The organism is Paenibacillus endoradicis (assembly GCF_024721975.1).
This window is the reverse complement of record NZ_JANQBB010000002.1, coordinates 1-230,686: the sequence shown is the minus strand read 5'-3', so window position 1 is coordinate 230,686 and position 230,686 is coordinate 1. Positions and strand designations below refer to the sequence as shown.

The window sequence follows — 230,686 nt, the reverse complement described above, 5'->3', positions numbered from 1 at the left end:
AGTCTAAGGTAGAGGATTTTATCAACTCTCAAATACTCTAAATATGACATCAACGGTATTATATTTTTTGTCTTCTTCCTTTCTTTTCAATCGGCGAAGCGGGAAATGATTATGTTACTGAGAATCTCATTTCAATAAGTAAAATCTGTTTTTATATTATGTTAATTTAAGTAACCCATGAAATCAGTAGTTCCATGGGTTACAATACAAAAAATTATTATAATAAATATATAAGTGTGTTTAATTGTATTTTCTAATAATTTTTACATGCTTATTTTCAGTATAAGAATAGAAGCGTTAGCATTAATTTGAGATCCACCTGCTAGAGTCTGTAGTGTAACGGCTGATGCACTAGAATGATTAACTAAAGTTAACTCATCACCTGAGACTGCAGTAATAATGACCATACCGGAATTAGGTTGAGTACCGGCACCAGATCCATAGACACTCCCACCAATAGGAGCACTATTCTGATAGAGGGTAAATTGATTAGGTTCTACTCCCGCTATAATGAAGAATACCGCATAATCTCCAGAGGCGCCCAAAATAATTTGTGAAGTACCAGGAGTGTGAAATATATTTGTAAGATTTTCATTACTATCAAATGTTATAGCTGTTTCTACTGCTACAACCTGAGCACTAGTATTGAAAATGTAACTGTATGCTGATAATCCCTGACCAGTGGCTCCAGTAGCTCCAGTTGTGCCAGTGTCGCCGGTAGCCCCAGTAGCCCCAGTAGCCCCAGTGGCCCCAGTGGCCCCAGTGGCCCCAGTGGCCCCAGTAGCTCCAGTTGTGCCAGTGTCGCCGGTAGTCCCAGTATCGCCAGTAGCTCCAGTATCGCCAGTGGCCCCAGTAGCCCCAGTAGCCCCAGTAGCCCCAGTTGTGCCAGTAGCCCCGGTATCCCCAGTATCCCCAGTAACTCCGGTAGCTCCAGTAGCTCCAGTAGCCCCAGTTGTTCCAGTGGCTCCAGTAACTCCAGTGTCGCCAGTGGCCCCAGTAGCTCCAGTATCGCCGGTAGCCCCAGTTGTTCCAGTGGCTCCAGTAACTCCAGTGTCGCCAGTAGCCCCAGTAGCTCCGGTAGCTCCAGTAGCTCCAGTGGCCCCAGTAGCTCCAGTAGCTCCAGTAGCTCCAGTTGTTCCAGTGTCGCCAGTGGCCCCAGTAGCTCCAGTTGTACCAGTGTCGCCGGTAGCTCCAGTAGCCCCAGTTGTTCCAGTGGCTCCAGTGTCACCGGTAGCTCCAGTGTCGCCAGTAACGCCAGTTGTTCCAGTAACGCCGGTAGCCCCAGTTGTTCCAGTGGCTCCAGTAACTCCAGTAACTCCAGTGTCGCCGGTAGCCCCAGTAGCTCCGGTGGCTCCAGTATCGCCAGTAGCTCCAGTTGTGCCAGTGTCGCCAGTAACTCCAGTGGCCCCAGTAGCTCCAGTAGCCCCAGTTGTTCCAGTGTCGCCGGTAGCTCCAGTAGCCCCAGTTGTTCCAGTATCGCCGGTAGCCCCAGTTGTTCCAGTGGCTCCAGTAACTCCAGTGTCGCCAGTAGCCCCAGTAGCTCCGGTAGCTCCAGTATCGCCAGTGGCCCCAGTAGCCCCAGTAGCTCCAGTATCGCCGGTAGCCCCAGTTGTACCAGTAGCCCCGATATCCCCAGTAACTCCGGTAGCTCCAGTAGCCCCAGTTGTTCCAGTGGCTCCAGTAACTCCAGTTGTTCCAGTGGCTCCAGTAACTCCAGTGTCGCCAGTGGCCCCAGTAGCTCCAGTATCACCGGTAGCCCCAGTAACACCAGTAGCTCCAGTTGTGCCAGTATCACCGGTAGCCCCAGAAGCTCCAGTAACTCCAGTGTCGCCAGTGGCCCCAGAAGCTCCAGTAGCTCCAGTAGCCCCAGTTGTTCCAGTGTCGCCAGTGGCTCCAGTAACGCCAGTAGCTCCAGTTGTTCCAGTGTCGCCAGTAACTCCAGTGTCACCGGTAGCTCCAGTAACGCCAGTAGCTCCAGTGTCGCCAGTGGCCCCAGAAGCTCCAGTAGCGCCAGTGTCGCCAGTAGCTCCGGTATCGCCAGTAGCCCCAGTTGTTCCAGTGTCGCCAGTAACTCCAGTGTCACCGGTAGCTCCAGTAACGCCAGTAGCTCCAGTATCACCGGTAGCCCCAGAAGCCCCAGTTGTTCCAGTGTCGCCAGTGGCCCCAGTATTGCCGGTAGCTCCAGTAGCCCCAGTTGTTCCAGTGTCGCCAGTGGCCCCAGTATTGCCGGTAGCTCCAGTAGCCCCAGTTGTTCCAGTGTCGCCAGTGGCCCCAGTATTGCCGGTAGCTCCAGTAGCCCCAGTTGTTCCAGTGTCGCCAGTGGCCCCAGTATTGCCGGTAGCTCCAGTAGCCCCAGTTGTTCCAGTGTCGCCAGTGGCTCCAGTGTCACCGGTAGCTCCAGTAACGCCAGAAGCTCCAGTTGTTCCAGTGTCACCGGTAGCTCCAGTAACGCCAATAGCTCCAGTTGTTCCAGTGTCGCCAGTGGTCCCAGTAGCTCCAGAAGCTCCAGTAGCCCCAGTTGTTCCAGTGTCGCCAGTAGCTCCGGTAGCTCCAGAAGCTCCAGTTGTTCCAGTAGCCCCAGTAGCCCCGGTAGCTCCAGTGGCCCCAGTATCGCCAGTAGCCCCAGTGTCGCCAGTGACCCCAGTAGCTCCAGTAGCTCCAGTGTCGCCAGTAGCTCCAGTGTCGCCAGTAGCTCCAGTATCGCCAGTAGCTCCAGTATCGCCAGTAGCCCCAGTAGCCCCAGTTGTTCCAGTATCGCCGGTAGCTCCAGTAGCTCCAGTGTCGCCAGTAGCTCCAGTAGCTCCAGTATCGCCAGTAGCCCCAGTTGTTCCAGTGTCGCCAGTATCGCCGGTAGCTCCAGTAGCCCCAGTTGTTCCAGTGTCACCGGTAGCTCCAGTAACGCCAGTTGTTCCAGTATCGCCAGTAGCTCCAGTGTCGCCAGTGGCCCCAGTAGCTCCAGTAGCTCCAGTGTCGCCAGTGACCCCAGTAGCTCCAGTCTCGCCAGTGGCCCCAGTATCGCCGGTAGCTCCAGTAGCCCCAGTTGTTCCAGTGTCGCCAGTGACCCCAGTGGCTCCAGTGTCACCGGTAGCTCCAGTAACGCCAGTAGCTCCAGTTGTTCCAGTAGCCCCAGTAGCTCCAGTAGCCCCGGTATCCCCAGTATCGCCGGTAGCTCCAGTAGCCCCAGTTGTTCCAGTGTCGCCAGTAACTCCAGTGTCACCGGTAGCTCCAGTAACGCCAGTAGCTCCAGTGTCGCCAGTAGCTCCGGTAGCTCCAGTAGCTCCAGTAACGCCAGTAGCTCCAGTGTCGCCAGTGTCGCCAGTAGCTCCGGTAGCTCCAGAAGCTCCAGTATCGCCAGTAGCCCCAGTTATTCCAGTGTCGCCAGTAACGCCGGTAGCTCCAGTGTTGCCAGTAGCCCCAGTGTTGCCGGTAGCTCCAGTAATGCCAGTAGCCCCAGTAGATCCAGTAGATCCAGTAACGCCAGTTGTTCCAGTAATGCCGGTAGCTCCAGTTGTGCCAGAGTCGCCAGTAATGCCGGTAGCTCCAGTAATGCCGGTAGCCCCAATTGTTCCAGTGTTGCCGGTAGCTCCGGCTGTTCCAGTAACGCCAGTAGCTCCAGTCCGTCCGCGATATCCTCTGGGACCTCTAGGACCTCTAGGACCTCGTAGAATACAAATTTTTTTCAGTTTTTTTATTTCGCAATTTTTATTTATTCTCCTGTATGTCAAGATAGCACCTCCTATAGTTGTATATACTACTCACTTTATAGTTGTCTTGAGAGGGCAGTCTATTATTTGTTAGTAATAAAAGTGCTTTGCTGAGGTTGAATAATTTGAGATGTACGAAGTTTGTTACACTTATGAGAATCTGATGTAAAGTTATTCGAAGTTATCTTTCTATTCGGTGGCATGGAGTCTCATATGCGAGTTACTTATCCTCAGTAACTTCAGATTGGGCTTAGTAGGGATGAGAATTCACAACAGATATCAGTGACATTACCATAAAAAATAGATACTACTAGTATTTTTATAATCATTTGCTCAATTCAATCTCCTTATGTATAGTGTAAATAATAGAAGAAACTGCAGAGTTTATACAATTGTATTACTATAAGCTATGAAAAGTTGGAGGAAGTCAATATGTTAAAACGTAGTAAGATTGGTTCTATTGCCTCAAGAGTGAAAGGTAATGCGCTACATCTGGAACAAATATTTCCAGCATCTCCTGACCTTGTCTATAACGCATTTACTGATAAAGACATACTGTCACAATGGTGGGGACCGAATGGTTGGGGATTAACCTTCTGTGAGGTGGACCTACAACCAGGTGGAGCTTGGCATTTCTGTATGACGTGTCAGGATGAAAGCAAGGATTATTTCGGTCAACAATCATGGGGGAAAGCGATCTATGTTGAGATCGATGCACCTAATAAACTTGTATATCGAGATTGTTTCTCAGATGCAGAAGGTAATATTGATCCTAATATGCCAGAGACATTAGTTACACTTACGTTCGAACAACAAGCCAAATATACTAAAGTTCGTAGTACTGCAGAGTTTCCTACAAAAGAGGATTTAGATCAAGTTATGCAGATGGGACTTGTTGTTGGTATCACTGAAACATGGAGTAAGCTTGATCGTTACTTGAAGAGGTAGTACTTAAAGGACAATAACTAGGTCACTACTAATAAGGATAGAAGGTTAGATATACGTTTGTATAACTAATCTTCTATCCTTATTGCTTATCAAAGAGGAAAATGTTGTCTATGAGGTGTTACGTTCACACATCCAGATTGAAGCAGCGAGAATGAACGTAGCGTTAATCCCGTCCTCTCCGAAGAACAGCGAATAGTGCTCGCAGCGTTACTATCGTAAGCTTTGAAGCGGTTAAATGATAATAGGTTACAAACTATTACATTTATAGTAAAATGTAATATAATAAGCAAAATTGAATGCGATTACATTTGTATTTTAATTAACAACAATGTATATTATTAATATAATCGTTATTGATAAGGTGGTATTTAATGAAAATAGATATTTCACAACATTCATTGCCTGTATATGAGGCTCTAGCAAGTAACGTACGAATTGAAATGATTCGACACCTTGCTGTGAAGTCCATGAATATTAAAGAACTAGCAGATGCGATGCATCTAAGTAGTGCAATTATGACGATGCATGTTAAAAAACTTGAGCGAGCAGGTATTATTAAATCATCAATGCAACCGGGTAAAGGCGGAGCGAAAAAAGTATGTACGCTTGTTACGGACTCTATCGAGATCATTTTCCCGCCTAAGATTGAAAGTGTTTTCCGTGATTGTCATGTAACGGAAGTATCGGTTGGTCATTATACAGACTTTGAAGTGACTCCAACTTGTGGTTTGGCAACAAGCGTTAAAGTATTAGGTATGTTTGATGAGCCTCGCGCTTTTCTTGAACCTGAAAGGGTAAATGCCAAAATATTATGGTTCGGTCAAGGGTTTGTTGAATACCGTTTGGCTAATTATTTGAATAAGAATGAAAATCCTCTTGAGTTAGAAATCTCAATGGAAATTTCATCGGAAGCACCATTTGCCAATGAAAACTGGCCGTCAGATATTACATTTACGTTGAACGGTGTAGATATTGGGAAATGGACAAGTCCTGGTGACTTTGGTGGTGACAAGCAACGTGGTCGCTACACACCTGACTGGTGGTGGGATGAAATTAATCAGTACGGATTACTAAAAATGTTGAAGATTAACGAGGAAGGTACCTTTATCGATGGTAATCAAATTTCTGACGTTAAATTATCAAGTCTTGATCTTGATCTAAAACAGTGGAAGTTCCGAATTTCTGTATTAGAAGATGCGGAAAATGTAGGGGGAGTTACTCTATTCGGAAGCGGCTTCGGTAACTATAACCAGGACTTAGTATTCAAACTTTATTATGATCGTCGTCTGACTGAAGCAGAAATAGCTGAAGCAACGAAAAAGCAGTAAACGAAGGATAGCGAATCTAATAAATTTAATAAACTTATAGATTTATATTAGAAAATAGAAGTACACAAAAAACGCATCTTTTCCACTTTAATAGTGGCGAAGGATGCGTTTTTTGTGTAGGGTACCATTATTTAATAATGAACACTTTAATTAAAGTGCGATATTGGCTTCTTTAACTGGAAGAATAGATTGCTGAACTGGTCTACCTAGATCTGGGAAACCAGACGGTGTCCAGGTTATAGGCTGAACACAAGCATGTCGATTTGGATCATACAGTGGATCTCCGACAATTTCCTTGTAATTACGTGCATGATATACGATTAAATCAGTAACTCCATCTTCTGCTACGGTGAAACTATTATGTCCTGGTCCGAAGATAGATAATTTCTCATACGTACCAAAGATAGGAGCTGGTGACTTATTCCATGAGCGTGGATCAAGTAAATTACTATCCTCATCTGCCCAAAGTAATCCCATACAATAATGATGATCTGTTGCACTAGCAGAATAAGTCATAAAGATTTTACCATTACGCTTCAATATAGCAGCACCTTCGTTAACAAGGTAGCCGATTTTTTCCCATTCATATTCAGGAATTGAAATACGAACTTGATTAGATGAAAGCGTCCAAGGATTGATCATTGGTGCTATATATAGATTAGAGTTACCTGGAATTTTAGCATCTTTTTGAGCCCATACATAGTAACGTTGTCCACGGTGTTCAAAGGAAGTAGCATCTAATGCAAACGATTCCCAATTCGTTGTCACTTGTCCCTTTTCGACCCAAGTACCTTCTAGTGGGTTACTTGCTTCACATTCTAATGCGAACATACGATGGTCAAATAATCCTTCATTTGTTTCGGCAGTGCGTGCTGCAGCAAAGTAAATATACCATTTGTTATCAATGTAATGAATTTCAGGGGCCCAAATATTCGCGCTCATGGGACCTGTTTCATATTTACGCCAGCAAACGAAAGGTTCTGCATCAGCAAGACCATTTATAGTTTTTGAACGACGTAACTCAATGCAATCATAGCTAGGAACTGATCCGGTAAAATAATAATAGCCGTCTGAATGTTTATAAATCCATGGATCAGCACGTTGGGGAATAATAGGATTTACATACTCAGTTTTAGAAATGTTAGTCATACAGTCCTCCTTACTATAAAGTTAATATAAATATTAAGTATTCATAATAATATTAATATCACATAAACTGATCCCTTTGTCTAGTGGGATTTACAAATTGACCAAAAATAAGCGTCTGATTATGGTGAAAAGTTCTATTTTTATAGGAAAACTATTGAAATGAATATGTGTCTAAGGTAAACTAATTCGCATATAGGTTAATTAGTTAGCTTATATATTAATAACTTAATTATAAACTATGGCGGGTGAATATGATGAGCAATTCTATTAACAATGAAAAATTACTTGTTCAATACAAATGTGAAACATCTCAAAAAGTTGGTTATGACAGTTCTATATATAAGAATCATGCAATCGCTTACGGTGAAAAAGTATTACCTCAGCATGTAACGATTGAAGATAGAGAAGCTGTTATACTCGCAGGCGGTAAGCACGGTAGTAGCTATCTGCAATTACCATCTACGTTATTATCATCGGTTAATGACTACACGGGACTTACTGTAACAAGTTGGATTTATCTAATGCCAGGACAAAGTGTGTGGGAAAGATTATTCGACTTCGGTACAGGAGCTCAAGGTCCATATCTGTTCCTAACTCGTAATTTACGTGGTGTTTGCTTTGCTGGTCATGATATCGCGGTTGATCCGAATAAATCATTGGCTACAGGGGAGTGGATTCATATAGCAATGACCATCTCCGGAACAGAAGGCGCTACCGCAAGTAATGCTGGCCCTATACTTTACGTTAACGGGGAATTGGTTGCCGATGGTTCAATAAGTCAAACAGCTAGTGGCACGTATTTGAAATATAGAGAATGGATCTCTTCTTTTGATCGTGCAGATACTTACAGCAATAACTATATTGGACATTCACAATTTGATGCAGATGCTAATTTCCATGGCGCATTTACGGATTTCCGTGTATATAGCACTGTATTATCACATGCTGAAATTGTTGATATGATGTGTGAATCGTTAAGTGATCAACAGCTTGTTGATATTGCTGCAGAGCAAGACTTGGCATTAAGTAGCCTTATCATTACACAATCTATAGCATTGCCTACTTCTATACTTAATGGGCAAGTTACTTTGGAATGGACATCTTCTAATCCCAATGTGTTGCAACATAACGGAGAAGTGAATACACATTTATCCCAAGCTTATGGTGTAACATTGACTGCCAAATTAATTCGTGGACAATCATCGATTGAGAAGACATTCGAACTATCTGTGCTACCAACTTCTACGATTCCATATGAAATTATCGTTGATACTGCAAGTAAAGGCGTTGAGGTAAGTCCAGTTATGTATGGTCTATTCTATGAAGATATTAATAATGCAGCAGATGGCGGGATATATGCAGAACTTATTCTTAATCGCTCATTTGAATCGTTTACTTTCGATAGCTTCTCTCATGTATGTGGGGAAAATGCACATTCTACAGGTAGAAAACGCACACCACTTGACGGTTGGTATGGTGATCTTGATCTCGTAGCCGTTGAGCAAAGTGGTGGTCTTAATGAGCATTTTGGTATTACAAATGCAGATGTGAATAATACGTACGTAACGGTAGCTCCTGAAGCAACATTATTCAATCGTGGGTTCAATGATAGTAATCATCATTGTGCGATGTCATTCCGTAGCGGAGAAAGCTATACTTTCTCCATCTGGGCTAAAGCGGAAGCTACCTGCTCAATAAAGGTGCAACTATTAGATGATAAAGCTCAACCAATAAGTGAGGTATTAAGTATTGCAGTAGTTGGAGACGGTCAATGGCATAAATACGGGGGAGTACCTCATTTTGAACTTGAAGCTAACAAAACGATACTCGGACAAATATCATTACAAGTTGATCAAACCGTTTCTATCGATATGATTTCTTTATTCCCGCAAAATGTGTGGGGTTCTACAAGTGAAGTAGGTTCATCTACTGCACAATTAAATTATAAAGGTAATTCTAACTATCGACTTCGTAAAGATATGGTCGTAGCGCTGCAAAATATGAAGCCAAGTTTCTTGCGATTCCCTGGCGGATGTATTTCTGAAGGATCTCATGTATGGGATAACGTCTATGATTGGAAACATTCTGTAGGTGATGTTGAGACTCGGAAAGAGAATTTTAATGTTTGGGGATATATGATGACTTTAGGTTTAGGTTATATGGAATATTTCCAATTAGCCGAAGACTTGAATGCGACTCCACTACCAGTTATGGCGTGTGGTGTACTTTGTCAAGCTCGTTCCGATTATGCTAATCCTGCTGGTGGAGCTTTGCGAGATTATTATATTAAGAATTTTACAGATCTCATTGATTTTGCGATTAATGAAGACTTTGAACATAATGAATGGGCGCAAATGCGCAAAGCTATGGGTCATCCAACTCCTTTTGATCTTCGTTATCTAGGTGTAGGTAACGAGAACTGGGGTACTGAATTCTTTGCTAACTTTGAGAAATTTAAAGTAGCGATTGATCAATATATGAAAGACAATTATCCAGCACATCCGCTGACAATTATTTCTACAGTAGGTGCACAAGCAGATGATGATGCGTATCAACAAGGTTGGAAATTTTTAAGTGGTGCTTATGAAGGGTCAGAGGTTATCGCATTTACTGATGGGTGTTGCAGTTCGGAAGAACATATTACATGGTATGAGCATCAAGATCATTATATGGATACGATTGTAGATGAACACTATTATCGTTCTAACGATTATCTGCTTCGCAATGCTGATCGCTACAATTACTATTATCGTGCGATTGATGCTAATGGACAGCCAGATGAAGTGAAGACGTCAAAAGTGTTCGTTGGTGAATATGCATCTAATGATAAGAACACATTAGCGGGTGCGATTGCAGAAGCAGCTGTAATGACAGGATTCGAGAATAATGCTGATGTTGTTAGACTTGCAGCTTACGCACCGCTATTTAATAAAGTGTTAACTGATGGAACATATCGCTGGACGCCGGATTGCATTTGGTTCGATGACGAAAGTATTTGGTTCACGCCTAATTATTATGTACAACAAATGTTTGCAAGTTACCTTGGAACGCAAGTCTTGTCTAGTCAATATCATACGTATCGTAATGGTCAATCTGTTCAACTTGCACCACAAGGTGGAATTCAGTTATCAACGGTAGGGGCGACATTGCTATTGAAGCATGTAGCGGTAATTTGCAATGAAAGCAACAACGCATTGTTCGAACAAAATTTCGCTCAACCTTTAGATGGTAAATGGCAATGGTTATCTGATGATGCACAGGGACAATGGACAGAAGGCGAAGGATTGCTATTGACGCCGTCTGGAAATGGAAGAACAGGTATCTACTTAGATGAACCAAGCTGGAGCAATTATCGTGTTAAAGTCATCGCGGAAAAAGTAAATGGAAATGACGGAATATATGTAGGAGTGGGCTTAACTAATGCCAATACGTCTACTGTAAATGTACTTGAATATGTGATCGGAGAGCATGATTGCTCTACAGGATTGAAAGTGTTTAAGCAGGGCGTTGAAGCTTATACGCTTGGAGATTTCTCTTCTAGTACAATGGTTGGTAATATGCGTGCGGCATATAGCGAACAAATGTTGGATGGACATGCTTATCATATTAGTGTGAATTACGGTGGTAGCAATGGTAAAGAATTAAGTTGTACACATTCGATATCATCTAATGAGCGGGATCATCAAATAAATCCAGAAATTACTACATTACGATACAAGTTAGAAGCTTATAATAATGAGATTTTCTATTCTATTACGCGTGATGAAAAAGCTATCTATATGAAACTAGTAAATTCAGATGCTATGGCTAAGCCGCTTCAAATAGGATTTGGTAAAGCTACACTAAAAGAAGAATATCGTTGTATACGACTGACCGGAGATGCTAGTCTTCTTCATACACCGAATGTAAATAAGAAGGCAGCTGAACTTATTACTCCATTAGAACAAACATTAGTTATGCAAGACGGTCAAGCAATATTAGAACTCCCAGCTAATTCAGTACAAGTTCTAATATTGGAGTTGATGTAATGCAAGCTAGTCGTCATATTTTGGTTATTATTCTACTTCTTACAGTATTAGCAGGATGTAGTTCAACACCACAGGAGACGGATTACTCCTATTCAACGAGTAATCCGAACTCACTTTACTATAGTAATCCGATTGTATTAGAACGAGCAGATCCTTGGATATATGAGCATAGTGATGGCTATTACTACATGATCGCTTCTGTACCAGAATATGATCGATTAGAAGTACGTCGTGCCTCATCAATTACTAGTCTAGCCTATGCAGAACCTAAGGTAGTCTGGGAAAAGAATGAAAGTGGCATTATGAGTAAAAACATATGGGCACCGGAAATGTATCACATTGATGGGAAATGGTACATCTATTTCTCTGCTGCTAGAGAAGGAAGTGACTTTGACCATCGCATGTATGTACTAGAGAATAGTTCAGCTAACCCACTTGAAGGTGAGTGGGAATTGAAAGGTCAAATTCGAACAGGTTATGAAGTGTTCCAGATTGATGCTTCATTATTCGAACATCAAGGAACTTGGTATATGATGTGGTCAGGTGCAGGAGCCAAAGGTAATTCTTTGTATATGGCACCTCTTGAGAATCCATGGACGATTGCAGAAAGTCGAATTATGCTAACTGAGCCAGAATATGATTGGGAAATTATTGCTGGTGCCCGTGTGACGGAAGGACCAGAAGTCATTAAGCATGGTGATCGCATATTTATTACTTATTCGGCGAGTTTCTGTGATGCAAACTATAATATGGGTGCTCTTAGCGCTAATGTAGATAGTGATCTGATGGACCCTGCTTCTTGGGAGAAATCTCTAGAACCTATCTTCATGTCAAATGCAGATGCTAATGCATATGGACCAGGACATGGTTCGTTTGTCGAGTCACCTGATGGGGCTGAGCTTATTCATGTCTATCATGGTGTAGATGGAGTAGGTAAAGGTTATGGATGTGATCAAGCTAGAAATGTAAGGATTCAACCTTATCAATATGATGATCAAGGTCAACCTCAGTTAGGAGAACCAGTATCGAGAGGTTATACGATACCGTCGCCTTCGGGTGAAGCTAGATTTGAACTTGAACATTACTGGGAAGGGACAGCTCAAGCAATAATGATCAATGAACATGCATCAAATGGTCATACGTTGCAGTGGCAAAAACGTGGACAAGAAGTAACGGTTAATGAAATCATTGCTCCTGCTACGGGGATCTACACATTAACTGTTGCCTACATTAATAATGGAGATATAACGAAGCAAAAGATACTAGTTAATGGTCAATCTTACGCTATCGATCTATCAAAATCTAAAGAATTAAGTAAGGTTAGCATTGTCGTCCCATTACAAGGTGGAGTCAATACTGTTGTATTGCCGTTTAGTCAAAAACAAGTGGAGCTTGATTATATAGAACTGGCATATGTAGACTTAGCTGCTAGTGATGGTCAATTGTTACAAGGGATGGCACTTAGTCGTGCGTCATTACTTGATGACATAGCTGTAACTGCTAATAACACGGAATATTCTTATGAGGTACCTGTAGAAGCGGGGCGTTATACAGTAGCTATTGCTTACAAAAATGCTAATGATAAACAAATTTTGAAGCTAGAAACGATAAATTCTAGTACAATAGTTAATATATTGCATAATGATGTTAATAAATGGCAATACGCATCGGCCGATATTGATCTCGAAACGAATGAGCAGATTAAGCTTTATGTTAATGGTTCCGCTGAAATTTCCTATATTCGACTGTTAACGACACTACCAGAGGGCGAAGAGTTATCATTCCGTAATCGTCAAACTGGCAATATGCTACAGCCTAATAATGGTTCTAAGAAGCTAGCAGAAGGATATCGTCAATATATTGAGACCAAAACCGCTGCACAAGGGTGGACGTTGGAGTATGCCGAGGATGGTAGTTACTATATTAGAAATTCAATAAGTGGTTATTATATGACGGCTACATCAGACGGTGTTGTTCAACTAGAATTGCAGCATTTACCTGAACAACGTTGGAATTTCTTATATTCAGAAGAAGGTAGTTATCTATTAAAAAATGTGGAGACAGATGTATCTCCAATAGCTATTTCGGCTGATCCAAACAAGTATGAGAATCTATCATTTGACCAAATTAACGGTGAAGATTGGCAAGTTTGGCTAGTGGAAAGTTTCCAATAAAAAAAATATTAAAAGTTTATCGTTTATGTATTGACTAATCATTAATAAATAAGTAATCTATTAACATAGACATAAACGATAAACGCTAGTAAGGTGATAACGCTTCCTTTTCAGCCTGTAAATATGCAAAATTTCTTTTTTTGTAGCAAGTGTAAGCGATTGCATGGTTTGTGCAATATGAATACCGTTACAAAATGAAAAAGGCAGAAATAGTTGTGAAATGTCGAATATCGTTAATGCTTATATTAATCAGACAACATCAGGGGTCACACATCAAAAGCTTCTTCAAAAAAAGAACTTATAGGAGGTTAAAGAATGAAATTCGCAAAGTTTAGCAAAATGATGTTTGTACTACTTGCACTAATATTAGTGTTGTCAGCTTGCTCCGGTGGCAATGGCGGAAGTAACAACGGCAATACTACTCCTGTAACAAACAATGAAGGTAATACGAATGAAGGCACTACTCCTGAGGGCGGCGAAACTGCTCCTGTAGTAGAAGATTTCGGTAAAGATGTAACTGGTGAAGTAACAATGTGGGTATTTAACGAAAATATTTTCGAAGAAGTAGCAACAGCATTTATGGCTGAGTATCCAAATATTAAAGTAACTCCTGTGTTTGTACCTTTCGAGGATCTACACAATAATTTACAAACGGCTTTAGCGAGTGGTACTGGGGCTCCAGATATCGCTGAAGTAGAAGTTGGTAACTTTACTCGCTATGCAACAGGTGGCGTACTTGAAAATCTACTAGCTGAACCATATAACGCTGGTAAATATAAAGAGTTTGTACCTGCATATAACTGGGAGCGTTGGATGAGCCCAGATGGTACTGAATTACTAGGTATGCCTTGGGATTCAACTCCAGGTGTATGGTACTATCGTGCTGATATTATGGAAGAACTTGGGTACCCAAATGATCCAACTGAACTTGGTGAATACATCAAGGATCCAGAAAACTTCCTTGCACTTACAAAAGCGGCAACAGCAAATGGGAAGTTCCTATTTGAATGGCGTGACGGCCCTATCCACTGGGCTGGCGATGAAATCGGATATTTCGATGATAACTTAACTTGGATTCGTGATAACGATAAGTTAGTTAGCATTCTTGATTATACAAAACGTGGTAACCAAATGAACTGGGCTCCACATCTTCCTTATGGAACTGATGAAGGTAAACCTCTAGTACAATCTGGTCAGTTAATCGGTTTGGCACTTGGTTCTTGGGGTGCACGTGACCTTGAAACAAACTTCCCTGAACTATCTGGTAAGTGGAGAGCAACTAACTTACCATTCGGTATTAACTACCCAATCGGTGGTTCAAGCTTCGTAATTCCTTCTCAATCAGAAAACAAAGAAGCAGCATGGGTATACCTACAATGGGCAATGCGTTCTGAAAATGCTTGGAAAATTTGGACGAAACATTCCATCCAACCTGGTTATTCAGATATTGCACAAAAAGATTGGTATGCTAGCCATACTAGTGAATTCCTTGGTGGTCAAGAAGATTTCAAATTCTATGAGCAACTAGCTTCAGAAACTCCAACAAAACGTCTTAACCCGCTTGATGGAGCAGGTTGGGGTATCTGGGTACCTCGTATTCTTGATGCACTAGATAATAACGTTGACTCTCGTACAACATTGCAACTTGCTAAGGAAGATGCAGAATCAATCCTTGCTGAAGATATTGCTAAGTTGAAAACAGAGCTAGGAAAATAATGACTGAATAGTAATGTAATCCGAATCAAGTCGCCCCGACTTGATTCGGGCTATTTAACCGAGAAAAGATACGTGATTATGATTGGGGGGACACCGCTTGGTAAGATTTCTGAGAAAATACACAGGAACTATATTGATATTAGTTGTTTTGACGTTAGTTGCATTGTGGTGGGCTAACAATAGAAGTTTTGATCAAAATGTTATGGACGATGTAACACGCCATGCGGATATAAATGAAGATACATTGTTAGAAGATGAAAACTCATCTAATTTGTTAGAGCAATCCTATTATAAATACTATTATAGCTACGTTGGTCAAGGATTCTCAGATGTATCAGATCTACATATTACAATTCCTTCTACTGATTACAGTTCCATTAGTGCAGAAGGAACCAGCATTGAACAGAATTTAGATGGTCAATTTGGAAGTGTTGTTGCCCTGCAAGATGAAAAGAGCTGGGTAGAGTATGAAGTATCTATACCGTCTGATGGTTTCTATCAGATTGGGATGGATTATTATGCACTTGAAGGTAAACGTTCAGGTTTAGTAAGAAGTATTCAAGTAGATGGAGGATATCCATTCTATCAAGCAAAACAAGTGGAATTCCAACGTATGTGGCAGGAGTATGGAGATCCATGGTATGACAACCAAGATAATGAGTACAATCCGAAGCGTGAAGAGGTATTCGGATGGCAGTATCGTGATTTCATCGATGCTGAAGCAAAGGTAGCAGAAGGCTTCCGTTTCTTCCTAAGCAAAGGTACACATACGATTCGGATTGAAGCAATCCGTGAGCCTGGTGCCATTGGGCAGTTACATATTTATGCACCCAAAACAGTGCCTAACTATGCAGAGGTATCTGAAACTTATGCTAACAATGGCTATAAAGAAACGACAGGGATTAACTTGAAGTTCCAAGCCGAATTATCGACGCTAAGATCAGATCCAACTTTAAAACGAATAGAAGACCGTGAGCCTGATACGGAACCATTTAGTAGTAGCTCGAAAGTCCTTAACAGTTTTGGAGGATTGAGCTGGCGTGATGGTGGTCAATGGGCAGAATGGGAAATTGAAGTTCCTGAGAGCGGTTTATACAATATAGGAGCACGCTTTGGACAATGGTTCCTTAACGGATTTCCAGTACAACGTAAAGTTTATATTAATGGTGAATTACCATTCAAAGAGATGAATTCGGTTCCTTTCCCATATAAACAAGAATGGCAAATTAGTAATTTAAGTCAATCGAATGAAGAAGACTATTTATTCTATCTTGAAAAGGGAACAAACACCATTCGTATGGAAGTTCAAGTGGGCGATCTTGGTGAAGTACTTGAGCTTGTAAGTGATACTTCTCAGAAGATGTCATTACTTACTCGCGAAGTCATTCGAGTAACAGGTACTAACCCCGATCCGAATGCGGATTGGAAGCTCGAGCGAAATATTCCGAACATTATTGAACGTCTAGAGACAATGGCTTGGAATATTGAGGATGCCATTACACTATTAACTTTATTCGGCGTAGAAGAAGGTAGCTCGGAGTTAAGTACTTTATATGAAGCAAGAGGCGTACTAGTAGATATGTCCAAAGATACACGTTCAATTCCTGCTAGACTATTACAGTTCCGTGAATTGCAATCTGCTCTTGGACTTTGGGTTAATAATCTAAGTAAACAGAGCTTATTGCTAGACTACCTTATCGTGAAATCACCAGATCAAGAGTGGCCTCGCCCTGCTGCACCAATTATAGTACGTGTTGGAACTAGTATTAGTGATCTAGCACTTACGTTCACTAATAACTATGGTGGTGTTGGTACAGTTTATGACAAGGATGAGGAAGTATTAGATGTATGGATCGCTCGTGGTCGTGATTGGGCTGATATTATCAAACAGATGATTGATGAAGATTTCACACCTGAAAGTGGCATTAAGATCAATGTGAATGTTATTCCAGCAAACCAAATGCAGCTATTAATGTTAGCTAATACATCTGGTCTTGCACCAGACGTTGCGCTTGGTGTTGAGGGAGAAGTTCCAATTGACTTTGCGGTTCGTAATGCATTAGTTGATCTTGGTTCCTTCGACGATTATGAGGAAGTTGCAGCCCGGTTCAGACCTGGTGCTCTAATTCCTTATAAATACGATGGTGGTAACTTCGCTTTACCTGAAAATCAAAATTTCTTTATGCTGTTCTATCGTAAAGATATTATGGCAGAGCTTGGTTATTCAGAAGATGAAATGCCAGAAACTTGGGATGATGTGATGGAACTTATTCCTATCCTTCAACAGAACGGTATGGATTTCTTCTATCCACATGCTATTAATGATACGAAACAAGCTATTAATGAATTCGCTCCATTCTTATTCCAAAATGGTGGAGATTTCTATGTTGAGAGTGGCAGTAAGTCTGCATTAGATTCACCTGAAGCATTGAAGGCAATGAAGATGTGGACTGGTCTTTTCACAAACTACAAAATTGAGAAGCAAGCCGATTTCTATAACCGCTTCCGTTCAGGTGAAATGCCGATTGGAGTAGCAGATTACTCCACATATATTCTATTGTCTACAGCTGCTCCTGAGTTAACAGGTTGGTGGGGAATGAAGCCAATGCCTGGTATCAAGCAGGAAAATGGTGAAATTAATCGATCTACAGGTGGTCTTGCACAAACGGGAATTATCTTCAAGAGTTCTGACCGTCAAGCAGAAGCTTGGGAGTTCTTGAAATGGTGGACGAGTGCAGATGCACAAGAACGATTTGGTTCTGAGCTTGAAGCATTACTTGGTGTTGAAGCACGTTGGAATACAGCTAACGTCGAAGCTTTGCAACGATTGCCATGGCAAGCCCAAGATATTGAAGCGATTCTTGAACAGTGGGAGTGGTTCCGTGAACGTGAAGTTGTTCTAGGCGGATACTATACAACACGTTACATCGCTAATATGTGGAATGAAATTGTACTTAGTGGACGCATCGTTCGTGAATCCGTTGAAGATGGTGTGAAAGAAATTGATAAAGAGCTATCTAAGAAGCGTGAAGAATTTGGACTTGATCTAGCTAGCGAAGGAGGAACAACAGAATGATAACTGAAAAGACAACAACACATAGTAGCACAATCGCTGTTAGTTCTGAATCCCGCTTTAAGAAAAAGCTTCAGCTATTCTGGGGAGATGTGAAACGTAGTAAAGTATCTCTACTGTTCATGACACCGTTTCTACTATTATTCACGATGTTTATCGTTGTACCTATTATTATTTCGGTAGCTTTGAGCTTCTCATACTACAATATATTAGAATCGCCGAAATTTATTGGTTTCTCCAATTATAAACTACTGTTTGTTGAGGATGATATCTTCATGCAAGCAGTAGGAATAACGTTGAAATTTGCAGTAATAACCGGGCCAATTGGTTACATCATGGCGTTTCTACTCGCTTGGCTTATAAGTCAGATTCCGACGAAATACCGCTTTTTCTATACCTTATGTTTCTATGCTCCATCTATTGCGAGTGGTACAGCTATGTCCGTTGTATGGCTTTACCTTTTTGCAGGGGATCGCAAAGGATTACTGAATAACTGGTTAATTAATCTAGGCATTTTCGATGAACCGTTTCTGTTTCTACAAGATGTAAGGTCGATTGTACCTGTCATTATCATCGTGTCACTTTGGATGAGTATGGGAGTAGGTTTCTTAGCCTTTCTTGCTGGTTTGCAAAACGTACCTAAGGATCTTTATGAAGCAGGCGGTATCGATGGTATTCGAAATCGTTGGCAGCAATTATGGTATATTACGATACCATCTGTAAAACCACAATTATTGTTCGGTGCGGTAATGCAAGTTGTTGCTTCTCTCCAAGTATTTGACGTAAGTATACAGTTGGTAGGTTTACCGAGCCCATTGTATGCAGGGCATACTATTCTTACACATTTATTCGACTACGCATTTATTAGGTTCGAGATGGGTTACGCATCAGCTATCGCGGTTGTTTTATTCCTATTAATGATGGGACTGAACAGACTTATCTTCAACATACTAGGGAGGGATTAATGAGTGTCACGCATTCAAGCTATGAGCAGAAGAATAGACTGGGGTGGCATAATACTCTATAGCTTCCTTACAGTATTAGGACTTATTATGTTATTGCCATTAGTATATTTGGCTTCAACCGCTTTGAAGCCAATTAGTGAATTGTTCTTATTTCCACCAAGATTTTTCGTAATGAATCCGACGCTAACTAACTTTCGTGATCTATTGTTAGTTACGGGAACATCTAGCGTTCCATTTATCAGATTCATTCTAAATAGCTTGATTGTTACTGGAGGTATTGTTGGTGGCGGTGTTATTATTTCCGCACTTGCCGCTTATCCACTTGCCAAACATGATATGGTGGGCAAAAAGTTTTTCTTTGATATGATTGTAGCTTCCTTGATGTTCTCGCCCATCGTATTGCAAATTCCGCAATATTTGATCATGAGTAAATCAGGACTAATGAATACGTATTTCGCTTTAATTCTACCTTACTTGGCAGCTCCAATAGGAATGTTCCTTATGGTTCAATTCCTTCGACAAATTCCTGATGCATTGCTAGAAGCATCAAGAATGGATGGAGCTTCAGAATGGAAGATTTTCTGGGTAATTGTTATGCCAATGCTGAAACCAGCTATATCAACATTTGCATTGTTCAGTTTTATCTCTGCTTGGAACGATCCATACCCAGCGATGGTATATACGACAAGTGAGAACATGAAATCATTACCGCTTGCCATTCAAACGATTCAAGGTGGAGCAGGGGTTGTTGCTAGAGTTGGTACGTTTGCGGCAGCGAGTTTCTTGATGATTATTCCAACTTTAATTGTATTTATTACAACACAACGAATGGTATTGCAGACAATGGCGCATTCAGGGTTGAAGGAATAGGAGGACAGCTATGAAAAGTTGGAAAAGCTTACGAATCATAGTGCTGACGATGCTAGCCATGTCCTTATTGTCTTCGACTGCCAGTGCGTCAACACCTTATGATAGTTATACAATTAATTCACAAGGTAACGATATTCGTTCTATAGCAGGCTTTGTATATGAAGAGTCAATTACTGGACTTGATCTAGAATCTGGAGCATTTGAACGCCTGGAATCATTACACATCACTTCAGATGGAGATATCTATGTAGCGGATGCTGGTAAAAACCGCATTGTTCATCTTAATAGTAATCATCAATATATAAGAACGATAGGTGACAAGGAAGGTCCTGGTAAGTTAGGGGAACCGAAAGGTGTCTATGTGAAAGAAGACGGTACAATCTATGTTGCTGATACTGCAAATGGACGTATTGTTATCTTTAATAAAGATGGTCAATTTGAAAAAGAGTTTCTTAAGCCAGTAAGTCCACTTATCGGCTCAACATTCTCTTATTCACCATCAAAAATCATTCTTGATAAACGTGACTATATGTATGTTGTCAGTGATGGTAATACACAAGGGTTAATACAACTAGATCCTAACGGTCAGTTCAAAGGATTTTATGGGGCAAACCATGTTGGGTTCAGCTGGTCAAGAGTATTACTTCGCTTACTTGCAACAGAATCTCAACAAGCTAAGCAAGTAACGCTTCGTCCAGCGGAATTCTCAAATCTTGATATTGACGATGAAGGATTTATGTATACGACGACACTTGGTGAAGCAGCGAATCAGTTGAAACGATTGTCTCCTGTCGGAGTAGATACGCTTAATATTGGGATCGAGCGTGAGTATGGTGATTTCTATAGTTCAGGGCCGTTTTCAATGCCTTCATTCATCGGTATTTCCGTTGATAAGACAGGAATCATCACAGCACTAGATCTTCAGACTAGTAAAGTATTCCAATATGATAAATTAGGTAATTTCTTGTTCGCATTCGGTGGAATAGGTGAACAACGTGGCTTGTTTACAACACCTTCTGATCTTGCTCAAACAAGCGATGGAGATATTTATGTTGTCGATCGTGGTCGCAACAGTATCGAAGTGTTCCGTAAAACACCATTCGCCCAGCTTGTTCAACAAGCTTCTACATTACATGTTGAAGGTAGATATGAAGAAGCAAAAACGATGTGGCAGGAAGTTATTCGTCTGAACAGTAACTATGAGATGGCATACCAAGCGATTGGTAAAGCACTTTACAAAGCTGAGCGATATAAAGAAGCAATGGAATATTTCGAGCTGGCTAGTGCTAGATATGATTATTCATTAGCTTTCAAGGAATATCGTAAGGAATTCATTAAAGAGAATTTCACTGTTATTGCAATCTCGCTCGTTATTTTGTTGATTGCTTTAAGAATATTCATCCCTCGCTTACTTCGCTGGGTATCACGTAAGGTGAAGGAAAAGTCACAAGTAAGTGTAACTCTTCAAGGGAAGAAAGGTGAGACGATATGAATCCATTCGTGATGATGCATCGAATCATTTTCAAACCGTTTGATTTCTTTGAAGATATTCAAAGTCCAGGAATGATTCGCATTCGCCAAGCTGTAGTTCTCGTTTTCTGTGCTTACATTGCTAGAATTATCTCAATCTATGCACTTGGCTTCGCTTATGAGACGCGTGAAGCGTATCAAATCTCTATTTTACAAGAAGCTATTTGGATTCTTGTTCCTTGGTTAACGTGGTGTATAGCACACTGGGCAGTAAGTGCTATTCTCGATGGGGAAGGGAAGTTCAAAGAGATCGTCTATGGCAGTGCTTTTGCGCTTGTTCCATACATTGTGTTCATCGTACCTGTAACATTATTATCTCAAATTCTTGCATTAGATGAATCAGGAATAATCAACTTCTTCACTTTCGTCATTTATGCATGGGTTATCTGGCTATTCATCTTAAAGGTGAAGGTGCTACATAACTTTGATTTACCCAAAACATTATTTATTGCATTTCTAAGTATAGTGGCAGTATTTATCTTATGGTTTGTATGTGTATTGCTGTTCGGTTTGGCCAATCAATTCCTCAATTTCTTACTTGATATGGTTAAGGAATTAAGGCTTAGAGGATAGGAGGAGCGTATTATGAAGCAACGTACCATTCAATGGAAGAAACTAGTTTCAATATTGTTACTTGTTATGATGTTGCTTGGTCAGCAGATAATTCCGTCAGCTAGTAGCTTTGCTCCTTCTGCTAATGCAGAGCAGTTAAGTAGCGAGGAAGTTGTTGAACCAGTCGATAATGAAGTTGTAATTGAAGAAACTACTAGTGAAGCTGAAACGGTTGAAGCTACTGATCCAGTAGTTGATTCTATAGATCCGGTGCTAGATGGAGCAGAAGAACTATCAAAAGTTACAGCCATTAAAGAGGTATTAAGTAATAGTAAATTCACATTATACATTGATGAGAAAACAGGCAATGTGCGCTTAGTAAATAAAGCAACGGGTACGGAGTGGTTGGGCTCTCCACAAACGCCTTCCTCATTGCCACCTAATAACAAGAAATTTATCGATTCACCACTTCATCTTCGTTATACCGTTGGTTCGGACATAACATCAACGTATTCCTTAAAGGATGCGACAACAACGACAACGTATACCGTGCTAAATGATCAGGTAGTGTTAGATATTAACTTTGTTGCTGAGGGTATTTCTTTACAGATGATCTACGCACTTAGCGATCGTGGACTTGTCGTACAAATTCCATTCGAAAGTATTAAAGAGACTGGAAATGCAAGATTAACAAGTCTTGAACCGCTACCTTTCATGAACGGAGCATTAGAATCGGATAAAGGTGCAATATTCTTACCTGATGGTTCAGGGTCTTTACTTGAATTCCGTGCTATTCATGAGACTTATCTAAAAGGATATTCCGAATATATTTATGGAAATGATGCCACTTTCAGATCGCAAACGAATGATATGTTAGCGGATACTTATACTCGTAGGAATACACCTCGTGAGAGTATCGCACTTCCAGTGTTCGGTATATATCGTAATGGGGTAGGTACACTAGCTATCGTATCTGATGGGCAATATGAAGCAAAAATTAATGGTACGCCGGCTGGTATTCGTGCGATTCCAATGTATCGCAGTTCTGTTGAATTTATGTATCGTAAAAACGATGTTATTTTCATTGGTAATTCCGGACAAATTCCGTATTTCCAAGGTCAAATGATTGCTGGAAATCGTAAAGTTGAGTTTGTATTACTAGAAGCAGAAGATGCTAACTATGTTGGTATGGCAAATGCGTATCGTGATTACTTAATTAAGGATCAAGGAGTCACACCAATTGCAGATCAAAAACCTTCATTATCATTAGAATTGTTTGGTGGTATTGAGCGGGAAGAGATCATTGGAGATACTTTTATTAAGATGACGACCTTCCAGCAAGCAGAGCAAATCATTTCTGATTTGCAGCAAGCTGGAGTAACAAATATTGATGCAACATATGATGGATGGACTAAAGGTGGGTTATATGGTACCCAGCCATCTCATAAAGTTGCGAAGCAGCTCGGTGGTAAAAAGGGACTTGAGTCATTGGTTGACTTTACGAAAGAAGCTAATGTAGCACTTTACTTACGTGCAAATTATGTAAAACCATTCGAGTCCACAGGTAAATATAGTGAACGTAAAGATGGTATTCGCGGTATGGATCGCGAACTATTGGAACTAACATTATATTGGCCAAGTGATCGCTGGTCTCGCAGTAGTTATAGCTTCCATCTGATTAAGCCGGATCGTGTGCTTAATCAATATGTGAAAGATCAAGTATCAGATTATGTGAACTACGGTGTTGATGGTGTTCAGATGCAATATATGGGTGAAATGATCTATTCTGATGAAGATAAGGAATCAATCACAGATCGATCTGTAGCAGCTCAAGCATGGATAGATTCACTAACTCTAATGAAGGAACAGGTTGGTTCAACAGCGGTAGATTACGGTAATGCATATACATTCGGACTTGTTGATCGTATTGATGACGCTCCATTGTATGCTAGTGAATACACGTATACAGATACTGCAGTTCCATTCTATCAACTAGTTCTGCACGGACTTATTCCATATTATGCTAGTCCAATTAACTTACGTGAAGATGCACAAGTTGAATGGCTGAAAGCTATTGAGTATGGAGCACTTCCTACTGCCGAATTAACAGGGGAGAAAAGTAGTAATTTGCATCGTACAGCTGAAACAAGATTGTACAGTTCCTACGCAGCAGACTGGATTAGCATTGTTGCTGATGAGTACAAAGATTTGGAGCCACTTTATAATGCCATTGCTGGTGAGCAAATGGTCAATCATGAACAAATAGAAGATCGCGTATTCCGTACAACGTATGCTAGTGGTGTTGAAGTCATTGTGAACTACAATTCAGATGCTACTACTATAGATGGAGTTAGCGTCGAAGGTATGAACTATACGTGGAGTAAGGGGTGAAGGAAATAGCATGAAATTCAAAATGAACATGAGAATGAGGCATATATTTGAAGGCTATTCCTTCATCATCTTATGGATTGTCGGGTTTGTTGCTTTCATGGCGGTACCACTGGGGCAATCGATCTACTACTCGTTCCAAAAACTAACACCAAGTAAAACAGGACTAATTGCAGAAAATGTAGGGCTTCAACATTTCCGAGCTGCATTTGCAGTAGATGTTGAGTTTCTACCATTATTACAAAGCACGTTTACAGGAATGATATCACATGTACCACTAGTGTTAATTTTCTCTATAGCGAGTGCTTTATTGTTAAATCGTCATTTCCGTGGTCGGATGATATTCCGTGGTATATTCTTCTTGCCTGTAATCATTGCTTCAGGTACCACATTGAAAAAGCTATTGGAGCAAGGTGCTGCAAATCTTCCAATCTTCATGAATTATGATTTGTATAGTATGTTAAGACTTTTCATTCCAGGTGATATTCTAGAGAGTCTATTAACGTATGCGGATTCATTAACGATGGTGATGTGGGATGCAGGTGTACAGACGCTAATCTTCCTTGCGGGTTTACAGACGATTTCGGTTTCACTTTATGAAGCTGCGAAAATGGATGGGGCAACGAAGTGGGAAAGCTTCTGGAAAATTACATTCCCAATGATTATGCCAATGATTCTAGTTAATACATTATATACGATGGTTAGCTCATTCACACGTGCAGATAATGGCGTAATGGACTACATTAATACACGAGTATTTAGTGATAATAACTATGGATATGCTTCGGCATTAGGATGGATTTATTTCGTAGTTATCTTCATTATGATCGGTATAGTGTTCTTATTGTTTAGAAAAAGTCTAGCTTCGATGGAAGGCAGGTAATCAAAATGGCGAATGCGCAGTTAACAGATAAAGTGAAAATCAGCGATAAGCTAGATCCTGCTGCAAGGTTTTATACCATCAAGCGCAGTAAAGATATTTTAGGAACAATTTTCTTCTATTTTATACTGCTTAGCTTGTCGTTTGTATTCTTATATCCGTTGTTATATATGATCTCCAAATCTCTCATGCAGAGTTGGGATGTAGCAGATGCAACGGTTCGCTGGATTCCACATGAATTTAACATTCATAATTATAAAGTTGCTTTTAAAGAGATGAAGTATTGGCAAGGATTTATGAATAGTTCTATCATTTCATTTGGTAGTGCTGCATTACAAATTATTTCATGTTCATTAATTGGATATGGATTTGCACGATATCGTTTCCCATTATACGGTCTATGGTTTGTATTGTTAATTTTCACATTCCTAGTACCGCCGCAAACGATTGTTGTGCCGCTGTATATGTTCTTTAGTGATCTTGGTTGGATCAATACGCATCTACCATTTATTGTGCCATCTGCCTTTGGACATGGACTACAAGGATCGCTGTTCATTCTTATCTTTATTCAATTCTATCGTCAACTTCCAAAAGTATTGGAAGAGGCTGCGAGAATTGACGGAGCGGGTGCATTCCGTACGTACTGGAGAATTATGTTTCCACTAGGCAAACCAGCGATGGTTACAGTATTCCTGTTCTCTATCGTGTGGCATTGGAATGATAACTTCCAACCAGGTTTATACTTGCGACTACCGCCATTTTATAATTTAGCGCAACGTATGAATGGTTTCTACGGTCAAGCTACGATGACTGCGGATCAGATGGGTTCAAACGTTTCGTCAAGCGCAATTGGTATGGCACCAACAGTAATGAATCAGATGATGGCTGGCGTAGTGCTGTCTATTATACCAATTCTTATCTTATATCTTTTCGTTCAACGTAACTTTGTAGAAAGTGTTGAGCGTGCGGGTATTGCAGGTGAATAACTAATTTAGTTCCTCGATCATCTTCCTGTTATAGGAAGGGGATCGAGGAATAATTTTAAGTGGATCTTTACATCGGAGATTGCTCCGAGAAAAAATCGCTGTTCCAATCGGGGATCGCTCCGAGAACCAATTGCTGTTCCAATCGGGGATCGCTCCGAGAACAAATCGCTGTTCCAATCGCCGTTGGCCTCGGATTTATTTTAATAGTAATAGTGGTATAAATCCGAGGACAAAAACGACCGCTATCGCTTTTCTACTAGCGATTAGTTCTCTCCGCTATGACGAGTTAGGGAAAAAAGCGATTAGTTCTCTCCGCTATGACGAGGTAGGAAAAAAAGCGATTAGTTCTCTCCGCTATGACGAGGTAGGAAAAAAAGCGATTAGTTCTCTCCGCTACGACTAGGTAGAAAATAAAGTGAAAAGTTACTCTCCGCTACATGATGTTAATCAGGAAGTATATGAGAAGTTTGGTCGATGCTTCCGATGTAACTTTTCATCTACAAGATGTTAATTAGGAAGTAAATGAAAAGTTTTAGGAGGAGCTATGAATAAAACGTTAATATGTGCTGTGAGTGTACTTACGGCTGTTGTTATGATGACAGCATGTAGTAAAGATACGAATGGAAATATAAATAAAGAGCCTGTTACTGAGCAGGTGGAGAAGGCTAGCAATGAGCAAACTCAAGAAGTTGAAGAAACTACTGATGATCAACTCGTTGTCACTGATCCTGTTGATGATGGTTTAGAAAAAGGTGGTCCTATGTTTACAAATGCTTCAGTACATGATCCTTCTGTGTTATTTGCAGATGGTACTTTCTATGTGTATGGTTCACATCTTGCATCTGCTAAAAGTACAGATCTAATGAATTGGTCTTTGATTGGTTCTGGAGTAACAAATGGAAATCCTCTAATTCCGAATGTAAAAGAAGAAATGGCAGAAGCACTTGAATGGGGTCAGACAGATACATTCTGGGCTGGTGATGTCATCCAATTAGCAGATGGTAAGTATTATTTCTACTATAGTGTCTGCAAAGGGGATTCTCCTCGTGCCGCTATTGGCTTAGCGGTATCAGATTCACCTGAAGGCCCGTTTACTGATCTTGGTATGTTCTTGAAATCAGGAATGTGGGGACAGAAGAGTGAAGACGGAACAATTTATGATGCAACAGTTCATCCCAATGCTATCGATCCTGCTGTATTTTTCGATAAAGATAATTTACTGTGGATGGTATATGGGTCGTATAGCGGTGGTATCTTTATTATGCAGCTTGACCCAACAACTGGCTTACCGTTACCAGATCAAGGATACGGCAAAAAGCTACTTGGTAAAAACCACGTGCGTATAGAAGGTCCATACATTCAATATAGCCCGGAAACAGATTATTATTATATGTTCTTATCCTATGGTGGATTAGATGCGATAGGTGGATATAACTTGCGTGTTGCACGCTCCAAAACACCAGATGGACCGTATCTTGATTCAGAAGGAAAAGATCTTATAGATGCTCAAGGTCCAGCGGGATCATTCTTTGATGATCGTGCAATTGAACCTTATGGTGTTAAAATGGTAGGGAATTTCATGTTCCGACGTGAACTAGGAGAATCTGGTGGCGGAGTTGGCGCTGGTTATATCTCACCAGGACATAACTCAACTTATTATGATGAGAACAGTAAAAAGTATTTTAATATTTTCCATACGCGCTTCCTATACCAAGGTGAACATCATGAAATCCGTGTTCATCAAATGTTCTTGAATGAGGATGGTTGGTTTGTTATGGCTCCTCATCGTTATTCGGGGGAAACAATCGGAACGTACACGCAAGAAGATGTGACAGGAGCGTTTAAGTTAATTAATCATGGTCTCGATATAACTGCTGAAGTGAAGGAGTCTGTTGTAATAGAGTTAACGGCAGATGGAAACATTACCGGAGCGGTTACAGGTAGTTGGAAACTAAGTGGTGAGCATACTGTCGAACTTACTATTAATAATGTAGTATATCGTGGAGTTTTCTTACGTCAATATGATGAATTAACAAAGCAAGAAGTAATGACATTCAGTGCGTTATCACTTGAAGGCGTATCTGTATGGGGTTCAGCAGTAACAAAAAAAGAATAGTTAGATACTAAGTAAAGAGATAGCTAATATTATATGATCTTTACTTAATTGGAAGAAGTAAATACTTTGTATGAAATATCCAGTTTCTGTTAGCTAACAGCAACTGGATATTTCTCGTTGGTAGTCCCAATTTTTCTGATATTAGTTCTTATATAGAATAGTTACAAAATAAAATCCTCTCTATATACGATAGAGAGGATTTTTTAACAAAATGAATGGAGTCTGGCACTACTGGTTTGCTAGTTACAATTAACCATTTTAACAAGGATGGAACAAACGTGTAGCGTGAGAAGCAAATACGAGAAGTGTTTCTTCATTAAAGTAGTAGTAACTGAGAGTGTAAGTTGTACATCGTACATTTAGAAGGAAAATTGATTTGTATAAGTTGAGGCAATTGAAGTGGATAATGGATAATCGTCTGACGGAGGTACTGTTAGTAAATGATAATTCTCAACTGAAAGTATACCGATAGGAGCATTATTTTGGACAACAACAAGGGGATAATGACTGTTTTTAACTAGAAGATTCTGTTCCTGCAATTGTGTGACACTTATATTTACATCTACAGTAAGTGGGGGAGAGATCATTAGTTGACTAATCGGCTTATTGTACAAGTTCTCAATAGCATAACCACTTGATAGCTTAAGATAGAAGGATTTGGACGAGATAATACCGATAACCACGTTCTCGTCATTAACGACAATGATTGCTTCTGCAAGGGGATACGTTTGTAAACATTGTAGCGTCATTTTGCATGTTGCCTTCATATTAATAGTAGGGGCAAATTGAACGTAAGAAGTAATATTTACTGTAATCATAATTTTCACACCTTTCTGTTAATAATGTTAGCTTATTTAAAGTATAACTCGACATTGTTAACAGAAATCGCTTGAATGATTATGATAGTATTAAATTAGCAGTATTGAATAGTTCATAACAATAGCATACAATTATTGTGAATTATATCGTAATATGAACTATCTTGAAGCAGTGAGTTAATTCTAATCTTGAATGACAAGAAGAGGGAGAAATAGACATGCTAAAAGTTGGAATTATCGGAGCAGGTGGAATATATCGCTATGCGCATCTTGATGGATGGAAAACCTCGCAAGATATTCAAGTTGTTGCGGTATGTGATGCTAATCTACAACTTGCAGAACTAGCCGCACAAGATTTTCCTGGAGCTACTATATATACGGATTATAGACAATTAATTGCGCGTGATGATATTGATATTGTAAGTATTACTACCCCTAACAAGTTTCATTCGATTATTGCTATAGAAGCATTAGCAAATAATAAGCATGTTTTTTGTGAGAAGCCTGATGCGATTAATCCGGAAGAGGCACGCAAGATGGCAGATATCGCACGCCAAAGTGGTAAAATATTAATGGCTATGCGTAACAATCGATTCACAGCTGCTGCACAACATGTAAAACAACTATATAATGAAGGCTTTTTTGGAGAACTGTACGCGGGACGATGTGGTTGGATACGTACGAGAGGTATTCCTGGTCGTGGTGGCTGGTTCACGACCAAGGAAATGTCAGGTGGCGGACCTTTAATTGATCTTGGTGTTCATATGATTGACCTTGCAATGTGGCTAAGCGGAGACCCTATTCCGAAGACGGTATCAGGATCTACTTATCGTAAATTCGCCGATCGACCAGATGAGACAGGAGAAATTCCCACGGGCACTTTTGACGTAGAGGATATGGCAACAGGCTTTATTCGTTTTGAAAATGGTGCTTCCTTACAAGTGGAGTTTAGTTGGGCATCTAACATTGAGCAAGAGCAAAGATTCCTTGAATGGAGAGGTACGGAAGCAGGATTCTCACTAATTAATAATGAGCTGACACTGTTTACAGAAGTGGATGGTCAAGTTGTAAGTAGTAAGCCGGAATTTCCTGAGACAGAGCTTCCACAACATACCGTAAATATTCTTCATTTCATCGATTGTGTATTAGGAAAAGATACTCCAACGATTACGCCTCAAGATGGAGTCCATATGATTCAAATTTTAAGTGCGATTTATGAGTCGGCAGATAAGCAGTCGGAGGTTCGCTTAACGTAGATGTAGTTCAAAAAGCGGACTTTGATAACGAAGTAATGCAGGCGGCTTAATCATTAGAATTGAAAAAAAACGTTACATTCTACAATGGTAGATTGTAACGTTTTTTTGTTTTTTACTTGGCGAGAACAAAAAGAGAGAAGAAAAGAAAAAGAATGTTCATATAGTTGAGAGCGCTTTCCTATTAAACTTAACATGTAAGCGTTTTACAAATAGAATTTCAATTGAGGGGGATTTATATGAGTAAATCAGCAATTGGTAAAGGAATGCTTGTACTGTTATTGGTTCTAGTATCTGTACTTACAGCTGCATGTGGTAATAACGCGAAGAATGTAAATACGAGTAATAACAGTGGGAACGCGGTAGGACAGCAAGAGGAAAAGCCAGTAAACACAACCAAAGATAAAGTAACGTTGAAGATGGCAATGTGGGATTCTAATAACGACTTCATTGATTTTTTAACAGAAAAAGTTGCTGAATTCAATCAAGTAAATCCAAATGTAACGGTAGAGCTTGAATCATTCAAAGGTGATGGTGACTACTTGCAAGCAATGAAAGTTCGTGCTTCTGCGGATTCACTACCGGATATTTATGAATTAAAACCAAACTGGTTAAATGATTTCAAAGAAAACTTAACACCAATTAATGATCTTACGGTTACATCAAAGAATCAATATGCAGCTACTTATGCTATTGATGGCAACATCTATGCAATACCTTCTGTTTCATTCCCAGAATTAGTGTATTACAACAAAAGCATTTTCGAAGAACTAAGCTTAGAAGTTCCAACGACATGGCCTCAATTTATTGAAGTACTTCAAGCAATTAAAGCTAACGATAAATACATTCCTTACGCAATGGGCGGTAAAGATGCGTGGCCGAACTATCCATTCAATGAATTCCTGCCTCATAGTATTTCAGGAGATGAGAACTATTTGAGCAGTACAGCAACAGAGGATGAGCCGTTTGGTGAAGGTACAGTATTCTATCAAGGATATTCTCAAATTGCTGATCTATATAATGCTGATGTTATGGGTCCAGACCCACTTGGCACAAGCTGGGATCAAGCAACGGATCTATTTGTTTCTAAGCAAGCAGCAGTCATTGCTTCAGGATTATGGTTCATGCCAACGTATTCTTCTAAAGTCGGAAATACAGATGATCTAGGTGCATTTCCTATGCCATATCGTATGACAGAATCTGAAGACTTGAAATTAATGACATTCACAGATCAATTCTATGGAATTAATTCAAATACAAAACATCCAGAAGAAGCAAAAGCATTTATGGAATGGTTCTATTCGCCAGAAGTGTATCAAACTTATATTGATACAGCGCAATTGAACTCTGCTTTTGAAGGAGTAGAAGCTAACGTTCCTTGGTTACAACAATTCTATGCAAGTAATCCAATTGAACCATTCGTATACATTCCTGGTGATGCAGAATACACCCGTATCTCCAATGCTATTCAATTGGATGTGAAAGCACTTGGTCAAGATATGATGGCAGGTAAAAAAGTTTCTGATATTGCAACGGAATTGAATGGAAAATGGAAAAAAGTTAAAAACGGTTAAAACAGTAGAAAAAGGGTGCCGGGAGAGCGGTAACGTTCTCCTTGGATCTCATTGGAGGAAAGTAGAATGAGCTACACAGTACAGAAGAAAATCGTAATTTTTACGTTCTTACTTATCCCTATATCATTGCTTTTATTATTTCTAATTTACCCAACGATTCGTTTATTCCAGTTCAGCTTAACGGATTGGAATGGTATGAGTAAAGGTTTTAATTATGTAGGATTTGATAATTTTGTTCAAGCTTTTCAAACTCCTGAAGTGTGGAAAGCACTTTCTAATAACTTCCTATACTTTATAGTTCATGTTATTTTCATTCCGCTAGAGATCATGATCGCAGTGTACTTGAATCAGAAGCTTCGCGCGAGCAACTTTTTCCGTACGATCGTGTTTATGCCATATATTATTAACGGAGTAGCAGTAGCTTATATTTTTACTTACTTATATAACCCGTTAAATGGTCCACTCAATGAGCTATTATCAGTTGTTGGCTTGGAATCTTTAACTCAAAAGTGGTTGAGTGATACTGGAGTTGTTAATTACTCATTGATCGCGGTATCCCTATGGAGATTTAGTGGTTTTCACGTCATTCTATTTCTAGCAGGACTGCAATCCATTCCGAATGATCTATATGAAGCAGCTACTGTAGACGGTGCAGGTGCTCTACATAAATTCAGACATATTTCAGTACCAGGAATCATTCTAGTTATTGATCTTGTTTTATTCCTCAATATTAGAGGAGCGCTACAAGTATTTGATATTCCATTCCTAATGACACAAGGTGGGCCAGGTACTGCAAGCACGACATTTACAGTATACACGTTGGAGACCGCCTTTAAGTTTAACAATTATGGACTAGCTTCAGCTCTAGCAATTATATTGATGGTAATTATTATTGCGATGAGTATTGTTCAAAAAAAATTAATTAAGGTAAAGGGGGACTAGTCAATCATGACGCTAAGAGCTCGCTTCAACTTCTCCCGTATGTTAATCTATCTCTTATTTCTCGTAATAAGTGCAATTGTACTTTTCCCTGTAGCAATTAATGTATTCACTGCATTCAAAACACCGATGGAAGTTATGACATCATCACCCTTGTCCCTACCAGATCAGTGGCAATTATCAAATATTATCTCTGCTTTTGATAAGGGAAATATGTCTGTAGGTTTCAAAAATACATTCATTCTAGTCGTGATAAGCGTTGTTGTGAACACGGTGCTCGGATCTATGACTGCTTACGTATTGCATCGATTTGATTTCAAATTAAAATCTTCCATTTTCGCATTATTTTTTGCTGCGATGGTCGTCCCATTCTATACGACGGAAGTGTCTCGTTTCCAGATCATTAAGAGTCTTGATCTTTATGATACTTTAGGTGCGCCACTACTCATCTATGCAGGAACTGATTTGCTACAAATCTTTATTTTCCTGCAATTTATTCAGAAGATATCAACGCAGCTAGATGAAAGTGCGATGATAGATGGGGCATCATACTTCAAAATCTATTTCAGAATCATATTCCCATTATTACTTCCAGCATCTGCGACTCTAGCAATTATTAAAGCTGTAGATATTATGAATGATATGTATATCCCGTATTTATATATGCCATCGAAAGATTTACATACGTTATCTACCGCATTAATGACGTTTGTAAGCTCACGTGGTTCGGATTGGGGACAATTAGCAGCCGCAATTCTAATTGTAATGCTCCCTACGATTATTATTTATTTGTCTATGCAAAAGGTTATTATGTCTGGTATTGCAGAAGGTGCGGTTAAAGGGTAATGCTTTAATCGTACTTAAATTGCTATACATCATAAGCTGTTATTTCGATTCTTAGGAACGGGATATCAGCTATTTTTATCTAAGAGGAGGAAGAAAATGAAGAACAGAACAAGGAAATGGTTTCAAATGCTGCTTATTGGTTCACTACTGCTTGGTTTATTCTCAGTAGATTTTTCACTACAGGGCACTGTAAGTGCAGCAAACACCACGTATTATGTAGATTGTTTTGAAGGAGCAGACAGCAACTCGGGAACGACAACCTCGTCAGCTTGGAAAACATTAAGTAAAGTAAATGGCACGACATTTTCGGCAGGAGATCAAATTCTACTAAAGTCGGGATGTGCTTGGACAGGCCAATTACATCCCAAAGGATCAGGAACATCTTCATCGCCTATTATTATTGATCAGTATGGTACCGGAAATAAACCGATTATTAATGGTGAAGGGACCGTTGCAAGTAGTTTATATTTATACAACCAACAATATTGGGAGATTAATAATTTAGAAATTACTAATTTTGGATCTACTGTTGGTAGAAGAAAAGGAGTTCACCTTGTCGGTGAAAATGCTGGAACTTTAAACCATATATATCTAAAAGGGTTAAAGGTACACAATGTTAATGGTGATGCTAAAAAGGATGATGATGCTACAGGAGGCATTGTAACCGAAGTAATTGGCAGAACTGGAGTAGTAACCAAATTTAATGATGTCAAAATTGAGAATAGTACAATATATGATGTTGGTCGACAAGGTATTGTAACTTGGAGTAGTTGGGCCATTATTTCTGGTGGATATGGTACAAGAGATACGACCAATTTTGATCAAGCAGCATTCACTAATTACGTTGTACAAAACAATACACTTTACAATATTGATGGAGATGGTGTTGTAGCAATTTCAACTAAGGGGGCCATCATTCAATATAATGTTGCTCACGATGTCAATCGTTGGCATTATACGACTACGATTAATCCATCAGTTGCTTTCTGGCCTTGGAACAGTGATAACACGATCATCCAAAACAACGAGGCTTATAATGTTCGTAATACGGTAGATGGCCAAGGTTTTGATTCGGATTATTGGAGCAACAATACGATTATTCAATATAACTATTCTCATGATAATGAAGGTGGATTTCTTCTAATCTGCTCTTTGAATTCAACAATGTATAATAAATGGTCAATTATTCGATATAACATTAGTGAAAATGATGGTACTGCAGGAAATCCAATTATTAATTTAATGGGGCCAGGTACAACAGGAACTAGTATTTATAATAATTCGATCTATGTACCAGCAGGGAATGCATCTAGTAAAGTTATTGCTAATGCAAATTGGGGCGGTAATGCAGGTCAGACTTGGATTGAAAATAACATTTTTTACATTAAAAATGGTACTTCTTTAGATGATAAATCTGATTGGAATTATTACAATAATTTATATTATGGAGTATCCAAACCGTCAGAAGATACAGTGGGAATTGTTGCTAACCCACATTTCGTTAATGTAGGTACTGGCGGGATTGGACGAAATTCGGTTGATGGGTACAAATTGCTGACGAGCTCACCTGCTCTTTCGGCAGGAAAAGTTATTGGTGGTAATGGTGGCTTAGACTATTATGGCAATACCGTATCAGCTACCATTGCTCCGAATATTGGTGCTTACAATGGAGTGGGAATTGTTGGCGAGCTTCCAGAGGAAGTAGAGCCAGAGATCGTGTTACCTGCAACTGGATACTACTACAAATTAATAAACCGCAATAGTGGCAAACCAATTGGAGTACAAGATGGCTCTTCTTCAGAATCAGCTCAGATTGAACAATGGAGTGATGGTGGTTGGAATAGTCAGCATTGGTTATTAGTTGATGCAGGAGGGGGTTATTTCAAACTGCAAAATAGACAAACGACCAAGTATCTTTCGATTTCTGGTGCCTCACTAGCTAATGGTGCGGCTGTGGTACAACATTCAAGTGGTACAGGTTATGAACAACAATGGTCTATTGTAAAATCGGGTACTTACCTTCAACTAGTTAATCGAGGCAGTGGTAAAGTGTTAGACATTTCAGATGAATCTACTGCCAATGGAGCAGATGCTATTCAATGGACAGATACTGATGGATCTAATCAACAATGGCAATTTGTTAAAGTGTTGTAACGGTCTAGAAGAGAGTAAGGAAAGCCCAATAGTGTGGCTTTCCTTACTTCATAATAGATGCACAAAGGTGGTTCGTGAAAATGACTAATCGATTGAAGATAGTTGGCGTGATCGTCACTATTAGTTTGGTAGCAACGATAATAACGGTATCGTTATTATCTCATCGTACAAGTTCTGAACCAGTCGCTAGTGTCGATGGTATTTTTATTATGCAAGATGAGTTTGAATTTTATCTGAATGCTTATTATGTTGCCGAGACGTACTCTTATTATAATAGAGAGTTTGGCATTGAACCGACAGAGGATTTTTGGACATCGATATATGACAACGGTACTCCTTTAGATTACATACATAATCAAACGTTAACTTATTTAACAAAAATAAAAACGGAATTGGGGTTAATGCAAGAAGCTGGAGTGTTAGTGCAAGTTTCATTCGATCAACTTCAATTGCAATGGAGGGAAGAAAATAAAAATAGGAGCAAGGCATTCCAACAAGGAAAACCAATATATGGACCAATAGAATATGGTTTGCAAGAATATATAGAATATCTAATAAGTAATGGAAAAACACGATTGAAAGAAAAATGGATTTCTGAAGGAGTAATATCTGTAACAGATCAAGAAATAAATGATCGTTATAAGCTATTAAGAACGACAAATTACAAGTACCCCGATCGAGTTGTTATAGAGTATATGGAGTGGATATATTCAGATGAAGATGAGAAAGTAGTAGTTAATATGATCGTCGAGAATTTACTTAATAGATGGAAAAGTGGAATGGGGTTGGAGACATTATTACAGCAACAAAACGTAGAGGGTAACGTAATTAAGAGAGTATTTGATGAGACAACTACTCGTTATGATGAACAATCGTTCTTACTCAGAGAAACTGCTTATCAACTAGATCCTGATCTAAGTGTAGTTACATTAGATACGGGGCATGGCTTATATCTAATAAGATGCATTGAAAGAGAAAATGAGCGATTTATGATGTTAGATGATATAGAAAGTCAAATTAGATCAGAACTTTTTCAAATTAAATACGATGAGTTAGTCTCGAAAGAAATTAACAATGCAGAACTTATTATTTATGATGAAATCATTCATAAGGTTTTTCCAATATAAATTACAAAAATAATGATTAATGCGTTTACATTTATAGTATGATAAGGCTAAACTTCAACATAATAGAGGGATGTCTATGAGATGGACGCACAATTTCAGAGTTAATACATTTATTCTACTTATAGTATTTCTATCGTTTGTACTTATTGCTTGTGAATCTAATAATAATGTTCCAATCAATAAAGAACCGGAAGAACCTATTCCTATTACATTGAAAATGGCTATTTGGAATTCAGATCCCAAATTCATCGCATATATGAATGAAAAAACAAAGGTATTTCAAGCAGTTTTGCCTTATGTAACGATAGAAGTGGAAGCGTTTTCGTCTGATAGCGACTATTTACAATCAATGAGAGTTAGATCCGCAGCTTCACAGTTGCCGGATCTCTTTGAGTTGAAGCCGAATTGGCTTCAACTATTCGAACATGATCTAATTACGCTTAATGATTATGATGTAACTGAGCGTAATGTAATTGCTGAACGCTTTGCAGTGAATGAAAAGATACTTGCAATCCCTACTTCACTGCAACCAGAGTGGATCTATTATCATCCAAGCGTGTTTGACAGATTACAACTTGAAATTCCTCAAACATGGAGTGAATTTATGACTGTCTTACAAGTGATCAAAGAGGATGGAGCAGTTATTCCACTTGCTTTAGGTGCAGCGGATGAATGGCCAACGTATCCATTTAATGAATTTTTGCCACATCTTCTTTCTGGTAATGAAACATACCTAAGTGATATGGCTAAGCAGTCGATGCCATTTGGTAAAGGAACTCCTTTCTACGATGGTTACATGAAAGTATCTCAGTTATATCATGCAGACATCACCGGACCTGACCCACTAAGTGTAGGGTGGAATGATGCAGTTGAGTTATTCATTGCTGGTGATGCCGCAGTTTTGGCTGCGGGTCAGTGGTTTATACCTCTATATCTAGCAGAAACTGGCGGATTAGAGGATATGAAAGCATTTCCACTGCCATATCGAGATAATGAGAAGGAACCATTACGTCAGATGTATTTCGCTGATCATTTTCTAGGTATTTCTCAAGAAAGTTTATATCAAGCGGAAGCGGAAGCATTTTTATCGTGGTATTTTTCACCTGAAAATTACAAGGACTATTTAGACAATACGATGTCCGAATCAGTATTTCGAGGAATATCTTCTACTAATGCGTTCACTAGAAAAATATTAGCTGAAACTGATGCTACACAATTTATTTACTTACCTGGTGATGAGCAATATACAAGACTATCAAATGCGATACAACTAGATGTTAAAACTCTAGGTCAAGATATGTTAGTTGGTCTGAGTGTGAATGAGATTGCTACTCAACTCAATGAAAGATGGAAGAAGGCTAAGGGGGAGTAATTGTGATAAGCAAGAGATGGTTCAAGCTACGTAAAGGTAGATGGAAGATTTCGATTATTGTTAGTTCATCATTTGTATTATTAATTACACTACCCCTTTGTATCATTACAGCTTTTGCTGTGGAATCATTTAAAGATATTTGGATCGAACAAACAACGGTACGTTCTAAGCAAGCACTTACTCAGCTTGAGGGGGCTGTTGATGCGCAAACTAAAGCAATAACGAATTCAGTAGCTACTATTGCTAATGATGCAGACGTCATATCTGCTGCTTCCTATACTTATTATTCAGAGGATAGACAAGAAAAATTATCTACAAGTCGGCTGCTAGAGTCACAATTACATAATTATTTTCACTATACGTCTGATGTTGCAACAGTATTGTTTTTCTATAAAGACAGAGGGATTCATTCTACTAAGGAGAACTGGCCTCTACAAGAATCACTATGGAGGTCTCAAGAGTGGTATGAAAAGGCGAAATCCCGATCTAACAAAGTAGTTTTAATGGGAACAGAGCAAAGTTTTTCAATGATTGGAGATGAACAACAATCATATGTTACAGCAGCGATAGCACCTAGCTTTGGTACAGAGTTATATGGTATTGAAATGATTTTATTTGTTTTTCATTCTAATAAGTGGATTGAACTAATGACAACTGATGAAGCTGGTGTACAATCTTTTGTTATTGATAAAGAAGGATTTGTAATCGCTTCTTCAATAGAGAGTACGATGCAAACGGGAATGAATGACCATGATCGATATCTTTCATCAGCATTAGCTACTGACCGTGGGCAATACATTGCTGAGGATCAAGGTGAAGAAGTTCTCGTAATGTATGAAACTGCTGATAATGGTTGGAAATACGCGCAGGTATTGCCTTACGCAAAATTAGTACAGCAACTAGATGGTGTTTATTGGCGAGTAATTGGTGTATCAGCAGCGGGTTTACTTATTTTTTTGGCAGTAGCTTATATATTTGCACATCAAATTGTTAAACCAATTCGTTCCCTTGTAGGTCAAATGTCAAAGGTTAAGATGGGGAATATGAAAGCAAAAATTGTAGCTTCTGGGCCATATGAAATTTATGCACTAGGTAATTCATTTAACGATATGGTCGGTGAACTTAATGAATATATTGGTCAAATCGAAGAAAAAGAAAAGCAAAAGCGCCTAACCGAAATTGCTGCATTACAATCTCAAATTAATCCTCACTTTCTATTAAATACATTAAATACGATTAAGCTTATGGCTGTTATATCAAAAGCCGACAATATTCAACGCATGACAGAGCTACTTAGTAAGTTGCTATCAGCCTCATTTAACCGTGGTGGAATGTATACTACTGTGGAAGAAGAACTATTGTTAACGGAGTACTATCTACAAATTATGAAAATACGTTATGGTGATGGCTTTGATGTTGAAATAGATGTGGATAAAGAAGTTAAAGGATTATATATGCTGAAACTATTACTTCAACCAATTGTAGAAAATGCGATAGTCCATGGACTACATCATATGGAGAAGAGAGGATTGCTTCGAATAACATGTTCTTTTCGAGCTAATGAGAAACGTTGTTTATTTACCATTGAAGATAACGGAAGAGGAATGACCTTAGAAGAGATTGAAAAAATTTGGAGTGGCAACGGCATAGAAAATAGTAAGTTCAATGGGATTGGATTACGAAATGTCAATGATAGGCTTCAATTAAACTATGGTTTCACTTATGGTGCAGAGTTAATTAGTGAGGTAGGTAAGGGTTCGACTGTATATATTTCTATACCTCTATTGCAGGATGAACCTGGTGCAGAATTAGAAATAGAAGGAGATGAGCGAGTTGCTTCGCGTACTTTTAGCTGATGATGAACCTATTGTAAGATTGGCTCTTCGAGAAATGATTGATTGGAATTATTATGGTTGTGAAATTGTTGGTGAAGCAGCCAATGGACGTGATGCTCTAACTATTATGAAAGACCGAAAGATTGATCTTGCTATTGTTGATATTCAAATGCCAGTTATAACTGGAATTGAATTAGTAAAACAGATAAAGGAATTAGAGTTAACTGAGGAATTCGGTATTGTCATGTTAAGCGCATTTTCCAATTTCAATTATGTTAGAGAAGCTTTCTTATATGGCGCACTTGATTACATTATCAAAGAGGATATGTCTCCAGATACGATTGGTGCTATGCTCACGCGAGTAGTAGAACCGCTATATGAAAGGAAATCAGAACGTAAACGACAAGAAGCAGAAAGTATTGATCGAATTGAGCAGCGCAAAGAAAAATCTTTATGGGAAATGGTAGAGGGGAATGAATCCGAAGATGCTATACTCGAGTTCACCCAATTAGAAGGACAACGGATTTTTCTTCTACAAATACTTGTTGATCATGATGGAATCAATAAGAATCATCTGTTGGATGAACGAACATCAAGATTTGTTATGCGAGCGTTTTTACAAGTATTCTCCTTGCAGAATGTATATTGTGTAGTTAGTGAGAGAGGTAAAGGAGCTTACGTATCCGTCGTAGCATTCCCTACTTCAATCGGAGATCAAGCGATACATAGCCAACTTATTGATCTGTTAACCCGTGCTACACAGCAAGTCAAAGAATATGTAAATATCTCACTTTCAATTGGAGTGTCGTCACCTTGTAGTCGAATAACTGATTGGGCAAAACGATATGAGGAAGCAAGCAGGCAAGCTGAGCTACGCTTTTTCAATGGTCAAGGTCGAGTGTTTATTGCGCAAGGCGGACAAGAAAATTTAATAGAGTCAATAAAACCTAATTGGACATCTCTACTTCAGTTTATTGCCAATTATGATGATCGATGGGAAAGTGAAGCTATTAGGCTTTTTAATGTATTGAAACGATCACATCACGGAAGATATGAAGATTGGATGCGTCCTTATCGTGCGTTAATTCGTGAATTAGAGTCACTGTTATATAGTAAAGGAATCTCATTAGAAAATATGTCGTTGTATCAAAGTACAGAATTCAGTGGAAGTTTGATTGGTGAACTCGAACATTTTATATATATTGAACGACTTCATGAGTGGTTATTGAAGATAATGCGAGCTTTCGTTGAACAATTGGATCCGTTAAAACAATTAGTTGATTCAGCGCCAAGAATGACCGAGAGAGTTAAAGTATGGATTGATAAGCATTATGGTGAATCGATTTCACTTACAGTAGCTAGCGAAATGGTAGGCGTGAGTGAAAGTTATTTAAGTAAAGTGTTTGCTAAGGAAATAGGTGAAACCTTCATCGAATATGTGACACGAAAACGTATCGATTCAGCAATCCAATTGTTACAGACTGGGATGAAGTTATATGAAATATCTGAACGAGTAGGTTATCCCAATCAAGGTTATTTCTCAAAAATGTTCAAAAAGGTTACGGGAAGATCACCGAATGAATATCGAGAACATCTAAGTTCTAATTAACTACCTATGAATTAACAGATATAGTGTGTCACATTAATGGCCACATTAAACATGTTGTCACTCTGATAATGATGTTAATTACAATAATATTAAAAATTATCAACCGATGATGTAGTAAATATTTATCGTTTATTTATTGATTTTATTTGAAAAATTTAATCGAGAGGGAAAAATTTGATTAAATGTTCATATTTTCGTACTATATTTTGTATAGTAGCTATTTATTTTATCGGTAATACAGGTTATAATGTAAAAGTATCTTAAAACTGAGAGACATAATTTCTAAGACATAAAGGAGAATGAGAAATGAAAAAAGTACTAATCGTAAAAGCAAATAACCGTCCAGCATCTGAAGGTGTTTCAAGCAAAATGTATGAAACATTTGCAGCAAATCTTAAAGGAGTAGAGGTATCAACATTTGATGTATTCGCTGAAGATATGCCGTATTTCGGTCAAGAATTCTTCGATGCATTTGGTAGAGCACAAGCTGGTACATTGACTGCTGAAGACCAACGTCGTCTTGGCGCAAAACAAAAAGCTATGGATGCTCTTACAGCTGCTGATGTAGTTGTATTCGCATTCCCACTTTGGAACCTAACAATTCCAGCTGCACTTCAAACATTCATTGACTACACTTACCAAGCTGGTTATTCATTCAAATACAACGAACAAGGTCAACTTGTTCCACTTTTGACTGATAAAAAAGCAATCTTCCTAAATGCTCGTGGTGGAGTTTATTCTGCTCCAGAAGCAGCTCCTATGGAGATGGCTGTTAACTATATGCGTAACGTTGTTGGCGGAGTTTTTGGTTGCCAAATCATCGATGAAGTAATTATAGAAGGTCATAACGCTTCTCCAGCACAAGCAGAAGCAATTGTTGCTGCTGGTCTTGAGCAAGTTAAAGCTGCTGCGGAAAAACTTTCTGTAGCTGCAACAGTTTAATTATATAATTTAATGTTATATTGATCTGACAAAAGAGCATCTATTCACAAGCATCTGCTTGTTAAATTAGATGCTCTTTTTGTTTGCCCAAATTTATTGATATCGAGCAATATCAAGTGACGATACCAAATTTTTGATCGTTATCTATGGGAAAAAACTGTAGACAAAATACGACAATCCTTTGTAAGCTTGTTGATAAGAACGCTTTCGAAGGAGAATTAAGAAGTGAAAGTTATTTTTATCGTGAATGAACAAGCTGGCGGTGGTAAAGGCGCATACGTTTGGGACAAAATAAAATCGCAACTTACCATTCCGTATATCGCTCATATATCCGATTATTCTGGTCATGTTGTTCATTTGGCTAAGCAATATACGATGGAGAAGGAAGTAGAGATTCTTTTATTAGCCGTTGGTGGAGATGGAACCATTCATGAGGTTATAGAGGGAGCTGCCGGCAACGTTCATATTCAAATAGGAGCAATGAAAGCTGGATCAGGCAATGATTTTGCTCGGGGATACCATATATTTAAGCAAGTTTCTGATGTAGAGAATTATTATTATCACCACTCCAGTAAACCGAGAGCAATGGATCTTGGTCAAATTACTTTGGAGGGTCAATCAGCACATAGTTTTGTCAATAATTCTGGGATTGGATTCGATGCATATATTACTACGACATTGAACCAATCGAAATTAAAGCGCTGGCTCAATTACGTGAAATTAGGCAGACTATCCTATATGTTACTTACAATATGGGCGTTGTTTACTTTCAAACGATTCGATGCCGTTGTTCATATTGGAGAACAAACGCATCGCTTCCGTAATGTGTGGTTTATTTCTATATGTAATGGTCCTTATTTTGGAGGTGGGATGAAGATATCACCTTCTTCCAAAAGCGATGATCAGCTATTAGAATTGACGGTTGTACATGATTTATCGAGAATGAAACTACTCTTAGTATTTATGACCGTATTTTGGGGGAAGCATGTGAATTTTCGTGAAGTGGAAATGTTACAAGCAGAGCGGTTTTCATTGAAGGTTGATTCACCTACAGTAAGTCATGTAGATGGTGAATTTCTTGGCAATGTGTCTCCTGACAAGACGATTAATTGTCAATTGGATTCACGTAAATGGTATTTGGCTAAATAATAATAAGATAATAGATATGTCTTATGACAAATCAAATAATAATAAAAAACGAGAAATATGCGAGAATCCAGTATATTACGATTGCAAATTGAACGTAGAGTAGCTATAATTTCTCTTATGCCTATGAATAGGCAGGGGTTCTTAATTATTGCTCTAATAGAGCTTAATAAGAATCACTCTATCAGGTTATATCCTGTAAATATACATGATAGGTGGTCAATGAGAAGATGGATTATCGTATTTTATTGTATTATCACTACACTACGATTGAAGACTCAGAATTATTTGCAAAAGAGCATTTAGCATTTTGTAAATCTTTAGAGTTAAAGGGTCGTATTCTTGTAGCGTATGAAGGAATTAATGGGACAGTTTCTGGCTCAGTTGAGCAAACAAATGCTTATATGGCATATATGAACGCTCATCCACTATTCCAAGGAATTGTATTCAAAATTGATGAATCAGAAACACATGCTTTCAAGAAAATGCATGTGCGTTCACGTCCAGAGCTTGTTAACTTAAGCTTAGAGGACGATATTAATCCATTAGAAGTAACAGGTCGTTATGTAGAACCTGCGGACTTCTATAAAGAAATGCAACAAGAAGATACAATCGTTATTGATGCTCGCAATACGTATGAATTTGATGTCGGACATTTTGAAGGAGCTATCCGTCCAGATATTGAATCATTCCGAGAATTGCCACAATGGATTAGAGATAATCATGAAATGTTAGATGGCAAAAAAATCTTAACATATTGTACAGGTGGTATTCGTTGTGAAAAGTTCTCAGGTTGGTTAGTTCGCGAAGGATATGAAGATGTTGGCCAGTTGCATGGCGGTATCGTGTCATATGGTAAAGATTCTGTCGCGAAAGGTCAATTATGGAACGGACAATGTTACGTGTTTGACGAAAGACTAGTTGTTCCTATAAATCAAGTTAATCCAGTTATTGTCGGAAAAGATCATTTTACTGGGGAACCTTGTGAGCGATATATTAATTGTGCTAATCCAGAATGCAATAAGCAAATTCTAGCTTCTGAAGAGAATGAGCATAAACATATGGGTAGTTGTACTCCAGCATGTGTAGAACATCCTCATAATCTTTACGTAGCGAGACATAATTTATCTACGGAAGAAGTACAACTTAGATTAAGTGCATTGCTGCAAGAAGTAACTAAATAATAATGAAGCTTACGTAAAATTCAATTGCATGTACAACATGAGTGACTAACTTTGTTGTATAGTGCGTGAATTGCACGTAAGCTTTTTTTGTTTGCGCTTTGTTTAGATCTCATAATTATTCTATTGTTATGCTATCTTCATACTATGCTCCACTTGTCCATACCATAAACATACGTTAAATGATATTATGATAAAAAGAGACATTGATAATAGGAGGCGTGTTAAATGAAGGTAAGGAAAGCAATAATTCCTGCTGCTGGACTTGGGACTCGATTCTTGCCAGCAACAAAAGCTCAACCAAAAGAAATGCTTCCAATCGTGGATAAGCCTACTCTGCAATTTATTATTGAAGAAGCGGTTGCTTCTGGCATAGATGAGATTCTAATTATTACAGGACGCAACAAAAAATCAATCGAAGATCATTTCGATAAATCCATAGAGCTTGAATTAGAACTAGAGGCTAAGGGTAAATTGGATCTTCTTGAAGAGGTTAGACAAATCTCTAATATGGTGAATATTCACTATATACGGCAGAAAGAGCCTAAAGGTCTTGGACATGCAATTTATTGTGCAAAAAGCTTTATTGGTAATGAGCCTTTCGCTGTATTATTAGGCGACGATATTGTACACAGTGATGTACCTTGCTTGCAACAGTTGATTGATGTTTATGAATATTACAACAATACAGTGCTTGGTGTTCAACAAGTGAAGGAATCGGACGTGCATAAGTACGGTATTGTGAACGGCAAGAAAATTGATAATCGTATCTATAGCGTAGATGATTTGGTAGAGAAGCCTGCTACCGAAAATGCTCCATCTAATGTTGCGATACTAGGCCGCTACATTATTATGCCTTCTATTTTTGGAATTTTAGAAAATACTTCACCCGGGGCAAATGGAGAAATTCAATTGACGGACGCATTGAATCAACTTGCTCGCAATGAAGCAGTTTACGCTTACGAATTTGAAGGACGTCGTTATGATGTAGGAGACAAACAAGGCTTTTTAGAAGCTACCGTGGAATTTGCACTACGTAGACCTCAATTACGCGAACCATTCCTTGAATATTTGCAAGGCATTGTTCAACAAAATGTTAAGGAGTAACTAGAACACTCATATATGAGATATTACTATCATCGTAATTCAATATAATGATGATGTGATATCTTTTTTTATGAAAAACCTATGATATTTATATGTATCAACATAAGAATAATAGGAAAAGACGCTAGATATTTTCTCTAAAATTTTAAATATGATTCAAGCCAATAAAAACAACAGCTAGATGATCTCGGGATCACCTAGCTGTTGTTGTATTGGCTTTTATTACTTGTTAATTACGAGAAGAGATATTGGGCTAGTTGCAAACACAAGCGATTACTACTAACAAGATGAAAAGAACCAAAATAAATGCAAAATTACTTCCTCTGTGACCAACGATTCCTGACATATAACATGCACCTCCTCAAGTAGTGACTACACTAATAATCTATGCAGAAGTTTAGTAATTGGTCTGGGTGCAACCGTGCAAAGTGAAAAGATAGGCTTGAGCGGAAATATCGATGTGTTATGGTCTATCTAGGCCCTGGCCCAAACCAAATAGGATGAATGACATATGATATGGTGTACCTTAACTTAAAGGAGATGACAAATATGAATTACGCTGCTAACGTTTCAGGTGGAGCTAATCATCATTTTCACGATGGAGGTTGTGGTGGATTCAACGTAAGTTGGATTCTTGTTCTATTCATCCTTCTAGTAATTATTAGTTGTGTTTGCTAATACGCGCTGCGCGGGCTCGAAAAGACCTATGGGTGAGAAATCACTCATAGGTTTTTTCCTATTTGTGTATGCTTCCGATGTAACTTTTCATCTACATAAAGTTACTTTCGGAAGCAAATGAAAAGTTTGAAGAAGTTGTTATATAATAGAAGAAACACATTAAAGAAAAGAAGGTAAATCCCCATGAGCACTCAAAAAATTGTTCCAATATACTTATTATCAGGATTTCTAGGAAGTGGAAAGACAACATTACTAACACAGATCGTAGAAAAAGCACAGGCTGCTGGCTTAACACCAGCTGTATTAATGAATGAATTAGGCGAAGTTAACTTTGATGGACAACTTGTTAAGAAGGATGTCGCGATGGCAGAAGTACTCGGCGGTTGTATCTGCTGTAGCATGCGTGGTGATTTGTCGTTAGAACTTAATCAATTACTGCAGCAATATTCTCCTGATCTTATCATTGTAGAGTCAACAGGTGCTGCGCATCCAATGGAAACAATAGATGCAATAACAGAAACATCGATGTACAAGCATGTAAAATTACAATCAGTTATTACAATTGTTGATGGAGAGCATTTACTTGATCGATCTAGATTAGTTAAAGATGCTACGTATCGCTTAATGCAGGATCAAATTCGTTGCGGCAGTTTGATTGTACTGAATAAATGTGACCGTCTTGATCCAGAAAAAGTAGTTGAGGCGGAGCAAACGTTGCGTGATTTAAATGAGCATGCGGAGATAATTACGACGGATCATTGTCAACTTAACAATTGGCAATGGCTACTAGAAGGTGCACAGTTAGATCAACCAGATTCATTACAGGTATTAAGACAGGGAGACACTCGTGATTATAATGATGTGAATGAAGGTAACCTAATTAAAGCGGTTCATCAGTCGGAGGGAGAACATAAGCATCATCATAAACATGGCGATCATACGCATGTTATGGCCTATACACACTATTGGAAAGGTAAGCCAAGCAGTGAGCAATTTGAGCAATGGCTTGCTAGTCTGCCCGCAAATATTTATCGAGCAAAAGGTATAGTTACATTCCGTGATGTTCCAAGTCGATTTTTATTTCAATTTGCTTATCGTGAATCTGATTTTATGCGAATTGATCCCCAAGGCGAAGTACATGATGTAGCAGTATTTATTGGTGAACATTTTGATCGGGAATGGCTCAAACAGCAATTAGCAATGCTCGAACTCTAAGAGGAAGTTCAAAAAGTGGGCTTTGATAACGATAAATATGCTAACGTAGCTTATTCGACATCGAATATGAAGCGAACTTGGGAAGTCCGGTCCGCGTGTACCAATAACGTACACTTGCGCTTCCTCCTTCCGCAAGTAGCGCTCCATCTTCTCGATTCTGAAAGCCCGATTTTTGAACCTTCATTGGAATAGGTAGTTCAAAAAGCGGGCTTTGATAACGATGAGAATGCTAACGTAGCTTATTCGACATCGAAGATGAAGCGAACTCCATATCACGCTAGGTTGATTATGCTTAACTGAAATGGGAATACTTAGTTATAGCATGAATTTTTACAACTTAGATAGCTGGAGGTTGGTACTATGATGAAATCTTTAAGTTTAAAATGTACTTTAATGTTGCTTTCACTTGGCTTGATATCACTATGTTGGTTAACTACAAATACGGAAGCTGCAACGAAGTATATGGAAAGTAAGAGTATTAATACACAACTAGAGGATAAACAAAGTAGTAACGATAAAGAGGAAAGACACTCATCTCATCATAAAAACATGAGTAAAGAAGAACTACAAGCACATAAGTTGAAGAAGATGCAGATGCTTGCTAATTATTTCGAGATTGATACAGAAGGAAAATCTGCAAAGGAACTAAGAGTTGCCATCGAAAAGGCGAAAATTGAGCAACCTGAGAAATGGGAAATGTTCAAACAACAATTTCGGGCTAAGAAGTTAGAAGAAATGCGTGAATTTGCGAAATCTAAAGGTATTTCAATTGAAGGTAAAACGGAACAACAATTACGAGAAGAACTTCATAAATTGAAGCAGAGTAAGAAAGAGTAATTGAGAAGTTAATTGTTCTATAGGTAATTTTTGAGAAGTGAATAGATAGTAACTATGATTGTATATCTTATACAGAAGCCAATTCAACTTAAGCAGAAGAGCTTATGTAGAATTGGCTTTTTTTGTGCTTGATTATGATGGTTTCATGGAGTATGATAATAGTGTAATTTGTTAAGTAAAATTATTAACTAAACTTTTATCGCCACGATGGCAGACGTAAAGCTAATGTAGAAAGAGGTAATCTTATCGCTACAATTCGCCAAATCGCACAACTAGCTGAAGTATCGACAGCGACAGTTTCTCGAGTGCTGAATAATGATACAACGCTTAGTACAAGTGCCGAAACTCGTGAGCGTATTTTTGCAATTGCCGAGGAACTTGACTATAAACCTCAACGTTTGAAGAAGCTAAAACAAGAAATGCAACGCTCAACCTTGCAAATTGGATTGTTATTTTGGTCAACGGCAGAAGAAGAAAAGAATGATCCTTACTTTACTGCGGTTCGCAGAGGAATAGAAATTCATTGTGAGCAGTTAGGCATTTCCATCACGAAAATTATTCGCGGAGATTATACTACTGCATATGAAGAAGCAGCTGAGCTTGATGGCTTACTAGTAGTAGGTTCGATTGATGTGCAAGATGTTCTCGATATTTACCCTCGTCCTGATCGAATCGTGTTCGTCAATCATGGTGAAGAGCTATTAGATTACGATTCTGTTCATCTAAATTTTGATGGAGCAATTAGAACATCCTATCATTATTTAACAAGCTTAGGCCATGAGAAGATAGGATTTATTGGTGGGGTAGAGTGGGTTCATTCTTTACGAGAACCACGTTCATTAAAACGTTCCCAGGAACATCGTTATCTTGCTTACAATCGTATGTTGCGCGAATATGGTCATCATTATGCTTGTGTAGAATGGGTAGATGATTGGTCCACACAAGGCGGGTATGAAGCGATGAAAAACATATTAGCTAGAGGTGACAGACCTTCGGCTTGTCTTATTGCAAGTGATCATATGGCAGTCGGAGCATTGTATGCATTAAATGAAGCTGGTATATCTGTACCTCAAGAAATGTCAATTATCGGTTTTAACGATATTGAGATTGCAGCATTTGTTAATCCTCCATTATCGACAGTTCATGCTCATACTGAATTATTAGGTGAAACGGCAGTGAAAATGCTTGTTGAAAGAATGGAAGGACGAAAAGTCGCTATGCAAGTTAAGTTGAATACAACGTTTATTGAACGTGAAAGCTGTATGAAGATTAACAATTGAAAAACCTCTCACAGGGAGTATATCAAGTAGTCAATATTATATTATAGGAGTGGAAATATGATCTTATATAACGAAGCAACAAGAGTTTTTCATCTACAATCACACGATACTAGCTATGCAGTTAAAATTACGAATCAAGGTCATGTTGCTCATCTTTATTGGGGACGTAAAGTATCTGGAGAATATTTAGATGGCTTGTATCAAATTAATATAAGACCTTCATTCACACCAAGTACTGATCTCGAGCAACTAGAATATTCATTAGACACACTACAACAGGAATTACCTGCTTATGGTGATTCTGATTTCCGTACTCCGGCGTATCAATTCCAACTACCTAACGGTAGCACGGTTACTGATTTCCGCTATGAGTCTCATGAAATTATTAACGGTAAACCGAAGCTAGATGGTCTACCTAGCGTATATGCTGAAGCTGATGATGAAGCTCAAACTTTATTGATTACACTTCGTGATCAACTTACAAATGCAGTCATTGTCCTATCTTATACGGCATTCCGTGATTTCAGTGCAATTACACGTTCTGTACAATATCGCAATGAAGGTACAGATGTATTGAACTTGAATCGCGCGCTAAGTATGAATATAGATATGCCAGGTTATAATTACGAAATGCTTCAACTATCTGGTACATGGGTGCGCGAACGCTATATTCATCGTCGTAAGTTAGAGCCAGGTATGCAATCTATTGAAAGTCGTCGTGGTTCAAGTAGTCACGTACAAAATCCTTTCATTGCGCTTGTAAGTGAAGGTGCAACGGAGCAACATGGTGATGTATATGGCGTTAACTTCGTATACAGTGGGAACTTTATTGCTGGTGTTGAAGTAGATCCATACTTGCATTCTCGTCTATTTATGGGAATTAACCCATTTGACTTCAACTGGAAGCTTGAAGCGGGTGAAACATTCCAAGCTCCTGAAGTTGTATTGGTACATTCACATGAAGGTATCGGTGGCATGTCTCGTCGTTTCCATGATCTATATCGTAGCCGTCTAACACGTGGTGAGTTCAGAGATAAAGTTCGTCCTATTCTAGTTAACAACTGGGAAGCGACTTACTTTGATTTTAATGAAGAAAAGATTGAAGCCATTGCACAAGCAGGACAAGAACTGGGTATTGAGTTATTCGTACTTGATGATGGTTGGTTCGGCAAACGTGATAATGATACAACTTCACTAGGAGATTGGTTCGTTGATCGCAAGAAACTACCTAATGGACTTGAAAGTATCGTGAAAAAGGTACGTGATCTAGGATTAGAATTTGGTCTATGGTTCGAGCCAGAGATGATCTCACCTGAAAGTGAATTGTACCGTAATCACCCAGACTGGTGTCTTCATGTAGACGGTCGTCGCCGTACTGAAGCTCGGAATCAGTTAGTTTTAGACCTTTCACGTGAAGATGTACAAAATTACATCGTAGAAACCGTTTCTGATGTACTTTCAAGCGCTCCAATTACGTATGTGAAATGGGATATGAATCGTAATATGACGGAGATTGGATCAGCGCTACTACCAGCAGATCGTCAACGTGAAACAGCACATCGTTATATGCTTGGACTATACAATGTAATGGAGCGTATTACGACAGCTTTCCCACATATTCTATTTGAATCATGCTCTGGTGGTGGTGGTCGTTTTGACGCAGGGATGCTATACTACATGCCACAAACATGGACAAGTGATAATAGTGATGCGATATCTCGTCTGAAAATTCAATATGGCACAAGTATCGTATATCCAGTGAGTTCTATGGGTGCACATGTATCTGCTGTACCGAATCATCAAGTAAATCGAATGACTTCACTTGAGACCAGAGGTAATGTAGCGTTATCTGGTAACTTCGGATATGAGCTTGATCTATCTAAATTCTCTGATGAAGAGAAGGAGCTTGTGAAAGAGCAAATCGAGCTGTGTAAAGATATTCGTCCAATTGTTTCATTCGGTGACTTCTACCGTCTATTAAGTCCATTTGAAGGTAATGAAACATCGTGGATGTTCGTTTCTAAAGATAAGACTGAAGCTTTTGTTGTATTCGTGAAAGTACTACAGGAACCTAACGGTGCAATTGGTCGCTTCCGTCTTCAAGGACTTGATCCTAATAAATCGTATCGTTTAGAAGGTCAAAACGGTGGGGTATTTGCTGGAGATCAATTAATGTATGCAGGTCATCCTGTTCCGCAATTTTATGGCGACTTCCAAAGTTGTGTATATCGTCTAACTGCGATTTAAATAGAAACTTGAATAAAGGTATTTATTGAAAGTAAAAAGACCCAATAAGATAGACACTTTAAAAGGTCATCTTACTGGGTCATTTTGTGTTTTAAGTGTTGTTATCAATTAGCTATGACAATAACTTATCTAATTTCTTTCTCACTTTTTTCATAAACGAGTTACTTAAGCGATTAATATGTTCCTCATTTTTTACTAATATTCTATATGCGTCTATTTTTGATAACGTACGAATGAAAATGTAGGCACCAACTGTAATGAAAGATATGAAGATTGGATAGTAAGGCACTAAAACGTCTGAAGCTACAATTTCTTTTTTGACTAATAAAAAGGGTATCCCACCTGCTACAATAGCACATACTCCAACTACTATTACGGCAGTACATTTTTTCTTAATATCTTCGTATCTAACTTTTAATTCCTTAAGATGATTTTGATCGAATATTAATGATTCTTTCTTGAGTATTGTATATCGATCTTCTTCAATAAAACCAACTACGATTGCTCCAATTCCAAAAACTGCAATAAAAATAATTATGATGGTATAAATTATTGGGTCTTGTTTGAAAAGGAAATAAGGTATTGTAGAAAAAATAAGAAGACTAAATCCTAAGGAAAAATGTTTTGAAGTTTTACGTTGGGATAGAAGATACCCTTCCGCCATCTCTTTGCTTACATAATATCCTCTTTCATTTTCATTACTTTGTTCAACGGTATCTTTTAACAAATAATCAAGTGACACTTCAAAAAGGTTTGCAAGCATTAGAAGTTTTTCAGTTTCAGGAAAACCTTGTCCGTTTTCCCATTTGCTAATTGCTTGCCTTGTAGTATTTAATTTCTCAGCTAAGGATTCTTGTGACAAACCATTCTCTTTTCTTAGTTTAAAAAGTTTTTCACTGAATGTCATAGTATGAACTCCTCTATTTATTTGATAGTTCAATTGTATTAAAACATTGTATTAAAAACTATCTTTTGGACATTGCACTTTGTCAACTTACGGTTGCAACTATGTTATATAGAGTATTTTATTAGAATAGTATTGAACTTGACGTTACGTCAACCTTTATAATGAAGACAAATAGATCATTTGGAGGCGGATACTATGTATCGAATCGGACAATTTGCCAAATTGACAGGTGTAACAGAAAGGGCTTTACGTTATTACGATAAGAAGGGAATATTGAAACCTACTTTACGTGTTGATGGAGGATATCGTTATTACTCAAGAGAAGACCTCATCCAACTTCAAAAAATATTAACGATGAAGTATTTGAATTTTTCACTAGAGGAAATAGCAGATACATTGGTGGATGAGAATGTATCTATGGCTGAAGTATTCGATCAGCAGCATGAATGGCTTGTGAAAAAACGAGATGAGCTTAATGGAATTATTGCATCGCTTGATCGCGTCAAAAAGATAACTTCGAAGGTGGATTCAATTTCTTCGGGGCTTTTGTTATTAATGATTCATAGTTTGCAGAACGAGAATAAGCAACGTGAGCATTTACTTAAACATTTACCACCTGATTTTGTGAATATAATATATCAGAATGATCCACAAACGGAAGAGCAACTTGAACTTGAGATGAAAATGGTGGTGCTACTATCACAAATATTGGAGTTTCATCAAAAAGGAATATCTCATTCTTCTGAGGAGGCTACTACAGTAGGATTGTCACTCTTTAGTATGCTTGCCGATCTAACGATGAAAGCGTCACAAAATATGACAGAGGAAGAAAGAGCGAAGTTGCATCTTTTCGAAAATGATTCGGTTGTACTTGATCCAGCGTTGTTTCCAAGTATTCTCCTAGATGAAGAAATGGAATATATAGAAAAATTAATGGAGCATGTAGAACACATTTATCATGCACAGGAGAAGCAGGAAAATGAGCAAGAAGTATATACATGAAGCAAATTAGTACAATAAATAAAGGCAAGCTCAAATTCTAGCGAAAATGAGCTTGCCTTTGTAGTTTTTTGTAGAATGGTTACGCGAGTTGTGGCTTAATGCTAATGACACGAATCGTCATCTTTCCAGCAGGTGTCGAAAGTTCGATTTGCTCATGTAATGGAGCTAATAGTAGTTGACTTCCTACAGGAGAAAGCAAAGATATTTTCCCTTGCTCTGGATCAATCTCTTCCGGAGCGACAATGCTATAAGTATCGATAAAGCCATCGTCTACATATTCAATTTCAATAATGGTGTTTAACATAACAAGTTGTTCTTCAGGCGCTTTAAGAAGCGTAAGTCGTCTCTTTATTTCTTGCATATACCGATCCAGCAATTGTTCCATTTCTTTCGTTAAGCCACTTTGTTTCAGTATATATTTCTCAAGTTGCTTACTACGCAGTTCTTCAATAGTGACAAGTTGCTTATCGTAGTTTTGTATTTGCGTTTCCCATTCTACACTATGGTTCATAGTAGATTTCCTCCCCTATACTTACCACATACGTCAATAACTTGACGTTACTCACATGTGACATCGTAAATTCCTCCTTAACCGTTTTTCAAATATAACTCAAGCCTAGCAGATTTCGATTCTAGCTTCGTATGACTAAAGTCCATCAGAAGATTAGATCGTAGTATAAAAAGACCCTCAATCGAGTGTGAACGGGGTCTCCTTTAATAGTATCAAATTAACAAAATAAGTCTATAAGATAATTGTTATTTATGTAACAGATTTGGATATCGCAGTTAATTAATGTGAAGAAATAATAAGCTACAAGTTGCACACTAAGAAGTTGAAACACTTCTCATAATTACATTATTATTGGGGTGAATTAGAGTGGATTTATCTCTAAAGCATCATTTTCTCATCTTTTTCAGAAAAAATTAAGATAATAATAGGGGTGAAGAATTAAGGTGAAAGATATGAAAACTCTGCTTGACAACTGTAGGCGTGACAAGGGATTTGGCTGATTAGCTGAGTAATTAAGAGTAAAATAAAATATTGAAAACGCTACTACATTCTTCATCTAATCTTCATCTATGTAAAAATCCTAATGAAAATGCGCTCCAATGCTGTGCTATAATGCTAAACATACATTACCTCATGCAATAAAAAGATTAGTCGGGAGGACTTATGTTAAAACTTATAATGAAAGTAAGCAGATTGAGCGTGCTAGCAATTGTAGCCATCGCACTACTTACTGTAGTTCCATTCTCAGTATCCGCAGCTACAGATCAACGAGAGGTTGAAGATGCGAAAGTAATTTTGAATGGTAGTTCACTTAAACTTGAATCTCCACTACATATGGTAAATGGTAGAATGTACTTGCCCGTAGGATTAGTAGCAAAATCATTAAGTGCGTCAGTTAGTTGGGATTCTAAGACACAAGAAGCAACGATCATTACGAAAAGCAACGACGAGGTAGTTTTCGGTAATGATGTTCCTACAGTGTATTTTAATGATCAACGTTATACGCTTGAAGCAGTACCTTACCTATATGATAGTAGATTATATGTTCCAGTTCGTTATGTAGCCGAAGTTACTCATGCTACAGCGGCTTGGGATATTGATAAGAAGACACTGACGTTAACAAGTGTACCACTTGAAGTCGTGAGTGATGAAAATTCATTAGCAAAGATTAGTGCGGATCATAACTTGACTCAAGCAGAAGTGGTAAAAAGAAATAAATTCTCATCGAAAGATCAAGTTAAGAATGGTATGAAACTAGCAGTTATTTTACCTTCTATTCTTGATAAAAAAGCTAAACCATTTACAAATGAAGAATATCAATTGCTTGCTAAGATCGTTCAGGTAGAGTCTGGATACGAGTCTTATGAAGGTCAATTAGCAGTAGCGAATGTGATATTGAATCGTGTGGCAAATTCTAAGTTTCCTGATTCAATTAAAGAAGTTATCTACTCGGGAAGTCAATTCCCACCAGCGCATAATGGCTTACTTGCTAAAGCAGATCCTAACGCTAGTGTATTACAAGCGACTAAGGATGCTTTGAATGGTAAAAACAATGTTGAAGGGGCAGTATATTTCTTTAACCCTAAATATTCAAATGACTCTTACTGGTCTAGTCTAACGGTTGTAGCTACCATCGGAAATCATCGCTTTGCTAAATAGCGTATAATAATTAATAACCTTTATTCTGATAGTTGAAACTATTAGATGAAGGTTATTTTTGTGTTAGTTAAGTATATTGTTATATGAGCAATGTATCGTAGCGATCTGAAAGATTGTGACAATAAACTCCATAAAAAACGATGATTTTGTCGGAATTGAAAAAAATGGTTGAATTTGGAGTAAGATCAAATTATAATGAAGTTAATAGTTCTAAAGTAATAACAAGTAGGACTAGTAAAATGTAGATTAACAATAACATAGTAGAATTATTAGTATAATAGAACAATAGTAGCAGATAAAGGAGGATGCCGATGGCGTCCTTTTTTTGTAGTTATATGTAATAAAAGTGATACATTTTACAAATATTATACAATTTTTTTACTGATTTTGACGAATTTTTCCTTTCATATGCTATAATTGTCCTATTATTTAGATAGGGGTGTATCAGGTTGGATAATCTTGTACAAGAAGTGGAAACGAAAAAAAATAGTAAGATAGTACTGATTATTATTGTAAGTATTGTCGGTCTACTCATTATTGCTAGTATTGTTGCTTACAGTATTCTGTCAGCAAATTCTAAACCGGAATCTGTGCTTTCTAAGTTCCAAGCAGCAGTTAAATCAGGTAACGCTGCAGCTGCCCACAAAATTCTTGTTTCAAATGACCCTGTTTTAGAATTAACCGAGGGTGATGTAACAAAACTACTTACATATTTAGATAAGAAAACTTCAGTATTAGATGATGAAATTGAAGGTTTAAAAAATCAAATTAATAATGAGGAAGAACAACAACTAAAATATGATTATTATTCTATGCTAACTCTAGTTAAGGAAGAAGGACTACTAGGGTTATTTGACACGTATAAAATTGCTGTACAACCATACTACTTTACGTTGTATACGAATCAAAAAGGTGTAGTAATTAAATTAGATGGAAAAGACATACTGACTTCTAAATCAGATGATTATACAAAAGTGATAGGCCCATTAATGCCAGGATCCTATAAAGTAGATGCTCAATTTGATAGCGAATATGTTTCGCTTAATACAGAGAAGCAAGTTATGCTTCCAGAAGATCATAATCATGATATTGATCTATCTATCGATGCACAGTATGTGTATCTAGAATCTAACCATTCCGAAGCAAAATTATATTTGAATGGTAAAGATACTAAACTCACCGTTGGGGATGCATATCGATTTGGTCCAATTGCCTCAAATGGCACGATGACCGTTCAAGCAAATCTCGATAATAAATGGGGATCATTAACAAGTGAGTCTGTGATCATTGACGGTAGCTCATCCTACATTAATCTGGAAATATTGGGTTATACGATCTATCCGACTGCTTCAGTTCTAGGTGCAGAAGTATTAATTGACGGACAAAGTACAGGAATAAAATTTGAACAAGCAATGACGGATGGAATTGGTCCAATTCCTTATGATAAGGAAGTTACCGTAACTGGACAATATGAATTCCCTTGGGGAAAATACAAAACTAATGAAATTGTATTTGATAAAGATAGCTTATTCTATGATAGTGATTATGATTATTCATCATATGCGTTCTTCACAGAAATATCAGAGGATATACGTTCAAACATCGTTAAACAATTAGATGGATTTATACCTTCAGCATTTGATAGTGTAACGGATTATGATGCAGCTTTACTAGAAAATGTTAGCGAAGCTAACCGTTCTGTTATATTAGATTCCCTTTATTATGAGTTATATGATTATGCTTATGATGGTTTCTATCCTACAGATGCTACGTACACCTTCGATACGCTATGGGTAACTTCATCGGAGAAGGATAAATACTATATCACATTATCTGCATTAGTTAATTTTAAATACTCAACTTATGACTACTTGATAGATAGTTATTCTGACACAGCAGAACAACTGATAGCAGATATTATCTTACTATATGATGCAGCCGATGGTAGTTTGGTAGTCGAATCTTTCCAGCCTTATGTAGCTTACTACGACTACTATGAAGATGATTACACATATAATGATGTTGAATTTAAACAATTCGCTCAATAGAAGGGAGATTAATTATGTATATCTGTCAAAGTTGTCAGTCGAAGACTGAGCAATTATATAAATTTTGTCCACAATGTGGACAAGCAACACTTGTTCTTGTAGAAAATTCGAATGAAAACACAACGGGATCATCAGTCGGAACTACACAAATACAAGGCAATGGCCCACAAGGATACGGGCAACAGGGAAATTTGCAGCCGCAAGGCAATGGTCCACAAGAAGGTATGCCACCACAAGGATATGGCCCCCAGGGGAATTTACAGCCGCAAGGCAATGGTCCACAAGAAGGTATGCCACCACAAGGATACGGCCCACAGGGGAATTTTCCGCCGCAAGGCAATGGTCCACAAGGAGGCATGCCACCACAAGGATACGGACCACAAGGAAATATACCACCACAAGGTTATGCCACACAAGGAGGGATGCCGCAGCAAAGCAATGGTCCACAAGGATATGCTCCACAACCTAGCGTGCAACAGAGTGCAAAAGCTCCAGCTTGGCTGAAAAGCAAAAAGATCAAAATATTTGCTTCGCTCGGGGTAGGCGCAATTATATTAATAGTCGTAGCCATTACATTATTTAATGTATTTCTTAATAAAAATGGTAAGGAGTTATATTTATACGCTGAGCTTCAAACCTATCAAAATCAGCAAAGCAATTCATCGTTATTTGGTAAAGCGGATATGGCATTTTTCGATAAGATTAAAGAGATGACCTCTGATACTACCATCACATTAACAGGAGACATTTCACTAGATGCTAATGATACAGAAGGTTTTGATGAATTTGCCGATGCAATAAACAGCGGGGCAATTGAACTTAATCTGAAACAGAACCCTAATGATCTATGGGGGCAGTATTCTTTGAACGTGAAGGATGATGGAAAGTCTGTGGTTGATGCTCTGTTTATGTTTTATGACGATATTTTTGCTTTTAAAGGTATTGGCGATCTTGATAAAATGCACTATTCATCATTCGAAGAACTACAAAATATTTATAGTGGCACGGAGTCCAAGGAAGATGAAGCTGACAAAGTTAAAGTGCCAAAAGTTACAGAAAAGCAGTTAGAACAACTGAATAAGCAATATACGAGCTTCATCATATCTCAATTGAAGGACGAATATTTCACGGTTGAGAAAGATAGCTCATATGCTACTTCTGAAGGTGATTTAAAAGCTAAAAAGCTAACAATTAGTATTAGTGAAGAAGAAGTTAGAACAATGCTAATTTCATTGGTAGACAAGCTTCGTGGTGATAAGGAAGCACAAGAGTTGATAGCCAACTATATCTTCCAGTATTATAGTGACAGTTCTAGTACGCTTACATCTGCTGAAGAACTAACTTATTTGAAAGAACAAATCGAAGATGGTTTATATGAGATGAAAACTGCTTTAATCGATACAGAAACCGTCGGAAGTTTTGAAATGGTATTATATCTTAACAAAAAGAATGAAATTATTGATCGTAAAGTAACATTAACATTTATGGATGAGTTTGATTCTAGCGGGCTTAAAGTAAATGTGCATCAGACAAAATGGGATTTAAAGAAAAGCGTGGACCAATCTACATTTGATATTGAGTTAGAAGTTTACGATTATGGTGATATTTCTAGTTTACTAATAGAATCAGAGACCACGACTGAAGTTATAGACAAAGTTAGAGATGCTAAGAGTAAAATCACTTTATCTGCATACACCTCTGGATCAACTGACTTTACTGCAAATATTAATTGGAGAGCACGTGAAGCGACTACGCAAGGCGGCGAAGATCGCTACACGTTTGAAATTGATTTGACTTCGATTGCAGATGCACCGACTATAAGTGGTGATTTTACTCGTAAAGTTGATCAGAAGTTGAAAGATAACTATTCTAATCAAACGATAAAAGGTAATGTAGAGATTATGGCGAATGTGTTTGGCGAGAGAGAAACAATGAAGATTGGCTTTAACTTTGATTCCAAAACATCATTTGATGATAAGATTGCCAAACCAGTGATTGATAAAGATGCAGTAAATCTTAATGATTTGGATAGCGATGAATCTTACTATCTGCTTCAAGAAATACTTAAGGGGCTTCAAAGTAATTCTGTAGGGATCGGACAAAATTTATATTAATATTTTAATGGTAATGGAAGAGGAGATGTGTCCGTAGCGGATACATCTCCTCTTTATATAAGAAGTTCAATAAGCGTCAGCTGAACTCTCATTTTATAAAGTATGTTAACAAAAACACCTCCGATTAGCTCTGAATAGATGCTAATTGGAGGTGTATTGAGGCTCAAGCTATGGGGTTAGATTTGAGCTGAAACAACATTTGTAGTGGCAACCAGATGAACATATACAACAGGCATGGCTTACCTATTGAATAGAGGGACATTCTTTTACTATGTGGCTAGTACAGTCGTTGCACTAGAGAGCACTAACGCATACATTTCAAAAATAAGAATATCATTCATTCACTATAGAGAATGGAGAAAAGCTAGCGTGCCATCTCATCGTCACATAGTGAAGAGAATAGACTACTAGAAAATAAATAGTATCGTATTCATATTGAAAGGAATGGATAGAGGTGAGTCTCTCTTTCGTGATATTGATAATCATTATCACAATATCAATATAACATAGGAAATGATTCAATTCAAGTTGTTTGTAATAATTTTCTGAAGCAATTTCTCAGTTATAATTGCTAATTGTGAACGGAATGAAAAAAGCCATCTTCATAGAAGATGGCTTTTAAGACGTGAAGTGATAAATTATTTGCCTAACATATTGAATAAACGGACCATAGTTACTATCGTTTGCTCATGAGAGTATTTTCCTTGTGGATCGAATTTGGTAGCAGATACGCCACCCATAATGGATAGTTCAGCAGCTTGAGTGACAGATGAACGCGCCCAATTAGAAATTTTCGCGTCATCACTAAAGACTGGGGCTTTACCACCTTTCAAGTTTCCATCAAGATAATTGTATACCTTCATCAATAATGAAGCAGCTTGCTCTCTCGTAATTGTTTCTTGTGGTGAAAACTTGCCGTTGCCTGTTCCATTAATAATATTATTTTTATATGCCCAGATGATCTCATAATTACTGTCATATACATCGGTAAATGGTGATGGTACATCATCGTATTTGCGAAGGTCAATAGTTGGATCTATCGCAGTAAGAAGTCCAATAACGTAATAAACAAAAGATTCTCTTGTAACCGACTGGGTTAAATCATAGTAATACGGATTAATAGTAAATAATCCATATTTGTTAGCTTCTAGAACGCTGGCCAACGCCCAAGAACTAATAGGTGCTTCTGGTTTATCAAGAACATCGATTTGAATAGAACCGTTCGTAGAGTATAAATATCCATCAACCGTAATATTAACATAGCCACGTTTATGTGCAGTTACTACGCCGTTAGCGTTAACACTTGCAACACTAGGATCAGAAGATACATAGCGGATAGGTGTTTGATCTACTGGAAATTGCATTTGTTGTCCAGGAAGCATGAATCGCTGTGCACTGTTAACAAATTCCGACTGTAATTGAACCAATGAAGTTGAATAAGACAGAGAAGTCGATTCACCCGCTAAAGTATGCAAGCCAGTAATCTTAACATTAAACTTATCCTCATCTTCATAGGAGTCAATATTACCTGGACGGAAAATAATAGCGAAATTAATTCCATAACCACCTAAACTAACAGTGAAGAAATCACCCTCGTAATCACGATCGTTGGAATCAAAATTCCAAACCTTCTGATCACGCTCACGAGTTAAAGTAACTTTGATGTCTGATACTTTGTTCCTATCATATACATCTGGATTCAAGGAAACTGACCATGGATCAGCTGGACGAATGATTTCTGCAGGGAAAATACCAGCAGATGGCCACGCGATATAATCATACTGTACTTCATTAATATCGCGATCCTTGTTAAATGCAGACATTGATGAATAGGTACCATAAGTAGAAGAGGGATCAACTGCAAATCCAAACATCGTTTTCTTCATTTGCGGGTTAATAATCCAGCGACGATGTCCTACTGAAAGTAGATTGTTGTTACCATTGTCAGACATATATCCATAAAATACAGTGTCATATAATGTGTCTCGTCCTGCCGATAGATTACTAGATTTAGTAGAAGCAGATGCAAGTTCATAGAAAGATTCGCTCATATCACTTGGTTTGTTCGGATAATGGGATAAAGCTCCGTTTTTGGCATTAATAATTGCACCTGCTTGTTGTTGCTCAGCAATGGAATAATCGAGTGTTACATCATCGGGAAGACCAGCTAAGTATCTTGCGAAATTAGTTGCATTCAATCCATCAAGTAATACATTTTCTTTAAGTTTACCTGCACTGTAAGGAGCAGATAGTTTTGGAGCAACTTCGAACAACTTCGAACTATCAATGTCCAAAGGCAAATATTTACGCCACTTTTCTAATAATTGCTGTTCTGTTCTTGCAGAGACGGTTTCTTGTACATTACTAGCACCGAATGCTATTGCTGGACATACTAACGATACTGCTAAAGTTGCAGTAATGCTGACAGCAGCAACTTGTTTCAAGATGAATTTCATGTTCATTATTACGTTTTCCCCCAATTTTAGTATTCAATAAACACTATGAAAAAAGATTCAAAGTGTAGTCAATACTAGTAATTGTACAATAAATTTAAGGGAAATTGTGGAATGGTATTAACATTTTTTGATATTAATGTGAACTAGTAAGAAAATTAAACTCATAAATAAAATACAAGTGCAATGACGAAAGTAGAATATGAAGCAGTTAATAAAGAATAACTGATTGTTTCTATGTTAGTTCACGAAGTAAGGTAAATAAACGCTAATATGAAAGTTTGAGTCTCTAGTAATATGTATTCTATATAGAGGCAATTGTCCAGATATTGAAATAGGACTAACGACTAGAATGAAATAGAATTATTATAATATAAATTAATGATTTATGAGGAAATAAGAAATTATATAAAGTTAAATTAAAATAAGAAATTTCTCACATTATGACAAAACATTGTAAATGGTAGAAGCGTTTGATAGACTAATATTATGGTTTAAATTGTAAATATTGCAATAGTTAACCACAAAAAAAAATAGGAGGTATGATTCGTGAAAATTAGTAAATCTCGTAAATGGATTGCGCTAGTGCTTTCGGCATTATTACTAATTCCGTCTTTTTCATTGGCATCTGCTAGTAGCTCATCAGACATTTCAGGACACTGGGCTGAAACTAACTTGCAAGAGTGGGTAGAACAAGGATTACTAGAAGGTTTTGAAGCAAATGTATATAAACCTAATAAGGATGTAACACGTGCAGAATTTATGACCTTCATTAACCGTGCGTTTGGTTTAACAGGGACTGCTGCATTAAATTATAAAGATGTGCAGACGTCTACTAACAAATGGTATGTGAAAGAAATTGGAAAAGCAGTACAAGCTGGTTATGTAAAAGGTTATGAGGATAATACTATACGTCCTAATGATCAAATAACACGCCAAGAAGCTGCAGTTATGTTATCAAATTTAGTAAAAGGTTCTGAAGCATCATCAGCTGATCTATCTGGTTTCAGTGATGCAGATAAAATTGCCGCTTGGGCAAAAGATTCAGTAGCTAAAGTATTCGATCTAGGCTATATCGGTGGCTATCCAAATAAAACATTAAAACCGCAAAACAAGATTACTCGTGCTGAATCTGTTGTCATGATTAATCGTGCGATGGAAGATCAGTTCACAATTTACAAAAAAGCAGGCACTTACGGCGTTGAAACTGGCCAGGATACGATTGCTGGAGATGTAATGATCACTGTTGCAAATGTAACATTGAAAAATACAATCATCGAAGGGAACTTAATTCTTGGTAAAGGAATTGGCGAAGGCGATGTGACGCTTGATAATGTTACTGTCAAAGGTAACACGATCATACAAGGCGGAGGAGTAAATAGTATTCATATTATTAACTCTAGCCTATTCACTATTATTGTAGACAAAGCAACTGGAGTTGTAAGAATTGTTGCTTCCGGCACTACTGCCGTTGGTTCAGTAATCGCAAAAACTCCAGCAATATTTGTGGAAAATGAACTAACTGGAACTGGCTTCGGTAACATTACAATTACTGAACAAGGAAATGGACAAATTGAATTATCAGGAAACTTCGATAAAGTAATCGTTGAAGTACCTGGTATTACTGTAAACGTTGTAAATGGTACTGTAAATACATTAGAAGTTACTGCAGCTGCGGCAAATACGACAATTAATCTTTCTGCAAATACTACAGTAACGAATCTTAATATTAACGCAGCAACAGATGTAAAGGGTACTGGAACTGTCGTTAATGCAAATATTACAGCAAATGGCGTATCATTGGAGAAAAGACCGACGAATCTAATTGTATCTCCAGGGATTACAGTTATTGTTCCAGATGCACCTGTAGTGGACAATGGTTCCTCAACACCTTCAACTCCATCAACATCTAGAGATGTAAGTACCGAGATTCAATTATTAGCAGCTTTGGCTGATAGTAAAATCAAGACAATTAACGTAAAGCAAGGTTTTATTGCTTCAAAAACTATCGTTATCGATAGAGCAATTACTTTGAATGGTAATGATAAAGAAATTTCACTAGCTGGTGCATTGAATGGAACAGAGCCTGCTGAAAAGCATGGTGTTCTAATTCAAAGTAGTAATGTTACAATTAATAATCTTAAGGTGAAACTTGATAAAGTTGGAGATGATCCTGCTTGGGGTGGAAACTACGGAATTCAAGTATACGATGCTACAGGAGTAACATTGAATAATGTTACAGTATCAGGTGCAGATGCGGGTATTCTTGTTAATGCTTCTACAGTAACATTAAAAGGTACAACGGATGTATCGGGTAATGAGTTCGGTGGTATCGAAGTAAGTAAGGGGACAGATGTAACTCGTGATTCTGTACTAACAGTGGGAGTTGCTGCAACACTACTGAACACTACGGAATCTGAATCACAACCTACGATTTGGGTTGAAAATGGTAAAGGTTTTGTTGAAGGCTGGAATACTCAACTGATTAAGACTGATGTAGAAGATAAGGATCAAACGTTCTATCTACTGAATGTATATAACGAAACACAACTTCGTACTGCAGCTGCTCAAGAAGGTTTGAAAATTATTTCATTGGGTGATGTTATTGAATTAACAAGTTCACTTGTAATTAATCGTGAGAATGTAACATTAGATGGGAATAGTTCAGATGGACTTGAGATTGGTATTGGTTTTAATAACCTATCTACAAATGAAAAACCTGATACAAGCGGTTTAATTATTCAAGCTAATGGAGTTACAGTTACCGATTTAATTCTTGTCTCTTTTGATAGTGAAGAGGAACATGATCCATCAATTTGGGCTAGTTCTTATGGTATCCAAGTATACAATGCAGAAAACGTGACATTGAATAACATAATTGTTGCTGAATTCAATGCTGGAATTCTTGTTAATTCTTCTGAAGTAGAATTAACAGGTGAGTTATTGTTAGCAGGTAATGGATTCGGTGGTATTGAAGTAAGTAGAGGTGAAGGACTTGACCGTAATTCAGTACTAACACTTTCAGGAACGATCTTGAATGAAGAAGAAACTGAAGATCGCCCAACAATTTGGGTTACTCGTGAGGCTGACGGTGAAAAAGATCAAGGTACTGTAGTAGGCTGGAACACTCAACTAATTGAAGCTGAGGGAACAGGCGATGACCCTCAAACGTTCTATTATTTAAATGTATATAACGAACTTCAACTTCGCACAGCGGTTGATCAAGTGGGATTAAAAAATATTTCAGTAGCCGGATATATTTATCTAACAAGTCCACTTGTAATTAATCGTGAAGATGTTACATTAACTGCAGATGAGCCCTGGTACGGGATTGAATTTTATAATTTAGATAAACGAGATGATCAAAACAATCTTATTAATCCTAATCCAAGCGGAATAATCATCCAAGCTAATGGAGTTACAGTTACAGATCTATGGATCTCTTATGGCTACACAGAGGGCTCTACAACTGATTGGTTTGGTTCTTATGGTATTCAAGTATACAATGCAACAGGTGTAACCTTGAAAAACTTAGATATTGAAAGTTTCAATGCTGCAATTCTTGTTAACGCTTCTGAGGTGGAATTAGATGGAGTACTATACTTATGGGGGAATGGCTTTGGTGGTATTGAAGTATCTAGAGGCACAGGAATGTCCCGTGATTCTGTATTGAATCTAACAGCAACTATTGTGAATGGATCCGAGTCAGCTGAAACTCCAACTGTTTGGGTTGTATACGATCCTGATGGTGTAACACCACAAGGCACATTTACTAACACTAACGAAGCTAATGTATTCACAGAAGTAGAAAAGAAAGATGGCGATAAAATAACTCAAGTTTATTATCATCTTCCGGCTCCAATTATACCTTAACAAAGCAAAAACCGTCTCATTCGTAGATCAATAATCTACGGTGAGACGGCTTTTTTATTTCAATGAAACAAACTAATTCTGCTGTAGATGCACCTAATAGAATAGCCTCTGAAGGTAATTCCAATCCTATCTAGTCTTTTCTGTATAACAAATACTCCCTTAGCTCATAATATACTGAAAAATTATGACAAAGGGAGCATTTACGATGATTAAACTAGTAAGAAGTTCAGTAATAATGATGTTTGTAATGGCATTAATGTTAGTGCCATTCAAAGGTAACGTTTCGGCGAACGTCCATACTAATGGAATACCAACAAATAAAGCTACTTGTGATCTGAGAATGGCAGAGCGACAACTGTGGATCGATCATGTATTGTGGACGAGAAGTTTTATTGTAAGTGATCTAGCTGATCTTGAAGACAAGTCAGTGGTATTAGAGCGTCTATTGAAAAATCAAGATGATATAGGGAATTCGATAAAGTCTTATTATGGTGAAGAAGCGGGTAATAAACTATCTAAACTACTTAGAGAACATATTGAACTTGCTGGACAAGTTACGAATGCTGCAAAAACTGGTAACGCCGCTGATCTAGAAAAATATAATAAGTTATGGTATAAAAATGCGGATGACATAGCAGATTTTTTAAGTGCAGCTAACCCCAATTATTCAAATAAAGAGCTGAAAGATATGCTATACAAGCACTTACAGTTTGTTACCGATCAGGTCGTAGCTAGATTGAGTAAAGACTGGAAAGGCGATATTGTTGCATTTGATAAAGGTGAAGAGCATATGATTATGTTCGCAGATATGCTAGTAGATGGAATTATTAAGCAATTCCCGAAAAAGTTCAAATAGATATAATGTTGAAGCGACTACTCCTAATTTACTACAAGGAGTGGTCGCTTTTATTATAGAATGATGATTTTGTCGAAATTAGTCACTCTATTAAATGGTTCTTTTGAATTATTTACATAATATTCCAATGACATTATATTATAGATGAAACGTTAAAGCGTTTACATTAAGGAAGGAGCTGATTTATTTATGAAAATTGCGAAAAGATTATCATTTTTGATTGTTGCTTTAAGTATGATGCTTATGTTTAACCCTGCAACCCACGCACTGACAGTAACTAGTCAATTCAAAACTCCTGTTTATCTCACAATTAATCCAGGTGAAACAAAACCAGTTCTTTTTGCAGTTCCTAATGGGACAACCGTCAATGCAATTGTAGCCAAAATTGAAAGAGTGTCTTCTTCGGGGACAATTGTTGGTGAACATTACATTCTCCATGCAGGTAATCAATACTATAATGGCACTGTAAACACATCTAGTACACAAATTATAGGAATCAGTTATTATAGCCCTCCTTATAATGGACTTATTATCCTCCGCTCAGAAAACACTACTTCACCAGTAACGGTACGTATTACTTTCTATAACAGTATCGTAACACCTTAATGACAAGATAAGAATAATAAGTAAGGGTCCATCTTGATATTAAGATGGACCCTTACTTATTATTCCATAATGCCAGCAACCTCAAGTGCTCGATGTTTAATGCGTGATTTTTCTACAGTCTCTCCTAGCAAATCTGCTACTGTAGTGGAGTTTTTGATGTTACGAAGTATAAATTCTGAATGACTAGTATCAGATGAAAATACAGTAATATCTCCTATATTAATTATACGCTCAAATAAGTTTCTCTTTGTTGAAATATCTCTAACTCGATACAATCGTATTTCATCGCGTCGTTTTGTGAATATGCCCTTTTGTACAATAATTCTTGACTCTGTAATCTCATATGTTGTAAAGCTAGGTAAACCGAAGTTGAACGGTTTTCCCTTCCATAATACTTCCTCCATGTCGTGCCTCCTTACTTTCTCATTATTTGAATAGAGCGATTATCTGGATCTAATATATATCTATGATAAAGTTCATTGAAATAATTTACTATATTTAATTGATCATACATTGATAAATTCAAGAAAGAGTGAAAATAAGCTGATATAACCATTAAAATCTTCTCATCATTATCAGAAAAGAGAGACCTTATCTTAAAGGAAATCCGCATAGGATCGCGGTCTCCAAGCTGGTTAGGATCCTAATATCAATTTTAACAATCCTTATTTTACCACATAGTCTTCCTAGTTTTTATCGTATAATGGTGCGAGATTAAGGAGGACGATATTATGTTGAATAAACGTTGGATAACGTCTTTGGCGTTATTATTAATTATTGTTTTTGCTTGGCCGACTTATGAAGTATCTGCACAAACACCTGGCAGTACGACGGTATATGTCAATGGTAAACGGGTTTCGACGACAGCAATTATACAGAATGATTATCAACTTGTACCAGCTTCATTTTTTCGAAGCATGAATGTTTCCGTTGAATGGAGTAAAAGTTATCACTCTGCGGTGCTTAGTACATCATCAATTCAGATTGGCTTTCCAATAGCACAACGTCACACTGATTATCAAATTGGCGGAGCATCAGTATGGAAGCGAGATAATTTGAATACTCGGACGACGCTAATTAATGGAGTCACATATGTGCCACTTGCTTATACGGCACAAAAACTTGGTTTTAGTGTCCAGTACGATGCACGGGTGCGCGCGGCACTTATCTCGACGGGGGCAGGCGATATTACCGCGTTAGAGAATAAGAAGCAACCAACCCAAGATGAACTTCATTGGCTATATCAGATTACGGAAGCCGAAGCGGGGGGCGAGAGCTATACAGGCAAGGCCGCAGTTGCAGCATCAATTTTGAACCGAGTTGCTGACCCCGAATGGCCGAATTCAATCATTGATACGATTTTTCAAGTAGATTATTATAATGGACGTTCCTATTACCAATTTTCTCCTGTATTAGACAATCGGATTAATACGGTAACGCCAAGTCAGGATACAATACGAGCAGTGCAAGCTGCCTTGAATGGTTATGATCCGGGTCTAGGAGCCGTCGTCTTCTATAATCCGAACAAAACAGACAATGAATGGGTACGAAGCCGAGAGGTCACTGCTCACATTGGAAATCATGTATTTGCGAAGTAGTCTATATCTAAGAGAATAGCCAGTTGCCTGAGAAATGATCACGGCAACTGGCTATTTTTTATTCGATTAGTTTGGAACTCCCTAATTTAAGAGGGAAATAAATAAACTTTTACTGTAAGTATTAATTCTACGACTTCAACTTGCGTTTTCAGTCGATTTTATTATAGAGTAAGAACAAATTATCATCTGTTACTCATAAAACATAAACTGGAGTGAAAGACTATGTTTCCCGTCAAAAGAAGTCTATTTACTAAAATACTTATCAGTTTGTTAATAGCGACTATTATACCTTTTATCGCATCCAACTATATCTCTTATCAAATAACGGGAAAAGCGATTAATAAGCAACTTGTGGAGTTAAACCAAAACTCAATGGCAATTACCATGTCTGGCCTACATACTTATTTCCATGAGCTTTCACTGCTCGGGCTATCGTATTATGGTAATCCTAATTTAGATCGGATTCTATCTTCTAAAGAGACACAGACACCGGCAGAAACTGTATACATTACCCAACAATTTGAGCGCATATATGGAAGTCATTCTGAAATTGGTTCAGTCTCATACAAAAGTGCTTTAACAAATAAACAATTTAATATTCGTAATGACTATAGTTCACGCGTAAATATTCCAGATTTCGTGAATAGAGAGCTTTCTACACAGCGTGATGAACTAAGTAGTGAGTTTATAGTTACATACAACCATAATGAACCTAAATTACGTGTGAATCGTTATTTTATGGATATCTCAACACGTGAAGTTATTGGATTAACAACATTTAATGTTGACAATAGTGAAATTAAAAAAACAGTTGGAGCATTATCCACATCACAAGATGGCTCCATCTATCTCTTTATACAAGATGATTTGCAATTATTATATTCGTCGCTTCCAAGCAATGAGAAGAAAAAGATGGATTGGGTAAATAGTCTATATGAAGAAACCACAGGAAAGGAAGGAGTTATAAAAGGAGCTATTTACGATCAAGATGGTACTTATATTTACTATCGTGATGTGTCCTATAATTTGCCTGTGACACTTGCAAAATTTATTCCTCAATCAGTGGTCAATAAAGCACAAACTACTGTACTTGGCCAATCCCTAATTGTACAAGTAGGAGCAATAATATTGGTGGGCATCATCGCAGCTATTATTTCCTATTATATTTTGCGACGTGTGAAACGAATTTTAAAACAAATTAAGAACATTCAAATGGGAAATTTCAATATTAAAGTACGGCCACAATCGAATTCTCCAGACGAGCTTAATATTTTAGAAGAAAGATTTCAAGAAATGACAATAGAGCTTGATGAATTATGGAACAAGCAGTATCGTCATCAGCTTGAATTGTCTCATGCAAGATTAAAGATGCTGCAAGCACAAATTAATCCACATTTCTTCTATAACACTTTACAGTCCATCGGAACTTTAGCAATTAAGAACAATTCTCGGGAGATTAGTGATAGAATTGCAGAATTTGCAGCCATCTTCCGTTACAATATGGATATAGACACTGAAGTAGTGTCACTACAAGAAGAGCTCGATCACGTATCACATTATACCTCCTTGCAAATGGGGCGTTATAAAAATAAGTTAACGTATGCTGTACAATATCCCGAAGAAGCCTATTCGTTAAAGGTTCCGAAAATGGTGCTGCAACCACTTGTGGAAAACAGTATTGTGCATGGGTTGGAAAAAGGTACCGGTAAAGTGGAAATTAGAGTCGATATTGAAGTGGTTAATAACTATATATATTTATCTGTAAATGATAACGGTAAAGGTTTTACTCCAGAAGAGATACAAAAAATTCATCTTAGCTATGTAGATCAAAACATGTTTGATGATGAGAAAGCTGGGATTGGCTTAACCAATGTTCTCAAGCGATTATTATTATTTTATGGTGAGACGTTTGAATGGCAAATTATTAGCGAACCATATGTTCAAACAACTATTTCATTAAAACTTCCAAATACAACAAATACATCACGATAAGGAGATTCTGTTAATGAAAGTATTGATCGTAGATGATGAAGAGCATGTAAGAGAAGGTGTCGAGCTAGCAATTGATTGGCCTACCTATAACATTCAACAAATATTAACTGCTGAAGATGGATTCGAGGCAATCGAGATCGTTCGAGGGGAAGAGCCTGAACTAATCATATGTGATATGAGTATGCCCAAAATGGATGGACCTCGGTTCTTAGAATTGTTAAGAGAGGAAGGTTGGAATTCAAAAGTTATCGTACTAAGTGGTTATCAGGAGTTTCGCTATACTAGAGCGACTTTATTAGCCAATGGTGTTGATTATTTACTCAAGCCATTCAAAATAGATGATTTGGATAAGGCAGTTGCCAAAGCAGTTAAATCGATTGAACAAAGTCAGCAAACTAAAGATGCAGAGTTTAATAATAGCTTTCGCATAAAGGAAGCTGATTCTTTACTTAATGAACAGAAAATGAATACTTATTTGCAAAATGATCCAGTTCAAGCGGATAGTATGCTACAGCTATTTGAAGAAGTTGGGCTATCTGACCAAGATTTTTATGTCCTTATGTACTTACCTCGTAATTCTAATTCTGTCATTGAACGATACTATATGGGCGACGAATCATTGTTTAAATTTTCTGTGAAAAATGTGCTGAATGATATCATTAAACATGTAGGGAATTATTATTGTTTTACAGATGAACAATTTATTATTGTGTATATACAAAGTGATATTTCAACTGAAGAACTGGAGTTCTATCAGAAAAAAATAAGTGAGTTATGGGAAAAAACGCTTAGATTACTTACAATCTCAGGTTTCAGTAAGCGACGCACAAGCATAGGACAACTTCATCATTCATTAAAAGAAGCAAAAGCAGAAATATTAAATGCAAATATTATTAAAGCATCACAGTACTACCAAAAAGCAACGGATCTCACTCCCTTTATGGATAAAGAATTGTTATTGTTAGAAGCTATTCGTAACCAAGATAAAACGCAAATTCATGAACTGGTTCACAGTTATGTTGAATCTCTATATACCAAATCTTATATACCACTAAAAGAATTACAGCATTATTCCATTGAAGCCAATTTATTATTGATGCGAGTATTGAATCATTTACAATCTAAACAGCATATTGAAACGATGCCAATATGGCTGTCTGACTTAGAAGAATGGGAGAAAACACTTATTCATATGTTTCATAGTATTGTTGATGATGCAAATGAAAATGCCTCAACCATTCAAAGTATTTCAGCAATAAAAAATTATATCCACGATCATATGAGTGAAGAAATTACACTGTCATCCTTAGCTGAAATATTCCATTTTAGTCCTCAATATTTATCAAAACGATTTAAAGAAATGCATCAGACAACGGTCATGAGCTATTTAACTCAGATTAGAATGGAAAATTCCTGTGAATTATTAAAATTCTCTGATCTTTCCGTTCAAGAAATCGCTGCTTCTGTCGGATATGAAGATGACAATTACTTCGGAAAAGTATTTCGTAAGCATTACGGTGTATCTCCAACGCAATATCGAAGAATGAATAAATAATATTATTTGATAAAAACTCCCTCTATACACTTGTAATTAAAGTTATAGAGGGAGTTTTTTATATTAACAGATTCAAAATTTACTTGTTTAGGCGAGAATAACACCTGTTTAGTATAATTGCGAGAAATTATAATGATAATGTAAGTGTTTACACACTTTATAGAATGATTTGAAAATTGGGGGTAGTAACATGAAAAGAACGAAGAAATTAATCGGTATGATTTCTATGATGGTTTTAGTACTTGCTTTAGCTGCTTGTGGAAATAACTCAAGTAATAAATCAGGTTCGGAGAAGAACGGTGGTGCTGACACTGAGAAATTAGCAAAAATCTCATTATTCCAAAGTAAAGTTGAAATTGCTCAAGCGCTTGAGGATCTTGCTGATAAATATAAAGCGGAGACTGGTAATGAAGTTGAGGTTTGGGGTTCAGCTGGGGATTCATATATTACTCAGCTTCAAACCAAACTAGCTGCTAACGAAGGTCCAACTATCTTCTCTGTTCAACCAGGTGCTGAAGCAGAAAAATTCGCATCTTATTACTATGACATGAGTAATGAAGAATATGTTAAGTATATTTCTCCAAATATGGCACTTGAAATCGATAGTAAAGTGGTTGGAGTTCCCACTGGAGTTGAAGGTTTTGGTCTAGTATATAACAAAGCTTTAGTAGATCCTTCTAAAATTACGGATGTAGCTTCACTAACTGCTGCACTAGAGCAATTAAAAGCTGATGGAGTTAATGGATTAAGCTTATCTCAAGAAGCATATTTCTTAATTGGTCATATCATTAATACACCTTTTGCATTGCAGACTGATCCAGTTGCTTTCATTCAGCAATTGAATAAAGGCGAAGTGAAAATGTCTGATACTGCAGAATTCCAAGAATTCGCTCAAGTAATGAAGATGATTCGTGATAATTCTATTAACCCAATGGAAGTAACTTATGATGTTCAAATGGGCGACTTCGCTTCAGGAAAAACAGCGATTGTACACCAAGGAAACTGGAGCTACAGTATGTTAGCTGAGTATGATGATATTGAAGCAGGAATGATGGCTTTACCTATCGCTGGAAACAAAAAAATTGCAGTTGATATCCCGGCAGCTTGGGTAGTCAATAATACAGCTTCTACTGAACAAATTGCAGCTGCAAATGCATTTATTAATTGGTTGTATACAAGTGAAACAGGTAAAAACACAATTGTTAACGAATTTGGTTTCATTCCAGCTGTAACAACAATTGAAGCGACTGGTCTTGATCCATTGTCTCAAGAAGTATTTGAAGCAACTCAATCAGGCGAAACAATTCCTTGGGCACTTAATTATTTCCCACAAGGTATTATTATCAATGATTTGGCGCCAGTAACTTCTGAATTCTTCTTGGATAGCGGCATGACTCCTGAACAATACCTTGAAAAATTAGATAAAGTTTGGGCAAATGCTACAAAATAAGTTTTATAACGATCAAGATTGATGTGGAAAATAGAAAACCTAACTTTCTCATTGAAGTTAGGTTTTCGTTTTCTCTATAACATAAGCAAAAATAACAAAGTGAAATGGGTGACATGTGATGAATAAAAAAATGGATAGAGTTTGGTATGCAATATTTACGATGCCCTTGTTCCTTATCTTCCTTACTATAGTAATCATTCCGTTCATTATCGGAATAATATATTCATTTATTACTTGGAATGGTATACCTGCCAATCCTAAAGTTTTTGTTGGTTTTGACAACTATGTATCTATTTTTCAAGACGAGCGTTTTATTACTTCCGCTTGGAACACATTAAAATTCACAATTTTAGCTTTAATATCGATTAACGTTTTTGGTTTAATATTCTCACTTATTGTAACTGCAGGGTTTAAAGCAAGTAACGTAGCACGTACATTATTCTTTATGCCAAACCTTATTGGTGGACTTATTCTAGGGTATATATGGAAATTTCTTTTTTCAGACGGTTTCAAACAAATTGGTATGCTGACTGGACTAGATTCAATTTTCTTTAACTGGTTAATTAATCCGAACTTTGCATTATACGCTCTAGTCATTGTTTTCACATGGCAAATGGCAGGGTATACGATGATCATATATATTGCGGGTATTCAAGGAATTCCGGATGAAGTTATGGAAGCTGCAAAGGTAGATGGCGCTAATTTATGGACGCGCTTAACGAAAATAGTATTCCCACTATTGATGCCTTCATTTACGATTTGCTTATTTTTATCACTTTCGGGTGCATTCAAAATATACGATGTGAACTTATCACTTACTGCTGGTGGACCAATCCATTCTACAGAATTATTTGCGATGAATATATTCAATGAAATATTCGGATACGGTAATTATGGTCTTGGTCAAGCTAAAGCGATCATCTTCTTCTTAGTTGTCGCGTTGGTTACATTGACTCAAGTTATTATTACGAAGAAGAAAGAGGTGCAAATGTAATGAAAGCAACTGGTAGAACTATTACTTCAATTCTTATCGTTATACTTGCATTACTCTTCTTATCACCAATTTATATTATGTTGGTCAACTCCTTCAAAACTCGCTCGGAATTATATGAAAATGCACTTGCATTACCATCGAGTTTTAGTTTTGAATATTACCAAAAAGCAATGGAAAAAATGAATTTCTTACATGTGTTTATTAATTCCGCTTATGTGACTATAGTTACAGTTATCTTCGTTGTTGTGCTCTCTTCAATGACAGCTTGGATGTTAGTTAGAAAAGACAATCTAATGAGTAAAATTATCTTTTACTCTTTTGTAGCTACGATGCTTATTCCATTTCAAACACTAATGATGCCGCTCATGCAAGTAATGGACTGGATTCGTACTAATCTGCATATACCAATGCTGAATACTCATGGTGGTCTGATCTTTATGAACATCGGATTTCACGCTGGAATTGCAGTATTCCTATACCACGGATTTATGAAGTCTATTCCGATTGCGCTTGAGGAAGCAGCTACTCTTGATGGCTGTAGTAAATTTGGTCTGTTCTGGAGAATTGTTTTTCCATTACTGAAAACAATTACTGTGACAGTAGCAATATTAGATATTATCGCTACTTGGAATGACTATTTGCTGCCTTCACTTGTACTTTCTGATAAAGGACTACGTACCATTCAATTATCGACATTCTACTTCTTCGGTGAATTTACGATCGTATGGAACCAAGCAATGGCAGGGTTAACGTTAACGATTATTCCAATCGTAATTTTCTATGCTTTCGCTCAAAAATATATTATTAAAGGTATCGCAGCAGGTGCTGTTAAATAAGGCTAGATAAAAGTAAACAGTAGCTGGGGTGAAAATGATTATGAATAATCATGTAATAAAAGAAGGATCTATTTTCTTTTTGTGCAACGAGCAAGGGGATATTGTTCCAGAATCAGATACAGGACTTGGTCTTTATTTGAAAGATACTCGATTTTTGAGTAATTACAAACTTTACATTAATAAAAAGTCTCCTCAATTACTAGGGAGTCGTTCTAATAAAAGTTATCTTCTTTCTACGACTTTAATGGAAGAAAGCAAAGACCGTGGAGCAATTGAGGTCATTAGAGAAACAATCATTTATGATGGCGTATTATATGAACGGTTAGCAGTTACTAATTATTATCTTGAGAGTAGTGAGGTTGAAATATCACTTTCCTTTGATGCTGATTTTCAAGATATGTTTATCGTTCGCAAATATCGCGAGGGTAAAGTAGGTCATACTTTAGATCCTATTGTTGAGAAGGACGCTATTGCATTTCGCTATGTAGGCGTCGATGAAATTAAGCGAACAACATACGTGACTTGGGATTATGAAGCGACTATTTCGGAAGATAAAAAAGGGTTGAGTTTTCAATTAGAATTGTCACCCGGACAAACTAAATATATAAATGTAAATGTTGTTCCACTTATCGGTGAAAAAGCTTTACCTACATTGCTTACCTATACCTTAGCTTTGCAAAAATTAGAAGAAAGCTATTCGCAATGGCGTAAAAGTAATACGACTATAGAATCTTCTAATGAGCATTATAACAAGCTTTTTGATCGAAGCTTACAGGATTTACGTATGCTTATGGATGATATTGGTGAGGGACCTTTTCCAGTAGCAGGTTTGCCTTGGTTTGCAGCGTCGTTTGGTCGCGATAGCATCATCACTTCTTTATTTATGCTACCACTGCAACCATCACATGCTATTGGAACATTGCGCACACTCGCAGCATATCAAGGAACGAAATATGATGCATGGTGTGATGAAGAGCCGGGTAAAATTTCTCATGAAATTCGCTTCGGAGAACTGGCTAATTCAAACCAAGCGCCCTTCTCTCCTTATTATGGTGGAGTAGATTCCACACCGCTTTTCTTAATATTAATTGTGGAATATGTAAGATGGAGTGGAGATACATCGCTTGTACATGAACTACAAACAAATATTGATGCTGCATTGGATTGGATTGATACACGTTCGTCAACTAATGATGCACATTTTTTGACCTATCATCAAGAAGCAAGTGAAGGATTTCCAAACCAAGGGTGGAAGGATTCCAGTAATTCTATTATTCATGAGAACGGTCAATATGCTAAGTCACCAATTGCGCTAGTAGAGGTTCAAGGTTATATCTATTCTGCTAAGCAAGGATTAGCCGATATATATGGATCAATAGGTGAAACTGATCGTGCAAAGCAACTTTATGCTGAAGCAAAAAAGCTAAAGCAACAGTTTCAAGATCATTATTGGATGGAAGAACACGGTTTTTATTGCATCGCTCTTGATGAAAAGCTGGAGCAGGTAAAATCTATTACTTCAAACCCCGGTCATCTATTAATGACCGATATTGTAGATGAGCAATACACACAAATCGTAGCAACTAGGTTACTAGAAAATGATATGTTTAGCGGTTATGGTATTCGTACGATGAGCAATCAATCTAGTGGTTATTATCCACTAAGTTATCATAATGGCAGTGTGTGGCCACATGATAATGGCATGATCTTACTTGGATTACTGCGTAATCGTTATGCTGATGATGCAATGAAAGTAGTATCAGGGATGATCAAAGTTTCAGCGCAATTCGATGGCTACCGTTTACCTGAGCTATTTTGTGGCTACGATCTCACAGAAACTGATAAGGTCGTTCCATATCCAACAACATGCTCTCCACAAGCTTGGGCAGGGGCAACAGCATTTGTTATGCTGCAAGCTATGCTTGGCTTAATGCCAAACGTGATAGCAGGTAAAATCTCTATTTCACCTTGTTTGCCAGTAGAGATGGAGCAACTTACGGTTCATAACCTATCCATTGGCAAAGGTACATTAAGTTTATCTTTGAAACGTGATACTACTCTTCCTGCTAAAATAAATATTGAAATAATTTCCAATACAACGGAATTAGAGATTGAAATTCAATCCTTATCCTAATGTTAGACTAACAACGCAAGGAGTGAATATTAATGACTTGGTCCATCCAAAATAAAAGTCTTGAGCAAGATGAATTATTGATTAATGAAAGTATTTTCGCTCTTGGTAACGGATATCTAGGGGTACGTGGTAACTTCGAGGAAGGTTACGCTCCAGAAATGAACAGTATTCGGGGAACATATATCAATGCGTTCCACGATGTCATTACAATCCCTTATGGAGAAAAATTGCACGCTTTTCCAAGCACGCAACAAAAATTAGTTAATGGTATAGATGGTCAAAGTGTGAATATTTTGATTGGTGACCAGCAAGAGCCATTTAGCTTATTTAGTGGGAAAGTATTAGATTTTGACCGTCAACTTAAGTTTGATGCTGGATATGCTATTCGTTCTATTCATTGGGTTTCACCAATGGGACAAGAATTGAAAATTACCTTTAAGCGTCTAGTATCTTTTTATGTACGTGAGTTATTTGCTATTGATATCAAAATTACACCTATCTCTGTTAAAGGTAAAATTACGATCACTTCAAGCATCAATGGAAACGTAGAAAATTACACGGCAGTTAATGATCCGCGCGTCGCATCTGGACATGCTAAGTTATTGCATACGGTAGCAACGGGTAGTGACCAACAATTGGACTATATCGTTAATGAAACCTCAGCTTCCCAATTGAAAATGAGTTGTTCTACTGCATATGCACATTCAACTGCACTTACATCCGAGCATACTGCTCATGAACAAATCGTTACTTACAAGGCTGAATTTGACTCTAGTAACGATATTTCGTTTACGAAGTGGAATGTCTATACGGATACGTTGCGACATGGAGCAGAGCCGCAAGTGGTTGGGAAAAATATTCTGTCAGAAGTGATGAATACAACTTTTGAGCAGCAGCTTCAACATCAACGTGATTATTTGGATGATTTCTGGAAAAGATCTGATATTGTTATTAGCAATGATGATCGATTACAAGAAGGTATTCGATTTAATGTTTATCAATTACTACAATCTGCTGGACAAGATGAATACAGTAACATTGCCGCAAAAGGATTAACAGGTGAAGGTTATGAGGGTCACTATTTCTGGGATACGGAAATTTATATGTTCCCTGTATTTTTAATGACTCAGCCTCAAATCGCTAAGCAGCTATTAATTTATCGTCATCATATTTTGGATTCTGCTAGAGAACGAGCGAAAGAAATGGGTCATCAGAAGGGTGCACTCTATCCATGGCGGACAATTTCAGGTTCGGAATGTTCTTCCTTCTTCCCTTCTGGAACGGCTCAATATCATATTAGCGCAGACGTTGCGTATAGCTACTCTCAATATTATATGGCAACTGAAGATAATGATTTCTTATGGAAGTACGGAGCAGAAGTATTAATTGAGACGGCTCGTCTATGGATTGAAGTCGGTCACTATTATAATGGTAAATTCCATATCGATGAAGTAACAGGACCAGATGAATATACATGCTGTGTTGACAATAACTATTACACAAATGCTATGGCAAAAAGTAATTTATATTGGGCAGCAAAGAGCTGTAACATTTTATCAGCGCTAGATTCCGAGCAATTTGCTACATTAGTACAGCAATTAGATGTGACTGAACAAGAAATAGCTGCATGGGATGCAGCAGCTGAAGCGATGTTGTTACTTCACGATGAACAATTAAACATCAATCCGCAGGATGACACGTTCTTGCGCAAACAGGTGTGGAATTTCGAAGAAACACCTGAAGATAAATACCCATTATTACTGCATTATCATCCATTAACGATCTATCGTTATCAAGTGTGCAAACAAGCGGATACCGTTCTAGCTCATTTCTTGCTAGAGGATGATCAAAGTGTGGAAACCATTCGTAGCTCTTATGATTACTATGAGAAGATTACAACTCATGATTCATCTCTATCTTCTTGTATTTTTAGCATCATGGCATCTAAAGTTGGCTATGCGAATAAAGCGTATGAATATTTCTCTGAAACAGCTCGTCTTGACCTAGATAATACACATGGAAATACTAAAGATGGTTTGCATTTGGCAAATATGGGTGGTACGTGGATGGCTATTGTATTTGGCTTCGCAGGCGTACGTATTAAAGAAACTCATTTAGCGCTTGCTCCTATGATTCCTGCAGACTGGGAACAATACCAATTCAAAATTCAGTACAAGGGAAGAACGATTGATGTTCATATTACTTCATCTCATGTACAACTAAATGTTATAGATGGCCAAGCATTGCAACTTCGATTGTACAATCAAGACATCTTGTTAGAGCCTAATGTTTCCTACACTCAAGTCCTACAATAATTAATGATCTTGCATACAAAGGAGTGATACACAATGGTTCAATTAGTAAAAGCGGTTATTTTTGATTTGGATGGTGTAATTACTGATACAGCAGAACATCATTATCTTGCTTGGAAAGCTATCGGAGACGAGTTAGGCTTGCCATTTACAAGAGAATTTAATGAAAAGCTTAAAGGTGTTTCGCGTATGGAATCTCTTCGTTTACTATTAAGCTTATCGAAAGAACCACTAAGTTTTACAGATGAGGAGCTTGATAATCTAGCGACTCGTAAAAATGAAATTTATAAACAATTGATCTTGGAAATTAAACCGGAGGATGTATTGCCTGGTATTCCTGAACTACTCGTTGAGCTCAAACAAAATGGAATTAAAACAGCGATAGCTTCTGCTAGCAAAAATGCCTTCACAGTAATTGATAACTTACAAATGAATGATCAATTTGATGTGATTGTCGATGCAGCAACTATTGTAAATTCCAAACCAGATCCGGAAGTGTTTTTGAGAGCTGCAGAATTGCTTGAAGTAGACCCAATAGACTGTGTAGGAGTAGAGGATGCGGTTGCAGGGGTAGAAGCCATTAAATCAGCTCATATGGTTGCTATTGCAATTGGACCAGCTGAGGCATTCCCACATGCTGATCTCGTATTATCTTCGACTAAGTCATTAGACTTGCAGCAGGTAATACATGCACAAAAATTAAAAGCTTAAAATATTAATCTAATATAAAAATCCTATCTAGCCAGTTGCCCGAGATGATCTCGGGCAACTGGCTTTTTTATCTAAAACGTTAGGAGTTCAAAATAAGAAAAAAAATCCTCTGCGGACATGCTGAATACTCTTGAAAGTTTGGGAAACAATCTTTATTATTGTATATATGATATTGATAATCATTATCAATTTAACAATGATGACTATTAATCTTTAGTTTTTAGTTGTGAATTGGTTGCAATAATGGAGTCAACTTGAGGAGGAAATGAAATGACAAAAGTAATTATTGTTTATTCAAGCTTGACAGGTAATACGGAAGAGATGTCTGAGATTATTGAAAGCGGCGTAAAAGAAGCTGGTATAGAGATTGTACGAAAAGACGCTTATGATGCTAAAGCAGCTGACTTGCTACAATATGATGGTATTATTATAGGGGCATATACGTGGGGAGATGGAGAGTTGCCTGATGAGATGCTTGATTTTTACGAGGAGATGGAAGAGCTAAATCTGAGTGGGAAAAAGGCTGTGGTATTTGGATCGGGAGATACCTCATATTCTAATTATTGTGGTGCAGTGGATTTAATTGAAGATAAATTGCGCGAGCTTGGCGCAGATATCGTACATGAAAGCTTGAAGTTTGAATATAACGCTTCTAAAGAAGAGCTACAGCAAGGTAAAACTATCGGATATGAGATTGCAGGCGTATTGTGCAAAAGCAGCTAAATGCTATTTTGGCAAGCTACGGATAGCAGAAATATAAAATAAATTCTTAGTGAGAGTGAATTATTCAGAATAGGTAATTGGGAGTATTTTTGATAATTTATACCAGAAAACTATTGTTACTGATAAACATTTCATATAAACTATTCCATAATGTGTATCTTAATTTTCCTCTAGGAGTGTGAAACGATTGAAGAAAAAAGCATTTGTAGCTATTATCAGCGCGTCAATGGTTGCTAGTATGGGAACGGGCGCGTTCGCAGCAACTAAGCTACAAGAGATTAAAGCTTACCTTAATCCTGGGATAAAAGTACAAGTTGATGGAACTTTTGTTGAATTGCGTGATGTTAAGGGCAACGCTATTGCACCGATCAGCTATCAAAATGCCAATTATTTTTCTATTCGTGCAATTTCAGATGCACTTGATGTAGCAGTTGATTATGATGTGGCTACCCAAACCATTATTTTAGGTGAGAAGGTAGAAGGCGTATCTATTGCTAGCGGATTCACAGATATGTATCATACGAAAGATCCAGTTCAAACTACGTATAAAGGCAAGGATTATAAAGAGGCTTATTTCAACAATCATGATAGTAACCGCAGCATGAGTTTAATGCTCTACCCGAATAAAGAGCATCAAACGTTATACCTTCAGATAGCAGCTGTTGATGGTGATATTTCAAACTTTACTATTAAAGACGCTGATAACGATATTATTCTGAAAACAGTAGATGTGATAAAATCTGCGGAAGGTTTGGTCACTATCCAAGCTGATATCGGAGGTGTCAAATCACTGTACATTTACGGAGATGTTAAAGAAGATACTGCTGTGTTTATCCCATTAACTACTTCGTATTATAAATAGATCTTATCTAAAAATGCTATCCCCTTGTGGTTTTCAGTAGCAATATGTTCACGTTAATGTGAGTATACTACTGATTCCATAAGGGGATTTTTTTCTTCATGTAGTTTAATACCAGCATAAATAACTATCGGTAGATGAAATGCACAAGTACATTTGGCGTATGGCTCCTTCAACCTCTTGGTATATTACAACAGCTGCTATCTATATGCTTATGACACTAGAACTGTCAGGTATTGCTCTAAACCTTATGAGATTTCTATTTGCTGCCACCCCACCAATTATGTTAAACTTATTAATTGTTTTAGCAAGAGTTTTTGATCGGCATAATCGATATTGCTTCCTCAGTTACCGTGAGCATAAAAGATATATCTTAATAAAATACTATAGAGTTTGCCCTTGTGGTGGACTTTCTTTGTGTGAACAGATGTTGCGTTAAATACAGTTGTAGTCACAATAGCCCTTTTAAAATATTCTTCCCAGCTCGTCAACTTTGTCCGCTTAGCTGCTCTTAACCACTGAACGCCTACCGTCACACAGTAGAAGTAATTCTAGTTGTGTGCCTCGGCTAACCTCTGGGTTTGCAGTTGTATGCACTCAGAGTAGCTAAAGTCGGGGGTTCACTTCACCAGTAAGCTTCTGAATCAGTTTCAGTTATTACCAGTAATGTTTCCCACTTTAATAAATATCATTTGTGAGTTCTTCAGTAAAAACTTTTACTTGATTTCGACCAGATCTTTTGGCAGCATAAAGTGCTTCATCAGCTTTTTGAATAAGCTGATAGATTGATTCATCCATAACTCCTGTCGTTACGGATACTCCAAAACTGCAGGTAACTGATACAACTCGTTTATTTTCAACTAAAGGATTTTGTTCAATGCAAAATCTAAGGTGATTAGCGAAGTTTTCCCCTTCAACTAATGTATATCCAGCTATAGCGAGTACGAATTCTTCACCACCATATCTAGCAAAAAGCATATCTTCTCCCAGCTCAGCTTTACAAATTTGAGCCACATGTACTAGTATTTGATCTCCGGCTTGATGTCCAAAAGTATCGTTCACTTTTTTGAAAAAATCAATATCAAATAGAATAAGAGTATAAGATGACAAATTACCCTTTACTTTCATTAAGTCTTGCTCACTTTGTTGGAAAAAGGCACGACGATTGTATATTTGCGTAAGCTCATCATAATAGGCTTGATGCTCTAACTTTTGTTGTAATGTATGTAGCTCTGTTATATCCGTAAATATAATTAGTAAACCAGAGTTATTATTTGATTGCTGAAGCATAGAAATACGTAGCTGATAAATATAATTAGCTTGATGAATCGTAACATTCAAATTATCTGATATCGTATCTAATTGAACAGGGAATGATTGATCCGTTAGCATATACCAAACGTGATCAAATGGCTGCCCTAACGTTGATCGATCCAATGCAGTAAACATATTTTTACAAGCATGATTATATTCGATTAATTGATAGCTATCATTAAGCACAATTACACCATCATTCATACTATTAAAGATTGTTTCCTTAGCAACTGGCATAATTGATAACATTCGAGAGCTAGTAATAGACCAGAGGTACAAAACAGAAGAAAACCAAATAACCATTGGTACAGGATCGATACCATCGGGTGTCAATCCTATGAATAATAAAAATGCAGCCACTATTGGAAGTAATTGACCACAGATGAGGGCAAATAATTGAGGTTTATATGTACTAACTGTTTCCTTCCAGCGTGAAAGTAGCAATAAGAGTGCAGCTAACATACAGCTAAAAATGTAAATATTATGTACAACAAACCATACCCCATATTCAATCTCACTATATGGAGCCCCAAGCACCGAATGGATATCATATATTCTATAGAATGTATGATGGGATTCATTGGTTACATTAATGAGAAAGGTGAGACAAGGTATGATTAGTAAAGCGATAATTCTTTTTCTCGTTAATTTATAGCCTAAATAATGCATGACAAACATTAATCCTAACGGAGGGAAAAATGGCATACCTACATACTGTACAATATTCCAAAATCTAAGTTGTTCTAACGAAGTCGATGTTAAGCTAAAGGCATAGCCAAAGCAATAGATCATTGAAGTTAATGTATTCCACATGAACAATTTAGCGATATTTGTATAATGATGTCTCTTCCAATAAGTATAGACTAGTATAGACAAATTCAATACAACCGAAGTGCAAACTAATGTTACATATGCCTCTAGCGTCGATACCAATAGTTTTACCCTCTTTCAAATATTATGTTTATATCATGTTAACATGATTAAAAAACATTGTTAATATAATCCATTATTTAAATTACTCTCAACAGCTACATATATACAATGTAGCCAAAAAAATTCTTTCCCAGCTCGTCAACTTTGTCCGCATAAATGTCCAAGTCCCCTCATATTATGTATAAGCCAGTTAAAAAACCAAGGTGTGAGGGGATGATTTCATGCGTCGCATGACATGGATCGCGGCAATTATACTAAGTATGGCACTAGTGTTATCTGCTTGCGGGACGAAAGACGCCGAATCCGTGGTAAAGGATTTGGACAAATTCTTGAATAGTATGGAAGGTTACAGTGGCACAGGCACGATGACCTTACATAACGGTCAGCAGCCTCAAGTGTATCAAGTGGAAGTATCGTATTCGAAGCCAGAAGCTTACCGCATTAAGCTGACAAATGCCGAAAAAGACATTAGTCAAATCGTTCTTCGTAATGATGAAGGTGTGTTTGTACTAACTCCAAAGCAAAATAAAGTATTCCGTTTCCAAAGCGATTGGCCGCAAAAACAAGGTCAGGTGTACTTGTACCAAACATTGATTCAAAGTATTCTACTTGATGGTTCTCGTCAATTTACAACGACAGATGATGCTTATGTATTTGATGTTATGGCGAAATACAACAGTACATCGCTTGCTAGACAGAAGATTTGGCTAAGCCAAGACGACTATAAACCGATGCAAGTAGAAGTTAGCGACACGAACGCGACTGTACTTGTAGACGTTAAATTCGATACATTCGAATTCAATCCAACGTTTGCTGAAAGTTTCTTTGAGACAGAGTCCAATATGCAAACGAGCGCTGGTGATGTAACAGAGCAACAACCTACAACGATTGATCCAAGTAAAGAGGATGTAGATACACTTGCTCCTGGTGATGAGGGTGTAGGTGCTGAGGCAGGCAATGTGGACAGTGACACTAGCACTGATCCAAATGCTGGTGCTCCAGTTGAACAGTCTACATCAGGTGAAGAGGGTTCTAGCAACGATGACGATGCAACGAGTAACGCTCCAACGACTACACAATCATTTACAGCTATGGCACCTACACACTTACCGTTAGGAGTTAACGAGAAGGATATGACAGATATTGAATTCGCTGGCAGTCAAGGCGTTATGACACGCTATGAAGGCACATATAATTACACGTTGATACAAACGGAAGCTAAAGATATTGCAACAACATTGGTTCCTGGAGATTTTGTTAATCTAGGCTTCACCATTGCTGAGCTTACATCTGGTGACGATGTACAAACGTTAACTTGGACGTACTTTGGTAATCAGTTCCGTCTAAGTAGCGCTGATCTACCTGAAGTTGAGATGATTAAAGTTGCTCAATCCGTTCTAGCTGAAGTATCCAAATAAGTTAGATGTCATCACTTGGTAACAGATAAGTAATGTTATGAAGTATGATGTTGATGTATTAAAGCTAGCTCAATGTTCGAAGTATCCCTTCGATTCAATGAGCTAGCTTTTTGCTATTATTATAGGAACAATAATAGGTTGAGATTAACATTGACACACCACATAACTAGGGGTAACATAACAACTATTAGATATAAAGTATCGGAAATTTAGTGTAAGAATAAAGTGCAGTTTAAAAAGTGGGCTTTCAGAAACGAGAAGATACGATGAAGCTAAGGGAGTGAAGAGTACAACGTACGTACTTGGTACGTGAGCACTTATAATGTTTCTAAAAGAAACATACTTCGAAAGCTTGTACTTAATAACTGATGAGTTGTATCTTCGATGCCAATTAAGCTTCCCGCATCACTTCGTTATCAAAGTCTGCTTTTTGAACTACTGTTTAAAGGAGTAGGTGGAGCATTTGAGTACGTTTTTTAGACCAACATGGGCAGATATTTCATTAGATGCATTGCATCATAATATAGAAGCAGTAAAATCTGGGTTAAAAGAAGGTACACGATTATTAGCATCGGTTAAAGCGAATGCATATGGTCACGGATTAGTAGAAATTTCAAGAGCAGTAGAACGCTATGGTGTCGATTATTTGGGTGTCGCTTTTCTTGATGAAGCACTACAATTACGTAAAGAAGGTATTCAATTACCGATTCTTGTTCTTGGTTTTGTAGCTCCAGAGCATTTGCATATTGCAAGAGAATACGATGTTACGATTGCCTTATATCGTGAAGATCAACTACTGGCTGCCGGGTCTATGGAGAAGACTGCTGACAAGCGTCTAAAGGTCCACGTGAAAATAGATACGGGTATGGGAAGACTAGGGATATTAGGGTACGAGGAAGCCATCGCATTTATCGAGAAGGCAATCGCTATTCCTACGCTTCATGTTGAAGGCATTTTCACACATTATTCCAAAGCGGATGAAGCAGACAAAACATATACTTCCCTTCAATATGATCGATTCCATGCTATTGAAAGTCATGTTCGACAAGCAGGCTGGGACATTCCGATTATACATGCCGCTAATAGTGCGGGTGGAATGGACACTCCGCAATGGTCTGGTGATATGGTTCGTCTAGGAATTGCGATGTATGGCATGTATCCTTCAGAAGAAGTGAATAAGGATAATGTAGCATTACAGCCAGTTCTAAGTTTGAAGACCAAAGTTGTGCACGTTAAAGAAGCTCCTTCCGATTGGGGGATTAGTTACGGTGCAAGATATGTAACGAATGAACCAGAATGGATCGGAACATTACCAATCGGGTATGCAGATGGGTATAGTCGTATGTTATCTGGAAAAATAGAAGTTTTACTACAAGGTGAACGAATTCCTGTGTTAGGTACCATTTGCATGGATCAATGCATGATCTCATTAGATAAGCTCAAAGATTATTCAATGGAGTCATTATTGAATCAAGAAGTTGTGCTTATTGGTAAGCAAGGTGAACACACCATTACTACAGAACAGATTGCTGATTTATTAGGCACAATTAATTATGAATTAACTTGTATGATAGCAAGTCGTGTACCTCGCCGTTATATTGAGAATAATCAAGTAATTGCTGTATCTAATGGAATGTAAAGGTATAGCAAATTGGCTATATTATTAGTTGTATAGGATGCATCAAATGACATTCATCAATCTTCAATTCGATGTATTATTTGAATTGGATAATTTTATCAGTAATTATATATAGCTTCTAAGTACCATTGTGGTGTAATATGATAGTACAATGGGAAAGAAGATCAAAATATATGTAAAGTGGAAAGTTTTACATGTGTTTTTTCATGCAAACATAACTTGTTAAGTATTATCTCGATAAAATCCATATATCGGTGATATAGCATACTTGATATATTCATTACATATATATGATCAAGTATAGAAAAGTTATATTTATGTCATAATGTGTAGTAAAGTGTTGGAAAAGTTTTGGAGGTGCGAATTCTGTGGCCAATATTCATAATACGAAGCGAATAATGATCAGTCTGCCCGATCAATTGCTAGAAGAAGTTGATGGAATTGTCGCAACTGAAAAATCAAATCGCAGTGAGTTCATTCGCCAAGCAATGAAGCTGTATTTGATCGAGCGCAAAAAAAGACAAATACGTGAAAAAATGCAGCGTGGCTATATGGAAATGGCAAGAATTAACTTAAATATTGCCTCAGAAGCTTTTCAAGCGGAGGAAGAAGCAGACCATACTTTAGGTCGTCTTGTTAGCGGGGTGTAGGGATTGATCGTAAAACGCGGAGATGTGTTTTTTGCTGATTTGTCACCGGTTGTGGGCTCTGAGCAAGGTGGAGTTAGACCTGTTCTAGTCATACAAAATGATATTGGTAATCGTTTCAGCCCTACAGTTATTGTAGCGGCTATTACTGCACAGATTCAAAAAGCAAAATTGCCTACTCATGTTGAGATGGATGCAGAGAAACATGGGTTCGATCGTGACTCTGTTGTTCTTCTTGAGCAGATTCGTACGATTGACAAACAACGCCTAACAGATAAAATTACACATTTAGATGATGAAACGATGCGCAAGGTTGATGATGCACTATTAATAAGCGTGGGATTAATTGATTTTTAAAATAGACATATTTAGGTAAATTAGCTATAATTAAAATAAAACCTGATACAAATATGTGAAGAACGCATACCGAACTATCGATACCGATAGTGGCATGCGTTCTTTTTTGTTATGTGCAGGTGGATGTTGTTGTTGAATTGATAGGATGAAGGGCGTGATGAAGGTAATTAGACTACGCTTGCATGATGATAAGGTGTCATGTGAATGAAGGAGGGAAGAATGATATGTTAATAAGTAGAAAGATGTTAATTACGTTACTATCAGCAATACTCTCTGCAGTCTTAGTGTACGGATTATATCTTATACAATCAGAGCGCATTCAAGCAGAAGAACAGGTCCAAGTAGTTGTACCCAATCAATGGATTGAAGCGGGACATATGATTACGACGGATCAATTGAAGTTATTGTCTATGCCGATTTCTCTAGCTACAGTGGAAATGGTATTCGACATAACGGATGTCATTGGACAAGAAGCAGTAGTTCCGTTAGGAAGTGATGAGCCTATCTTGCAATGGAAACTTAACCGTTATGCACTTCATCCGAATGAACAAGAAGCTACCTTTCAAATCCCTAAAGATTATATCAAATCCATATCGAATGGTATTCGTGCTGGAGATGCAGTCTGGATCTACAGCTCTGGAGAAGAAGCTATACCAACAAAAATATTCCAACAAGATATTGTCGTGGCATCAGTAAAAACTGGATCGAATCTTGAAGTAGATGCTCCAGATGAGGATGGTAAAAATGCGATTGTTCGCAGTAACGCTGAGCAAATGTATGCCTCTCGGCGTGTAGCAAATGGCATGATTGAGTATATCAATGTCAATCTTACAGAGGAACAATGGTTGTATATTGATAATTTATGTAGAACTGGTGATGTTAAGCTCGTGATTGCTTATCATTCTTTACCGCAGTTAGTGAAAGGACAGATTAATGATGAATAGCGGTAATACTAATGATCATCATCATAAGCAGTTATTGACATTTATCGGAACGACCCCCAACATTGGCACAACCATTTGTGCGCTCGCTACAGCATATCGGATAGTTGAAGTTACTGAGCGCAAAGTAGCATTTCTATGTATGAATTTCAAATCTTCGAAGTTACACCAATATATTAAACTCCCCGCTGCACAGGCAACTGTTGATGAATTACTTCCACATTTACGTTCTGGTTCACTTACGTCAACGATGTTAATGAATGCAATGACCATATCACCATCACATCCTCATTTACATGTATTGCTTGGAAATCGTTATCGAGAAATGGCAGAGTACTTTAGCGATGAAGATATTCAACTTTTAATTAATACAGCCAAAGCGCACTATGATTATGTCATTATTGATTGCAATGCTTATTGGGATAATGCGGGCAGTCTATGTAGTATGCAACAAGCAGATGATATCGTGCTAGTTACAACCAATGCGCTCTCTCATTTTCAAGAAGATGCAAAAAGCTGGTTTGGTACAATGTCTCATTCACTAGGATTAAACAATAAAAACATACATGCTCTAATTATTAGACAGAGTAAATATTATTCCGGGTTTACGGTACAAGAAATTGAGGATGAGTTGCAGCTAAAGGTAATAGGTGACGTACAGTTTCCTACTTCCTTATTTGCTAGCCTAGATGAGGGTGAACTAGATTTTTGGTTAACTGAAACATCTGAAGGACGTAACTGGTTGATTGGATTATCAATTAACTTACTTCCCCAGCAATATACGTTAAAGAAACCGCGAGTATGGAAAAGTATGCACACGTTATGGCAACGCAAAGTGAAGCAATCATTAACAAAAGCAATTGGAGATCACGATCGTTAAATGCTTTCGAAGTAACTTTTTATTAGCAAGAAGCTATATTCTGAGAACAATAAAAAGTTTTAGGAGTTGAAGAGTTCAATATGACGGACAAAGAGATTAAACGATTTTCAGCAATTGAATTTATGTCCCGCCACAAAGTAAAGCATAATGATACGCAAGACGATAATGGTTCGTTCCTTCAATTTCAAACTTTATGCAATGAAATGCGGAATTTTTTAAGTACGCCCAGAGGTTTGAGTGAGGAAGAAAGAAGGGAGTACAGCGAGTCACTCAATCAAGCGGTACTAGGATTCCCAGACGCAAGACAATATATATTAAACATTATTGCTGATCGACTATTGAAACTACACATTAATGAGATTGAACAATATGAACATCCTTATGCCTCGCTTGCGGAAGCGATATTTTCTGAGGTGGTTGGCATGCATGTGTTAGAAGTCATTATTAGAGATACGGAAGGGCTAGAGGAAATTCAAGTGGTTGGGACTAATATATATACGATAATACGAGGAGAAGTAAGTCTCTCGCCCTATCGATTCGAACAACTGAGAGAGGTCGAACGAATTCAACAAAATTTGGTGTTATTCAATAACGATCAGATTAATATGCGTAAACGTTGGGCGGAAGTTATGCTTCGAGATGGCTCTCGCGTGACAATTACAGGACTTGGATATACTGCCCTTCCAACGTTGACAATACGTTTTTACACACTTCGTAATATTCCACTATCACAATTAGCGAATGCTCCTTATCGAATGATGTCTCCGAGTATGCTCACTATTTTCCATCTGATCCTCCAAAACCGCTATAATCTGGTGCTCATTGGACCAACAAATACAGGGAAAACGAATTTATTGAAAGCGTGTATAGCAGAGCTGCCAGCAGAAGAACGATTGGTAACCATTGAAGGACGTTACGAGATGATGATTAGTAGAGATTATCCTAATCGTAATATTATCGAGTATGAAATTAACGAGGATGATTATTTGCATAGCTCTAACCAAGCTTTCAAGCTCGCCCTTCGCCAATCGCCCCAGCGTATCATCCATGCAGAGATCCGTGATGATGATGCAAACATCTATGTGAGAGCCTGTACACGAGGACATCATGGAAGTATGACGACGGTACATGCTAATCAGCTTGAGGATGTCCCAGAAGCTATCGTAGATATGTGCATGCTTGATGGTAGAGGAATGGATGCTAATCGTCTAGCCAAGCGAATTACTCAGTTCGTGACAGAGATTGGTATTCAACTTCAGCTTGTAAATGGACGGCGTATTATTACAAGAATCGGACGATTGCAGTGGGACAATAATGACGTTCGCGTTACGGATTGGGTCACTTATGATGCAGAAACAGATCATTGGACAATACATTGGCATTATATACGTCAGGAGTTACCTCATATTGAAGAAGGAGTGTCCTAATGATTTTTGATGTGATGAGCTTATTGATTGTGGGTTTACTGTTTATTCTACTTATGTATATAATTGAGAACTTAATCGTTACAGTGTTCACCAGACAACGACGTAAAAGCCGTCTTACACCAATGGTGTCAACTCAAACATTGGAACGTAAATCATGGATACAGAGATCAGTAGATAAATTAACAACTCATTTGGATCATCTGCTACAAACATTGCGACTTTCTATTAGTGGGGAACGATTATTTCACTGGTTACTAAGTATTGCGCTTGTCGGGGGTGTGATGGGGTGGTATATGTTCGGATCGATGAAGGGGGCTCTTCTTTGCTCGGCTATGGTAGCAGGAATACCCTATATTAGTCTCAAAATGCTACTTATTCATCGTCAATTAGAGGCACAGATTGATTTCCTACCAGCCATTGAATTGTTCTATCAGTGCTACCTTATAACTGGAGAGCGTCAAATTAAAATAGCGTTAGCAAAAGTTATTGAAGAGAACAGAATAGCAGGTCCGATGAAAGGGATATTCGAGCAACTATATCGTAATTTATGTGTACGTGATAATGATGATGAAAGTTTGGATATATTCGCAAATTCTCTAGGGCATATATGGGCTGACTATTTTGTTCAAATGATAAAAGTAGCTTTGCATGAAGGGGTTACCATATCAAGCAGCTTAAGACAACTGATTCAAGATATGAGAGCAGCGAGGCGTGCTAATGAGCAGGAGAGACATCAACTATTAGAGATAAGAATTGCTAACTTTACACCTTTGTTTTTTCTACTCTTATTTGTAGTCATTAATTTCAAGTACAATCGTGAACAGTCTTTATATTATTACTTGCATGATCAGTCAGGTCGCGAAATGATACTGCATATGGTCACAATGATCTTCTTATCTTTCCTTATGGGGATATATTTATCACGCAAGAAAATGACATAAACTACGATTTGGTGTAAAGCGGAATACGCTTATAGAACTTTTCCGAAAACCTAGCTTTATGAACTTGAACTTTTATCTAAATTTGAATCGTGAGAGGTGTAGGATGTTTGAATTTCAGTGGTATAACTGGATATTATTTATTGCTCAAGTTGTATTTTGCACAATAGGTATTGGGGCGATTTTACACAGTATTCCTACATCATCTCGAAGCGACTCGATCCAGCGTAAGCTATGGGGATGGCGTAAGCGAGAACCATCTCCGAAGTTACTACGAATATTTGGGATAGATGCTCAAACAGTACTTCAAAGTAATCATGCCATATTGTGGGCAGGATGCGGTATCGCATATTCGGTCATCACGTATATGCTGCTGAGACAATTATTACTTTGGGTAGGATATATAAGTGCAATTCTCTTTCTGCTATTCATACAATTACTTTCGCTACAATGGTCGATGAATCTAGTGATCATACTATCGATTCTCTTAGGAGTAATTATGGTCTTTCATCTAGATCATTATTGGCTTCGAGCCTACCGACAGTTAAGAGCGAACTCCATCACGAAGGAAATCTATGCCATTTGCGGTCAACTTCTTTATTTTGCTGAATCTAAGTTACATATCCACACGAAGCTTCGTAAATGTCTACCTTATAGTCGATTGCTTCGCAAAGATATGGAGATATTACTTGCCGATTGGTATCACGATCCGGTTATTGCACTACAAAGATTCAAACAAGCAATAGGTACTGAAGAAGGGATTAGTTTTGTAGACACGATTGATGCACTTCGACAACATGATAATGAAGATTTTTATACCTTACTAAGAACAAGGCTGCTCGATTACAAAGACACGATAGAATTAGCTAAGGAAGGTAGAAAAGAGACATCATCTTATGTTCTATTTGTCATTGCTGGTATCCCCATTCTCTACACATTCCAAGTATTTATTTATCCTTGGGTACAAGAAGTTAATAAGCTATTATCGCTTATGAATTAAACCAGAGAAAGGAGGTGGAAAGATGAAAAACATTTTAATGACGGTCATGATGCTTATTGTTGTCGTTCTTTTGTTTAATAGTATTATCTCGAAGGATGGAACAGGAACGAAAGCTCAAATTCAATCACAAGGCAATGCTGCTAATTTACAAATTGGTACGATAACACCTTAATGGTGAAAGCAAGGTACTTAATGGAAATACAGATTGCTCCGGAATTTCCTCTGTTTATTCTCCTAACAAATTAATGGCATGTTTCCAATACTACACATATAATTATTCGATTAATTACCAAGCAGTGAGCAGCATTACCCCTTATTCAATTGAAACAGAGGGATGTCTATGAAACAATTAGTGGTCACCTGTGCATTACTTATTACAATGCTACTTATATATTTAGCGGTTATTCAAGCTGAAGATGGAGTGAAAGACCAGATCGATAAGTCAAATTCACATCTGACTAATTATGTGAAAGGGATTGACGCATGAAGCAAATATTAGCATTCATTATGTTTTCAACTATTATTTGCTGGATGATGTTCGCACCTATTTACAAACATGTACTTATTACAAGGCAAGCTATTTTACAGCAAGAAGTAGATTATCTATTAGAGATAGGTGCTAGTGGTCAATATGGGTACATTAGCAATAACATGATTGATCAATCGAAGCAAAGACTTAAGAGATTTGGTCTTACAACTGGGAGTTTGCAATATGAAGTTTCAAGCACGGGTGGGCAGCTTTTTATCAACGATGGTTACCGAGTAAGTAGAGGCGATGGGATAGCTCTATCCTTAACTTATCCATATGAGCGACTAACGGCAATTGATGCGTTAATTGGCATTTCTCCAGTGCCCGAAGGTCAATTGATGAGAGTTTATGGTGTTCGGATGAGTGAGTATGTTGAATAGAGGTGGACGCTCATCTATAAGATGTTAATTATTCCGTTATTGTTAGTGATTTGGCTAATGATGTATACAGAGCAATTAGATCATGAACTATCAATGAAAGCTTATTACAAAGGCAAGCAAGCTGTTAATCGAGGCGCACATGCAGGTACATTACAACTTGATGAACTTCAGTTGAGTGAAGGTATTTTTGCAATTGATCCTGTAATGGCATACCAAATGGCTACGGAGTACATGTATGCTAATTTACGATTAGACAGAAATGGTAACCCTACTCCACAGTCGTTTCTAAAAGAACGCGTAGAGTTGCTACATTTTGAAGTTTTGGATCCCTCTCTGACGTACCCATATGAGTATAGTCTTAGTAAATATGGCTACAGTACCACGTTCAATCGACCTGCAGTTGTCATTGTTATTAGAATGAAATATCCTCGTATATTTTCGAGTAATAATCCTGTAGAATGGAATATAATTGGGAGCTCTCAACTTGTATTCCAATAATAATTTGCAGGAGGCCAATGATTGATGAATCGTGAACTTACTCAGAAATTACATAATGATTATATTAAAGCATCTAGGCTCACAAGCAGCATTACTCACGGAATATTTCTATTACTTATTATAGCTGCTTTAATTGTTGTTCTAATGAACGATTGGACGATTATTCCTATTTACATTGCAGGGGCGGTGTGGATACTTTCATTCATTATATTTACGTATGTCGTTCCATCATATGAATATCGTAGTTTTTCTTTCGAAGTTTTTGATGAGGAGCTTGAAATCCAGTCAGGAATATGGTTTCGCTCTAATGTACTTATACCGATGAATCGCGTGCAACATGTTGAAGTTGGAAGTGGCCCAATTATGAGGAAATATAAGCTTGCTAGCTTAACGGTAGTTACGGCGGCCAAGCAACATGAGATTAGCGGCTTACATCAATCAAATGCAGAGGCATTGAAACTTCAGATTGGGGAATTAGCGAAGGTGGATGAACTACATGACTAATCCACGTAAACTATCGCGCCTAGATATTCTCTTTGGATTTCTGAGGATGCTAAGAGTATTTATTCCAATGGTTTTTGTTATATCTGTTAATAGTGGTGAAACTAAGTGGCTGTTTACATTATGGGGGCTACTAGGTACTATCGTTATTCTAGCGTTTTCATTATTACATGGATGGATAACATGGAAGAAATTCAGTTTCAGCTTAGAGCAAGACCGCATTGTTATTATGCGCGGAGTGTTCAATAAAGAAGAGAAAATTATCTATTATAATCGAATTCATTCTGTAAATGTGCAACAGCCACTTCTTCATCGGGTGTTCAGTGTTGCTAAATTACAAATCGAAACTCCAGGTGGCAAAAGTGGTAAAGCGGAAGGTGAGTTAAGAATACTACCGATTGCGCAGGCTATTGAGCTACAACAGCAGTTGAAACATTATGCCGCAATCATTCGCGAAGGTGGTGTAATACCTACTTTGCCTACAGAGGTAGACGGTAGTAGTTTTAGTGGGGAAGAAGATTTGAATACAGCGGCATCTAGCCAATCATTACATGTTGGAACTGAAATTGATGCACAACATCAACAAGTAAATGAACGAACGGAAATTCCTCTTTCCAATAATCATTATATGATGGAGGAACAACTGGATTACAATATGAAGTTATCCGCAGGGCAGTTGCTAATAGCATCACTCACCTCACTGAATTTGAGTTATGCGATCATTTTTATTGTGGGGATATATTCATTCGCCGATGATTTCATTAGATTCGTAGTTCCAGAATTTAATTATAATCAGTACTTGGATGATTATAGTGGTGTGTCTTTCAAGCTTATTATTGCTCTTGTCGTGGTAGTTATGCTATTCGTATGGCTCTTATCTATTGTATTGTATGTGATAAAATTTGGAGACTATCATATTACACGTAGTAAAGAGCAGTTATCGATTAAGTACGGATTATTAGAGAAGAAAAGTTATGTTTTCAATGAAGGTAAAGTTCAAGCAGTTATTATGGATGAGAATCCAATTCGGCAATTATTAGGCTATGCGGAGTTGAAAGTTCAAGTCATTACATCCGATGCGAATAAGGAACAACTTGTTATTCATCCTTTTCTTCGAAAGAAGGATATGTCGGAGATCATTGAGAAGTTAATCCCTAGTCGTAATATCAAGATTCAGGAAAAGCTTAGTGGTGTTCCTATTAAAGGTCTCATAACATACGCGTTATTACCAATGATAGTCGTAACAGTTGTTTGCGTAATTAGTATTTGGTTCTGGCAATTCAATGGTTTATGGATGATGTTATTGTATCCAACAATAATGTTGTGGGTTAATAGTTGTAGAGTTTCTGCAGGATTATGGCTTGAAGGTAATGAATTGGTTCTGCGAAACAGATTTATTAATCGAAAGACTTATTTCGTAGCTAGAAAACATATTGTATCGCTTAAAGTAAAGGAATCACCACGTCAACGGAAATTTGGACTTAGATCGATTAGTACGACGGTGCTCGGTAGTGTATTTGCTTATTCAGTACGTAGTTTAAGACGCGGAGATGTTGAGTCAGTATGGAATTGGTATAGTAGAAGTAAGTAAACACATAGTAGACGCATTTCATAAACTTTGAAGTGCGTCTTTCACTATGTAGATAGATTCTAACGAACTATAGTATGATAATGAAAAGATATTGATAATATAAGACTGGCATTTTGTAGATGACTTTGTTGCTGATGAAATTTTTGAAAACCAGTTAACGATCGTAGCAAACGATGAACGCGGAATGTTTTGGGGTTACATTAATCGCTCCAGAAATTGTTATGCAAAGAATTGATGAATATGTATATGATTTAGTGCAATTATTACGCAATAACCGTTATACTATAGTTAGTTAGTTCAAAAAGCGGGCTTTCAGAACCGAGAAGATGGAGCGGTATTTGCGGAAGGAGGACACTCTAGTGTACGTATTTGGTACACGAGTCCCGGATTTTCCAAATTCGCTACATATTCGATGCCGACTAATCTGCCTGCATCACTTCGTTATCAAAGTCTGCTGTTTGAACTTCCTCTAAAAAATAGTTAGTTAATGACAGTCCTAGAAGGGTGTGCAGAGGTATGAAATTAATCGTTGAACAACCGGCAGCAAGTTGGTACAAATCACAGATGGAATTACAGCAAGGAGATCATGTTCGTATCTATGTTAGATTGGGCGGCTGTGGTAGCGTTCATCCTGGACTATCATTGGGTGTAATGAAGGATCAACCACGTGAGATTGGATTAGTTGAGGAAGTAGAAGGTGTAAACTTTTACATCGAACAAGATAATTTATGGTATTTGGAAGAGAAGGATTTGACCGTTTCTTTCGATGCACCAACTGAAGAAATTAAGATGAGTGTACAATAGACATAGCTTATTATAATGGTTACAAGTATATGTTCTACTATAGATATTAATACAAGCTCGCTAAAACTGTATTCACAGTTCTAGCGAGCTTTTTCTTATTATACGCCTGAGTAGGCCATGAATCCGCCGTCGATTGGAACAGTTATACCTGTTACGAAGCCAGATGCACTATTATCGCAAAGCCATAGTAATACACCTAATAAATCATCTGGTTTACCAAAACGTCGCATGGGAGTATGAGTAATTATTTTGTTAGAGCGATCCGTTAGAGAACCGTCTTCATTCACAAGTAATTTATGATTTTGTTCTGTAAGGAAGAAGCCTGGAGCGATCGCATTAACGCGAATACCTGCTTCAGCCATATGGACAGCTAACCACTGAGTAAAGTTTTCAATAGCTGCCTTAGCTGCACTATAACCAGGAACTTTAGTCATAGGAGAAGGAGCGCTCATTGAAGATAGATTAATGATAACTGGGTTTTCTACCGTAAGCATCTGTTTCGCAAACACTTGAGAAGGTATGAGCGTACCGACGAAGTTCAGATCAAGCACTTGACGGATACCTTCTGGCTGTAGGTCGAAGAACGATGCTACGTTGGGATTTTTCCAATCGTCCATGGAGAAAGTTTCATTTGTTGTATTTGCACTTGCTTGATTACCACCAGCACCATTAATAAGAATATGACATGGTCCAAGCTCTTTCTCAACGATTTGACTAGCTTCTTCAACGCTTTGCGTATCTGTTACATTGCAAGGAACTCCAATGGCAGTTCCGCCTTGTTCTATAATCGTTGCAACAACACGCTCGATTTTCTCAGCAGTACGGCCAAGCACAGCTACCTTCATTCCTTGACGAGCAAGCTCAATCGCCATAGCGCCACATAGTACGCCAGAACCACCAGTTACAACAGCTACCTTGTTAGCAAGTGAAGGATGAATCGTTTGTTCTTGAATAGTAGACATCATATTTCCCCCTAAAAGTTCTTATATTCGATGTTGACTAAGTACGTTATCGTAGTCATCGTGCTCACAGACGTTTTGAACTACCTTAGAATCCTACCATCGTTATCAAATTCCATTTTTAAACTACCTAATTACAATAAAGGTTCAAAACGTTCGCTCGTCAGCACCAAGAAGATGACCCACAGCGGAAACGAGTAGCACAGCGTACGTATTGTGTACGTGAGCACACGCAGGCTTTCGATGGGGAGACAGATTCGATGATGACTAAGCTACGTTAGCATAGTCATCGTGATCACGGGTGGACGTTTTGAATTACCTCTATAAGGAGCCTTTATCTGCGTAACGATAACCATCCCACAATCCCCACAGATGCATAATCCCTAAACCGCGGTCATATAGTCCGTATCCAGGTCGACATTGTTCTCCCCAAATATGCCTGCCGTGGTCTGGACGAGCATATCCCGTAAATCCGATATCATAGTAAGCCTTTACAATTCCTGCTATATTAACTGTACCATCCTCTGTGCGATGAGATGTTTCAATGAAGTCACCATTTTCAGCTAATCGAATATTACGTATATGGGCAAAAGGAATACGATCGCTGAATTCATGGATCATGGATACAATGTCGTTGTCAGCATTGGCGCCCAACGAGCCACTGCAAAGTGTAATACCATTCGATGGATGATCAACAATCTTTAAGAAACGGCGTAAATTTTGTTGGCTTGTAATGATACGAGGTAAGCCGAACAATGGGTATGGGGGATCATCGGGATGAATCGCCATTTTAATACCAGATTCAGCTGCAACAGGGATAATTGCTTCAAGGAAATAAGCTAAATTACTCCAAAGTTGTTCTTCATCAACAGCTTGATATGCTTCTAAAGTTGTTGATAATTGCCCCAGTCTCTCAGGTTCCCAGCCCGGAAGTTGGAATGTTGAGTTACTTTGAAAATAAGCAACAAGTTCATGCGGCGATAAATTCATCACTTTTGCTTTTTCTAAGTATAGGGCAGTTGAGCCATCCTCTAGCTCTTCGTACAAGTTCGTACGTAACCAGTCAAATACAGGCATGAAGTTGTAGCAAATAACTTTTACACCAACAGAGCCTAGTTTGCGAATCGTATTTTTATAGTTTTCAATGTATTGATCACGAGAAGGTAAGCCCAACTTAATATCCTCATGAATGTTAACACTTTCAACGACATCGATATGTAGTCCAGCAGCATCTGCTTGAGACCTAACTTCTAGAATACGTTCGATAGGCCATTCTTCACCAGCGGCAATATCATGAAGCGACCATACAATACCTTCAGTACCTGGAATTTGCTTAATATATGCCAAAGGAACAGGGTCATTACCCTCTCCAAACCAACGGAATGTCATGCGCATAATAAATCCTCCTAAAACTTTTTATGATAACCTTTTGAGCTACTACCTCGCGAATAAAAAGTTGCTTCGAAAGCATAACCCAACTTTTTATGATAACCTTTTGAGCTACTACTTCGCGAATAATAAGTAGCTTCCAAAGCGTAGTATTAGATAAAATAATTAGGATATTTTTCATTCAGCACTGTCAGCTCATCGACACCGCGATTAAGATGCTGCTTCATGATTTGTATAGCAAAATCTGCGTCTTTATTCTTTATGGCTTCGAGAATTTGACAATGTTGGTCGTAAATCTGCTCCCAATCATCATTATCGAGCAAACGCAATTTTCGACTCCGATCAAGATGGATTGTAAGTGAGCTCATCGTGTTCCATGTGTGAGTTTTATTGACCCCTGCAAATAGAATGGAGTGGAATTGTTGATCTAATGTGAAAATACGATCTACATCATTAAGTTCCAGGCATTCCTTTTGTTGCGAGAGATTCATCGTTAGATAACTTAGCGAAGCAGCTGGGAAATCGCTGCAAGCTATTTCAACAATTGCACATTCCAACTGTAGTCTCATAAATCTTGCTTCTTCTACAAGTGAACGATCAATTAATGACACGAGTGTACCTCGTTGAGGCAATACTTGAACGAGTCCTTCTTGAGCCAATCTAACAAAACTTTCACGAATAGGAGTTCGACTTACGTTAAACTGGACTGCCATCTCATTTTCAGATAGTGAAGTTCCAGGTAAGATTTTGAGCGTTACGATCTGTTGTTTCAAAGCTTCATAGACTTGATCTCGAATAGAACGATTGTCATTTGTTGGTGTGAACATGTTCAATCACCTCCTCAAACTATTTATTATCATTTTGATTCACTACTTGTAATTAAGAGTAGTATTAAAAAAAGAAAGTGCTTACATACTTACTTGCATACTACCATACAAGTTAAAAAAAGAAAATATGATATATGATTTGAACAGTAAACTTTCAGAAAATTTTAAGTTGAAATGTTAAAATTGTTTAATAAGAATAACTTTAGTTATTCATAAGTTGGTCACATCAAGTAAAATGTTAGGCTCGATCATACATTAGTTGTTGACGAGGGATAGGTCTAATGATAAATTTAAATATGAGAATGATTATCAATGTAAATTATTCGTTGAACTCGTTGAAGTTAAGAACGAGTTTTATTATTGCTCACAACTGAGAATGATTCTCTATCTAAGAGAAGAGATTAGAGGGAAGACATGAAAGTATGGCATTTGGTAGTTATTCTACTGGCTTTATCTATCATTTCACTGTTTGTTGGTGTAACTGATATCTCTATATTTGAGATATTTAATTTATCGGAGAAGCAACTACAAGTGATGGAAATTACACGTATTCCTCGGCTAGTTAGTCTTATTATAGCGGGTGTAAGTATGAGTGTTGCTGGTCTTATAATGCAACAGTTGAGCCGCAATAAATTTGTATCTCCTACAACTGCGGGTACAGATGATTCTGCCAAATTAGGTATTATGGTGGCTATGCTAATGTTTTCTTCAGCATCAACAATGGAGAAAATGCTTATTGCCTTCTTATTTGCTCTAGCAGGTACGTTTCTATTTATGAAATTACTAGAAAAAATTAAGTTCAAGGACGCTATTTTCATTCCGCTTGTTGGCTTAATGTTTGGTAATATCATTAACTCGGTTACAACATTTTTTGCTTACAAAAACGATCTAATTCAAAATATCTCATCCTGGTTACAAGGTAGCTTTTCAAGTGTAATGTCAGGGAGTTATGAATTAATTTATATTAGTGTACCTTTACTTATTGTTGCGTATCTCTATGCCAACAAATTTACAATTGCAGGTATGGGTGAAGAGTTTTCAGCCAATCTAGGACTTAATCATAAACGAGTAGTAAATATCGGCTTGATTATTGTAGCTCTTGTATCTGTTGTTGTTATTCTAAGTGTAGGAGCGATTCCATTTCTAGGTCTAGTCGTACCTAACATAGTCTCCTTATACATGGGAGATAATTTGAAAAAATCACTAGTTCATACCGCTTTAATGGGTGCAATTTTCTTGTTAGCTTGTGATATTATTGGAAGGATTGTAATCTACCCGTATGAAATTCCAATTGCTCTAACTGTTGGAGTTATCGGTAGTGTTTTATTCCTTTACTTGCTAATGAGGAGAAGAGTCTATGAAAGCTAAGTTAATTATATTATTTGGCGTGATGGTAGCCGTTATTATTGCCTTTATATTTATCGATCTCCCTCATAATTGGGATTACGCATTACAGCGTAGATTGAAAAAAGTGTTTGCAATTATTCTTACTGGTGGTGCGATTGCTTACGCGACACTAATTTTCCAAACGATGACGAATAATAGAATTTTGACGCCAAGCGTTATTGGTTTAGATTCCTTATATTTATTATTTCAAACGTTCGTCGTTTTTGTCTTCGGTTCTATGAGTTTCCCTGCAGTAAATAAATATATGAACTTCGGTTTATCAACGGTGTTCATGATGCTGTTTGCTGTAGTACTATATCGCTTACTATTCAAAAGAGAAGGTAGAAATTTGTTCTTCTTATTATTAGTTGGACTGGTTATGGGAACGATGTTTGGTAGTATTTCTACGTTCTTACAAGTGCTCATTGACCCGAATGAATTTCAAATTCTTCAAGGGAAAATGTTCGCAAGCTTTAATAATGTAAATTCCGATCTACTTATCGTAGCAACAGTAATTATTGTGCTCGTTGCAGTGTACTCGATAAGATATAACAAGTATTTGGATGTTATGTCTTTAGGGAAAGAGCATGCGGTTAATTTAGGTGTACCTTATGCCAAAACGGTACAAGGAATGTTAATTATTATTGCTATTTTGATTTCAGTAAGTACTGCACTTGTAGGTCCAATAACTTTTCTTGGCTTGCTCGTTGTAAATCTTGCTTATCATTTCATGGGAAGCCATCGTCATGCTGTATTAATACCAGCATCGATTTTTATTAGCATCATTGCACTTGTTGGTGGTCAAATGCTTGTTGAACGAGTGTTCACTTTCAGTACTACCGTAAGTGTACTAATTAATTTTATAGGTGGTTTGTACTTTATATACTTGTTGCTAAAGGAGAGTAAAGCATGATTGAAGTGAGTAATGTTACCAAAATGTATGGTGGCAAGCCTGTCGTAGATAATGTTTCTTTGAACATCCCAGAACGACAAATAACTTCGTTCATCGGTCCTAATGGAGCAGGTAAAAGCACATTACTATCTATAATAAGCAGGCTTCTAACGAAAGATAGCGGTACAGTTAAAATTGATGGTAAGGATGTGAGTGCTTGGAATACGGGGGAATTAGCGCGCAAAATCTCTATTCTAAAGCAGTCCAACCATATTAGCATGCGTTTAACTGTTCGTGATCTAGTGAGTTTCGGACGTTTTCCTTATTCACAAGGGAAATTAACGAAGGAAGATTGGATATTCATAGATGAAGCCATTGATTATATGGATCTTACTGACTTGAAGGATCGATTTCTCGATCAATTAAGTGGTGGACAAAATCAAAGAGCTTACATTGCAATGATTATTGCTCAGAATACCGAAGTGATATTACTTGATGAGCCACTTAATAATTTGGATATGAAACATTCGGTTCAAATTATGAAAGTATTAAGAAGACTTGTTGAGGAGCTAGGAAAGACAATCGTTATTGTCATTCATGATATTAATTTCGCATCTTGTTATTCTGATTATATTGTAGCTCTAAAAGATGGCAAAATCGTACAAGAAGGTCCAACAGAACAAATCATTGATGAACCTGTATTGGAAAGCATTTATGATATGAATATTCCAATAGAAGTTATCGATGGTAATCGTATTGGTGTGTATTTCAAATAATAGAGATAAAGGGTGGAAAAAAATAATGAAAAAGAATTTATCAATGATGATGTTAGTATTAGTAATGGCTATTGTTATGGCAGCATGTGGTAACAACACGAACAATACTCCAAATAACGGAGCAACTGGTGGAACTACAAATACACCTCAAAATTCTGCAGAACCTGATGCACCAACTAGTATCAAAGTAACTCACCTACTTGGCGAAACGAATGCACCAATCAACCCAAGCAAAGTCGTTGTATTTGACTTTGGTGTACTTGATACATTGGATCGTCTAGGTGTTGAATCGATTGTAGCTGTTCCTCAAGATTCATTGCCTGCATACCTTGAAAAATATGCTAGCGCTGATTATATTAACGCTGGTGGCTTGAAAGAACCTGACTTCGAAGCAATCGATGGTGCCAAGCCAGATCTAATTATTATTTCTGGTCGTCAATCTGATGCATATGAAGAATTGAATAAAATTGCTCCAACAATCTATATGGGCGTTGATAACGCTGATTACTTAAAATCATTCACAAGTAATGTAGAAACTCTTGCTACAATTTTCGGAAAAGAAGAGCAAGCTGCTACTGAATTAGCTGCGATTAATGAAGTTATTGAAAATGTAAAAGCTAATGTATCTACAACTGACAAAAAAGGACTAATCGTTCTTGCTAACGAAGGTAAAATTAGTGCATACGGTCCTGGTTCTCGCTTTGGTATCATTCATGATGTTCTAGGTGTACCTGCAGTAGACGAGACACTTGAAATTTCTACACATGGTAACGAAATTACATTTGAATATATTGCTGAGAAAAACCCAGGTTACCTATTCGTTATTGACCGTACAGCAGCAGTTGGCGGCGAAGGTAATGCAAAAGATACAATTGAAAATGATCTAGTGAAAAACACTGATGCATTCAAAGAAGGTCATATCACTTACCTTGATCCTCAATACTGGTACCTATCTGGTGGCGGATTAATCTCAGTTGAGAAAATGGTTAAAGATATTGATGCAGCAGTAAAATAACAGAGTGATTCGAACATTTCACAAAGCGATTTTATTGCTTCGTGAAATGTTTTTTTTTTGCAATTGAGAAAAAGTAATAGTATGATAAATAATACAAACTTCTGTAGGACGTTATAATTGGTTAATAGGTAATAGTTGATACGCTCAAAGTTAGAAATTAAAGTATTAGTTGAGTTCGGAAATCTGTAGTAATAATCATTACATAGATATCGTTCAGTACTGTCTTTCTTCGTGGAGCTACACTTGCTGAGGTAATCATTATATAGCAGGAGCAATATTAAGCATGACAAGCCAACTCGTAGAAAGATAAGGAGAGAACGTAAAATGTCCAAAGGAGAGTTTTTCAAACGATTTATTTTCATTACAATTGGTGCAATATTGATGGGGGTCGCACTTGAAAAATTTCTAGTTCCCTATAATATCATTGATGGCGGAATAGCTGGTATTTCTATCATGGTATCTCATCTTACTTCACTACCGCTAAGTATTTTACTATTCGTTCTTAATATTCCATTTCTTATTATAGGTTACAAGCAATTAGGTAAAGGATTTGCATTTTCAACGTTGTATGGAATAGCAATTATGTCACTAACAACGGCAATGTTACACAATTCAGTACCATTTCCAGATGATAAGTTATTAGCTGTATTATTCGGTGGTATGGTACTTGGAATGGGTGTTGGACTAGTTATTCGTTATGGTGGTTGTTTGGATGGAGTTGAAGTTATCTCAATTCTTATCTCCAAAAAGTTAAAAATTTCTGTTGGTAACATTATTATGGTATTTAACGTTGTAATCTTTATAATAGCAGGATTTGTATTCGAATGGAGTTCAGCCATGTACTCCATGGTTACGTATTATATCGCGATTAAGGTTATTGATATCGTTGTAGAAGGCTTGAATGAATCGAAGTCCGTAATGATTATTTCTAATAAATATGATGAAATATCACAACTTATCGTTGATCGCTTAGGTCGTACAACAACATTACTGCATGCTTCTGGTGGTTATTCGGGACAAGATACGAAAGTTATTTATTGTGTAGTTTCACGTATTGAACTTTCCAAATTAAAATCAATTGTCCAAGCAGCAGATTCAAATGCATTTATGGCGGTAGAATCTGTAGCAGATGTTGTAGGTGGAAGCTTCAAAGAATCAGCACATTAATGCAAACAAAAAAGGATGATATCGCAGATTGAAAATGCGATATCATCCTTTTTTTGTTATAGCAGTTGAAGAAGTTAGATGATCCTCCTAATCTGTCTATAATGTTGAATATTTATAATGTGAAGATTACATAGAAGCATGTATTGTTGTTCGTTTAGTATGACCTTGATCTTTCACTCCGAACAGGAAGAACAGAGCAATAACCATACCACCAGATGCTGCATAGAACAGATAAGAGTAGCCAAATAAATCGACAATAAGACCCATCAAAGGTGGAGAAGATAGTGCTGCTAATGACGACGCGATATAGTAGATACCTGTTCGAGTACCAATACTACTCTCTTTACCTAGTGCTATAACGAATGGGTAGGAGTTAATGTTAATTAGTGCCCAGAAAATCCCGCCAATTAACAATAAAATTCTTAATGTCAGCAGAGAATCTACCAACGAAATAGCAGAGAAAACGATGATTAATCCGACTACTCCAAACATAATGGTACTTTTTTTACCGTATTTATGTCCTAAGTACCCTGCTGGAATGGCTGCAACGACAAATGACAAAGAAAAAAAGGCAAGAGAGAAAGATGCTTCTGTATCCGTTAGATCAAGTTCTTTTCTTCCATATAATGTGAATAACGCCTCAATGCCTTGATAAGAGAAAAACCAAAAGTATATTGCGCCAAGTAAGAAAATCGTTGGCAATGTCCATTCTTGTTTGTAAGTGGATAGTTCTTTCTTCGCTTGTCGAAGCAATATATGAGCTCTGCCCCATACACGCTCTTGGCTTACTATTTCATGCTTCTGCGGAGTAAGAGGTACATATTCAAGTGCATCTCGACGTTCACGAATGAATACCATCAGTATAACTAAACTCATTAATGTTAGAACAGAGGAAGTTAAGAAGGGCAATGCGATATGTTGATCATACAATTTGGAACCTACAGTGAAGGCAAATATAGAACCAATACCACCCATTAAATTAATAATCCCATTAGCTTGCGTGCGCTTACTTGGTTCAGTAATATCTGGCATGAGAGATACTGTTGGAGAACGATAGAGACTCATCGATAGATTCATGAGCACCATGAATAAAATTAATAACGAAAAGCTAGTACTCATTGGTATTAATGCACAGAATATGGCGGCAAGTGGCATTCCTATAAGAAGAAATGGCATTCGTTTTCCTATTCGGGTATCTGTCTTATCACTTTTCCGTCCAATTAGTGGCTGCAGAAATAATCCGAAATAATTATCTATCGTCATTAAAAATCCGACTATCATGGCACTTTTTACAACATAGTTGTCTAAAAAAAGTGGAATAAATGCATTGTACAACCCCCAGGTTAAACTAATGCTGAAAAATCCAAAGCCAAGCAGCCAAGTTTTTCTCATAGAGTTAGTCCTTTCCTTGTAAAATTTGATGTAAGCGATCAGGATAATTGGTAATAATACCTGCTACACCAGCAGCAACGAAGTTCTTCATTTCTTGCTCATTATTAACAGTCCACACATTGTAAATTTTTCCGTTTTGCTTTGCTGCTTCTACCCATTCTGGTAAAACTGCATAACGAGGAGCATGTAATGCATCCGCTAGTAAGGTTGCAGCATAATCCCAAGGTTGATATAAGCCCTCCATATAAAGAATACCTGTAGTAATCGCTGGATCAATTTGTTTGCAAAGTGCTAATGAGTAATGATTGAAGTTAGAGATAATAACATCATGCTGTAATTCAAATTCATAGATTTTATCAATGACTTTTTGTTCAATTCCATGATAGATAAAAACGCCACTTTTGATCTCAATATTCAATTTAATGTTTGATTGCTTTGCAAGTTGCATCAATTCATCTAAAGTAGGAATTTTTTCTGCTGAGAAGCTTTCATTGAACCATGAACCAGCGTCTAGTTGCTTTATTTCTGCTAATGTGACATCTTTAACATACTTATCGATACCTGTTGTTCGTAATAAATTTTCATCATGAATGAGCACAAGTTGACCATCTGACGTCATCTGAACATCTGTCTCGATTCCTGTTGCACCAAGTTCAATTGCTTTAATGAATGAAGCCATAGTATTTTCTGGGCAATATCCACTTGCTCCACGATGTGCGTAATTTATTATCATCTGTATAAGCTCCTCAATAATTAAGTTTGTTAGGTGAATCGTATCATATACAATAGCGCTTTCAAAGTGATTTTTTTGTTAAAATTAGTGAATATCAACAAACACTAAGCTTCTTTACAGTGACTATATAAACTGCTATAGTTAAGAGTAATAATGTACCCTAGGGAGGTATTTTATAATGGACAAAGAAGATGCGGATGAAATTTCAACAATAGGTGAGAATAATGACAATCATTGTGCTGGAAATTCAGATAGTTGTCATTCCTCAGCTCGAAATAGTCACCATTCTAATGAAGAAAAGCGAAAGCTTGTATCTAGATTGAATAGAATTGAAGGTCAAATACGTGGTATTAAATCAATGATCGAGAAAGATACGTATTGCGATGATGTGTTGAACCAGATTTCTGCTGCACAATCTGCACTTGGTAGTACTGCCAAATTGTTATTAGAAGCTCATATGAAAAGCTGCATTGTTGACCGAATTGAAGCTGGTGAGCATGAAGTAATTGACGAACTACTCGTAACAGTAGCCAAATTAATGAAGTAAAGAGGAGAGAATATAATGAGTGAAGTAGTATTGAAAGTTGATGGAATGAGCTGTGGACACTGTGTAAATTCAGTAGAGAAAGCTTTGCAATCAATAGGAGCAGAGGGAACTGTAGATCTTGCTAGTAAGAAAGTAACTGTGAAATTTGATGAGGCTAAAGTGAATACAAAAGCGATCGTTGAAGCTATCGAAGATCAAGGCTACGATGTCGTACAATAATTAAAGTTAACTTCGTAGACTATTCGATGCCGAATAGTCTACTTTAACGTACTCATCGTGATCACGATGAATGTATTGAACTACATCTTTTAATGAAAGCCCACTTTTTGAACTTCCTCTTCAACTAGAGGTTCATAAAGTGGGCTTTCGCAAGTTAAGAAGATGGAGCGCTACTTGAGGAAGGAGGAAACGCAAGTGTACGTAGTAGGTACACGCGTACCGGACTTTCCAAGTTAGCTTCATATTCGATGTCGAAAAACCTACTAAGTCAATCAACGTTATCAAAGTCCGCTTTTTGAACTACAAATTCCAATAAAGGTTCAAAAAGTGGGCTTTAAGAACCGAGAAGATGGAGCGCTACTTGAGGAAGGAGGAAACGCAAGTGTACGTAGTAGGTACACGCGTACCGGACTTTCCAAGTTAGCTTCATATTCGATGTCGAAAAACCTACTAAGTCAATCAACGTTATCAAAGTCCGCTTTTTGAACTACAAATTCCAATAAAGGTACAAAAAGTGGGCTTTAAGAACCGAGAAGATGGAGCGCTACTTGAGAAAGGAGGAAACGCAAGTGTACGTAGTAGGTACACGCGTACCGGACTTTCCAAGTTCGCTTCATCTTCGATGTCGAATAACCTACTAAGTCAATCAACGTTATCAAAGTCCGCTTTTTGAACTACCTCTCATGTATTTCTTCCCAACCAATGGCAATACTATTTGAGGGAGGGATCACCATGAATGACGTATTTGAACTTACATATCGGACACTAATAGCTCTATTAGTAATGTTTATCCTTACAAAGATGCTGGGTAAGCGCCAACTTTCAGAAATATCATTGTTCGGATATATTTCCGGCATAAGTATCGGAAATATCGCTGCTTATATTGCAATGGAAGATGATAAGTTGTGGAGTCTGGGCATCATTGCTTTAATTATTTGGGTCGGGATTACCATGTTATTGGAATATTGGACTCTTAAAAGCAAAAAAACGCGTTCAGTTGTTGACGGGAATCGAAGAACGCTAATTGCCAATGGCATCGTCCTTAAGGATGCATTACACAAAGAGCGGTATACGGTAGAAGAGCTGCTCCAACGCTTAAGAAACAAAGATGTCTATAAGTTATCTGATGTGGAAAGTGCATCTATTGAAGCGAATGGAGATATAAGTGTGTTTTTGAAACAAGATTTTAATCCATTAACGCCCAATATGTTAGGCATGACGATTGAACCAGAGAAAGAGCCGATTACTTTAATCGTCGATGGTTCAATGGATTTAGAAACAATGAGAAGTAATGGAATATCTGAGGTATGGCTTAAGAAGCAATTAGATACTGTAAATTTGAAATACGAAGACGTATTTATTGCGCAGTACACGATCGACCAATCACTTTCGTTATTTACACTTGATAAACGGGCTATTGAAGTGAATTTACAAAGTGAGCAATTAGCAGAACAAACGAAACTAGAAGACATAAAGCGTGGATTGCTACAAACAATCGCATATCTGGAACAACAAGCAAAGAAGAAGCAAGGTTAATTCCTTACTTCTTCTCTTTGTTTCATCTATTCATGAAGCATTTCTCTATTATATAGAAGAAACTCGAAAAAAAAGGTTATTTATTCCTATAATCATTCAAAGAGGTAGGCATGATCATTCCATTAGCGAATTGATGTTGTACGAGAATATTAAACTGCTTCAAATACGTATCAATTGACTCATTGCTCCAAGCGACTTTAGCGAATTCATCCATATAGAACATAAATTTTATATTAGCAGATGTATGCACCTCTTCTACTTCAGGAGCTAGCTCAAACACTTTGTCAGCTATCGTTTGTTTGAACGGATCGGTTAATTGCGTATTATCATTTACTGATATGAAATTTTTGAATGGATTATTTGTAATCGTATTGGGAGCAATATTAGAGTCAGTCGAAGTATCTTGTGTAATATATTTATTGGATTTGGCATAACCTCTACCTGTATTATCAAGGACGACTGCAACATAGGCGTTTTTGTCGGTAAGGAAAACTCGAGCGTCTGCAACTCCAGCAATTGAACTAAGAGCAGTTGATATCTTCTTACTAAATTGTACGGAATTGTTGATATGCTGATTATCGTCAATATGATTTGTACCGAAAGAGATCATTTTCCCTTTTTGTGTTTGCTTTGCTTGTAAGCTCCCATAATCACTCTTATCATATTTTTTAGTGTAACGTTCGACCTCGCTACTGCATCCTGCAACAAGTAGCATTAGAATGAAACACAATGCGAATATTTGCCTCATATTTCTCATCATGAACTCCTCCAAGCGATTAATTGACATACACCTATTGTTTCATTAAGTAACTTAGAAATATTCATCACTTTGACATACATAATTGACCATACTAAATGGAAACGTTAACTATTAGCATACAAAGTAAGAAAAGGATATTACTATCAAGTAATAAAATTCCAATTATTTGAGTTTCATTATTATATGACAGCTTTAAGAACAATTTGTGAACTTCCTGTGGAACATTGACAAAAGGTTGTCACAACTTTATATTTAATAAAGTGATTTAGAATGCAATATTTGTGAAACATCTGTGTTATACGCAGCAGGCTATTTGCCACATACATAAGGCTGCTGTGAAAACGTCAAAAGTGGGGTTGATTATTAATGAAACGGTGGCAATTTGTAAAACGCCTGGCGCCTCTGATGGCCTTGTTAGTGCTTGTGCTGTCAGCTTGCGGAAGAGAGGATTTGTCAACGCTTAATCCTCAAGGACCTGTTGCTCAAGAACAACTTAGTTTGATGAAGATTTCCATTACCATGATGTCATTAGTTGTTATAGTAGTGTTTGCGATTTGTATCATTGTATTGATCAAATTCCGCAGACGCAAGGGAGACACTACGATTCCTAAGCAAGTGGAAGGAAATCATAAACTGGAAATTATTTGGACAGTTATTCCAATTATTATTCTAGTTCTTCTAGCTGTTCCAACATTGAAATCAGTATTTAATTTATCAGAAGATTATTCAAAAGACCCAGAAGCATTACAAGTTATTGTAACTGCGCATCAATACTGGTGGGAATTTTCTTATCCTGAACTAGGAATTACAACAGCTCAAGAGTTAGTTGTACCAACGGATCGAGTTATTTCTATTCAAGCTTCTACAGCTGACGTATTACACTCCTTCTGGATTCCTTCATTAGCAGGTAAGATTGATACGAACCCATCTGGAAACGTCAACAAAATGTACTTCTCAGCACCTAAAGCTGGTGTCTACTTAGGTAAATGTGCAGAGTTGTGCGGAACATCTCATGGTTTGATGGATTTCAAAGTAAAAGCAGTTGAACCTTCTTCCTTCGAGCGTTGGGGAGTTGCAATGACTGGCGCTGTAGCGCTTCCAACTGATCCGGAAATTGCCAGTGCATTCGAAAGCAAATGCTTAACATGTCACGCAATTGGTCAGGATGGTGGAGTAAGCCTATATCCTAACTTAACTGGTGTTGGTTCACGTGAAAGTGTTGCTGGTATTCTTGTTAATGTAGAAGAGGGCGACAAAGAGTATAAATATGAAGACACTGTATATAACAATTTATACAAGTGGATTAAAGACCCTGAAGCAGTCAAACCAGGAAATCATATGTCTGGTGCGTACACGCTTACCGAAACAGAACTTAAGGGTATTACAGAATACTTAACTAATCTAACGCTAGACTTTGAATAAATTACAATCATCGGTGTAAAAGGAGGTACCTACCTTGGCTCATGCTAATGCGCATGCGATTAAACGTCGTACTGGTCTAATGGACTGGCTTACAACGGTTGATCATAAAAAGATTGGAATATTGTATTTAATCGCAGGGGGATTTTTCTTCCTAGTTGGTGGACTAGAAGCGATACTAATTCGTATTCAGCTAATGTTTCCACAGTCTGAAGTAGTATCTGCACAATTTTATAATGAGCTAATTACGATGCACGGTACTACAATGATATTTTTGGCGGCAATGCCAATTATATTTGCTCTAATGAATGCTATTATTCCATTGCAGCTAGGAGCTCGTGACGTTGCATTTCCATTCCTTAACGCACTAGGTTTCTGGACATTTTTCTTCGGTGGACTTTTACTTAATGTGAGCTTTATTGCAGGTTCTGTGCCTGATGCAGGGTGGACAATGTATGCACCACTATCAGGAACTCAGTTTACAGAGCATCACGGAACGGATTACTATGTTATCGGACTTCAAATTGCTGGTATCGGTACGCTAATTGGTGGTATTAACTTCCTAGCTACCATTATCAATATGCGTGCTCCAGGTATGACATTTATGCGTATGCCGATGTTTACTTGGGCTTCATTCATTACATCAGCTCTAATTCTGTTTGCTTTCCCAGCTCTTACAGTTGGTCTAGCAGCATTAATGTTTGACCGCTTATTTAGCGGTAATTTCTTCAATCCACAAGCCGGCGGTAATGTCGTGCTTTGGGAGCATGTGTTCTGGATCTTTGGTCACCCAGAAGTATACATATTAATACTACCAGCGTTCGGGATTATTTCCGAGGTAATATCTACATTCTCTCGTAAACGTCTATTCGGTTACAGTTCCATGGTATTTGCTACAATTTTGATCGGTTTCCTAGGCTTCATGGTTTGGGCCCATCATATGTTTACAACTGGTCTTGGACCAGTAGCAAATGCATTGTTCTCTGTAGCAACGATGTTGATTGCAGTACCAACAGGTATTAAGATCTTCAACTGGCTATTTACAATGTGGGGCGGCTCGATTAGATTTACGGTAGCAAACTTATATGCGATTGGTTTCGTACCAACATTCGTAATGGGTGGTGTTACTGGTGTAATGCTTTCAGCAGCGCCTGCTGACTATCAGTATCATGACTCTTACTTCGTTGTTGCCCATTTCCATTACGTCATCGTTGGTGGTTTAATTATGGGTATCTTCGCTGGTCTACATTACTGGTGGCCAAAAATGTTCGGACGTATGCTTAGCGAAAAATTAGGTAAAGTAACGTTCTGGACATTCTATATTGGATTCCATCTGACATTCTTCGTTCAGCATTTCCTTGGACTTCTTGGTATGCAACGTCGAGTATGGCAGTACCTAGATGGTATGGGCTTCAATAACTTAAACTTCATTAGTACAATCGGTGCTTTATTGATGGGTGTAGGTACAATCCTATTCCTAATCAACATTATTATTACATTCAGACAACCTAAAGGTTGCGCGAATGATCCGTGGGAAGATGGCCGTACACTTGAGTGGACAATTTCTTCTCCAGCACCTGAATATAACTTTGCACAAACTCCACTTGTTCGTGGATATGATGCATGGTGGCATGAAAAAATGGAAGGTAATACGGAAATGACTCCAGTTGAACCAATTGGACCAATTCATATGCCAAATGCATCTATTCTGCCATTTATTATGGGTATCGGCTTGTTTACTACAGGATTTGGATTTATGTACTCTGGAGAGTGGGGTACACTAGGTTTCATTACAGTAGGTCATGCAGTAGGTATTATTGGCTTGCTTATTACTTTCGGATGTATGGGACTTCGTTCATTAATTGATGATCATGGATTCCATATTGAAGAAGACGAAATTCTTAAGGATCAGGGGGTTAAATCATGAGTGCACATTCACATGTAGACGATCATCTACCTCATGAGCCAGAAAGAGCTACGCTCGAAGGTCGTAATAAGATTACTGGCTTCTGGTTATTCCTTGGTGGTGAAACCGTATTATTCGGTACGCTATTTGCGGCATACTTAACACTTCGTCATGAAATTAATGGTGGTGTGTCTGGTAATGAACTATTCAGCTTCGGCTTAGTAGCGCTTGCAACTGCTCTACTACTTACTTCAAGCTTGACTAGTGTATTTGCACTTCAAGCGATGCATGCGCACAACAAAAAAGCTTTAATTAATTGGTTAATTATTACGATGATTCTCGGACTAGGTTTCCTAGGATTGGAAATTTATGAGTTCATTCATTACGCACATGAAGGTCATACATTCTCAGCTAGTGCATTCAGTACATCGTTCTATACATTGGTTGGATTCCATGGTGCTCACGTAGCTTTCGGTCTACTATGGGCAGGATCGATTCTTTTCCAATTGACTAGACGAGGATTGAATACAACTACGGCACCGAAGGTTTACCTATTCGGTATGTATTGGCACTTTATCGACGTAGTCTGGGTATTCATTTTCACAGTTGTTTACTTGATGGGAAAGGTGGGTTAATAAAATGGCAAGTAGTCCAACGACTTCTAATCATTCGAACGCGAAGCAGACGAAGCCAGAAGGCTCCAAAAAGCATATTATTGCGTTTATCTTTTCCATTCTGTTAACGTTCATCTCTTTCGCTCTTGTAATGGCGGGTGAGATCAATACCAATTTCATCTACATCATGTTAGTCGTACTAGCAATACTGCAAGTATTCGTTCAGATGGCATTCTGGATGCATATGAAAGACCGTGGTCACACTTTCGCTATAATTGCGATATTGACCGGTGTTGTCGTAGTATTTACTTGTGTTATTATGGCGTTGTTCTGGACTAGATGGTAGAATGGAAGTAATAACTAATTAAGTGAAAGAGGGTCCTTAATTGGACCCTCTTATTTTGTAGCTAGCGATGTTGTTTTGCATAAGAAAGGAGCTTTAATATGTTAGGCTTACAATATTTTAAGTTTCAAGCAGTTTGGAGTCCAATGTTTCTATTTGCTACAATTGCAGTCGTTATCGCATATTTGTACATAATAGGTCCTTGGCGCGAGAAACATTTTCCAATGGAAAAGAAAGCATCAGGTGGACAAATCGCTTTATTTATTTCAGCTGCAATATTGTACTACATAACAAATGGTGGACCATCAAGCTTACTAGGGCATATTATGTTCTCATTCCATATGGTAAATATGTCGGTCTCGTATTTGATCGTGCCTCCGATGGTATTAGCATCAATTCCCTCATTTGTTTGGAAAAAAGTATTTTCTGCTCCCATATGGCAAAAGTTCAAATTTCTTATGCATCCGATCGTTACGCTGATACTGTTCAATATGACATTCTCAATCTACCATATCCCAATTGTTCATGATTATGTCATGACCCATTTCACAGTGCATCGTGTATACTACGTAGTGATGCTGATTATGGCATTTATGATGTGGTGGCATGTCATTACGCCTGTTAAAGAGTGGGCCAAGCTTGCACATGTGAAAAAGATGGCCTATATTTTTGCTAACGGTGTGTTACTTACTCCAGCATGTGCGCTTATTATTTTCACGAGTGCACCATTGTATTCTATTTATAGTGATCCTGAAGTATGGGCACAAGCAATGGGGTATTGCGTACCAGGAGATCCAAGAGACTTACTCGCACAATTTGAAGGTCCGCAATTTTTCAATATGTTCACTGTCGTTGAAGATCAGCAAACAGGTGGAATCATTATGAAGTTAGTACAAGAGGTTACTTATGGTGTGCTACTCGGATTCGTATTCCGTGACTGGTTCAACAAAGAACATAAGCAAGAAGATCTTGATGCAAAACTGTTGAAAGAGGCTATGTTAGTGAATCATAACAAATAAGATAGACTAGGGGAGGTCAATCAATGGAATCATTTGAATTTGAAATATTACCCGCAATTAGCACCTTCTTTATCGCACTTAGTGCGATACTAGTTGCCATAGGCTGGAAGTTGATACTGAATAAGAAGCGTGAAGAACATCAAAAAATGATGTTCTGGGCAGCAATAACAGCGATCATCTTCTTTATTATCTATGCGTCACGAACTATTTTTGTTGGTAACACAACATGGGGCGGGCCTGAAAATTTGAAGACGATTTATCTAGTCTTCTTATTCTTCCACATTGTATTAGCAACGGTAGCAGCAGTCTTTGGGATTACAACATTGACTCTTGGCTATAAGAAGAAATATTCGAAGCATCGTAAAGTTGGTAGAGTAACGGCAGTCATTTGGTTCGTTACAGCAATTACTGGTGTAACGGTATACTTCTTGCTATACATATTTTATCCAGGTGGACATACGCAACCATTTATTGATGCATTATTCAAACAATAGTTAAGAAAGCACAAGAGGGAACCCAATAAGTCAGTTAAAATGACGATGGGTCCCTTTTTTGTTTTCTTGCTTTGTTTTTCAATAAATATCCTCGATCAATTATTCTCCAAACTAATGAAAATCGTGTCGCGAAATTAAATATATTTGTCGTAACATTATATTAAAAATACTGAAATTGTATGTTATTTTTATATGTAAGGTGTCACGATATTATAGGTGGTAGGAGGTCTTGCAATTGAGTATAAAAATAGGTAAAGCAAGCTTTTGGCATGTTCATGCTTGGGATTATACAAAACAAGCCCAGCAGCATCAAGATACAGTTATTGCCGCAGTATGGGATGAAGATCCTGAACGGGGAAGAAAAGCAGCAGAGCAGCTCAATGTCCCTTATTTTGAAGAGTTCGCGGATATGCTGGCAGTTGAAGGGCTTGATGCAATTATTGTAGATGCACCGACAAATATTCATCAGAAACTGATCATTGCTGCTGCGCAAGCAGGCAAGCATATATTTACTGAAAAGGTCATTGCACCTACCGTGCAAGAAGTGAATGATATCATTAAGGAAGTTGATAATAGTAGTGTGAAGTTGACCGTTTCTTTACCTCGGTTGAATGATGGCTATACGCAAGCAATCCAAAAGGTTTTGCATGAAGGTCATCTCGGTGTTATTACTTATGTTAGAGTTCGTCTTTCCCACAATGGAGCGATTGCAGGATGGCTACCGGACCATTTTTTCAATTTGAAGCAATGTGGAGGTGGAGCTTTAATTGATCTTGGCTGCCATCCGATGTATTTGACCAGATTATTTTTGGATCAGCCAGTTACAGCGGTGAGCGCAAACTTTGGTCATATAACAGGTAAAGAGGTTGAAGACAATGCTGTCGCGACTTTGTATACAGAGTCCGGTGCTATTGGAATAGTGGAAGCCGGATTTGTTAATAGTCATTCGCCATTTTCAATAGAAGTTCATGGCACTGAAGGTACGCTATTATATGGTACACCAGAAGAGAAAATTTTGCTTAGATCAAATAAAGCTGCGGATTCTGGTGCAGGTTGGCTAGAGGTTCCGATACCGGAAAATAGAGAAAGTTCATTTGACCAGTGGGTTAGTCATATTCAACAAAATACACTTGCTGTAGAAAATATAGAAATTGCTGTCGAGCTTACCCGCTTGATCGAAGCTGCCAATCGTTCTGCGAGCGAAGGAAACGTCATCTCGATATAGAATTAATTATCATAGTGATTGGAGGGATTGGAATTGAAAGTTACTTCTTTAACTGAAATAATCGAGAAAAGTGATATTTTGGAGAGGCTGGATATTTCCATTCCTTGGGGTCATTATGAGATCCGTGTATTAAGATTCCATTTAACTTCATTTCCTGCAGGAAAATACATTGATTTTCATAATCATTCGGAATATGAATTTCATTTTATTCCTAGAGGTAAAGGCAAGGTTATTCTAGAGGATCAAACGTTTAAGCTATCTGAAGGTATGTTTTATTTAACTGGACCAGGTGTGATGCATTATCAGGAGGCGGATACCAAGGAAGCAATGGATGAGTTTTGCCTACATGTGGATATCATGAATAAATTCAGAAGTGACATTGATCCGTTTGAGGCAGCTGAGGCTAAACAGTGCATAGAAAAGCTAAGCCAGCTCCCGCTTATTCCAACTTATGACAGTCACCAGGCTATGGAGTGCTTCATGGAAGCATATAAAGTGTGTGATGCCAAAAGCACAGGATATTATACTTCAATTAGGCAGCTAGTAATCAGTATTCTATTAAAATCGGTCAGAGCCTACGATTCTGGTAAAGTGGGAATAGAAGCTCCGAGTCGGGATATGGTTGCACATCGTTACCAATACGCAATTCAATATATAGAGGCGAATTATTCGGCCAACTTAACGCTGGAAAACGTTGCTGAAAAGCTAAATATTAGTTCAAGACAATTACAAAGAGTATTCAAGCATTGTGATCCTCAAATGCCTTTTAGTAGAGTATTGGAGGATATAAGAATGCAGGCGGTCTGCCTGAAACTTGAGGAAAGTGACTTATCGATTGAACAAATTGCTCAATCAGAAGGCTTCTCAAACTCCTCCTATTTGCATGTTGTATTTCGTAAATGCAAGGGAATGACACCAGCGGCATACAGAAGGGCGCAGCAAATAAAATAAAATGAAAATTGAGGTGTATATAGATGAGTAAAGTATATCGTATTGGTATTATTGGCTGTGGCGGAATTGCAAATGGAAAGCACTTACCGAGTTTGAGTAAATTAGAAAATGTAGAACTTGTTGCTTTTTGCGATGTTGTATTGAGTCGTGCTGAAGAGGCGGCTCAGAAGTATGGCAGCGATCAAGCAAAAGTGTATTCGGATTACACGGAGTTATTATTGGATGAGTCGATCGATATCGTACATGTTCTAACACCGAATGATTCGCACGCTGACATATCAATTGCTGCGCTAGAGGCAGATAAGCATGTGATGTGTGAAAAACCGATGGCTAAGACTGCGGCAGATGCAAGAAGAATGGTTGAAGCTGCGAAAAGAACAGGTAAAAAGCTTACGATTGGATATAACAATCGATACCGTCAAGATAGTTTATATTTGAAGCAACTTTGTGAAGCAGGAGAACTAGGTCATATTTATTTAGGCAAAGCTCATGCTATCCGTAGAAGAGCAGTTCCGACATGGGGAGTATTTCTTGATGAAGAGAAGCAAGGTGGCGGCCCGTTAATTGATATTGGTACACATGCACTTGATTTGACATTATGGCTTATGGACAACTACAAACCGAAGGTTGTACTTGGTACGAAGTATCATGAGCTTTCTCAAAGAGAAAATGCTGCAAATGCATGGGGACCATGGGACCCGAAACAATTTACAGTTGAAGACTCTGCATTTGGCATGATTGTTATGGAAAACGGTGCTACCATTATGCTTGAATCTAGCTGGGCGTTGAATTCACTTGATATCGATGAGGCTAAGTGCAGCTTGAGCGGTACCGAGGCGGGAGCAGATATGAAAGATGGCCTTCGCATTAATGGTGAAAAGCTAAGTCGTCTTTATACGACTGAGATTGATTTGAGTGCAGGTGGAGTAGCGTTTTATGAAGGTCAATCAGATAGTGATTCTGACGTTGAAGCGCGAAGATGGATTGAGGCAATCGATCAAGATAAGGATCCAGTTGTAACGCCAGAACAGGCTTGCGTTGTGTCTGAAATTTTAGAAGCAATATACGAATCGGCACGTACTGGAAAAGCAGTATATATGAGCTAAGCTGTAGTCTATCCAATCGTATTTGGATTCAGTGACTAGAATTAGAATCTACGAATTTTGAAATAATATTTGGTGTCTTTCACATCAGGTGAGTGAGTTCAACCGTGTGGGGCTATCCAGAGTGTCGATACTATCTCGACTTTCTGGATAGTCCTTTTATTATTTCTAGTGAACAGTTCCGTTTCAATCAAAAATGAGTACCGATATCTAATAGGGAATTATATACAAAAATGTGTTGACAGTTTCATTTGCTGTGTATATACTGTGTATATAGATATATACAGTATATACACTAAACTTCGCATAAAAAGATAGTCAAGGGCAATGAGGGAGGAAGCTCGATGAGTTATTGGCAAGGAGTAAGATATCTCGTTCAACAAGATATAAAAAATGCACGATGGAAAAATCTAACGTTCATAGTTTTCATTTTGTATGTAGCACTATTTAGTTACACTTCTTTTATTGGTGCTGTTGTAGAAGGGATAGAACTTGATTCGCTGGTTACGGAGTATATGCTACTCATTCTTTTCTCTATGATTGGATTAATAGCAACACATCTTTATACAATAGGTGATATGAAGCGAGATCTACTTGGAGAGCGACTTATCTACTGGCGAACGTTACCGATCAAGCAAGATCAAATTGTTTGGTCAAGAATTATTGGAGTTACACTCTACACGATAGCGTCAATTATCCTCTATTACGGATTAATAAGTATTGCGATGGTATTAACCGATGTTTCGTTTGATTATGTACCTCTTGCGTTACACGGATTACAATTTCTAGCGATATCATTAGTAATGAATTTTGCTTTCTTATGTTGTGAAATGGTATTTTCATTCAAGACATATTCAATCATATCATGGTGTTTCCCCTTCGTACTCATCGGGACAGTAATACTCTACTATGTGTTAGGTGAATATAGCTTACTACAGGGACTAGACGTACTGGCCAGACGGCATCCTTTGATTGTAATAATCATTAGTCCACTTGTCATTATAGCGTCAATCTTTGTTGCTCACAGGGTGATTACTCCTAATTTTAGAAAAAGAAATATATGATTACTTTCAAAGCAGGTGAATATTAATGCGGCTTCCAATACAAATCAACGAGCAAAGTGCAGAGCCGCTATACTTTCAAATTGAGGTACAACTTAGAGCATTGATCATTAGCGGGACATTGGTTGCAGGTACACTACTTCCGTCTATACGAGAATTAGCTTCTCAATTGAAGTGTAGTGTTATTACTATAAAACGTGTATACAGTGATCTTGAGACTGAAGGTTTACTTCGAACGAAGCAAGGAACAGGTACGTATGTATCATTAGTTGAAGAACAATCTCGAGTAGATCAGAAACAATCCGTTGTGATAGAAGCGATTGATCAACTTATAGAAGCAGCGAGGCGTGTGCAATGCTCCAAGGATGAACTAGAACAATTACTGATGGAACGTATTCAAAAGTATGAGTTATAAAAATTTTATGCTTCCGATGTAACTTTTCATTTCAAGGTAGTTACTCGAAGTAGTGATGAAAAGTTTTAGGAGGATAGAGATGGAGAAACAAGCGATTGTCGTTGCCGATATGAAAGTGATGAGAGATAGATTTACGCTGGGTCCACTACAATTATCTATTCCTGAAGGGTATGTCACGGCAATTGTTGGTCCGAATGGATCAGGAAAAAGCACACTATTCAATTGCTTGATGAACTTTATGAAACCTAGCAAAGGGAACATCACGATTTTTGATCATCAGCTCGGACTAGAGAATGATGATGAATTAAAGCAAAGAATTGGTTATGTTCGTGAGCTACCCTCTACCTATGACGCATACATGCGAGGCTCAGATAAAGCTAAATTTAACTCGAAATGGTATCGGAATTGGAATGAAACAACGTATCAAGGATTATTGTCACTGCTCAATACAAGAGATGATATTCCATTGAAAAAGATGTCGAAAGGAACGAGACGTAAGTTTGATCTCTGTCTAGCATTATCGCATCAGCCAGATCTATTAATACTAGATGAACCTTCATCGGGACTTGATCCGATTGCTTGGAAATCGATGATAGAGACTTTACATCAATATATGGAGTCAGGCAATAAGACTATTTTAATGGCTACTCATATTGTAGATGAAGTTAAAAGATTAGCAGATTACATTATATTCCAGTATAATGGTAAAATACTGGGCTTTTATGAGAAAGACGAATTGCTTCGAAGTTGGGCAACGTATTTTGTGGAAAGTAGCGATAAGCAACTAGGCGATATAAGGCATGTTCCTGGCTATGTGTCGCATAAAAATAATAGCGGTCAACATCTTGAAGTGATGATCTCAAAAGCTTGGGAAGCAGAGCAATGGTTTTTGGAAAATGGGATTAAAGTTCATACGAAGCAGCTTTTAGAGCTTGATGACATACTGCTTCAACATATAAATCAAGTTGGTCATTTTTCAAATTAATGTAGAGGTGGGGAAATTGTGAATCCATTAATAATTAACAAAGTATACAAACAGTATGCTGACAAAACTGCAGTCAACGGAGTACAATTTGAAGTCGGTCGAGGTGAAATCTATGGTCTGCTAGGGGCCAATGGTGCTGGTAAAACAACGACAATGCGTATGATTCTTGGTCTAATCTATCCTGATCAAGGACATATTCAATATAACGGAAAACCATATGACAAATCATTATTGAACAATATTGGTTATTTGCCGGAAGAGCGTGGTTTGTATCCGAAGATTAAAGTGAGCGAGCAATTAGTTTATCTTGCACAGTTAAAAGGTATGTCAGCTAAAGATGCTGATCGTAACTTGAAGGAATGGTTGGAACGTTTCGGTGTTCCTGAAAATTATAGTAAACGTGTTGAAGAATTATCGAAAGGTAATCAACAAAAGATTCAATTTATATCAGCTATTATTCATAAACCACAATTTCTTATTATGGACGAAGCATTCAGTGGACTAGATCCAGTTAATGTTGAACTATTGAAAGCAACAGTGAAAGAGTTACGTGATGAAGGTGCAAGTATCGTATTCTCTACTCACCGCATGGAGCATGTTGAGGAATTATGCCGTAATATTACAATATTACATCGTTCGAATGAAGTAGTAAAAGGTAATGTGAAGGAAATTAAGAGTAAATTCCCGAAAGAAAAAGTGTTACTTGCTACAGACAAAGAAGTCACAGGTCTAGAAAATATTGAAGGTGTAAAAGCAGTTCATCGTCACGAGAATGGCCTTGAAATTGAAATAGAACGTGAAGACGTTGCAAAACGTATTTTGAATCATGCATTATCACAATCAGATATTCAACATTTCCAATTGAAAGAACCTACTTTGAATGAAATCTTTATTAGATCGGTTGGTGAAGCGCATGAATAATTTCATGACAGTAGTTCGGTTTACATTATTCAACAAATTAAAAGGTAAGCCTTTCTTAATCTCTACTATTGTATTTCTGCTTATTATATCAGCAGTTATTCATATTCCATTTATTATGAATCAATTCGATTCAGGGGATAAAGTTAAAACGATTGGATATTCGCAAAGTACGGATAATGAATTAGCAGCAACGACAGGTAAGCAGCTGCAAGAGTACTTTACTGCTACTGGTAATAGTAATTTTGACTTCAAAGGTTTTGCCTCTACAGGTGATGCTACTAAAGATGAAGAACAACTGAAGAAAGCGCTGAACGAAGGTGAATTATACAGTTATATCGTCTTTGGAAAGGTAACTGAAAGTGGTTTCCCAGAAATTATTGTAAAGAGTGAGAAGTTAATGGAGTTCTCCATTGCATCTCAGATTGAGACTGGACTTCAAGTGATAAGACAACAAAGCATTCTATCTCAATCAGGCCTTACTGATGATCAATGGAAACAGCTTCAAGCACCTATCGTTATTGATTCTGTGCAAATTGGTTCCAGTACAACCGGTGAAGCAGAAGGTAAAGATGCAGCGGAGCAAGGAGTTAATATGGGTGTGATTTACTTCATTATCGTCTTCTTATTCATGGCGGTGATGATCTCTGGACAAATGATCGCATCCGAAGTGACAGCAGAGAAAAGCTCTCGCGTAATGGAAGTATTGATTACTAGTGTTTCTCCACTTACTAGTATGTTCGGTAAAATTACAGGTATGTTTTTACTTGTTCTTTCTCAACTTGCGCTATACATTGGAGTTGGATTAATCAATCTTAATCTTCCACATAATAAAGAGGTATTTGCAGGATTCAATATTGATCTATCATTAGTTGATCCGATGCTTCTAGTATTCGCGGTACTGTATTTCTTAACTGGTTTCTTCTTATTTGCAACACTGTATGCAGCGTTAGGTTCTATCGTTAGTAGAACTGAGGATTTAGGTCAAGCGGTGATGCCGATGACATTTATCTCATTAGCTGGTTTCTATATTGCAATTTTCAGTATTTCTACACCAGATAGTTTATTAGTGAAAATCTGTAGCTTTATACCATTGTTCTCTCCGTTCGTTATGGTATTAAGAATCGGATTAACGGATACACCGATGTGGGAAGTATTATTATCACTAGGTATTCTAGTTGTTACAATCTACTTAACGGTATTGCTATCCGCTAAAATTTATCGTACTGGCGTATTGATGTACGGTAAACGTCCAAGCTGGAAAGAGCTTCGTAAAGCAATGAAAGCTTATAAGATCTAATTTATGTAGCTAGTAATTTGTTAAGATGTAACTCCTTCAACGAGAAAAGAGCCTTAGATGCGAATCTAAGGCTCTTTTTTCTATGCGTACGGAATGATAACAAAACTGTATTCTTTATTTCCTATAATCTCCACTATCGTTGTATCAATGAGAAAGAAGGTTACGAGGATGCGTAGAACATTAATGCAACGCTAGGGAATTTCGGTGTATCGTAACGCATTTGGGTAGGATAGTCCATGAATTAAGTAAAATCGTCTATCTGTTCATATGAGTAATTGAAAATCATTAGTATGAAAAATAAACCTATATGTACAGATTATGTAATCTTACGTATTTAGATAATATCATCCATAAAGTTGTTTCTTTTATTGATTTATTAACACTTTATAATGTTATAGCATAAGTTGATAGCGTTTTCATAGCGAAGGGGGAGAGCTAGCAAGCAGAACTTGAAGTATTAGCAATCAAGAAGAAAGGAAGGAATAGAACTTGTTTGTTTGATAAGAAAAAGGTTTACAGACGTAATCTATTCTTCTAAAAAATGAATTAATGATTTGGCAAAGTACATTTACGAACGCTTACTTGTCTTGTGAGGTAAATTGAAAAAAATCCCCAATATAGGAGGAATAATTCGGTGCGAAAAAAAGGTAATAAAAAGATATCCAAATCATTGATTTGGGCGATGGTTTTGTTGATTTCTTCAAGTCCGATGAGCTCTTCAGGAAGTATAGCTTATGCTACAACAGGAGAAATTGGTAACTTGCCGATTGTGGAACAAGAGATGGAACAAGAAAAAACGATCGAGAGTATTTCTGAGATTGCGGTTAATACTTCTGTTGATGAGCCACCGGTACTTCCTTCAGTAGTTCAAGCAGTATATAACGATAAAACCACTACAGAGGTTGCGGTAAGCTGGGACCAAGTCGATGCTTCAAGCTATGCACAAGTGGGTGTCTTTGGCGTTGAAGGAAGTATAGCAGGCACGAATGTTAAAGCTACAGCAACAATCACGGTTGTTGAAAACCCTGGAAATACATTAGATGTTGAAAAAGCTGAGACTACAGCAGACATCGACAGTTTTCTAGATGAGCTGAAAAACAATATTCCCGCAGGTCAAGTTGCTGTTTCATATACGAATAATTATCAGTCTATGGAACCGGAAGCGATGACTTTTGTTAAAGGAAAAGGGACAGCTTCTGTAAATAATGGCTTAACCGTAGCGATAAGTGAAGTGGGTAGTGGAGCTATTGCAACATGGGATAAAGCTCCTTGGTTATCTGCGGGAATCATTGATACAACGTTGCGCTATACAAGTGGAACTCAAGGGAATGTTGGTTTTGTTCTGGGTTCTAATGATGGTCAACAAGGTATCTCTATTCGCTATGATAACAATACAGACTGGGTCATTCAGAGTCCAGATGGTACGGGTAAATGGGAAGTGTTCATAGGGCCAAAACTATTAGTAGATACAGATTATCATATACAGATCGGCTTTAATGGCAAAAGGCTACTAGTTAATGTAGACGGCGAGACTTACTACAATAAGGATACAGATTTATTGAGTCAATCGAGTGGCATTGGCCAGGTAGGTCTATATAAACGCTTTGCAACTGGTAGTGTTATGATCAAGGATCTACGTATCGAAGGCGTAGGTACTAAGGAAAAACCTTCAAACGTTGTTGATTACATTCAGGATTACGAAGATCCTAACTATATCCCTAACTGGTCTGGTCTAAATGCTCAAGTCGTGACTGATCTTACGGGTAATAAAGTATTATCCCTAAAAAGAGGAACGGGCGAACGTGGCGTAGATTTGGATTCACCACAAATTCAAGAGGGTACGCTTTCGTTAGATTTCAAACTGGTTAATCCGGCTAAGTTAGGTAGCGGACAAGGATTTGCTTTTGGCTTTAGAATGAATGATACAGCAAGCATATTTAATGAGATTGGGGTTGACCCAAGCCAATGGATTCCAGAGTCGAATACGGGTTGGGGTTCGAAGCTGAATATTCCTTATCCGATTCAAGGCAGATGGAACAATCTCATGTTCAATTTTAAAGGAAAAACAATTACTGTATACATGAATAAGAAGGAAATCGGCGATATTCCTTTTGATAAATTTTCGGACGTAGCGGGACGCTTTGGTCTTCGCATTCGAAGTACTGTAGAATTGCATATCGATAATGTACAGTATACGAATCAGATCGTTACACCAAAACAAATTGTTCAGTACAGCAACGACTTTCAGGACGGAATTACAGGTAACTGGAGTAACGGCGCTACATCTTCAATTATTAGGGAAGGCAACAACAAAGTTTTGAAACTCTCGAATATCAACGAAAATACATTGAATATGGATGCACCATTACTACCAAGTGCTACTTATATGCTGTCCGTTAAACCTGAAACTAGTAACATCGGTTTTGTAATCGGTAATGATGCTCAGGTTAAATACGATGGCGCAAAATGGATTTTGAAAAAGGGTGACAACAGCATTGAATTTGCTGCATCTAGTAGTAACGATTCAAGTCCTAAGCCTTTAAGCTGGAATAAGGTGGGCATCCAGTATTCTGACTCATCGGTGACGCTTAGCATTAATGGCACTGAATTGCGTGCAAGCTTACCAGTTGGACAGCAATTCGGAGAAGGACGTATTGGGGTAATGGCTCAAGGTTTCGTATATGTCGATAATATTCTCTTTACCGAAGAATTTATCGATATGGATACAACATCTTCAACTGCTGGCAAAATGAGCTATGAAGAATATTACGAAGGTCAGTCATTGACTAACTGGGAAGGGTTTAATAGTGCGCCACAGATTTCCGATGGATACTTACAAGGAACAATTAATGCAGGGAAAACTGTTGTCAATAAGGATGTAACACCAGTTCCAAACGGGATCTATCAATTGAAACTGCAGGCGGATGAAACTGCAGGGGTTAAATTAGGCAATATCGCTATATATCAAGCTAGTCCAGGACATTGGAAATATCAGCTTGATGGTAGTAGCAATAGTATTGAGATTGGCAACGCTAGCGTAGTGGAATCAGGTAAAGACTACACTTTACGTGTGCAAATTGTGGAGAATGAATTAAGTCTATATGTAAATGGCATTTTGGTTGGTAATGCATCTATAGATGCATACTCACCAGGCGATTTTGGAATTTATAATTCTAGCAACCGTGCCATTCAGATAAAGGTAGACGCAATAACTGCAGAAGAGATCAGAATTTATGAACCGGATTATACGACACAGAACTGGGGTCCTCTCGATAGCAGTAAACCAGTAGTGCTAAGTAATGGTGAAGATAAAATCCAGTTGAATATGCCAGGGGTAGCAGTAGCCGTGGATAAAGATAGCCCTACATTTGTTGATCAGAAGGTTTCTTTTGATTTCAAAACGAATGTGTCTTCTGGCTCAGATGGTGGCCGTTATGGCTTTGTAGTAAGAGGATCAGCTGCTGACAGTTATGTATCGATTGTGCATGATATTAATGGGAACTGGAAGTTGACAGCAAACGGAAATGAGGTTTTCTTCCCGAACACCTATGAGATGAAAGCAGATACGTTCTACCGTATCAATCTTCAATTGGTAGGCAAAATAGTTGGTTTCACAATTACAGATGTCAATGGCGTGACAACGGATATGGGTTCGGTATCTGAAGAAGAAATGACCTTACAGCCAGGTTGGTTTGGACTACGTTCTTGGTATGGATCCAAGGAGATGATGGTGAGCGATTTGAAGATCGTTGAATTGGAGTCGCTGCCTAGGCTTCAGATCGCTTCCGAAGTAGATGTGATTAATAAAGATGGTTTGGGAGTTACGGTATATAAAGATTTCCCAGGCATTGTCGAATATCAGGTCGGTGATCATAAGCTTCAGGCTAACGTGGAGCAAACGAATAGTATAAAGATCAACAATATAGATTATGTACCGCAAACAATCTCTACTAAAGAGGGCGATAACAAATATCTGTATACGATGACGATTGATGAGATCGGCGTCATAATTGAAGCACATATTGAAGTGAAAGAAAACAATGTAGTTCGTTTTGCAATCGATAAAATTACAGAAAAACCAGATGGTGTTGTAGTTCGCTCGGTACAATTGAACAATTCGCTTATCCATGTAAATAGTTCTATGGATGACGCTACGTATGCGTGGAACAAATCCGATGGAGCATGGCATGGACTTACGGAAGATATAGTTGATAACATGTCTCTTATGAAGCAGAGCGGCACTATAGGAGTTACGATGGCTATGGTGAGTGCTAATGGTTTGGGTGCATCAGTGGAGAACAACGTATACAGCGGTGGTAACAAATTGATTGTGGATACTGAGAAGAAACCACTTGTCAATAAAGTAACGGTAAAACCGGGCACGTGGACTTATCGACATCTGCAAAGTGATGAAATTGAAGAGTTGCCTTGGTATGAGATTGTCGTAACCGAAGACCGCAATAATGATGGTAAAGCGGATTGGCAGGATGCGGCTGTCGCATATCGGACATTTATTTTCGATGAACCGTTTGGCGCAAATGATATCAAGAATAACATGATGTACATTGCTTTTAACTTTGCAAGCCAAGCAAATGATCCTTTCTTAAATACGTTAGATACGGGTAAGGTGCTGTATAATTATACAGACGGTTTTGGCCAGATGATCTTGCACAAAGGTTATCAAGCTGAAGGGCATGATGATGATATTCCTTCCTATTCCAATATTGGCGTAAGACAGGGCGGATTAAAAGACTTCAACTATTTGATTGATGAGGGAGATAAGTATAACCTCAATATTGGTGTCCATCTGAATGCGACAGAATATCAGCTCGATGCAAATGAGCTTAACTATTCTGACTTAAATGGTGCTGCTACCAATAGACTGTCTAAAGGTTGGGATTGGATAGATACGGCTTACTATGTGGATCAGACAAAGGATGTTTTGAGCGGTAATTTGAAGAAACGATTTGAAAATCTATATAATTTGACGAAAGATCCTACTAACCCGAATGATCCTGCTTTAGATTTCTATTATATCGATGTTTATACGGGGAACGATTATAATGCTCGTAAGTTATTGCAATATGCTAATGATCTTGGGGTGAAAATAGGAACAGAATTTGCCGGCCCACTAGAGCCAGGTTCAACCTTTGTTCACTGGGGTCCGGACTTAGGATATCCGAATAAAGGAAATAAGAGCATACTTTCAAGAATGGTAAAAAATAATCTAGATATCTTTGTAGGAAATGCATTGTTTAAAGGTCAGAAAATACCTGTTGTAGCTACTTGGGGTGATTCCAAACCAGATATGCAACAAGGTGTAACCGTATTTTTCAACGAAGTATTACCGACGAAATTTATGCAACACTTTGGCGTACTGAAATATGAAGAAGATCAAATTACTTTTGAAAACGATGTGGTTTCAAGAAGAAACAAAACTACAGGTATGATTGAGTTGTCCAAAAACGGAAAGTTAATCTCTTCTTGGGCAGATACTGGAACGACTACTGATGAAGCAGTCCGTCATACGGGCGAAGCGAACTCTTTAATTCCTTGGGTTTGGGATATCAAGAATGATACAGTTATGGGACTAAATGACGGAGCGAAGCTCTATCACTGGAACACAACGGGGAATCCTACAACTTGGGAATTGACAGATGAATTTAAAGATGTGAGAGAATTCAATATGTACGAGTTAACTCAACAAGGTAAAGTACTCGTTGACAAACTTGTTGCTGAGAATGGCTCTCTAACGATTAACCAAGCTAAGAAAAACACTCCATATGTATTGTATCCAGCATCAGCTAATGCGGAAACGATAGTGCCTGCTGCGAGTAATTGGGGAGAAGGCAGTTTGATCAAGGATTTCGCCTTCAACTCAGAGAAGTTCAATGCTCCGGGTTCATGGAAAGCTGATGATTCTAATAACATTGCAATTAAGGTAGTACCAGGTGATGTTGAATATGATACCACCAAAGAAATGACAAATTCCAATTGGAATAGATTCGCTGAAGTTGGAAGTAAGGCAGGTGTATTGTCACAAGAAATTACTGGGTTACAACCTGGCCAGGATTACACTGTCGGTGTATGGACTTCGACAGAGCCAGGAAGGAAATCTTCACTTCAGGTCACAGTCGATGGCAAAACCTATACAAGTGTTGTGACAGGAAAAGATGGCATCCATCAATCATCCTTTAAGTATGTTGGTACGAAGTGGCAACGGATGAATGTTGAATTTAAGGTTCCTGCTGGAGTTACTACTGCAACAGTGAAGCTGGTAGCAGAAGCGGGAACAGGCACTGTACAATATGATGATGTTCGCATTTGGGAGCATATTACTGTTGAAAAGGATCCTACGAATAAAGGTTATGTTGTGTATGAGGATTTTGAAAATGTATATGAAGGTTGGGGACCGTTTGAATATGGAGGTGGGTCAAGACAAATCCATATAGCAAGCGACCGAAGCAATTCGAATGATAATAATCCAATCGTTTCGACATCCGAGAATAAAATTGGTCCAGTGATGACTTGGGTTCTACATGGAGAAAATTCGTTAAAGCTTAATGAAACAGATGTTAATAAATTAATAAAAACGAATGAATCCAGTGTGAAATTGGAACCAAATACAGCCTATGATTTAGGGTTCATTTACACGTTGGAAGCTTCTGCTAACTACGAGGTTTCGGTACAATCGCGCTCCACAGGTGCCGTTGTACTTAAGGAAACACTTAATAAACATGCTAATCCAGGCAATAAAACTGGTGTAAATGGTGGCTATATCCGATTCCAGCAAAACTTTACGACGGGCAACCACGATGACTACCAAGTTATTTTCAAGCTGGTATCAAAGGGTGCAGGTGGAGCTACTTCTGATTATGCATTAATTTTGGATGACTTCTATATTAAGGCTGATGATGTAAATATCTCGAAGGAACTTTTACAACAATCGATTGCTGATGTTCATGAAATGATCAGTTCAGATTATACATCTGAATCATGGGCACACGTTGTAACAGCTCTGGATGAGGCAGAGAAGCTCCTGGTTGATCCTAAAGCTACAGTTACTTTATTAGATCAAGCAAGGTTAAAACTTAAGAATGCAATAGAAGGCCTTATATTAAAAGTAACTATTGTAGCAATTGAGAATGTAGCAGTTGAAACTGAAGTAGGTACAGCACCGAAATTGCCTGTAGAAGTAACTGTGACCTTAAGTAATCATGCTACACAGAAAGCAACAGTTGTATGGGAAGTGATTGATCCTTCCAGCTATGCAAAGGTGGGTACTTTCCAAGTAAAAGGTTCAGTTGACGGATCTGACATAAAAGCAATTGCAACTGTAAATGTAAAAGCGGCTATAAATATCTCGAAAGAGCTTTTACAACAATCGATTGCAGATGCTCGTGAATTGAACAGCTCGGATTATACATCTGAATCATGGGCAAAGGTTGCAACAGCTCTGGATGAGGCAGAGAAGCTTCTGGTTGATCCTAAAGCTACAGTTACTTTATTAGATCAAGCACGTTTAAAACTTGAAAATGCAATTAAAGGTCTTGTATCAGTAGCAACTATTGTAGCAATTGAGAATGTAACAGTTGGAACCAAAGTGGGCACAGCACCGAAATTGCCTGCAGAAGTAACTGTTACCTTAAGTAATCATGTGACACAGAAAGAGTTGGTTGTATGGGAAGCGATTGCTCCTTCCAGCTATGCAAAGGTGGGTACTTTCCAAGTGAAAGGCTCAGTTGACGGGACAGACATAAAAGCAACTGCGACTGTAAACGTAAAGGCGAAGGATAGCGGCAATCCAGGCACAGGAACAAATCCAGATACAGGTACGAATCCAGAGACTAATCCAAATCCAGACCCAGGAACAGATAACGGAACTGTAACCAATCCGGATCCGGAAACTGGCACACCTAAACAATTTGAAGATACAGTAAATCACTGGGCGAACGAAGAAATCAGTGCTTTAGCGAGCAAAGGTATCATTATGGGCAAAACCGATCAGAAATTTGCGCCTAATATGACCATAAATCGTTCCGAAATTGCAGCTATGCTAACACGAGCATTCGGCCTTGAGGCAAGTGGATCGACATCATTTAAAGATGTTGTTGAAGATAAGTGGTATAGCGATAGCGTTATTGCAGCGACGGAGGCGGGATTGTTTAAAGGGTACGAAGGTAATTTGTTTGGACCTACGAATCTGCTAACTCGTCAAGAAATGGCAGTAATCATCGTAAGAGCACTTGAAATGAAAGGGAAGTTGCCAGTAGGATCAGATAATATCGATAAAACACTTGCTAAATATAAAGACGCGGATCAGGCAGCAGTGTGGTCTAAGCAAGCATTTGCTATTTCTATTGAACTAGGTCTCATTCAAGGAACTCCTGATATGAAACTCAATCCGAAAGAAAATCTGACCCGTGCGGAGGCAGCAGTCTTGCTTAGCAGATTATTGAAGTATCTGTCCTAACTCAATGCTCTCTAAGTACGACCTCTATATGGAAAGCGAGCTTTGGATGCAAATCCAGAGCTCTTTTTCATTGATGAAAATAACGTGGATTGTGGTTTAGATATTAATCAAGCTAAATACAAAAAGCCCCTGCTTAGGGGCTTTTTGTATTTACATTTCGCAATAATGAGTTCATTAGTTTTTGAATAATTTGTATGGTTAGAGATATTATTTTATTGACTTTTAAATTCCAATTATTTGAAATTAGTTAAATAAGTTTAGGTAAATCTTTAATTAATTCAATGTTATGTAAGCGTTTACTTTATATAATCTACTTAGAAAGGAGGCACAATGGAAAGCTCACAGAATATGAGACAGATTAAGTAATCTACTTCAAGAGAAACAACTTACTGGTGGTATGTAGATAAGTAGTGTCAACTCTAATTATTTAAGGAGGATGATTATGTTTAAGATCAAAAAAACATTCTTGAGTTTAGCGATTGTAGCTTCAATGAGTTTTGGCTTGATTGGTGCATCTTCAAGCGCAGCGACAGACTATTATCAAAATTGGACTGATGGAGGCGGAACAGTAAACGCCACTAACGGATCTGGTGGGAATTACAGTGTAAATTGGAGTAACACTGGTAATTTTGTTGTCGGCAAAGGATGGAATACTGGATCGCCAAATCGGACAGTAAATTACAATGCTGGTGTTTGGTCCCCATCAGGCAATGGGTATTTGACTCTTTATGGGTGGACGAGAAATTCACTTATAGAATATTACGTTGTAGATAGTTGGGGTACTTATAGACCTACAGGAACGTATAAAGGTAGTGTGACCAGTGATGGCGGAACCTATGACATATATACTACTACTCGAGTCAATGCTCCTTCTATTGACGGTACACAAACTTTCACTCAGTACTGGAGTGTGCGTCAGTCAAAAAGAGCGACAGGTAGTAACGTTGCTATTACTTTTAGCAACCATGTTAACGCATGGAAAAATGCCAGAATGAATCTTGGAAGTAGTTGGTCATATCAGATCCTGGCGACAGAAGGATATCAAAGTAGTGGTAGTTCTAACGTAACGGTATGGTAACAGGTAAAGCAAGGTAACTGGCGAGCGCTTGACGTTTTTAAAGTATAGAGTAAGAGTTTAATTGTTTGGTATTGCTAAGGTCTGCCGGTCTCATACCCGGCGGCCTTATATAGTTTACAAACTATAACTTTTCCTCTTGTTATAAAGGAGATATATTAATGAGAAAATTGTTAATTGTCCTTTTCATATCGATAATATTTGTTGCTAGCGCTTGTTCGCAAGAAACTACTACAAAGAATGAAAAGCCTGAGATGAATGATAACTTCGTACTCGTCGAAGGTGGAACTTTCATGAATAAAAAGTCTAATTTTTATGAAAAAAATATAACAATATCAACCTTTTATATAAGCAAATATGAGGTGACTCAAAAAGAATGGATGGATGTAATGGGATATAATCCATCAGCATTCATAGGCGAAGATTTACCTGTAGAAATGGTGAGCTGGTATGACGTTATCGAGTACTGTAATAAAAGGAGTATACAAGAGGGGTTAAAACCTTTTTACGATATAGACAAAAATAAAAAAGACCCAAAAAATAAAAGTGAATACGATAATATGAAATGGAAAGTAACGATTAATGAGGAAGCCAATGGATACCGTTTACCGACCGAAGCGGAGTGGGAATATGCTTCGAGTGGAGGTCAGATGAGTAAAGGTTACTTATACAGCGGAAGTGATGAAGCAGATGAAGTAGCATGGTATTGGAAAAATGCTGGCGATAACTACTTATCCGGAGATTGGAATTGGCCTATCATAGAAAGCAACAATAATAAAACTAAACTAGTAGGTTCTAGGGACACCAATGAGCTAGGACTTTATGATATGTCAGGCAATGTAAGGGAATGGGTATGGAATTGGTATGAAGACGTGAATATAAATGAAGGTTTATACCGAGTTGTGAAGGGCGGCGGCTGGATAGGAGATGTCAGCAACAATGAGGTATCTTTTCGAGGCAAGTTTGAGGCAAATGGCTTTGGCCCCGATCAAGGTTTTCGTGTGAGTCGAAGCGATTAAACAGAATAAGAATAAATGGCGATGTAGAGTGTTTACTCTGCATCGCCATTTTAATTTTGGGTATCCATAGTTACAATCACTTATGTTTATTTCTATATTCGCGAGGGGAAATACCAATATGTTTCTTGAATATTTCGTAAAAAAACGGTGCATGTGAATAGCCAACAGCCTCTGCGATATATGATGTTTTATGAGTAGTGGTTAGAAGAAGTTCACAAGCAGCTCTAACTCTTAACCCTTGAATATATTGCGTTAACGTCATCCCTGTATTTTTCCTGAACAACCGCTGAAATTGTCTTTCTCCCACCCCGTATGCTTGCGCCAATTGGTTGGTAGTAAATGTTTCCGCGTATCGCAACTGCAATATGTCTAATACTTCATCCATCTGCCCAGATACAGCGATGCTGACATTCGTGCTAGGAGCTTCGTACATTCTTGAGTACAATACGAGTAATTGAATGAGCAAGGAATATAACGCCGCTTCTCTATTCATTCGTTCTATCGAATATTCCCGATATAAGCTTGTAAACAAATGATGTGCAGCCCCACTATGATCTTGAGTATGAAAGATGCTAGGTAAGTTTAATAGCTTCTTAAGTGAGCTCCCACCTGAAAATAATTCAATAAGTGAAATGAGTGTTTCCATAGTTACGATACAATTATATACAATGAGCTGACGATTTTTTGCAACAGAGGAGGGTCTGAAAACATGGGATATTCCCATGGGAATTAGAAATAGATCTCCCGCCGCAACTTGACTTGATTCACTTCCTGTATGATGCGTACCGGTCCCCTCACTAACATAACTTAGTTCCAGAAAATTGTGATAATGCTCAGTTAGTTCGTAAGATTCAGAGTTGCGATTTACATAGATTTGAAGCTTCTCGTTAAAATATTGTTCCCCGCTAAGCAAGCGTACGGTGCGTTGAGCCATTATACAATCTCCTCCATTATGTCGGAATTACGAATAAAAAAGTCGGAATCACCTAATTTAACTATCTCAAAATTATTCTATGATAAATGCAGTTGAAAAGGCAACTATGAGGGGGAGAATGAATAATGTTAATCAATCAGCAAATGGTAGAGAAGGCTGAAAAGCTAATTCCGAGTCTTCAGTCAAACGAAGTGGAAGTACAGCATATTATTGAAGTTATAGCCGATGATGCTGCATTTCAAGGATGGAGTACTAAGCAGTTTATGAAACCACAAGAGTGGAAGAAGCAAAGCTATGGCAAGGGAGATAGCTTTATTGTTGATTTTGGCGACCATTACGTTGGTTACGTAGAGCTAGCAATTAGGTCAGTTGGGAGTCCACCTGATGCACCACTTAAGCTTAAGTTAACATTCGGCGAAATGCCCTGTGAAATTGCAGAACCATTCGAAAGTTACGATGGATGGTTAAGCAGTTCGTGGTTGCAGGAGGAGTTAATGTTTGTTGATGTATTGCCAGCAGAGATAAAATTACCTAGACGTTACTGTTTTCGTTATATTAAAGTTGAGGTGCTGGATACTTCGGTGAAATATAAGGTCGCATTTGACTATATTAATTGTAAGGCAGTAACTTCAGGAGACATGTCGAAGGTTACAGCATTACCGTCAAACTTGCCGTATGATATTGTGGAGATGGACCGCATTGCAATAAAAACACTTCAGAATTGTATGCAGACAGTTTTTGAGGATGGTCCCAAACGGGATCGACGTCTATGGATTGGAGATTTGAGACTTCAAGCGCAAGCTAATTATTATACCATTCAAAATTATGATTTGGTGAAACGTTGCTTGTATCTTTTTGGAGGCATGCGTCTCGAAGATGGCACAGTTGGAGCATGTGTATTCGAGAAGCCTTACGCCCATGTAGATGATACGAAGTTATTTGATTACGCATTGTTTTTTGTAGCAGTTCTACACGATTATTATAAAGCAACTCAAGATATGGATACATTACAAGAACTATGGCCGATTGCATTGGAACAATTGGAGATCGGTCTTAGTAGACTAGATGTACGTGGTATCGTAACTGACGATAGCACATGGTGGTGCTTTACAGATTGGCATGACGAGTTGAATAAACAAGCATCTGCTCAAGCGGTGTTAATCTATTGTTTGAAACATGGAAGAGAATTGGCAATCATTTTAGGGCAAGAGGAACAACTGAAGTATATTACTGAAAATATAGAATTCGCATCTAATGCATCCATGAAATATTTATGGGACGAGAAGGCTGGTTTCTTTGTAAGTGGAGAGGAACGTCAAATTTCATGGGCTTCTCAAATATGGATGGCACTGGCGGAAGTGCTGCCTTCAACGCACAATTCATTATTGCTAACAAGGTTATTCGAAGATTCACCTTCGATAGGGATGACAACTCCATATATGTATCATCATCTCATTGAAGCACTCTTCCTCGTAGGAAATAAGGAGCAAGCAATTGCTGAAATGCAAGCCTATTGGGGGGCAATGATGCAGGACGGTGCTAATACTTTTTGGGAGCTGTACAATCCAAAGGATAAGAAGCTATCACCATATGGCAGCAATCTAATTAATAGCTACTGTCATGCATGGAGCTGCACCCCGACTTACTTTATTCGAAAATACTTGATCTAAGCATAACAACTAAATATATATGATGATGATAAAGCCTGTGTTTTCAGTTATTAGGAAAACGCAGGCTTTTTGCTATAGTGAGGCATTCATTGTATTCGTAAAATGACTTCTCCATAATGGTTAATGGCAGTTGTTTATATAACAAAACCATAAAATAAGGTATTAATCCAATATTTCACACGCTTATGAGCAATCTAAACTTCCCTTAGAATAAAAATGTAAGCGCTTTTGTTAAGTTTCATTCTAAATAAACAGACTTACAATTGCGCTGTTAGACATCAAAAAATCGAAAGGGTGAGTTCAACATGAGACAATTATTCCAATCGAAAGCAAGCAAGAGAGTAATATCTATTGCTCTAACTTGTACGCTTTCAATCAGTGTCCTTGGAGGATCGATGCCATCAGTGGCACAGGCTGCCGAGGGAGATGCAATTATTTTCAAGACACAGTCAGGCGGTGTTTTTAATGGAATGCCTTTGTTCGACGGTGTTCCCGAGCATTTGGATGAGTTCGTAGATACTTACTTCGATTATACAGGACTTGAAGGTCCTGCTGTGTATGCAAGCGGATCAAGAAATCATTACATACTTAAGGAAGGTCCTAATGCAGGAAATAAAATACCTGGAGCACTTTCAGCTGCTGATAATGTGCAAGGCGTATCGACTGATTTTCCTGCGCTAGTCGGAATGGGGCAGACATGGAATAAGGAACTTCTGTCAAAGATCGGTAGTGTAATGGGCAGTGAGAAAATAAGTCAGCTTCAAGTTAAGCAGGGTAATTCCAATATTCATGGAGGAGCGAATGCTTCAGCCTCCGTTGCTTTTACCGTTGTTAGTGATATGCGTATTAATCCACTTAGTGGACGGTTCGATGAAGGATTTTCAGAGGATGCTTTCATGGCTGCAGAGCTAATTGATAGCATGGCGAGTGGATTAAGCGGGGTAGATCAAGTGGAAAGTGACGATGGCTTTTGGATGAGAGCAGCCGTTGGAACAAAGCATTTTTCCGTATATAATGCTCAGTGGTATCGATTTGGTACGAGTACAATTGCTAGTCCAAGGGCAATTTTTGAATATCAAACACTTAGTCCTATTAAAGCACTCGCATCAGGATCGGTAGCGGGAGTGATGACATCATACGGAATGACAAATGGTGTGCCTAATATTATTTCACCATATCAGCGTTATGCCAATGAACAATCTCGCTTCGGCGTATACAGCTCACCAGATTTTAATGGTGATCAACATACCTTCAATACATCAATGTCTAACGGTTATGATACAAGCTATACTCAGGATCGAACGTTGGCGAATATATTAATGGCACTTGCCAAGTCCAACGCTGGACGTCCGAGCCCAAGTGAAGCAAGCGGTAATGAAGATGTTGCAGCACTTGTTGCTGCTGTCAGAGAAGGAGCTTACGGAATTACGGAAGACGATCTAATTGAGGCTGCACGTCCTCATGTAAATCAGCTTGTTCGTCTAGGAATATTTAATGAAACAGATGAAAATGGAATTCCGAAATTTTACCCTTTTGCTCAAGACGCACTTGATGTACGCTCGGAGGCTCCAGCTACATATGCATTGCCAGAGCATCAAGATGTAGCACTTATGGCAGCACAAGAAAGCATTGTTTTACTGAAAAATGATGGCATTCTTCCACTCTTAAAGGATCAAAAGGTAGCAGTTTCTGGTATGTACGCTGATGCTAGATTCAAAACAACGTATTCCGTAGGGACAACACCTGATATTCCGAACTCAGGAGATTCGCCTTTGCTGTCTATCATTAAGCAAGTTGGCGCAGATAACGTTACTTATGATCTAGGTGGAAAGATTATTGCGTTAACCTCTAAGGAGAATGGGGAAATCGTTACAGCTGATCTTAGTGCAAATGTTGAGCAAGGTTCCCAACTTATTACGACAAGCGATCCACTAGATCTAACTAAGGACGCACAACTGTTCCGAGTAATTGATCTAGGTCAAGGTGGCATCAACCTATTGTCATTAGCGAATGATCGTTTCGTTACATCACCTACAGGTAATGCTTCAAATGTTGACAATTTGAAAGTGGGCAATACAGACGCGACACCTTTAAACTTGACGAATAACGATTGGAATCTAGCTGAAATGAGTGGATCTACTAGTACGATTCCACCTCGGTTAAGAATAGAATCTAATGATGATAACACAGTATCCTTTGTAACTAATGGCTATCGTTCAGGCTTTAGTGGCGAATTTGCCGATTGGTATTACTCAAATGGTCGTATTGTAACAACAGTGGATCATAAGTTAACGGTTCCTTCCACTCCACTAGGAAACACAGCTGACGCCGCGGATCGCTCAGATGCTGTGAAATTTGAGAAAACTGTTGTAAAGGAAGTAGGGGAAGATGCAGTTGAACGTGCGACTATCGATGATTATGCAATTGTCTTCGTAGGGGCAATTCCACGTCATAGTGCTGGAGAAGGAAATGATCGCTCTAGCTTGTACATGGGGAATGACGACTATGAGTTAGTGGATAAAGTATCAACGGCGTTTGCTGCAGAAGGCAAAAAAACGATTGTCGTAGTTAAATCTAGTTTCCCTGTCGTAATGGAGGATATTCAAAACAATCCGAATGTATCTGCGATTGTATATCAGCCATATGGTGGGCAATACGATTCTTATGCATTGGCACAAGTGCTGTATGGTGACTATGCACCAACTGGTCGCTTATCATCAACATGGTATGCAGACATGTCAGCTTTTGATGCAATTAGTGATTACTCCATTCCGGAAAGCTTTCCAAGTCATCAATTAGGAGTGAATATTGATCCACGTTATACTGTTGATATGACAAATGCTGATCCGATTGAATCGAAGCTTACCTATATGTATACGACTGCACCAGTTACTTATGAGTTTGGATATGGTTTGTCATATAGTGACTTCAATTATAGTAATCTCAAGGCCCCAGCAACTGTAAGTGACAATGAACTTGCCACCGTTTCTGTAGATGTAAGCAATAATGGTACAGTGGACACATCTGAAGTTGTTCAGTTATATGTTAGTAATGAGCAATCATCATATGGAGAGTCCGCACCATCTAAGAAGCTCGTAGCATTTGAGAAGGTAGAGATAGCAGCGGGTGAAACAAAGACTGTTGTATTAACGGTTGATCCACAAGATTTTGCGATTTGGGATGTAAATAAGGGTGATTTTATCGTTGAGAGCGGCACATATAGTCTAATGGTTGGAGCTTCTTCTAATGATATTCGATTATCTAAGGACGCAGTGATAACAGGATCAGCTGTTGCAATATTGGATGCTTATCGCACACTTAATGTATTCGATCACTCCTTTGCATCGGATAATGTGAAATATTATGAGGTATCCAAAGAACGCACAGCCATTAATCTGAAAAATAAAAAGACTGTTGGTGGCTATTATGCAGTAGGCTCGAAGAGCACTGATTCATGGACTGCTCTACCTAAAGTTGATTTGACTGATGTAAAGCAAGTAACAGCAAGTGTAGCATCAGATGCCAATGGCGGTATCATTACGCTACACGCTGGATCACCTGATAACGAACCTCTAGCTATATTAGATGTTCCCGAGACAGAGCCAGTAACCTATACGATTGAGAATGCAGGCGTACCAGTAACTGAGCTTGGCTACACGGACGTTACTGTTGATCTTAGCAATACGAGCGTAACAGGAGTTCACGATCTATACGTTGTATTTAAGGCAGCAGATTTACGAATGGATAGTCTGTCCTTCCAGACATCTGCATCCATTAGCACAAGCAGTCAACTTAAAAGTGGTCAGTTGAATCCGCAAGTAGTGGTTCAGTCCGCAAGAGTTCCTTTCGGTACGGAGGCTACTGATCTAAACAGCTGGTTGCTTGATGAAAAGACTAGCGGTCTTGCACTTGAATCTGTAAGTGTGAACGAGTCAGGCTTACAGGCGACTGTACAATTCTCAGGTGCTTCCCGCTCAGGCGGCACGATTTCTTTGACAGCTAAGGCTGCGGCTTTTGACGGTAATGTGTCGGACAGCAATACGCTATCGCTGACGATAAAAGCAAATGGTGGTGGTACACCAATTACTAATCCAGAGGTAACGCCGACGCCGACGAAAAAACCTGAACCAGAATCTCCACTATCGGCATGGCCGGTTGCGCAAGTAAGAGCAGCCACATCTGCAGAACAGGAACTACTTAGCTCTATGAATCTACCAGGAGTAGTAATCGCTGGTAATGCGGTTGTTATAACTACAGAGGATACTTTAGAGGGATATGCGTTAGCAGAAATCATGGTATCTAATGCTAACAGTACCGGTATTACAGCATTTGCTCGATTGAATGCGGATGGAACACTAACACCAGTTCCCAATAAGATTACAAATTCTAATGGTCAGACGCATATCGATGCGCTTGTCTCTACTACAGGCATATACGTACCTATTTCAGTCAGTCGAAGTTTTATTGATGTTCCAGCAAATGCTTGGTATGCACAATATATTTCTCAAGTGAGCAGTATGTTAATAATGAATGGTGTGAGTAGTAAAGCTATGAAGCCTCTAGATAAGACAACAACGGCACATACACTAATGGTCGCGCTAAATGTGCTAGGACTAACGCCAGAAAAAGCAGCAAATGACCAGAAATGGTACAATGCAGTATTGAGGACAGCAGCAAAGAACGACTTGATGGTATCTAGTTCTTCTAATGCTGAAGCAACCATATCAAGACAGGGAGTTGCTGAAATTTTGATGCAAGTGCTTGACTTTGCAGAGATTGAGCCAGAGCTATCACTATTTGAGATAGCTGAGTTACTTAAAGGGTTCTCTGATATGCAGAACGTATCAGAAGAAGACCGAAAAGCTATGGCGATTATGGTGAAGTACGGTATCTTCAACGGTAAGACTAGTAATAAGCTTGCGCCTATGGATGAGATAACGAGAGCTGAGTTAGCTACGGTTGCCTTGCGTACACGTCAAGTCATCGATAAGCAAATAACTAAATAATATGAGTTTTCTCCCGCTAGGTGACGCTTTTTAACAATTGCGACTTAGCGGGTCTTTTTTTATTCGAGAACAGAAAAATGCGGTATTGACCCAAAAAAAACCGCACCGCTTCACTTCTGTTCCTCTGCTATAATGATGATAACTTATTGAAAAGGAAGTTTGCTATGAAGTTAGGACTACTGCGCAGTTTTTCTGGAGTCCTGCGCCAATCTCGAATTAGAAGAAGATTTTTCAGCGCAATGATTCTAGTGTCACTCCCGCCATTGATCATTCTTGGATACTTATCATTTAATGTTGCGAAGGAAACGTTGGTTGATAATCACATAGAAAGAAATTCAGGCTATTTACAAACTGCAAGTGAAGTAACAGATCTCTTAATGAGTAACATTATTAATATGAATCGAATCATTCTTTCCAGCGAAGAACTGAGAGATGAATTATACGCCAGTGGAGCTAATGAAGGTAATAAGCAAGAGTTTCTTAATGTTCGTACTGCAAATAAATTGCAAAATATAGTTGTCGCCAATTTATTCGATACACAAAACATCGAATCAATATGTTTATTTGATCGTAATTTTCGCTCGGTTTGTTATGGGAGATCTGAGCAGGCAGGTAATTATGGAACTGACGAGACAAGAATGCAAATCGTGAATACAGAGTGGTATAGCGAGGCAGTTCGTGCAAAGGGAAAAGAAGTGTTTTTTGGTTATAATGTTCTGGAAAAGTCGTTAGAAAGCAATTCTTTTTCGAGCGTCAAGCTTTTGCGTGATCCGAATCGACTTAGCCAAGGTATGATCGGATTGCTAGTGATTAATATAAATAAGTCAATTTTTGACCAAGCGGTAATAGGTAGCGGTCAAAATGGATTTCTTGTCATGGATGCCTTTCATAGCCCAGAACCGATTACAGTGTATGATCTCTCTCCAGAGTTGACAGCTAGCATTGGATTAGGGGAGTCGATAGATGAGACTGTTGATAGGCTACAAGATGCTGAATATATTGTTAGCCAAATTACGAATGCAACAACTGGCTGGAGATTTATTGACTACGTTGAAATGAAAACGCTGTTAAGTCAATCGGATCGAATTGGGGCTATGACTTTACTTATCGCTGCAATTATGGCTGGCATTGCTCTATTAGTTTCTTATTTTGTATCTGGTACGGTTACAAGACCCTTGCTACAGTTAAAAAAAATGATTGTAGATTGGGCAAAAGGAAATCCGATGAATTCGCTAACGATAAGTGAACCGTTTGCCGCTGACGAAGTAGGTGTCATTGGTCAAACCTTTCAAAGAATGGTAGTTACTAATCAGCAATTGAGCGAAAGTTTGCTTCAATCCCAGCTTAAGGAACGCGAGGCCGAACTTAGATCACTACTTTCGCAAATTAAGCCTCATTTTTTATATAATACGTTGGACTCCATTTACTTTATGGCTCTCTTAGAAGAGAAGAAAGATATTGCTCAAATGGCTCTTTCACTTTCCGAAAGTTTTAAACTTAGTCTTAACAAAGGTAAGGAACATATTCCCGTGTTTAAGGAACTTAAACACATTGAACATTATATGATTATTCAAAGCATGCGTTATGATAATCGATTTCAATATGTGGAAGACGTTGAAGAAGAGATCAAGTCTTTTGAAATCATGAAACTGCTTCTTCAGCCTTTAGTAGAAAATGCGATGTATCATGGGTTGGAACCAAAGGAAGGCGAAGGAATAATTCATCTGACCGGACGAAGAGATGGAGAATATCTCATATTTACTGTTTCGGATAATGGTGTAGGTATGGATGACATTCAGAAAACTGAGCAGGGCTACGGTATAAGCAACGTTCGCGAAAGATTGAGTTTGTTTTATGGTGGACTAAGCAAGTTTACCATTAGAAGTAAAGTCAATGAAGGCACGCACATTGAATTGCGGTTTCCACATCAGGACAGGAAGGGTGACGACTGAATATGCTAAAAGCAGTTTTATTCGATGATGAACATATTGTACTAAAAGGGCTAATGAAGCTCATCGTATGGTCGGAGTGTGGGGTTGAACTTGTCGCAACTGCGCAAAACGGGAAGACAGCGCTGGAGGCGGTTAGGCAGTTTAAACCAGATATTGTTCTTACAGATATTCGGATGCCTGGAATTGACGGGCTTGAGCTAATTCGAAAGATACGTGAAGAATGTCCAAATACAGTTTGCATTGTTTTTAGTGGCTATAACGAATATGACTACGTAAAAGCTGCGATTAGTTTGGGGGTCATTGACTATTTAGAGAAACCTATTACATTGGAAAAAATTCGTGAAGCAATTAAAAAAGCAGTAGATCATATCTATGAACGTTCGGAAATGTCGGAATTGAAAAAGCAAAGTAACCAAAGGAGAATTGAGAAAATCACATTGGACTTGCTTATTAAAGGTGAAGCGGCCGTTAGCAAATGGGTGGACGATATTGGAGTAGATTCGCAATCAATCGCAGCGGTTACTGTGTTGGCAAGCTCCGACGAGCAATTTCGTTTCGTTGATGATCCTGCGTACTATGCTATATATATTCGAAATGGTGAAGAAAACATTATCGTATTATTTCATTTTGACTGGTCGAGTGAGACATGGAAAGAACAATTGATAGCCTTGAGTGATATATTAGTTGGTTCTGGGAAGACGTATACTCTATTGGGCGAAGCCTCCCAAAGCTATAAGGAAGCTCTTCATACTTTTCGTTATGGGCGATATTTGGAGGGGCATGGCTGGGTAACCTTTGATGATCTAGGCGATCCGAATACTGTTCAGCTCAATAGGTCAGAAAAGGAAGAAGTACTACTATTTGATCTAAGGCTTGGGAATAAGCAGGAGTTTATGGGTAAACTAGATAACTATTTGGATGATTTCAAACAGAGAGTTATCGGTCCAGATGTTGCCGAGATCGAGCTTCTTAAGCTTATTTTTCAGTGTATGGAAGCTGCCAAGGAGACAGGTGGAAATCCGTCAGAAATATTTCCGCAAGGATATATGCCTCAAAAGGAACTTCGGGATAAAAAAACGAGAGAAGAGGCAGTTCTTTGGATCAGACAAGAGTTAGAGAAGATCATCGATTGGGTAGTCGGGATAAGACAAAAGTCTAAACATGTGGCAGTAGAAAAAGCTATTCTCTATATGGAGGAACATTACGGTCGCGATTTATCGCAGCAGGAGGTTGCAAGGCACGTTAACATGAACGTTACATACTTTAGCCTATTGTTCAAGGAACAAATGGAATTATCCTATATTAAATACTTAACTAAAATTCGTATGAAGAGAGCAAAAGAGCTTCTAATGGAAGGTATGTCGATTCAAGAGATTAGTGAACAAGTAGGTTATTACCATGCAAGACATTTTACCGAGGTATTCAAAAAGTATATCGGCGTGACACCTGGGCAATATCGAATGAAGGGGAATGGGATATGAATGGTAGATTTACATGGAGGACTATACTCTCAACCATTGTTATTTTAATACTCGCATCATGCGGTTATACGGCAGATGAGGAAAACTTAGTGCAGCCTTCCAGTGATATCATCATGTATCTAAGTTCCAATAAGGAATATGAGGGCAGTGCAAAAATAATTAGTGAGCTTGCTCGCGAGTACCAGGCTGAGACGCCAGGGGTTGTATTCAAATTTGAAAACGTAGCAGAAAGTAATCTCAATCAACGAGTTCAGTTGCTCGCGGCAAGCAATGATCTCCCCGTGCTATTCAGCTATCAGTCTGGGAAGCCCTTGCTAGATTTAATTCATAGCGATGCTGTACTAGACTTGGAGAAAACTTTTACCGAGCTAGGCATTATAGATAAGCTTAATCCCGCTGCAATAGAGTTACTGAAATCGTATGCAAATGGCAAAGGATTGTATGCGCTTCCGCTTGAGTTTAATATAGAAGGTTTTTGGTATAATAGAGAAATTTTTAAGCAATATGATATTCAAGTACCACAAACATGGGACGAATTATTACTTGCATCGGAGAGACTATATGCTAGTGGTGTTCAACCCTTTGCAGTCGCTGGTAAAGATAAGTGGCCGATTACTAGATTAATTAACGCTTATGCTATTCGCATGTACGGTGCAGATGTTATGGAGCGAGTGGATAAAGGTGAAATGTCATTGACGAGTGAAGGCTTTGTAGAAGCAGTGGAGACCGTGCAAATGATGGGACTTAAAGGATATTTGGGACCAAGAGTGAATACGATTGACATGGAAACCTCAGTAAATGCGTTTCTGCAAGGAAAGACCGCTATGTTTTATATGGGGAGCTGGCAGCTTCGTGCATTCAATGACGAAGCTCAGAATCAAATTGGTGAGAATGCCATTGGCTTTTTCAGTATTCCACTTGTAGAAGGTGGTAGTGGCACATTAGATGAGTACCCCGTTAATGCTGGACTGACCACCTCATTTTCAAAGGCAGCCTATACACCTGAAGTTGGAGAATGGATGAAATTTGTTTTTGAGCGATATGGAGATCGTGCCATGAGTGATCTAGGTATGATTACTGGCTTTCAGGTAGAGAGTACACCTTCAGATTTACCTCCATTAACGAAGCTTGTGAAAGAGAAGATTAACAATGCTAAGAAGGGTGCTTTATGGTTCGAAGCTAGATTTAGTACAAATGCACAACTTCTCGCATGGGATAACGCGCAGCTATTAGTGACGAACGAGGATTATACTCCCATTCAGTATTTGACAGAACTTCAGGAGGAACTTAAGCGCGGACAATGATAGTCCCCCTAAAAAATGCGGTATGAAGACAAAAAATGGAGCGCTTATCTATTCATCTTATACCCTTTAGAATTGAAATTGTAAGGATAACAAAGACAATTTCACAGGGGGTAATAACATGAAGTTTCTAAATCGTAAGACGTTAGTTTTGATGCTAGTTGCCATGATGCTAGTACTTGGAGCTTGTTCCTCTAATACTCCGAATTCTGGTTCAACAAATGCTACGAACAACCCAAGTAACACGACTGAGCCTCCTAATGATGCATCTGATGATCCAGTAACGTTAACGATGCTAGTATCTGGTGCGAAAGCTGCTGAAGGTGAGGATTTTGAACTTGAAACACTACCTAGACTAGTAAAGGAAAAGTTCCCGAATGTAACATTGGAAGTACAGAAGTTACCGGATGAGCAATATTATACAACGGTTAAGACGAAACTTGGTGCTGGTGAAGGTCCAGATATTTTCTTGGTTTTTCCGAAATTAGCTAACATGGGTGCAATTGAGGTTGCTAAAGCAGGTTATGCTGCCGATCTTTCTGATCTTAGCTTCTGGGATCGTGTAAGCCCAGCTGCGAAAAACGATATGAGCTATGATGGTAAGCCTTATGCGGTTGCAAAAGGGATGGATATTCTTGGAACATTCTATAATAAAGATTTGTTTGAGCAAGCAGGCATATCTGAATTGCCGAAAGATTGGAATAGTTTCCTAGAAGCTGCTGAAAAGCTGAAAGCAGCAGGTGTAACGCCAATTGTTATGGGCGACAAGGATCCATGGGTTATCCAGTTTGGCATGTATCAACTTGCTGCCAACAGTGTGTATCCAACAGATCCAGAATTTGATACCAAGCTACAAACAGGTGAAACTGAGCTTACAGACGAAAAATGGATTAAAACGATAAATCAATACAAAGAGCTATATGACAAAGGTTATGTTGTTAAGAGCTCTTTAGGTATGGCAAGTGCACAAGCGGTTCAACAATTTGTTGACGGTAAAGCAGCAATGATCTTTACGGGTACATGGGATCTACCAGGAGTTACAGCATCAGGTGCTGCTGAGTTTGAACGTGGTTTCTTCTCTCTTCCTGGTAATGATGCTAATCAACCAATATACGCATCTGCTTCTACTGCGGCAGGCTTTGCATTGAATGCAAAATCAGCAAATCTTGACGTAGCTAAGCAAGTATTCGAATATTTGTATGATGCTGAATCACCACTGTTTGAAGCGTGGGTAGCATCAAATCCTTCTATTAGTGTGTTTAATGGTGTTGAGCTACAAAATGATATTTTCAAAGATTCTTTAAGTGAGATCCAATCAACAGGGAACGCATTCTACTTCTCTAACCAAATGTGGCCTGCAGGCGTGAGTGATGTTATGCAAGCGAAATTCGCTGAAATTATCGGAGGTCAAAAAACTACGGCTGAAGATGTAGCAAAAGCGATGCAGGACAAATACAAAGAGTTGTACAAAGAATAACTGTTTCGCTCAACAAGGGAGCGGTATATGCTGCTTCCTTGTTGATATTTGATTGGGAAGGGAAAGAATCATCATGAATAGTGCGATCATGAAAAAAACAATGTATTTTTTTGTGCTCCCGGCTCTCCTCTTTTATTGTATCTTCTGGATATTTCCAATCCTTAAGCTGTTTCAATATAGCATAACGGATTACAATGGATATGTTCAAAACTTCAATTATGTGGGGTTCAGCAATTTTAAGACGCTTTTAAGAGAAGAAGTTCTTATGATTTCTATTAAAAACACACTAGTCTATACTGCGATTACAGTAATACTTGGAAACATTATTGCACTTCTAATAGCTACGCTGCTAAATGCAAATATTCGTGCTAAAGGGTTTTATCGATCAGCGTTTTACATTCCTACATTATTCAGTGCTATTGTAGTCGGATTTATCTGGAGTTATGTTTATATGCCCGAAGAGGGACTTATTGCTTCCTTCTTTGCTAAGATCGGTCTAGCTGGTTGGGATACTAACTTCCTTGGCAGTTACTCTAAAGCGCTTTATTCAATTATTGCGGTAGATATATGGAAAAATATAGGTGTGAGTGTCATCATCTATCTTGCAGGTCTACAAACAGTACCACAGGAGATGCTGGAAGCAGGTAGAATTGACGGAGCAGGTAAGTGGAAATTATTCAGATTTATTACACTTCCGATGCTGGCAACCTCAGTTACCATTAATATAACGTTAAGCGTCATTAACGGTCTGAAAGCTTTTGATTTCCCGTTCATTATGACAAATGGTGGACCAGGAATTTCGACGAATACATTGATATTTGCTATGTACAAAATGGCCTTTACTAACCAGTTATTCGGTAAAGCAGCAGCTCTCGGCATAATTTCGTTTGCTATCATTATTGTTATTACAATTGTTTGTGTATTGACGCTCAATAAGAAGGAGGTATCGGCATGAAAACCGAATCTCGTCTAAAGCGGATGGGAACACATATACTGCTTCTTATTCTAGTATTTATAAATCTTGTGCCTCTCATAATCGTGTTATCTAGCTCGTTACGCTCACCGCGCAATATGACGAATCCACTTAATTGGTTCAATGAATTTACACTGGAAAGTTTTATTTCTGCTTATTCCCGAATGAACTTTCCGATAGCGTTGTGGAATAGTATGGTGTTAACTGTAGTATCAGTAGTGTTTGTTGTACTATTTGCAGCTATGGCCGCGTACCCGATGGCAAGAATTAGAAGTAGGACGAGTCAGTTCTTATATATGTTCTTCTTGGCAGGACTTGTTGTCCCGGGGCAAATGGTACTTATACCAATCATTCAGATGATCAAGGGACTAGGTATTCCACTTGGACAATATACACCGATTTTAATGTTTATTACATGCAGTCTACCTTTCTCTACTTTTCTGTACACGGGATTTATCCGGAGTGGTGTTCCTGAGGAAATTGAAGAAGCAGCCTATATAGACGGAGCTGGCTTGTCCACTCGCTTTTGGAAAATCGTGTTTCCGTTACTGCTACCAGTTACCGTTTCCGTTATTATTACGCAAGGTGTATGGATTTGGAATGATTATTTCTTCAATATGGTATTCATTACGAAAACAATCGATTCTCCATTGCCAGTTGCCATGTTAGGATTCTTAGGAGATCAACAAAACCCGGCACAATGGAACGTATTGTTCGCCGCATGTATTTTGTGCGCACTACCTTTACTAGTTATGTTTTTCGCCCTGCAAAAGTATTTTGTAGGTGGGCTAACGATGGGGTCGGTTAAGGGATGACATACTTTCAACAGCTAGTGGTCCGAATCAAGGGGCTACTGGTTGTTTGCGTTTAAACTAATTTTGTAAATTAGAATAAGCAACAGAAAACACGATACTCAAGGTTGTTAATGTGCAGGCCTCGCTGTATGTTCGGACATCGTTTTAAAAATGATTACTTAAAATTGATAAATCAAAAATGATAAATCAAAAATGATAAATCAAAAATGAAGGATGATCCATCAAAAATGAAAGTTAAGATCAATACTAACGGTTGACCGATCTAATGGTGGAAATGTAGGATGAACTCACCTCGCTATGGATGAAAAATGATTGACACAGGAAGTCATAAGGTGGAGGAGATGATAGTACATCAAAATGTAACCGCTTTAATTTACTTCGCTACGAAGAAGCACGAGTATGATTAAGAGCAAAAATCTGATGTCAGTGAGGTAAGGTTTCTCATTTAGCTTAAGTTCACAGCATTATTTTGAATAATATGAGGAGGTTCAAAATGAACAGAAAAATCTCGATTTTTATGCTTTTTGTTATGCTTCTATCTATAGTAAGTATGTCGCTCGGTCCTATCACGTTAGCTGGAAATAGCGAAGGAGCCGGTGAATTAACTCCGATTATTAGTGAAGACTTTGAGGATCTGCCACTGAACGACGCATGGGGGACTAAACTAGGAACTGCTGGTGGAGGTGGCGCACTTGCGGCGGCTGTCAAATCTATAGATGGCAATCAGGTGCTTGAAATATCTGGTGGCGGTGCTGGGGTAAGAAGTACACAAAAAGTATTTACTCCAATCATAAGCCCAGAGGTAGTATTGAATTTTGATTGGAATGTTGGGAATCCAAGCGTTAATGCCGTGGCCCAGTTAAGTATTGAAGATAGCATGGGCAAGCGATACTTAACACTAGAATACAAAAGCGGGACGGAAATGAAATACATAACTGGTGGAGTAGCAAGTAACGAGACTACTACTGGACAAAATGTAGGGATTGGATTCAATGTGAATAACGCTTCGTATAATGTCGAGGCTGCAATTAACTTTGGAGCGAAAACTATAGATTTGACCATAACTAATTTGAATAATTCTAGCCAGACAACAATAGTATCTGACATACCTTTTTCATCAGACACGATTTATAACAATACTGTTGGAAAGATTCAATTCAATTTAATTAGACCTCCTTCAGCTTCAACTTCATGGACAACATGGATAGATAATTTCAATGTTTATTATTTGGAAGCGCTACCAGTCGCTCCTGATGGGCTGAAGACTACTAGAATTACATCAAAGGACGTCGCTTTAGCTTGGAATACAGTTGAAAATGCAGCTGGTTACCGAGTTTATCGCGCAGCGGCTGGCAGTGTAGATATGACGATGATTGGTGAGCCGGTCAGTAATGAGTATGTAGATACGACAGTAGTTGAAGAAAGTGGATATAGTTACTATGTAACGGCGGTAGGGGCGAATGGCTTAGAATCGGCGCCAAGCGAAACCGTTACTATAAATGAAATACCAGCATTATCTGCTCCTTCAGTGCCAACAAATGTGCGAATTACCGAGGTGAAAGCAAGTGCCATTGGGTTAAGCTGGACTGTAACGGAAGGTGCAGACGGTTATGAAATTTGGCACTCCAGTAATGAAACTAGCGGCTTTGTTAAAATTGGAGAATCAAATTCAGCTTCTTATATAGACGGGGTAAGAGATACTTCTGTTCCTAATTACTATCAGATTAAAGCCATTAATTCAAAAGGATCATCACCTGCCTCAGTAACGGTAGAAAGTAGCATTTATACTCCGCCAGTAGTGTTACCAGAAGGAGATGTGAAGCGATTTGATTTTGGCTCTGGCGCATTAGCAGAGCAATATCTCCAAGTAGATGGTAGCACTGCTTATTCTGCTGAGCTTAAATATGGATTTGCTGATCCTTCGGTGGTGACGAGTACAGACCGGGGGTTAGCAGATCCACTAAGATCTGACTTTGTTACGCCTATAAACACTTCATTTATAGTCGATTTGCCCAATGGTGATTATACAGTTTCGCTAATTGCCGGTGATAGTGGTGGAGCGACTGAAATTGCCATTAAGACAGAAATGATGCAAAAAGTGCAGCTTACTACTAAAGCTGCAGGTCAATATTTAGAAATGAGCTTCCAAATTGCACTTGTAGATGGGCAGTTGAATTTAGAATTTTCGGGTTCAGCTCCTAATATTAATGCACTGACGATTACGAAGCAGCAGCCACGACAAGCAGATGGACTGCCAACGGTTTACCTTGCTGGTGATTCGACAGTTCAGACTTATGACCCTTACTGGGAGCCCCAAGCAGGTTGGGGACAAATGATTCCAAAGTTTTTCAACAATAACATTATAGTTAAAAATAATTCCATTGGCGGCCGCAGCTCAAAGTCATTTATTGTAGAGGGGCGATTGGATGATGTTTTGCGAGTAATTAAGCCTGGTGATTACTTTTTAATACAATTTGGTCATAATGATGCAACGATTAGTGTTCCTGATCGCTATGCATCACCAGCCGATTATAAGGAATATTTAAAAACGTATATTAACGGCACAAGGCAGCGTGGTGCTGAACCTATTCTTGTAACTCCGATGGGGCGTAGAGATTTTAATACGACTACAGGTAAATTCAATGTTAGCTTCCCAGAATATGTTGATGTGATGAAGGAACTTGCAACTGAGCTTGACGTTCAATTGGTCGATCTAAGTGCGCTAAGTGTAGCCTATTATGACTCAATTGGGCCAGAAGGCTCATTATCTGTATTTTTACATGTTGAACCGGGTGTGTATGGAGCATTTCCGAATGGATCAGCGGATAATACGCATTTCCAGGAATATGGAGCGATTCAGCTTGCACGATTACTAGCTGGTGGTATAAAGAATTTGGATTCTCCATTAGCGGCTTTTGTGAAGGAAATACAATTACCTAACGATGTTCCAAGCGCTCCATCTAGTCTAGTCGCTGGTAGCATTAGTAATGCTGGTGCGGTACTAAGATGGAATGATGTTCAAGGGGCAGATATTTACAAAATTTATCGCAAGCTAGCATCAGAATCAGATCAGGAGTATGCGATGATCGGGACAGCGACTGTTCCAACGATTACGATTGGCGGAATGGAAGAGGGAGAGAGTTATCATATTTATGTGACTGCGATAAATGGGCGAGGTGAATCAGCGGCTTCTACTATCATTACAGTGACGACTAAATCTGCAAAATACCGTTATGATTTCGGTCCTATAGGTGCGCCAGTTGCTGCTGGATATACAGAGGTAACTCGCGAGACGATTTATTCAGCTGAGCGTGGCTATGGTCTTACTAACAGTGAGGGCATGATCGATCGTGATCGTGGGGCAGCGCTAGATGATCTAAGACGTGATTTCGTTGCTTATTTTGCTGGTAGCTATGAATTTAAGGTAGATGTACCGAACGGAATATATTCTGTTAAATCCTATACAGGTGATTTTATTGGCTCAACGAGAACAATAGTCAATATAGAAGGTAAAGATTATGGTCAGGTTAATGCTGGAAAAGAAACAATTGTTGAGAAAATATATAATGGAGTCGCTGTAAGAGACGGGCAAATAAATTTCATATTTAGCGGTCAAACAGCTCATCTTAACGGATTAGAAATTACTCCTGTTATGCTTGCTCCAACAGAGTTAAAGCTTGTTGACTTAAATGTTGAAGCTGAGCCAGTGGTAGTAGAGCTAGCTTGGAACGGGATGGATGATGCCTCGAAGTATCGAGTTTACAGACAATCTCTCGATCAAAACAAGGCTGAGCTGATTGGTGAGACGACTGCAGTAACTTATACGGATACAACGGCGGATATTGGCTTTGATTACATTTATACGGTATCAGCTGTTGACCTAACTGGTATTGAATCAGTAGCATCGAATTCGCTAACGATTTCAACAATTGATCCATCGGTAGAAACTGCTGCGATACCGACTAACTTAACTGTACAATCAGTCAATAAGAATGATGCGACGATTACTTGGGATAGCGTCAATGAAGCACGTATGTATAACGTATATCGTTCTAAAACAGCGGATGGTGTATTTGAACTTATCGGCAAGACGAAGATAGCGTCCTATACGGATACAACGATATTAACGACGATTCCTTATTATTACAAAGTTGCTTCAGTAAATGCAGGGGGGATATCTGAACTATCAACTAGTGTTGAAGTGGCGGCAGTCACGACACTTTATCGTCAGATGGAAACATTAACACGAGCGCCGGTTGCAGTTAAGAAGGATGATGGTATTTATATTGGTTGGAGATTGCTGGGTCTTGATCCTGCCTCTATCGCATTTAATCTATATCGTGACGGAGTTATAGTGAATGAAGAGCCGATTACGGGAAGTACAAACTATTATGATGCACTCGGTACGGATTCTTCAGTGTACAGTTTAAGCTACATTATTGATGGCGTAGAAGTATTTGAAGAGGGAACGTTCACCGTTTGGGAAAAAACATACTTATCTATTCCAATGCAAAAACCTGCCGATGATTATACGAAGGATGGTCAGCCATATACGTATAGCGCAGGTGATGCGAGTGTAGGCGATTTAGACGGTGATGGGGAGTATGAAATTGTGTTATTGTGGTCACCTTCAAATAGTAAAGATAATTCACAAGCAGGTTATACAGGAATAGTTTATATGGATGCGTATAAGCTTGATGGTACACTGCTTTGGAGAATTAATTTAGGACCTAACATACGTGCAGGAGCTCACTATACTCAATTTATGGTTTATGACCTAGATGGAGATGGTCGTGCAGAGGTTACTTTCAAAACTGCTGATGGTACGGTAGATGGTGTCGGAAATGTCATAGGTGATGCAAGTGCGGATCATCGAAATAGCAGTGGCTATGTGCTACTGGGCAATGAGTATTTAACTGTGTTTGATGGCTTAACAGGAGCGGCACTCGATACCGTCCAGTATGACCCACCACGTGGGGATGTAAGCGCATGGGGAGATGCATACGGTAATCGTGTAGATCGTTTTCTAGCTGCTGTCGCTTATTTAGATGGCGAGAGTCCAAGTGTTATTTTTAGTCGAGGCTACTATACAAGAACAGTACTAGCTGCTTATAATTTCCGCGATGGAAAGTTATCAAAAGTATGGAAATTCGATTCAAACGATGAAGATTACGGAGAATATGCAGGTCAAGGAAATCATAACTTATCTGTTGGTGATGTAGACGGAGATGGTAAAGATGAGATTTCTTTTGGAGCGATGGCGATTGATGACGATGGAACTCCGCTTTACAACACAGGGCTTGGACATGGAGATGCGATGCATTTAAGTGATTTAGATCCTAATCGTCCTGGCTTGGAAGTTTTCAGCGTGCATGAGCATACTGACTCACCATTTGGAATGGAGATGAGAGATGCCGCAACAGGTGAAATTCTGTGGGGTGTAAAAACAGGGATAGACACAGGACGTGGAATGTCAGCAGATATTGATCCGAGATATGCTGGTTCAGAATCATGGGCGGCAACGATTACAAATGAGCAACATATTCCAATATCAGGTTTGATGAGTGCTACTGGAGAGGTAATTACATCTACACTTCCGACATCCACTAACTTTGGTATTTGGTGGGATGGTGATCTGCTAAGAGAATTATTGGATAGCAATCGCATAGATAAATGGGATTATATCAATGAAAAAACAACCAATTTGCTAACAGCTAATGGTGCTTTATCCAACAACGGAACGAAGGCTACGCCAGCTATTCAGGCAGATTTGTTTGGTGACTGGCGAGAGGAAGTCATCTGGCGTTCTGCAGATAGTTCGGAGCTTCGTCTTTATACGACAAATGACGTAACCGAGTATCGTATATTCACATTAATGCATGATCCAATCTATAGACTAAGCGTAGCATGGCAAAATGTATCTTACAACCAACCACCTCATACAGGCTATTTCCTTGGACATGATATGGCTGAGCCTGCTGCACCGCTGATCAAGTATGATTCGAATAATCCTAACATCATAGATACAACAGCTCCAATAATTACAGGATTACCTGCTGGAACTTGGACCGAGGCAGATACGATTAAACTGCAGGTTGAGGCGAATGATCCTGAGTCAGAAATTGTTACATTGGAATTATTATTTGATAATGAGTCTGTAGCAAATGGCTCTACAATTAAGCTTACGGGCAAAGCAGGTCAGCATATATTTACGGCAAGAGCTGTTAATGCTGTAGGACTTGAAAAAGTAGAAACAGTTAGTATTTTTGTTACTAAATCTGTAACAAAACCTACTCCAAATCCAAGCCCGATACCACAGCCTAATCAAGGGCAGATGATCGTAGACAAGGTTGAGAAGAATGATCTGGGTGAAATTATTATCAATATTGATCAAGGAAAGAATGAAGTGCTTTTTCCAGCAGATGATACGGTTATAGATAAAGATTCATTAGTGAGATTAATTAATGATGATGTTCGCTTAGAAATTTCAGGTGAAGTAATAGAACAATTACGTTCATTGGCCAAAGAAGGATTGCGCTCAGGCTCAAGAGTTTCCTTTAAGTTTGAGGAGGTTACTGGGGTAGCGCTAGATGCTCTTCTAAAGGGTGCTTCTGACGCAATTATTACATCTTCAGGTAAAGTCTATAAGTTAAGTCTAGCACTTGTTGATAGTGATGGCGCGGAGCATATGCTTACTAGATTTGATTCAACACTCAAACTATCTGTGAAAATTGGTCAGCAAGCAAATTCAGATTTAGTTGGGATGTATTATGTTGGTGAGAATGGAGCGTTAGAGTATGTAGGTGGGAAAGTCATCAATGGGTATATCGTTGCAGATGTGAACCACTTTAGTCATTATGCCGCATTGGAATATGACAAAATATATACTGATGTTGCGGCAACGTTCTGGGCATCTGATGTAATTAAGCAACTGTCAGCTAAGCACATTATTACTGGAATTAACGATACACAGTATGCCCCATTGAGAGATGTGTCTCGTGCTGAGTTTGCAGCATTGATCGTTCGCTCATTACAGCTTAAGAGTTCAGTACAACCGATATTTAACGATGTAAGTGTATCGAAGTGGTATGCAAATGATATTGCTGCAGCCTATGAAGCGGGTATCATTACAGGCTATGATGGAAATAGATTTGCTCCAGAAGCATCGATTACTCGTCAAGAAATGGCAGTAATGATGTTGCGAGCTTACGAGTATGCATCTGGTCAAAAGGTTGAGATTTCGCCAAGCGACAACTTTACCGATCAAGACCAAATTAGCACATGGGCAAAAGCTGCAGTGAATGCTATTCATAGTATTGGCATCATTGAAGGAAACAATGGTAACATATTCAATCCTCAAGGAAATTTAAACCGTGCTGAGAGTGCAAAAGTTATATTTGAACTATTGACAGCTCTAGAGACAGAAAGTTAATAAAGAACAATGAATAACGCTTGCCTCCAATTGGAGGCAAGCGTTATTCATTTAAGGAGAAATATAGTGTCTAAATGGTAAAAAGAGAAAGGAGGAAAAATCGAATGGATGCTTATTTGTTTGTGCATTGTAAAGAAAAAAGATCGACGGATGGAAAAAATAATATAGACAGCTCGCTCTTTATTCGCTCGGATGAAAGCTTCAACTTCCCATGTGGCTTCAAGCACGGTAATGTGCTTACCATTGCTGTGGATGAATACAATAGGATATTACGATTTATAGATTCTACGATAGGCAGTGGGTGTTTGCCCGACAATTTTCTTAAACACTGCATTAAATGAGTCGATGTCGTGGTAACCAACGAGCTCGGCAACCATTGCGATTTTAAGTGAAGTACTTCGCAGCACTTCACAGCTCTTGTTAACGCGTAAATTCTGCAAATAGGAGCTGAAATTTTGCCCAGTATGCTTAACAAACATCCGCTGTAAATGTCTATTACTCCAGCGTGAGATTGCTGCTAAATCAGTAAGAGTGATCGACTCGTGTACATTATTTTCTACATATTGAATAACTTGGTCGAAGTCGGTCACTTCTTTCGTGGACTTATCAGTTTCTCCGAATTTTAATCTATATACAGTTACAATCAAATGCGTTAGCAGTATAGGGAGCATCGTGGTCGAGCCTACAGTGGGAACAGACATTTCTCGATATAAATTAATCATTAACTCTTCAATTAATCCATCATAATCAAAAACGGAGAAGTAAGAAGTATCGCTACTACCTAACGACATTAAATATTGTTTAATGGGTGACTCCTGAATGACAAGTGCTAGTTTATTTATCATGTTTTCGTTGAATAGACAATTATATACGATGAGTGGTTTTTTTAGTGATTCGGTTGAAGTAGGACGGAATACATGAGAAGTTCCAATAGGAATCGCAAAAAGCATGCCCTTCTTAACGGGAAAGATTTCATTTTCGATATGATGAAAACCACTGCCTTCAGCTACATAACAAAATTCGAAAAAATCATGCGAATGAAAGGGAACTAAAAAATCTTCGGTACAGCGATTTACATACAAATGAAAATTATTTTGCAGATAATCTTCGCCTTTGAACAATTGGGTCGTTCGATTCATGTTAATTCCCCACTCTCAAAAAATGGAATAAATACAGGGATGTAATGTCGTGTTCACCCGGTAAATTAATGATTATCACAGATATAATTATAGGATAAATACACAATTATATCCATAGAGAGGGAGTTTTCTATATGTTTGCAGTAACAAAACTTCGCACTGAGTACAAAGAAAATCCAATAGGTATTGATGTAGCGATTCCGAGAGTTAGTTGGCAGCTATTATCTAATAAAAGGGACTGCATGCAGTATGCTTATCAAATTCAAGTTTCTGCAGAAGCACAGTTTAACCAGATTGTTTGGGATTCCGGTAAAGTGGAGTCTGAACAGTCGATACATGTTGAAATGCTAGGCTTCTTAATAGAAGCAAAGACCCGTTATTATTACCATGTCAAAGCGTGGGATGAAGCGGGATTAGAATCAGATTGGTCACAGTCTGCTTTTTTTGAAACCGGATTAATGGGGGTAGAACAATGGAAAGCCGAGTGGATTAGCGCTCCCTCTACCAATTTCCCACAGGATACAGAGTCTTGTCCGCAACTTCGTAATTTCTTTGAAGTGAACGGAAGTATTGCAAAAGCTAGAATTTATGTTACTGCACTTGGTTTATATGAGCTGCATTTGAATAACAAGCGTGTTAGCGACCATTATTTTACGCCAGGTTGGACCAGTTATGGTAAGCGATTGCAGTATCAAACCTATGATGTTACTGAATTTCTACATGAAGGTACCAATGCTCTTGGCGCGCTACTAGGTAATGGCTGGTACAAAGGTTATCTAGGTTGGAAAAATGATAAGGAGATATATGGCTCCAATACAGCTTTTTTACTGGAGCTTCATATCTGTTATGAAGACGGATCAGAGGAACATATCCTATCTGATCAGAGCTGGCAGTTTTCTGAAAGCGCCATTCTAATGTCTGATATTTATATGGGAGAATCCTATGATGCACGCTTGGAACGGGATTGGACAAATCCATCACAAGATGGTTGGTTTCAGGTAGAAGTGATTGAGCAATCGAAAGACATTATCATCGCACAAGAAAATGTTCCAGTTACCAAAGTAGAGCAGTTGAAGCCTCTTACCCTTTTGACAACGCCACAAGGTGATCGAGTTCTTGATATGGGGCAGAACATGGTGGGCTGGATGAAATTCACTGTACAAGGTGTATCTGGTCATAAAGTTGAATTGCAGCATGCTGAGGTATTGGACAATGAGGGGAATTTCTATCGAGAAAATATACGTGGAGCTAAGCAACTTGTAAGTTATACGCTGAAGGGTGGCGAGGTAGAGACATATGAGCCACATTTCAGTTTTCAAGGTTTCCGTTATGTATTACTTACTGGATTCTCTGAAAATGTTCAGCTAGAGGATTTTATAGGAATTGTTCTACATTCAAATATGGAGCGCACAGGCGAATTCGAATGTTCTGATCCGCTAGTCAATCAATTACATCACAATATCTTATGGGGACAAAAAGGTAACTTCCTCGATGTTCCAACGGATTGTCCACAGCGAGATGAACGACTTGGATGGACTGGCGACGCACAAATGTTTGTACGTACTTCCTCGTATCTGATGAATACTGCTCCTTTCTTTACCAAGTGGCTTCGAGATTTAAAGGCAGACCAGACGCCTGAAGGTGGCATCCCTTTCTATATTCCTAATCTAATGGAATCCTTTGAAACAAGCCACTCATCTGCTGCATGGGGAGATGCTGCTACGATATGCCCATGGACGATCTATGAAATGTACGGTGATAAAAGGCTACTTGCGGAGCAATATGAGAGTATGAAGCAGTGGGTTTCTTATATTCATGAACAAGGAAGTAACCCTTATTTGTGGAATACAGGATTCCATTTCGGCGATTGGCTGGGATTAGATTCCAAACCAGGAAGCTACGTCGGAGCGACTGATCGTGATTACATCGCGACGGCATTTTATGCATACTCGGTCTCACTCACATTAAAAGCATCAGAGGCGCTTGAGCAAAGTGATGATATGAACTATTATCGAACATTGCATGGGAAAATTGTTGAAGCATTCCAGAACGAATACGTTACACCTACAGGACGACTTTCTGTACCAACCCAAACGGCGCAAGTATTGGCACTACGCTTCGACTTAGTTGAAGGAGTAGCTAAGGAACGAGCCGTTCAGAAGCTTATTGAGTTGCTAGCTGAGGCAGGAGATCATCTGACAACTGGTTTCGTTGGTACTCCTTACCTAAATCCCGTTCTTAGTGAGAATGGGAACAACGAACTTGCTTATCGTCTACTGTTCCAGAAAGATTACCCGTCATGGTTATATCAGATAACTAAGGGCGCTACGACGATCTGGGAACATTGGGATGGGATTAAGGAGGACGGAAGCTTCTGGAGTGCAGATATGAATTCCTTTAATCATTACGCATATGGCGCAATCGGTGAGTGGCTGTACAGTTATGTTGCCGGAATTAGACCCGACGAAAGTAATCCTGGATTTAAAGTAGTTCATATTAATCCACAGCTAGGTCAGGGTCTAGACTATGTGAAGGCAAGTCATGAAACGTTGTATGGTAACGTTAATTCACAGTGGAAGCGATCCAAGGATGGAGAAATAGAAGTTCATGTCACAATTCCTGCGAACACAAGAGGAATTGTGGTTCTTCCAGAGGCGAAACTTCAAGGATTGTTAGAAAGTGGTACACCAATAGAGGAGGTAGCGGACTTACATGACATGGAAGTTATAAAGAGCGGTGTTCGTATTAGTTTAGGCTCTGGTAGCTACCAGTTTACGTATCGACCATAAATTTTGTAGTATATTCATTAGAAAGATCCTATTTTAGTAATACGAATTGGAAGCATAAAAAACTGAGCCTTTTCTATATTCTCCAAAAAAAGAGTCATCAAAGAAAAATTCCTTGATGACTCTTAAGTTTATTTTCTTATAATGTAAGTTCAAGTTCAAGAAGCTGACTTTCTAAAGTCGAGAAGATGGAGCTATTTACCGGGAGAAGTAATCGCAAGTGTACGTTATTGGTACACGCGTATTTACAATGTTTCTGCAAGAAACATATATCAGAAGCTTATGCTAAACTTCCCAAGTCCGTTTCATATTCGAAGCCGAGTATTCTAAATTAGCCTAGTCATCGTTATCAAAGTCCACCTTTTGAACAACCTCTAAGAGAATTCACGTCCATACACTTCAATCTGAGTTAGCGCCGGATACAGAGACGGTTCATCGGATTTTATAAGTTCGCTTAACTTCACCCATACTACCTTCTTAGTATCGAATCGAACGGTTTGTTTATCCAGCGTCTTGAAAAGTTGCACGATTTGCTCACTTTCGTCTGAAAATGTGAGTTTCGCACTCGTCCAATAGTTATCATGAGGGAAATCCCCTCTAAGAATTAAGCTTACTTTATCGACCTCTACCATTCTTCCAAAATGCACAGTAAGCTCAGCATCTTCCCTTTGATCAATTCCCCATGATTCAAATGGCCAACTACCATGAGAGTAGTTAGTGATATTCCCGTTAATCGCATTTCTAGCCGCAAATTGAGTCTCGCCACGAGTTTGTACATTGGCACTTACATGTGGGAATAATGAGGCGTTACTATGATGATCATAGCCATTTCTTGCGAGATTCCGATAGGATTGAATCTCTTCACTTAGTGCAACCCGAGCTGTAAGAAAATGTTTGTCACCAGTAAATGATTTTGGAGAATAAGATGATCTCTTCTCGCCAAAAGGAATAACAAATCTAAACTCTGCTTCTGAAGAATACACTAATTCTGGACTCATTGAATCTTCTAGTTGGATAATCAAATACAAGTTTTCTGCTGAACTTTTTAGAACAATAGAATCTCCGGGTTCGTATAAATTCGTGTATAGCAGACTTACTTGACCATCGTCTGAATTGTTAGCTTTAACAGAACCGTCATCTCCTATAACGGAAAGAAACAAATTACTGCTCATAGATTTACACCACCGTTTCTAAAGGATTAGCGATTCATCCAACCACCATCAACACATAAAATATGACCATTTACATAATCAGAAGCATTGGAGGCTAGAAAAACTACAGGACCTGCTAAATCATCAGGTGTACCCCAGCGGCCAGCAGGAATTCGCCCTAGTATATCAGCGCTACGTTTCTCATCTTGACGCAAAGCAGTCGTATTATCTGTTGCCATATATCCTGGCGCAATACCGTTAACATTAATACCTTTTGAAGCCCATTCGTTAGCTAATGCTTTCGTAATACCAGCGACCGCATGCTTAGATGCCGTATATCCAGGAACATTAATCCCACCTTGGAAGGAAAGCATAGAAGCAATATTAATTATTTTGCCACTGCCGTGTTCGATCATATGCTTACCAATTGCTTGACATAGATAGAACACGCTATTCATATTTACATCCAATACAGCATGCCAATCATCAAGGGAATGTTCAGCCGCAGGTGTACGACGAATAATACCCGCGTTATTGACTAGAATGTCTATTTTACCACCAGCTAGATTAATAGCTTCAGTAGCGATATCGTTAATTTTAGCCAGATCAGATAAATCGGCAGTTATAGAATGAATTGTGCCACTATGTGAACGTAGCTGCTCAAGTACCTCTGGTTTAGGTTCGTTATGTGTCATTAAAATGATGTTTGCTCCAGCATTAGCTAAACTGTTAGCCATCCCTAAGCCAAGTCCACCACCACCACCAGTTACGATAGCAGTACGACCCGATAATTGAAATAATTGATTCATTATTTATTCCTCCATTGTTATCTCAATAATTGGTCAGATGAGGAGAATCCGCAAACATAAGCTTTGCCTTGTGCTCCTCATAGGTATGAACATCATCAGCTGATAGATTTCGATCAGTAATAATAGAACAAAACTCATCCAAATGGGCAAAGGTTAACAATGCCGTCTTGCCAAACTTACTAGAGTCCACCAAGCAGTATGCTTTCTTCGCAGTTTCTAGCAAAGCCCGTTTCATGTCATACAACTCACTCGTATAAATCGAGAGACCTTGTTCAGGATGGATTGCTGTTGTTGTTATGAAAGCCTTCTGAATATTCAGCTTGCGAATAAAAGCTATCGCCTCTGTTCCAACAAGCAAGTTACGATTACGATAGCCACCAGGAACAACAAGACGTATTTTTGTTTTACGAATGAGCTCGCTCATAATAAACAGATCGTTCGTAATGACAGTAAGCGGCTTGTCTTCTAACAACTTGGCAATTTCGAGCGTTGTGCTTCCACCATCAAGGGCGATTATATCATCCTCTTCTATTAATTCTAGCGCTTTATGTGCAATGATACTTTTTTCATTGATATGTTTCTGATTCGGAATATGCAGGGAAAGCAGTCCAAGATCTGCAGCGTGTTTCAAGACTGCCCCACCGTGAACTCTCGTCAGAAGACCTCGTTGTTCTAGCAATTCTAAATCAGTACGAATCGTTTTGCCTGTGACATCTAACTGTTCACTGAGGTCTTGTACTTTAACTTCCCCTTGTTGAATGAGTAACTCCATTATTTGCTGATGACGTTTCATACTAGACAAATCAATCATTCCTTCATATAAGTAATCGCCCTCATCGATCAATACTGATCCGATGACAAGCCCTTACTACATTATATCCTGCATGGCAACATGGTCCATATCATCGAAGATTTGGTTCTCTCCTGCCATTCCCCAAATAAAAGTATAGCTACTTGTGCCTACACCGCTATGGATAGACCAGCTTGGTGAGATAAGTGCTTGTTCGTTGCGAACGACAAGATGTCTAGTTTCTTGCGGTTCACCCATTAAGTGAAATACAACGCCATCTTCAGGCATATCAAAGTAAAAATAGACTTCAGAACGACGATTATGAGTATGGCACGGCATTGTATTCCACATATTATTAGGTTTCAACATAGTCAATCCCATAACTAACTGACAGCTTTGAACCCCTTGAGGGTGAATGTACTTATTGATAACTCGCTCGTTGGATGTTGCAGGACTTCCCAGATGAGCTGGTGTAGATTCGCTGATTGGTATATGAACCGTTGGATAGTTTTTATGTGCAGGGCTGGAATTGATATAGAATTTAGCTGGATTAGAAGCGTCAATGCTCTCAAATACAACGTCTATAGCACCAAGACCAATATAAAGTCCATCTTTTGGTTCCATTAAGTAAGTGGTACCATCTACGGTAACTTTACCTTGCCCACCAATATTAATAATACCAATCTCACGGCGTTCTAAGAAGAAATCGGATCCCATGTCTTTTCGATCTGCTTCCAACTTAATAGCTGCTGTAGTTGGAAATGCACCTCCAGTAATGAAACGATCAACATGACTGTAATAAAGCATAAGTTCATTTTCAGTAAATAATGATTCCATTAAGAAATCTTGGCGTAAACGAGTTGTGTCGTAACCTTTAACTTCTTGCGGGTGAGATGCATAACGAATTTCCATAATATATCGCTCCTCTTTATTAGATAATATTTCCTTAACTAGAATGATACAACAATGTTCGTTTGTGTTCAATATGTTTCCGTTATTGTTCACAAATAGTTTTCTATATGTTTAATTAGAACCTAAATAAACAAAAATGAAAATTTCAGGTCTCTTTTTCTGGTTTTGAATATTGAGAGAGGGCTATAGTATAATTAAACAGAAGGGAGTGTGCGGCGAGTGGGAGAGAACATCGAAATAGGTAATACTCAAACGCATGAAACATGTGGTTCAGCTGAGCGGAAAAGTCACCATTCTGATAAAACAAAAAAAAGTTTGATTAATCGTCTTAATCGAATTGAAGGGCAAGTACGAGGATTAAAAGGTTTGATTGAGAAGGACACTTATTGTGATGATGTGCTTAATCAAATCTCTTCGGTGCAATCTGCATTGAATGGTGTTGGGAAACTACTTTTGGAACATCATATGAAGAGTTGTGTTATAGATCGTATTCACGAAGGTGAAAATCAAGTTATTGATGAACTGCTAATTACAATAAATAAACTTATGAAGTAAGTACGATGTGAGGATTCGAAAGAATCCTTTTTTTATTGGGAATAATAAGTGAAAAGGTGAAGGTAGTAAATATTGACCTATATACTGTAGAGGGAATTTTATTTACATGTGAATTAAACATATAAGATTGTTTAATTAGCTTGGTATAGGGTACAAGTCTATATGAAATAATAGTACAAGGGGGTATTTAATTTGAAAAAACAAATCGTAAATCTAAGTGTTGCAATGATGCTTTCTCTTACCTTAAGTGCTTGTGGGGCCAATACAAGTGTTAATACTTCAAACCACAGCAATATGGCAATGGGGGATATGAACCATTCTGGCTCGGGCATAGTGCCTTCAGGTTTAAAAGATGCAAAGAATCCGACTTATAAAGTGGGAGAGAAAGTTACTATACAATCAGAGCATATGCAGGGTATGAACGGAGCCCAAGCAACTATTGTAGGAGCATATGATACAACAGTATATGAAGTGTCTTATACTCCAACTACAGGTGGTAGTGAAGTGAAAAACCATAAATGGGTCATACAAGAGGAAATTAAAGATCATAAAGCAGAGCCATATAAACCTGGTGATCAAATCGTCTTAGGTACGGATCATATGAAGGGAATGAATGGAGCAACAGCCACTATTGATACCGCTGAGCAAACAACGGTTTATATGGTTGATTACACTCCAACAACTGGCGGAGAGATCGTTAAAAATCATCAATGGGTGACAGAGAGTGAAATTACGAAGTAATGTATCGAAAATTACTTAACTTCATATAGTACTCGAGAGTTACATTTTATTAAAATAAATACATAAAGCCGTCCATTGTGGGTTAGTCCCACTAGTGGTCGGCTTTATGTATTTATGTTGAATACAGTTAAGTTTGGATAAAACTTAAAGTTATAAGCAAGTTAATAAGATAATGACTTGACTAAATATAGGGTATGGGGGTATATTTAGTACGTACTTAATAAATCATTTGAAAATATAAGGAGATATGAAAGATGATAAATATAGTATTAGATGTAAAAGGAATGTCTTGCGGATACTGCGTTAATTCGATTGAAGGAGCATTACAAGATCTAGGAGTTAAAGGGACCGTAGACCTTGCTAGTGGGAAGGTTAGCGTAGAGTTTGATGAAAATATAAAATCTCTTGATAAGATAAAAGAAGCTATTGAAGAACAAGGATATGACGTCTAAGAAAGAGGTTGCTTACGATGGAAACCAATAATATAGAGAAACAAACTTCATTGCAACTTACTGGTATGACCTGTGCAGCATGTGCTAACCGTATCGAAAAAGGATTAAACAAACTTGAGGGCGTATCAGAAGCGAACGTAAATTTTGCATTGGAACGTGCATCAGTATCTTATGATCCCAATAAAACAAGTGTTGCCAAAATGGAAGAAAGCATTATAAAGCTTGGATATGGAGTAACTAAAGCAGAAGTAGAGTTAGAATTGGTTGGCATGACTTGTGCAGCATGTGCTTTGAAAATCGAAAAAACATTAAATAAGTTACCTGGTGTTAGTCATGCAACAGTCAATTTTGCAATAGAAAGTGCCCACGTAGAATATAATTCTTTGGAAATCTCAGTAGCAGATATGCAAAAACGTGTAGAGAGACTGGGCTATAAGGCAGTTGCGAAACAAGAGCAAGGAGATCCAGCTGAACGTCGTCAGAAAGAAATTACAAGGCAAAAGAGAACACTTATTGTATCTGCAATTTTATCTCTTCCACTGCTATGGGCAATGGTAAGTCACTTTTCCTTCACTTCTTGGATATGGCTTCCTGATCTCTTTATGAATCCTTGGTTTCAATTGGCACTATCTACACCTGTACAATTTTATATCGGAAGACAATTCTATATCGGAGCGTATAAAGCACTACGAAATGGTAGTGCCAACATGGACGTTCTAGTAGCGCTTGGCACTTCTGCTGCGTATTTCTACAGCCTATACTTAACAATAGATTGGGCAGTCGCAGGAGGTAGTATTCACCACGGACCGGAAATGTATTATGAAACAAGTGCGGTTCTTATTACATTAGTTCTTATGGGGAAATTGTTCGAATCATTAGCTAAAGGTCGTACGTCAGAAGCAATTAAGTCTTTGATGGGACTTCAAGCGAAGACCGCACTCGTTGTCCGTGATGGTCAAGAAATGAACATTCCAGTTGATGAAGTCAATACAGGTGATATTGTACTTGTTCGTCCAGGTGATAAAGTACCAGTCGATGGAGAAGTATTAGAAGGAATCTCTTCCATTGATGAATCAATGTTAACTGGGGAGAGTTTACCTGTAGAGAAGAAAACTGGTGACGCAGTCATCGGTGCAACAATTAATAAAAATGGTATGTTACGTATTAGAGCAACAAAAGTTGGTAAGGATACCGCACTTGCTCAAATTATAAAGGTGGTAGAAGAAGCTCAAGGTTCGAAAGCCCCTATCCAGAGAGTTGCCGATGTCATCTCAGGAATTTTCGTTCCAATAGTAGTCGGCATTGCAGTTGTAGCGTTCTTAGTATGGTACTTCTTGGTGACACCTGGTGACTTTGCAGGGGCTTTGGAAAAAGCAATCGCGATATTGGTTATCGCATGTCCATGTGCACTAGGTCTTGCTACACCAACATCTATTATGGCCGGATCTGGGCGTGCAGCAGAATTAGGTATTTTGTTCAAAGGCGGAGAGCATTTAGAGCAAACTCATAAAATTAATACGATCATTCTTGATAAAACAGGTACAGTAACGAAAGGGAAACCTGAACTTACTGATGTATTAGTAGAAGGCGATGAATTGGAGTTTCTTAGACTCGTGGGAGCAGCTGAGAAAAACTCTGAGCATCCACTTGCAGAAGCTATTGTTACTGGTATCAAAGAAAGAAACATTGAACTACCAAGCACGGAAATTTTTGAAGCTATCCCTGGTTATGGAATTAAAGCTGTCGTTGAAGGTAAAGAATTGTTAATAGGTACAAGACGCTTAATGGATAAGTTCGGAGTCGATGCAACTCAGTCATATGAACAGATGTCCAAACTTGAGGAATCCGGTAAAACAGCAATGCTTGTTGCAATCAATAATGAGTTCGTAGGTATGGTTGCTGTAGCGGATACGATCAAAGAAACCTCATCTGCTGCAGTAAGTAGACTGAAAGAAATGGGTATCGAAGTCATTATGATCACTGGAGATAATGAACGAACAGCTAAGGCGATTGCAGCTCAAGTCGGTATCGATCATGTACTTGCAGAAGTTTTACCAGAAGGAAAGGCAGAAGAAGTGAAGAAGCTTCAAGCACAAGGGAAGAAAGTAGCGATGGTCGGGGACGGCATTAATGATGCTCCCGCATTAGCAACGGCAGATATAGGAATGGCTATTGGAACAGGAACTGATGTAGCTATGGAGGCTGCTGATGTGACTTTGATGCGCGGTGATCTTTCAAGTATCCCTGATGCAATCTATATGAGTCGCAAAACGATGACGAATATTAAACAAAATCTATTTTGGGCACTCGGCTATAATACGCTTGGTATTCCGATAGCGGTAATTGGTCTATTAGCACCATGGGTAGCGGGTGCAGCTATGGCATTGAGCTCAGTTTCCGTTGTATTAAATGCTCTTCGTCTGCAACGAGTGAAAATACGTCAATAGAATTGGAAACTTAATATCTTTCATAGTTAGTGTATGCTTCCTTTTCAAAAAGAAAAAGATGATATGATGGAGGAAAACAACAAAATTGCGGTTACCCCTCCCATTCAATTAGGATAAGCAGGTTGTGCATAAGGGAAAAGAGAAGTTTAGTGAATTTGTTCATCGCATGATAATTGAACAGCTTCAGCAACTAGCTGGGTAATAACTCTAACAATATGACGAGCCGTAGAATCACTAAAATGTCCTTACAAAGGGTACATTTTACGTTTCTATGGCTCGTTTTGTTATGGATTATATGTTGATTTTACGCTATGTTAATTATTGACATATTAATCTGTATTTGCTAAATTTAAAGTTGTTAATGATATTAAGGTTAATGATTTATTTAGAAATAATAGTGATTTTTAAAATGAAGGTGGTTTATGATGAAGAAAACGATAGCTTTTCTGCTAGTTATATTGTTACTTTCTGGATGTGCTGTTCAACCGGAAAAAGAGAAAGTTACACTGAAAGTGTTATACAATTCATCAGATGAATTTATGAACAAGTATGGAAAGGTATATCTAGCAATTAATGAAAACATTGATTTTGAGATCGTACCTTTAGATAATTATAATAGGAATGGTTTAAGTAAAGAACAGTACTTAGAAATTGTTAAAACTGAACAACCTGATATATTATCTGAGTTTAATTTCGATTATTATGAGGGGCTTGTAGATGAAGGGAAATTGTTGAATCTAGATACCTATATCCAGAAATCGAAGGATTTCCGTATGGATCAAATCAATTCTAATTTACTAGATTACTTACGCCAAGGTGGTAACGGCAGTATATATGCGTTGTCTCCATCATTTAGAGGAAAGGCAATATACTATAATAAAACAATCTTTGATCAACTGGGAGTTAAATATCCTATTGATGGAATGAATTGGAGTGAATTTTTGGAATTATCTAGTAGATTATCCCAAGCTGATGAGGCTATAGATAATGAGATCATCAGTTTTTATTACGATAGAACTTTATTTGATTTAGCCATGAATATAGCAGACACCATGAAGGTACAATATGCTAACGAATCTGGTGATGTAACTTTCAACACAGAGGGTTGGAATACTATTATGAATTTGGTAATTGACAATGCAAGAAATGGAGGAGTTTTTACAAGAGACAATTATCCAGAGTTAACTCCATTAGAGGATTCTAAATTTTCCGAAGGCATTGTGGCTTTAACGTTGGACTATTCCTATTTAATTAATGATTTGCATAATGTTGATTTCCAATGGGGAGTTGTTACCGTACCAACTGATTCTTCACTAGAGAGTTTTGATGCTATGCAACCCGATGCTCTATTTAGTGTTAATCGAGATTCAAGCCATATTGAAGAGAGTGTTGATTTTATTAAATATATTAATGGAGAAAAATTTTCACAGTTGGAACAAAAGAGCAATTCATTTTCTTCATTACCTGCAAGAGAAGAGTTTTCTAGTAAAATTTTAGATGTAGATTTACATGCGTTTTATAGTGTAGCACCACTTAACTTTACTAGAATAGTTCCGTTTATTAGCCAGGAACAGCAAAATAAATTTTATGAAGTTACAGATGAGATAATGCAAGATGCTATGGCTAATGAAACTAGTAAAGAAGATGTATTGAAACTATTACAAGAGACTACTGAGGTCATACTTATTAATAAATGATGAAAGTAATACTAAGAGATCATTGTTACTCAATGGACCCTCAAATGTAAGCTCTGATGTAGCAGTTAGATAACTGCTACATCAGAGCTTTTTCTTTTTATATACTCAAATGGATAATTATAAAAACATTTGAACGGACCACAAAGTAGCGGTATTTTTACACAATATCCATATACAAAAGCAATGGGAATATTGATACGATCTTCATATCAAATATATTGGAGGTCTAGTGATGCTAAAAGTAGCTATTATTGGTTCAGGTGCTATTTCCAGCGCCCATATTGAGGCGTACTTGCAGTTTCCTACCCGTTGTAAAGTTGTAGCAATCGTCGACATTTATGAAGAAAAAGCTTTAGCGCAAATTCAAAAATTTGGGCTTGAAGCTAGTGTGTTCACTGATTATAAAGACATTCTAGATAAAGATATCGATTTAATATCTATTTGCACGCCCCCATATACCCATGCTGTATTGGCGGTTGAATTCCTTGAGGCTAATAAACATGTGCTAGTTGAGAAACCAATGGCTTCCTCATTGGAGGAATGCGATCGGATGAATGATGCTGCTCAAAAAACAGGGAAATTGTTGTCGGTTGTCGCGCAAAACCGATTCAGAACGCCGATGATGAAGTTAAAGTCGGTCATTGATAGTAGTCTAATGGGTGAAATTGTACATGTACAAGTTGATTCATTCTGGTGGAGAGGTCACTGCTATTATGATTTGTGGTGGAGAGGCACTTGGGAAAAAGAAGGAGGAGGGCCAACGTTAAATCATGCCGTACATCACATCGATGCCATGCTCTGGATGGTGGGCTGTCCTAGTCAAGTACAAGCGTTTATGAGTAATGTAGCGCACGATAATGCCGAAGTAGAGGATTTATCAGTTGCTATGCTTCGTTTTGATGGCGGAGCTCTTGGTCAGATTACAAGTTCAGTCGTTCATCATGGCGAAGAGCAGCAGTTGATCATTCAAGGTACTGACGCAAGAGTTTCTGTTCCTTGGAAGGTAAAAGCTTCAATTTCAACCCCGAATGGGTTCCCTGAAACTAATAATGAGCTTGAGGCTGAGCTTCATAAATTATATGAGAGTTTACCTGAAGTACATTATGAAGGGCATGCAGGCCAAATTGATAATATGCTTTCAGCGATTGAGGGAGCTTCAGAATTACTTATTGATGGAATGAGTGGTCGCCAAACGTTAGAATTAATTACTGCAATTTATAAGTCGGCAAGTACAGGTGTGCTTGTGCAATTGCCTCTTCAGCCTAATGACCCTTTCTATACGAGGGAAGGCATTCAAGCGAATGCAACCCATTTTTATGAGAAACAAACATCGATCGAAAATTTTCAAGTAGCTCCTATTAGTACTGGCAGTGATTACAAATGATAGCTTATTCTTTCAGTACTATTTTTAATTAGAGAGTAGTAGCTCTGGACATTATCATAATATATTTTAGGAGATGATTAATATGCAAAAAACAAATGGTATGAACTATGCGCCAGTTGGCGAGAGTAAACAGGTATGCGAACCTGGGCAATTTATTTTCGCAGCGGCAGCCTTAGATCATGGACATATTTATGGGATGTGTAATGGGCTTCTAGAAGCGGGTGGTCAGTTAAAGTGGGTATATGATCCTGATCAAGAGAAAGTTAATAAATTTATTAAAAACTATCCGAATACTCGTGTTGCGAATTCGTTAGAACAGATTCTACTGGATCAGGAAGTTATGCTCGTTGCAGGGGCAGCAATTACATCTGAACGATGTGCACTTGGACTGCGAGTGATGGCTTCGGGTAAAGATTATTTCACGGATAAAGCTCCATTTACAACTTTGGATCAGCTTGAAGCCGCGCGTTCGATGGTAGCAGAAACAGGAAGAAAGTATGCGGTTTATTACAGTGAGCGACTGCATAATGAAAGTGCAATCTACGCGGGTCAATTAATTGAGCAAGGTGCGATTGGTCGTGTGTTGCAAGTAATCGGTCTAGGCCCGCATCGTATAAACTTGGCGCATAGACCGGAGTGGTTTTTCCAAAGAGAGCACTTTGGCGGAATACTTTGTGATATTGGGAGTCATCAAATCGAACAATTTTTATACTTTACAGGTGCAAAAAATGCGACTTTAGCTCATAGTAAAGTCGCAAACTATCAATATCCTCAGTATCCTGGTTTCGAGGATTTCGGCGATGCTACATTCATTGGTGACAATGGAGCAACTGGATATTTTCGAGTGGATTGGTTCACTCCCGAAGGGCTAAGCACTTGGGGAGATGGAAGAACGACGATCATGGGTACGGATGGGTATATCGAATTACGTAAGTACGTTGATATTGGCAGAGAGTCTACAGGTGACCATGTATATCTCGTGAACGGAGAAGGAGAACAACATATACAGGTTACAGGAAAAGTGGGATATCCTTACTTTGGACAATTAATATTAGATTGCTTGAACCGTACTGAGAATGCAATGACACAAGAGCATGCATTTAAAGCCGCTGAGCTTTGTTTAATTGCGCAGCGTGATGCATTTCGTATTGTGCAATAAGAAATAGCGGATTTCTACTATTATCTGTACTGTTTCAAATTGCTTAGCCATTGTTTACGATATTGGAGCGGTGTTGAACCAAAATGGTTTTTGAATAATTTAATGAAGTGTGAGCAATTATTGATTCCGACTTCCTCTGATATGCGAGCAACGGAATAATCACCAGACATAAGTAGTAGCAGAGCTTGTTGCATTCTCTTTGCAGTAAGATAATCCGAAATGCTACTACCTGTGCAGTCTTTGAATAAGTGTGATAAATGATGAGCAGAAAGATGTAAATCCCGGCTCATATTCTCAAGGCGCAAAGGCTCTTTGAATTTTTTGTCTAACCATTCCATTATTCGTTCAACTTGATGTGGTTTTCTCCTTTCCTGTTGGTCGAACAGACTTAATGAATTACTTTCCCATATTTGCTTGAATGTTCGGAAAAAAGAAACTAAAAACAATGAAAACTCTTCAAAATACAGGTCTTTAGATAACGCATGAATATTTTTATCTAAGCTAAATAGAATAGAGGCTAGACTCTCCATTTCCATCTGATCACACCAAAATGAAGCTGAGAGATTGCCTTTATGAATATACTTAAAAAAACTTTGCAGAGATGGCCACTTTTCAAAGTAAGTTTCATATAATGAGGGCTCATAATGAACAATAGAGCGCACAAAAGGTACATCTTCGCTAATATTCATTTGAATGTTATGTAATGTGTATGGCTGAAAGATGCAGATTAATCCCGATTTTATCTCATAGCTCTTTTGATCGACAATGAGAGTTCCATTGCCTTCATGTATCATAAGAATCTCGACACCCTGATGGGCATGAAATGTACCTTTAAATTGTTCTTCGTTCATGCTTTTACGCTCAAAGACGAAATAGAGGGGAACACTGTGTAGATCGACACTATTAATAGCAGACATTTCACATCTCTCCTATGTTTGTTTTTCTACTGTTGTTGGTTACATAATTATAAGGCCAGTTCAAATATGTCTGACTCCCTATATCTTCGACATAGAACTTTAGTATCCTCGTTGACCTTGAGGTTATCGTAAGCCTGTCAATGAATATGTATCATACGTGGAGTAGCCATATAGAGTTATCCAATTTAGTAATCCCTCTTTGGAAGAGTTCTTCTGATAGAGGGATTTTTATATGGATAGTCAATATCATGCAAGAGAGCCTTAATAAATTATGCTACACTTACTTTCTATGTAAGAAAGGAGGCTGTTCAGATGGCACAAGAAGAAAGAACTGTACTCTTTGATCATGAATTACAAATTGAAGCCTCTTGACAATCATGCATGTGAATCAATTGACAACAAACCATTGGACTATCGATGCTTAAATATTAATCCGGAAATGATGCGAAAAGTGACAATAGAGATAACGGGTAAAAATTACGATAGTTACCTCGGTCATTGTATTACAAGAACCTATTACATGGTTAGCTGCATGGGGTACAATTCTTACACTTGCTGGGCTTTTTATTTCAGAGAGTAAAAATAATTGGAGAAAAATTGATGTAGGTAAATAGATAGTCGTCTAGGTGAATCCCATAAAAATACACCTCCAAGTTGTAGTCATATCTTACGACATGATTTACATTTCTTGAAGGTGTATTATTGTGTCTCACTTTAAGGGATCAGTATCCCTGCCCTGAAGGGATGCCCTTCAGAGCTTCCTATTCGTGGCTTTGTTAATTAGTGAACCTTATGAGGAACGGTCTTAGTTTTCTTTTTGACAGAAGGAACGTCGTGATTCTTCATCTCAGCAACTTCTTGAGCCTTTAGCTCGGCAAGTAATTTATCGCCTTCGACGTCAAGGTTAGGAAGTAAACGATCGAGCCACTTCGGCAACCACCATGCTTTATCTCCGAAAATCGCCATCACCGCTGGGACAAGTGCCATGCGGACAAAGAAGGCGTCAACTAGGATACCGATCGCCAGTGCAAAGCCGATCTGCTTGATCATAATATCATGAGCAAAGATAAAGCCGGCAAACACAGAAACCATAATAATTGCTGCAGCTACGACAACGCGGCTTGCCTGATCATACCCATGAATCACGCTCTCTTTGCCATGATGTCCGTGTACGTAAGATTCACGCATGGAGCTGACAAGGAACACTTGGTAATCCATCGCGAGTCCATACAAAATACCAGTAACCATAATCGGCATAAAGCTTAGAAGCGGGCCACCAGTATCGAATCCGAATAGATCATGCACCCATCCCCATTGGAAGACTGCAGTCGTTATCCCAAACGTAGCAAGTATGCTAAGAAGGAATCCGAGCGTCGCTTTGATAGGTACGATGATCGAACGAAATACAAGTAGCAAAATAATAATTGAAAGAATAACGATTATGCCAATGTAGAGAGGGAATGCCTCAGCTAGCTTCGAAGACATATCGATGTTTATTGCAGTAAATCCGGTAACTCCTAGCTTTACATTATACGATTGAGACATGCTAGAATCTGTAGCGCGTAGCTCTTGCACCAAATCTTTTGTCGCTTTGTCTGTTGGGCCTGTTTTCGGGATAAGGCTAATAATAGCCATGTCACCGGTTTGATTGACACCCATCGGAGTTACGACAGAAACATTATCATGCATTTGAAGTTCCTGAACAAGTCCGCCCAGCGTCTCCATTGTAATGGAGTCTGAGTCACCTTGAGGCTCTGCTACCAGTAGCAACGGACCGTTAAAGCCCTCTCCAAAACCATCTGAAATTGCATCATAACTCTGTCTTGCTGTTGTGTCCAAATTTGCCGTAGCGCCAGAAGGAATACCCATTTCCATCTTAGCTACTGGAATTGCAGCTACGCCGAGAATGACAATGACAGCTAAGACAATTGCCCAACGCCCCTTCACGACTGCTGTTACCCAGCGATGCGCAAAACCATTTGGAGTTTTGTTGGTCTTGTTGCTACTCTTTGCTCTTGCTTTCGCTGAGCAAATGCGTTCACCAACTAGACCAAGCAGGGCAGGTAGTAGAGTCAGTGCAACTAACACATTGATCAGAACGGCTACTGCTGCTACGAGCGCCATTGCGGATAAGAAGCCGATTCCGATAACAACCATGGCGCACAAAGCAATAATAACTGTCAAGCCTGCAAAGAACACAGCACTACCGGCGGTGCCAACTGCTCTGCTCAAAGCTTCCCGTGCGCTAAGTCCCTGCTCTAGAATCATGCGGCGCTGACGGTTTACGATAAACAGCGAGTAGTCAATGCCGACCGCGAGTCCGACCATCAATGCTAGTACAGGCGTAAGATCGGTCATATGGAACATTTTCGAAAAGGCGTATGCGCCGCCTACACTGATTCCCACGCCCATTAGAGCTGTAAGAAGTGGCAAGCCTGCTGCAACAACAGATCCAAGTGTCATGAATAGCACAACTGCAGCGACTACAAGTCCGATCGCTTCCGTTGAGCCGATCGCTGGCTTAGAAGAAAGCGAGTCACTTGGCAGTGCGGAAATTCCTGTCTGTTCAACGGCCATGGCCGCATCAATGACTAAGTCCGGAACTGATTCAGGAAGTGACATTTGTTGAACGGTAAATTGAAATTGGAACAACGCAATGCTACCATCTGATGCGATCATGACGCCGGGAACCGGTACACCTTCTAGCATCATAGGTCCGTACGGAGGTAATTCGCCGACTGACCCTTGAGTGGGCTCCGCTGCGTTACCTTGTTGCGCAGCTTGATCCGCATCGCCCATTAAAGCTCCGGCTTGCGCTGCATCTGTCATAGCTGCACCAGCTTGAGCAGCTAATTCTATTGGATTAATAACATAATCTAGATTGTATACTTTATTAACAGCTTCGCTAATTGAACTCAATCGCTCTGCAGTGTCCAGACGTTCACCCTCAGGAGCTGTGAACACAATGCTGGCTTGACCGCCTGAAGCCTCAGGTAACTCTTGAGTTAGTTGATCTAATACCTTCTGTGATTCCGTACCTTCGATTTTCATATCGGATGTGACATGAATGCCGTTAACTCCTAATATGGCAAGCACAATTGCTAGTATTAGAATCCAGCTGACAATAAACTGCCATGGTTTAGAATAGGCTGTCTTACCCAGTTTATACAAGAAAGTTGACATAAATGGCCTTGCTCCTTTACGTATAAAAATAAGTTAGTGTTATAAATTAAAACCCTTTGCGTAAGTAACTGAACATCTTATCTAAATAATACTCGAATGTAATGGTATTCGGAGTTTCCTCTGCCGATTCACCAGCAAACAAAACTTTCATACTACCGTCAAGTAGTGGAAGAATGGCTCCGTAAACAGCACCAACGAGCAGGTGAGTGTATCCTTCCGGATAACGTCCGAGTGATTGCTCACTTATAAATTGTTGTGCTGCTATTTGCAGGCTGCGAAGTGCGCTTAAAATATATGGTTCAAGTGTTGGCGTCTGCTGTGAAAGCATCACGAGCTGACGCAATTTCATGAAATGCTCTCCTGTCTGTTGCAAATTCATGAGCTGGTAGAGGATGTCGAGCGGCGTCATGTCCTCGTTCAAATTTTCTATCCAATTTGCTACTTCGTCTGCTCCTTTGAAGATAACAGCTGCCATAGCTACTGCTTCTTCCTTGCAGGAATAGTAATTTGCGAACGTTCTTCTGGAGAAACCAGCACGCTGTACGATGTCCTCTACGATAAATCCGTCCAATCCTTTCTCCAGCGCTAGATTAAATGCTGCTTCGGCAAGTGCATTAGCTGTAGCTTCCTTTTTCATATCGCGCAAGTTTTGTTTGTTCATAGCATGACCGCTTAAGCGTTCTCCTCTTTTCATATAGAATGGTAGAAAACTCAATTTAATACAATGTTATTATTGCACAATGGGCAAATATGCACAATGAGCAACGAAAGCGATTTGTTACAGTATTGTGGCGGTACAAAATGTTTGTAATAGTTTTAATAGCTAGTGAGTGTGGCAACAGAATAAAATTAGTATTTGTTTCAATAACAAAAGTTGTAAGAAGGATCAGATAAAGCAGACGATTAAAAGCCTTGATGACATATCTTATGATATGCAACCAAGGCTTTTTGCTATTATAAAAAATTACGTTTACTTAAGATCAAAACGATCGGCATTTACTACTTTTACCCAAGTAGCGACAAAGTCACGTACAAATTTTTCTTTGTTATCGTCTTGCGCATAAACCTCTGCAATGGAACGCAAAACGGAGTTTGAACCAAATACAAGGTCAACTCTTGTTGCTGTACGCACGACTTCACCTGTCTTAAGATCTATTCCTTCAAATACGATGCCATCTACAGGTTTCCATGCTACGTTCATATCAAGTAAGTTAACGAAGAAGTCGTTCGTCAATTGACCAACATGATCCGTGAATACACCATGCCCAGTACCACCGTAGTTTGTACCTAGAACACGCATACCGCCAACAAGCACGGTCATCTCCGGAGCAGTAAGATTAAGCAACTGTGCCTTATCAACAAGAAGTTCCTCTGCACTTACATGATATTGCTTCTTCTCATAGTTACGGAAACCATCAGCGATAGGTTCTAGCACAGCAAAGCTTTCTGCATCGGTTTGCTCTTCAGTAGCATCTCCGCGTCCAGGAGTGAAAGGGACGGTTATTTGATAGCCGGCGTCGCGAGCGGCTTTTTCTACAGCGGCACTTCCACCTAGCACGATTAAATCTGCTATGCTTACTTTGTTTTCAAAATCATCTTGAATGCCTTCTAGTATAGTAAGTACTTTTGCAAGCTGCTTCGGCTGATTCACTTCCCAGTCCTTTTGCGGCGCGAGACGAATTCGCGCACCATTGGCTCCACCGCGCATGTCAGAGCCACGGAACGTGCTAGCTGAAGCCCAAGCTGACGTTACCAGCTCGCTTACTGTAAGACCTGAATCTAGTATTTTCGTTTTTAACTCTTCTATATCAGCATCTGTTAACTCGTAAGCTACAGACGGAATTGGATCCTGCCAAATAAGAACTTCGGCTGGGACTTCTGGTCCAAGATATCTTGTACGAGGCCCCATGTCACGATGCGTAAGCTTAAACCATGCACGAGCAAATACGTCTGCAAATTCTTCAGGATCTTGATGGAAACGGCGAGAAATTTTTTCATAAGCCGGATCTATCCGCAATGCCATGTCAGCCGTAGTCATCATCGTCGCAACACGAACGGAGGAATCTTCTGCATCTGGTGCAAGATGCTCATCAGCCACATTAATAGCAACCCATTGATGTGCGCCTGCTGGACTTTTCGAAAGTTCCCATTCATAACCAAACAAAAGATCAAAAAATCCATTATCCCATTGTGTCGGATTCGCTGTCCATGCTCCTTCTACGCCACTAGTAATCGTGTCACGACCTTTACCAGAACCATGTGAACTTAACCAACCTAATCCTTGAGCTTCAATAGAAGCAGCCTCTGGATCATGACCGACAAGAGAAGCATCTCCTGCACCATGTGCTTTACCAAATGTATGACCACCTGCAACTAATGCAACGGTTTCTTCATCGTTCATTCCCATACGTGCGAACGTTTCGCGTATATCGCGCCCACTTGCAACCGGATCAGGATTTCCATTTGGACCTTCTGGGTTAACATAGATTAGACCCATTTGCACTGCCGCAAGTGGATTTTCAAGTTCTCGATCGCCAGTGTATCGTTTGTCGCCAAGCCATACTGTTTCATTACCCCAATAAATGTCTTCTTCCGGATGCCAAACGTCTTGTCGTCCACCACCAAAGCCAAACGTCTTACCACCCATAGATTCAATTGCCACATTACCAGTCAAAATGAATAAGTCTGCCCAGGAAATCTTGTTTCCGTACTTTTGCTTAATTGGCCATAGAAGTCGACGAGCTTTATCTAGATTACCGTTATCTGGCCAGCTGTTAAGCGGAGCGAATCGCTGTGAGCCACTTCCAGCACCACCACGACCATCACCTGTGCGATAAGTACCAGCGGAGTGCCAAGCCATTCGAATAAAGAACGGACCATAATGACCGTAGTCAGCAGGCCACCATTGTTGACTATCTGTCATAAGCGTATGTAGATCCTGCTTAAGGGCAGAGTAGTCTAGCTTGTTGAATTGTTCTACGTAATTAAAATCTTCTTCCATAGGATTAGACTTTCTGTCATTCTGATGCAAAATGTTCAAGTTCAATTGGTTCGGCCACCAATCTCTATTTGACGTACCGCTAGATTTGTGACTAGTAGCACTGCCGTGCATAACAGGGCACTTGCCTGTGTTAGCATTAACTTTTGTGTCCATTTGATCATCTCCTATTCGATTAAAAGAAGTAGTAACTAATAATGGTTCTAATTCTTTTTATATAGCTATTTCCATAATTAAGCAATGATATATTTCACTATTCATCGAATCTTCACACGGTTTGATGAAAGCGCTATGCATAATCGATCTAGCACATCAAAGTTGATATTGGTGACACAACAGAAATGGTTAATAGAAGAAACAACATAGGCTTGTAAGTAAGTAGCTAACAACACGTAAAAACAGTAGAGATAGGAGTCTCTACTGTTTTTATTGGAAATGAATGATTTGAAAACTCTCTCAAAAAATTGTTGATATTAATGAGAAATCTGATGTAGGGTCAAGAAGATAGCAAAACGAGCAAACACTGAGGATAACATGAACCCTTCAATATTGCTCGTTGGTGTATATATTAATGCTTATAACAATCTATCTCTGCTTACGTTCTATTAATATAGTCAGACTAACCAGAGTAACAAATATGGTCGCCCCCATATCAGATAGGATAGCAATCCATAACGTAAGCCAACCTGGGATCGTAAGCAATAGCGCAATGATTTTTAATCCAAGAGATACTGTAATATTGAATTTGATAACCCGATTGACACGCTTTGCGATAGTAATAGCTTCAGGCAGTTTTCCTAAATGATCTTGCATCAATACAATATCGGCTGTCTCGATCGCACTATCTGTTCCTTTGCCCATCGCAATCCCTAGTTGTGCCGAAGCAAGAGCAGGGGCATCATTAATACCATCGCCAATCATAGCAACTGTACCTTGGGACGAAAGTTCTTTCACTCGATTTACTTTATCTTCTGGCAGCAAGTTACCATAATACTGGGAAACACCAACGGCAGAAGCAACTTTCTCGGCGGTCTTCTGGTGATCTCCTGTCAGCATGATGGTACGCTTAATTCCTAACTTATGCAAAGCTGCTATGACCTCTCGACTTTCTTCACGAATCTCATCCGCAATACCGAACATGCCAAGTACTTGTTCTTCATCTGCAACTAATACTAATGTTAAGCCTTCATCTTTCAGTTCATTAATCCGCTTTTGTATAGTTTTTGGTATAACAATATGCTCTACACTTTGTTCGTTACCGAGCCAATAAAGCTGACCATCAATCATTGCTTTAATGCCTCTACCACCAATCGTCTCGATTTCGTCTGGATCAGGGCTAACAATATTTCTGCGTTCTACTTCTTTCATGATCGCTTTTGCTAATGGATGTGAAGATGACTTCTCGATAGCTCCTGCAATGTTGAACAAATGAGTTTCATCATATATTTCTAACTGAGCGACATGAGGTTCACCTTTCGTTAATGTTCCTGTCTTATCAAAGGCAAGCGTATCGATCTTACCAAGTTGCTCTAGGAAAACCCCACCTTTAACGAGAATTCCGTTCCTTGCCGTGCGTGTAATTCCTGAGACGATGGCAATTGGTGAAGAAAGAATTAATGCACAGGGACAGCCAACAATTAATACAGATAGACCTTGATATATCCATGTCATCCAATCACCTTGCAAGAACAAGGGAGGAACCAGCATAACGAGCGCTGCAATAATCATAATAAGCGGCGTGTAGTACTTTGCAAATTTATTAATAAAAAGTTCTGTTGGTGTCTTTGTTTCTTGTGCCTCTTGCACGAGATGAAGTATCTTCGCTAACGAAGAATCTTTATATGCTTTTTGAATACGAACGATGAGTAAGCCTTCATTATTAATGCTTCCACCAAAGACAGTCTCTCCGGTCTCTTTCTCTACAGGCAGTGGTTCACCTGTAATCGCGGCTTCATTAACTGAACTTTTTCCTTCTGCGACAACACCATCAGATGGTATCTTTTCACCAGGTTTTATTTTGACTAAATCGTCAATTTGTAAGGAGGAAATAGAAACGATGGTTTCTTGACCATTTTCAAGTTTGAGAGCTTCCTTGGGTGCTACTTGAAGTAACGTTTCCATTGATCGTCGAGCTTTTTCCATGCCATATCCTTCGAGTAATTCATTAACGCCGAACAAAATTGCGACAAGTGTTGCTTCTTTCCATTCCCCAATAGCAACAGCACCTATTAAAGCAATCGTCATTAATGTATCGATATTGAATTTAACACTTAATAAATTTTTTAAGCCGCGCATAAAGGTAGTGTATCCGCTAATGATCGTAGCTGCTAAATATAGCAGGATGATAGCTTGTTGATCGATTACTCCATCCAGCAATAATGCTGCAGTGTAGATAACACCGGAGGTGATCAGTAGAGTTAATATTTTTTTATTGCTATCTGCATGGCTGTGGTCGTGTCCATGATCACCATGACTATGGTCATGTCCGTGATGTTCGTCAGTAACATGAGCATGACTATCTGAATGGTTATGTTCATCATTTAATTGGTGTGCAATGTAGGCGCCATCCGATTTCAATATTTTATTGACCTTACTCATAGATATTTGCGGACTAATCGTTAATTTTCCTGATTTGTAGCTAAGAGAGGAGTCTTTCCCATGTTCTAATTGTTTAAGCTCATCTTCGATTCGCTGTGCGCAACCACCGCAGGAGAGTCCTTTCACTCTATATTCATTCATTAAGATGACCTTCTTTCAGAAATTATATATGAGTACTTGCTCATATGATATGCGATATGTGTAAATATGTCAACGAATTTGAACTCATTCATGAAGGTATAATCTCAAACTATAAACCGATAGCGATGATCAGTGCCTTATCCGTAATCTTTCTGATATAATAAACAAAATGTATGAAAAGGCGGTGAGAAGAGATGGTTCGAATAGCAGAAGATCAATGCGACGACACTTGTTTGGGTACCGAGACTAATCTCAGTCATTTGAGCGACATCAAACTTGACGAGAAAACAGCAATTGATGTGGCTGATATATTCAAAGCGTTAGGGGATCCGACTAGGGTGAAACTAATACACGCTCTCTTGAACAATGAATTATGTGTACATGATCTGTGTGTTGTATTAGGTATGACTCAGTCTGCCGTATCTCACCAACTCAGATATCTTCGAGATATAAGAATGGTAAAGCGTCGGAAAGAAGGTAAGACCGTATTCTATTCAATAGACGATGATCATGTGAAAGAGATATTTATCCAAACGTTGAATCATTTGCAACATACCTCAATACATGAGTAGCAATATTGGTTATTGCAACGCACTTCACAAAAAAGAGTAGCTATGTTAACAATTGCCACTAATTTCATAAATGAGTAGCTGTATTAACAATAGTCAGTTATACATAGTATAAAGTGGCGATCAATTTTCGGTAAATAACTGGAAAGTGGTCGCCTATTTTTGTAAATATTACTTTGCACTAGCTTGTGAAATACTATAAGTGATTATGTACCATAATAATAAAATCACACATAATTAAATGAGTGCATGTCTGAAAATATTACTGAACAATGTTCATATTTGCTGAAAAATATAGGTCACCTTAAAGTGACTACTTACAATAAGTAAGCAAGTATGAAATAATGGTAATGTATGACCATAATTGAATAACTCAAATTCATCTAGAAGGAATGATATACAGTGCTTAAAGAACTTCAACCAAAAATGTTAGAAATACTACAAGATAAAATCCAAATGATTGAAGCAAATAAAGGGGCCATTTATTTGGTTGGTCCGATTAGGTTGCCTGTCAATTTAGAAGGTGAAACTTATGTGTTTCAATGGTATTGCTGGCTAAGTAAATGCCAAGCAACAGATAATTATGAAGAAGTTATTAAGCAGTTATCTTCTGCAAATTTAGCAGAGTACCAACAATCTAGCGTGTTGGTCTATGGAGATTTTGCTAATGCGGAAGATGCACTTATTCGAATGCATTCCATTTGTCATACGGGAGATATATTTGGCAGTAAAAGATGTGATTGTGGTTATCAGTTAAAGCAGTCGATGAAAAACATTGTTGATAGTGGAAATGGTGCGCTCTTCTACTTGGCGAATCACGAAGGACGAGGCATTGGCTTATTTAGCAAAGCTATGGCTTATGTACTGCAAGAGAATGGTTACGATACTGTAGATGCTAATGAAAGTCTTGGTTTCGTTGATGATTCTAGAAATTACGATGATGCCATAAAAGTACTTAACACGTTAAGATCGAAACCTGTTACGCTTATGACCAATAATCCGAAGAAAATTGCTGCTATGAAAAATGCTGGTCTTACGCTTTCTGGAAGAGAGCCAATTTGGGGAGATAACTCTGAGTTTAACGCAAATTATTTACAAACAAAAATTGAGCGTTCTGGACATTTGAAGGATGATGGAGTGTGTTCGAATGAGTAACGATGAATTTTACTTGCGATTGGCACTAGATAATGCACGTGCCATGAAAGGGCAGACTGAGCCAAATCCATTAGTTGGCTCGGTTATTGTTAACAATAATAGAATTGTCGGTATTGGTACTCATTTGAAAGCTGGAGAAGCACATGCTGAAATTCATGCTATTCGCATGGCTGGAGAACAGGCCAGAAATGGTACGATTTATGTTACGTTAGAGCCATGCTCCCATTATGGAAGAACAGGACCATGCGCGCTAGCTATCGTTGAAGCTGGGATCAAAAAAGTTGTTATTGCCACTCTTGATCCGAATCCAGTTGTTGCTGGAAATGGCGTTAAAATATTGCAAGATGCTGATATTGAAGTTGTTGTAGGAGTTATGGAAGAGGAATCTCGCAAAATGAATGAAGTATTCAATAAATTCATTGTGCAGAAGAAGCCTTTCATAACGATGAAAGCGGGAAGTACATTAGATGGTAAAATTGCTACTCATACTTTAGATAGTAAGTGGATTACTTCTGAGGAAGCAAGACATGATGCACATGTACTTCGTAATGAGAACATGGGAATATTAGTCGGAGTCAATACGGTCATTGAAGATGATCCTGAGTTGACAACAAGAATTGCGAATGGAAGAAATCCTATTCGAATCGTTCTAGATTCGACACTACGAATTCCTTTAAATGCAAAAGTGGTAACGGATCAACATGCGGAAACATGGGTCTTCACAGCACAAAACTATGATCAACAGAAAAAAGCCAAGTTAGAAGAGCTGGGTATTTCTGTATATCCAACTTTAGGAACTAAGCATGTCGATGTGCAAGATGTTGTACGTATGCTAGGGGAAAAACTTGTTTCTTCGGTTCTAATCGAAGGTGGCGGAACAATTCATGCTGCGTTTCTTGAAAATAAACTCGTTGATAAAGTTATTATATATATGGCTCCCAAATTAGTTGGAGGAACTGGAGCTCCAACCTTTCTTGGAGGAGTAGGTGTCACATTAATGAAAGATGCTGTAGATTTGGCAGATCTAACAATTACACCTGTAGGAAAAGATTTTAAGTTTACAGGCTACCCACAATACAGTTAATCATTGATGGACATAAGGATAGTCTAAGTAACATAAGAAAATGATAATCATCTATTGCACTTTCGTTAAGAGGGGAGATACATAACATGAAAATTGGAATTTTAGATCAAGGCCCAATTACAAAAGGACATACGCCAGAGCAGGCACTTCAATTTGTTGAGGAATTGGCAATATTAGCAGATTCGCTTGGTTATTCACGCATGTGGATGGCCGAGCATCATAATACACAGTGGTATGTTAGTACAGCTCCCGAAATTCTTGCTGCGCATCTAGCGGCGAAGACAAAGCAAATTCGTATTGGTACGGGTGGCATAATGATGATGCACTACTCGCCATTTAAGATGGCAGAGGTGTTCAAAACGTTAGCAGGTCTTAATCCAGGACGTATTGATTTTGGCGTTGGACGAGCACCGGGTGGAGATCCAGTCGCGACTCGTGCATTGGCAGAAGGGCGTTCGCAAATGGGGATGGATATGTATGAGAAGTTATCAACAACGCTTCGCTTAATGAGCGACCGTAAACCGAATTCGACTATATATGATTCTGTAATTGCTTCTCCCACCAATATTAAGCTTCCGGAGGCATTTTTACTTGGATCAACAGGTAATAGTGCAATTCAAGCAGGTAAGATGGGTGTTGGTTATGCGTTTGCACATTTCTTCTCGGGTGAGATGCACAAAGAAGTATTTGAAGCATATAGAACATATTTTGAACCATCTTACTTTATGGAAAAGCCACTCATTAATGTTACCTACTCTGTAACTGTTGCGCCGACGCTTGATGAGGCAGAATTTTATGCAAAGCCACTTGATATATGGCGCTTGAATTTCTTAAAGGGGCAAATCGGGCAAATATTATCTCCAAAAGAAGCGGCAGAAGTGCAGTTCTCTGAGATGGATAAGATTACAGTGAAACAAAATCGTAATATCCATTTGGTTGGTACTGCGATGCAAGTAGCGGATCGACTTCGCGCAGATCAAGAATATTTCGGCTTTGAAGAAGTTATGTTCAATTTGAATCAACATGGACAAGCATCTCGTCTGCAATGCATCCAATTGTTAGCTAAAGAATTACTATAATGAAACAAGTCATAACTATATAAGAAAAGCCTTTAGAATAGGTTTTGTGAAATTTCTGCAACTATTCTAGAGGCTTTATTTAGATAATTGCTCAACTTTCTAATAATTGAGCACGATTTTTGAACCAACTAACTATTCCAGAGATAATTAACAAGAGTACACCAACTTCAATTGCATGGTCGGCTATATTAAGAACCCCTCCGCCACGAATGATAAAGTCAGTCACTTGACCATATAGAAGTCTATCAATACCGTTTCCGATCGCTCCTCCGACAAAAAAACCAAAGCAACTATCGATTAGAACTCCCTTCATATCACCAGTCTTGCGAAAATATAGCACACCAATTACGAATAATACAGCTACTACACCAAATAGTCGTGCGTTCCCTTGAAATAATCCACCAGCCATACCACTATTCTCAATATGTGTGAGAGGGATTCCCCACAATGTATAAGCTTGGTCAATATCTATATAGGCTCGAATTAGCAATTTGGTTAACTGATCTGCTAAAACGACTACGATTGCGATAATATAAAATATGATAAAGATCCCTACTTTCGTGTAGAAGATATGAGGATGACATGACGGTTTTGTCGTATTGTCTAAGTGATATACGATGAACGAAAGGTTCTAGTTTCATCATCGGATTATATTACGTTAATTAGTTGATCAATACATTCATATGGTTTTACCTGGGAATATTAGGGTGTTAGTGTTTACTATATGAGTAAATTTAATTTGAAAAGAAGCAGAGTAACACTATTCAAGAATAGTGTTACTCTGCTTCTTTTTGCTCATTAGTAGTAATAGCATATAGTATTGCGATCTGTTAAATTACTATTATATGGTAATTTTAATTGTGGGAACATTTATTAGTTTACTATGAGGGGGATTCAATGTTCAAACCAGTTTTAAGTCTATTGTTAATAATGCTTATATTGATCGGATGTGAAAAGATGCCAAAAAATAATGAAACAACCTCAGTTATACAAAATCATAAATTCAATATGACATCTATAGATGCAACCACCGCAGGAATATTAGAAAGTTCTCCTTCCACATTTACATTAGACACTACATATTCTCAGCCGAATCAATACGCGATTTACTACGGACAATTACAATATAGCGGTATCACAGATTATTCGGTGTACGATTTCATGATTGTTTCCGACACGAACGTGGAGAGCGTTACAAAAGTAAGAGAACAAGGTGTGAAAGTATTTCAATATATACATTTCGGATCAAGATTTGAAGATTCAGATCAATACGTACAAACGTTACAAGATTCGATAAAGTTGCTTAAAGATCAAGGGATTGCAGATGGGATTTTCCTTGATGAATGCGATATTGCCTATTGGGATGCTACCTATCAAGAAGATACAATCAAGCAACAGATTTTTCACTCCAGACTTCAAGAGATCACACTTTACATTAAGTCTTTAGGGATGGAAAGTGTTGTGAATGGTACGAGATCATTTGCTGAACTAGGAGATTATTACTTATGGGAAAGTTATGTTGGCTATTGGAATTCTAATCAACTTATATGGGATTCGATGACTTCATTAGATCGAACATTATCTCTAAATGGAGAAGTAACCTATGGCAGAAGGTTTGCAGATTGGAACTTTGAAGGAACAACATCTGTCGAAAATGGAAAAGTAGTTGGTGGTCAGAAAGGTGCAATGGAAATCGTACTTGATATGGATAAAATCTTAAGGTCTGAGGACATTAGAGATCAATATGATTGGATATATCCACAATGGAAAGGTAGTGGAGGAAGTAATGATACGGTCACAGTAAAAGCTTGGATTGGTGATAACTTACCGTTTGATACGAATATATGGACACAAGTTCCTGATCTGTGGACAGGTGAAGCAGATAGTTGGATTGGAATAGGCAAGCGATCCAAGTATTTGAAGTTAAGATTTGAATTTAATGGTGCTAATGAGTTGAGTATGGAACAAATGTTATTAAAGTTCAATTATAATTTCCCATATTGGGATATGAATAGCCCGAATGGTGCAGCAGATACGAATACTTATATGTGGAACTTCAATAATAGTCAGCTTGACTATATACAACAAAAAAACTTCAGCAGTAATTCATCTATTAAAACGTTGAGTCATAGTTATGGAGAATTAGTTGATCAAGAACGCATCAATTATACGTTTTTGAGCAATGCCGTTCATGAGTTATATGGATGGAGTTACGCTGATCCATTAATGCAAAAGGTACAGTACTACGATATAAGCAATGAACCTATAGGTATGTTGTTACGGCAAGAGAAAAGCGGCAATATTACAACAGGTTACTTTACAGGAAGTACCGTAATCATTGATTCATCATCACATACAGCGAAATTGGATATAGCCTACCCTGATTATTACTATAAGGAGGCTATTACGATCGATGGGAACATGACAGATTGGAGTAAGAGCGATCAACTTTATACAAATTTCGGTTCTGGTTATACTGCAAGCTCGTACTATTGGGGAGCGACGAAATCTACATTTGCTGAAGGTAGCTTCGACAATGTTAAAGTAATTACAAGAAATGGGCAAACGTCACTTGAGCTTATCGACGATGGTACGGGGAGTTGGATTAGTGGAATACAAGGTGAGGACTCATTCCACAGTAGAAAAAATATGACAAATCTAAGTTGGCAAGGTAGTGAGAATGGTAAGGTTAACTATTATATTCAATTTCAAAATGAAGATGGTATATGGTCAGATTGGTTATTACAATCACCTGGTACTACTCAGCCCAATGAAGACTTCTACAGTTTTAGAGTAAAAGTCGTGTTGGACGGTCAGAAATATTATGAACCTATTGCGTCCGCTGCTGAGGAAATCTTACAGTCAAGTGCTGTTTCATTCTCTGCTTCCTCACATGAGTGGAAAACCTATATAGCTGAAGATGCGCATGTAACTAACGTATCCATGACTGATGATCGTCAATATTTATACATCAAATTAAAAACGGCAGGTCAAATTAACTTAAAAACGGATGAGAATGATGTTCCATACTATTTTTACAATATATATATTGATTCAAATGATGTTATAACCGAAGGCTTCAAAGGTTCATGGTGGAATTCTCCTGAAATAGCTGCAACCCATAGAATAACTAATGAAGGCTTGTATGAGTGGGATAGTAAATTTACAGATCAACATAGTAATGAAGGATGGATATGGGTTAATGAACATAGTGTTGATAATAAGATAAGTGCTTCAGGTGATGAAATCGAATATCGTATTACAAAAAGCAATCTAGGCGATTTATCATCAGAGAACGTTAATTTTTATGTAACAGCAGATGAGGTTGAAACGATGCACGGCCAATTTATTCAACCTGATTTTCTGAACGGTACTGAATTTACTGGACAGCTTTCTTACACACAAAAAGTATTTCATCCTTACGTCCCTCATGGATATATTCAATCAGAAGTTATAGAAGCAGTCAAGGGAAATCAAGTGACATTAACTTGGACTGAAACTATTCTCCAACATACAGATGTTAAAGCATGGACTAGAACGAGATCATTAGGTAGTGATTCATGGAATAATTGGACAGAGAGTAACAATGGTCAAGTTATTGAAGGAAGCTTTGATCGAATTCAATATAGTATGGGTTTATATACTAAGCAAGGAAAAAATAGTCCGCAAGTGTCTGATATTGTATTAAGTTATGAAGAAACAAAAATAGACTAATTAAGAATCCAGGTACTATTTGATACGTATAAAAATACCCGCTGACCAATACAGATCAACGGGTATTTTTGTTTATTGTCCATAAAACGAACGAGAATATTTCATGAATAATAATAAATTCTGCGTAATGGTTTATTTAGCTGTTACGCCGCCATCAACTGGAAGTTCAACACCAGTAATATGATTAGCATCATCTGAAGCAAGGAATAGAACAGCGGCAGCAACTTCTTCCGCTTTGCCAAGCTCAGGCAAAGCAATTTGACCTAAGAAGTAATCTTTATATTGTTCCATATGTGGTGCACTCATTGGTGTTACGATATATCCTGGATAAACCGAGTTAACACGAATGTTCTTTTTACCGTAATCGACAGCAGCAGCTTTCGAGATTGAGCGAACAGCACCTTTAGATGCTGTATATGCACCTGCACCAGCCATACCAGATAAAGCAGAAATGGAAGCAATATTAACGATTGATCCACCTTCATTTTGTTCCATAAGAGGGATTGCTTGTTGCATACCATACATAACACTATTCACATTAATAGCATAAGTACGTGCCCATTCTTCTTCAGTTTGATCTGGGAATGGTGTTGATAACGAAATACCAGCATTATTAACTAGAATATCTAGTTTTCCGTATTTTTCAATTGTTACACTATATACATGAGTCCAGTCTTCTTTTGATGCAACATTATGTTTAATGGCAATAGCTTCGCCACCAGCAGCGATGATTTCAGCTGCAACAGCTTCAACAGCTTGCAAATTAATATCAGTCAAAACAACTTTAGCGCCTTCTTTTGCAAATAATATTGCTTCGGACGCACCCATTCCACTACCTGCACCAGTAATTACTGCAACTTTTTGATCTAATCTCATTTGATTCACCCCATAAATAAATTTTGATAGTCTAACTATCATGTTTTTTATTTTAGTCCTTTTGTGATAACATTGCAAATAAAAGATATTAACTAAATGAAGGAGGAATATCAATGACTCAAGGTCTTCGAGAAAAGAACAAGAATGCTCGTTATCAAAGCATTGTATCTACAGCAGAGCAATTATTTCTGGAACGTGGGCTTGATAGTGTTCAGATGCAAGATATAGCTGATGCCGAAAAAATAGGGATAGCTACACTTTTTCGTTATTTCTCCAGAAAAGATAGCTTGATCGTTGCAGTGGCTATACAAAACCTAGAACGAACAATACCAGTATTTCAACAAATTGCACTTTCTCCAAAATCTGCATATGAACGATTGGAAGATACATTAAATTATGTACTTGCAAATCAAACTCAATCTAGATCGAATTCAACTAAATTTCGTGAAGCTTTTGAAAGCTATGCATCCTTTTCAAAGGAACCACTACCTAATATCCAAGATTACATAGACACACAGAAACAAGTATCTTTAATGCTAGGTCCAATCATTGAAGATGGACAACGAGATGGTTCATTACGCCAAGATATTTCTATAAAAGAGTCCATTATGACGATCATTAATGCGTATGGTATATTCGGCAACAATATAGTGCTGAAGTCTGAAATCACTTATCTTGAGGAAATTCAACCCGAAATTCAACAAAAACTTTTAAAAGAAATGTTGCTATCCTATGTTAGAGCAAAGTAATTTACTAATGGTGATGAACTAGAAAGATTATTAATCTATTAAAGAATGTTTACATATTTCCCTCCTGATAGTAGTATAAATGGGTATGTACTAATTATTTCCAAATATACTATAGGAGGTTAATAGATTTATGCTGAAAATTAGAAGTGTTAAGAAGTTAGTTGCATTAATTTTGATCTGTAGCTTGGTTATTTTAGCTGGATGTCAAGCGATTGGCGGAGTGGATATTAATGCAGCGCTGAAAAAATCACTAAAGGTAACTTCGACTGAAGGCAATTCATCTATGGAGTTTAAGTTGCATTTTAATGAAAAGGCATTGCTTGAAGATGAGTATTTTGCTGGTGACGAGGAATTTATTTCTATGTTACGTTTATTTTCTAATGTGAAAGTATCTATTACTGATATAAAAATGCAAGATCAACAAAATATATCTTTTAAAGGTAGTCTAACATTAGGTGACCTTTCGCAAATTAACTTTGAGTTGAAAATGTCAGAAACATTACTTATTGTTTCGTTAGATGGTGCTACTCGTTCGTTCACTTTCGATCTAACAGGTGAAACAGCAGAGAGACTCATGTACGATGATTTTGGTATGACATATGAAGATGGTGAGTTTGAAAGTGAATATGTAGTTGATGATGAGAAAATACTTGCAACTATTCAAAGTGCAACTGAGCTCGTAACTGACTTCGGTATTGAAAAATTACCTAATATCGAAAAAGTTTCTGTTACTCCTGTAACAGAAGAGATCAATGGCGTATCAACGAGCTTAATGAAAATTCATGGTGAATTAAAAGGTATGGAGCTTTGGAATTGGGGCAAAAAATTAACAGATGCATTACTTGAAGATCGTACAGGACTTGAAAAATTACTAGGTGAAGTATTGAATTTGTTCATGGAAGATCCTGAAATGATTGATTATCTTGGTATCTACGTTTCAGATGATTTCACGGATGGAAACATTACGGAAGCTGATAAGAAAGTTCTTATCGATGAAGTAGTTACAGCTATTATTACTTCTCTTGAAGATATGAAAATTTCGATGGTGGAATTCGAAACAAAAGATAAAGAAATACTGGAAATGGCTTTAAATGATTCTTTAGAGATCAAATTCGATCTATATGTAGATTCTAATCTGGATATCCGCAAACAAGCTTTTTCTTTGAACTATGTAGTAAGTGATAAGATGAAGGAAGAGCTAGGTACATCGATCTTTGAGGGATTAACAATAACTTCCGAGAACGAAGCTTGGAATGTTAACGGAAAAGTTGCACCTAAGGTACCAGTGGCATCAGGTCTAGAAGTACAATTAGAGTCTTTAGATTATTTGGAAGGCTTTGAGGTTCTTAAATACTTTGATAATGAATCAGTTATTTATGATTTATTGAGAAATAAACTGCATATAACTGAGCAGTACTATTGGAACTATATTGACGAAGATACTTATAATGCAGCTTTTGTTAATGCAGATAAATTCGGAATGATTCCTGTTCGAGAGCTTATTGAAGAGTTCGGAGGAAATGTCAAGTTTGACAAAGCAACAAATCAAATTACTGTATATGATAAAGCAACAAAGACAACGATTAAGCTGCAAATTGGCAGTGATAAAGCGATCATTAACGGTGAGACTGTACAGTGGCCAACACCAGTTATAACGCACAATGGAGCTACTTACGCTCCAGCAAGAGCTTTTGCAACTGCTCTTGGTGCAGAAATTGTGTGGAATAGTGAATATGGGGAAGTTGATATCACTAGAGAACCATAATTGTAACAATAACCTAAGTCCAACTTAATAGTTATCTCACCTTCATGAGATATAAAAACAATCATTAGACATTATTATCGAATACTCCGATTAAGGATATATTCGATGATAATGTCTTTTCTTATCGTAATAATAATTTATTTTTTAGAAAGTGTTTACAAATGGCTGTTTGCTTAATATATTAGTACATCAAGATGTTTCAGCATGATGTGAAAGAGGTGACATGAATTCATGTACAATAGAAAATGGATTCGCTTAATTTCCCTTGCTGCCGCCCTTATTACTTTTGCCATTGTTTATATTATTATTCGTTGATTATACAAGAGAAACATTTAGAGAACATACGCCTACACATACGTTGATCTAATTTGTAATGTAGCTGAATTTCACTTTGTGAAGATATGATCAACGGAATAGTCTGTTTCAATTAAAAAAAACCGTTAAAATCTATGTTGATTTTAACGGTTTTTTTGTTATTTAATTTCAATAATTTATCTTTATTGTAAATATAACATCATTTATTAATTATTTATAACCTTTATAATTATAAGGTATTGAATTTTTTTTTGCTTGTACAGTTCACACATAGCAAAAACTAGAGGTGAATGTATTGAGTAGTAAATTAGTTATTATGTTATTTTCCATTATATTAGTTGTGACGGGCTGTTCTTTTAGAACAGACCATATTGCTGAAGCAAATAAAACTGAATCATCTGCTCATGACGATACAAAGATAATCTCTTATAACAGTGAAGCAGTAGAAGCAGTAGTGAAAACAGATATAATCTATACCACTGCACGGAAATTATCGCTAACATTCAATGGGTTACCTGATCAACAAAAACTTAAAAAAATATTGAGATTACTTAATCAATATGAAATAAAAGCAACCTTCTTCGTGCCAGGTCATGTGGCAGCCGTAGAACCAGAATTGTTGCAAATGATCCAAGCAGAAGGACATGAAATTGAGAATAATACACTAAGTAAAGTGAAAATGGACTCTTTTACGTATAACGAAATAGTAGATGACATCGTTTTAGGTAAGCAAAAGATAGAAGACGCTACTGGTGAAGCCGTGAAGTATATAAGAGCAGAACCTGTAACATTCGATGAGCCTATATTGAAAGCTGCAGCAGAGAGTGAACATGAGCGTTATATTGGATACAGCTTATTTCTAACCGATGAATACCTATCATCAACATTTAGACAATCAGAGGATTTGCGCAGTTATATTAAACGTGGTGCTATTATTGCCATTGATTTGGAAAGAAATGAGCAGATTGAGGAAATGTTACAATTACTTGTTCCTGCAGTTGCTGAGGTCAATTATGAATTTGTCACGATCGAGGAACTGATGAGTAATGAGCTTACCAAACTTGCCTATCCTGAAATTAATGGCTACGATCTGGCACAAGTGAAGGAGGTCAAAGCTGACCAAACGTTTGAATTATTTGATCATGTAGAGACAAATAAGAAACAAATAGCTTTAACAATTGATGATTGGGGTACAGATTATACGATTACGAATTTGTTAGATATTTTGAAAAAACAAAATGTCAAAGCGACATTCTTTGTAAGAGCGGATGGAGCTGAGCGTAATCCAGGATTAGCTAGAGCAATTATTGAAGAAGGGCATGAGGTAGCAAATCATTCGTATAGTCATCCAGTTATTACGGAAATTTCTAGTGGAGCTCTACAAGAGGAGATTGTAAAAGCGCATCATGTGTTAACAGAAGTATTACAGCAAGCGCCTACTATGTATTTCAGACCTCCAACCGGACACACCGATAATGTGACTGCAAAAATTGTTGCAGCAACTGGATATTATACGATTCCTTTATTCAACATCGATCCAAATGACTGGAATAAGCAATCTTCCACAGAGGATATTGTAAACACAATTACTAGCGAAGCAGTAAATGGCGGTATTGTATTGCTTCATATGTTAGATCATACGAATACTTTAAAGGCACTGCCGATCGCTATAAATAACCTCCATGAAATGGGCTATGAGATCGTTACGCTAACTGATATGTTGCAATCATAATAAAGCGTCATCTAACTAATCAAGTAACTTATGATGAGGGGAAAGCTAATGAAATCTAATGATTTTATTAGCTTTTTTAAATTAAAGTAGATTGTCTAAAGTGAAAACTGATGCTCATATATGTATTTTTTGTAAACAGACAACGAAATAGTAGCTAGAGGCATCCATTTTAAGAATTTGTTCATAAATGTTTCATTACAAAGTTGTATAATAGCAATAAAGTAATAATTTAAATATCTACAATGATGTGCATCATAATTATTAGTTTATAAAGAGGTGTTGTGTTTGAAGTTTTCACCAATTGGTGTAATGTTACTCATTACAATTTTGCTTAGTGGCTGTAATACACAAAGTTCACCAATCAAAGATAAAATTAATCAAATTGAGCAGTCTCCTGATTCTACACAATATCCAAGTGAGACTATCGAACCGCTTAATAAAGTCGATCTGGTCTATACAACTGAAAAAAAATTAAGCTTAACATTCAACGGACTTCCAGAGCGTGAAAAAGTTACAGAAGTACTTAGATTGCTAGATCAATATCATATTGTTGCTACCTTTTTTGTAACCGGACAACGTGTGGCTGTAGAACCGGAACTTGTTGAACTCATCCAATCTTCCGGTCATGAAGTTGAAAATAATACTTTAAGTAAAGCTAATATGGACTCTTATACTTATGATCAAATTTATAATGAATTATTACTTGGTAAGCAAACGATAGAGAACGCAACAAATACGACAGTTAAATATGTAAGAACAGAGACGGTTGCATTTGAAGACCCCGTATTGAAAGCAGCAAGACAATCCAATCACGAACGATTTATTGGTTATAGCTTTTTCATCAATGATAGTTATTTGGATACGAAATTTAAAGAACCTAAAGACATGAGAATTTATATCAATCGTGGGGCGATTATTGCTATTGATCTTGATCGTAATGAACGAATTGATGAGATGTTAAAGTTACTCGTTCCAGCAGTAGAGGAAGTACAGTATCAATTTGTAACGATCGACGAACTATTAAAAGCGGAATTAACAAAAAAACCTTTTAATGAAATCGAGGGTTTTGATCTTGCAAAGATTGCTGAAGTAGAAACCAATCAATCATATCATTTGTTTGAGAAAGGTAATAGCTCTAAGAAACAAATTGCTTTAACGATTGATGATTGGGGAACGGATTACACAGTCACGAAAATGTTAGATATCCTTGCAGATAAGGGAATTAAAGCTACCTTTTTCATTCGAGCCAATGGAGCAGAAAATAACCCAGGTCTCGCTAGAGCAATGTTAGAAGAAGGTCATGAAATTGCTAACCATACCTACAGTCATCCTGTAATTACTAAGATAACTGCCGAGCAATTACAAGATGAAATTGTGAGATCGCATCGGATTTTAACGGAAGCATTACAGCAGGCTCCTTCTATGTACTTCCGTCCTCCGACTGGAGAGATTGATGATAAGACGGCAAAGGTAGTGGCAGCTACAGGGTATTCTGAGATAGCACTTTATGATATTACTACTTTCGATTGGGATGTTAATGTTTCGTCTGAAGAGATTATTAACATCATTACTACAGAAGCTAGTAACGGTAGTATAATTTTACTTCACATGTTGGATGACATCCACACCTTAGAAGCATTACCTACTGTCATTGATAACTTACTTAAAGATGGGTATACATTTGTAACTATGACTGAAATTATGAGATAAGACAAAGATCGGAGATACCATCGATGACAATATATAAACAATTGATAGGAAAGCAAACAAAGCTTGCTGTTATCGGATTAGGTTATGTTGGATTGCCTATTGCTGTAGCTATGTCAGAGCATTTTGAAGTAATTGGTTATGATATGAACAAAGATAAAATCTCAAAGTATATAGCGGGTGAAGATCTCACTGGAGATATTGGCGATGAGCGCTTGCAGCGAAGTTCAATCGAATTCACTTCTGATCATAGTATATTAAGTGAAGCCTCTTTCTATATTGTGGCAGTACCAACACCTATTAGTCATGGTAATGTACCTGACTTAAAACATGTAGAATCTGCAAGTATGATTGTTGCACAATATTTGAAAAGAGATGACATTGTTGTATTTGAATCAACCGTATACCCAGGCGTAACGGAAGAAATATGTGTACCTATTCTCCAGCAAAGATCGGGATTAAAAGTAATTGAAGATTTCAAAGTAGGGTATTCTCCAGAACGTATTAACCCAGGAGACAAAATTCATCGATTAGAAAATATTATTAAAATTGTATCAGGCATCGATGAGGAGTCACTTGATGATATTGCTAATGTATATTCTCAAGTGATAAAAGTTGGAGTATACAGAGCCCCTAATATACGCGTTGCAGAATCAGCGAAAGTTATTGAAAATGCACAACGTGATGTCAATATTGCATTTATGAATGAATTGGCAATGTTATTCAATCAGATGGGAATCAATACACAAGAAGTATTGAAAGCAGCGAGTACGAAGTGGAACTTTCTTAACTTCACGCCTGGACTTGTTGGTGGTCATTGTATCGGGATCGATCCTTACTATTTAACATATAAAGCAGAGGATGAAGGATATCATTCCACAATAATATTAAATAGTCGACACGTGAACGATGGTATGGGCAAATTTATTGCGAATCAAATGGTTAAGAAAGTTTTGAGAACGAGGAATCAAGACTCTCATGTAAAAGTCGCCTTGCTCGGCTTAACATATAAAGAGGACAGTAAAGATGTGAGAAATTCAAAAGTTGTAGACGTAGTGAAGGAACTTAGAGAATATGGCATTATGCCATATATCTATGACCCTATTGCAGATCAGGATGAGATTCATGAGGAATACCAAATAAATTTATGCAAGCTTGAAGATATACAAGATGTGAGCTTAGTTGCAATTATGGTACCTCACCAACAATTTCTTGATATGCCAATCGAAACAATTACCTCAATGTATGGAAAAAACATAACAGAGAAATTGTTCTTCGATATAAAAGGAGTATATGACCAACAAATGATTAAAAATGTCGGATTGAACTATTGGAGTCTGTAACATGATGAAAAATAAAAAGATGAAAAATAAGAATAGTGGAGAACTATTAGCCATAACTCGAGAAGATAGAAGGACGCTATCGAATGTTCCAGATCCTGAAGGGATTCGCGGACAGCAAGATCGACGAGGTGGTAGTGAATTTAGTATTAGGTATCTAGCAAGCTTCGAAGTGCAAGTTCATAGCTCTGGAAAAGGCAAGAAAATTAAAGCTGTTGGGAAATCAGTCGATGTTTCTGCTACTGGAATCTTACTTGAATTTCATCCAGAACAATTAAAGGGATTAGATTTCAAAGAAGGCGATGAGTATAAATTACAGTTTACAATTCCTCCTGGTTCGATGCCAGAAGGTTATGAGAATTTTGTGAAAACAAATGCATCAGTTGCGCGAGCAATTGCTGATGAGAGCGGACAATTAGAAAGTATTAAAATTGCTTTCAACTTCAAGAAGCGACTTCCTGAATATTTTAAGCGACGTAGATGGGGATATTCAATCTACATGGCAAGTATTATGCTACTTGTTGTTACGTTAATTGTTATGCTTATGCGTGCGGAGAGCTTAATTTATTTCAAGTATAATTCTTTGCTCTACTTATATAGTATTATTGCTGCTTCTTTTTTGCTGAGTAGGTATCTTTTTGGTTCAATGCATAGAGACGTGAAAGTCAATCCTGAATATACACCAGGCGTAACGATTATTATTCCTTGCTTTAATGAAGAAGAATGGATTCATCGCACGATATTAAGCTGTATTAATCAAGATTATCCTATAGACAAGCTAGAAGTAATCGTTGTAGATGATTTATCTACAGACCAATCGGTGAAACGAATGGAAGAAGTTATTGATCGTATATATCGAGAAGCAGAACGTTACGATACGAAGAATAGAGCAAGATATCATGTGATGCCGCAAAATGGTGGTAAACGTGAAGCATTAGTTGCTGGAGTTAAGATGGCAAAGCACGAACTTGTCGTCTTTGTTGATTCAGATAGTTTTCTAGATCATAAAGCGATCCGGAATCTCGTTCAACCATTTCAAGATCCGAAAATGGGCGGAGTTGCAGGTCGAACTGATGTTGAGAATAAATATACAAATTCATTAACAAAACTTCAAAACGTTCGATATTATATTGCATTTCGTATTATGAAAGCTGCGGAATCATATTTTGACAGTGTGACTTGTCTTTCTGGTCCTTTATCTTGTTATCGAAAAGATCTCATTATGAAGCATTCAGATGCTTGGCTCAATCAGAAATTTCTTGGGCAACCTGCGACCTTCGGTGATGATCGTGCAATGACCAATTTTATATTACGAACGCATCGAACAGGATATCAAGATAGCGCAGTATGTTCCACCATAGTTCCGTCGACGATGAATGTATTTTTGAAACAACAAATGCGTTGGAAACGTTCATGGTTACGTGAATCACTTATCGCCGCCTCATTTATATGGAAAAAAGAACCGTTCATGGCGTTATTCTTCTATGTAGGACTTATTGTGCCGATAGCGGCACCGATTATTGTGTTATATAACTTAGGCTATGTACCATTAGTTTATGGCATCTTCCCTAGTACATTTTTAATAGGATTAATGTTGATGGCATTTTTAATGAGTTTTGCTCATTTATTTTATAAGAAAAGTTCATTATGGTTTTTCGGATTTTTATTTTGTATATTCTATGAACTCGTTCTCTTATGGCAAATGCCGGTTGCATGGGTAACATTCTGGAAATCAACTTGGGGTACTCGTGAAACGCCACAAGATATTGAAGCAAGAGAGAAGAAAACTGCACGTAAAGCATTATGGAAACAACGTATTAATAGGAAAATGTAACGTGAAGGATGAACAGAATGGTGAATAAACCGGAAAAACTAACGAGTTTTGTTAAGTGGAAAAATCGGCGTAAAGTTGTAAGGACCGTTCTCCAATTTTTTGTCGTCATTTTTGTTGGTTATCTCATTGTCAATTCGTTAATGACGTTGAAAACATACGATGAGAGTGACCGAAGTACTTGGACTAATCACGATAATTTTATAGCAGTCTCGTATTTTGGTGTATCAAGATCTACGACTTCTGATCTAGTATCTAAGCGTGAATTAGATGCCCAGATCAACGCTCTATACGATCATGGTTATGTAACGATTTCTCAGCAAGATGTTATAGATTTCTATACGAAGGGAAGCCCGTTACCAGAAAAAGCGTTATACCTTTCATTTGAAGATGGTCGCAATGACTCTGCCTTGTTCACGACCAAGATATTAGAAAACTACAATTACAAAGCGACAATGTTAACCTATGCCAACAAAATGGGAAATGATCAAGGGAAGTTTCTACAACCGAAAGAACTGCTTTCCATGACCAAGAAAGGTTTCTGGGAACTCGGTACGAATGGTTATAGACTAACTTATATTAATATTTTGGACAAAGATGAGAACTATTTTGAACAACAAACACAGGAACAATTTTTGAATAAAAATGAAGCGCAATATTATACTCATTATTTGATGGACTTCATTCGTGATAAGAATAATATTCCTGTAGAGACACGCGTCGTAATGGAAGAGCGGATTCAGCTTGATTACGACCTTGTTGAGAAAATATATAAAGATAAATTAGGTTTTGTGCCAACGACGTATATGATAATGCACGCCGATACTTTGTATAACGGTATGGATGGTTTAGTTGAAAATGTGAATGACACGAATATTCGTGAACTGTTTAAGCTTCACTATAATCGTGAAGGAAAACTACTCAATACAAGTAGCATGGATCGTTATGATCTAACTCGAGTTCAACCAGCTCCATATTGGCGAACGAATCACCTTATTATGAAGTTGGGACTAGACACCAATGATAATGTAACATTTGTAACTGGTGATGAAGATCAAGCAAAGAAATGGACAATAGTTGATGGAGTTGCCGAATTTGCACCTGAAGAAATTGCTTTAACGACTCGTCCTGCACAAAAGGCTACGATGAAAATTAATGATGTTAAGGTCTCTAATCAATATTCACTTGATCTGGTTATTGGAGGTCATAGTAGCGGGATACAATATATTCAGCTCGGACAATCATCTGATGGACAATTAAAGCTTCAATTACGTGTTCAGGATGAGAACGTGTATGTTGAACAAGTTGCAGCTGATGGTGAAGTGGAGCGACTTCTTGGTGTGAGAGGTAAAGATGTAGGACTTGCAGATATTCCGATCTCACTTCAGATTCAAAATCAGACGATTTCAATGTCAATTAACAATAACCTAGTAATGGAACATGAAGAAATTGATGAGAGTATTGATCAGTGGTATGTTCAACTAGAGGCAGAATCTCTGCAAGAAGAAAATCGTTGGGAAGATGAAGGCGATCATATATATGATGGAGTATTCAAACGAATTACATTAGCTAATATAGATGATGAAGGTAAAGTTATTGAAAAGCTTTATAGTAATCATTTAAAGGGCTTAGCTAAAGTAACGTTTACAACGAAGCGCATATTTAATAACATGATAGATTGGGCGATTGAAACATTCTAGAAAAGTTAGGGCTATGATTCCAAAGTACTTTCACAAAATAACGTGAAGAGTTTTAGACTATGCTTTCGAAGTAACTTTTCATATACTACGAAAAGTTTTAGGAGGATAAGATGAAGTATCGATGGTTAGTTAACATTGTTAGAATATTGATCGTAACGTTTATTCTATTGTTAGCCTTTTGGCTTATTTATGGTCAGGATTGGTATGACAATTATAAGAATAGCCATAAACCAGTCGGAGATCATGCGCCAATTTCATTATCAACCTGGGTGGTTGATTGGGACTTCGATGCTAGTACAGAGGATATGAAGCAACTGTACAATAAGTGGTCAAGTATACAGTTATTCCTTGGATATTTTGATGAGCAGGATCAAATTATTTGGAATGATGACCTTCAAGCACTCATTACAAAAACTCGTGCACAATTAAGTACGGATAAGCAAGAAAGTACGACTCCGCTTTACTTAACGATTGTTAATGATATTGTTAAACAAGATGGTAGTTCAGTACAAAAAGATGAAGGTTTGGTCGAGAGGATTATCGCTACACCAGAATCGCAATATACTTACATTGAACATCTCATTCGTTTGGTGCAAGACAATAATCTTGATGGACTTGAGATGGACTTTGAGAATATTTCTAGTGAAAAGTGGCCACAATTAGTAGCCTTTTACGAAATGTTATATCGTCGTCTTGCCTCAGAAAATATACCATTACGAATTGTGTTAGAACCTAAAGTAGACTTTGCACAATTGGAGTTTCCAGATGGTCCGCAATATGTCGTAATGGCATACAATTTGTATGGTTTTCATAGTGATGCAGGTCCAAAAGCTGATCGCTCATTTCTTGGTAAATTAACTGCTAGAATGGAAAGTATTCCTGGAGATGCTACGGTAGCGATTGCTACGGGTGGTTTTGATTGGGATCAAAATGGTCTTGCTAAAGCTTTGACAGAAGAAGAGGCAACACAGTTATTGTTATCTGCAACAAGTGGCACTGTTAGACGTGATGAAGCAAGTGGAGCGCAAACATTCAATTATGCTGATGATCAAGGGAATAATCATACAGTGTGGTTTGCTGATGCTGAAACATTGAGATATTGGATTGAAATCATTCAGCAACGAGGATATTCAAGCATTGCGATATGGAGAATGGGTAATATATCTGATCAATCCCTTACGATGCTCAAAGAGTTATAACTCAATATTCAACTTCATAACTATCTCACCCAAAAACGCAGTTTAATAAGAGCTGCGTTTTTTTATGTGCTAAATAAATGAATTCAATGGATATAGCTTAATCAAATTGACGGTTACAGCAATCGAACTGCTAAAACATACCAAATGTTTCCGTTATATCCTGTGTTGTTGAATCTCCACTACTTATAATCTAAGTGGGAATAGAAACTTTCCTAATCTAATACTATGGAGGTATTAATGATGTGGAAGAAATCGTTCAAGTTGTTGGTTATGTCGTTTCTTTGTTTGACACTGATTTCAGTTCATGGATGGCAACCACAGGAAGCTAAGGCTGCTCCAAACTTTGCTAAGGGGGCTGATATTAGTTGGGTACCAGGTATGGAGGCTCAAGGCTATAAGTGGAAAGACAAAAATGGTGTACAGCGAGATATTCTAGAAATACTAAAAAATGACTATCAGATGAATTCAGTTCGTATTCGGGTATGGGTCAATCCATCTAATGATTATGGTAACGGATATCTAACTGTAGATCGTGCCGCAACTTTGGCAAAGCGAGCAAAAGATTTAGGGATGAGTGTTATGCTGACATTGCATTATAGTGATTCATGGGCAGATCCAGGCAAACAAACAAAACCAGCTGCATGGGCTAATTACACGTTCCAGCAGTTAATGGATGCTGTATACAATTGGTCAAGATTTGTAATGACCTCTATGCAAGCCAAAGGGGTCACGCCTGACTGGGTGCAAATAGGGAATGAAACAAATAACGGAATGCTTTGGAATGACGGCAAAGCATCAGTTAACATGCAGAACTACGCTTGGCTTGTAAATAGTGGCCATAATGGGGTGAAATCTGTAAGTTCAAGTACGAAGACAATCGTACATTTATCTAATGGCTACGATAATTCTTTATTCGTGTGGAATATTGGTGGTCTCATCAATAATGGCGCTAATTTTGATATTATTGGTATGTCTCTGTATCCAACCTCTTCTGATTGGTCAACTAAGGTGAATCAGACAATTAGTAATGCGAACAGTATGATTTCTTTGTATGGAAAACCAATTATGATTACCGAAATCGGGATGGACTACAATCAGCCTACGGCAGCTAAAAACTTTATTGCAGATATCAAAACGAAGGTACGCAATATTTCTGGCAGTAAAGGACTAGGAGTATTCTATTGGGAACCTCAAGCAACACCTGGTTACAACAGCGGTTATAATAAAGGAGCATGGCAATCAGATATGAAACCGACAATAGCACTTGATGGATTTTTGAACTGAATTCTGCGAGAAGTTTTAGAGGAAGCTATGTGAAAGTGATTAGTTTGTCTCTTGACTAACGTTGAGCAATTTATTATAATTCATAACAATATGATAAGGCTAAGATAAGGATATGAATACTGAAGGACGATTTTCAGAGAGGAAGACGATGGTGAGAGTCTTCTAATGCAGTCAAAGTATTTACCACCTTGGAGCAGTATAAGTGAATGTAAAGTAACTTATACCGTAGACGCTGCGATAAAGCGATCATGAGTCGATACAAGCTAATTAATTTGTGTCGAGAATATGGGTGGAACCACGAGTCTAACACACGCTCGTCCCTTTTATTAGGGACGCGTGTGTTTTTTATTTGGATATTTTTAAGGCTAAGAAAAGGATACGAATACTTAAGGACGATTTTCAGAGAGGAAGATGATGGTGAGAGTCTTCTAATGCAGTCAAAGTATTTACCACCTTGGAGCAGTATAAGTGAATGTAAAGTAACTTATACCGTAGACGCTGCGATAAGGCGATCATAAGTCGATACACGGGAAAAGTGTATTGAGAATATGGGTGGAACCACGGGTCTAACACACGCTCGTCCCTACTAGTAGGGATGCGTGTGTTTTTTTGTTTCACAATAATACGATGCTTACCATTTACTTTTATAGTTTCTAAGAGTAAATTGACGAGTCATCCAAAATTAAGGAGTCGAGGTTAATGGAACACCACCCAATTTCAATTATTTTCCCGAATGGTCGGGAGCAACAGTACGAGAAAGGTATCACTGTAATGCAAATCGCACAGTCTGTATCATCAACTGTTAAGAAAAATGCCGTCGTGGCAAAGGTAAACGATGAGTTAGTAGATATGGATATGCGTATTGAACAATCGTCGACTATTAAATTTTTTGATATCCAATCACCTGAAGGAATTCAAGTAATGCGTCACTCAGCGGCTCATGTATTGGCTCAAGCTGTGAGAAACCTATATGGTAATGCCAAATTTGGCGTAGGTCCAGTTATCGAACATGGTTTTTATTATGATATTGATGTATCTGAATCTTTCTCGGTTGATCAACTAGAGAGTATCGAGAAGGAAATGAAACGTATTATCAGTTTAAATTATGTTATTAAAAGAGAAGAGATTTCTTATGTTCTTGCATTGGAACTGTTTGCAAAGGATCCACTAAAGCTAGAATTGCTACAAGATATTCCAAGCGAAGATGTCATTTCAATCTATCGTCAAGATGATTATATAGATCTTTGCAGAGGTCCACATTTGCCCTCAACAGGTTATATTAAATCGTTCAAGTTAACTTCTGTATCTGGAGCATATTGGCGAGGAGATAGTAGTAATCAAATGCTACAACGGATATATGGCGTTGCTTTTGAATCCAATCAGAAAATGAAAGAGTATTTTCATCAGATGGAAGAGGCACAAAAGCGTAATCATCGCAAATTAGGACAGGAATTAGAATTGTTTATGTTTTCTGAGGAAGCTCCAGGAATGCCTTTTTATTTGGCTAATGGTCAAATCATTCGTAATGAGTTAGAAGGATTCCTTCGTCAGCTTCAACATTTATATGACTATCAGGAAGTAAGAACACCTTTAATGATGAATAAGCGATTATGGGAACGTTCCGGGCATTGGGATCACTATAAAGATAATATGTATTTTACTGAAGTAGATAATCAACAATTTGCGCTAAAACCCATGAATTGCCCAGGACATATGTTGATTTTCAAAGAGAAGCTTCGTTCTTATCGTGATTTACCAATTCGAATGGCTGAATTTGGTCAGGTTCACCGACACGAATTTAGCGGTGCTTTGAACGGATTGTTAAGAGTAAGAACATTTTGCCAAGATGATGCTCATATATTTGTAAGAAAGGATCAAATAAAGCAAGAGATTGCTTTAACACTGAAACTGATCAACCATATATATGACGTATTTGGATTTGAATTTTCAATAGAAGTTTCTACTCGACCTGATAAATACATGGGGAGTGATGAAGTGTGGGATTATGCAGAGGAAGCTTTAGTGAACGTACTAGATGAATTAGGTTTCCCTTATATTATTAATGCTGGTGATGGAGCATTTTATGGACCCAAAATAGATATTCATATTAAAGATGCCATCGCTCGCAGTCATCAATGTGCTACAGTGCAACTGGATTTCCAAATGCCAGAGAAATTTGAGTTGAATTACATGGATGAGCATAACGAAAAGCAACGACCAGTAGTTATTCATCGTGCTGTATTTGGTTCCATAGATCGATTTTTAGGTATTCTTATCGAACATTACGGTGGAGTATTTCCATTATGGCTAGCTCCATTACAAGTGAAAATAGTCGCGGTATCAAATAGTATTCATATGGCGTATGCAGAGAAGGTATATAATCAATTCAGAAAAGCGGGCATTAGAATTGAAATTGATACTCGCGAAGAGAAATTAGGATATAAGATACGTGATGCGCAGTTGAAGAAAGTCCCTTATATTATTGTTGTTGGTGATGAGGAAATGCAAGAAATGACAGTAAATGTTCGACAGTTTGGCGGAAAAAAATCGTCTTCCTATAGCGTCGAATCTTTCCTTCACATGCTCCAATCTGAAATAGTTAGCAAATCGCTATCGCAACAAGTAGATTAGCTTTTGAAATACTGATGTGAATAACTGCCCTTTAAGGTGCCTACCTTGAAGGGCAGTTCTAATTTAATACGTTGTATACACATGGAGTACACATGAATTCTTTATACTTACGATATGAAGCATAAATGAGGTGGTAATATGTGAATGGAAATATTGTAATGTACAAAATATACAATAATCATTTACACGATAGAAGATATGACTTGGAGTGAGCATCAATGAGACGGAAATTATTACTTGTTGAAGATGATATTCGTATGCGAGAGATTGTTTCAGATTACTTTATTGCTGAGCAGTGGGATGTCATTGAAGCTGAGAACGGACTGATCGCACTTGATAAATTTGAACAATATACGATAGATCTTATTGTACTTGATATTATGATGCCTAAGCTCGATGGTTTCGGAGTATGCCGTAGTATCCGGCGGAATTCTGATGTACCAATTATTATGATTACTGCAAAGTCAGAGGATGATGATCAAGTGATGGGCTATGAGTTAGGTGCAGATGAATATGTAACGAAGCCATTTAGTCCGCGTGTATTAGTTGCTAGAGCTAATGCTTTATTGAAACGAACAGAGGGTACAGTTGGTAATGAGGGTGAACTACTCATATTTGGAGAACTAACCATTCACAGAAATTCTCATGAGGTGAAGGTAATAAATGAGGTTATAAATCTATCTCCGAAGGAGTACGAGCTATTACTGCTATTAACGAAACATAGTGGGAAAGTGTTATCTCGTAATTATATTTTGAATACAGTCTGGGGCTATCATTATGAAGGTGATGATCGAGCGGTTGATACTCATATTAAGAAATTAAGAGCCAAATTAGGAGTAGAAGGACGGTACATCGTAACCGTCATTCGATCAGGCTATAAATTCGATCCACAGCTATGAAGCGACATTCTGTAGTATTCAAATTATTTCTAATAACCTCTATCATGATTATTCTGTTGTTTGCGGTTGTGATGATGTTAGAAAGTATGTTTTTTGAGAAGTTCTATCGCAATATGAAGTTGGCTGAGTTGCAGAGGCAAACATCTAATTTTACAGAAAAGTATGAACAAATAACTACCAATAATCAAGCTGTGTCACAAATGTTAGGGCATTATATGAATGAGTACGATGCTAGTATTGCGGTATTAGATAGTCAGTTTCAACAACGTGAATATGATCCTTATTATATTGTGATGCAACTTAAGGAACGATCTATTACGATAATACTTCCAAAGGAAGGGATGACTTTCGATCAGCTTCCGATTGGACTTCACATTGGTAATACGATAACGGTAGATGGGATTTACATGGATCAACAAGCTAGCATAATGCATCCAGTTCAATTGCTATCAGATGGCGGTCCTGTTGAACAGGGTCTAGTACGAGAGCAAGGGACTATAATCGAAATGCAAATACCAGAGCAACGATCTTACAATCCACTGTATCAAGATTTGTTAGTTAAGCAGATGATACAAGAATGGATGTTATCCGAAGCATGGGCGAATATAAATTGGGCAGATCAAGAACAAGTCACGACCGTGTGGAATGATCCATGGAGTGGTATTGAATATGTGACTTCTCTACAGAAAGTAACCGATGAGCAACAATACGTACTTCTTATGACCTCGCTTCAACCCGTTGATGAAGCAGTAGAAATGATGAAAAAATATGTGCTTTATATATTCCCTATCATCATTATGGTTGTGTTCATATTAGCGCTTTTCTATTCGAGGTATATTACAAAGCCACTTGTAAGATTGAATAGTTTTGCTGGTCAGCTAGCTAAGCTGAAATTCTCTGAGAAGTCACCATTAAGTAGCAAAGATGAGTTCGGACAGTTAGCCACTCGTTTAGTAGAGCTTTCTACAAATCTTGATGCTACGTTAACGCAGTTATCAGAACGTAATGAGCAACTACAAGTGGAAATGAAGGAAAAGCAACGCTCTGAACAGCTAAGAAAAGAGTTAGTAGCTAATATATCACATGAATTGAAAACACCGCTCGCTATAGTTAAAGCTTATGCGGAAGGCTTACAAGATGGCGTAGCCAAGGATAAGGGTGAAAGGTATCTATCGCAAATTGTTAATGAGAGTGATCGAATGAATGATTTGATTATTGATATGTTGGAATTATCTAAATACGAAGTGAAAGCCATTCAATTAGAAATTAGTACGTTCCATATCGTTGAACTTATCCATCTAGTAAGTCAATCATTCTCTAAACTCATAGAAGAAAAAAACATATGCCTGGTGTTCGATCCTTCGTCACATAATCGATTTGTAGTGGAAGCTGATTATAAACGGATTACTCAAGTATTAATTAATCTAATGAGTAACGCTATCCGTCATGCACCTATTGATAGTCAGCTAACGATTACTTTGCAGCAAAAAGATGATGGTCATGTTGTTGTAAGTATTCATAATGAAGGTGAACAAATTCCTGAACAAGAGCTAATTAATATTTGGGAGAAGTTTTATCGTTTGGAGCAAGCAAGAGATCGTATGTCTGGTGGTACTGGACTAGGCTTAGCTATTGTAAGTCATATTTTACAGTTGCATCAGAGCCAATATGGGGTAAGTAATACTAAGCAAGGAGTAGTATTCTACTTCTCATTAACAGAAAGCGAGTGATTTGAAATGAAGATTAGATATATTGTAATGACAGCGCTGTTTGTTACGTTATTAAGTGGGTGCGGTGAGCAATCCGGTAATAACGTGAATCAAAGTAATAATGCAAATAAGCCAATAACGACAGAAATTCCCGATAATGAAGCTACACCTCCAACAACAGAGAAGCCAGATGCTACAAATGGCGATCAAGTACAACCTACTGATTCAGTAACGGAAAGTAGTAAAGAAGAGATTTTGATTATCATTGATCAAACAGAGAAACCGATTGAAGGCAATAGTTTTGATTTTTCCGTACAAAAACTACCTGAAGGTTATATGTTATCTTCAATGAAATGGAATTCAGCATCAGCAGAAGTAGTTAATACACTTCAAGAAGCAATCGAGCATGGTGGCAACGGGGAAGATGGATTCTACATTAGTGGTAATGCTCAATTTATGGGGTTCTTCTATGATGATTCGTTAAAGGGCGAGGCGGGTACAGTTTCCTTCACCTTCACGAATGAAGCCGGTCAATCATTAACGTGGGAAAAAGATATCACTCTATATTAAGTGCACCTAAGGAAGAGGTTCAAGGTTATGGTCTAATCTATATGAGAAACTTTGTTGAAAACCCCCGCTCACACATGATACATTCAAAGAAGTCTATCGTGTGTGATTATGTTTTCGATGTTACTTTTCATTGTTGAGGAGTATATCGAGAAGTTAATGAAAAGTTTAAGGGGGAAGTTAGATGTCAGACAAACAAAAAGTAGTAATGTTCCAAGGTGATTCAATTACTGATGGTGGTCGCCCAAGAGAATGGGAGGGACTTGGATCTAGTTATCCTCATCTTATTGCTGGTCGTGTAGGTGCTGATCTAGCTAATCAGTCACCTACTTTTTATAATCGAGGAATTTCAGGTAATCGCGTGTCTGATATGAATGCTCGTTGGAATGAAGATACATTCTATTATAAGCCGGATGTAATTAGTATCCTAATTGGTGTTAACGATGCTTGGCGTATTGTATCTAATGAACCTAAAGGGACAACGGATCGTTTTGAGCGCCATTATGATGCATTACTTGCAGAAACTACTGAAGTGCTGCCTGCTACAACATTGATTCTACTTGAACCATTTGTATTGAAAACTGGGTCAACAGTAGAAGGTTGGGATCATTGGATGAGCATAATTCCAACATATCAAGTCAAAGTCCGTGAGTTTGCAGACAAGTATAATGCAATATTTGTACCGCTACAAGGGGTGTTTGATCAAGCATGTAAACATGCGGATGCAAGCTTCTGGCTTAATGATGGGGTGCATCCTACGGCAGCAGGACACGCACTTATTGCAGATCAATGGTTATCTATTGTGAAACAAAGTGCGATCACTCACCTTTTTCAAAAGTAATTAGTAAGTAACATGTATAAGTACTAAAGCATAATGAGAAGGATACTATTGGTTAGCTTTAAGCTAGCTTATACTATCCTTCTCTATTTATTATAAAGGAGCTTATAACGATGAAACTACATATACTCCCACAATCCTTCTATAATCAGAGCACACTTGATCTAGCACAAAAATTGCTAGGTCAGATTCTAGTTAAGGAAACCGCTGAGGGTATAACAGCAGGCTATATTGTTGAAACGGAAGGATATCTTGGTCAAAAGGATCAAGCCGCACATGGCTTTAAAAACCGTAAAACGGCACGGACCGAAATTTTGTTTGCTGAAGCGGGGCATGTATATACGCATACGATGCATCGACATTGCTTAGTGAATGTTGTCAGCGGCGAGGCTGATATACCTGAATCAGTTCTAATACGAGCAGTAGAACCCATTCTAGGAATTCCAATAATGAGACAACGACGTGGCGAAGATAAAAAGGAGCGGGATCTTACAAATGGTCCTGGCAAGCTATGTCAAGCGCTCGGAATTACGATGGACGACTACGGAAAACAATTTACTCAATCTCCAATTTATATTGCCCAAGGAATTATGGTTGAGCAAATTTCATGTAGCCCACGAATTGGCATAGATAATAGTGGAGAAGCGAAGGATTATCCGTGGCGATATTATGTAGAGGGCAATGAGTACGTCTCCAAGCGCTAGTGGAAAAGCGATAGCGGTCGTTTTTGTCCTCGGATTGGAACTGCGATTGATTCTCAGAGCGTACGCACTCAATCCAGCACTAGGTAAGTTAAAAGTTGGCTTCTTTTATTAAAAGTGATAAAGTAAAAATAACTAAACTTGATATGAGGTGTATGTAAATTGACTTATAATTTTGATCAATTAATTGACCGACGCAATACTCGATCTTATAAATGGGATCAAGTGGGTCCTTTGTTCGGTGATGCTTCTATCCTTCCATTATGGGTAGCTGACATGGACTTCTATAGCCCTCCTGCAGTTCAAAAAGTACTACAACAACGCACCGATATCGGCATTTATGGATACTCTATTAAAAACAAGCAATATTTCGAAGCGATTACGAATTGGTTTGAGCGCAGACATCATTGGACTGTTCAACCAAGTTGGATTGTAGATGTTCCAAGTGTTGTAACTACACTTAGCCTATCCGTAGATCTTTACACGAAACCTGGCGATGCTGTAGTATTGCAATCACCAGTCTATTATCCGTTCTATGATGTCATTGAAGGTAATGATCGTAAAGTAGCCCGTAATCCATTACGTATTGAAAATGGACGCTATGAGATGGACTTTGAAAATTTAGAACAATTATTCAAAGATGGCGCCAAATTAATGTTGTTATGTAATCCACATAACCCTGGTGGTCGTGTATGGGAACGTTCAGAGTTAGAAAAATTAGCTAAGTTAGCTATTCAATATAACGTTATCGTTGTATCAGATGAAATTCATTGTGATCTAACATTTGAAGGTCATCCACATACACCATTTGCTTCTCTGTCTGAAGAAGCAGCTAATATTACAATTACGGCACTTGCTGCTACAAAAACATTCAACATTCCAGGATTACATACTTCATTCGCTGTGATCTCAAATAGCGAGCTTCGTGAAGTTTTTGATAAGCGTGTGAAAGTATTAAGTATTCATATGGCTAATCATTTTGCTCAGGATGCGGTTCAGGCAGCTTATAACGAAGGGGAGCAATGGTTAGATGAATTGATCGTCTATGTGAAAGCTAATCTAGACTATGCTCTCGAGTATCTTGCAGAGCACGCACCGATCATTAAACTTTTGGAATCACAGGGTACTTATCTGTTATGGTTAGATTGTAGAGCGATTAGCGAGGATCCTGCCGTACTGAAAGAACTTATGTATAAGAAGGCTAAGGTTGCCTTTAACGAAGGCTCTACGTATGGTGTAGAGGGTGCAGGATGGTTACGTGTTAACCTAGCTTGCCCTCGTTCGATTCTCGAACAAGCATTGAAACAATTCGTAGATGCTATTAATAACTAAATCTAGTCAGTAAAATAGCCACTGTTCATCGTTGATGAGCAGTGGCTATTTGTTTGAAACGATATGTTCACTTTTGATTAATGTTCAGTCTCTTCGTAATCGTTTGATGCTTTAACTACATCAAACAGTTTGAATAGTAAGCTCATTACGATTGCAACTACAGTTGCAAGAGACATACCAGACATGGCAAAGTCTCCAATAGAAAGGGTTACTCCACTTAGACCAACAACTAGTACTACTGTTGTTAAGTAAAGGTTACTAGGCTTGCTGTAATCTACTTTAGACTCGATGAGTATTCTTAAACCAGATGCTGCGATAACACCGAACAACAGTAATGATACCCCACCCATAACAGCTAGTGGAATATTGGAGATTAACCAAGAGAATTTACCTAGGAAGGATAGTGCAATAGCAATGACTGCTGCAAGTCCAATAACGAACGTCGAGAATACACGAGTAATCGCAAGAACACCGATATTTTCACCATACGTCGTATTTGGCGTAGAACCTACAAAGCCAGAAAGTATAGTCGAGATACCATTACCAAGTAATGAACGGTTTAGACCAGGGTCCTTAGAAAGATCTTTACCTACAATATTTCCTGTAACGACTAAGTGACCAATATGTTCAACGATGACAACGAGCGCAGCTGGGGCGATCGTTGCAATGGCAATCCAGTTGAATTCAGGAGTAGTTATCGTTGGAAGTTTGAAGAATGCAGCATCGCTCATGCCTTCGAATTTTGCCAACCCCATAAAGATAGCTAGCACATAACCAAATATAATACCGAACAGTATTGGGATAATTCGCATGAAACCACGGAATAGAACGGAACCTAGCACGGTTACTGCTAATGTTGTAACAGAAAGAATAACAACTTGAGGGTCCATTACCCAATTTGGATCTTTATCTTTACTAATCCAACCAGCCATATCAGCAGCTACTGGAATTAACTCCAGACCGATAACGGCAATAATTGCCCCCATTGCCGCAGGAGGGAAAACAACATCAATCCATTTGGTACCAACTTTTTGGATAATTAATGCTACAACAGTGAAAATAACACCGACAACGATGAATCCGCCTAGTGCTTGGGCATAACTGCCCCCAACTTGCACATTAATAACCGAATATGCTGGGGCGATAAATGCAAAGCTTGATCCTAAGTAAGCTGGAATCTTCCCTTTAGTAATCAATATGTACAAGATTGTACCAATACCGTTCATCAATAAGCAGATAGCTGGATCTACTCCCAAGATGTTTGGTACTAATACTGTTGAACCGAACATTGCAAATAGATGTTGAAGACCAAGCATGAGTGACATTGCTACTGGTGGTCGTTCGTTAACACCAATTGATTTGCGCATGATTATTGCTCCTTTAATATATATTAATTTCTTTGTAGATTTTATACGAATTCGACTATTTCTGACAAGGGGCATGTTAGCTATTATTTACAAACTTAATATAATAATGTACGGGTTAAAGTCTTTATTATTAGTAGAATGACAAAAATAAGGTTAACTAAGCAGTGAGATTAGTCATCAATTGTATGTATTTGTATTATTTCACATCATGGTGAACTAATTTGCGTGACGATATTTCAATCGTATACAATAGAGAGGTGATCGAAGTTACACTTTAAGGTTAATAAAGCGAAGTGAAGCAAAGCGGCACAAGTGAGGAGAAAAAAGATGAACAACTATCAGCTGATCTCTAATCAAGTGGAACAATTTAAAAAATTGCGCGATGAGGTTACACGAGTAATGATGATGTACCAATTCGCCTTAACAGAGTTAGAAACGAAAATCGAAATATTGAAAGAAGAATATCAACTTCTACATGATTATAATCCAATAGAGCATACGAAATCTCGTGTCAAATCATTTGAAAGTATTATTGGCAAAATCCAACGAAAAAATCTTCCGTTCTCAATTAATAGCATTCGTAATGAAATTAAGGATGTAGCTGGAATTCGTATTACTTGTTCTTTCATCTCTGATATTTATCGTGTACAAGAGATGTTACAGAAACATTTTGATGTGGAAATTTATGAATTAAAAGATTATATATCAGATCCTAAGCCTAACGGATATCGTAGTCTACATTTAATCGCAGGCGTGCCTGTTGTAATGACAACTGGGCGTGAAATAGTATGCGTTGAAATTCAGATTCGTACCATTGCGATGGATTTTTGGGCAAGTCTAGAACATAAGATTTTCTATAAATACGATCAAGCAGTTCCTTCCAAACTCACATTGGAATTAAAGCAAGCTGCAGATGCTGCCAATAATTTGGATGAACAGATGGAACGATTACATCACGAAATAACAATTATTAAAGAAAATCAAGATAACGATGATAATGATGAATTTACTAGACTTTTACTCAATCAAGTGAGCAAGTCGCAATTAAAGCTTCCCAATATATTTGAACAAGCAATAATAGAATTACCTAGCCCTAACGAAATGTCTGAAGAGAGTATCCACGAGAAAAAAGGCGAATAATGTATATTTTTCGCATCTATTAGCGAATTTCTATGTAACTTTCATAGACAGATTGCTGAAAATTTAGTAGGATAATAGGCATATCACATAGCATCTCATGTGCTAATCATAGGGGTTGAAGTAGATGTTGCCACTTGGATCTAAAGTCGTTTTTATAGAGGATCAATTTGAACAGAAGCTTCCTTTAGGTGAGTATGGGTACATCATTGCATATGATCGTAATGCCGATAATGTGTTTGATTATGTCGTTCGTGTACCTGCCCTCAATCGCAATTTTGCTGTTCCTGATGAAGATGTTGAGCTTGAAGATGAAATTCTTAAGCAGGAAGCAGAGGAAATTGAGAAGGAAGCTTTAATTGATTACGCACTTGCTACACATAACGAGCAATTATTTTATAATATTATGAATGGCGTAGCTGAGGAAGTTGAAGAAGAGTCTGAGCCTAAGATTGTATCGGGTGAAGATTTTATTCGGCAAATTAATCTAAAGGCTTGGATTTAACGAGAAAGAGAGGTAGCGTATGTGAATTCGCTATGTCTCTTTTTTCTGTTGTCATTGCTATAATTGTGTCAGGCAGGATATAATAATATGAATGAGAGTACGTAGAATTATGCTTCCGATGTACTTTTCTTTTACTGAGAAGTTACACACGAGAGCTCAGAAAAGTTTTAAAGGAGAGTCTTGTTGATGAGTATAACGTTAAAAGATGTTGACCATGTAGCTAACCTTGCACGCTTGGAGCTATCTGATACTGAAAAAACTCAGTTTACGGATCAGCTTAATGCTATTTTGAAGTATGCTGAGAAACTTAATGAGTTGGACACAGATAATGTAGAGCCTACAAGCCATGTGTTTGAACTTGTGAATGTTATGCGTGAAGATGTACAGAAGGAATCCTTGCCGATTGAGAAGGTACTTCTTAACGCACCTGACGAAGAAGATGAGCAAATAAAAGTGCCTGCGGTACTTGAATAATTTAGAGAGATTGAAGGGAGGAACTACTGTTGTCACCTTTTGAATTAAGCATCCAAGAAGTTGGAGCAAAGCTGAAAAATAAGGAGCTTTCTGTTACAGAATTAGTCGATGCATCATACCATCGAATTGCTGAAACTGATGAGAGTATTAAAGCATTTATTACATTGAATGAGGACGCTGCTCGTAAGCAAGCCTCTCAATTAGATGAAAAGCTAGCAAATGGACAAGCAGAAGGAACTTTATTCGGTTTGCCTGCTGGTATTAAAGATAATATCGTTACTGAAGGTTTGCTAACAACATGTGCTAGCCAATTTTTAAGTAATTATAATCCAATTTATGACGCTACTGTAACGCGTAAACTACGCGATGCTGGTACCGTTACAATTGGTAAATTAAACATGGATGAATTTGCTATGGGTGGTTCCAATGAGAACTCTAGCTATTTCCCAACACGTAACCCTTGGAATACTGATTATGTTCCTGGTGGTTCAAGTGGTGGTTCTGCAGCTGCTGTTGCAGCAGGACAAGTATACTTCTCACTTGGATCTGATACTGGTGGATCAATTCGCCAACCAGCTGCATATTGCGGTATCGTTGGTTTGAAACCAACTTATGGTCTAGTATCTCGCTTTGGTCTAGTAGCGTTTGCGTCATCTCTAGATCAGATTGGACCACTTACGAAAAATGTTGAAGATGCAGCTCATGTGCTTCAAGCTATCGCTGGTCATGATCCGAAAGAATCTACATCTGCTAATGTAACTATTCCGAATTATGCGGATGCACTTACTGGTGATGTAAAGGGTCTTCGTATTGCTGTACCTAAAGAGTATCTAGGTGAAGGTATAGATCCTCGTGTGAAAGAATCGGTTATGAATGCTTTGAAAACATATGAATCGCTTGGTGCTACGTGGGAAGAAGTATCATTGCCACATACAGAATATGCGATTGCAACATATTACTTACTTGCTTCATCTGAAGCATCTTCTAACCTTGCACGTTTTGATGGTGTTCGTTATGGTGTTCGTGCTGAAAATCCAGAAAACCTAATCGATCTATACCGTAAATCTCGTAGTCAAGGATTTGGTTCTGAAGTTAAGCGTCGTATTATGTTAGGTACGTATGCATTAAGTTCTGGGTACTATGATGCGTATTATTTGAAAGCACAAAAAGTACGTACATTGATTAAACAAGACTTTGATCAAGTATTTGAGAAATATGATCTTGTTATTGGACCTACTGCTCCTACTCCAGCATTCCGTATTGGTGAGCAAGTTGGCGATCCATTAACAATGTATCTTAATGATATTTGCACAATTCCAGTCTCTCTAGCTGGTGTGCCGGCAATTAGTGTGCCATGTGGTCAAGTAGATGGTATGCCAATCGGTTTGCAAATTATCGGTAAAGCATTTGATGAATCCACAGTATTGCGTGCAGCTCATGCATTTGAGGCTAATACTGAATTCCATAAGCAGCGCCCACAGCTATAATTTGTGCGTGATTACGAAAGGAAGATTATTATGACTACCAATAAATACGAGACGGTCGTAGGTTTGGAAGTACACGTTGAGCTGCATACGAATAGTAAAATTTTCTGTGGCTGTTCAACTGCTTTCGGTGCACCTGCTAACTCTCATACATGTCCAGTTTGCTTAGGTCACCCAGGAGTACTTCCTGTTCTGAACCATCAAGCTGTAGAATATGCAATGAAAGCTTCAATGGCATTGAACTGCCAAATCGCTGATATTAGTAAATTCGATCGTAAAAACTATTTCTATCCTGATTCTCCAAAGGCGTATCAGATTTCACAATTTGACCAACCAATTGGTGAGCACGGATATATTGATATTGAAGTGAACGGTGAGACAAAACGTATTGGTATTACTCGTGTTCATCTTGAAGAAGATGCTGGTAAGTTAACGCATATTGATGGTGGATATGCTTCATTAGTTGACTTCAACCGTGTAGGTACACCTCTTATTGAGATCGTATCCGAACCGGATATTCGTTCACCAGAAGAAGCAAAAGCTTATCTTGAAAAAATTCGCACGATCATGCAGTATTGCGATGTTTCTGATGTGAAGATGGAAGAGGGAAGCTTGCGTTGCGATGCTAACATTAGCTTACGTCCTTATGGTCAAGAGCAATTTGGTACTCGTGCAGAATTGAAAAACATGAACTCATTCCGTGGTGTTCAACGTGGATTAGAATACGAGCAAATTCGTCAAGCAGAAATTCTTGATGAAGGAGGCATTGTTATTCAAGAAACGCGTCGTTTTGATGATGCCGCAGGTAAATCATTCTCTATGCGTGGTAAAGAAGAAGCCCATGATTATCGTTACTTCCCGGACCCAGATCTTGTGAAGCTTAACATTAGTCAAGAATGGAAAGATGCGATTCGTGCAACAATTCCTGAACTTCCAGATGCCCGTAAAGCTCGCTATACTTCGCAATATGAACTTTCTGAATACGATGCTGAAGTTATCACTTCTTCCAAAAAGGTAGCAGATCTATTTGAAGAAAGTCTTTCATATACTAAGGATGCTAAAGGTGCAGCAAACTGGATTATGGGTGATCTTCTAGGTTATCTGAATAGTAATAATAAAGAACTATCGGATGTTGCTCTTACTGGTCAAGGTCTAGGTGAAATGTTAGGTCTGCTTGAAAAAGGAACAATTAACGGTAAAATTGCTAAAACGGTATTTAAAACAATGATCGAGACTGGTAAGCTTCCCGGACAAATTGTTGAAGAACAAGGTCTTGTTCAAATTAGTGATGAAGGTGCATTACTTGCTATTGTTGATGCTGTACTTGAACGTAATCCTCAATCTATTGAAGATTATCGTGCAGGTAAAGAGAAAGCAATTGGCTTCTTAGTAGGTCAGTTAATGAAAGAAACTAAAGGTAAAGCAAACCCTGCATTAGTTAACAAACTACTTATTGAGAGATTGAAATCTCAGTAAATATATTATTACATTTGCATAGTATATCAAAATATTACTGCGTGGTTTCAAGTTATGAAATCACGCAGTATCTGTATATAGTCATTTTTACTTATTAATAAAGGAAGTGCATATATGCTGTTAGCTGCAGTTGAAAGTCCTTGGTATATTGACGAGGTTGAAATATTGATTCGTCTCGCCATAGCATTAGTACTAGGTGGAATTATCGGCTTTGAACGAGAACAATCAAATCATGCAGCTGGTTTTCGAACTAATATTTTAGTTTGTGTAGGGGCATGTTTGTTAATGTTATTATCTATTTATGGATTTTCTGATTTCGTTAATGAAGTTAATGTACGTGTCGATCCAGCGCGACTTGCCGCTGCGGTAATTACAGGAGTAGGTTTCCTTGGGGCTGGAACGATTTTGTATACAGGTAAGAAGATATCAGGATTGACGACTGCAGCTTCATTGTGGGTTGTCGCGGCAATCGGTTTAGCTGTAGGAGCAGGATTTTATTTTGCTTCAATTGCCGTTATGATTTTAGTAATTTTAACATTATGGTTATTCAATAAATTAGAAGCTCGTTTTATTCGTAACAAACAAGAGTATATTGTTAATATGAAGTGCACTGATCAAGCTATATTATTATTGCATACGCAACAAACGTTAGATGAACATCATGCTTCTCTCAATAAAATGTCCATTGAAGATATGCCTACATTCGATACAAATACTGGAGAAAGAATTAATGAAGAGCGACAAATTAAAGTCACACTTCATATTCACATATCCCGAAAACACAAAGAAAATATTGTGTCACTCATTCGAGATTTGAAGCAAGTGGAGGGTGTTCGTTGGATCGGTTACGAGTAGATAATAGAAAAAGTTGGATTATAGCGTGCCTGGCAATGTTGTTGCCGGGCTTAGGTCATTATTATCGCGGTATCTTCGATAAAGCATTATTTATTGTGAGTAGCTTTCTATTTCACATCGCACTTGCATATACATTGTTACATGTATTTGTTATTGAACAGCCGTTAACGATCGCTTTTTTAATACTTATTTTTCCTTATCATTATTTTTATGCGATTTTCAATGGTTTACAAACTATGGATGATGAATATTTTTACCGGAAATCATGGATCAAAATTGTTCTTTCATTAATGTTACTAGTGCTTGCCGTGGTTCTGTTCCTGCCATTAAGTAATACGTATGCTTTCAAATTACAAATTATCTATCACTATCCAATGATCGTATTGTTAAATATTGTAATGTATATGGCAACTCATATGAAACAGAAAAGAAGGACCAATATCTTTGTAGGAAGAATTACTGTAGGTGCTCTATTAACATTGTTAGCAGTTCTACTTTGGTTACAACCGGCTGCACCGATCCAATGGGTACAATGGGGCTATATTACCCCTATAGTATTTCTGCTAGAGCTTATCGCATTAGGGATATATCTTTATTGGTTTAATAGAACATCAACCTTTAGACCGGATTATTGGGGTGTGTTCGTTCTTATTATATTGAGTAGTTCAACCTATTTCGTTATGCAATATAGTGATTATCCAACTAAAATATTACAGAGTTTTCATGCTCCTGCTGCCAATAAAGAGCAGTTGGATGTAGCGGATGGATTTCGATATGAATTGGCTCCAATTAAACTACCAACAGATGCAACAGGAAAAATTCAATTTAGAAGTCTAAATGGTTATGTTGAAATTATTCGTGATGATGTAGATGAATTGACGCTTTATCCGATTCTTTATGTGAATACGGAAGATGAAGAGGAAGCGTTAGAAGTGAAGCAACAAAGCTACATTGATGTTAACTTTGATAATGGAATATTGATGCAATCTCAACTCCCCTTATATAAGTTAAATCGTTATCCACGTATGGATGTGAAAATAGTTATACCTATTGATTATGAACTTAATGATGGTATGAGTATTAAGTTAGAACATGGAGCATTACATATTGAGGGAATAACGGTATTGGATAAACTCAATATTGAAAGTAATAGTGCTGCAATTAATGCGTATGACATAACAGGCAATGTAGAAGTAAGTAGTAAACAAGGTAATATTTTTATGAAAAATGTAAATGGTAGTGTTACTGTACAAAGTAAGAAAGGTATTGTTACACTTATTAATCCACTTGATGACGTACAAGCAACGGCACTAAATGGCTCATTACATGTTATAACGAATAAAGTAGCAGGGGATTGGACCTTAACAGCAACGGTAGGAAATATTGTTGTGAAATTGCCCAAAAAAGCTCATTATTTATTGGGGGCAAAGGTATCTTTTGGAAAAATATCGAGTGGTCAAATCGTAGAAGAAAATACGAAACACTATGAAACAACTGTAGGTAGTGCAATATATACAATCTCTATGTATGCTTCTAATTATATTCTTATAGAGTAATTAGAGCGTAGTTTATGCCGATTCATTGACAAATCTCAAAATATAAACGTACAATAGTAGTAATGAAATTATAAGGGAAGGCGTGAGGGGAATGATTACAAACGTGCAATTAGCTTTAGAACAATTGAAAACTAATGGCGTTCGAATGACCCCGCAGCGACACGCGATATTAAGTTTTCTGATGGATACGCATTCGCATCCTACTGCTGATGATATATATAAGGCTTTATCACCTACTTATCCTAGCATGAGCGTTGCAACTATTTATAACAACTTACGTCTATTCGTAGAAGCGGGATTAATACGCGAATTAACTTATGGCGATGATTCTAGTCGCTTCGATGCGGACTTATCAGATCACTATCATGCAATTTGCAAATGTTGCGGGTCAATCGTAGATTTTGTCCATCCTCCACTACTTGATGTGGAGCGTGCAGCTTCTGCAAGTACAGGATTTATTGTTCAAGGACATCGCATGGAAATATATGGGCTATGTCAAAATTGTAGCAGTACTCAACTTAAGTATTAAATTTCATCTGACGTGCAGAACAGCGATTAATCGCTCTTGTGCACGTTTTTAATTAGGAGCGATAAAAAATTGGAACCTAGACAATTATTTCACGTGGATAAGCGGAAAAATTCTCGCTTTAATAGTATGATTTGGTTGGTTTTCGTTATTGCATTGGTTGCAACATGTTGGATCGGTTATGTAAAACTTGTTCCTTCGTTTGAACAAAATAATACTACCTATCAATTTGAGCATCCGATCTATTATGATGGCAATATTCAAGCTTCTGGTGCTGTTATTGTAGATGAACATGTAAAACTCCCGTTACCTTTACTAGAATCGATATTAGTAGATTCACCAATATACTATGAAGAAGAAAGCAATACTTTAGTTTTAACAACCGTTGATAAAGTATTGAGATTTAAAACGGAATCACTTAATGCACTTTTGAATGAGAAATCATATGAATTAACTATAACGGCAGATGTCGTTGACAATACAGTGTATATACCATCAGAAATCATTGAGCAATTATATGATCTTCATATCGAATATTCACAGTCTACAGGAATTGTTATGGTCTATAAAGGTAATGATTCTGTAGATACCGTTACTGTTAGTAATGAGAAGGGGAGTCATTTGCGGGAATCTGCAACGATTAAAAGTCCCTATAGTAAAGTAATAGAATCTGGACAACAAGTTATGGTATGGGAACAACTTGAAGGTTGGCTTCGCGTTCAAACACTAGACGGTATTGAAGGATATATTAAAACCTCACATACGACTACTAGTGAGCCAATTGTATACTTAAGTAATATCGATGAGTATAAAGGATTGGATCATGATCTATCTGGTCAAAAGATTAATCTAACTTGGGAAGCTATATATAATAGACAACCTAAATATGTAGATATGCCTGCAATGGAAGGTGTTAATGTAGTAAGTCCGACGTGGTTTGAACTCGTTGATGATACTGGGAAAATCAAAGGTAAAGCAACACATGAATATATAGAATGGGCTCACGCTCGAGGGTATCAAGTTTGGGCATTATTTAGTAATGGATTTGAGCCTGATCAGACAAGTGCAGTTCTTGCAAGTGCTGAAAAAAGATTTTTCATGATTCAGCAATTAATTGCATTTGCTGAGCTCTATCAACTTGAAGGTATTAATATTGACTTTGAGAATGTATATACGGAAGATAAGGAAAATCTTGTGCAATTTGTTAAAGAGTTAACTCCTATTATGCACGAGCAAGGGCTAGTTGTTTCAATTGATGTTACACCAAAGTCTTCGAGTGAAATGTGGTCGGTATTTTTAGATCGCGAGGCACTGGGTAAAATCGTCGATTACATGATTGTTATGGCGTATGACGAACATTGGGCAGCAAGTCCCAAGTCAGGCTCAGTGGCTTCTATTCCTTGGGTTGAAAATTCAATAACTCGAATTATCGAAGAAGATGGAGTTCCTCCTGAGAAGTTAATATTAGCGATGCCATTATATACTCGGATCTGGTCTGAGGCCGTTAAGGAAGATGGTTCTATGAAAGTGAGTTCAAAAGCAATCGGGATGATTCGTACGGATGAAATTATTACGGAGAAGTCATTAGAACCGAAGTTAGATGATGCTAGTGGTCAAAATTATATTGAGTATGTTGAAGAAGGTATTAAACAGCGTATATGGCTAGAGGATGAACTTTCGATTGCTAGTCGAGTTAACCTTGTGCATAAATATAAACTTGCTGGTGTTGCAACATGGGCAAGGTCGTTCCAGAAACCGTCTATATGGCCGGTCATAGAGAAATCATTATTCAAATAGGAAGTTCAAAAAGCAGACGTTGATAACGAAGGTTGGCTCCGTTGCATATTCGGCATTGAAGATGAGGCGAACTTGGGAAGTCCGGTCCGCATGTATAAAACATGTACATTTGCGTATCCTCCTTCCGCATGTAGCACTCCATCTTCTCGGCTTGCGAAAGCCCACTTTTTGAAGCTTTATTGGAAGAGGAAATTCAATAACTATAAACAAAAGGCTAGTCAGATGTCTGACTAGCCTTTTGCCATTGTTATGTATAGTTTTATTTGAATTAATGACTAATCTCTTAACTACGTACGTGCTTGCTCATTTGTCGTATCAGCAGAAAGGTCTGAAACATTTGAAGTTGCAACATCTGGATCAAGTGTCAGTATCGTTTTACAAAACATACAACGATCTGTTTTTCCTAACATTTTTGTTTGTCTATTGCATTCAGGACATTCTAGCATAGTTGCACTCGTAGACATCATTCCTGCCCAAAAGTAGATTGCGACACTTATTAATAATGCGATTAAACCGATAACTAAGAAAAAGGCAGCGATAATTTTGCCTACATTACCAAATAGTAATATACCACCTGTACCGAGAATCATTACACCCATACCTACAAGTGTGAAGATCATACCCCATAATCGAAATTCATTGATTTTTGCTGATTTGAAAAAGATACTTTTCATTGTGTAATTCCTTCCTCGTATAATAGCTTCAATAAAATAGCGACTTTCAATTAATAAATTTCTTTCATGACAAAACATTTCAAAATAAAGCAGGAATCAACATCTAATTGTCGAACAAATCTAGTGTCTGCAATTTCATATTATATCGTATCTTCATACGATTAGCTATACGGAGGCAGTAGTGGAAACTATAAAAAAACAATTACTTGAACTTTACGCATTTAGAGAAGATGTACAAGGCTTAGTTCTTATGCATAATATGGAGAGATTTCCTTTCCACACAAATGAATATGTATTTTATCTGCTTGTAGTTTCAACAAGTGATAGTGTCGTTCGTAAGGTTGAACATTTAGAAATCAATCATGAGAGGATTTTTGTTAGAACGGTACATATACGAGAGTTAGAAAGTTCCAGTGCTACCCAGAATCGATACAACTTGATGGATTGGTTAATGTCAGGAGAAATTATTGCGGACAGCGAACAATATTTAGATAAGATGAAGCAACAGATTATTAAGTTTCCTAATAAGCTACGAGATCAACGAAAGCTTTGTGAATTTAGCGGTTACCTTGAAACCTTATTTCAAGCGAAACGCAATCTGTCTGTAGGAAATGTATTAGATGCTTATAGTCAGATTTTGATTTCTATACATCATTGGGCAAATATTGTACTTATTGAAGAGGGGATTCATCCAGAACTTACGGTATGGAAACAGATTCGAAAAGTACATCCAGGTGTATATAAGTTATATGAAGAATTAATAGCGAGTCCAGAAACCATTGAACAACGTGTTGAACTAGTTATGCTTGCTTGTGAATTCTCGGTTATGAGTAAGATGAAGATATGTTGTAAGTATCTCCTAGATATTATGAGTGAGAAAGAGGAGTCTTGGAGCATAAGTGATTTACAGCAGCATCCTCATCTGCACTATATTGTAGATGATATTACGTTAGTTGTTCAGAAACTTGTTCAAGGGCATCATCTGAAAGAAGTAGGTATCCTGAATAAAGATGCACAAGATAATGTAATCGAACTGCAATATGTATTAAATAATTAGTATAAAGGGTGTTGATTATCTGATTAACACCCTTTATATAGAAGAAAGAATCAAAATATAGATTATAAATCGCATTATTTATTGTAATTATTGATTTATTTCAGAAAAGTGTTGACTCTTATAGTGATTATATGATAAATTACTACTTGTCGCTTCGAGCGGTGCAAAAGAAAAGTTAAAAGAAATTAATCTTTTCGAAAAAAACACTTGCAATGAGATAGACACTTATGATATATTATTTCTTGTCGCCGCGAGAGATTGGGCGATTGGAAATGAAGAAAATGATGAATTTTAATCAGTCTAACTGAGAAAAAACATCACCATATATCTAACTTTGATCTTTGAAAACTGAACAACGAGTAAGAACTGCCATTATCATGTTCACCCCGTGAACATGATAATAACAAGCGAAACAAAATGAGCAAGTCAAACACTTTAATGGAGAGTTTGATCCTGGCTCAGGACGAACGCTGGCGGCGTGCCTAATACATGCAAGTCGAGCGGAGTTGAAGAGAAGCTTGCTTCTCTGATACTTAGCGGCGGACGGGTGAGTAACACGTAGGTAACCTGCCTATAAGACTGGGATAACATTCGGAAACGGATGCTAATACCGGATATGCATTTTGA

At 38.1% G+C, this 230,686-nt stretch carries 170 protein-coding genes, 1 rRNA gene and 2 other annotated features; of the genes, 141 read left to right on the top strand and 30 right to left on the bottom strand.

Going from position 1 to position 230,686, the window contains the following annotated elements; all coding sequences use genetic code 11:
- Window positions 1-263: 263 nt before the first annotated feature.
- Window positions 264-3,725: a collagen-like domain-containing protein gene (locus NV377_RS07310; RefSeq protein ID WP_308860095.1), complete on the bottom strand. Its 3,462-nt coding sequence runs from the start codon at window positions 3,723-3,725 to the stop codon at window positions 264-266.
- 411 nt (window positions 3,726-4,136) lie between these two features.
- Here NV377_RS07310 and NV377_RS07305 point away from each other — a divergent pair, with 411 nt between their 5' ends.
- Window positions 4,137-4,652 (top strand): SRPBCC family protein, encoded by a 516-nt coding sequence (locus NV377_RS07305; RefSeq protein WP_258200544.1) that lies wholly within the window; start codon window positions 4,137-4,139, stop codon window positions 4,650-4,652.
- A 371-nt stretch (window positions 4,653-5,023) separates the two neighbouring features.
- Complete coding sequence (locus NV377_RS07300; protein WP_258200543.1) at window positions 5,024-5,980, top strand: ArsR/SmtB family transcription factor; 957 nt, start codon at window positions 5,024-5,026, stop codon at window positions 5,978-5,980.
- 150 nt (window positions 5,981-6,130) lie between these two features.
- On the opposite strand, the gene NV377_RS07295 is transcribed toward NV377_RS07300, so the two are convergent.
- Window positions 6,131-7,129 carry a glycoside hydrolase family 43 protein gene (locus NV377_RS07295; protein WP_258200542.1) on the bottom strand — a complete coding sequence of 333 codons (999 nt, stop codon included), beginning with the start codon at window positions 7,127-7,129 and terminating at the stop codon, window positions 6,131-6,133.
- A gap of 251 nt (window positions 7,130-7,380) precedes the next feature.
- Between NV377_RS07295 and NV377_RS07290 the strand changes: the two genes are divergently transcribed.
- From NV377_RS07290 to abnB, 13 genes are all read left to right on the top strand, one after another.
- Window positions 7,381-11,157: an alpha-L-arabinofuranosidase family protein gene (locus NV377_RS07290; protein WP_258200541.1), complete on the top strand. Its 3,777-nt coding sequence runs from the start codon at window positions 7,381-7,383 to the stop codon at window positions 11,155-11,157.
- A complete protein-coding gene (locus NV377_RS07285) occupies window positions 11,157-13,331 on the top strand; it encodes a family 43 glycosylhydrolase (protein ID WP_258200540.1) in 2,175 nt (724 codons plus the stop codon). Before NV377_RS07290 ends, NV377_RS07285 begins: the two co-directional genes overlap by 1 nt.
- Window positions 13,332-13,646: 315 nt before the next feature.
- A complete protein-coding gene (locus NV377_RS07280; protein ID WP_258200539.1) occupies window positions 13,647-15,047 on the top strand; it encodes an ABC transporter substrate-binding protein in 1,401 nt (466 codons plus the stop codon).
- 97 nt (window positions 15,048-15,144) lie between these two features.
- Window positions 15,145-18,123: an extracellular solute-binding protein gene (locus NV377_RS07275; RefSeq protein ID WP_258200538.1), complete on the top strand. Its 2,979-nt coding sequence runs from the start codon at window positions 15,145-15,147 to the stop codon at window positions 18,121-18,123.
- Window positions 18,120-19,085, top strand: a complete 966-nt coding sequence (locus NV377_RS07270) for a carbohydrate ABC transporter permease (RefSeq protein ID WP_258200537.1) — start codon at window positions 18,120-18,122, stop codon at window positions 19,083-19,085. The genes NV377_RS07275 and NV377_RS07270 overlap by 4 nt, the downstream gene beginning before the upstream one ends.
- 3 nt (window positions 19,086-19,088) lie before the next feature.
- Window positions 19,089-19,955: a carbohydrate ABC transporter permease gene (locus NV377_RS07265; RefSeq protein ID WP_258200536.1), complete on the top strand. Its 867-nt coding sequence runs from the start codon at window positions 19,089-19,091 to the stop codon at window positions 19,953-19,955.
- 10 nt (window positions 19,956-19,965) lie between these two features.
- Window positions 19,966-21,447 carry a hypothetical protein gene (locus NV377_RS07260; protein WP_258200535.1) on the top strand — a complete coding sequence of 494 codons (1,482 nt, stop codon included), beginning with the start codon at window positions 19,966-19,968 and terminating at the stop codon, window positions 21,445-21,447.
- Complete coding sequence (locus NV377_RS07255; RefSeq protein ID WP_258200534.1) at window positions 21,444-22,058, top strand: Yip1 family protein; 615 nt, start codon at window positions 21,444-21,446, stop codon at window positions 22,056-22,058. The genes NV377_RS07260 and NV377_RS07255 overlap by 4 nt, the downstream gene beginning before the upstream one ends.
- Before the next feature lie 12 nt (window positions 22,059-22,070).
- On the top strand, window positions 22,071-24,428 hold the full coding sequence (locus NV377_RS07250; RefSeq protein WP_258200533.1) for a DUF5696 domain-containing protein: 2,358 nt from the start codon (window positions 22,071-22,073) through the stop codon (window positions 24,426-24,428).
- 10 nt (window positions 24,429-24,438) lie between these two features.
- Window positions 24,439-25,308 (top strand): carbohydrate ABC transporter permease, encoded by an 870-nt coding sequence (locus NV377_RS07245; RefSeq protein ID WP_258200532.1) that lies wholly within the window; start codon window positions 24,439-24,441, stop codon window positions 25,306-25,308.
- 5 nt (window positions 25,309-25,313) lie between these two features.
- A complete protein-coding gene (locus NV377_RS07240) occupies window positions 25,314-26,291 on the top strand; it encodes a carbohydrate ABC transporter permease (RefSeq protein ID WP_258200531.1) in 978 nt (325 codons plus the stop codon).
- 79 nt (window positions 26,292-26,370) lie between these two features.
- The gene (locus tag NV377_RS07235; protein ID WP_258200530.1) at window positions 26,371-26,694 is read left to right on the top strand and encodes a hypothetical protein; all 324 of its coding nucleotides are present in this window, start codon (window positions 26,371-26,373) and stop codon (window positions 26,692-26,694) included.
- Window positions 26,695-26,835: 141 nt separating this feature from the next.
- Entirely contained in the window at window positions 26,836-28,407 is a 1,572-nt protein-coding gene (gene abnB / locus NV377_RS07230; RefSeq protein WP_258200529.1) for an arabinan endo-1,5-alpha-L-arabinosidase AbnB, read from the top strand.
- A 359-nt stretch (window positions 28,408-28,766) separates the two neighbouring features.
- Here abnB and NV377_RS07225 read toward each other — a convergent pair whose 3' ends face one another.
- Window positions 28,767-29,225 carry a CBS domain-containing protein gene (locus NV377_RS07225; protein WP_258200528.1) on the bottom strand — a complete coding sequence of 153 codons (459 nt, stop codon included), beginning with the start codon at window positions 29,223-29,225 and terminating at the stop codon, window positions 28,767-28,769.
- A gap of 218 nt (window positions 29,226-29,443) precedes the next feature.
- Between NV377_RS07225 and NV377_RS07220 the strand changes: the two genes are divergently transcribed.
- From NV377_RS07220 to galU, 13 genes are all read left to right on the top strand, one after another.
- Window positions 29,444-30,481 (top strand): Gfo/Idh/MocA family protein, encoded by a 1,038-nt coding sequence (locus NV377_RS07220; RefSeq protein ID WP_258200527.1) that lies wholly within the window; start codon window positions 29,444-29,446, stop codon window positions 30,479-30,481.
- A 236-nt stretch (window positions 30,482-30,717) separates the two neighbouring features.
- Window positions 30,718-32,052, top strand: coding sequence for an ABC transporter substrate-binding protein (locus NV377_RS07215; RefSeq protein ID WP_258200526.1), 1,335 nt, complete (start codon window positions 30,718-30,720; stop codon window positions 32,050-32,052).
- Between the two features lie 66 nt (window positions 32,053-32,118).
- The gene (locus tag NV377_RS07210; protein ID WP_258200525.1) at window positions 32,119-32,994 is read left to right on the top strand and encodes a carbohydrate ABC transporter permease; all 876 of its coding nucleotides are present in this window, start codon (window positions 32,119-32,121) and stop codon (window positions 32,992-32,994) included.
- A 6-nt stretch (window positions 32,995-33,000) separates the two neighbouring features.
- Entirely contained in the window at window positions 33,001-33,837 is an 837-nt protein-coding gene (locus tag NV377_RS07205) for a carbohydrate ABC transporter permease (protein WP_258200524.1), read from the top strand.
- Window positions 33,838-33,933: 96 nt separating this feature from the next.
- Complete coding sequence (locus tag NV377_RS07200; RefSeq protein WP_258200523.1) at window positions 33,934-35,991, top strand: RICIN domain-containing protein; 2,058 nt, start codon at window positions 33,934-33,936, stop codon at window positions 35,989-35,991.
- Between the two features lie 80 nt (window positions 35,992-36,071).
- Window positions 36,072-37,118, top strand: a complete 1,047-nt coding sequence (locus tag NV377_RS07195) for a hypothetical protein (protein WP_258200522.1) — start codon at window positions 36,072-36,074, stop codon at window positions 37,116-37,118.
- Between the two features lie 76 nt (window positions 37,119-37,194).
- Entirely contained in the window at window positions 37,195-38,490 is a 1,296-nt protein-coding gene (locus NV377_RS07190) for an ABC transporter substrate-binding protein (RefSeq protein WP_258200521.1), read from the top strand.
- 2 nt (window positions 38,491-38,492) lie between these two features.
- Entirely contained in the window at window positions 38,493-40,346 is a 1,854-nt protein-coding gene (locus NV377_RS07185; protein ID WP_258200520.1) for a sensor histidine kinase, read from the top strand.
- Window positions 40,324-41,934: a response regulator gene (locus NV377_RS07180; protein ID WP_258200519.1), complete on the top strand. Its 1,611-nt coding sequence runs from the start codon at window positions 40,324-40,326 to the stop codon at window positions 41,932-41,934. Before NV377_RS07185 ends, NV377_RS07180 begins: the two co-directional genes overlap by 23 nt.
- A 306-nt stretch (window positions 41,935-42,240) precedes the next feature.
- A complete protein-coding gene (locus NV377_RS07175) occupies window positions 42,241-42,876 on the top strand; it encodes an FMN-dependent NADH-azoreductase (protein ID WP_258200518.1) in 636 nt (211 codons plus the stop codon).
- Between the two features lie 225 nt (window positions 42,877-43,101).
- Entirely contained in the window at window positions 43,102-44,025 is a 924-nt protein-coding gene (locus NV377_RS07170; RefSeq protein ID WP_258200517.1) for a diacylglycerol/lipid kinase family protein, read from the top strand.
- 227 nt (window positions 44,026-44,252) lie between these two features.
- Window positions 44,253-45,206, top strand: a complete 954-nt coding sequence (trhO, locus tag NV377_RS07165) for an oxygen-dependent tRNA uridine(34) hydroxylase TrhO (protein WP_258200516.1) — start codon at window positions 44,253-44,255, stop codon at window positions 45,204-45,206.
- A 225-nt stretch (window positions 45,207-45,431) separates the two neighbouring features.
- Window positions 45,432-46,310: a UTP--glucose-1-phosphate uridylyltransferase GalU gene (gene galU, locus NV377_RS07160; RefSeq protein WP_258200515.1), complete on the top strand. Its 879-nt coding sequence runs from the start codon at window positions 45,432-45,434 to the stop codon at window positions 46,308-46,310.
- Window positions 46,311-46,563: 253 nt separating this feature from the next.
- On the opposite strand, the gene NV377_RS07155 is transcribed toward galU, so the two are convergent.
- Window positions 46,564-46,656: a YjcZ family sporulation protein gene (locus NV377_RS07155; protein ID WP_258200514.1), complete on the bottom strand. Its 93-nt coding sequence runs from the start codon at window positions 46,654-46,656 to the stop codon at window positions 46,564-46,566.
- Window positions 46,657-46,859: 203 nt separating this feature from the next.
- On the opposite strand from NV377_RS07155, the gene NV377_RS07150 reads away from it, so the two are divergent.
- The 5 genes from NV377_RS07150 (at window position 46,860) to NV377_RS07130 (ending at window position 52,567) form a co-directional block, all read left to right on the top strand.
- On the top strand, window positions 46,860-46,988 hold the full coding sequence (locus NV377_RS07150) for a sporulation protein YjcZ (RefSeq protein WP_258200513.1): 129 nt from the start codon (window positions 46,860-46,862) through the stop codon (window positions 46,986-46,988).
- 183 nt (window positions 46,989-47,171) lie between these two features.
- Entirely contained in the window at window positions 47,172-48,203 is a 1,032-nt protein-coding gene (locus NV377_RS07145; RefSeq protein WP_258200512.1) for a CobW family GTP-binding protein, read from the top strand.
- Window positions 48,204-48,563: 360 nt separating this feature from the next.
- A complete protein-coding gene (locus NV377_RS07140) occupies window positions 48,564-49,040 on the top strand; it encodes a hypothetical protein (RefSeq protein WP_258200511.1) in 477 nt (158 codons plus the stop codon).
- A 245-nt stretch (window positions 49,041-49,285) separates the two neighbouring features.
- The gene (locus tag NV377_RS07135; protein WP_258201143.1) at window positions 49,286-50,320 is read left to right on the top strand and encodes a LacI family DNA-binding transcriptional regulator; all 1,035 of its coding nucleotides are present in this window, start codon (window positions 49,286-49,288) and stop codon (window positions 50,318-50,320) included.
- 57 nt (window positions 50,321-50,377) lie between these two features.
- Window positions 50,378-52,567 (top strand): alpha-galactosidase, encoded by a 2,190-nt coding sequence (locus tag NV377_RS07130; RefSeq protein WP_258200510.1) that lies wholly within the window; start codon window positions 50,378-50,380, stop codon window positions 52,565-52,567.
- A gap of 112 nt (window positions 52,568-52,679) precedes the next feature.
- Here NV377_RS07130 and NV377_RS07125 read toward each other — a convergent pair whose 3' ends face one another.
- Complete coding sequence (locus tag NV377_RS07125) at window positions 52,680-53,474, bottom strand: helix-turn-helix domain-containing protein (RefSeq protein WP_258200509.1); 795 nt, start codon at window positions 53,472-53,474, stop codon at window positions 52,680-52,682.
- Between the two features lie 195 nt (window positions 53,475-53,669).
- Between NV377_RS07125 and NV377_RS07120 the strand changes: the two genes are divergently transcribed.
- Window positions 53,670-54,476: a MerR family transcriptional regulator gene (locus NV377_RS07120; protein ID WP_258200508.1), complete on the top strand. Its 807-nt coding sequence runs from the start codon at window positions 53,670-53,672 to the stop codon at window positions 54,474-54,476.
- A gap of 79 nt (window positions 54,477-54,555) precedes the next feature.
- On the opposite strand, the gene NV377_RS07115 is transcribed toward NV377_RS07120, so the two are convergent.
- Window positions 54,556-54,987, bottom strand: coding sequence for a GreA/GreB family elongation factor (locus NV377_RS07115; RefSeq protein ID WP_258200507.1), 432 nt, complete (start codon window positions 54,985-54,987; stop codon window positions 54,556-54,558).
- A gap of 663 nt (window positions 54,988-55,650) precedes the next feature.
- Between NV377_RS07115 and NV377_RS07110 the strand changes: the two genes are divergently transcribed.
- The 3 genes from NV377_RS07110 (at window position 55,651) to NV377_RS07100 (ending at window position 60,808) form a co-directional block, all read left to right on the top strand.
- Window positions 55,651-56,646 carry a cell wall hydrolase gene (locus tag NV377_RS07110; RefSeq protein WP_258200506.1) on the top strand — a complete coding sequence of 332 codons (996 nt, stop codon included), beginning with the start codon at window positions 55,651-55,653 and terminating at the stop codon, window positions 56,644-56,646.
- 449 nt (window positions 56,647-57,095) lie between these two features.
- Window positions 57,096-58,694: a TcaA 3rd/4th domain-containing protein gene (locus tag NV377_RS07105; RefSeq protein ID WP_258200505.1), complete on the top strand. Its 1,599-nt coding sequence runs from the start codon at window positions 57,096-57,098 to the stop codon at window positions 58,692-58,694.
- A gap of 14 nt (window positions 58,695-58,708) precedes the next feature.
- Window positions 58,709-60,808, top strand: a complete 2,100-nt coding sequence (locus NV377_RS07100) for a DUF6583 family protein (protein ID WP_258200504.1) — start codon at window positions 58,709-58,711, stop codon at window positions 60,806-60,808.
- Window positions 60,809-61,446: 638 nt separating this feature from the next.
- On the opposite strand, the gene NV377_RS07095 is transcribed toward NV377_RS07100, so the two are convergent.
- Complete coding sequence (locus NV377_RS07095; RefSeq protein WP_258200503.1) at window positions 61,447-63,270, bottom strand: S-layer homology domain-containing protein; 1,824 nt, start codon at window positions 63,268-63,270, stop codon at window positions 61,447-61,449.
- A gap of 540 nt (window positions 63,271-63,810) precedes the next feature.
- On the opposite strand from NV377_RS07095, the gene NV377_RS07090 reads away from it, so the two are divergent.
- The 3 genes from NV377_RS07090 (at window position 63,811) to NV377_RS07080 (ending at window position 68,596) form a co-directional block, all read left to right on the top strand.
- Window positions 63,811-67,134: an S-layer homology domain-containing protein gene (locus tag NV377_RS07090; protein ID WP_258200502.1), complete on the top strand. Its 3,324-nt coding sequence runs from the start codon at window positions 63,811-63,813 to the stop codon at window positions 67,132-67,134.
- A gap of 205 nt (window positions 67,135-67,339) precedes the next feature.
- Entirely contained in the window at window positions 67,340-67,990 is a 651-nt protein-coding gene (locus NV377_RS07085; protein WP_258200501.1) for a glycosyltransferase, read from the top strand.
- A gap of 189 nt (window positions 67,991-68,179) precedes the next feature.
- Window positions 68,180-68,596 carry a hypothetical protein gene (locus tag NV377_RS07080; protein ID WP_258200500.1) on the top strand — a complete coding sequence of 139 codons (417 nt, stop codon included), beginning with the start codon at window positions 68,180-68,182 and terminating at the stop codon, window positions 68,594-68,596.
- A gap of 59 nt (window positions 68,597-68,655) precedes the next feature.
- Here NV377_RS07080 and NV377_RS07075 read toward each other — a convergent pair whose 3' ends face one another.
- Entirely contained in the window at window positions 68,656-69,000 is a 345-nt protein-coding gene (locus NV377_RS07075) for a PH domain-containing protein (protein ID WP_258200499.1), read from the bottom strand.
- 327 nt (window positions 69,001-69,327) lie between these two features.
- Between NV377_RS07075 and NV377_RS07070 the strand changes: the two genes are divergently transcribed.
- The 11 genes from NV377_RS07070 (at window position 69,328) to NV377_RS07020 (ending at window position 83,763) form a co-directional block, all read left to right on the top strand.
- Window positions 69,328-70,194 carry a cell wall hydrolase gene (locus NV377_RS07070; RefSeq protein ID WP_258200498.1) on the top strand — a complete coding sequence of 289 codons (867 nt, stop codon included), beginning with the start codon at window positions 69,328-69,330 and terminating at the stop codon, window positions 70,192-70,194.
- 222 nt (window positions 70,195-70,416) lie between these two features.
- Complete coding sequence (locus NV377_RS07065; protein ID WP_258200497.1) at window positions 70,417-72,186, top strand: sensor histidine kinase; 1,770 nt, start codon at window positions 70,417-70,419, stop codon at window positions 72,184-72,186.
- A gap of 13 nt (window positions 72,187-72,199) precedes the next feature.
- Window positions 72,200-73,741: a response regulator gene (locus NV377_RS07060; RefSeq protein ID WP_258200496.1), complete on the top strand. Its 1,542-nt coding sequence runs from the start codon at window positions 72,200-72,202 to the stop codon at window positions 73,739-73,741.
- A 190-nt stretch (window positions 73,742-73,931) separates the two neighbouring features.
- Complete coding sequence (locus NV377_RS07055) at window positions 73,932-75,191, top strand: sugar ABC transporter substrate-binding protein (RefSeq protein WP_258200495.1); 1,260 nt, start codon at window positions 73,932-73,934, stop codon at window positions 75,189-75,191.
- A 118-nt stretch (window positions 75,192-75,309) separates the two neighbouring features.
- A complete protein-coding gene (locus tag NV377_RS07050; RefSeq protein ID WP_258200494.1) occupies window positions 75,310-76,185 on the top strand; it encodes a carbohydrate ABC transporter permease in 876 nt (291 codons plus the stop codon).
- Window positions 76,185-77,021, top strand: coding sequence for a carbohydrate ABC transporter permease (locus NV377_RS07045; protein ID WP_258200493.1), 837 nt, complete (start codon window positions 76,185-76,187; stop codon window positions 77,019-77,021). Before NV377_RS07050 ends, NV377_RS07045 begins: the two co-directional genes overlap by 1 nt.
- A gap of 40 nt (window positions 77,022-77,061) precedes the next feature.
- Entirely contained in the window at window positions 77,062-79,155 is a 2,094-nt protein-coding gene (locus NV377_RS07040) for an amylo-alpha-1,6-glucosidase (RefSeq protein WP_258200492.1), read from the top strand.
- Window positions 79,156-79,187: 32 nt separating this feature from the next.
- Complete coding sequence (locus tag NV377_RS07035) at window positions 79,188-81,470, top strand: glycoside hydrolase family 65 protein (RefSeq protein ID WP_258200491.1); 2,283 nt, start codon at window positions 79,188-79,190, stop codon at window positions 81,468-81,470.
- A gap of 33 nt (window positions 81,471-81,503) precedes the next feature.
- Window positions 81,504-82,178, top strand: coding sequence for a beta-phosphoglucomutase (gene pgmB, locus NV377_RS07030; RefSeq protein ID WP_258200490.1), 675 nt, complete (start codon window positions 81,504-81,506; stop codon window positions 82,176-82,178).
- A 270-nt stretch (window positions 82,179-82,448) separates the two neighbouring features.
- Window positions 82,449-82,901: a flavodoxin gene (locus NV377_RS07025; RefSeq protein WP_258200489.1), complete on the top strand. Its 453-nt coding sequence runs from the start codon at window positions 82,449-82,451 to the stop codon at window positions 82,899-82,901.
- 187 nt (window positions 82,902-83,088) lie between these two features.
- On the top strand, window positions 83,089-83,763 hold the full coding sequence (locus NV377_RS07020; RefSeq protein ID WP_258200488.1) for a prefoldin domain-containing protein: 675 nt from the start codon (window positions 83,089-83,091) through the stop codon (window positions 83,761-83,763).
- Window positions 83,764-84,438: 675 nt separating this feature from the next.
- Here NV377_RS07020 and NV377_RS07015 read toward each other — a convergent pair.
- Window positions 84,439-86,007, bottom strand: coding sequence for a histidine kinase N-terminal 7TM domain-containing diguanylate cyclase (locus NV377_RS07015; RefSeq protein ID WP_258200487.1), 1,569 nt, complete (start codon window positions 86,005-86,007; stop codon window positions 84,439-84,441).
- Window positions 86,008-86,228: 221 nt separating this feature from the next.
- Here NV377_RS07015 and NV377_RS07010 point away from each other — a divergent pair, with 221 nt between their 5' ends.
- From NV377_RS07010 to NV377_RS06935, 16 genes are all read left to right on the top strand, one after another.
- A complete protein-coding gene (locus NV377_RS07010; RefSeq protein WP_258200486.1) occupies window positions 86,229-87,425 on the top strand; it encodes a LolA family protein in 1,197 nt (398 codons plus the stop codon).
- A gap of 454 nt (window positions 87,426-87,879) precedes the next feature.
- Entirely contained in the window at window positions 87,880-89,064 is a 1,185-nt protein-coding gene (gene alr, locus NV377_RS07005; RefSeq protein ID WP_308860086.1) for an alanine racemase, read from the top strand.
- A 368-nt stretch (window positions 89,065-89,432) separates the two neighbouring features.
- Window positions 89,433-89,714: a CopG family ribbon-helix-helix protein gene (locus NV377_RS07000; protein WP_258200484.1), complete on the top strand. Its 282-nt coding sequence runs from the start codon at window positions 89,433-89,435 to the stop codon at window positions 89,712-89,714.
- A gap of 3 nt (window positions 89,715-89,717) precedes the next feature.
- Window positions 89,718-90,068 carry a type II toxin-antitoxin system PemK/MazF family toxin gene (locus NV377_RS06995; protein ID WP_213514971.1) on the top strand — a complete coding sequence of 117 codons (351 nt, stop codon included), beginning with the start codon at window positions 89,718-89,720 and terminating at the stop codon, window positions 90,066-90,068.
- A gap of 224 nt (window positions 90,069-90,292) precedes the next feature.
- Window positions 90,293-91,012, top strand: coding sequence for an SAF domain-containing protein (locus NV377_RS06990; protein ID WP_258200483.1), 720 nt, complete (start codon window positions 90,293-90,295; stop codon window positions 91,010-91,012).
- Window positions 91,002-91,889, top strand: coding sequence for a CpaE/TadZ family protein (locus NV377_RS06985; RefSeq protein ID WP_258200482.1), 888 nt, complete (start codon window positions 91,002-91,004; stop codon window positions 91,887-91,889). Before NV377_RS06990 ends, NV377_RS06985 begins: the two co-directional genes overlap by 11 nt.
- Window positions 91,890-91,969: 80 nt before the next feature.
- Window positions 91,970-93,316 (top strand): ATPase, T2SS/T4P/T4SS family, encoded by a 1,347-nt coding sequence (locus NV377_RS06980; protein WP_258200481.1) that lies wholly within the window; start codon window positions 91,970-91,972, stop codon window positions 93,314-93,316.
- On the top strand, window positions 93,316-94,257 hold the full coding sequence (locus NV377_RS06975; RefSeq protein WP_258200480.1) for a hypothetical protein: 942 nt from the start codon (window positions 93,316-93,318) through the stop codon (window positions 94,255-94,257). The genes NV377_RS06980 and NV377_RS06975 overlap by 1 nt, the downstream gene beginning before the upstream one ends.
- Window positions 94,258-94,360: 103 nt before the next feature.
- A complete protein-coding gene (locus NV377_RS06970; protein WP_258200479.1) occupies window positions 94,361-95,254 on the top strand; it encodes a hypothetical protein in 894 nt (297 codons plus the stop codon).
- Window positions 95,255-95,276: 22 nt separating this feature from the next.
- Window positions 95,277-95,426: a hypothetical protein gene (locus tag NV377_RS06965; RefSeq protein ID WP_258200478.1), complete on the top strand. Its 150-nt coding sequence runs from the start codon at window positions 95,277-95,279 to the stop codon at window positions 95,424-95,426.
- A gap of 168 nt (window positions 95,427-95,594) precedes the next feature.
- On the top strand, window positions 95,595-95,741 hold the full coding sequence (locus NV377_RS06960; RefSeq protein ID WP_258200477.1) for a hypothetical protein: 147 nt from the start codon (window positions 95,595-95,597) through the stop codon (window positions 95,739-95,741).
- Window positions 95,738-96,163, top strand: coding sequence for a hypothetical protein (locus tag NV377_RS06955; protein WP_258200476.1), 426 nt, complete (start codon window positions 95,738-95,740; stop codon window positions 96,161-96,163). The genes NV377_RS06960 and NV377_RS06955 overlap by 4 nt, the downstream gene beginning before the upstream one ends.
- A gap of 21 nt (window positions 96,164-96,184) precedes the next feature.
- Window positions 96,185-96,661, top strand: a complete 477-nt coding sequence (locus tag NV377_RS06950) for a hypothetical protein (protein ID WP_258200475.1) — start codon at window positions 96,185-96,187, stop codon at window positions 96,659-96,661.
- A 24-nt stretch (window positions 96,662-96,685) separates the two neighbouring features.
- Window positions 96,686-97,165, top strand: coding sequence for a PH domain-containing protein (locus tag NV377_RS06945; protein ID WP_258201142.1), 480 nt, complete (start codon window positions 96,686-96,688; stop codon window positions 97,163-97,165).
- Window positions 97,158-98,753 carry a PH domain-containing protein gene (locus NV377_RS06940; RefSeq protein WP_258200474.1) on the top strand — a complete coding sequence of 532 codons (1,596 nt, stop codon included), beginning with the start codon at window positions 97,158-97,160 and terminating at the stop codon, window positions 98,751-98,753. The genes NV377_RS06945 and NV377_RS06940 overlap by 8 nt, the downstream gene beginning before the upstream one ends.
- 516 nt (window positions 98,754-99,269) lie before the next feature.
- On the top strand, window positions 99,270-99,557 hold the full coding sequence (locus NV377_RS06935) for a HesB/YadR/YfhF family protein (protein ID WP_258200473.1): 288 nt from the start codon (window positions 99,270-99,272) through the stop codon (window positions 99,555-99,557).
- 98 nt (window positions 99,558-99,655) lie between these two features.
- On the opposite strand, the gene NV377_RS06930 is transcribed toward NV377_RS06935, so the two are convergent.
- The 3 genes from NV377_RS06930 to NV377_RS06920 form a co-directional block, all read right to left on the bottom strand.
- A complete protein-coding gene (locus NV377_RS06930) occupies window positions 99,656-100,522 on the bottom strand; it encodes an SDR family oxidoreductase (RefSeq protein WP_373425808.1) in 867 nt (288 codons plus the stop codon).
- 315 nt (window positions 100,523-100,837) lie between these two features.
- On the bottom strand, window positions 100,838-101,911 hold the full coding sequence (uxuA, locus tag NV377_RS06925) for a mannonate dehydratase (RefSeq protein ID WP_258200472.1): 1,074 nt from the start codon (window positions 101,909-101,911) through the stop codon (window positions 100,838-100,840).
- A 146-nt stretch (window positions 101,912-102,057) separates the two neighbouring features.
- On the bottom strand, window positions 102,058-102,732 hold the full coding sequence (locus NV377_RS06920; RefSeq protein WP_258200471.1) for a GntR family transcriptional regulator: 675 nt from the start codon (window positions 102,730-102,732) through the stop codon (window positions 102,058-102,060).
- A 414-nt stretch (window positions 102,733-103,146) separates the two neighbouring features.
- On the opposite strand from NV377_RS06920, the gene NV377_RS06915 reads away from it, so the two are divergent.
- The 5 genes from NV377_RS06915 (at window position 103,147) to NV377_RS06895 (ending at window position 107,968) form a co-directional block, all read left to right on the top strand.
- Window positions 103,147-104,100, top strand: coding sequence for an ABC transporter permease (locus tag NV377_RS06915; RefSeq protein ID WP_258200470.1), 954 nt, complete (start codon window positions 103,147-103,149; stop codon window positions 104,098-104,100).
- A complete protein-coding gene (locus tag NV377_RS06910) occupies window positions 104,090-105,031 on the top strand; it encodes an iron chelate uptake ABC transporter family permease subunit (protein WP_258200469.1) in 942 nt (313 codons plus the stop codon). Before NV377_RS06915 ends, NV377_RS06910 begins: the two co-directional genes overlap by 11 nt.
- The gene (locus NV377_RS06905) at window positions 105,028-105,786 is read left to right on the top strand and encodes an iron ABC transporter ATP-binding protein (RefSeq protein WP_258200468.1); all 759 of its coding nucleotides are present in this window, start codon (window positions 105,028-105,030) and stop codon (window positions 105,784-105,786) included. The genes NV377_RS06910 and NV377_RS06905 overlap by 4 nt, the downstream gene beginning before the upstream one ends.
- A 25-nt stretch (window positions 105,787-105,811) precedes the next feature.
- Window positions 105,812-106,801, top strand: coding sequence for a siderophore ABC transporter substrate-binding protein (locus tag NV377_RS06900; protein WP_258200467.1), 990 nt, complete (start codon window positions 105,812-105,814; stop codon window positions 106,799-106,801).
- A gap of 324 nt (window positions 106,802-107,125) precedes the next feature.
- Window positions 107,126-107,968 (top strand): YitT family protein, encoded by an 843-nt coding sequence (locus NV377_RS06895; RefSeq protein WP_258200466.1) that lies wholly within the window; start codon window positions 107,126-107,128, stop codon window positions 107,966-107,968.
- 126 nt (window positions 107,969-108,094) lie between these two features.
- Here NV377_RS06895 and NV377_RS06890 read toward each other — a convergent pair whose 3' ends face one another.
- Together NV377_RS06890 and NV377_RS06885 are read right to left on the bottom strand one after the other, a co-directional pair.
- A complete protein-coding gene (locus tag NV377_RS06890; protein ID WP_258200465.1) occupies window positions 108,095-109,360 on the bottom strand; it encodes an SLC45 family MFS transporter in 1,266 nt (421 codons plus the stop codon).
- Between the two features lie 4 nt (window positions 109,361-109,364).
- Window positions 109,365-110,099: a glycerophosphodiester phosphodiesterase gene (locus NV377_RS06885; RefSeq protein ID WP_258201140.1), complete on the bottom strand. Its 735-nt coding sequence runs from the start codon at window positions 110,097-110,099 to the stop codon at window positions 109,365-109,367.
- A 172-nt stretch (window positions 110,100-110,271) separates the two neighbouring features.
- On the opposite strand from NV377_RS06885, the gene NV377_RS06880 reads away from it, so the two are divergent.
- The 3 genes from NV377_RS06880 to NV377_RS06870 all read left to right on the top strand — a co-directional run bounded on the left by NV377_RS06880 (window position 110,272) and on the right by NV377_RS06870 (window position 112,395).
- A complete protein-coding gene (locus NV377_RS06880; protein WP_258200464.1) occupies window positions 110,272-110,640 on the top strand; it encodes a metal-sensitive transcriptional regulator in 369 nt (122 codons plus the stop codon).
- 15 nt (window positions 110,641-110,655) lie between these two features.
- Window positions 110,656-110,859, top strand: a complete 204-nt coding sequence (locus NV377_RS06875; RefSeq protein ID WP_258200463.1) for a copper ion binding protein — start codon at window positions 110,656-110,658, stop codon at window positions 110,857-110,859.
- Window positions 110,860-111,591: 732 nt separating this feature from the next.
- Window positions 111,592-112,395, top strand: a complete 804-nt coding sequence (locus NV377_RS06870) for a DUF421 domain-containing protein (protein WP_258200462.1) — start codon at window positions 111,592-111,594, stop codon at window positions 112,393-112,395.
- Window positions 112,396-112,471: 76 nt separating this feature from the next.
- Here NV377_RS06870 and NV377_RS06865 read toward each other — a convergent pair whose 3' ends face one another.
- Entirely contained in the window at window positions 112,472-113,155 is a 684-nt protein-coding gene (locus NV377_RS06865) for a YhcN/YlaJ family sporulation lipoprotein (protein WP_258200461.1), read from the bottom strand.
- Window positions 113,156-113,521: 366 nt separating this feature from the next.
- Here NV377_RS06865 and coxB point away from each other — a divergent pair, with 366 nt between their 5' ends.
- The 17 genes from coxB (at window position 113,522) to NV377_RS06780 (ending at window position 137,475) form a co-directional block, all read left to right on the top strand.
- On the top strand, window positions 113,522-114,577 hold the full coding sequence (coxB, locus tag NV377_RS06860) for a cytochrome c oxidase subunit II (RefSeq protein WP_258200460.1): 1,056 nt from the start codon (window positions 113,522-113,524) through the stop codon (window positions 114,575-114,577).
- Window positions 114,578-114,656: 79 nt separating this feature from the next.
- Window positions 114,657-116,501: a cytochrome c oxidase subunit I gene (gene ctaD / locus NV377_RS06855; protein ID WP_258201139.1), complete on the top strand. Its 1,845-nt coding sequence runs from the start codon at window positions 114,657-114,659 to the stop codon at window positions 116,499-116,501.
- Window positions 116,498-117,115, top strand: coding sequence for a cytochrome c oxidase subunit 3 (locus NV377_RS06850; RefSeq protein ID WP_258200459.1), 618 nt, complete (start codon window positions 116,498-116,500; stop codon window positions 117,113-117,115). Before ctaD ends, NV377_RS06850 begins: the two co-directional genes overlap by 4 nt.
- A 4-nt stretch (window positions 117,116-117,119) precedes the next feature.
- On the top strand, window positions 117,120-117,440 hold the full coding sequence (locus tag NV377_RS06845) for a cytochrome C oxidase subunit IV family protein (RefSeq protein WP_258200458.1): 321 nt from the start codon (window positions 117,120-117,122) through the stop codon (window positions 117,438-117,440).
- Between the two features lie 98 nt (window positions 117,441-117,538).
- Window positions 117,539-118,456 (top strand): cytochrome c oxidase assembly factor CtaG, encoded by a 918-nt coding sequence (gene ctaG, locus NV377_RS06840; RefSeq protein WP_258200457.1) that lies wholly within the window; start codon window positions 117,539-117,541, stop codon window positions 118,454-118,456.
- 23 nt (window positions 118,457-118,479) lie between these two features.
- Window positions 118,480-118,950, top strand: a complete 471-nt coding sequence (locus NV377_RS06835; protein WP_258200456.1) for a DUF420 domain-containing protein — start codon at window positions 118,480-118,482, stop codon at window positions 118,948-118,950.
- A 235-nt stretch (window positions 118,951-119,185) separates the two neighbouring features.
- Complete coding sequence (locus NV377_RS06830) at window positions 119,186-120,175, top strand: Gfo/Idh/MocA family protein (RefSeq protein WP_258200455.1); 990 nt, start codon at window positions 119,186-119,188, stop codon at window positions 120,173-120,175.
- A gap of 33 nt (window positions 120,176-120,208) precedes the next feature.
- Window positions 120,209-121,126, top strand: a complete 918-nt coding sequence (locus NV377_RS06825; RefSeq protein ID WP_258200454.1) for a helix-turn-helix domain-containing protein — start codon at window positions 120,209-120,211, stop codon at window positions 121,124-121,126.
- A gap of 23 nt (window positions 121,127-121,149) precedes the next feature.
- A complete protein-coding gene (locus NV377_RS06820; RefSeq protein ID WP_258200453.1) occupies window positions 121,150-122,232 on the top strand; it encodes a Gfo/Idh/MocA family protein in 1,083 nt (360 codons plus the stop codon).
- 341 nt (window positions 122,233-122,573) lie between these two features.
- Window positions 122,574-123,293, top strand: coding sequence for a hypothetical protein (locus tag NV377_RS06815; RefSeq protein ID WP_258200452.1), 720 nt, complete (start codon window positions 122,574-122,576; stop codon window positions 123,291-123,293).
- 25 nt (window positions 123,294-123,318) lie between these two features.
- Entirely contained in the window at window positions 123,319-123,705 is a 387-nt protein-coding gene (locus NV377_RS06810) for a GntR family transcriptional regulator (protein ID WP_258200451.1), read from the top strand.
- 79 nt (window positions 123,706-123,784) lie between these two features.
- Window positions 123,785-124,690 (top strand): ABC transporter ATP-binding protein, encoded by a 906-nt coding sequence (locus NV377_RS06805; RefSeq protein WP_258200450.1) that lies wholly within the window; start codon window positions 123,785-123,787, stop codon window positions 124,688-124,690.
- A gap of 18 nt (window positions 124,691-124,708) precedes the next feature.
- The gene (locus tag NV377_RS06800) at window positions 124,709-125,611 is read left to right on the top strand and encodes an ABC transporter ATP-binding protein (protein WP_258200449.1); all 903 of its coding nucleotides are present in this window, start codon (window positions 124,709-124,711) and stop codon (window positions 125,609-125,611) included.
- Window positions 125,604-126,908, top strand: a complete 1,305-nt coding sequence (locus tag NV377_RS06795) for an ABC transporter permease (protein WP_258200448.1) — start codon at window positions 125,604-125,606, stop codon at window positions 126,906-126,908. Before NV377_RS06800 ends, NV377_RS06795 begins: the two co-directional genes overlap by 8 nt.
- Before the next feature lie 634 nt (window positions 126,909-127,542).
- Complete coding sequence (locus tag NV377_RS06790) at window positions 127,543-135,381, top strand: endo-alpha-N-acetylgalactosaminidase family protein (protein ID WP_258200447.1); 7,839 nt, start codon at window positions 127,543-127,545, stop codon at window positions 135,379-135,381.
- Window positions 135,382-135,823: 442 nt separating this feature from the next.
- The gene (xynA, locus tag NV377_RS06785) at window positions 135,824-136,459 is read left to right on the top strand and encodes an endo-1,4-beta-xylanase XynA (protein WP_258200446.1); all 636 of its coding nucleotides are present in this window, start codon (window positions 135,824-135,826) and stop codon (window positions 136,457-136,459) included.
- 158 nt (window positions 136,460-136,617) lie between these two features.
- Window positions 136,618-137,475: a formylglycine-generating enzyme family protein gene (locus tag NV377_RS06780; protein WP_258200445.1), complete on the top strand. Its 858-nt coding sequence runs from the start codon at window positions 136,618-136,620 to the stop codon at window positions 137,473-137,475.
- 76 nt (window positions 137,476-137,551) lie between these two features.
- On the opposite strand, the gene NV377_RS06775 is transcribed toward NV377_RS06780, so the two are convergent.
- Complete coding sequence (locus NV377_RS06775) at window positions 137,552-138,409, bottom strand: AraC family transcriptional regulator (protein WP_258200444.1); 858 nt, start codon at window positions 138,407-138,409, stop codon at window positions 137,552-137,554.
- A 125-nt stretch (window positions 138,410-138,534) separates the two neighbouring features.
- Here NV377_RS06775 and NV377_RS06770 point away from each other — a divergent pair, with 125 nt between their 5' ends.
- The 9 genes from NV377_RS06770 to NV377_RS25775 all read left to right on the top strand — a co-directional run bounded on the left by NV377_RS06770 (window position 138,535) and on the right by NV377_RS25775 (window position 160,516).
- Window positions 138,535-140,079 carry an alpha-L-rhamnosidase-related protein gene (locus NV377_RS06770; RefSeq protein ID WP_258200443.1) on the top strand — a complete coding sequence of 515 codons (1,545 nt, stop codon included), beginning with the start codon at window positions 138,535-138,537 and terminating at the stop codon, window positions 140,077-140,079.
- Window positions 140,080-140,384: 305 nt separating this feature from the next.
- Complete coding sequence (locus NV377_RS06765) at window positions 140,385-145,085, top strand: glycoside hydrolase family 3 C-terminal domain-containing protein (RefSeq protein ID WP_258200442.1); 4,701 nt, start codon at window positions 140,385-140,387, stop codon at window positions 145,083-145,085.
- 164 nt (window positions 145,086-145,249) lie between these two features.
- Window positions 145,250-147,037: a sensor histidine kinase gene (locus tag NV377_RS06760; protein ID WP_258200441.1), complete on the top strand. Its 1,788-nt coding sequence runs from the start codon at window positions 145,250-145,252 to the stop codon at window positions 147,035-147,037.
- 2 nt (window positions 147,038-147,039) lie between these two features.
- A complete protein-coding gene (locus NV377_RS06755) occupies window positions 147,040-148,518 on the top strand; it encodes a response regulator (protein ID WP_258200440.1) in 1,479 nt (492 codons plus the stop codon).
- Window positions 148,515-149,822 (top strand): ABC transporter substrate-binding protein, encoded by a 1,308-nt coding sequence (locus tag NV377_RS06750; protein ID WP_258200439.1) that lies wholly within the window; start codon window positions 148,515-148,517, stop codon window positions 149,820-149,822. The genes NV377_RS06755 and NV377_RS06750 overlap by 4 nt, the downstream gene beginning before the upstream one ends.
- Before the next feature lie 118 nt (window positions 149,823-149,940).
- Window positions 149,941-151,296 carry an ABC transporter substrate-binding protein gene (locus NV377_RS06745; RefSeq protein WP_258200438.1) on the top strand — a complete coding sequence of 452 codons (1,356 nt, stop codon included), beginning with the start codon at window positions 149,941-149,943 and terminating at the stop codon, window positions 151,294-151,296.
- 265 nt (window positions 151,297-151,561) lie between these two features.
- The gene (locus NV377_RS06740) at window positions 151,562-152,251 is read left to right on the top strand and encodes a carbohydrate ABC transporter permease (RefSeq protein WP_258200437.1); all 690 of its coding nucleotides are present in this window, start codon (window positions 151,562-151,564) and stop codon (window positions 152,249-152,251) included.
- The gene (locus tag NV377_RS06735; RefSeq protein WP_258200436.1) at window positions 152,248-153,084 is read left to right on the top strand and encodes a carbohydrate ABC transporter permease; all 837 of its coding nucleotides are present in this window, start codon (window positions 152,248-152,250) and stop codon (window positions 153,082-153,084) included. Before NV377_RS06740 ends, NV377_RS06735 begins: the two co-directional genes overlap by 4 nt.
- Before the next feature lie 493 nt (window positions 153,085-153,577).
- Window positions 153,578-160,516, top strand: coding sequence for a rhamnogalacturonan lyase family protein (locus tag NV377_RS25775; RefSeq protein ID WP_308860080.1), 6,939 nt, complete (start codon window positions 153,578-153,580; stop codon window positions 160,514-160,516).
- A gap of 269 nt (window positions 160,517-160,785) precedes the next feature.
- On the opposite strand, the gene NV377_RS06715 is transcribed toward NV377_RS25775, so the two are convergent.
- Window positions 160,786-161,655, bottom strand: a complete 870-nt coding sequence (locus NV377_RS06715) for an AraC family transcriptional regulator (protein ID WP_258200435.1) — start codon at window positions 161,653-161,655, stop codon at window positions 160,786-160,788.
- A gap of 134 nt (window positions 161,656-161,789) precedes the next feature.
- On the opposite strand from NV377_RS06715, the gene NV377_RS06710 reads away from it, so the two are divergent.
- A complete protein-coding gene (locus NV377_RS06710) occupies window positions 161,790-164,444 on the top strand; it encodes a family 78 glycoside hydrolase catalytic domain (RefSeq protein WP_258200434.1) in 2,655 nt (884 codons plus the stop codon).
- Between the two features lie 371 nt (window positions 164,445-164,815).
- Here the strand turns inward: NV377_RS06710 and NV377_RS06705 are convergent, their stop codons facing one another.
- The 4 genes from NV377_RS06705 to kduI all read right to left on the bottom strand — a co-directional run bounded on the left by NV377_RS06705 (window position 164,816) and on the right by kduI (window position 168,103).
- Window positions 164,816-165,613 (bottom strand): carbohydrate-binding protein, encoded by a 798-nt coding sequence (locus NV377_RS06705; protein ID WP_258200433.1) that lies wholly within the window; start codon window positions 165,611-165,613, stop codon window positions 164,816-164,818.
- 26 nt (window positions 165,614-165,639) lie between these two features.
- Window positions 165,640-166,401, bottom strand: coding sequence for a 2-dehydro-3-deoxy-D-gluconate 5-dehydrogenase KduD (gene kduD / locus NV377_RS06700; RefSeq protein ID WP_258200432.1), 762 nt, complete (start codon window positions 166,399-166,401; stop codon window positions 165,640-165,642).
- Window positions 166,402-166,423: 22 nt separating this feature from the next.
- On the bottom strand, window positions 166,424-167,194 hold the full coding sequence (locus NV377_RS06695) for a DeoR/GlpR family DNA-binding transcription regulator (RefSeq protein WP_308860114.1): 771 nt from the start codon (window positions 167,192-167,194) through the stop codon (window positions 166,424-166,426).
- A gap of 75 nt (window positions 167,195-167,269) precedes the next feature.
- Window positions 167,270-168,103: a 5-dehydro-4-deoxy-D-glucuronate isomerase gene (gene kduI, locus NV377_RS06690; RefSeq protein ID WP_258200430.1), complete on the bottom strand. Its 834-nt coding sequence runs from the start codon at window positions 168,101-168,103 to the stop codon at window positions 167,270-167,272.
- A gap of 219 nt (window positions 168,104-168,322) precedes the next feature.
- Between kduI and NV377_RS06685 the strand changes: the two genes are divergently transcribed.
- From NV377_RS06685 to NV377_RS06655, 7 genes are all read left to right on the top strand, one after another.
- The gene (locus NV377_RS06685) at window positions 168,323-168,658 is read left to right on the top strand and encodes a metal-sensitive transcriptional regulator (RefSeq protein WP_308860077.1); all 336 of its coding nucleotides are present in this window, start codon (window positions 168,323-168,325) and stop codon (window positions 168,656-168,658) included.
- 192 nt (window positions 168,659-168,850) lie between these two features.
- Window positions 168,851-169,399, top strand: a complete 549-nt coding sequence (locus NV377_RS06680) for a YdhK family protein (RefSeq protein WP_258200429.1) — start codon at window positions 168,851-168,853, stop codon at window positions 169,397-169,399.
- Window positions 169,400-169,653: 254 nt separating this feature from the next.
- Window positions 169,654-169,851, top strand: a complete 198-nt coding sequence (locus tag NV377_RS06675) for a cation transporter (RefSeq protein ID WP_258200428.1) — start codon at window positions 169,654-169,656, stop codon at window positions 169,849-169,851.
- Window positions 169,852-169,868: 17 nt separating this feature from the next.
- The gene (locus tag NV377_RS06670) at window positions 169,869-172,298 is read left to right on the top strand and encodes a heavy metal translocating P-type ATPase (RefSeq protein WP_258200427.1); all 2,430 of its coding nucleotides are present in this window, start codon (window positions 169,869-169,871) and stop codon (window positions 172,296-172,298) included.
- A gap of 422 nt (window positions 172,299-172,720) precedes the next feature.
- The gene (locus NV377_RS06665) at window positions 172,721-173,995 is read left to right on the top strand and encodes an ABC transporter substrate-binding protein (RefSeq protein ID WP_258200426.1); all 1,275 of its coding nucleotides are present in this window, start codon (window positions 172,721-172,723) and stop codon (window positions 173,993-173,995) included.
- Window positions 173,996-174,227: 232 nt separating this feature from the next.
- Entirely contained in the window at window positions 174,228-175,379 is a 1,152-nt protein-coding gene (locus NV377_RS06660; protein ID WP_258200425.1) for a Gfo/Idh/MocA family protein, read from the top strand.
- Window positions 175,380-175,461: 82 nt separating this feature from the next.
- Window positions 175,462-176,538 (top strand): Gfo/Idh/MocA family protein, encoded by a 1,077-nt coding sequence (locus NV377_RS06655; protein ID WP_258200424.1) that lies wholly within the window; start codon window positions 175,462-175,464, stop codon window positions 176,536-176,538.
- Between the two features lie 20 nt (window positions 176,539-176,558).
- On the opposite strand, the gene NV377_RS06650 is transcribed toward NV377_RS06655, so the two are convergent.
- From NV377_RS06650 to NV377_RS06630, 5 genes are all read right to left on the bottom strand, one after another.
- On the bottom strand, window positions 176,559-177,455 hold the full coding sequence (locus NV377_RS06650) for an AraC family transcriptional regulator (protein ID WP_258200423.1): 897 nt from the start codon (window positions 177,453-177,455) through the stop codon (window positions 176,559-176,561).
- 780 nt (window positions 177,456-178,235) lie between these two features.
- On the bottom strand, window positions 178,236-180,638 hold the full coding sequence (locus NV377_RS06645; protein ID WP_258200422.1) for an MMPL family transporter: 2,403 nt from the start codon (window positions 180,636-180,638) through the stop codon (window positions 178,236-178,238).
- Window positions 180,639-180,684: 46 nt separating this feature from the next.
- A complete protein-coding gene (locus NV377_RS06640) occupies window positions 180,685-181,299 on the bottom strand; it encodes a TetR/AcrR family transcriptional regulator (RefSeq protein WP_258200421.1) in 615 nt (204 codons plus the stop codon).
- Between the two features lie 309 nt (window positions 181,300-181,608).
- A complete protein-coding gene (gene katG / locus NV377_RS06635; RefSeq protein ID WP_258200420.1) occupies window positions 181,609-183,792 on the bottom strand; it encodes a catalase/peroxidase HPI in 2,184 nt (727 codons plus the stop codon).
- Between the two features lie 429 nt (window positions 183,793-184,221).
- Window positions 184,222-186,375: a heavy metal translocating P-type ATPase gene (locus NV377_RS06630; RefSeq protein WP_258200419.1), complete on the bottom strand. Its 2,154-nt coding sequence runs from the start codon at window positions 186,373-186,375 to the stop codon at window positions 184,222-184,224.
- 194 nt (window positions 186,376-186,569) lie between these two features.
- Between NV377_RS06630 and NV377_RS06625 the strand changes: the two genes are divergently transcribed.
- From NV377_RS06625 to NV377_RS06610, 4 genes are all read left to right on the top strand, one after another.
- Window positions 186,570-186,947, top strand: a complete 378-nt coding sequence (locus tag NV377_RS06625; protein ID WP_258200418.1) for an ArsR/SmtB family transcription factor — start codon at window positions 186,570-186,572, stop codon at window positions 186,945-186,947.
- A 423-nt stretch (window positions 186,948-187,370) separates the two neighbouring features.
- Complete coding sequence (locus NV377_RS06620) at window positions 187,371-188,099, top strand: GTP cyclohydrolase II (RefSeq protein WP_258201136.1); 729 nt, start codon at window positions 187,371-187,373, stop codon at window positions 188,097-188,099.
- Window positions 188,092-189,183, top strand: a complete 1,092-nt coding sequence (ribD, locus tag NV377_RS06615; RefSeq protein WP_258200417.1) for a bifunctional diaminohydroxyphosphoribosylaminopyrimidine deaminase/5-amino-6-(5-phosphoribosylamino)uracil reductase RibD — start codon at window positions 188,092-188,094, stop codon at window positions 189,181-189,183. Before NV377_RS06620 ends, ribD begins: the two co-directional genes overlap by 8 nt.
- A gap of 86 nt (window positions 189,184-189,269) precedes the next feature.
- Window positions 189,270-190,262 carry an LLM class flavin-dependent oxidoreductase gene (locus tag NV377_RS06610; protein ID WP_258200416.1) on the top strand — a complete coding sequence of 331 codons (993 nt, stop codon included), beginning with the start codon at window positions 189,270-189,272 and terminating at the stop codon, window positions 190,260-190,262.
- 91 nt (window positions 190,263-190,353) lie between these two features.
- On the opposite strand, the gene NV377_RS06605 is transcribed toward NV377_RS06610, so the two are convergent.
- The gene (locus NV377_RS06605) at window positions 190,354-190,785 is read right to left on the bottom strand and encodes a signal peptidase II (protein WP_373425815.1); all 432 of its coding nucleotides are present in this window, start codon (window positions 190,783-190,785) and stop codon (window positions 190,354-190,356) included.
- Between the two features lie 374 nt (window positions 190,786-191,159).
- Between NV377_RS06605 and NV377_RS06600 the strand changes: the two genes are divergently transcribed.
- The gene (locus NV377_RS06600) at window positions 191,160-193,976 is read left to right on the top strand and encodes a hypothetical protein (protein WP_258200414.1); all 2,817 of its coding nucleotides are present in this window, start codon (window positions 191,160-191,162) and stop codon (window positions 193,974-193,976) included.
- Window positions 193,977-194,108: 132 nt separating this feature from the next.
- On the opposite strand, the gene NV377_RS06595 is transcribed toward NV377_RS06600, so the two are convergent.
- Window positions 194,109-194,852, bottom strand: a complete 744-nt coding sequence (locus tag NV377_RS06595; protein WP_258200413.1) for an SDR family NAD(P)-dependent oxidoreductase — start codon at window positions 194,850-194,852, stop codon at window positions 194,109-194,111.
- Window positions 194,853-194,965: 113 nt separating this feature from the next.
- Here NV377_RS06595 and NV377_RS06590 point away from each other — a divergent pair, with 113 nt between their 5' ends.
- The 16 genes from NV377_RS06590 (at window position 194,966) to NV377_RS06515 (ending at window position 217,151) form a co-directional block, all read left to right on the top strand.
- Window positions 194,966-195,601, top strand: coding sequence for a TetR/AcrR family transcriptional regulator (locus NV377_RS06590; RefSeq protein WP_258200412.1), 636 nt, complete (start codon window positions 194,966-194,968; stop codon window positions 195,599-195,601).
- A gap of 130 nt (window positions 195,602-195,731) precedes the next feature.
- Window positions 195,732-197,366 carry a copper amine oxidase N-terminal domain-containing protein gene (locus NV377_RS06585; RefSeq protein ID WP_258200411.1) on the top strand — a complete coding sequence of 545 codons (1,635 nt, stop codon included), beginning with the start codon at window positions 195,732-195,734 and terminating at the stop codon, window positions 197,364-197,366.
- Window positions 197,367-197,976: 610 nt separating this feature from the next.
- Window positions 197,977-199,413: a polysaccharide deacetylase family protein gene (locus tag NV377_RS06580; RefSeq protein WP_258200410.1), complete on the top strand. Its 1,437-nt coding sequence runs from the start codon at window positions 197,977-197,979 to the stop codon at window positions 199,411-199,413.
- Between the two features lie 285 nt (window positions 199,414-199,698).
- Window positions 199,699-201,123 (top strand): polysaccharide deacetylase family protein, encoded by a 1,425-nt coding sequence (locus NV377_RS06575; RefSeq protein WP_258200409.1) that lies wholly within the window; start codon window positions 199,699-199,701, stop codon window positions 201,121-201,123.
- A gap of 23 nt (window positions 201,124-201,146) precedes the next feature.
- Entirely contained in the window at window positions 201,147-202,463 is a 1,317-nt protein-coding gene (locus NV377_RS06570; protein WP_258200408.1) for a nucleotide sugar dehydrogenase, read from the top strand.
- Window position 202,464: 1 nt separating this feature from the next.
- The gene (locus tag NV377_RS06565) at window positions 202,465-204,294 is read left to right on the top strand and encodes a glycosyltransferase family 2 protein (protein WP_258200407.1); all 1,830 of its coding nucleotides are present in this window, start codon (window positions 202,465-202,467) and stop codon (window positions 204,292-204,294) included.
- 17 nt (window positions 204,295-204,311) lie between these two features.
- Complete coding sequence (locus NV377_RS06560; RefSeq protein ID WP_258200406.1) at window positions 204,312-205,991, top strand: polysaccharide deacetylase family protein; 1,680 nt, start codon at window positions 204,312-204,314, stop codon at window positions 205,989-205,991.
- Between the two features lie 110 nt (window positions 205,992-206,101).
- Window positions 206,102-207,190 (top strand): glycosyl hydrolase family 18 protein, encoded by a 1,089-nt coding sequence (locus NV377_RS06555; RefSeq protein WP_258200405.1) that lies wholly within the window; start codon window positions 206,102-206,104, stop codon window positions 207,188-207,190.
- A 270-nt stretch (window positions 207,191-207,460) separates the two neighbouring features.
- On the top strand, window positions 207,461-208,474 hold the full coding sequence (locus NV377_RS06550) for a glycoside hydrolase family 53 protein (protein WP_258201135.1): 1,014 nt from the start codon (window positions 207,461-207,463) through the stop codon (window positions 208,472-208,474).
- 92 nt (window positions 208,475-208,566) lie between these two features.
- Window positions 208,567-208,799 (top strand) — a binding site (T-box leader).
- 33 nt (window positions 208,800-208,832) lie between these two features.
- Window positions 208,833-209,062: a binding site (T-box leader), on the top strand.
- Between the two features lie 111 nt (window positions 209,063-209,173).
- On the top strand, window positions 209,174-211,105 hold the full coding sequence (gene thrS, locus NV377_RS06545; RefSeq protein WP_258200404.1) for a threonine--tRNA ligase: 1,932 nt from the start codon (window positions 209,174-209,176) through the stop codon (window positions 211,103-211,105).
- Window positions 211,106-211,323: 218 nt separating this feature from the next.
- Window positions 211,324-212,004 carry a response regulator transcription factor gene (locus NV377_RS06540; protein WP_258200403.1) on the top strand — a complete coding sequence of 227 codons (681 nt, stop codon included), beginning with the start codon at window positions 211,324-211,326 and terminating at the stop codon, window positions 212,002-212,004.
- Window positions 212,001-213,734: a sensor histidine kinase gene (locus tag NV377_RS06535; RefSeq protein ID WP_258200402.1), complete on the top strand. Its 1,734-nt coding sequence runs from the start codon at window positions 212,001-212,003 to the stop codon at window positions 213,732-213,734. The genes NV377_RS06540 and NV377_RS06535 overlap by 4 nt, the downstream gene beginning before the upstream one ends.
- Before the next feature lie 6 nt (window positions 213,735-213,740).
- Complete coding sequence (locus tag NV377_RS06530) at window positions 213,741-214,283, top strand: hypothetical protein (RefSeq protein ID WP_258200401.1); 543 nt, start codon at window positions 213,741-213,743, stop codon at window positions 214,281-214,283.
- A gap of 181 nt (window positions 214,284-214,464) precedes the next feature.
- Window positions 214,465-215,121, top strand: coding sequence for an SGNH/GDSL hydrolase family protein (locus NV377_RS06525; protein ID WP_258200400.1), 657 nt, complete (start codon window positions 214,465-214,467; stop codon window positions 215,119-215,121).
- A 110-nt stretch (window positions 215,122-215,231) separates the two neighbouring features.
- Window positions 215,232-215,822 (top strand): DNA-3-methyladenine glycosylase, encoded by a 591-nt coding sequence (locus tag NV377_RS06520; RefSeq protein WP_258200399.1) that lies wholly within the window; start codon window positions 215,232-215,234, stop codon window positions 215,820-215,822.
- Window positions 215,823-215,981: 159 nt separating this feature from the next.
- The gene (locus tag NV377_RS06515; RefSeq protein ID WP_258200398.1) at window positions 215,982-217,151 is read left to right on the top strand and encodes a MalY/PatB family protein; all 1,170 of its coding nucleotides are present in this window, start codon (window positions 215,982-215,984) and stop codon (window positions 217,149-217,151) included.
- A gap of 77 nt (window positions 217,152-217,228) precedes the next feature.
- Here NV377_RS06515 and uraA read toward each other — a convergent pair whose 3' ends face one another.
- Window positions 217,229-218,518 carry a uracil permease gene (gene uraA, locus NV377_RS06510; protein WP_258200397.1) on the bottom strand — a complete coding sequence of 430 codons (1,290 nt, stop codon included), beginning with the start codon at window positions 218,516-218,518 and terminating at the stop codon, window positions 217,229-217,231.
- Window positions 218,519-218,845: 327 nt separating this feature from the next.
- Here uraA and NV377_RS06505 point away from each other — a divergent pair, with 327 nt between their 5' ends.
- The 9 genes from NV377_RS06505 (at window position 218,846) to NV377_RS06465 (ending at window position 228,328) form a co-directional block, all read left to right on the top strand.
- Window positions 218,846-219,658, top strand: coding sequence for a GTP pyrophosphokinase (locus NV377_RS06505; protein ID WP_258200396.1), 813 nt, complete (start codon window positions 218,846-218,848; stop codon window positions 219,656-219,658).
- 124 nt (window positions 219,659-219,782) lie between these two features.
- Window positions 219,783-220,160: an ATPase gene (locus tag NV377_RS06500; protein ID WP_258200395.1), complete on the top strand. Its 378-nt coding sequence runs from the start codon at window positions 219,783-219,785 to the stop codon at window positions 220,158-220,160.
- A 186-nt stretch (window positions 220,161-220,346) separates the two neighbouring features.
- The gene (gatC, locus tag NV377_RS06495) at window positions 220,347-220,634 is read left to right on the top strand and encodes an Asp-tRNA(Asn)/Glu-tRNA(Gln) amidotransferase subunit GatC (protein WP_308860068.1); all 288 of its coding nucleotides are present in this window, start codon (window positions 220,347-220,349) and stop codon (window positions 220,632-220,634) included.
- Window positions 220,635-220,663: 29 nt separating this feature from the next.
- Window positions 220,664-222,121, top strand: a complete 1,458-nt coding sequence (gene gatA / locus NV377_RS06490) for an Asp-tRNA(Asn)/Glu-tRNA(Gln) amidotransferase subunit GatA (RefSeq protein WP_258200393.1) — start codon at window positions 220,664-220,666, stop codon at window positions 222,119-222,121.
- A gap of 30 nt (window positions 222,122-222,151) precedes the next feature.
- Entirely contained in the window at window positions 222,152-223,594 is a 1,443-nt protein-coding gene (gene gatB / locus NV377_RS06485; RefSeq protein WP_258200392.1) for an Asp-tRNA(Asn)/Glu-tRNA(Gln) amidotransferase subunit GatB, read from the top strand.
- 114 nt (window positions 223,595-223,708) lie between these two features.
- Window positions 223,709-224,449: an MgtC/SapB family protein gene (locus tag NV377_RS06480; protein WP_258200391.1), complete on the top strand. Its 741-nt coding sequence runs from the start codon at window positions 223,709-223,711 to the stop codon at window positions 224,447-224,449.
- The gene (locus NV377_RS06475) at window positions 224,431-226,005 is read left to right on the top strand and encodes a DUF4097 family beta strand repeat-containing protein (protein WP_258200390.1); all 1,575 of its coding nucleotides are present in this window, start codon (window positions 224,431-224,433) and stop codon (window positions 226,003-226,005) included. Before NV377_RS06480 ends, NV377_RS06475 begins: the two co-directional genes overlap by 19 nt.
- A 91-nt stretch (window positions 226,006-226,096) precedes the next feature.
- A complete protein-coding gene (locus tag NV377_RS06470) occupies window positions 226,097-226,534 on the top strand; it encodes a Fur family transcriptional regulator (RefSeq protein WP_258200389.1) in 438 nt (145 codons plus the stop codon).
- Window positions 226,535-226,603: 69 nt separating this feature from the next.
- Complete coding sequence (locus tag NV377_RS06465) at window positions 226,604-228,328, top strand: glycosyl hydrolase family 18 protein (RefSeq protein ID WP_258200388.1); 1,725 nt, start codon at window positions 226,604-226,606, stop codon at window positions 228,326-228,328.
- 287 nt (window positions 228,329-228,615) lie between these two features.
- On the opposite strand, the gene NV377_RS06460 is transcribed toward NV377_RS06465, so the two are convergent.
- Window positions 228,616-229,002, bottom strand: a complete 387-nt coding sequence (locus NV377_RS06460; RefSeq protein ID WP_373425807.1) for a DUF2614 family zinc ribbon-containing protein — start codon at window positions 229,000-229,002, stop codon at window positions 228,616-228,618.
- 181 nt (window positions 229,003-229,183) lie between these two features.
- On the opposite strand from NV377_RS06460, the gene NV377_RS06455 reads away from it, so the two are divergent.
- Entirely contained in the window at window positions 229,184-230,059 is an 876-nt protein-coding gene (locus NV377_RS06455; protein WP_258200387.1) for a nucleotidyltransferase-like protein, read from the top strand.
- A gap of 435 nt (window positions 230,060-230,494) precedes the next feature.
- Window positions 230,495-230,686 (top strand): 16S ribosomal RNA (locus NV377_RS06450); the annotation flags it as partial.

Excerpts from the sequence above, each read along its gene's own strand:
- NV377_RS07305 (WP_258200544.1), top strand. The coding sequence starts at position 4,137 with ATGTTAAAACGTAGTAAGATTGGTTCTATTGCCTCAAGAGTGAAAGGT.
- NV377_RS07300 (WP_258200543.1), top strand. The coding sequence starts at position 5,024 with ATGAAAATAGATATTTCACAACATTCATTGCCTGTATATGAGGCTCTA.
- NV377_RS07295 (WP_258200542.1), bottom strand. The coding sequence starts at position 7,129 with ATGACTAACATTTCTAAAACTGAGTATGTAAATCCTATTATTCCCCAA.
- NV377_RS07290 (WP_258200541.1), top strand. The coding sequence starts at position 7,381 with ATGATGAGCAATTCTATTAACAATGAAAAATTACTTGTTCAATACAAA.
- NV377_RS07285 (WP_258200540.1), top strand. The coding sequence starts at position 11,157 with ATGCAAGCTAGTCGTCATATTTTGGTTATTATTCTACTTCTTACAGTA.
- NV377_RS07280 (WP_258200539.1), top strand. The coding sequence starts at position 13,647 with ATGAAATTCGCAAAGTTTAGCAAAATGATGTTTGTACTACTTGCACTA.
- NV377_RS07270 (WP_258200537.1), top strand. The coding sequence starts at position 18,120 with ATGATAACTGAAAAGACAACAACACATAGTAGCACAATCGCTGTTAGT.
- NV377_RS07260 (WP_258200535.1), top strand. The coding sequence starts at position 19,966 with ATGAAAAGTTGGAAAAGCTTACGAATCATAGTGCTGACGATGCTAGCC.
- NV377_RS07255 (WP_258200534.1), top strand. The coding sequence starts at position 21,444 with ATGAATCCATTCGTGATGATGCATCGAATCATTTTCAAACCGTTTGAT.
- NV377_RS07250 (WP_258200533.1), top strand. The coding sequence starts at position 22,071 with ATGAAGCAACGTACCATTCAATGGAAGAAACTAGTTTCAATATTGTTA.
- NV377_RS07245 (WP_258200532.1), top strand. The coding sequence starts at position 24,439 with ATGAAATTCAAAATGAACATGAGAATGAGGCATATATTTGAAGGCTAT.
- NV377_RS07240 (WP_258200531.1), top strand. The coding sequence starts at position 25,314 with ATGGCGAATGCGCAGTTAACAGATAAAGTGAAAATCAGCGATAAGCTA.
- abnB (WP_258200529.1), top strand. The coding sequence starts at position 26,836 with ATGAATAAAACGTTAATATGTGCTGTGAGTGTACTTACGGCTGTTGTT.
- NV377_RS07225 (WP_258200528.1), bottom strand. The coding sequence starts at position 29,225 with ATGATTACAGTAAATATTACTTCTTACGTTCAATTTGCCCCTACTATT.
- NV377_RS07220 (WP_258200527.1), top strand. The coding sequence starts at position 29,444 with ATGCTAAAAGTTGGAATTATCGGAGCAGGTGGAATATATCGCTATGCG.
- NV377_RS07215 (WP_258200526.1), top strand. The coding sequence starts at position 30,718 with ATGAGTAAATCAGCAATTGGTAAAGGAATGCTTGTACTGTTATTGGTT.
- NV377_RS07210 (WP_258200525.1), top strand. The coding sequence starts at position 32,119 with ATGAGCTACACAGTACAGAAGAAAATCGTAATTTTTACGTTCTTACTT.
- NV377_RS07205 (WP_258200524.1), top strand. The coding sequence starts at position 33,001 with ATGACGCTAAGAGCTCGCTTCAACTTCTCCCGTATGTTAATCTATCTC.
- NV377_RS07200 (WP_258200523.1), top strand. The coding sequence starts at position 33,934 with ATGAAGAACAGAACAAGGAAATGGTTTCAAATGCTGCTTATTGGTTCA.
- NV377_RS07195 (WP_258200522.1), top strand. The coding sequence starts at position 36,072 with ATGACTAATCGATTGAAGATAGTTGGCGTGATCGTCACTATTAGTTTG.
- NV377_RS07190 (WP_258200521.1), top strand. The coding sequence starts at position 37,195 with ATGAGATGGACGCACAATTTCAGAGTTAATACATTTATTCTACTTATA.
- NV377_RS07175 (WP_258200518.1), top strand. The coding sequence starts at position 42,241 with ATGAAAAAAGTACTAATCGTAAAAGCAAATAACCGTCCAGCATCTGAA.
- trhO (WP_258200516.1), top strand. The coding sequence starts at position 44,253 with ATGGATTATCGTATTTTATTGTATTATCACTACACTACGATTGAAGAC.
- galU (WP_258200515.1), top strand. The coding sequence starts at position 45,432 with ATGAAGGTAAGGAAAGCAATAATTCCTGCTGCTGGACTTGGGACTCGA.
- NV377_RS07155 (WP_258200514.1), bottom strand. The coding sequence starts at position 46,656 with ATGTCAGGAATCGTTGGTCACAGAGGAAGTAATTTTGCATTTATTTTG.
- NV377_RS07150 (WP_258200513.1), top strand. The coding sequence starts at position 46,860 with ATGAATTACGCTGCTAACGTTTCAGGTGGAGCTAATCATCATTTTCAC.
- NV377_RS07145 (WP_258200512.1), top strand. The coding sequence starts at position 47,172 with ATGAGCACTCAAAAAATTGTTCCAATATACTTATTATCAGGATTTCTA.
- NV377_RS07140 (WP_258200511.1), top strand. The coding sequence starts at position 48,564 with ATGATGAAATCTTTAAGTTTAAAATGTACTTTAATGTTGCTTTCACTT.
- NV377_RS07130 (WP_258200510.1), top strand. The coding sequence starts at position 50,378 with ATGATCTTATATAACGAAGCAACAAGAGTTTTTCATCTACAATCACAC.
- NV377_RS07125 (WP_258200509.1), bottom strand. The coding sequence starts at position 53,474 with ATGACATTCAGTGAAAAACTTTTTAAACTAAGAAAAGAGAATGGTTTG.
- NV377_RS07120 (WP_258200508.1), top strand. The coding sequence starts at position 53,670 with ATGTATCGAATCGGACAATTTGCCAAATTGACAGGTGTAACAGAAAGG.
- NV377_RS07115 (WP_258200507.1), bottom strand. The coding sequence starts at position 54,987 with ATGAACCATAGTGTAGAATGGGAAACGCAAATACAAAACTACGATAAG.
- NV377_RS07110 (WP_258200506.1), top strand. The coding sequence starts at position 55,651 with ATGTTAAAACTTATAATGAAAGTAAGCAGATTGAGCGTGCTAGCAATT.
- NV377_RS07100 (WP_258200504.1), top strand. The coding sequence starts at position 58,709 with ATGTATATCTGTCAAAGTTGTCAGTCGAAGACTGAGCAATTATATAAA.
- NV377_RS07095 (WP_258200503.1), bottom strand. The coding sequence starts at position 63,270 with ATGAACATGAAATTCATCTTGAAACAAGTTGCTGCTGTCAGCATTACT.
- NV377_RS07085 (WP_258200501.1), top strand. The coding sequence starts at position 67,340 with ATGATTAAACTAGTAAGAAGTTCAGTAATAATGATGTTTGTAATGGCA.
- NV377_RS07080 (WP_258200500.1), top strand. The coding sequence starts at position 68,180 with ATGAAAATTGCGAAAAGATTATCATTTTTGATTGTTGCTTTAAGTATG.
- NV377_RS07075 (WP_258200499.1), bottom strand. The coding sequence starts at position 69,000 with ATGGAGGAAGTATTATGGAAGGGAAAACCGTTCAACTTCGGTTTACCT.
- NV377_RS07070 (WP_258200498.1), top strand. The coding sequence starts at position 69,328 with ATGTTGAATAAACGTTGGATAACGTCTTTGGCGTTATTATTAATTATT.
- NV377_RS07065 (WP_258200497.1), top strand. The coding sequence starts at position 70,417 with ATGTTTCCCGTCAAAAGAAGTCTATTTACTAAAATACTTATCAGTTTG.
- NV377_RS07060 (WP_258200496.1), top strand. The coding sequence starts at position 72,200 with ATGAAAGTATTGATCGTAGATGATGAAGAGCATGTAAGAGAAGGTGTC.
- NV377_RS07055 (WP_258200495.1), top strand. The coding sequence starts at position 73,932 with ATGAAAAGAACGAAGAAATTAATCGGTATGATTTCTATGATGGTTTTA.
- NV377_RS07050 (WP_258200494.1), top strand. The coding sequence starts at position 75,310 with ATGAATAAAAAAATGGATAGAGTTTGGTATGCAATATTTACGATGCCC.
- NV377_RS07045 (WP_258200493.1), top strand. The coding sequence starts at position 76,185 with ATGAAAGCAACTGGTAGAACTATTACTTCAATTCTTATCGTTATACTT.
- NV377_RS07040 (WP_258200492.1), top strand. The coding sequence starts at position 77,062 with ATGAATAATCATGTAATAAAAGAAGGATCTATTTTCTTTTTGTGCAAC.
- NV377_RS07035 (WP_258200491.1), top strand. The coding sequence starts at position 79,188 with ATGACTTGGTCCATCCAAAATAAAAGTCTTGAGCAAGATGAATTATTG.
- pgmB (WP_258200490.1), top strand. The coding sequence starts at position 81,504 with ATGGTTCAATTAGTAAAAGCGGTTATTTTTGATTTGGATGGTGTAATT.
- NV377_RS07025 (WP_258200489.1), top strand. The coding sequence starts at position 82,449 with ATGACAAAAGTAATTATTGTTTATTCAAGCTTGACAGGTAATACGGAA.
- NV377_RS07010 (WP_258200486.1), top strand. The coding sequence starts at position 86,229 with ATGCGTCGCATGACATGGATCGCGGCAATTATACTAAGTATGGCACTA.
- NV377_RS06990 (WP_258200483.1), top strand. The coding sequence starts at position 90,293 with ATGTTAATAAGTAGAAAGATGTTAATTACGTTACTATCAGCAATACTC.
- NV377_RS06985 (WP_258200482.1), top strand. The coding sequence starts at position 91,002 with ATGATGAATAGCGGTAATACTAATGATCATCATCATAAGCAGTTATTG.
- NV377_RS06980 (WP_258200481.1), top strand. The coding sequence starts at position 91,970 with ATGACGGACAAAGAGATTAAACGATTTTCAGCAATTGAATTTATGTCC.
- NV377_RS06975 (WP_258200480.1), top strand. The coding sequence starts at position 93,316 with ATGATTTTTGATGTGATGAGCTTATTGATTGTGGGTTTACTGTTTATT.
- NV377_RS06970 (WP_258200479.1), top strand. The coding sequence starts at position 94,361 with ATGTTTGAATTTCAGTGGTATAACTGGATATTATTTATTGCTCAAGTT.
- NV377_RS06965 (WP_258200478.1), top strand. The coding sequence starts at position 95,277 with ATGAAAAACATTTTAATGACGGTCATGATGCTTATTGTTGTCGTTCTT.
- NV377_RS06960 (WP_258200477.1), top strand. The coding sequence starts at position 95,595 with ATGAAACAATTAGTGGTCACCTGTGCATTACTTATTACAATGCTACTT.
- NV377_RS06955 (WP_258200476.1), top strand. The coding sequence starts at position 95,738 with ATGAAGCAAATATTAGCATTCATTATGTTTTCAACTATTATTTGCTGG.
- NV377_RS06950 (WP_258200475.1), top strand. The coding sequence starts at position 96,185 with ATGTTAATTATTCCGTTATTGTTAGTGATTTGGCTAATGATGTATACA.
- NV377_RS06945 (WP_258201142.1), top strand. The coding sequence starts at position 96,686 with ATGAATCGTGAACTTACTCAGAAATTACATAATGATTATATTAAAGCA.
- NV377_RS06940 (WP_258200474.1), top strand. The coding sequence starts at position 97,158 with ATGACTAATCCACGTAAACTATCGCGCCTAGATATTCTCTTTGGATTT.
- NV377_RS06935 (WP_258200473.1), top strand. The coding sequence starts at position 99,270 with ATGAAATTAATCGTTGAACAACCGGCAGCAAGTTGGTACAAATCACAG.
- NV377_RS06930 (WP_373425808.1), bottom strand. The coding sequence starts at position 100,522 with ATGATGTCTACTATTCAAGAACAAACGATTCATCCTTCACTTGCTAAC.
- uxuA (WP_258200472.1), bottom strand. The coding sequence starts at position 101,911 with ATGCGCATGACATTCCGTTGGTTTGGAGAGGGTAATGACCCTGTTCCT.
- NV377_RS06920 (WP_258200471.1), bottom strand. The coding sequence starts at position 102,732 with ATGTTCACACCAACAAATGACAATCGTTCTATTCGAGATCAAGTCTAT.
- NV377_RS06915 (WP_258200470.1), top strand. The coding sequence starts at position 103,147 with ATGAAAGTATGGCATTTGGTAGTTATTCTACTGGCTTTATCTATCATT.
- NV377_RS06910 (WP_258200469.1), top strand. The coding sequence starts at position 104,090 with ATGAAAGCTAAGTTAATTATATTATTTGGCGTGATGGTAGCCGTTATT.
- NV377_RS06905 (WP_258200468.1), top strand. The coding sequence starts at position 105,028 with ATGATTGAAGTGAGTAATGTTACCAAAATGTATGGTGGCAAGCCTGTC.
- NV377_RS06900 (WP_258200467.1), top strand. The coding sequence starts at position 105,812 with ATGAAAAAGAATTTATCAATGATGATGTTAGTATTAGTAATGGCTATT.
- NV377_RS06895 (WP_258200466.1), top strand. The coding sequence starts at position 107,126 with ATGTCCAAAGGAGAGTTTTTCAAACGATTTATTTTCATTACAATTGGT.
- NV377_RS06890 (WP_258200465.1), bottom strand. The coding sequence starts at position 109,360 with ATGAGAAAAACTTGGCTGCTTGGCTTTGGATTTTTCAGCATTAGTTTA.
- NV377_RS06880 (WP_258200464.1), top strand. The coding sequence starts at position 110,272 with ATGGACAAAGAAGATGCGGATGAAATTTCAACAATAGGTGAGAATAAT.
- NV377_RS06875 (WP_258200463.1), top strand. The coding sequence starts at position 110,656 with ATGAGTGAAGTAGTATTGAAAGTTGATGGAATGAGCTGTGGACACTGT.
- NV377_RS06870 (WP_258200462.1), top strand. The coding sequence starts at position 111,592 with ATGAATGACGTATTTGAACTTACATATCGGACACTAATAGCTCTATTA.
- NV377_RS06865 (WP_258200461.1), bottom strand. The coding sequence starts at position 113,155 with ATGATGAGAAATATGAGGCAAATATTCGCATTGTGTTTCATTCTAATG.
- coxB (WP_258200460.1), top strand. The coding sequence starts at position 113,522 with ATGAAACGGTGGCAATTTGTAAAACGCCTGGCGCCTCTGATGGCCTTG.
- ctaD (WP_258201139.1), top strand. The coding sequence starts at position 114,657 with ATGGACTGGCTTACAACGGTTGATCATAAAAAGATTGGAATATTGTAT.
- NV377_RS06850 (WP_258200459.1), top strand. The coding sequence starts at position 116,498 with ATGAGTGCACATTCACATGTAGACGATCATCTACCTCATGAGCCAGAA.
- NV377_RS06845 (WP_258200458.1), top strand. The coding sequence starts at position 117,120 with ATGGCAAGTAGTCCAACGACTTCTAATCATTCGAACGCGAAGCAGACG.
- ctaG (WP_258200457.1), top strand. The coding sequence starts at position 117,539 with ATGTTAGGCTTACAATATTTTAAGTTTCAAGCAGTTTGGAGTCCAATG.
- NV377_RS06835 (WP_258200456.1), top strand. The coding sequence starts at position 118,480 with ATGGAATCATTTGAATTTGAAATATTACCCGCAATTAGCACCTTCTTT.
- NV377_RS06820 (WP_258200453.1), top strand. The coding sequence starts at position 121,150 with ATGAGTAAAGTATATCGTATTGGTATTATTGGCTGTGGCGGAATTGCA.
- NV377_RS06815 (WP_258200452.1), top strand. The coding sequence starts at position 122,574 with ATGAGTTATTGGCAAGGAGTAAGATATCTCGTTCAACAAGATATAAAA.
- NV377_RS06810 (WP_258200451.1), top strand. The coding sequence starts at position 123,319 with ATGCGGCTTCCAATACAAATCAACGAGCAAAGTGCAGAGCCGCTATAC.
- NV377_RS06805 (WP_258200450.1), top strand. The coding sequence starts at position 123,785 with ATGGAGAAACAAGCGATTGTCGTTGCCGATATGAAAGTGATGAGAGAT.
- NV377_RS06795 (WP_258200448.1), top strand. The coding sequence starts at position 125,604 with ATGAATAATTTCATGACAGTAGTTCGGTTTACATTATTCAACAAATTA.
- xynA (WP_258200446.1), top strand. The coding sequence starts at position 135,824 with ATGTTTAAGATCAAAAAAACATTCTTGAGTTTAGCGATTGTAGCTTCA.
- NV377_RS06780 (WP_258200445.1), top strand. The coding sequence starts at position 136,618 with ATGAGAAAATTGTTAATTGTCCTTTTCATATCGATAATATTTGTTGCT.
- NV377_RS06775 (WP_258200444.1), bottom strand. The coding sequence starts at position 138,409 with ATGGCTCAACGCACCGTACGCTTGCTTAGCGGGGAACAATATTTTAAC.
- NV377_RS06770 (WP_258200443.1), top strand. The coding sequence starts at position 138,535 with ATGTTAATCAATCAGCAAATGGTAGAGAAGGCTGAAAAGCTAATTCCG.
- NV377_RS06765 (WP_258200442.1), top strand. The coding sequence starts at position 140,385 with ATGAGACAATTATTCCAATCGAAAGCAAGCAAGAGAGTAATATCTATT.
- NV377_RS06760 (WP_258200441.1), top strand. The coding sequence starts at position 145,250 with ATGAAGTTAGGACTACTGCGCAGTTTTTCTGGAGTCCTGCGCCAATCT.
- NV377_RS06755 (WP_258200440.1), top strand. The coding sequence starts at position 147,040 with ATGCTAAAAGCAGTTTTATTCGATGATGAACATATTGTACTAAAAGGG.
- NV377_RS06750 (WP_258200439.1), top strand. The coding sequence starts at position 148,515 with ATGAATGGTAGATTTACATGGAGGACTATACTCTCAACCATTGTTATT.
- NV377_RS06745 (WP_258200438.1), top strand. The coding sequence starts at position 149,941 with ATGAAGTTTCTAAATCGTAAGACGTTAGTTTTGATGCTAGTTGCCATG.
- NV377_RS06740 (WP_258200437.1), top strand. The coding sequence starts at position 151,562 with ATGATTTCTATTAAAAACACACTAGTCTATACTGCGATTACAGTAATA.
- NV377_RS06735 (WP_258200436.1), top strand. The coding sequence starts at position 152,248 with ATGAAAACCGAATCTCGTCTAAAGCGGATGGGAACACATATACTGCTT.
- NV377_RS25775 (WP_308860080.1), top strand. The coding sequence starts at position 153,578 with ATGAACAGAAAAATCTCGATTTTTATGCTTTTTGTTATGCTTCTATCT.
- NV377_RS06715 (WP_258200435.1), bottom strand. The coding sequence starts at position 161,655 with ATGAATCGAACGACCCAATTGTTCAAAGGCGAAGATTATCTGCAAAAT.
- NV377_RS06710 (WP_258200434.1), top strand. The coding sequence starts at position 161,790 with ATGTTTGCAGTAACAAAACTTCGCACTGAGTACAAAGAAAATCCAATA.
- NV377_RS06705 (WP_258200433.1), bottom strand. The coding sequence starts at position 165,613 with ATGAGCAGTAATTTGTTTCTTTCCGTTATAGGAGATGACGGTTCTGTT.
- kduD (WP_258200432.1), bottom strand. The coding sequence starts at position 166,401 with ATGAATCAATTATTTCAATTATCGGGTCGTACTGCTATCGTAACTGGT.
- NV377_RS06695 (WP_308860114.1), bottom strand. The coding sequence starts at position 167,194 with ATGAAACGTCATCAGCAAATAATGGAGTTACTCATTCAACAAGGGGAA.
- kduI (WP_258200430.1), bottom strand. The coding sequence starts at position 168,103 with ATGGAAATTCGTTATGCATCTCACCCGCAAGAAGTTAAAGGTTACGAC.
- NV377_RS06675 (WP_258200428.1), top strand. The coding sequence starts at position 169,654 with ATGATAAATATAGTATTAGATGTAAAAGGAATGTCTTGCGGATACTGC.
- NV377_RS06670 (WP_258200427.1), top strand. The coding sequence starts at position 169,869 with ATGGAAACCAATAATATAGAGAAACAAACTTCATTGCAACTTACTGGT.
- NV377_RS06665 (WP_258200426.1), top strand. The coding sequence starts at position 172,721 with ATGATGAAGAAAACGATAGCTTTTCTGCTAGTTATATTGTTACTTTCT.
- NV377_RS06660 (WP_258200425.1), top strand. The coding sequence starts at position 174,228 with ATGCTAAAAGTAGCTATTATTGGTTCAGGTGCTATTTCCAGCGCCCAT.
- NV377_RS06655 (WP_258200424.1), top strand. The coding sequence starts at position 175,462 with ATGCAAAAAACAAATGGTATGAACTATGCGCCAGTTGGCGAGAGTAAA.
- NV377_RS06650 (WP_258200423.1), bottom strand. The coding sequence starts at position 177,455 with ATGTCTGCTATTAATAGTGTCGATCTACACAGTGTTCCCCTCTATTTC.
- NV377_RS06645 (WP_258200422.1), bottom strand. The coding sequence starts at position 180,638 with ATGTCAACTTTCTTGTATAAACTGGGTAAGACAGCCTATTCTAAACCA.
- NV377_RS06640 (WP_258200421.1), bottom strand. The coding sequence starts at position 181,299 with ATGAACAAACAAAACTTGCGCGATATGAAAAAGGAAGCTACAGCTAAT.
- katG (WP_258200420.1), bottom strand. The coding sequence starts at position 183,792 with ATGGACACAAAAGTTAATGCTAACACAGGCAAGTGCCCTGTTATGCAC.
- NV377_RS06630 (WP_258200419.1), bottom strand. The coding sequence starts at position 186,375 with ATGAATGAATATAGAGTGAAAGGACTCTCCTGCGGTGGTTGCGCACAG.
- NV377_RS06625 (WP_258200418.1), top strand. The coding sequence starts at position 186,570 with ATGGTTCGAATAGCAGAAGATCAATGCGACGACACTTGTTTGGGTACC.
- NV377_RS06620 (WP_258201136.1), top strand. The coding sequence starts at position 187,371 with ATGTTAGAAATACTACAAGATAAAATCCAAATGATTGAAGCAAATAAA.
- ribD (WP_258200417.1), top strand. The coding sequence starts at position 188,092 with ATGAGTAACGATGAATTTTACTTGCGATTGGCACTAGATAATGCACGT.
- NV377_RS06610 (WP_258200416.1), top strand. The coding sequence starts at position 189,270 with ATGAAAATTGGAATTTTAGATCAAGGCCCAATTACAAAAGGACATACG.
- NV377_RS06600 (WP_258200414.1), top strand. The coding sequence starts at position 191,160 with ATGTTCAAACCAGTTTTAAGTCTATTGTTAATAATGCTTATATTGATC.
- NV377_RS06595 (WP_258200413.1), bottom strand. The coding sequence starts at position 194,852 with ATGAGATTAGATCAAAAAGTTGCAGTAATTACTGGTGCAGGTAGTGGA.
- NV377_RS06590 (WP_258200412.1), top strand. The coding sequence starts at position 194,966 with ATGACTCAAGGTCTTCGAGAAAAGAACAAGAATGCTCGTTATCAAAGC.
- NV377_RS06585 (WP_258200411.1), top strand. The coding sequence starts at position 195,732 with ATGCTGAAAATTAGAAGTGTTAAGAAGTTAGTTGCATTAATTTTGATC.
- NV377_RS06570 (WP_258200408.1), top strand. The coding sequence starts at position 201,147 with ATGACAATATATAAACAATTGATAGGAAAGCAAACAAAGCTTGCTGTT.
- NV377_RS06565 (WP_258200407.1), top strand. The coding sequence starts at position 202,465 with ATGATGAAAAATAAAAAGATGAAAAATAAGAATAGTGGAGAACTATTA.
- NV377_RS06560 (WP_258200406.1), top strand. The coding sequence starts at position 204,312 with ATGGTGAATAAACCGGAAAAACTAACGAGTTTTGTTAAGTGGAAAAAT.
- NV377_RS06555 (WP_258200405.1), top strand. The coding sequence starts at position 206,102 with ATGAAGTATCGATGGTTAGTTAACATTGTTAGAATATTGATCGTAACG.
- NV377_RS06550 (WP_258201135.1), top strand. The coding sequence starts at position 207,461 with ATGTCGTTTCTTTGTTTGACACTGATTTCAGTTCATGGATGGCAACCA.
- thrS (WP_258200404.1), top strand. The coding sequence starts at position 209,174 with ATGGAACACCACCCAATTTCAATTATTTTCCCGAATGGTCGGGAGCAA.
- NV377_RS06540 (WP_258200403.1), top strand. The coding sequence starts at position 211,324 with ATGAGACGGAAATTATTACTTGTTGAAGATGATATTCGTATGCGAGAG.
- NV377_RS06535 (WP_258200402.1), top strand. The coding sequence starts at position 212,001 with ATGAAGCGACATTCTGTAGTATTCAAATTATTTCTAATAACCTCTATC.
- NV377_RS06530 (WP_258200401.1), top strand. The coding sequence starts at position 213,741 with ATGAAGATTAGATATATTGTAATGACAGCGCTGTTTGTTACGTTATTA.
- NV377_RS06525 (WP_258200400.1), top strand. The coding sequence starts at position 214,465 with ATGTCAGACAAACAAAAAGTAGTAATGTTCCAAGGTGATTCAATTACT.
- NV377_RS06520 (WP_258200399.1), top strand. The coding sequence starts at position 215,232 with ATGAAACTACATATACTCCCACAATCCTTCTATAATCAGAGCACACTT.
- uraA (WP_258200397.1), bottom strand. The coding sequence starts at position 218,518 with ATGCGCAAATCAATTGGTGTTAACGAACGACCACCAGTAGCAATGTCA.
- NV377_RS06505 (WP_258200396.1), top strand. The coding sequence starts at position 218,846 with ATGAACAACTATCAGCTGATCTCTAATCAAGTGGAACAATTTAAAAAA.
- NV377_RS06500 (WP_258200395.1), top strand. The coding sequence starts at position 219,783 with ATGTTGCCACTTGGATCTAAAGTCGTTTTTATAGAGGATCAATTTGAA.
- gatC (WP_308860068.1), top strand. The coding sequence starts at position 220,347 with ATGAGTATAACGTTAAAAGATGTTGACCATGTAGCTAACCTTGCACGC.
- gatB (WP_258200392.1), top strand. The coding sequence starts at position 222,152 with ATGACTACCAATAAATACGAGACGGTCGTAGGTTTGGAAGTACACGTT.
- NV377_RS06480 (WP_258200391.1), top strand. The coding sequence starts at position 223,709 with ATGCTGTTAGCTGCAGTTGAAAGTCCTTGGTATATTGACGAGGTTGAA.
- NV377_RS06470 (WP_258200389.1), top strand. The coding sequence starts at position 226,097 with ATGATTACAAACGTGCAATTAGCTTTAGAACAATTGAAAACTAATGGC.
- NV377_RS06460 (WP_373425807.1), bottom strand. The coding sequence starts at position 229,002 with ATGAAAAGTATCTTTTTCAAATCAGCAAAAATCAATGAATTTCGATTA.